Below are 172964 nucleotides of genomic sequence, written 5' to 3'. Positions count from 1 at the left end.
GACAACCGCCGAAAAGCCTTCTTGAACTTCCCCATACGACTCCCTCCGCCTTGTGGGAGCCGCTCTCAGAATCCATCCTGCAAAACAACGCAATAGAGGCCGCAAATCCATATGCGATTCCCCTGCCCGCAAGCGGGAGAGGGGGTGCAGCGTCGTCCTGGTTGGCTTCGTGACTCAATCTCTTCATATCCCTAGCCGGTGGCGCTGATCGGGGCCAGCGTGAGCGGGCGGGTGTCGTGGTGCTGCAGGCGGAAGAAGGAGGCGTAGCGGCCGCCGCGGCGGAGCAGTTCGTCATGGCGACCGCGCTCGACGATCTGGCCGCCCTCGACCACCAGGATCGCGTCCGCATGCATGATGGTGTGCAGCCGATGCGCGATCACGATCGTGGTGCGGTTCTGGCAGAGATGCTCGATCGCCTCCTGCACCTGCTTTTCGGATTCGGAATCGAGCGCGGCGGTCGCTTCATCAAGCAGGATGATCGGCGCGTTCTTGATCAGCGCACGCGCCACCGCGATGCGCTGGCGCTGCCCGCCGGACAACTGCGTGCCGAGTTCGCCGACCGGGGTGTCGTAGCCGAGCGGGAAGCTGGTGATGAAGTCGTGCGCACAGGCCGCCTTGGCCGCGTCCACGATCTCATCTTCGGTGGCGCCGGGCTTGCCGAAGGCGATGTTGTTGCGGATGGTGTCGCGGAACAGATAGACGTCCTGGCCGACATAGGCGGTCTGCTGGCGCAGCGAGCGCCGCGACACCGAAGAGATCGATTGGCCGTCGATCAGGATGTCGCCCTCACTCGCTTCATAGAAGCGAAGCAGCAGCGCCAGCACTGTGGACTTGCCGCCGCCGGAGGGGCCGACCAGCGCGGTGACCTTGCCGGGCTCGGCGACGAAGCTCATGTGGTTCAGCACCGGCGCGTCGGCGCGATAGGCAAAGCCGACATCGCGCAGCTCAATCCGCGCTTCGGTCAGCCTCAAGGCCGGCTTGTCGTCGTCGGAGCGTTCGCTCGCGGGGCCATCGACGACTTCGAGCAGCATCCGCGCGCCGACCAACTGGCTGTTGAGATCGATGTTGAGCCGCGACAGCCGTTTTGCCGGCTCGGTTGCCATCAGGAAGGCGGTCATGAAGGAGAAGAACGCGCCGGGGGTCGCGTTGAGCGCGACCACGCTGTAGCCGCCATAGAGCAGGCAGCCGGCCACTGCGAAGCCGCCGAGCATCTCCATCAGCGGGTTCGAGCGGTTGGCAACCCGCGCCATCTTGTTGGCGTTGCGCTCGACGGCCGTGATGTTCGCGTCGATGCGCTGCTTCATCGTCTCTTCCAGCGTGAACGCCTTCACGGTGCGGATGCCCTGCAGCGATTCCTGCATGGTCTCGAGGATGTCGGCGGTGCCGGTGAACTGGTTGTAGGCGAGGCCCTTGATGCGCTTCACCAGCTTGCGCAGGATCAGCATCGCCGGCGGCACCACCACGAGGCCAATGAACGACAGCACCGGATCCTGGAACACCATCACGCCGATCATGGCGATCAACGTCAACAGATCGCGCCCGATGGCGTTGATCAGCATGTTGAGGACGTCGGTGATGGATTTGGCGCCGGCAGTCAGCCGGGCCAGGAATTCCGACGAATGCCGTTCGGAGAAGAAGCCGATGCTTTCGCTCATCAGCTTGGCGAATAACTGACGCTGATTGTTGGCCAGGATGGCGTTGCTGATCTTCGCCAGGATCACGGAGTGGCCGTAGGTCGCCACGCCCTTGATGAACAACAGAATGACGGTCACGCCGGAGAGACGCGCGATGCCGGCAATGTCCCTGTCGATATAGGCCTGGTTGATCACCTGACCCAGGATATAGGCGGCGCCGGCGGTGGCGCCGGCCGATATTGCCATCAGGACGAACGCTTGCAGATAGCGCCGCCAATAGGTGAGCCCCTGCTCGGCGATCAGACGGCGAATCAGGATCGCCGCCCCATAGGGGTCGTCAGTTATCTTTCTTGGAGGCTCGGTCATCCGCGTTCCCTTGACGCCGCGTTGTTCGGAAGCGGGCGCGCGTCAGCGTCAGGCGAACGACTCCTTGCCTGCGAAACAGATGTTTTTCAAGCCATATTCAGGCCAAATAACGGCTTGATTTTCAGGCCGATTCCGCCTGCTGGAGCGGGCCGCCGCGCTCCAGGAACAGCTTTTGCTCCCAGGCCAGCGCATGCGCCGCGATGGTCTCGAGATCGTCGTATTTCGGCGTCCAGTCCAGGAGCGTGCGGATGCGGCTGGTGTCGGCGACCATGGTCATGATGTCGCCGGGACGGCGCGGCGCAACCGACACGGCGAAATTGCGCATGGAGACGCGGCGCACCGCCTCGATCGTCTCCAGCACCGAATAGCCGCGGCCATAGCCGCAATTCAGCGTGACCGAACCTCCGCCGGCACGCAAATAGGACAGCGCGGCGTGATGCGCCTCGACGAGATCGGTGACATGGATGAAGTCGCGGATGCAAGTACCGTCCGGCGTCGGATAGTCGCTGCCGAACACGTCGACCTTGGCGCGCTGGCCGGTGGCGGCCTCGACCGCGATCTTGAGCAGATGCGTCGCGCCGATGGTGGAAAGCCCGATGCGGCCCAGCGGGTCGGCGCCGGCGACGTTGAAATAGCGCAGCACGACGTAGCTCATGCCATAGGCGGTGGCCACATCATGCAGCATGATCTCCGTCATCAGCTTCGACATGCCGTAGGGCGACAGCGGCCGCGTCGGCGCGGTTTCCGGCACCGGCACCTCTTCGGGATTGCCGTAGACGGCAGCGGTGGACGAGAAGATGAAGCGCCTGACGCCCGACTTGACCGCGGCGTTCAACAGGCTCTGTGTGGTCATCGTGTTGTTGCGGTAGTAGCCGAGCGGATCGCGCATCGATTCCGGAACCACCACCGAGCCGGCGAAATGGATGATGCTCTCGACGCCGTGCTGGGCGATCACGCCCTCGACGAGATTTTCGTCGCCGGCATCGCCGATGAACAGCGGCACGCCTTCGGGCAACAGGGCGGAGAAGCCGGTCGAGAGGTTGTCGACCACCACGACGCTTTCGCCGGCATCGACCAGCGCGCGCACCATGTGACTTCCGATATAGCCGGCGCCGCCGGTGACGAGCACGGTCATGACTTCACCTCTCCCCGCTATTTTCCCGGGATGTTAGCGGGGGCGCGATGAAGAGGGGGTTTCGTGGCCTCAGAACTGGCCCCTATGCTTAATGTTGCGTATACGAACTCCTGCAAAGGGGGACTTACGTGCCGATCGAGAACAATCCGGCCGCTGAGCTGCAACTGATCGTGCCGAATCTGCACAGGCGCTATTCGGGCGTGACTGCGACCAACCGGATGGTGGCACCGAAGCTTGCGAAGATGTTCCGCGCCGCATGGCTCGGCTCGCATGCGCCCGAGGGCATCGCGCGCATGGGCTTCGCTGACCTTCTGAAATTATGGCGCCGTCCTGCGCCGCTGATCTGGCACGCGCGGCGCAATGACGAGATGATCGTGGGCGTGCTGCTGCGCGCGCTCGGCTGGCCGCTGAAACTCGTGTTCACGTCCGCCGCGCAACGCCACCACACCTGGCTGACTCGCTGGCTGATCCGGCAGATGGATGCGGTGATCGCGACGAGCGCGTTGTCTGCGTCCTTCCTCAAGCGCGAGGCGACGGTGGTGATGCATGGCGTCGACACCGAACGTTACGCGCCGCCAGCCGACCGCGCGGCGGCGTTCGCCGAAAGTGGCCTGCCCGGGCGCTACGCGATTGGCTGCTTTGGCCGCGTGCGCGCGCAGAAGGGCAGCGACGTCTTTGTCGAGGCGATGTGCCGGCTGTTGCCGCGCTATCCGGATTTTTCGGCGGTGCTGGTCGGCGCCGTGGTGCCGGAGCAGCAGGGGTTTGCGAACGGGCTGAAGCAGCGGATCGAGGCTGCGGGGTTGACGTCGCGGATCAGGATATCAGGTGAAGTCCCGATCGAGGAGGTCGAGCGCTGGTATCAGCGATTGACCATCTACGCTTTCACCTCGCGCAACGAGGGCTTTGGGTTGACGCTGATCGAAGCGATGTCATCAGGCGCGGCGCTGGTGGCGGCGCGCGCGGGCGCGGCCGAATTCGTAGTCGAGGATGGCATCACCGGCGTGCTGGTGCCGCCGGGTGATGTCGATGCGCTCTGCGCCGCGCTCGAGCCGTTGATGCACGATCCGGCGGCTGCGGCTGCGATGGGAGAGCGGGCGCGGGCCTGCGTGGTGGAAAAATTCAGTCTCGACGCCGAGGCGAACGGGATCGCGGCGGTCTATCGCGCGCTCGCCTGAGCCAGCACGCGCTCGGCGATATCGGCCACGTCAGAGGCCGGAATATCGCGCATGCAGCGGTGGTCGTTCATGGTGCAGACCGGGCGATGGCAAGGCTGACACGGCACGTGCGTCTTGGTCACCACGGTTGCGGCGAGGCCGTTGAGCGGCGCCCAGTGATAGGGGCTCGTAGGGCCGAAAATGCCCATGGTCGGGGTGCCGAGCGCGGCTGCGACATGCATCAGGCCGGAATCGTTCGAAATCGCGACGCTCGCCGCGGCCATCGCCAGGATACCGTTGCGCAAGTCCGTGCCGGTGAGGTCGCGGACACCGGCGCCGCCGGCGGCGACGATCTCCGCAGCCAGCGCCTTCTCGCCGGGGCCTCCGACCACCCAGACGTCAAAACCGCGCGCGGCCAGCAGCCGTGCAGCCTCGCCGTAATAAGTCCAGCGTTTGCCCGAGCCGACCGAGCCGGGCGCCAGCGCGATCGCGGGACCGCGGCTCAACCCGTTGGCTTGCCGCCAGCGCTCGGTTTCCTCGGCGGGAACCCGCAATTGCGGCACCGGCCATTCGGGCGGAAATTTCGCGCCCACGGGCAAAGCGAGCGCCGACATCTGGTCGACCATGCGATCCAGCTTCTTCTCGCCCCAGCGCATGTGGTTGATGAGGCCGAACCTCGCCTCGCCGCAAAAGCCCACCCGCTCCGGGATGCCGGCCAGCGTGGGCGCGATCGCCGATTTCCAGGTGCGGAGCATGACCAGGGCGGTGTGATAGCCGCGGGCGCGAAGTTCCCCTGCCAGGCCGAACTGTTTTGCCACCGCCAGGCGGCCGCGCGGCAAATCCCAGACCACCTTGCCGCGGACACCCGGCATGTAGTCGACCAGAGGCGCGCAGAGCGAGGTTGTGAGCATGTCGACCGGACGATTCGGCCAGCGCTGTTTCAGCACCCGCACGACGGTATGGCCGCGGACGAAATCGCCGATCCACATATAGGGGATGATCAGGATCGGGCGGGTATCGCCGGCGTCCTCGACCTCAATGCTTTCTATTGAATCAATATTCATATCTTCTGTGCGGGAACCCGGCGCTTTTGCGGCCCCGTCGGTAGCCGCTCTCCATCCGGAGGTAAAGTCAGCCGCATTTCATCCACCGCGCAAGTTGCCTGCGCCGCCGGACTGGGGCAAAGCTGGCGCCGCACAAATCAGGGCAGGGATCGGCATGTTGCTGGTGACCGGCGGGGCCGGTTTTATCGGGTCGAATGTCGTGGCCGCGTTGAATGACGCCGGCCGCACGGACGTCGTCGTGTGCGACGCGCTTGGCCATGACGGCAAGTGGCGCAATTTGGCAAAGCGCCAGCTTACCGATGTCGTGCCGCCATCGGAGCTTTCGGCGTGGCTGTTGGGCCGGCGGCTCGATGCGGTGATCCACCTCGGAGCGATCTCGGAGACGACGGCGACCGACGGCGATCTCGTGATCGAGACCAATTTCCGCCTGTCGCTGCGGCTGCTCGACTGGTGCACGGCGAATGCGACGCCGCTGATCTATGCGTCCTCGGCCGCGACCTATGGCGACGGTGAAGCGGGATTTCGCGACGAGCAGACGGTCGTGGCGCTGAAGAAACTGCGGCCGATGAATCTCTACGGCTGGAGCAAGCATCTGTTCGATCTCACTGTGGCCGAGCGCGCCGCGCGCGGCGAGAAATTGCCGCCGCAATGGGCGGGCCTGAAATTCTTTAACGTGTTCGGGCCGAACGAATACCACAAGGGCACCATGATGAGCGTGCTGGCGCGGCGCTTCGACGACATCAAGGCAGGCCGCACGGTGCAATTGTTCAAGTCGCATCGCGATGGCATCGCCGATGGCGACCAGCGGCGCGACTTCATCTATGTCGACGACACCGTGCGGGTGATGATGTGGCTGCTCGCCACGCCTTCGGTCAGCGGATTGTTCAATGTCGGAACCGGCACTGCGCGCAGTTTCCGCGACCTGATGCTGGCGGCTTATGCCGCGCTCGGGCTAAAGCCGAACATCGAGTATGTCGACATGCCCGAACAGATCAGGGGCAGCTATCAATATTTCACGCAAGCCGATGTCGATCGCTTGCAGCGTGCGGGCTATAACGGCGGTTTCACGCGGCTCGAGGACGCCGTCGATGCTTACGTGAACGGCTTCCTCGATCGTCCCGACCGCTACCGCTGACGGGCAAGGAAACAGATGCTCGATTTCGAAACCCTGTCGCAGGCGCTTTCCCGTCAGACCGTGCTCTGCATCGGTGACCTGATGCTGGACGAGTTCGTCTATGGCGAGGTATCGCGGATTTCGCCCGAGGCGCCGGCGCCGGTGATCGCGGTCCAGCGCAGCGAGACCAATGTCGGCGGCGCCGGCAATGTCGCGCGCAACATCGCGTCGCTCGGCGGCCGCTGCATTTTTGTCGGCCTCATCGGCGAGGATGAGACGGGCGCGAGACTGAAGACAGCACTGGCGGCCGAGAGCGGGATCGAAAGCCGGCTGGTGTGCGACAGCGCGCGCCCGACGACGCGGAAGGTGCGCTTCGTCTCCGAGCATTTTTCCACCCACATGCTGCGCGCCGACTGGGAGCAGGCGCAGCCGGCGACAGGCGAGATCGAGCAGCAACTGATCGATACGATCCTCCCCGAGCTCGCCCGTGCCGACATCGTGCTGCTGTCTGATTATGCCAAGGGCGTGCTGACCGCGCGGGTGATCCGCAACACCATCGATGCCGCGCGCAAGCTTGGCAAGCGCGTGATCGTCGATCCTAAGAGCCTCAATCTTGCGATCTATCGCGGCGCGACGCTGCTCACCCCCAACCGCAAGGAATTCGCTGAGGCGACGCGGAGCCGCGCCGATACGCCCGGTGCGATCGCCGAAGCGGCGGAGGACGCGATGCGGCTCGCCGATTGCGAGGCGATGCTGGTGACGCAGGGCGAGCGCGGCATGACTCTGGTGGTGCGTGACGGCGAAACCGTCCACGTGCCGGCGCTGCCGGTGAAGGTTCGCGACGTCTCCGGCGCCGGCGACACGGTTGCGGCTGCACTCGCGCTGTCGCTCGCCGCCAACGCCGATTGGGAGACCGCGTTGCGGGCGGCAAGTGCGGCGGCCGCGGTCGCCGTCGGCAAGACCGGAACCGCGACGGCCACGCCGGTCGAGCTCAGGCGCAAGATCCTGCCGCATGCCTCGCTTGCGGCGGAAGAGAAGATCGTCGCGGCCGGCGGCGATCTCGGCGCCCAGCTCAGCGAATGGCGCCGGCAGGGCCTGCGCGTCGGTTTCACCAACGGCTGTTTCGACATCCTGCATCCTGGCCACGTCAAGGTGTTGACGGCGGCGCGCGGCGCTTGCGATCGACTGATCGTCGGCCTCAACAGCGACGCCTCCGTCGGGCGGCTGAAAGGGCAGGGGCGCCCGGTGCAGGACGAGCGCGCACGTGCCGAAGTGCTGGCGGCGCTGGAGGCGGTCGATCTCGTCGCCATTTTCGAGGAAGACACGCCGATCAACCTGATCACGGCGATCAAGCCGAGCGTGCTGGTCAAGGGCGGCGACTATACCCGCGCGCAGGTGGTCGGCCATGAGGTCGTCGAAGCCAATGGCGGCGAGGTGCTGCTGGTCGACATCCTGCCCGGCTTCAGCACGACCTCGCTGGTCGCCCGTGCCCGCGGAGGCAAGGCGTGAGCACGGCGGCGGGCTTTTCTCCCGTAAGCGCGGCGCTGCCGGCCTGGCGCAACCCGGCCGCCTGGACCAAAGCGGCCGACATCGTCGCCGTGCTGCTCGCGCTGTCGCTGCCCTGGTCGACCTCGCTGGTCGGCATCTTCGGCGCAGTGTTCGTGGTCGTGGTCGCACCGACGCTGGATCTGAAGTCGTTCCTGCAATCGCTGAAGCAGCCGATCGTCGCGCTGCCGATCGCACTGTTCGTGCTCGCGGTGGTCGGCATGCTGTGGTCGGACGCGCCCTGGGGTGCGCGCACTTATGCGGTGAGCCCGACGGCCAAGCTCTTGGTGCTGCCGTTCCTGCTCTACCATTTCGAGCGCTCGTCCCGGGGCATGTGGGTGTTCACCGCGTTCCTGATCTCCTGCACGCTCCTGATGGTGATGTCCTGGCTGGTAGTCCTGCAGCCCAGCCTGTCGTTGAAACCGCCAATCGATGCCGAGCGCGGCATCTTCGTGAAGAACTATATCGACCAGAGCCAGGAGTTCACGCTCTGCGCGGTGGCGCTGGCCTATCCCATCGTCACCCTGCTGCGCGCGAAAAAATTCGCGCTGGCCAGCCTGCTGGTCGCGATTGCGTTGAGCTTTTTCGTCAACATGGCCTTTGTGATCGTCTCGCGGACGGCACTGGTGACGGTGCCCGTGATGTTTGCGGTGTTCGCGTTCCTGCATCTAAAATGGCGCAACATCCTGATGATAGTTGGAGCGGTGGCAGTATTGGCGGCGGTCGCCTGGCAGGCCTCGCCGCAACTGCGCGGGACAGCAGCGAGCTTCAGCAAGGACTATCGGGAATACAAGGAGCAGAACCGGGCGACCTCGATCGGGCTCCGGCTCGAATACTGGCGCAAATCGCTGGGCTTCATCGCCGATGCGCCTTTGATCGGCCATGGTACCGGCTCCACCCGCGGGCTGTTCGCGCAAGTCGCGACCGGGGGGACCGCCGAGGAGCTCAAGGCGACCAGCGATGTGGTTGGCAATCCGCACAACCAGACATTGAATGTTGCCGTGCAATGGGGCATTGTTGGCGTCGTCATTCTCTATGCCATCTGGTTTTGGCATCTCAGACTGTTTCGGGGCGAGGGGCTGGTCAACTGGATCGGGCTCCTGGTGGTCGTGCAGAATATCTTTACCTCATTGTTCAACTCGCACATCTTCGATTTCCACGAGGGTTGGATGTACGTGCTCGGCGTCGGCGTCGCCGGCGGTATGGTGCTGAAGGCGAAATCGGACGCCGCGGCCGTAAAACCGCCGAGCTCGGTCACGCCATGATCTCTGGCCTGCGCGCTGCATATGGGCTATCAGCAGCCCAGAACGCTGTTGCAAACCTGTTGGTCCTTGGCCCATCCGTCACATGACGCGCTTCTCTCAACTCACGGCACGCAACTTCCTGATCGTGATGCATGACGCGGTCGCGACCGCATTCGCGCTCCTGGCCGCATTCTATCTGCGCTTCGAGGGCGATCTGCTCACGGATCGCCTGCCGCTGTTGCTGCGCATCCTGCCCTGGTTCGTCGTCTTCAGCGTGATCATCTGCTACGTCTTCAATCTCACGACCTCGAAATGGCGTTTCATCTCGCTGCCGGACGCCCTCAACATCCTGCGGGCCTCGGCAGTCCTGACGCTGGCACTGGTCGTGCTCGACTACGTCTTCTTCTTCATCGCGCCGAGCTTCCACGGAACCGTGTTTTTCGGCCGCATCACCATCGTCCTCTATTTCTTCCTCCAGGTATTCTCGCTGGGCGCGCTCCGCTTCGGCTACCGCTATTTCCGCTACTCGCGCACGCGCCACCATGCCCGCACCGAGGATGCTGCGCCGACGCTTCTGGTCGGGCGTGCAGCGGATGCCGAGATCGTGCTGCGCGGGATCGAGAACGGCGCCATCAAGCGGATCTGGCCGGTCGGCGTACTGTCGCCGTCGAATTCCGATCTCGGCCAGCAGATCCGTAACATCCCGGTGCTTGGCAGCGTCGACGATGTCGAAACCGTGATCCGCGAGTTCCAAAGCCGCGAGAAGCCGATCAAGCGGCTGGTGATGACTTCGTCGGCGTTCGAGCCCGACGCGCATCCGGAATCGGTGCTGATGCGGGCAAAGCGGCTGGGCCTGATGGTCAGCCGCCTACCGTCGCTCGAGGGCGGCGATGCGCCGCGGCTGACCAATGTCGCGGTCGAAGACCTGCTGCTGCGTCCGACCGCGACGATCGACTATGCCCGCCTGGAGGGGCTGGTGAACGGCAAGAGCGTCATCGTCACCGGCGGCGGCGGTTCGATCGGCGCCGAAATCTGCGATCGCGTCGCGACGTTCGGTGCCGCCCGCCTGCTGGTGATCGAGCATTCGGAGCCGGCGCTCTATGCGGTCACCGAGGCGCTCGCGGCGCGCGGGGCCCAGGCGGCGGTGGAAGGCCGCATCGCCGACATTCGCGATCGCGAGCGCATCCTGCGGCTGATGCGTGAATTCAAGCCCGACATCGTGTTCCATGCCGCGGCGCTGAAACACGTGCCGATTCTCGAGCGCGACTGGAGCGAGGGCGTCAAGACCAACATCTTCGGATCGGTGAACGTTGCGGACGCCGCACGCGAAGCCGGCGCCAAGGCGATGGTGATGATCTCCACCGACAAGGCAATCGAGCCGGTCTCGATGCTGGGCCTGACCAAGCGCTTTGCCGAAATGTATTGCCAGGCGCTCGATCACGATCTTGCGGCGCAGTTCGGCGACAAGCCGCATATGCGCCTGATCTCGGTCCGGTTCGGCAATGTGCTGGCGTCGAACGGCTCGGTGGTGCCCAAATTCAAGGCGCAGATCGAGGCGGGTGGCCCGGTCACGGTCACGCATCCCGACATGGTGCGTTATTTCATGACCATCCGCGAAGCCTGCGATCTCGTGCTGACTGCGGCCACGCATGCGCTGACGCTGGCGCGACCCGACGTCTCGGTCTACGTTCTCGAAATGGGCCAGCCGGTCAAGATCGTCGAGCTGGCCGAGCGGATGATACGTCTGTCCGGCCTGCAGCCCGGCATCGACGTCGATATCGTCTTCAGCGGGATGCGGCCGGGGGAGAGGCTGAACGAGATCCTGTTCGCGAGTGAGGAGCCGACAGTCGAGATCGGGATTGCCGGAATCATGGCAGCCAGGCCGAACGAGCCGCCGATGGCGACCTTGCGCAAATGGCTGGCTGCGCTGGAAGAGGCGATCGCCAGAGACGATCGCACCACGATCCGCGGCGTGCTGAAGGATGCCGTGCCTGAATTCGGATCGAACGCCGCGTGATCCGCTCCTGATCCGCGAGACCACCGATGCAGAAGCCCGGAAAAGTCGTCGTCGTCAGTCAGCACTATCCGCCGGACCGGAGCACGACCGCCGCGATCATGGCTGCGATAGCGAACCGCCTTGCGAAGGAGGTGGACGTCCTGGTGCTGTCGGGATGGCCGGGCTCGGCGTCGAAATTGGCAGCCGATCGGCCGGTGGTCGAGGAGATCAAGAACTGGATGCCTGGCAAGGCCGCGCTCCTCAAGCGCGCCGCCGCCGAGCTGCTGTTCACCGCGCGTACCTTCTTCGCCGTTCTCAGGCGGCTTGAGCGCGGCGACGTCGCGCTGACGGTGACGGCTCCTTTTGTGCTGCCTTACGCCGTCGCCGCCGCGGCCAGATTGAAGCGCGCCCGGTCGATCCTGATCATGCACGATCTGTTTCCGGAGGTGCTCGTCCTGAGCGGCCTGTTGAAGCCGGGCTCGATCGTCACCAGAGCGATGCGGGCCATGAACGGGCTGATGTTCCGCGCGTTGACCACCGTCGTCATCATCGGCCGCGACAGTGAGAAATTGCTGCTCAGCTATCGCGGCATGACGCGGGACAAGATCGAATTCATTCCGAACTGGACCACCATCGACCCCGCGGTTCGTCCGGTTGCGGCCGACAATGCCTTCCGTCGCGGGCTTGGTGGCCGTTTTGTCGTCGGCCTTTCCGGTAATCTCGGCTTCACCCACGATCCTGTGATCGTGTTCGAGGCGGCGCGCCGGCTGAAGGATGATCCCGGCATTCATTTCCTGCTCTCGGGCTGGGGGCTGGGTTTCGACAAACTGCGATCGATGCAGTCCGAGGCGAAGCTCGCCAATATCACGCTGGTGGACCGCGTTGCGGATGAAGATCTGCAGGATTTCCTGTCGGCGGCGGACCTCTGGCTCATTCCTTATCGAAAGGACGTTGCCGGTGTCTCCGTGCCGAGCCGGTTCTACAATCTGCTTGCGGTGGGGCGGCCCGTCATCCTCATATCCGAGCCGGATGCCGAAGCCGCGCTGACGGTAACGGAGCACGATCTCGGGCGGGTTGTGACGCCGGGCATGCCGGCGCAACTGGCCGAGGCGATTCGTGCAGCATCGCGAACTCCCGATCCGACGCTGCCGGAGCGGGCCGTCGCGGTGGCGAGGAGCTATAGTCCCGAGCGTGCCTTGACAGGATACGCAGCCCTCATTCAGAGACTGATTGGATCGGAAGAGCGGTGTCGGGAGTTACGGTCGTGACTAAAGACCAGCCCGTGGTGTTGGTGACGGGAGCGAGCGGGTTCGTCGGCCGGCATATGTCGCCGGTGCTGGCGCGCAACGGTTGGGTGGTGCGACGTGCCGTCCGCAAGCCGACAGGCGGCGCCGACGAGGTGCCGATCGATTCGATCGGCCCCGTCACGGACTGGCGGGCCGCGCTCGAGGGCGTCGATGCGGTCGTGCATCTGGCGGCGCGCGTGCATCACAGGCGGGAGGAACACACCGTCGAGCTTTATCGCACCGTCAATCTTGAAGGCACGTTGCATCTGGCCCGTTGCGCGGCCGACGCCGGTGTCCGCCACTTCATCTTCGTCAGCACCGTGCTGGTGCACGGCCGAAGCACTGACGGCCGCGCGCCATTCAGCGAGAACGACGTCCTGACCCCGCGCGGCCTCTATGGAATGTCGAAAGCGGCGGCCGAAGCAGGATTGAGGCATTTGGCGCAGGGGAGCCAGATGAAGGTCACGATCATTCGGCCACCATTGATCTACGGGTTCGGCGCCAAAGGTAATCTCGCGTTGCTCGAAAAGGCGATCGGTCTCGGCGTCCCGCTCCCGTTTGCGAACGTGCGCAACCGTCGTGCGTTCGTCTCGGTGGAGAATCTGACATCATTCGTGCTGCATCGGCTTTCTCATCCGGACGGCCAGTTCAACATTTTCCTTGTCGCGGATGACGAGCAGGTGTCGACGCCCGAATTCATCGAGCTCCTCGCGGCCGCAGCAGGCAAACCGGCGCGCCTGTTTTCCATGCCGCGGCTAGTGTTGAGTTCGTTGTTCAGCATCACCGGCCGCAACGAGGCCAATGAGAGCCTGTTCGGCTCGCTCGAACTCGACCTGTCCAAGGTCGCGTCTACCGGCTGGCGGCCGCTCATCGGCCTCAACGAGGGCTTGAAGCGCGCCTTGCGGGGTTTCGACCACCTGATCGATTAACCGACCGTTGAGCACCTTCTCGCCCGGATGGCGATATTTCACGGGCCCGGAAAACGCTCACAGGCGCGTACGCAAGGCGCGCGCGCTCCTATAGCTCTTTGGCAACCGTTCGCTTGCTGCTGACGGACGAATATTGAACGGGCGGCGCTCCGCCTACCTCCATGATGTTCGCTGTTGGCCATCGCCCATGGGTTGCTCAAAAAAGGCCAGCCAGATCATCAAGAGTGGCCCGCTGCGCAACTACAGCCGTAACGTGATTCCCGTCAGTCGACATACGGCGGTAACTGACGTGACCGTACTGCTCTTCAGTCACCGAGGGTCAACAGCCGGCATCGCACGCAATCCGATCGGGGGTCGCGTAGGACGTCAGAACGATGTTCGATCGGATACAGGAGGATGGCCTTGCTGGATACGTCAGAGCCGCTGGAATCCGAACAAGGCAAATATCGTGCATTGCTTCTTGCCGCACTTGGCGGTGTTCTGGAGAATTACGACTTCATCGTCTTCGCCCTTTTCGCAAGGGTCCTGGGGCAGCTTTTCTTTCCGCCCGAGATGCCCGAATGGATAGCAGTCGCGCAGACCTTCGGCATTTTTGCCGCCGGCAATTTGGCACGTCCGCTCGGAGCGATCATTCTGGCACATTATGGCGACCTGCTCGGCAGGAAGCAGACCTTTGTTTTCAGCATATCGCTGATGGCCGTTGCCACCTTTGGAATTGCCTTTGCGCCGACTTACGCGAACATCGGCAGCGCGGCGCCGGTCGTGCTGTTGATGCTGAGGATATTGCAGGGCGCTGCATTGGGCGGCGAACTGCCGGGAGCCTGGACCTTCGTGGCCGAACAAGTGGCTGCGCCTCGCATCGGCTTCGCCTGCAGCATGTTGAGCAGTGCGCTTGCGATCGGCAATCTACTGGGAGCGTTGGCTGGCGTCATCGTGAACCGGCTGTACAAACCGGCAGAGGTCCTGGCCTTCGGCTGGCGACTTCCATTCGTGGCTGGCGGCATCATTGCGCTGCTGGCAGTCTATGTGCGTCGCTCGTTGACGGAAACTCCGATCTTTCGCGCCCTGCAAAACAAGGGTGAACTTGCCGCCGAACTGCCGTTGAAGATCGTGCTTCGAAGCTATGGTCGCGGCGTCCTTGCCTCCTCCGCGCTGGCTTCACTCATCGCAGTGACGATCGTCGTCATGTTTGTCATGGTGCCAACGCTGATCCAAACCAGCTACGGCATCGATGCCGATCGGGCGTACGAAGCCGTCAGCCTCGCGACCGCCTGCCTCGCAGTGAGCTGCATCTGCTGCGGCACGCTGGCCGACATGTTGGGCGCCAGCCTTTTTCTGGTCGTGTGCACACCCGTTTTGGCAGCCTCGGTCTATCTGTTCTTTGCGTTGCTGCCGGGACATCCCGAAAGGCTGTTCCCGCTCTATGCGCTGGCCGGCACGTCCGCCGGCGTTCTCGCAGGCATCCCGCCGATGCTCGTGGAAAGCTTCCCTCCCGCCGTGCGATATACCGGTGTCGCGCTCTCATACAATGTCCCCTATGCTGTATTCGGCGGAGTCACGCCGCCGCTCATTGCGTTGGCGCTCCGCGTCGATCCTTTGGCGCACGCGCATGCCGTCCTTCTTGCCTGCGCCGCCGCCTTCCTCATAGGTTCAGCGCGACTGGTCCGCGGCCAAAAACAAAAACCATCAGTGCAACTGGAAGCTTTGCCGCGATGAAAGCGACGGCAATCGGTAAGGAATCCGGATCTCCCGGCAACGAGCGGCTGCGGTTCTCCCATAGATTAACTTGCTGATTGGCGGCTATTGTCTTCGAAAGCCATCGCCTGCAACCTTGTGCGGTCGACCTTGCTCAGGGCGTTGCGTGGAAATGTTTCGAGTACCCTTAAGGCTTCCGGAACCTTGTAGGGCGCAAGCCGCGTCGCGACGTTTTGCAGGATCTCCGCAACGACGATTTCGCTCGTGCCGGCCACCAGTTTCACGAAGCCAAATATGCGCTGACCCAGCACCGTATCGGGCTTGCCGACTACAACCGCTGCTACGACCGCGGGATGACAGGCAATCAGGGCTTCCTCAATTTCGATCGGCGAAATGTTGGTTCCGCCGCGGATGATGATGTCCTTTTTTCGCGACACGAACCAAAGCTCATTGCCTTCGCCGCGCCGCATCAAGTCGCCACTGTGATACCAACCGTCCTTGAGGCTTTGCGCGGTTGCGATCGGATCGTCCCAATACCTCGTGAAGACGTTAGGACCGCGGATCAGGAGCTCACCAATCTCGCCGTGGAGGACATCCGCCCCATGATTGTCGACCAGCCGAATCTCCGCCCCCTCGACGATCCGGACAACGGGTCCTGATGCCAGTCCGAACGTGAAGGTTCCGACCGCTTCCGTCGCATTCCAAAGGTTGTAGAGAGGCGCTCCAAGAACCGATGCAGCCTTTTCCTGAATCTCGATTGGACAGGCGTCCGCACCAGTGGTGCAGAACCGCAGCGAAGACAGGTCTCGCGGCCTGGCGAGCTGGGCCTCGATCAGCGCCGCGTATTGGGCAGGAAAGCCGAGCAGACAGGTGCCGCGATAGCGTTCGACATTGTCGAGCACGACATCGGCATCAAAGCTCTCCAGCATGATGAAGGGGGTGCCGAGTCGGACAAGAGCCAGTGAGCGAAAGACGCCGCTGGCATGCGTCATGATCATCGACAATATGACGACATCCTCCGCCAGTAAGCTACCATGCTTGCAAACGAGATCCGTCGCTGCCGCCAGCGTGCCCGGCGTATGTGCGACGAATTTGGGATAGCCACTGGTGGTGCCGGATGTATTGATCAGTACAGCAGGCTCGTCGGAAGGGGGCTTCGGGAAATGCACATGCGCTGCCTGTTTCAGGTCATTCCATAGCCGCAGGCCGAGCGCATTGGCGTCTCCATCCACCAGAATACGGCTCGTCCGCGGAAGGATCGCATCGTCGATCGGGGCAACATTCTGATAGAGCGCGGCTTGACCGATATAGAGCGCAGGCTGCAATCGCTGCAGTAGCGGCGCGAGCTCGGCAAATTTGAAGGCGGTTCGTAGTGGCGCCGCAATCGCGCCCAGTCTGTAACACGCGTAGTAGCCGACCAGAATTTCGGGGCAATTCATCATGTGAAGCGCGACGCGGTCGCCTGGTTTGACGCCGTTCGCGGCGAGACCTTGTGCGACAGACTCGGCTTCGGCCTCCAGTCGGCTGTAGGTCCATACGTCTTCGTTAAAAACAAAGGCCGTGCTTTCGGGGCGCACACGCGCCTGATGCATCAACGCTTCTGTCGGCGTGAGCGACATGGAAACCGTCTACGAGATGAGTAGGCTGTATTTTATGCTGGCTGGACAGCGTTACTCCGTGATTTCACATTGAGAGAAATGGTTGCATCCGTAAGAAACGCGCTTGGCGACCTCGAAAGATCGTTGATTGACGCGTTTTCTTCACGTGAACCGGTGTCCGCTTCGATCGAAGACGCTCTATCGTCCCCGTCTGTGCGAAAATCTATAGAGCTGCCACGCCACCGCACTCGCGCCAACGAGCAGCAGAACGAGGCTCGCCGCGGCCGAATCCAATTGGATCGACAACATCGCGAGCAGCGCGAGCGCGACATTGAGCGCGAAGACTTCGCCGACGACGCGCGACACGGAAAATCCATTGTCCGTCGCGCGCTGGTAAAAGTGCGAGCGGTGAGCCGCCCAGAATGGCTCTCCGTTGATCAGCCGGCGCAGCAGCGTGATCGTGGCATCAGCCAGGTAATAGAGCGGCAGCAGCAACGCCGCGGCGACCTGCTGGTGATAGGCGAGCTGGAGCAGGCACCAGCCGAGCAGAAGCCCGATTGGCAGGCTGCCGACGTCGCCGAGGAAGATCTTTGCCACAGGGCGATTGAAGGGAGAGAAGCCGAGCAGCGCGCCGCAGAGCGCCGCCGCCACCAGCGCTGTCGAAGGCGGAACCTGCGCCCAAAAGCCAAGCAGTGCGACTGCCGCCGTGATCGGCACCGCTTCGGCCGCCGTCATCAGGTCGAGCCCGTCCATGAAGTTGACGAGGTTCACGAACCATAGCCCCGCGATCAGCAGCAAGCCGCGCTCGATCCAGAACGGGACGGTCGATACGATCCTAAGATCGGCGGGCGCGGCGAACACGACCACAGCCACCGCCAATCCCTGCAGCAACAGGCGCGGCAGCACGGGCACGGGCTTGATGTCATCGGCAAAGCCGACAGCGGCGATGAACAACGTCGCAGCGAAGACCGCAAGGGGGACTTGCAGCGTGCCGTTGCCGCTCAATGCGACGAGCGTGCCTGCCGCGACCAGCGTCGCCACGATCACGGCGATCCCCGCGCCCTGCGGCGTCGGGATTCGATGAGATGAGCGCGCATTCGGCTTGGCGAGCGCCACGCGCAACAGCATCGGCCGCAGCAGCCAAACGAGGAGCGCCGACAATAACGCAGCAAGCGCCGCGGCGACGACCGAAAGCGCGATATCAGCGTTGGTCATTCGATTGGCGAGAGCGATTGTGCGGGGACATCGATCGGCTTGTCCCCTTGTGCTTTCTTTTCCGCGCTAAGAATCCACACCAGTCCGCCAAATGCGCCGACGATGAAGGACACGGCGCCGAACAGCAACGAAACGTTGACGCCCTCGTTGGCCGCCAGCCCGGCGTAGCCGAAGGCGAGACCCATGCTCGCCTCGCGCACGCCCCAGCCGGCAATCGAAATCGGCAGCATGGTGATCAACATCACCGGCGGCACCAGTTGAAAGATCTGGCTGAACAGCAGCGGTGCGGAAATGGACTGCGCCACGCACCAGACGATAACGACGGCCAGGATGTGAACGAGCAGTGAGAGCACCGCGACCTTCGGCCCGCGATCCCAACTGAACAGCACCTTGTTTGCGATGACGGCGCAGGCGTGGATGTGGTGCGTTCCCCACCAGCGCTTCAGCCACGGCCAGTTCAATGCGCCGAGCAGGAGAAAGCCGCCGCCGGCCGCAAGCGCCGCGAAATCGATCAGGAGCAGCGCCGACCGTCCCTGCGGATCGTTGATCAACCGATAGCTCCACGGCAGGCTCGCAACGATGAGCATGGCCAGCGCGATCAGGCCGATGGCGCGGTCGACGAAGATCGAATAGGTCGCGGCGCGCCAGCCGGCGCCCGCGCGCGCGACCAGCCACAGCCGCACCGCATCGCCGCCGATCGACGATGGCAAGGTCTGATTGAAGAAGGTCCCGATGACGTTGAAGCGCATCGCCTGCCGGGTTTCGAGCGGCGCGCCGCATTCGGCGCTGATCTCGCGCCATCGCAATACGCCGAGGAAGATCTGCAGAAAGGTCACCGCGATCGCGAGAGCGATCCAGCCCAGGCTTTCGACGCGGATGCGCGCAGCGAGATCATACAGGTTGACCTTGCGGAGCGAGAGGTAAAGCAACGCAGCCGAGATCAATATCTTGATGGTCGAAAGCAGTATCCGGCGCATCTCGTCAGCGCTTGCCAGGTTCGAGAAAGATGTCAAAAACGGCGCAAATCGGCGCCGTGCGCCGAATTTGGTGGCCTTGGTATGGGTTTAGGACCGATCTTGCAATAGCCGTTCGATCGCTCTTGCGGCAGCCTCCAACCGGCGGCTAAAGAGGGCCTGAACGGGGACTGCCGGGTTGCCCGGATATTTGGCTTGCATGCTCATAAAGGTTTACGCTGCCCACAAAAACTCATCTGAAGGGACTAACCGGTGTGGTAGCGCTTGCGGGTGGAAAACCCGCCCGCCAAGGGCTGTCATCTACTGCTGGTCGCGTCCGTGACCCCGGGCATTTCGCCGATGTCGACAATGTGAAGGGGATAGGGACATCGGTTCCGGAGGAACGATGAGGACGTTAACTATTGTCGGGCAGCCCGATCATTACAGAATTCGAGGTTAGGATGGACCGAATTATTCCACTGATCATGTGCGGCGGGGCGGGCACGAGGCTGTGGCCGGCGTCGCGCGAGGTCCATCCGAAGCAGTTCCTGCCGTTGTTCGGGACCCGCTCGACCTTTCAGGAGACGCTGCTGAGGGTGTCGGATCCGGCGCTGTTCGAGCGGCCGATCGTGATCACCAACAACGCCTATCGTTTCATGGTGCTGGAGCAACTGGCCGGCATCGGGCGCGAGGCGGACGTGCTGCTGGAGCCGGCGCGGCGCGACTCGGGGCCGGCGATCGCGGCCGGCGCCGCCTTTGCACAAGCGCGCGACAGGGACGCGACCGTGCTGGCGCTCGCCGCCGATCACGTGGTCGGCGACACCGAGGCCTTCGTCGCCGCCTGTCGCGAGGGGCTGGCTGCCGCGAAAGCAGGCCGCATCGTCACCTTCGGCGTCAATCCCGAGCGCCCGGCCACCGAATACGGCTATATCAGCCCCGGCGATACCATTTCGGGACAGGTGCGCGCGGTCGCAAAATTCGTCGAGAAGCCCGACGCCGCAACCGCGGCCGACTACATCACGTCGGGCTATCTCTGGAACAGCGGCAACTTCATGTTCCGCGCCGCCGTGCTGCTTGATGAGTACCGCAATTTCGATACCGCGAGCGTGCAGGCGGTGACCGAGGCGGTGACGAAGACCGAACGCGATCTCGGCTTCGTCAAGCTCGATGCGGATGCGTTCGGAGCGGCGAAGGCGATCTCGATCGATTACGCGGTGATGGAGAAGACCGCGCACGCGGCGGTGGTGCCGGTGTCCTGCGGCTGGTCGGATGTCGGCTCCTGGCACGCGGTGTGGGAATTGTCTGATAAAGACGGGCAGGGCAATGCCGCGCGCGGTGCTGCGGTGTTCGAAGATTCGCGCAACTGCAACGTCGTGACCGACCGCGCGCTGGTCGCGCTCGAGGGCGTCGACGACCTCGTGGTGGTGGCGACACAGGACGCCATCCTGGTGTCGCGGCAGAAGGACGCCAACGGCTTGAAGCGCCTGGTGGCGAAACTGAAGACGGTGGCGCCCGAGGTCACCGAGAACCACATCAAGGTGCATCGGCCCTGGGGCTCGTACCAGTCGGTCGACAATGGCGAACGCCACCAGGTCAAGCGCATCATCGTCAAGCCGGGCGAGCGGCTGTCGCTGCAGAAGCACCATCACCGTTCCGAGCACTGGATCGTGGTCCGTGGTGCTGCGCGCGTCACCGTCAACGAAACGGTGAAGACCGTGCACGAGAACGAGTCGATCTACATCCCGATCGGCGCCGTGCACCGGCTGGAGAACCCCGGCAAGATCCTGCTGGAATTGATCGAGGTGCAGACCGGCAGCTATCTCGGCGAGGACGACATCATCCGCATCGAGGACGACTATCAGCGCACCTGATGATGCGCTGTGCATCGATTTTGTCCCCGATCGCCGGCGAGACGGTGTAATCTTTTGAATCAAAACGTGTCCGGATTTGCGCGTTGGCATTCGCCACATTTGTGACAGCATGCTATAGCGTGTGCGTGACGATGCTTCGGGGAAAGAAAGCACGTCAGGACAAGGGGATAGGGCTGCGGCCTGATTCGGTGGAATCAGGCTGGTCCGGGGAAGAACGCGCAACCGATGGGCGCCACCAAAAGTCTGTTGGGGTAACCACATGAGTTCCAAAGGGTCGGGGTTGGCCGCAGAAGCCGGGATCAGGCGTGCCTTGCGCGTCGGGGTTATCGGCGCGGGGGTGATGGGCAGCAACCATGCCCGCGTGCTGGCGGGATTGCCCGAGGTCACGCTGGTCGGGATCGTCGATCCTCTGGCTGAACATCGCGCGCGCGCCATTGCGCTGGTCGGGTGCCGGGCCTTTGCGACGCTCGATGAGTTGCTCGCCGAAGGCGTCGATGCCGTGACGATCGCGGCGCCGACCCATCTGCATCACGAGATCGCGCTCACCTGTATCGCGCAGAACGTCCATATCCTGGTCGAGAAGCCCGTCGCCTCCACGGTCGAGGAGGGCAACGACATCGTCAACACCGCGCGGCAGGCTGGCGTGACGCTGATGGTCGGACACGTCGAGCGCTTCAACCCGGCGGTGGTCGCGATCAAGCAGGCGATATCGGGCGAAGACATCCTCTCGATCGGCATTACCCGCGTCGGTCCGTTTCCGCCGCGCATGTCCAATGTCGGCGTCGTCATCGATCTGGCCGTGCACGACATCGATCTGATCCGCTGGTTCACCGAGTCTGAAATCGTCGACGTGCAGCCGCAGCTTTCGAGCGCCGTGGCCGAGCGTGAGGACATCGCGCTGTTGCAATTCCGTACCGCCTCGGGCGTGCTTGCGCATATCAACACCAACTGGCTGACGCCGTTCAAGGCGCGCAGCGTCACGGTCGCGACGCGCGGCAAATATGTGATGGGCGATCTCCTGACCCGTCAGGTCACGGAGTGTTTCGGCTTCAAGCCCGACGGCAGCTATTCGATGCGGCATTTGCCTGTCGGCCACGACGAACCGTTGCGCGCCGAATTGATTGCGTTCCTCGACGCGGTGAGGGGCGGGAAGGAGCCGGCGGTATCAGGCAACGAGGGCGTCGCGAGCCTCGAGATCGCGATCAAATGTCTGGAAACGCCGGCCACGCCCGCCGCGACCGTCGCCCGCAAGGCGCCGCGCCGCGTCGCCGGCTGATAGCTTCCCTCACGCCTCCCGCAAGGTCCCATGAACCAGCATCTGCGCCCAGAACCCATTCCCTTCATCGACCTTGCCGCGCAGCGCCGCCGGCTCGGCACCTCCGTCGATGAAGCGGTCTCCCGCGTGCTCTCCCATTGTCAGTTCATCAATGGGCCGGAAGTGTCGGCGCTGGAGGCGGAACTTGCAAAGTTCTCGGGCGCAAAACATGTGGTGGCCTGCGCCAGCGGCACCGACGCGCTTCTGATGGTGCTGATGGCCAAGAAGGTCGGCCCGGGCGATGCGGTGCTGTGCCCGTCCTTCACGTTCTGCGCGACCGGCGAATCGGTGGCGCTGACCGGCGCTACGCCGGTTTTTGTGGACGTCGACGAGACAACGTTCAACATGGATGCCGCCTCGCTGAAGCGCGGCATCGCGACCGCCAAGGCGCGCGGCCTCAAGCCAGTCGGCGTCATTCCAGTCGACCTGTTCGGGCAGAGCGCCGATCACGACGCGATCGCTGCGGTCGCCAAGGCCGAAGGTCTGTTCGTGCTCGATGACGCCGCGCAGGGCTTTGGCGCTACCTACAAGGGGCGGCGGATCGGCACTTTTGGCCTGGCGACGGCGACCAGCTTCTTCCCGGCAAAGCCGCTCGGTTGCTTCGGCGACGGCGGTGCGATCTTCACCGACGACGACGACGAGCTTGCACAGACGCTGCGCAGCATCCGCGTGCACGGCCAGGGCTCCGACAAGTACGACAACGTGCGCCTGGGCCTGACCGGGCGGCTCGACACCATGCAGGCGGCGGTACTGCTCGAGAAGCTCAAGATTTTCGAAGAAGAGATCGCGGCGCGCAATGAGGTCGCGGAGCGCTATGCGCGCGGGCTCGGTAACGTCGTGACCGTGCCGCGCCTTGCCGCCGGCTGCAGCTCGATCTGGGCGTGCTATACTATCCGCCTGCCCGAGGGCACCGACCGTGACGGCTTTGCCGCGGCGCTGAAGGCGCAGGGCGTTCCGACCGCGATCTACTATACGAAATCGATGCATCAGCAGACCGCCTACCGCGACTTCCCGGTGGCGGAGGGCGGCCTGCCGGTCAGCGAACGGCTTTCGAACGACGTCATCAGCCTGCCGATTCACGCCTATCTCGACGAGGCGACGCAGGGGCGAATCATCGAGGCTGTGCGCGGCGCGCTTTCGTCCTGATTTCGCCGTTTTGCGGCGCCGGTGCTTGGGCTAGAACCGGCGCATGCTTGGACGCATCTTCACGGTCGGCGGCTACACCCTGCTTTCGCGGCTGACGGGGCTCGCACGCGACATCATGCTCGCAGCGATCCTCGGCGCCGGACCCATTGCCGACGCCTTCCTGGTCGCCTGGCGCCTGCCGAACAATTTTCGTGCGATCTTCGCCGAGGGCGCGTTCAACACCGCGTTCGTCCCGGCTTACGCCCATGTCCACGGCAAGGGCGGCGATACGTCCGCGCGCCTGTTCGCCGACCGCATCTTTACGCTGCTGTTCTTGTCTCAGCTCATCCTGCTGGTGCTGGCCTGGGCCTTCATGCCGCAGGTATTGCGCGTCCTGGCGCCCGGCTTCACCGATGACGCCGAGCAGCGCCAGCTTGCGATCGAACTGACGCGGATCACCTTTCCGTATCTGCTGCTGATCACCATGGTGACGCTCTATGGCGGCATGCTCAACGTGATGCAGCGCTTTGCCAGCGCGGCCGGGGCATCGATCCTCCTCAATCTGTCGATGATGGCAACGCTGGCGCTGGCGGCCTTCTTCCCGAGTGCGGGGCATGCCGCGGCCTGGGGCGTGCTGATTTCCGGCTTCCTGCAATATTTCCTGCTCGCGGGCGATCTGGCGCGGCACGGCACGCTGCCGCGCTTTGCCATGCCGCGGCTCGACGAGGACGTCCGCGCCTTTTTCCGCGCGATCGGGCCGGCGACGCTGGGCTCGATGGGTACGCAGGTTGCCGTGTTCGCCGACACCATCATTGCGACCTTCCTCGCGGCCGGCGCGCTGTCGGCGCTCTATTACGCCGAGCGGCTCTACCAACTGCCGATCGGCGTGATCGGGATCGCGGTCGGCACGGTGCTGCTGCCGGAAATGTCGCGGCGGATCACCGCGCAGGATGTGGCGGGGGCAGCGGCTGCGCAGCGCCGCGCGTTTGATTTCACCCTGCTTGCGACTGTGCCCTTTGTCTCGGCCTTCCTCACCGTGCCCGACATCATCGTGCGCGCGGCGTTTGCGCGCGGCGCCTTTACCAAGGCCGACGCGGCGGCGGCTGCCGCGACGCTGGCGGCCTATTCGATCGGCCTGATCCCGTTCGTGATGATCCGCAGTGCGGTTGCGACATTCTATGCACGCAAGGATACGGCAACGCCTGTGAAGGCGTCGCTGACGGGGCTCGGGGCCAATCTGCTGCTGAAGATCGGCCTGATGGCCCCGCTCGCCCAGATCGGGCTTGCGCTCGCTACCGCCGTAGGCGCCTGGATCAACCTGCTCCTGGTGTTCGGCTTTGCGGTGCGCGCCGGCTATCTCGAGCTCGATCGCCTGATGATGCTGACCTTTGCGAAATTCGCCGTCTCCGGCCTCGTGCTTGCGGGGGCGCTTTGGTGGACCGAGCGATTCGCAGCCGTCTATTTCGCGCAGATGCACCTGCTGCGCGACGAAACCATCCTAGCGCTCCTGATTGCAGTCGGCGCCTTCGTCTATGGATTTTCCATCCTGGTGCTGTTCGGGCGCGGATGGCTCTTCGCCCTGCGGCGCGGATAGTTTTCAAGTCAAATCAGCTTTTTGTTGCGGTGCTTCCAAGCTCCGCAATTCGCGGTTTGCGCTTCTTTCCCAACCGCGCCAATATGGCGGGAAACACGCCAAGATGGCGTGGACAACAACAATTGGAGTGACGATGGCAGCCCCCATCAAATTCGGCGTCGGCCAGAGCGTACGCCGCAAGGAAGACGATGCCCTCATTCGCGGCAAGGGCCGCTACACCGACGACGTCGCGCCGCAGCCGGCGCTGCATTCGCTGGTGCTGCGCTCGCCGCATGCGCATGCGAAGTTCACCATCGACGTCACCAAGGCGCGCGGCCTGCCGGGCGTCAGCCTGATCCTGACTGCGGCCGAGGTCGCCGATCTCGGCGACCTGCCATGCCTGTTCAATCTGGAGACCGATCCGTTCACCGGTCCGCCCTATCCGATCCTGGCCAAGGACGAAGTCCGCCATGTCGGCGACGCCGTCGCCTTCGTCGTCGCCGAGACGATCGACCAGGCGCGTGATGCGATCGAGGCGATCGACGTGCAGTGGACGCCGCTGCCGGCCGTGATCGGCGTCGTCAATGCCGTGAAGCCGGGCGCGCCGCAGGTGTGGCCCGACAAGCCGGGCAACGTCCTGTTCGACGTCTCGATCGGCGACAAGAAGGCGACTGAAGAAGCTTTTGCGAAGGCGCATGCGGTCGCGGAAATCTCGATCGTCAACCCGCGCATCGTCACCAACTTCATGGAGACGCGTGCGGCGGTCGCCGAATATGACGCCAAGAAGGACCATCTGACGCTGACGATCGGCAGCCAGGGCAGCCATCGCCTCCGCGATATCCTCTGCCAGAACATCCTGAAGATCCCGGTCGAGAACATGCGGGTGATCTGTCCCGATGTCGGCGGCGGCTTCGGCACCAAGCTGTTTCCCTACCGCGAATATGCTCTGGTCGCGGTCGCTGCGCGGCAGTTGAAGAAGACGGTCAAATGGACGGCTGACCGTGCCGACCACTTCATGGGCGACTCGCAGGGGCGCGACAACGTCACGACCGCGAAGATGGCGCTCGCCGAGGACGGCAAGTTCCTGGGCATGGACGTCGATCTGATGGGCGACATGGGTGGCTATCTCTCGACCTTCGGTCCCTATATTCCGCATGGCGGCGCCGGCATGCTGCCGGGCCTCTACGACATCCAGGCCTTTCATTGCCGCGTCCGCACCGTGTTCACCAACACCGTGCCGGTCGATGCCTATCGCGGCGCCGGGCGGCCGGAAGCGGCTTACGTTGTCGAACGTCTGGTTGATGCCGCCGCGCGAAAACTCGACATGACGCCGGATGCGATCCGCCGCAAGAATTTCATCCCGCCGAAGGCGCTGCCCTACAAGACCGCGACCGGGAAGGTCTATGACTCCGGCGATTTCGCCGCGCATATGAAGCGCGCGATGGAGATCGCCGAGTGGAAAGAATTTCCCAAGCGCGCCAAGGCGGCGAAGAAGGATGGCCTGGTGCGCGGCATCGGGCTTGCAACCTATGTCGAGATCTGCGGCACCATGGGCGAGGAGACTGCGAATGTCGCGCTCGACCCCAATGGTGACGTCTCGATCCTGATCGGCACGCAATCGAGCGGGCAGGGCCACCAGACCGCCTATGCGCAGCTCGTGGCCGAACAGTTCGGCCTGCCGCCCGAGCGCGTCCACATCCTGCAGGGCGACACCGACAAGATCGCAACAGGTCTTGGCACCGGCGGCTCGGCATCGATCCCGTCGGGCGGCGTCAGCGTGCAGCGCGCCACCGCTGCGCTCGGCGACAGGCTGAAGGAGATCGCGGCGCAGGCGCTGGAAGCGAGCGCCGGCGACCTCGAGATATCGGACGGCGTGATCCGCATCGCCGGCACCGACCGTTCGATCAGCTTTGCCGATCTCGCCAAGCGCCCCGGTGTCGATCCGTCGAAGCTGAACGCCAGCGCGACTTTCGCCAGTGCCGACGGCACCTATCCGAACGGCACGCATCTCGCCGAAGTCGAGATCGATCCGGCGACCGGCATCATCAAGATCGTGAACTATGTCATTGTCGATGACTTCGGCGTGACACTGAACCCGCTGCTGCTCGCGGGCCAGGTTCACGGCGGCGCGATGCAGGGCATCGGGCAGGCGCTGATGGAGCAGGCGGTCTATAGCGCAACCGACGGCCAGCTCGTCACCGGCACCTTCATGGACTATGCGGTGCCGCGCGCCTCCGACGGTCCGTCCTTCGTGTTCGAGACCCACAACGTGCCCTGTGCGACCAATCCGCTTGGCGTCAAGGGCGCGGGCGAAGCAGGCGCGATCGGCTCATGTCCGGCGATCGTCAACGCGATCGTCGAGGGCCTGTGGCGCGAATACAAGATCGACCACATCGATATGCCCGCTACCCCCGAGCGGGTCTGGATCGCGATCCGCGAGGCGCAGCGACGCCATAATCTCTGATGACGACATCGTAGCGCGGGAATAAACGCCCGCGCACGGGTTCTAAAGCATGATCCGGAAAAGTGGGAAACCGGTTTTCCGAAAAGATCATGCTCAAAGGAGGCGCTGGATCATGATCCAGCGTGAGGCCGCGAGCGCAAAGCGCGCGCGGCGGCGTCCGGCAAGCTTCAGGAAAAGGAGAATTCGCCGATGAAGCGGATGGTTTTGGTGGCAGGTGGCGTGCTGCTCGGTGCAAGCGCTGTCATGGCTCAGCAGGAGATCGCCGTTCAGCAGGACAACCTGATGCGGGCGCAGGCGAAAAGCATGTACAATGTGATCGGGAAAATGGTGAAGGGCGATATCCCCTACGACCAGAAGGCGGTCGATACGGCGCTCGCCGATCTCGAAACGAACGTCGCCAAGATCGCGACCGTCTTTGCCACCAACCCCAAGGAAGACGTGAAGGACGCCCATTACACGTCGTCGCCCAAGATCTGGCAAAACAAGGCCGATTTCGATTCCAAGATCCCGCCGGTCACGAAGGCGATCGGTGACTTCAAGGGCAAGGTCAAGAATCTCGATCAGTTGAAGGTGGCCTACACCACGATCAACGATCGCTGCGGCGCGTGCCACGACACCTATCGCGTCAAATTGAAGTGATGCGGCGCTTGCGCTCTTCACCTCTCCCGCTTGCGGGAGAGGTCGGCGCGTAGCGCCGGGTGAGGGCTCTCTCCGCGCAAAGATAATCTCTGTTCTTTTCGCGCAGACACCCTCACCCCAGCGCTGCCGGAGCGAGCTTTGCTCGTCTCGCCCGCAAGCGGGAGAGGGGGCGCAGCTTCATCGTGGTCACCGCCGATCTACCTCGTTAGGTGCAAAACGAAAAAGGCGGATGCCGCAGCATCCGCCTTCAGGAATGGACGCTTGTGGCTCGCCTATTTCACGACCTGGCCGCGGATTTCGCCGCCTGGATTGGCCGCGGTGTGGACGTTCACGTAGTACTTACCGGCGAGGAAATCGGCGGCCTGCGCGTCCGTCAGCGTGGCGCTGCCTTCGGCGGGGCTCGAGGCGATATTCGGGATCGGGACCGCGACGCCGCCGTTCTTGCCGGCTTCGGCGGGACCATGGAAATGCGCTGCGGTAGCGGGACCGGTGAGGCCGGAATAGGTCACCTTCCAGCTCAGCTTCTTGGTCGCGGGATCGTAGTCGATATCGGCGGTGCCGGTTCCGGTGCTGCTGTTCGGCGGCACTTCCGATTTGCCGTCCAACGGCACCTTGTACTTGTCGGCGAGAGCAGGACCGGCAAACACGACGGCGGCTCCGAGCGCGAGCGTGGCAAGCATGGTCTTGTTCGGCATGGTTTTTCTCCCTGTTGGCGTCGGCCTGAGTGTCGACCTCAAAACAATGGCCTTTCTGCTTTATTCCCAAAATCGCCCGCGAGCGCGGAAAATTTCGAGCAAGCGCATGGCCGAGACTCTCGCCATATTAGCCGTTCGATCGACGAACTGGAGCATATTCGGTTCTGATTGAACCGAAGCGCCAGATTTTTGTTTTTGACGCGTTCACACGAACCGGTGCTCACGCTCGGATCAAGTCCAAGGGCATGCTTTGCTCGAAGACGTTCCAATGACAGGTCGGACCATGTTGCGACGAATATATCCCGCGGCCATCCTCGCCGGCATTGTCGCCGCCGGCGTCTACTGGTGGCTGACCATACCTGCGACGTTCGCGGCCAGCGTATTGCCGGCCTATGAGCCTGACATTGGCAATGGCTCGACCATCTTCAACGCGGGCGGATGTTCGTCCTGTCACGCCGTGCCCGACCAGCCCGATCGCACCCGGCTCGGCGGCGGGCTCGCGATTCCATCGCCATTCGGCACCTTCTATGCGCCGAACATCTCGCCCGATCCCAATGACGGGATCGGCCGATGGAGCGAGGCCGATTTCGTCACAGCGGTCATGAAGGGCACCTCGCCGGAGGGCGCCCATTTTTTCCCTGCCTTTCCCTACACGTCCTACCGGCATGCGAAGATCGAGGACGTCCGCGACCTCTTCGCGTTCATCAAGACGCTGCCGCCGGTCGCCGGCAAGGTGCGCGATCACGACGTGCCGTTCCCCTTCAACATCCGCCGCAACATCGGCGTGTGGAAATTCCTGTTCATGGATGACAAGCCCTTTACGCCGGATCCGGCGCGCTCCGCGCAATGGAATCGCGGGGCCTATCTCGTGAACAGTTTTGGCCATTGCGCGGAGTGCCACAGCCCGCGCAATTTCCTGGGCGGCATCATCAGCGCGCAGCGTCTTGCCGGCGGACCGAACCCGGAAGGTGAGGGTTGGGTGCCCAATATCACGCAAAAGAATCTGGCGGACTGGAGCGTGAAGGACTTCACCTATTTCCTGAAGACCGGTGAACTGCCGGACGGCGACAGCGCCAGCGGATTGATGGCGCGCGTGATCAAGAACACGTCGCAATTGTCCGATGAAGATCGTGCGGCCATGGCCGATTATCTTAAATCCCTGCCACCGGTCGAGGGCCCCACGCCGCCGAAGCGGACCGGGGGCAGGAGCTAGGGCGTTTACTCACAGGCGCTTGATCAAGTTTCCCGAAAACCGGACACATGACGGTTGGAGGATGATTTCCGTCTGCGACTCCTTCCAAATCTGCGCCGCGTGGCGCCCCGATAGAGCGTTTTCGAGCGAAGTGGATACCGGTTCGCGTGAAGAAAACGCGTGAAAACAAGAATCTAGAGCTTCGGTTCTGCCGGCGTCGTTCTCGGCCATGTGTTCCAGACTCGCGCGGAGCCGTCGGCCTTCACAGCTGCTCGCCGCCACACTCATAGCCCCAATTCAAGCGCGCGCGGTGGCTTCGTCCGAGCCTCCCACATCGAGAATGATCTTGCCTTTCGGCGGCACTCGTTGACCTTCCAACATCATGTGCGCGTCTCGCGCAGCGGCAAAAGGAAGAACTGCGCCGACGCGGGTTTTCAGGTCACCGCGATCGATGAGATCGGCAATCTCGCGAAGGCGCTCGGTGGTCACTTCCACCAGGAAGAAGGCTGCGGTGACCCCGTGGTGCTTTGCGCGGTCTTGATCGGGCTGGGACACAGCGGAGATCAGCTTGCCGCCCGGGCGAAGAACCTGAAAGGAACGTATTTGCGTTTCGCCTCCGACGAGATCCAGTACCGCGTCCGCATCCTTCACCTCTTCCTCGAAGCGTTGCGTGTGATAGTCCAATACTCTGTCGGCACCAAGGGACCGCACGTATTCGATGTCTTGGCTCCCCGCGGTGGCGATTGAACGCAGGCGAGCGCGACGAGCGAGCTGAACCGCGTAGGCTCCGACGTTTCCCGCAGCTCCGTGAATGACGACCGTCTGCCCGGCTTCGAGGCGAGCGTGGTCGAACAGAGCTTGCCACGCCGTGACCGCAACGACGGGAATGGAAGCCGCTTCGGCATAGCTCAGCGAGCCTGGTTTCTTCGCGAGCATCCCAGCAGAGGCCACGGCGTATTCTGCGTAAGCACCAAGGAACTGGCTGTTGGTCACTCCGAAAACCTGGTCCCCAACAGCGATCTCGGATACGCCCGATCCCACGGCCGCGACTGTTCCGGACAGATCAGAGCCGAGCGTAAGAGGAAGAGGCTGCGGCAACGCGCTCTTGCCGGCCCTGATCCAGCCGTCCCAGGGACCGACCCCTGCTGCGTGAACATCGACAAGGACCTCGCTCGTACCAGGAACTGGCCTCGGAACCCGATCCAAAATCATCACTTCCGGCGGTCCGAATTCGTGCACTCGCCATGCCAACATGGAGCAGCGCGCAGGACCTTGGGACGCATCGTCGACGGGGCTGCTTGCCATTCTGAACTCCCTGCTAAGACGTGAGTCGGCTTGAAGGCCGGGCGCCGGTCATGGACCCAAAGCCGGTCTCGCGCATCCGCTTCAACCGGTGTTACCAATCGAAGATGGGGGGCAGCCTGATCCAGAACAGTACCAAGATTGGCAACTCTCAATGTACCGTCGATAGTCGTTTAGGTCGCAGCGACGTTCATTTCGCAGTGCTAGCGTGCCAATTCCAACAGCCGGCGAAAATCCGCCGGCAGCCGCCGTTCATTGAGGTTGGTCACGCTGAGCAGCAATCCTTGCTGTCGGGGAGGCTGCATGTACCACGGCGACAGGGGAGCCGGGGCCAAGCCGAACTGTAGAGCGCGCAAAGCGATGTCCACGTCTGAAGCAAACTCGGGAAGCAAGAGAACCACTGCCAGACCGGCGGTTGCTTGTACCTTTATCGGGTCTGACGCCATCTCTCCCAGGCAACGAAGCAAAGTCTCCCGTTGGGCGGCGTAGAGCCGCTTCATGCGGCGCAGATGGCGAAGGTAGTGCCCTTCTCGCAGGAATTCCGCCACGGCGCGCTGCACGGCCGCAGCCGGCGCTGGTGCCAAGCAAGCAGCGAGCTCACCGAACGGACGACTCAGTTCCGGCGGCACGACCATGAACCCCAGGCGCAGCGCCGGGCTGATCGTTTTGCTGAAACTGCCGATGTGCAGCACCCGGCCTCCATGATCGAGCGATGCAAGAGCCGGGGCCGCCCGTCCTTTCAGCTGCAGTTCGCTGAGGTAATCGTCCTCGATGATCCAGGCGTCGTTCTGCCGAGCCCAGGCGAGCAGTGCAAGTCGCCGCGGCAGCGACATCGTCATCCCGAGCGGCGCCTGCTGGCCCGGTGTGACGACTGCCAGTGTCGCTCCACCGGCGGTTTGCACCCCGGCGGCAACATCCAGCCCTTCCGCATCGACCGGGACAGCCGTCACATGCATGCCAGCCAGGCCGAGCGCGGTGCGCGTGAGCGGAAAGCCTGGATCTTCGATCCAAGCTCCCATCCTTCCAAGCTGAAGCCCTCGGATAGCCAGACCGAGCGCGCCGGAGAATCCGCTCGTTATGAGCACCTGAGAGGGGCTGCACCGAATTCCGCGGGCCAGCCCTAAGTAAGCCGCAACTTCCTTTCGCAGCTCCGGATCGCCGCGCGGATCCGGATACGTCACCGGCGCAGCCGCGGCTAGCCGGATCTCACGCGTCAGGATGCGTGACCACAGCTTAAAAGGGAAGGCGTCCTGAGAGGGCACGCCCATCTGAAATGCCCGCGGCGCGCTTCCGAACTCATAAAAGAGGTCCGGTAGAGGCGGCGCTTCTGGCGACCACTCGGGCGTTGAGGATCGGGATGGCCGGTCGGCCACACGAGTTCCTGCCGGCCCGAGACCGATCGCGAATTGCTCCGTGATGAGACGTTCGTAGGCCACACGCACGGTGCCGCGGGAGACGCCGAGCTGAGCGGCCAGATCGCGCCAGGAAGGCAATCGCGCGCCCGACGCGAGCCGCCCGCTCTCGATGCTCTCTCGGATCGCGCAATAGATCTGGGCAGCCAGTGGGGTCCTTCTGGCACGATCTAGTTGGATGGGGAGGACAGCCATCGCGCGATGGTACAGTCAAAATTGGCAATCTTGGTACTGTTTTATGATCAGGTCCGGACCGATCTATTTCCTGCAACCAGCACCACAGACACGGAGACGGGAGTTCGATAATGGTCGATATTATTTCTGGCGTTAAGATCCCCGATAGCAAGATCGCACGCGAGGCCGCCGAACTCGTGCGGCAACATGAAACCGAGATGTTGTTCAACCACTCGGTTCGCGTATTTGTGTTCGGTGCGATGAAAGGAATTCGTCAGAATCTAAAATTCGATTCTGAACTGCTTTATGTCGCAGCGCTGTTTCACGATCTGGGTCTTATCCACCCTTACCATACCGATACGAAACGGTTTGAAGTCGACGGCGCCGATGCAGCCCGCGAATTCCTCAAGAGCCACGGCATCCCGGATCCGAAAGCGGATCTGGTGTGGGAAGCAATCGCTTTACATACCACGCCAGGCATTCCCCAATACATGCGGCCAGAAATAGCTCTCACCAACGCGGGTGTTCTAGTTGACGTCGTCGGCATTGGATATGACGACTATACGCGAGAGCAACGCGACCAGGTCATTGCCGCGTTTCCTCGTGGTGATTTCAAGAATGAGTTCATCCAGGTTCAGACGTGCTCGGCCTTGAAGAAGCCCCAGACCACGTTCGGCACAGTCAATGTCGATTATATCGAAGATCACGATCCCACATTTCGCAGACCAAACGCCTGCGTTCGGATACGCAATACTCCGTGGCTCAGCTGAACCGTCATGCCATGAATTCACCCGCCGTGATGCTTGCCACCTCTTAAAGTGTAATCGAGCCGCAAGAGCGAGTTGAGATGCCAAACTTTGCTGATTTCCCGATCACACGGCGCTGGCCTGCGAAATACCCGGATCGCTTGCAACTCTATTCACTGCCGACACCCAACGGCGTAAAGGTCTCGATCATGTTGGAGGAGATCGGGCTCCCCTACGAAGTTCATCTGGTCGACTTCAACAAGGGCGACCAGCACACGCCAGAATTTCTTTCATTGAACCCCAACGGCAAGATCCCGGCGATCCTCGACCCCGATGGCCCCGACGGAGAGCCGCTGCCCTTATTCGAATCCGGTGCCATCCTGCAATATCTCGCGGAGAAGACCGGCAAGCTTTTGCCGGCAGATGCGGCTCGCCGCTACACGACTATCCAGTGGGTGCATTTCCAGATGGGCGGGATCGGACCGATGTTTGGCCAGCTCGGCTTCTTCAACAAATTCGCAGGCCGTGAATACGAGGACAAGCGCCCACTTCAACGATACGTCAACGAGTCAAAACGCCTGCTCGGCGTATTGGAAACGCATCTCGCCGGACGACTATGGATCATGGACGATGAATATACCATCGCCGACATTTCCATGCTCGGCTGGGTGCGTAACCTGATCGGCTTCTATGAGGCGCGCGAACTCGTCGACTTCGACAGTCTTCAAGCGGTACCAGCCTGGCTCGATCGCGGCCTGGCGCGGCCCGCGGTGCAGCGTGGATTGACTATCCCGCACAGGCCATGAGAGACGGGAAGGTGCACTGATCGACCCTGCACCGCATCGCACGATGCTGCTGAGTCTCTCCCGTCTGTCGAAGTTCAGGGCTGCGAAATTGTCGCGCCAATGGCCAAGCTGCCCGGTCAGGAAATCCTGATCACCGAAGATCTCGCTTATCGACTTGCATAAGCCAACCGGGAGGTCAGCCGGCAGCTTGAATTGCTGGCAATGAGCCGGGAAGCGGATATCGTGCAGAGTTGCGGCAGCAGGTCAGTCCGCGAGCTTGAGCGACCGTTGAACAATCTGATCGACAGCGCGATCTGACCGGCTCAAGCACTACTGCAGTGCCGAGCTCGCTTCTACTCGGCCGCAACAGCTCGACGCGTTGGTAGATAATCATCGGATTGATCGCACTTGGCGCGATCTGAGTTGCTCATTCCTGCACGCAAGCTTTTGTGACCAGACGCATTGCGAGTGTAGCAATTCACGCCGGATCCGACATCGGGGCGTAACAGCAAACCTGCCAACATCTGGTTGCGTCACTCAGCTCGATCACTCTTGCCGGCTCGAGTGGCCTTCGTCTCAGGATATCCAGAGTAGGATCATATGAAAATCATCATCGCTACGACCCCCGCGCCCGGTCATGTCAATCCAATGCTTGGTATCGCGCGCATCCTGTTGGCTGACGGTCACGAGGTGGTCGCCTTCACAGGAAGCGCTTTCCGCGACCGCATCAACAGTATTGGTGCAGCATTTCGTCCTATTCCTGCCAGCGCAGATCAGGATGTGGTGGATCCTTTCGCGAAGTATCCCGAACTGAAAAGCCTGCCTCCGGGGTTGGAGTTGTTGCGCGTCACCAAGGAGCGCTTATTCGTTGACCACATGCTCGTGCAGCACGAGGGCTTGCAACGATTGTTGCGGGAAGTCCCGGCCGACATCGTGATGGGGGATGAGTACTTCTTGGGCCTGCTACCAATGCTGCTCGGCCCTCGCTCGAAGCGGCCTCCGATTGTCTGCTTTGGCACCACGATCCTCCATTGGCCTCGTACAGACGGGGCGCCAGAACTCCTCGGCTTGCCTCCGGCGGCAGCCCCGGCGCAGCGCGAGAAGTATGCAGCCATTGCCCAGGAACATGAGAGGGTCGTCAATCAACCGCTCGCGCATCGTTTGAACCAATGCCTGGAGGAAGTCGGCGTCAAGTCGCTGTCGAGGCCTCCTTTCGAGGCAATGGTGGAATTAGCAGATGCCTATCTGCAGCTGACGGTGCCGAGTTTTGAGTTTCCGCGTCCCGCCCCGGCTTCGGTGCAATTCGTGGGTACCCCGCCCATTATGCCCAAACAAGCGCCGCTGCCACCCTGGGCCGATGAGCTGGACGGCAGGCGCAAGGTGGTCCTCGTGACCCAAGGGACAGTGGCCAACCACGACTTCAACCGCTTGGTCACACCGACCCTGGTGGGATTGGCCGACGAGCGGGACCTGCTCGTGGTCGTCACCGCTGGCGGCCGCCCGGTCGACACGATCCCTGGCCCCATTCCGGCTAATGCGCGTTTGGCGAGCTATCTGCCGTTCGAGTGGATCCTGTCCAAAGCCGATGTATTTGTCACCAATGGAGGTTATGGCAGCGTCAACCAAGCCATGAGCTTTGGTGTTCCTCTGGTCTGCGCTGGACTCACCGAGGACAAGGCCGATGTGAATGCGCGGGTCGGCTGGTCCGGGGTCGGCATCAACCTTGAGACGAGCACGCCGGCGCCGCAGGTGCTGCGCGAGGCTGTGCGGGCCGTACTCGATACGGAGAGGTATCGCGCACGTGCTTCGCTCATGGCTAAGGAATTCCAGCGCATCGACACCCGTGGCGAGATTCTCCGCGCGATCAAGCGGGTGTCTCAGAACGGGGCTGATCGGCCGTCCCGCGCCGCTTTGCTGTCGGCGAAGTAGATCGACGATACCGACCTCAGCACAATCGTTTCACGACACCGATCGAAAGCAATGATTGGCTGGGTCGCAAGCTCGTTGCGGTCGCGCTCGGCGATCGCATCTTCCACGGCGAGGCCAGCAACGGCACCTGCAGCGGATGTCATGGGGCCGATGCGCGAGGGACGTCAGTCGGTCCGGACCTGACTTCCGGCAATTGGGTGTGGAGCGACGGCAGCCTTGCGGCGATCACCAAGACGGTTGTCGACGGCGTCCCGCACCCACGCAACTATACCGGCGTCATGCCGCCGAAAGGGAGGCGCCGAGCTGTCGGACGCCGACACTGCCGCAGTGGCCGCCTATGTCTGGGCAGTCGGCCACGTCAACTAGTCTAGGTGGTCCCGAACGCCTTGAAGGTGATGATGGTGTGGGTGTCCTGGATACCCGGGATGACCTGGACCTTTTCGTTGACGAAATGGCCGATGTCGGTGTCCTTGTCGACGTAGAACTTCACCAGGAGATCGTAATCGCCCGCGGTGGAGTAGATCTCGGAGGCGATCTCGGCCTCCGCCAGCGCATTGGCGACGGCATAGGACTGGCCGAGCTTGCACTTGATCTGGATGAAGAAGGGAACCATCGCTGTTATCTCCGGGGCAGGTAGCCGGCCCATAGAGCCAAATTCGCCGTGCAATGGCAAGCCAGCTTGCCGGCCTTGGTTCGCCGCGCTAGGAGGGACCATGGTATTATGCCTATCCCACTGCGCGGCAGCTTTCCGATGACGACGCCGATCGCACTCACCATTGCCGGTTCTGATTCCTCTGGCGGCGCCGGCATCCAGGCGGATTTGAAGACCTTTGCCGCGCTCGGTGTCTACGGCGCATCCGTCATCACCGCGCTCACCGCGCAGAATACGATGGGCGTGCGCGGCATCCATCAGGTGCCGGCCGGGTTCGTGACGGCGCAGATCGATGCGGTGTTCTCCGATCTTGCGGTCGGCGCGGTCAAGATCGGCATGGTGGCGGAGCTTTCGATCATCGATGCGATCGCGGCCGGGCTCGAGCGCTGGTCGCCGAAGCATGTCGTGTTCGATCCGGTGATGGTTGCAACCTCGGGCGATCGCCTGCTTGCCGCGGAGGCGGTCGATGCGCTGCGCACGAGATTGATCCCGCTTGCGTCGTTGATCACCCCGAACCTGCCGGAGGCCGCAGCACTGCTCGACGAACCGATGGCCTCGGATGAGGCCGCCATCGAGAGCCAGGGCAGGCGGCTGCTTGCCCTCGGCTGTCAGGCGGTCCTGATTAAGGGCGGGCACGGGCAGGGCAGCGAGAGCATCGACTATCTCGTCGATGTAGACAGCGCGATCGTGCTCGCGGCGCCGCGCATCAGCACCGCAAACACCCATGGCACCGGCTGCTCTTTGTCGTCTGCGATCGCAGCCGAGCTTGCCAAGGGCGAAGACGTGACGTCAGCCGTGCGCAATGCCAAGCGCTGGATCAGCGCCGCCATCGAAGCCGCCGACCGTTTCACCGTCGGCCACGGCCACGGGCCGGTGCATCATTTTCACAGATTTTATTAGACGACCGAGCTGCCTCAACCCTGTCCCGCATATCTACGGCCTCTGGTGTCGCCAGATTGTCGCATGGCGCTGTTATCCGCATTTCAAAGGGGCGCGTAGCTGATTCTGGTGGGACTGTTGGCTGCGACGAATCGTCATCGCCCTGTCACAGGGATTTGTTAGGTGCACAGGTATGGGAAGCGACTCTTTCAGTGAAGAGAGCCCCGAGCGGCGCTTTCGCACGTTGTTTATCTCCGATGTCCATCTCGGAGCCCGCGGGTCGCAAGCCGACCGATTGCTGGATTTCCTGCGCTCTCACGATGCCGACACGATCTACCTGGTTGGCGACATCGTTGACGGTTGGGCGCTGAAGTCGAGCTGGCACTGGCCCCAGACCCACAACGATTTCGTGCAGAAGATGCTGCGCAAGGCACGCAAGGGCGCCAAGGTCATCTATATCCCCGGCAATCACGACGAGTTCCTGCGCAAGTACTACGGCACGCATTTCGGCGGCATCGACGTGATGGAGAACACCATCCACACCGGCGTCGACGGCAAGCGCTACCTCGTGATCCACGGCGATATCTTCGACCTCGTGGTGCAGAATGCGCGCTGGCTCGCCCATCTCGGCGACAAGGCGTACGACTTCGCGATCCAGATGAATCGCTTCGTCAACTTCTTCCGCCGCATGTTCGGCGTGCCCTACTGGTCGCTGTCGCAATGGGCGAAGCTGAAGGTCAAGAAGGCAGTCAATTACATCGGCGCGTTCGAAACCACGCTTGCGAGCGAAGCACGTCGCCACGGCTGCGACGGCGTGATCTGCGGCCACATCCATTATGCAACGATCCGCGACGAGCACGGCATCCGCTACATGAATTGCGGCGACTGGGTCGAGAGCTGCACGGCGCTAGCCGAGCACGAGGATGGCCGCTTCGAGATCATCACCTGGACGGACCCGGTCCGGCGCATCGCCCCAGTGCCGCGGGTCACGGCGCGCGCTGCATGACAAAAATCCTGGTCGCGACCGACGCATGGCATCCCCAGGTCAACGGGGTGGTTCGGACGCTGACCATGATGGCCGAGGCGGCAAAGGGCCTCGGCGTTGAGATCGCATTTCTCACACCGCAATCGTTCCGCACCTTCGCGATGCCGAGCTATCGCGACCTCCGGCTGGCCTTGCCGCATCCGGCTGCGATTGCCGCGCTGATCGAGCAGGACAAGCCCGACAGCATCCACATCGCCACCGAAGGTCCGATCGGGCTGTTGGTGCGCCGCTACTGCCGCAAGCGCGGTCTGCCGTTCACCACGAGCTTTCACACCCGCTTTCCCGACTATGTCTCGGCGCGCTCGCCAATCCCGGAAAACTGGGTCTGGCGGCTGTTGCGCTGGTTCCATCGGCCGAGCCAGGCGGTGATGGCGGCAACTCCGGCGCTCGCCGCCGAACTGCGCTCGCGCGGCTTTCGCAACGTGGTGCTGTGGTCGCGCGGCGTCGATACCGCGCTGTTCCATCCGCGCCATGTCGACCTCTGTCTTCCGGCACCGGTTTTCCTGAGCGTCGGCCGGGTGGCGGTCGAGAAGAACCTGGAAGCCTTCCTCGATCTCGATCTGCCGGGCACCAAGGTCGTTGTCGGCGACGGGCCGGCGCGGCCGGCACTGGAGCGGAAATACCGCGACGCCGTGTTCCTGGGCGCACGGCACGGCGAGGAATTGGCGCGCATTTATGCCGCTGCCGATGTGTTCGTGTTTCCGAGCAGGACCGACACCTTCGGTTTGGTGCTGCTGGAGGCGCTTGCGAGCGGCCTGCCGGTCGCCGCTTTCCCGGTGGTCGGTCCGCGTGACGTGATCGGCACTGCGCCGGTCGGCGTGCTGAAAGAAGACCTCCGCGAGGCCTGTCTGGAGGCGCTCAGCATCCCCGCGCGAACCTGTGTCGACTTTGCTGCGCGCCACACCTGGCAAACCTCGGCGCGCGTTTTTATCGACCACGCCCTCAATTTCCGGCCGGTCGAGCCCGAGCCTGAGAACGAAGCGGCGGAATTCGTGGCTGAGGACCCGCATTTCGCAGCCTAGCCTGACCCGGTAGCCCGGGTGGAGCGCAGCGCAACCCGGGATTTCCGTATCTGTCTTGACCAGCGGTCCCGGGTTACGCGTTCCGCTCCACCCGGGCTACGGCCGGGGATCACACAGAAGCGTCTTGCCGGCTTGTCCGCGACCGCGTTACAAATCGGGGATGACCGAAATCATCGCAAATCAACCCATCGGCGCGGCTGATATCGAAGCCGCCGCAAAGGTGGTCGCGCCGTTCGCGGTGCGCACGCCGCTGCTGTCCTTTCCCGTCCTCAACGAGCGCGCCGGGACCACGGTGTTCCTAAAGCCGGAAATGCTGCAGCGGACAGGCTCGTTCAAGTTCCGCGGCGCCTTCAACAAACTGTCGTCGATCCCGCAGGCCCAGCGTGGTGGCGGGGTCGTCGCATTCTCCTCCGGTAACCACGCCCAAGGTGTGGCCGCAGCGGCGAAGATCCTCAGCATGCAGGCGACCATCGTGATGCCGGCGGACTCGCCCATCACCAAGCGCGAGCGCACCAAGTCCTATGGCGCCGAGGTCGTGCTCTATGACCGCGACCGTGAGGACCGCGAGGCGATCGCCAATGGCATCGCGGAGAAGCGCGGCGCGACGCTGGTGCGTCCCTATGACGATCCCTTCGTGATCGCAGGGCAGGGCACCGCGGGCCGCGAGATCGCCGAGGACATGGCCACGCTTGGGCTTACGCCTGACATCGTGGTGGCACCGGCGTCCGGCGGCGGGCTGATCGCGGGCGTCGCGACCGCCGTGAAGGCCAAATTCCCGCAAGCCCAGGTGATCGTCGCCGAACCGAAGGGCTATGACGACCACGCGCTGTCGCTGCAGGTAGGACATCGCGAGCCGCATCCAGCCGCCGCCCGCACCATCTGCGACGCGTTGATGGCGGCGATGCCGGGCGAGCTCACATTTGCGATCAACAGCAAGCTGTTGGCGCGCGGCGTGTCGGCTTCAGATGAGGAAGTCGCCGCTGCGGTTGCGTTCGCCTATCGCGAATTGAAGCTGGTGGTCGAGCCCGGCGGCGCCGTCGGCCTTGCCGCCTTGCTCGCCGGCCGCATCGACGCCAAGGACAAGAACGTCGTCATCGTTCTCTCCGGCGGCAATGTCGACGCCGACCTGTTCGCCAAGCTGGTGGCCTGAACAACGCCGAGATTCTGTAGCCCGGGTGAAGCCAACGGGTCGCGCGAAGGCGCGCCCGATGGCTCCGCCCGGGCTACGACGCAGAACATCGTTTTGGCGCCTGCGCAATCAGCGCATCAACGGCGTCCAAATCCCTGGCCCCGCCCCATCGATCGGCTGACTGCCCTTGCGGCGGATTGCAGCACCTGACAATCTTTGTTTGGCGCAAGGTCGGAGGAATCCAGGATGGGGGACGGCTCCGGGCAAAGGGTTGCAACCGTCGTCATCGCGGTAGTGCTCGTCGGCGCGGCCGCATCGCAGGCGAGGAGTGTGCTGGCGCCGCTCGCTGCGGCGCTGTTCATCATCGCGATCGTCTGGCCGGCGCAGAAGTGGCTGCAGTCATGGATGCCGAAGCTCGCAGCGCTCGCGATCACCATGCTGGTCACGGTGGCGATCTGCCTTGCCTTCGCTTCGCTGGCGGCGTGGGGCTTTGGCCGCGTCGGCCATTTCCTCGTCGCCGATGCTGGGCGGTATCAGACGTTCTATGAACGGGCCGTGATATGGCTCGATGGCCATGGCATCGAGGTTGCCAGCCTCTGGGCCGAGCACTTCAATGTCGGCTGGCTGCTGCGCGCCACGCAATACGTCACCGGCCGCCTCAACACCACGCTGAGCTTCTGGCTGATCGCGCTGGTCTATGTCGTGCTGGGGCTGCTCGAGGTCGAGGATGCCAGGCGAAGGATAGACAGATTGGAGAACGCCACGGCGGCGCGCGTGTTGCTCAATGGCAGCGCGGCGACCGCGGCCAAATTTCGGAAATATCTGCTGGTGCGCACGCAGATGAGCGCAGTCACCGGCCTTCTGGTCGGCCTTTTCGCCGGCGTTACCGGATTGCCATTCGCGTTCGAATGGGGCGTGATCGCCTTCGTGCTGAACTACATCCCGTTCATCGGGCCGTTCATCGCCACGCTGTTTCCGACGCTGCTTGCCATGACGCAATTCGAGAGCTGGCCGGCGGTGTTCGGTGTCTTTGCCTGCCTCAACATCATCCAGTTCGTGGTCGGCAGCTATGTCGAGCCACGCGTCGCCGGCAACACGCTATCGATATCGCCGTTCATCGTGCTGTTTGCGATCTTCTTGTGGACCTTCCTGTGGGGCCTGTTCGGCACCTTCATCGGTGTGCCAATCACGCTTGCGCTTCTCACCTTCTCTGCCGAGCACCCGTCGACGTGCTGGCTCGCCGATCTGCTCGGAGGACCGGCGGATGCGAAGCGGGCCTAGGCACCTACTTGCAGACCCGTCCAATGGGCAGCGAAGGCCCACATGTCGGCGTGCAGGGCGATGATCTTGTCCAGCGGCATGCCGGCACCGTGCCCGGCGCGGGTTTCGATGCGCACCAGATGCGGCCTCGGACCAAGGTCCGCCGCCTGCAACGCCGCGACATATTTGAAAGTGTGCGCGGGAACGACGCGGTCATCGGCGTCGGCGGTCGTGGCGAGGATCGCTGGATAGTCGGCGCCGGCCCTGATGGTGTGGTAGGGCGAGTAGGTCATGAGGTTGCGGAAGTGCCGCTCTTCGGCCGGGCTGCCATACTCGCCCATCCAAAATAGGCCGGCGGTGAACTTGTCGTAGCGCAGCATGTCCATCACGCCGACGCCCGGCAGCGCCACGTCGAAGAGGTCAGGTCGCTGGTTGGTCACCGCGCCGACCAACAGGCCGCCTCCCGACTCGCCCTGGATCGTCAGGCCGTCCGGCGCGGTGATGCCTTCGGCCTTCAGGAACTCGGCGGCGGCGATGAAGTCGTCGAACACGTTCTGCCTGTTTTCAAGTTGGCCCGCGCGGTGCCAGGCCCTGCCGTACTCACCGCCGCCGCGGATGTTGGCAACTGCCAGCACGCCGCCTTGTTCGACCCAGGCGAGTTGCAGGGAGTTATAGATCGGAACCTGGCTGATGCCGAACCCGCCATAGCCGTAGAGCAGGGTCGGCGCGGCCCCGGACACGTCCTTGCGACGGATCAGGAACAACGGCACCCATGTGCCGTCCTTGGAGCGACAGAAGCGCTGCTCCACCACGATCCTGCTCAGGTCGATCGCCACCTCGGGCTCGGCCCACGGCTCGATGGCGTTGGAGGTGACGTCGTAACGGTAGATGGTGGCGGGCACGTCATAGCTGGTGAAGACGAAGAACGCCTCGTCTTCGGCCGGATTGCCGGTCAAGCCGCCTGCCGTGCCGATGCTGGGCAGCGCCACCGCGCCATCGGGCGCGCCGTCCATGTCGAAGCGACGGATCTCGGTCTTGGCATCGACGAGGTAGCCGATCAGCAGCTTGCCGCCAAGCAGGGCGGCGTCGTTGAGCACCGCGCTGCCCTCGGCTTCGGGCACGATCTCGACCGGCTGCGGCTCGGGCGCGGCGAGGTCGAGCGACACCACGCGACGGCGCTCGGCGCCATCGGTGGTGATCAGGATCAACTTGGCGCCATCGTTGCCGAGAACCATCCACTCGGCGTCCATGCTTGGGACGATAGTGCGTGGCGTCCAGTCCGTAGCGCTCAGGTCGACGACGGTGAGGGCGCTCTCGTTCGACCCAGGGGTCGAGGAGATGTGGAGGTAGCGGCCATCCACGGCGCGATCGGCCACGTGCAGCAGTCCCGGGTGATCCGGGGTGCAGTAGATGAGACGGTCTTCGGCCTGCGGCGTGCCCAGTCTGTGGAAATAGACGGCGTGGTTGGCGACGCCAGCGCTCGCGGCCGTGCCGGCTTCAGGCTCAGGATAGCGCGAATAGAAGAAGCCGGAGCCATCGGGCACCCAGGCCAGCCGGGTGAACCGCGCCCATTCGACGGCGTCGTCCAACTGCTGGCCAGTATCGACGTTGAGCACTTTGATGGTGCGCCAGTCCGTGCCGCCGGTCCGCACGCCGAAGGCCAGGAAGCGGCCGTCATCGGACGGCGCCCATTCGGCCAGCGCATCGGCGTTGTCAGTCGACCAGGCATTGGGATCGATCAGCAGGCGGTCTTCGCCCGCCGCCCCGCCACCCACATAGAGCGAAGCCTGATTGGCAACGCCGTCATTGCGGGTGAAGAAATAGCGCTCGCCGCGCTTCAGCGGGACCGTGAAGCGCTCGTAGTCCAGCAATTCGGTCATCCGCTGCCTGAACACGTCGCGACCGGGCAGGGTGCTGAGATATTTTTGCGTCACCGCGTTTTGCGCTTCGATCCAGGCTGCGAGCTTTCGGTCACTGCGCGCATCGCCTTCCAGCCAGCGATAAGGATCAGCGATCTTCTCGCCGAAATGCTCCTCCACCAGATCGCCGCGTTCGGTCTCCGGATAAGCGATGTAGCGCATGGTCTCTCCAAAACGGATTGGGCTAGGGTGGGAATGGCCGGGGCCAGAGGGAGCCGTGGGGCACGAAACGTCGTCGGCCAGCCTTCGGTCATGAAGATTGCCGGTCGTCGACAGCGGACAAGTCGTCGCCGAAAGGTTTCGGCACGACAGGATCACAGAAGGGCAGGTTGCTGACCGCCCGGATGGCGCGCGACATCCGCGCAACCACTTCTGCGGTGGTGAAGGTCTGGCCGTAGCGCACCGCAGCCAGGCTGATCGTCTCATCGATCGTGCGTATCGCACACATCACGGCAGCGGCGCACAGGCGGACGTCGAAATCATTGCGCAAGCGATCCAGCCGATCCGCGATGACCGCCATCATCTGCTCTTCGCCATCGTGGTAGGACAGGAGCCAGGTTGAGCGAAGGTCAGGCTCATCGGGAAAGGCGGCGATTAGCCTGACGATCAGGATCCCGTCGGCGATCTCTTCTGCCGACTGCTTTTCCAGGTCGAAACACTCCGCGAGTTGCGCTTCAAGCGACACGTTGCGCGGCCAACGTTGTAGTTGCAGGGCGAAGCGGCTCCACGACTGGGCGAACAGCGGCTCCACGCAGCTCTCCTTGGTGCGGAAGTATCTCCACACCGTTCGCTTGGAGAGGCCGGAAGCCTCGGCGATATCGTCCCCGCTTGTGCCGCTGACCCCACGTTCCAGAAAAAGTCTGGCTGCCTGGCGCGAGACCGCCAGACGCGCATCGTCTTGCATCGAACCCACGGAGCCACCTCATGTCACTTAGTGACGTAAATGATGTCACTAAGTGACAGTAATGTAAAGCCCGAGCGCGACCAGCGTAGGGGTGCTGCTAGCTAGTTTCCCGCAATCTCCACCTTCTCCGGCTCGGCGAGGCAAAGCGTTCCATCGAGGCCGCTCATCAGGTGGTGGATGTAGAAATAGCTTGGCGCATCATTGGCAGCGTTCATCACCGGCGAGGGTGCGGAGATAATCTTCAATGCGCCGCATGCACCGATCCAGTCGATGTGGCGGTGACCGTGCATCACCACGACGCGGTCGGCAAAGGCTTGCAGTCTACGGACGAACCAGCTCCCATTGATTAATGCCGTTCCAATGCGCTCGGAGAACTTCGTCGTCGGCATGGGATATTCCGTGAGGTGATGGTGTAGCGCCACGATCCACCGTGCTTTCGGAAAATAGTTCATGGCGGCCTCCAGCCGCTGCACCTGTTCGAGCGAGACCAGCCCGAGCGCGTTGGTGAAGGAGAAGTGGGTTTCGGCATTGGAGTCGAGGATGGCTATTCCGAGGCCTTCCGGTTGGTCGGGCGGCAGGATCATCGGGAATTGGTCCTCGAATAGCCGGCGAAGCTCGGCGCCCCGACGCACGCCGCCGCGCTCGGCGAACGCAACAATCTCTTCGCGATGCGGCGTGAGGAGTTCGTCCAGCGTGGCCGCGACTTTGCCTGAGTTGTCGACGAGGCGCACCCGATTGCCCTGAATGGCCGATATCGCCGACAGGGTTCGCATTTGCCGCAGCCGCTTGCCGGGGCTGAACGGCAAGTCGAGCCGGGCCGGATTGGCGCGATCGACGATGTTCACGTCATGATTGCCCGGCAGCAGAAGCGTCCGCGCGGCAAGATCAGGGTGCTCTGACAATGCCTCAAAGAACTCGGCCCATTCGCTGGCGCGCCCCGCATCCGTCATATCGCCACTGATCAGCACGTGATCGAGCGGATCGGCGGCATGAATGGCGGCGAGACGAGCAAGCGCGGCGGCAAAGCGTTCATTGCCGCGCGGCCCGGCGCGCCCGCATTCGATGCGAAAGCCATATCGCTCGCCGACGACGTGGACATCGGACAGGTGCGCAACGCGCCAGATGCGCGCGGATCCAGGGATATCGAACGCGGCAAGATCGGCCGGCTGATCCATGCTGGCATCGGCAAAACCCCAGGCCAATGACGCCGCGGCGAGATAGCAGGACACGAGCACAACGGCGTTGGCCAGCGTCGTCACCACGAGATGATGACCTATGGCGAGATCGATCAGGCCGGCGGTCCATTGCGAGGTCGGCCAAACCAGGATTGCGATCAATGCCGCGCCTGCGCTGAGCAGGATGCCGGCACCGAGCGAACACGCGCGTCGCACTCGCATGCGCAAATTTGGAGTCAGGCTGTTTTGCCAGATCCGTTCCGTCAGGTGGCGCAGTGCCTCACGGCAGAACGCGTAGCTTGGCTGCACCGCGAGCGCGTTGAGCGACCAGAAACTGGTCTCGACGATCCGCAGCAGCGGCCGCCAGGCGAACCAGCCGAGCGCGACGATCGCGATCAGCATCAACGCCGCGCCGATTTCCGTCAGGACCAGGATTTTTTCCGACAAGATCGAAAGCCAGGCGGAGGCCAAGAGCGGCGCGAGGCCGAGCAGCACGGCCGGCAGCAGGAGCAACGCGGTCCACGCGAACAAGAGCTTCGGCAGGCTGATCTCGACAAGCAGGCTGCCGGCAATAGCAAGCAGCGAACGCTGACCGGGGCTGGCCGCATCGTCCTCGACGTCGCCGTCGCGCGGATCAAGCAGCACGAGGCGCTGAATGCTCGAACGTTCGTCCGCCGATGTCGACTGCCTCATGACATGAGTCCGTCGCTTGCACCTGTCGCCAGGATGGACTTCGCGGACGCTAGCAGCACGTGTCCGTGCTGTGTACTTTATCACAGCTCTTGTAACGAGACATCGGCCACTGCGCGAGTCTCCTCGCGGAGCGGCAAGCCTCGCGCTTACGAGAAGAACGCGATCTTCTCGGCCTGGCTCATGCGGCGGATCGGCGCGAGCGGATCGCTGGCGGTGGCGCTGGGCTTCTTGACGATGCCGTTGGCAATGATGGTGGAGCCGAGCGAGATTTCGACGGGAGGCTCGGGCGGCGAGACGAAGGTAGGCTGCGGCGGAAGCTCGAACTGCGGTTCCGGCAGCGCGACGGCAAGCTCAGGCGCCTGCGGCACGATTTCCGGCGCGGGCGGTGCTTCCAGTTCAACGGGTGGTTCTTCGGCGATCGTCGCCGTGGCGTCCTCAACGTCGAACGGGTCGGGTGCGCCCATCTCCATCGCGATCATGTCGAGCACGGCCTCGTCATGAGCGTCGGCCGCAGCTTCCTCGGTGGCGCGAGCAAGCTCGACCGCTTCAGCCTCCGCCAGCGCCGCTTCGGCGACAGCGAGCGCGGCTTCCGCGTCCGCAACGGTGATGGTCTCTTCCGCGGCTTCCGGCTCGGGAGGTGCGGCGACGGTCTCCACGGCGGCCGGCGCCTCCGGTGGAGCCTCGACTTCTGTCGTGTGCTCGACCTCCACCGTGTGAAGGGCGCGCGGCTCCGCGTGGCTCTCCGGTGCAGGTGCGGGTGACGGAGCCATCGGCGCTTCGGCGCTCGGCGCGGGCGTCTCATCGACCTCGGAGAACTGGGCAAGGCGCTGCACGATCGGCGCGAAGGCGGCATCCAGCGCGGCCTTCGCGTCGTCGGATGAAATCTGCGCGGCGCCGCTCTCGATCGCGACGACCTGGGAATCGATGAGGTCGCAGATGCGTCCGTCATTGCCGATCTCGCGCAGCCGCCACGCGATCTCGCGGATCACCCGCGCGCCCTTGCGCACCGGGGCAAGCTTCTGCTCCAGCGCCAGGCTGTCGAGTGCTTCGGCCGCAGATGCCTGCGCGGCCTCCACCGCGTCGCGGATCGCGGCGATGGCCTCGGCGACCGCCGGCCCCGGATCGGGTTCGACCGCCTGCTTCTGCGCGACAAGGCTTTCCTCGAGCCGGGCCACCGCATCCAGCACCAGGCGGGTATCGGCGTTGCGGTTGCGCTTGGCGTATTCGGAGAGGAACCAGCGGCCGCGCGAAGTCTCCATGAAGGCTTCGCTGATCGCGTGGTAATCGTCCTCGCCCGGCTGCACCGGGCGGGCTGTGATCGGCGAAAGGGCGAATGCTTCGTTGGCCATGCAAATCTCGTCGCGCAAATTGCGGCGCGCTGCGATAACGAACACCACGATATCAGGCGAATCGCAATTGGATTGATGGCTTCCGAATCACAAATTCCTGCAGCGCCGCAAGTGGATGCTAAGCGATTCGCGGCTCGCCTCGGAGCCTTTTACGGCACCATGTTCGGGATGCTCGGCACCTATCTGCCGTTCTTCCCGCTCTGGCTGAAGGCGGTGGGGATCGAGGCGTCCTGGATCGGCATCATCACGGCGGTGCCCGCGGTGACCCGTTTCACCGTGCTGCCGCTGATCACGTCCCTTGCCGAGCGGCGGCGGATGCTGCGCGGCGCCATCATGATCACGGCGGCCGCGACCGCGTTCGGATTTGCCCTCATCGGCACCCAGCGCCAGGCGCTGCCGGTATTCCTGGTCTTCGTCGTCACCTGCTGCCTGTGGACGCCGATTGGGCCGCTCACGGATGCCTATGCGCTCCGCGGCGTGACGCATTACAGACTGAACTATGGTCCGCTGCGGCTGTGGGGTTCGGCCGCCTTCGTGGTCGGCGCGCTCTTGTGCGGGCTGCTGGTCGATGAAGTCGCGGCGGAGCACCTGATCTGGATCATTGCTGCCGTAGCGGGGGTCAGTGCGCTCACCAGCCTGGGCCTGCGGCCGCTCGAGGTCACAAAGAGGGCCGAGACCGCACAGCGCGGCGGCGTCGCGCTGCTCCGCGATCGCGGCTTCCTCGCGATCATCGCGGCTTCTGCGCTGATCCAGGGCAGCCATGTCGCCTATTACATCTTTGCCTCCATCGTCTGGAAGCAGGCCGGCCTGGGCGGGCTCACCATCGCAGCGCTGTGGTCGCTCGGCGTGCTCGCGGAGATCGTGCTGTTTGCGGTATCGCCGCGCCTCACGCTGCCCCCGGCGATGCTGGTCGTGATCGGCGCACTGGCCGGGGTTGCGCGCTGGGTGATCACCGCGCAGGACCCGCCGCTTCCGGTCCTGGCCGTCGTGCAGCTCACGCATGGGCTGACCTTCGGCCTGACGCAGGTCGGCATCATGGGGCTTTTGGTGCATCAGGTGCCCGGACACATCATGGCGCGCGGGCAGGGCTATCTTGCCGCCTGCAGCGGCATCGTCTCGAGCAGCACCGCGATCCTGTGCGGCGTCGTCTATGCCCGCTACGGCCAGGGCGTCTATTACCTGATGGCCGCGATGGCGGCGTCAGGTGCGCTCGTGATGTGGCTGGGGCGCAACCGGATAGCGTTTTCAAGCGAAGTGGGTACCGGTTCGCGTTAAGAAAACGCGTCAAGAAGGGGACTCCATCATCCCCAGAGCGCGGCCTCCGGCGGATAGACGAGGCTGCCGTCGTAGCGCAGCCCGTGGTCGCGGTCGCGCGCGAGCAACAAGGGGCCGTCGAGATCGACGAAGCGCGCCTGCGGGGTGAGCAGCATCGCGGGCGCCATGGCAAGCGAGGTCGCGACCATGCAGCCGACCATGATGTCGAAGCCGAGCGCCTGGGCGGCATCCGCCATCGCCAACGCCTCGGTCAGGCCGCCGGTCTTGTCGAGCTTGATATTGACTGCGTCGTAGCGGTCGCGGAGCCCCTCCAGCGAGGCGCGCGCATGCACGCTTTCGTCGGCGCAGACGGCAAGCGGCCGCTTGATCTCAGCCAGCGCCGCATCGTTGCCGGCCGGCAGCGGCTGCTCCACCAGTGTGACGCCGGCATCCGCGCAGGCGGCGAGGTTGTCGGCGAGGTTGTCCGCCGTCCAGGCCTCATTGGCGTCGACGATCAGTTCCGCATTCGGCGCCGCTCTTCGTACCGCCTTGATGCGCTCTCCATCGCCGTCGCCGCCGAGCTTGATCTTGAGCAGCGGTCGGTGCGCCGCGCTGGCGGTCGCGTCCGCCATCGCCTCCGGCGTTCCCAGCGAGATCGTGTAGGCCGTGGTGCAGGGGACCGGCGTGCCGCGCCCGAGCAGGTTCCATGTCCGATTGCCGCTGCGCTTGGCCTCGAGGTCCCACAGGGCGCAATCCAGCGCGTTCCGGGCCGCGCCCGGCGGCATTTGCGCCTGCAGGGCCTTCCGGTCCATGCCGGCCGCAAGGGGCCCCTGCATCGCCTGGATCGCCGCAAGCGCCGCCTCCGGCGTCTCGCCATAGCGCGGGTAGGGCACGCATTCGCCGCGCCCGGTCAACCCGTCCAGGCTGACCTCGGCCACGACGGTAACGGCCTCGGTCTTGGCGCCCCGGCTGATGGTGAAGGCGCCCGCGATCGGCCAGCGTTCGACAAAGGCGGCAAGCTCTTGCGTTAGGCGCGCGGATCGGCTGGAAGTCATTTCAAAATCTCGCAATTTCTGAACCGTGCGCTTGCGGGGCGCTGCCAACTATGGCTGGCTAGCGCCAGATTCTACAAGGCAATGCGGCGTTCGAATTCCTATCTTTCGAACGAGACAACCAGCCTGGGGTGGGCATTTTGAACGGCGACCCGACACTGGAACGGATAACACAGGGCGGCGGCCTTGCCCTGTGCGCCGCGGGGCCGTGGACGGCCCGTTTTGCGCCCGTGCTGGAGCGGATGGTGGCCGACGCGGAAAAACTCCGCGGCACCCGTCCCGATATCTTCATCGACGTCTCCCAGGTCTCCAAGCTCGACACCTTCGGCGCCTGGTTGATCGAGCGGCTCAGGCGCAGCCTGAGCCACGGTGGCGGCGAGGCGACCATCGCCGGGCTCTCGGAAAACTATTCGAGCCTGGTCGACGAAGTCAGGCGGGTGAAGGAAACGCCGGAGGCCGAGACCGGCCCGGTCTCGATTATGGCCATGCTGGACCAGATCGGCCGGGTGGTGGTCGGCATCGGCGGCACGATCATCGGATTGATCGACATGCTCGGCGCCGTGCTCGTCGCGAGCGGGCATGTCTTGATCCGCCCGCGCTCGTTCCGTCTGACCTCGACCATCCACCATCTGGAGCAGGTGTGCTGGCGCGCGGTGCCGATCGTGGTGCTGATCACCTTCCTGATCGGCTGCATCATCGCGCAGCAAGGCATCTTTCATTTCCGCAGGTTCGGCGCCGACATCTTCGTGGTCGACATGCTCGGCGTGCTGGTGCTGCGCGAGATCGGCGTGTTGCTCGTTGCCATCATGGTCGCCGGACGCTCGGGCAGTGCCTACACCGCCGAGCTCGGCTCGATGAAGATGCGCGAGGAAATCGACGCGCTGCGTACCATGGGGTTCGATCCGATCGAGGTGCTGGTCCTGCCCCGCATGCTGGCGCTGGTGCTGGCGCTGCCGATCCTCGCCTTTCTCGGCGCGATGGCCGCGCTCTATGGCGGCGGCCTCGTCGCCTGGCTCTATGGCGGCGTCGATCCGGAAGCGTTCCTGCTGCGGCTGCGCGATGCCATCTCGATCAATCATTTCATCGTCGGCATGGTCAAGGCGCCGGTGATGGCGGCGGTGATCGGCATCGTCGCCTGTGTCGAGGGGCTGGCGGTGCAGGGCAGCGCGGAATCGCTCGGCCAGCACACGACGTCATCGGTGGTGAAGGGCATCTTCTTCGTCATCGTGATGGACGGCGTGTTCGCGATCTTCTTCGCGTCGATCGGGATGTGACCATGCTCGTACAGCCCATTTCCGACGCCATCATCCGCGTTCGCGACATCACGGTGCAGTTCGGCAGGACTCGCGTGCTCGACGGTCTCGATCTCGATGTGAAACGCGGCGAGATCCTGGGCTTTGTCGGGCCCTCCGGCGCCGGCAAGTCGGTGCTGACGCGCACGATCATCGGGCTGGTGCCGAAGGTGTCGGGACGCATCGAGGTGTTCGGCATCGACCTCGATGGCGCCAGCTCCAGCGAACGGCGCCGGGTCGAACGGCGCTGGGGCGTCCTGTTCCAGCAGGGCGCACTGTTCTCCTCGCTCACCGTGCGGCAGAACATCCAGTTTCCGGTGCGCGAATATCTGAGGGTCTCACAGCGGCTCTTGGACGAGATCATGGTGGCGAAGCTCGTGATGGTCGGGCTGAAGCCCGAGGTCGCCGACCGCTATCCTTCCGAGCTCTCCGGCGGCATGATCAAGCGCGTGGCGCTGGCGCGTGCGCTCGCGCTCGATCCGGAGCTCGTGTTCCTGGATGAGCCGACTTCGGGCCTGGACCCGATCGGCGCTGGCGAGTTCGACGAGCTGGTGCGCACCCTGCAGCGCACTTTGGGGCTGACCGTTTTCATGGTAACCCACGACCTCGACAGCCTATATACCGCGTGCGACCGCATCGCCGTTTTAGGGAACGGTAAGATCATTGCCGCAGGATCGATCGCTGACATGCAGGCCTCGCAGCATCCATGGCTGCGGCAATACTTCCATGGCAAACGCGCCCGCGCCGTCATCGGCTAGCGCGTGATCCCGACAGGTGGAAACCGGTTTTCGGACAAGATCATGCGCGAGAGAGAAGGATCAGTGACGGTTCCGCCGCGGCGGGCCCCGAGCTTGGACGAGTAGCTGGAGCAATCGATGGAAACCCGGGCGAACTATGTCCTGATCGGCGCCTTCACGCTGGCGGTGATTGCGGCTGCGTTCGGCTTCGTGCTCTGGTTCCAGAGCCTGCATACCACCAAGCAGCGCAGCCCTTTGCGGGTGATCTTCGAAGGTCCGGCCTCGGGTCTGCGGAACGGTGGTAATGTCAATTTTAATGGTATCAGGATAGGGGAAGTCATTTCGGTGAAGCTCGACAATCCGCGTCGCGTAGTTGCATTCGCGATGGTCGAGAACAACGCGCCGATCCGCAAGGACACCCTGGTCGGCCTCGAATTCCAGGGATTGACAGGCGTTGCCGCGATCTCGCTGAAGGGCGGCGAGGAGACGGCGCCTCCGGTGCCGCTCGACGAGGACGGTATCCCCGTGCTGACCGCCGATCCCAGGGCCCTGCAGGATGTCACCGAAGCGATCCGCGCGACGCTTCAGAACGTCAACCGCATCGTCGCGGACAATCAAGAATCGGTGAAGAACTCGCTGCGTAATCTCGAGACCTTCACCGCGGCGCTCGCGCGCAATTCCGAGAAGATCGACAATGTGATGCTGAGGGTCGACGGCGTGATGGGCAAGGCCGACAACCTCATGCTCGGCCTCAACAGCATCGCTGGCGGCGATCGCGGTGGCGAACTGGCCGCGATGGTGAAATCGATCCGCGAGCTCGCCGAAGATTTCGACAAGCGCTCGGGCGCACTGATGGCCGATGGCCGCAGGACGCTCGGCGATATCAGCCGCGCCGTGAACAACCTCGACCGCAACCCGACGCGCCTGTTGTTCGGCGCCAGCAGCAGTAGCAGTAGCAGCAACAGCAACGCATCTGAACCGCCGCCTCCGCCGAGGTCGGTAGGGCCGGTACGGAGGCGACAGTAGCGGGCGATTCGTTCCCTCTCCAGCGTCATCGTCCGCGAAGGCGGACGATCCGGTATGCGGCAGCGTCACGGCCTCATCTCAGGCCGTAGCGACTACTGGATGCCCCGCCTTCGCGGGGCATAACGGTGAGAGATTTGTTCTCCGCCGTCATTGCGAGCGAAGCGAAGCAATCCATTGGCACCGCATAACGGGTGAGAATGGATTGCTTCGTCGCTTTCGCTCCTCGCAATGACGAAAAGCAAAACGGAGGCCCTTCGGCCTCCATTTCTCTATTCGCTATTCGCCATTCGCTATTCGCGTCTCACCCCAGCCGCCCCGCCGCATGGGCGAGCAGCGTGTACACCAGCCCCGTCTCCGAGGTGAGGTGGTTGCGCAGCGACTGCGGGCCGCGGTCGTCGCGGGCGACTTCGTCGAGCAGCCGCTCGAACTCGGCGATGTAGCGGTCGACCGTCTGCTTGAAGCCGCGGTCGGAGCGGTACTTGCGGGCGACCTCGTCGAAAGCCTTCTGGCCGGCCGGCGTGTAGAGCCGCTTGCTGAACGCCTTGTTCTCGCCGCGCTGGTAGCGATCCCACATCTCAGCCGCAAGGTTGCGGTCCATCAGCCGGCCGATGTCGAGCGACAGCGATTCCAGCGGATTGGCGGCGGCAGCCTGCGGACGGGGACGCGGCGCTTCGCGGGGCGCGGGGGCAGGGGTATCGCTGCGGTTGAGCAGGTCCGACAGCCAGCCGTCCCGGCCGTTGTCCGGGGTCGCCGGGCTGACCGGCGGCGCTTCGGCGCGGCGCGAGGCCGGCGCCGGCACGCCGAGGTCCGGCGGCGGCAGGGTCGATGCGCTGCCATAGTCGCCGCGCATGCGGACATCGCTTGTGCGACCGCCGGCGGCAGCGACCACCACGGTCTCGTCCTGGCGCTGCACGCTGACCCGGCTATTGGTCGCGACGTCGAGCCCGCGGCCGTGCTGGGCCACGATGCGGTTGAGCTCGGCCAGCGCCTCGATCTGGTCGACGATCACCTTGCGCATCTGCGCGGTGTTCTCCGCGGCCTCCTGCGGCATCTCGAGCACGCCGCGGCGCAGCTCGTTGCGGGTGGCTTCGAGCTCGTTGTGCATCTCGGCCGCCATCTGCTTCATCGACTGCACCATCGCGGAGAACTTTTCCGTCGATTCCTTGAACATCGCATCCGTTTCCTGGGTGCTCTGCTGGTACAGGTCGTTCATGGCGTCGAGCGTCTGTTGCCGCTCGTTCTCGGCCGCGGCGCGCACGGCCTCGAACTGGCGGCTGATCGCCGCAGAGCCGGCGCCGGCGGTCTCCGCCACCACGCGGGCGATGTCGCGGGCGCGCTCCTCGGCCGCGGCGAGCGATTCATCGAGCAGGCCGGTGAAGCGCGACAGCCGCTGGTCGAGATCAGTGGTGCGCAGGTCGATAGTGGTGACCAGCGATTCCAGCGTCGCCTTGCGTTCGGCGATCGAGCCCGTGGTGTTGCGGTTGCTCTGCTCCACCAATGCGGCGGCTTCGACCAACGCGCGGCCGTGGGTGTCGAACTGGGTCGACAGCTCGCCGAGGTCCTCCAGCGCCTTCTGGGTCTTGCTGTTGAACACGGTGAGCTGGTCTTCCAGCGTCTGGGTCGCAATGCCGTTGCGCGAGGTGACGTCGTTCATCGCCGAGACGAAGTCGGCGACGCGGGTCACGAGCGCGCGCTCGAGCGAGTTGAGGTTGTCGTGGGCGCCGGTGAGCACCTCCTGCAAGAGGATGTTGCCCTCGCGCAGCCGCTCGAACAGCGCCACCGTATCCGTGCGCAGGATCTTGCTGGTCTCCTGCATCTCGGTGACGGCGGCAATCGAGACCTGGCGCGACTGGTCGATCGCCGCGCGCGAGGAGTGCTCGAGGTCCTTCAGCGACTTTGCCACCGCGCCAGTCGCAAGATCGCCGGCGGAGGTGATGTTGCGCGCGACTTCGGCGCCGTGGCTCGACATCGTCTGCGCGAAGGTGTGGCCGCGCATTTCGATCGACTTCAGCGCGTCCGCGGTGGCGCGGTCGATATCGGTGGCGAGCTGCGCGCTCTTGTTGGTGAGCGCTTCCACCAGCGTGCCGCGCCTGGTGTCGACCATCTGCGCCAGCCGCTCGGCCTGCTGCTGCACATAGGTGACGATCTCGTCGGTCTTGCCGGTCATGGTCGAGCCGAACTGGCTGGAGGCGGCGAGCACCGAACGCTCGATGTCGGCGGACGTCGTCTTGACCTTCGAGGAGACCTCGTTGGCGGCGGCGACCAGCGAACTGTGCGCGTTCTGCGCCGAGGTCTGAATCGTCGCGGTGGTGTTCGCCGTGACGGCAGCGAGCGAGCGCTCGATCTGGACCGAGATGGCCTGGATCTGACCAGCCGCGTCGGCCGAGGTCGACACGAACGAGGTCTGCGCCTCGCGTGCGCTGCTCAGGATGGCCGCGGCAGTGTCGGCGCCGACTGCGGTCAGCGTCCGTTCGATATCGATCGCCAGCGACTTGACGTGGTTGGCTGCCTCCGACGATCCGGTGACCAGCGTGGTCTGAACGTCGCGGGCAGCCGAAGTGATCGACTCCGCGGTGGCCGCGCCAGCCATCGACAGCGAGCGCTGCATGTCTGCGACCAGCGTCGTGACGCTGTTTGCAGCTTCGGTTGATGCGGCAACCAGCGTGTTCTGGGCCTCGCGTGCGCCTGAGGTGACTGACTCCGCGGTAGCAGCGCCGGCCATGGACAGCGAGCGCTGCACGTCAGCGACCAGCGCCTTGACAGTGTTCGCGGCTTCGGTTGACGCGGAAACCAGCGTGTTCTGCGCCTCGCGTGCGCCTGAGGTGATCGACTCCGCGGTCGCCGTGCCGGCCATGGATAGCGAGCGCTGCATGTCGGCAGTCAGCGTTGTGACCGCGTTTGCAGCGTCGGTTGAGGCCGCGACCAGCGAGCTCTGCACGTCGGCGGTTAGCGTTCGTACCAGGTTTGCCGCCTCGGTCGAGGCCGACGTGAGCCTGTTCTGCGCCTCGCGGGCGCTGCTCAGGACTGTCTCGGCCGTCGATGTGCCGGCGGCAGACAGCGAGCGCTCCACATCGACCGAGAGTGCCTTCACCTGGCTGGTGATGTCGGTCGAGGCTGTTGTCAGCGCGCTCTGGGCCTCGCGTGCGCTGGCAACGACTGCTTCCGCCGTCGAGCTACCCGCAAGCGTGAGCGAGCGTTCGACATCGCCCGCCAGCGACTTGATCTGGTTCGTGATGTCGGTCGATGCCGCGATCAGCGTGTTCTGTGCTTCGCGCGCACCGGCCGTGACGGCTTCGGCTGTGGCGGTGCCGGCGAGCGTCAGCGAGCGCTCGACGTCGACGGCCAGCAACTTGACCTGGCTTGCCGCGTCGGTGGAGGCGCTGACCAGCGCGGTCTGTGCCTCGCGTGCTCCCGACAGGATCGAGGCGGCGGTCGCGCTGCCGACGGTCTGCAGGGTGCGCTCGACATCGGTCGAGAGCGCCTTGACCTGGGAGGCGACCTCGCCGGTGGCTGCCATCAGCGAGGCCTGGGCATCGCGGGCGCTGGACAGGATCGAGCTTGCGGCACCGGAGCCGACCGCGGTCAGCGCAGCCTCCACTTCGCCGGCGGTGAGCTTGAGCTGGGCGCCGACGTCGGAGGAGACCGTCAGCAGCGACTGCTGCGCGGTGCGCGCGCCGGTCTGGATGGTCTCGCTGGTGTTGACCACCAAATTGGTGAGCGAGCGCTCGGCGTCCTCGACATGCGACTTGATGCCGGAGGAGAGCAGTTCAGCGCGCGCCATCAGCTCGTCGCTGGCCTGGCGTCCGCTGCTTTCGATGCGGCCCGCGACCGCCTCGACGCGCGAGCCCAGGAGGTCCTCGAACTGCGCCACGCGGGCGTCGATGTCGCCGGCGATGGCGCCAACGCGGGTCTCGATGCCCTGGTGGATTTCCAGGAACCGGGCCGAGATGGTGTCGGTCAGATGCGCGCTGCGGCCGTCCACGGTTTCGGTGACGCTGGCGATGCGGCGATCGAGCGCCTCGATCGCCTGCGCGGCGCCGTCGGTGAGCGAGGAGGTGAGCAGGCCGAGGCGGGAGTCGATCGACTGGATCGCCTGCGCCGCACCTTCGGTGAGCGAGGTCGAGAGCATGCCGAGCCGGCCATCGATCGTCTGCGTGACCGAGCTGGTGCGAGTGTCGAAAGTCTGTTCCAGCGACTTCAAGCGGCCCTCGATCGACTCGTCGAGCCATTTGAGGCGGCCTTCGAGCGAATTGTCGAGGAAGCCAAGCCGGGTCTCGAGCGAGGCGTTGAGCGTGCCGAGCCGGTTCTCCAGCGAGCTGTCGAGCGTGTTGACGCGGCCGCTCAGCGCGCTGTCGAACATGGCGAGCTTGCTGTCGAGCGACGAGTCGAGGCTGCTGACACGGTCGCCGAGCGTGGTCTCGAACTGCAGGAGGCGCTGGTCGAGGGTCGCCGTGATCTCGCCGCTGTTGGAGGTGAGGCGGGTGTCGAAATTGTCGACATAGGTTTTCAGGGTGTTGGCGATGTCCTCGGTGCGCTGGCCCATGCGCTCGACGATCTCGCCGCCGAACGTCTTCACGGTGCGGTCGAATTCCGCGATGTGGCGGGTGATCAGCGCGCCGAGCGTGCCGGAGTCGCGGGCGAACTTCTCCGCCAGTTCCGAGCCCTGGTTTTTCACCAGTTCGTCGAAGGCGCTCATCTGCAGCGCGAGCGAGTCGTGTGCGTTCTCGGTCTGGCTCACCACCCTGGCAACCAGCGAATTGACGGTGACGTCGAGCACTTCGCTCGCCTTGTCGCCGGAGCTGATGATGTGGCTGGCCAGCCGATTGCCGGCCTCGTCGATCTTGGTGACGAGGTCTCCACTGCGCAGCTCGAGCTCGAGCAGGAGCGAGTCGGAGGAATTCTTCAGGGAATCGTGCGCCAGTTCGGTGCGCTCGGAGATGCCCTCGACAACGCTCACGGCGCGCTGCTCAAATTCGCCGGTGATGCGGTCGATGCGCTCGTTCAGCATCTCATGGACGCGGTCGGCGAGGTCGACGAATTCGTCGTGGACGTGGCCGGTCTTGAAGTTGAGGCTGCTCGTCAGCCGCTCGGAGGCATCGAGCACCGCGCGCGTGGTCTCGGAGCTGGCTTCCTCGAGCCGGTCGAGCAGGTCGCCGCCGCGCTCGCCGAGCGCGAGGATCATGTTGTCGCCGGCGTGGCTCAACGCCTGGGTGATGTGCTGGCCGCGCTCTTCCAGAGCGCCGGTGATGCTCTTTGCGACTTCGTCGACGCGCGAGGCGATCGCATCCGAGATCAGCGCGATGTCGTGGCGCAGGTCGATCTGCACACCGGAAATGGCGCTGCGCACCTGCTCGGCCTGTCCGACCAGATTGTCGCGCTGGTGGGCGATGTCCTGCAACAGCGCGCGGATGCGCACCTCGTTGTCGGAATAGGCGCGCTCCAGCGCCGCGACCTCATTGGCGACCAGCGTCTCGAGCTCGCCGGCGCGCGCGATCGCGCGCTCGATGCCGTCACCCATCGCCGCGACCTCGCGGCGGATCGCCTGTCCGACCGTGACCATGGAATCGCTCGCCGCCCCTTCGGGCTCCGAGAAGCGGATCGCGACCTGCGCCATCGATTGCGCGATCATCCGCATCTCCTGCCCGCGCCAGGCAAGACTCGCGAGGAAGTAGAATAGCAGCACGGGCGCGAGGAACAGGCAGGCGAGGCCTGCCAGCACCAGGACGCCGCCGCTCTGGCCGATCGCGGCCTGCAGCGAGGACAGGAAGCTCACCGTGAGCAGGCCGCAGCCGACCAGCCAGACGCCGGTGAAGATCGACGCAAAGGTGTAGACGTTGCGGGCAGGGCTGCCCTTCTGCAGCGCCTGCAGGAGCTGTCCGATCGCCTCGCGATCGTCATTGGCGGCGCGCCGGGGGCCGCGTTGCTCCTCGATCGGCTCGAACACCGATCGCTCGTTGCCGGGACGTGTTTCGACTGGACGCGTCTCGAACGGGGTTTCGGGGAAGGGCGTGGTCGCAGCAGGGATCGCGGGCGGCGCGGCTTCGCCGCTACCGGTACTGATCACATCGCGGTTGGGCTCGGCACTGTTCTCACCGATGTTCAGAGCTTCCTGAATGGCAGACAGCGCGACTTCGGTGGGATCTTTCACCTTCTTGGGATTGTTCGCCATGTTAAGTCTGAGCCCTCTCAACTAATACGCGTCGGCGATCTTGCGAACATTGTCCCCCGCAAGCTCGAGCCGTCCCGTCCCCGTAAAGCGGTACGCAAGCACGCCCGTCGGCCGCTTGTCCGCTACATCCGGAAACATCCTATTGGTTGAGCGATGCGAATGAAATGGCCGCGATTAAGACATTCTTAATCATCGTTAACAGGTTTGTGCCATAAGGCCTTATGCTTCCACATAAATCCTGCGAGCTGACGCCCATTGAGGTCCTACTTTGTCTGAAAAAGGGCAAAGTTGAGGCAAATTTGGCCAACGATCCGTTAACTATTTCCGTGATTGGGTGACGCCCAAACGGCCCTACCGAAAAGGAGGTGGTGGCCGGTCCTTAGGATCAGGCCCATGCCGCGTCACCTCGAACGGACCCAATGGATAGCTTCGCCGCCGCTCTCCCCCGGTGACGGCCCGATCGATCTTGCACATCTTGCGCGCATGTCGCTTGGCGACGCCGCTCTCGAGCGCGAGGTGCTTTCCCTGTTCGTGGCGCAGTCGGCCAAGCTGATCGCAGCCCTGGCCACCCTTCCGCAGGATGCGCGCGAACTGGCGCACAAGCTGAAGGGATCGGCACGCGCGATCGGCGCTTTCGCCGTCGCGGATGCCGCCGCCGGGCTGGAACATGTCCTGACGAGTGGCGTCGAACCGGCGGAGCCGCTGGCGGTGCTCACTGACGCGGTCGCGCGGGCGCGGAACGCGATCGAGGCCATCCTCGGCGACCCTTCAAGCCCGAATTGACCGGCGACAAATTCGCGTCAAAAGGTTTTGCGTGAGGGCACCCGGCCGCTGGCGCTCCCGGGATCGACCCGTTATAGGGACTGCCGGGGACCTCATCCAGATCCGTATTCCGGTAGCACGAGCGATCATGGCCAAGATAACTTATGTCGACCATTCCGGGGAAAGACGCACCATCGAGGTGGAGAACGGCGCGACCGTGATGGAAGGCGCTATCCGCAACGGCGTTCCGGGCATCGAGGCGGAATGCGGCGGCGCCTGCGCTTGTGCGACCTGCCATGTCTATGTCGACGAAGCCTGGCGCGAGAAGGTCGGCGCGCCCACGCCGATGGAAGAGGACATGCTGGATTTCGGTTTCGACGTGCGGCCGAATTCGCGTCTGTCCTGCCAGATCAAGGTCACCGACGACCTCGACGGGCTCGTGGTGACGACGCCGGAACGGCAGGCTTGAAGCATGACCCTCATGGTGAGGAGCGCCGGAGGCGCCTCTCCCGGACGATGCTTCGCATCGCCTTGAGAACCATGAGGCCCCGCCGGTGGCCTCGTCCCTCGAGACGCGCTTCGCGCTCCTCGGGATGAGGAGATAAAGTGGCGTTCGCCTCGAGAGCGTACCCAGACTAGGCTAGATCAAGGCCGCGGCGGATCCAGGGCTTTAGGTTAGCCTTCACTTCATCCGTCAGCGGAACCGGCTTGCGCGTGGTTTCGTCGATCAGCACCGTCACCGCCTGCGCTGAGGCCACGCATCGACCCTGCGAAAACACCACCTGATCGAACGTCACCGAGGTTCGTCCGAACTTCACGACGCCGAGCCCGAGTTCGATCGTGCCGGGCCAATGCAGCTCAGCGCGGAAATGGGTGTCGAGGCGCACCATGATCCAGGCGAGCCCCTCCGGCACCAATCCCTTGCTGGGATCCTTCATCAGCGTGACGCGGCCGGTCTCGAAATAGCTCGCATAGACCGCATTGTTGACGTGCCCATTGGGATCGAGGTCGGCAAAGCGCACATTGTCTGACAGCCGATAGGGATAGTCTTCCAGGCGCGGCGTGGCGTCGGAACGGATCGGGGCATTCACTTGCACAATCTCCAGGTCGTTCGCCACGTTACAGCCTAGTTGTCGAGTTGCGGCAAGGGGTTGCCGCGGCGCTTGCCGCCCCTATTATGGCGTTCCCGATCAGGCCGTTCCCGATCAGGTCGTCTTGGCTCGGTCGGCAGCCTTCCCATTTCGTACTCAACTGACAAAGAAGCGGATATGAGCGAAGCGATCAAAACGGACGTGTTGATTATCGGCGCAGGTCCCTGCGGACTGTTTGCCGTGTTCGAACTGGGCCTCCTCGACATGAAGACCCATGTGGTCGACATCCTCGACAAGATCGGCGGCCAGTGCGCCGAGCTCTATCCGGAGAAGCCGATCTACGACATTCCCGGCATCCCGCTCGTCACCGGTCAGGGGCTGACGGAGTCGCTGTTAGAGCAGATCAAGCCGTTCCACCCGATCTTCCATCTGAACGAGATGGTTGAAACGATCGAGAAGGTCGGCGATCCCGCCTTCCGCGTGAAGACCGACGCGGGCAAGGTGTTCGAATGCAAGGTGGTGGTGATCGCCGCCGGCGGCGGATCGTTCCAGCCGAAGCGGCCGCCGGTGCCGGGCATCGAAGCCTATGAAGGCAGCTCGGTGTTCTACGCAGTGCGGAAAATGGAGCAGTTCCGCGACCGGAACATCCTGATTGTCGGTGGCGGCGATTCCGCGCTCGACTGGACCCTCAACCTGCACCCGATCGCCAAGCGCATCACGCTATTGCATCGACGCGACGAGTTCCGCGCTGCGCCCCACAGCGTCGAGCAGATGCGTGCGCTCGTTGCCGATGGCAAGATGGACCTGAAGCTCGGCCAGGTCACCGGCCTCGAAGGCGAGGCGGGCAGGCTTGCGGCGGCGACGGTGAAGGGCAACGACAACGCCATCATGAGGGTCGAGTGCGATACCATGCTGCCGTTCTTCGGGCTCACGATGAAGCTCGGTCCGGTCGCAAACTGGGGCGTGGCGCTGGAGAACAATCTGGTGCCTGTCGACACCGCCGCCTTCGAGACCAACGTATCAGGCATTTTCGCGATCGGGGATATCAACACCTATCCCGGCAAGCTGAAGCTGATCCTGTCCGGCTTCCACGAGGGCGCGCTGATGGCGCAGAAGGCGCACCGCTATGTCTATCCGGACAAGCGGCTCGTGTTCCAATACACGACGTCGTCGTCGAGCCTGCAGAAGAAACTCGGAGTCAATTGATTCCAATCAACATATGTTTGGTCGATTTCAGTCAAATATCGTCGGTCAGGCCGCGGAGCGGCCGCTGCGGCCATTTGCATCGTTCTGCACTGCCACTGGAACCTTCCGCGAAATGGCCGTAGTCTTCGCTCATTCGTTCGTTGAATTAGTCGGGTGACGACAATGCGAAATTGGCGATTTCGATTTCGGCTGCTAGTGCCTGTTATCATGGCGCTCCTGGCGGCCGCCCTGCCGGCGCAGGCGCAGCAACCGTCGGCGGCGGGCTTGTGGCAGAAGGTCGAGGACGGCAAGCCCGTGATCTGGGTGTTGTTCGTCGACCATAACGGCGTCTTCGAAGGCATCATGGCGAAGACGTTCCCGAAGCCCGGCGAGCCGGTCACCGAAGCCTGTACGAAATGCACCGACGACCGCAAGAACGCGCCATTGCTGGGCATTCCCTTCATCCGCAACATGAAGCGCAACGGATTGAAGTACGAGGAAGGCAACGTGCTCGATCCGCGCGACGGCAGTATCTACAAGGCCAAGATGAGCGTCAGTCCCGACGGCAAGGAATTGACGATGCGCGGCTACATCGGCATCTCGCTGTTCGGCAAGGACGAGACTTGGTACCGCCTGCCAGATACAGCGATCGCGCAACTCGATCCCGCCATCGTCGCCAAATATCTGCCGGCACAGGCGGCCGCGATGAAGCCTCCGGTGCCGGCCGCCACGAAGAAGAACGTCGGTCCAGCCGGCGCGCCTTCGCGCTAAAGCTTCGGTTCTGATTGAATTAGAGCCGACATTCCCAGCTCGCTCGAAAGCGCTTTAGCGGCTGCCGATCGGCTGCACCGGTTCGGAGATCACCTCGCCCACGCCGACGTCGAGTCGCAGCACTCCGGCCGCCGCGGGGAGGGCGGCGTCCGCCATCGCGGCGTGGCCTTCGGCGGTCGGATGCACGGCGCCGCCGTAGACGGCCGACAGCAGGCCCCAGGTCGCATCATGGATGTCCGAAGGCTGCATCGAGGATGGCAGCGCCTGCGGATAGGTCATCGCGGTGAAGTAGCTGTCATTGGCGTCGCGGATCCAGCGGGCGCGCGGCAGGTAGGCGCGATATTCCGAGGCGCTGCGGCCGCAGAGCATCGGCTGGCTGGCGGCGGTGACGATGTCAGGATTGAAGCTCTCGCCATTGGCCGCAAAGCATTGCCGGTCGAACTCCGGATCGGTGGCGCCGCGCGCGCAGAAGCCATGCATCGCGAACGCGTCCTGATGGGCGTCGACGAAGGTCATGCGGTCGGCACGCGGATTACGACAGAGGACGCCCGACTGGCACAGCGCCAGCGCCTTCAAGGCCGGAAGGAATTCGTCCTGCACATAGCCGACCACCGGACCAAGCCGCTGCGGCGCGGCATTGAAGGAGGGATGGATGTCGAAGCCGGCGCGGCCGCCGGGGCAGGGGACACCGCCCTCCGACAGCCCCGGATTGGCATAGGCCGTATAGATCACGCGCGAAAGATCGCCGCCGACGAGCGGCCTTAGCGCCTCGCGCAGCTTGGCAAAGGATTGCGGCAATGTGCGTCGCAGGGCATCGCGGGAATCGTCGACAGACGCCATGACGCCACCGCGCCGGAACAGCGCGCGCTCTGTCCCGGCATCGACGATCACATTGGCGACGAGGCCGGAGAAGTAGATATCGTTGGCACCGATCGAGAGCAGGAGCAGGTCGAGCTGTCGATCCGGCTGGCGGCGCTTGGCTGCCGCGAGCGCATCGCGCAATTCGGCGAGCTGGCCGTTGACGGTGCCCGAGCAGGTGTTGCCCGATTTGCTCGGCAGGCACTCGCGGGCCTGCTGTGAGCCGAACAGCCCGTCATTGATGGTTGCTCCCGTGCAGGCGAGCGGCAGGTAGGTCACGGCGATGTGCGGGTAGTTCACCGCGAGCGCGAGCGCGGTGCGGGTCTGGTAGCTGTAGAGCGAGCGGTGGCAGGCCGCGTTGAACCACAGCGCGCTGTGCTTCTGCCATACCGAGAGGAAGTCCGGTGCTTCGCAGGCGCGTCCGCCTTTGTAGCCGGCGCGGCTCGGCCGGTAATATTGCTCGCCCGCGGTGCCGAGATAGGAGCGGAAGCAGAAGCCTTCTTCCGCCAGCGCAATCGGACGGTCCGGATTGCCCTCGCCGGAGGCGATGCTGTCGCCGAGCCCTGCGATGAAGATATCGCGCACGGCGATCTCGGTGGAGACGCGCTGGGCCGGATCCGAACCCGCGGAGACGTCGACGGTCGCCATGGTCGTGCGGCCGTAGCGGACGCGCAGGTTCACCGGTTCGGCGCAGTCGAAGGCGGAGGTCTGCGGCCCGTCGCCGTCGTCGAACGACCAGGCGCAGGTGGCGCCGACCGGAATCGGCCCGACCAATCGCACCGTGATCGGGTGATCTGTTGGCGTCAGGTAGCTTTCCTTGACGTTGTCGCGGGTGCAGGGCTCGTTGACGCGGCCGGCGAGGTCGATGCAGAGCCGGTTGACGGTGTTGCGCGCCCAGCCGCGGCCGTCGCTCTGCAATTCCAGCGCCTGCTCGGCGGCGAGCACGCTGCGGCCGCCCCCGGCTTCGGTCTGCAGCAGGAAGTCGCGCTCCTCGCGGAACAGGCGAAAGCGGTTGCGGACTTCCCACGAGATCTGCAGCGGCTGTTGGGCCGCGGTCTGCGCTTCGGCCGATTGGCTCAGCAGCGCGACCGCCAGCAGCGCGGCGGAAACGATCGAACGGAACAGAATTTTGACCATGGCGCGTTTGACGGCATCGGTGGGGCAGAAATAAGAGAGCCGCGCCGAATTAGCCAGAAAGAATAACGCGCCGAGATCATGATCCGATTGGACGGAATCGGATTGTGATCTCATCTCTTTGCTTGAGCATGATCTCCGCGCAAACGCTTCGCGTTTGTCGCGAGGGAAAACCGGTTCCCACCTTTCCGGATCATGCTCCAGATAACGTCGCTGTTACCGTTTCAGGTGCTTGATCCGTGGCCGGCTCTCGACCGATTGCCGCACGGTAACCTCGGCGGTCTCCGCTCTGAAAGGCGGATCATTGAGCTTGCGCCGGCTGAGCCAAGGCTGCACCACGTTAAGCCACAGCTCGCGCACCCCCATGATCGAGATCGAGATGCCGAAGGGGATCAGGAAGTACAGGATGCGGAACACGACCAGCGTGGCCAGCAACTGCTCCTTGGAGAAGTCCGGCAGCGCCACCAGCATCGCGGCGTCGAACACGCCGATCGATCCCGGCGCGTGGCTCGCGAAGCCGAGCAGGGTGGCCAGGATGAACACCACGGCCAGCGAGACGAAATCGATATAGGGCTCGGTCGGCATCAACAGATACATCGCGAGCGCGCAGAAACCGAGGTCGACGACGCCGATCAGGATTTGCACCAGCGTCAGCTTCGCGGACGGTAATACCACCTTCCAGCCGTTCTGGCCGAGCTCGCGGCGGCCGGTGCCGGTCACGAGCCAGACCAGATAGGCGCCGATGCCGGCAAGGCAGCCCACTCCGATCAGCCGGTTCATGGCTTCCGGCAACAGGTCCATCGAGGACGCCGCTCCGGGGTGCCAGACCATGCCGATCCCGAGCACGAACAGATTGCCGAGCCAGAAGGTCAGGCCGGAGAGGAAGCAGATCTTGGCGACATCGATCGCGGTCAGGCCGTAGTCCGAATAGATGCGAAAGCGGATCGCGCCGCCGGTGAAGACGGTGGCGCCGATATTGTGACCAATAGTGTAGCTGGTGAAGCTGGACAGCGCCGCGATGCGGTAGGGGATGTGGGTCTTGCCAATGGTTCGCAGCGCGAAGAAGTCGTAAAAGGTTAACGTGCAGAAGGCACCGACCACGCACAGCGCGGCAAGCGCAATGCGGTGCGGGGCGATCTCGGTCAACGCCGTCAGGACCAGGGCGGTGTCGACGCCCTTCAACGTCCGGACCAGATGGGTCACCGCCAAGACGATGATGATGACGCTCGCGGCGATCCCCAGCCGTTTCCAGCCGATCTTTTCCTTGAAGCCACGCCCAAGCGCGGTCAGCAGCCGATGCATTCGTCCTCCCGGCGGAGCGGCATTCTAAAGAAGGCCCGTTACATGGTCACATGGGATAACGGGTGACGGTCAAACGCACCGTGCCCCAGCACCCATAAGGCAAAACGGTAGATTTGTGCAGCCCTTGACAAGCCACGCGTCCAGCTTCGTTCGTGATTTCTGTCATACGCAGTACATATGTCTGGGTATTGGAAAATGTGAGTCGCCGCCGGCGGTCCTGTCGGTTCAATTTCGTCGTAGCGTTCCGCTGTTCCGTCCCCGGTTCTTGCCGTTTCGCCGGAACGTCTGTCCATCCAGCCTGTTAGCGCAGGTATCAGCAACCAGAACATGGCGTTTTGCGGGGACGACAAGGTGGGCGGGCGCCATGTTCCCAGAACCAAGGGATACGCGCAATGGGACTCTTCAGTAAAGACATCAAGAGCATGAATGACTTGTTCGTGCACCAATTGCAGGACATCTATTACGCCGAGCAACAACTTGTGAAAGCGCTGCCGAAGATGGCCAAAAAGGCCTCCGATCCACAGCTCAAACAGGGATTTCTGACCCACCTGGATGAAACTAAAACGCATGTGCAGAGACTGGAGCAGGTATTCCAGATGCATGGCGCCCAAGTGAAGGCGGTCGATTGCCCGGCGATCGACGGCATCATCGAGGAAGCCGACGACGTGGCCGGCGAGGTGGATGACAAGAACGTGCTCGACGCCGCGCTGATCAACGCCGCACAGGCCGCCGAGCATTATGAGATCGCCCGCTACGGCAGTCTGATCGCCTGGGCACGGCAACTCGGCCGCAACGACTGCGCTTCCATCCTGCAGAAGACGCTGGATGAGGAAAAAACCACCGACAAGAAGCTGACCTCGATCGCCGAAGGCAAGGTCAATCTCAGGGCGGCGAGCTAGATCACGATCCGGCCACGTTTGACTGGGCTGCAGCTCATCAGAGTGTGATTTTCGGGCTAACGTCTGGCTCGCCAGGCGAAATCCGGTTTCGGATGGCCCGGATCATGCTCCAGGCATTTCGGACATTGAGGCAAAAAGCCGCGCCTGAATAATTCCGGTGCGGCTTTTTGTACCGGTCGCTGCCCTCCGCGATCATCCTTCGATCGGTACCGAAATGTATTCACGAAACGACGGGATATGTCTGGTGTTGGCTCTCCGTTGAGGTGATCCATGCAAGACCTGTCACTCAAGACCCGACAATATGCGGACGTGCCGTCCCGTCCGGCCGAAAAACCCGTGCCTTCGAAGCTCGCCGGCTCGTTGACGCTTGCCGCGATGAGCCTCGGCTACGGGGTGGTGCAGCTCGACGTCACCATCGTCAACACCGCGCTGCATGCGATCGGCGGTGCGCTTGGCGGTGGCGTGTCCGAGCTGCAATGGGTGGTGAGCGCCTACACCATCGCCTTTGCTGCCTTCATCCTGACCGCCGGTGCGCTCGGCGATCGCATCGGCGCCAAACGGGTCTTCATGACAGGCTTTGCGCTGTTCACCGCGGCGTCGCTTGCCTGTGCGCTGGCGCCGAACGCACCGGTGCTGATCGCGGCGCGTTGCATCCAAGGACTGGCGGCCGCGATCCTGGTGCCGAATTCGCTGGCGCTGCTCAACCATGCCTATCCGGATGAGAGGGCGCGCGGCCGCGCCGTCGCGATCTGGGCGGCCGGCGCCAGCGTGGCGCTGACGGCCGGGCCGTTCCTTGGCGGCGCCCTGATTGCGCTCATCGGCTGGCGCGCGATCTTCCTGGTCAACCTGCCGATCGGCCTTGCCGGCCTCTGGCTGACCTTCCGCTATGCCGATGAGACCACGCGCTCGCTTTCGCGCGAGATCGATTTGCCTGGTCAAATCGCGGCGATCACGGCGCTTGGCGCGCTCGCCGGCGCCCTCATCGAGGGCGGCGCCCGCGGCTGGCAAGATCCGTTCGTGCTCACAGGCTTTGCTGCGTCCGCGGTGCTGAGCGCGCTGTTCGTCTGGCGCGAAGCCCATGCGTCGCAACCGATGCTGCCGCTGTCGCTCTTCAGACAGCGAATGTTCGCGGCGACGTCGTTCGTCGGTCTTCTCGTCAACGTTGCCCTTTACGGGCTGATCTTCGTGCTGAGCCTGTATTTCCAGGAGATCAACGGCTTGTCGGCATTTCAGACCGGGCTGGCCTTCGTGCCGATGATGGGCGCGGTGCTGCCCGTCAATCTGATCGCGCCGCGCATCAGCGAGCGCATCGGCGCGCCCGCGACCATCGGCTGCGGTGCACTGCTGTCGGCAGCGGGATGTTTGGCCTTGCTCGGCTTGGGGCCTGACACTGCCTATTGGGCGATCTGTGCGCAATTGATCGCGATGAGCAGCGGACTTGGTCTTTTGGTCCCGCCGCTGACGTCGACGCTGCTCGGCAGCGTCGAGAAGTCGCGCTCGGGAATTGCAGCCGGCGTGCTCAATGCGACCCGGCAGACCGGCAGCGTGCTCGGCGTCGCGCTGTTCGGCTCGCTGGTCGGCCGGTCCGCAGCGTTCATCGCCGGCCTGCACACCTCGCTGCTGATCTCGGCTGGCCTGCTGCTTGCGGCCGCTGCCGCGATCATGCTCGGCGCCATGTGGCGGGACCGGGCGACGACGTGACCTGCATCATCACGCGCGCCCGTTGCGGATTGAGCCGATTTTTGTCGCCGGCTCAAAACTTCGTTCACCATCAGCGGAACGAGTTCCGCTGCGGTTACCCCAAATCCACCAACTGGAGGGCTGGTACGGCGGGATAGGGGAACTGCAATGTACCAAGTCCTGATTTGCCTGACGACGCAGCACGATTGGCGGTTCGTCATCCTTGCCCTGACGACCTGCTGGCTCGCCGGCGCGGTCGCGATCAGCCTGTTTCACAGGGCCCGAGCGTCGCAAGGGCTTCCGCGGGTGGTCTGGATCGGGCTGGATGCGGTGGCCGGCGGCTGCGGGATCTGGGCGACGCATTTCATTGCGATGCTGGCCTACCAGCCCGGCATGGGCGTCGGATACGACATTCCGCTCACCCTGCTGTCACTGGCCCTTGGAGTGTCGATCGCCACGGTGGGCTTGACGATTGCCCTGCTGAACAACCGCGTCTCGACGGCAGCGACTGGCGGCGCGATCGTTGGCCTTGGCATTGCCGCCCTGCACTACGTCGGCATGATGGCCGTCGCACTTCCGGCGCGCCTCGTATGGTCGCCTGGCATCGTGCTCGGTTCGGTACTGATCGGCAGCCTGTTCGCGGCGCTGGCGCTCGTGGGTGCAACGCGCAGCGATGATCGCAACCACGGCATCGGCGCGACCGCACTGCTGACGCTGGCCGTCGTCTCGCTCCACTTCACTGGAATGGGCGCAATGACCGTCATTCCCGATCCCAGCGTGGCCGTTGACCAGATGTCGATTTCGCCGGTCGCGCTTTCCTCCCTGACGGCGATCGTGACCTTCGCGTTTCTCGGGATCACGCTGGTGCGGCCATGCTCGACCGTCGTGCCAAGGGCGAAATGCGCCAGCAGAAGGTTCTGCTCGACACCGCGCTCGGCAACATGTCGCAGGGCTTGTGCATGTTCGATGCGGATGGCCGCATCCTCCTGGCCAACGACCGTTACGGCGCGATGATGGGCCGGTCCAGCATTCCGCTGCGGGGCCGCCTGCTGCGCGACGTCCTGCAGGACCAGAAGCTGAACGGCGAATGGGACGGCGATCCCGATCAGTTCGTCGCCGGTGTGATGGCGGAAGCCAGCGCCGGCCACACCGTGACCAAGGTGGTGACCAGGGGCGGCCGCTCGATCCGCGTTGTCGACCAGCCGATGAAAGGCGGCGGCTGGGTCGCGACTTTCGAGGACATCACCGAGTGGCAGCAGGCGCAGGAGCGGATTTCGCACATGGCGCGCCATGATGCGCTGACCAATCTGCCCAACCGGACGCTGTTCCGCGAACAGCTCGAAAAGGGATTGCGGCTCGCCCGGCGCAGCGACCAGCTCGCGGTGCTCTGCCTCGATCTCGATCATTTCAAGATCATCAACGATTCGCTCGGCCATCCCGTCGGAGACGCGCTGCTCAAGGCGGTCGCGCAGCGGCTCGGTGAATGCGTCACCGAGAACGATACCGTGGCCAGGCTCGGCGGCGACGAATTCGCGATCGTGCAGTTCTGCGGGGATTGCGACCCATCAGTGGTGGCCACGCTCGCGAGCCTCATCGTCGAGAAAATCGCGGCTCCTTACGACATCGGCGGCCATCAGCTCGTGATCGGCGTCAGCATCGGCATCTCGCTGGCGCCCGAGGACGGCAAGAATCCGGACGAATTGTTGAAGAAGGCCGATCTCGCGCTCTACCGTGCCAAAGCGGACGGCCGCGCCACCTATCGCTTCTTCGAGACCGGGATGGATGCACGCGCGCAAGCGCGGCGCATGCTCGAGCTCGACCTGCGCAAGGCGCTGCAGCGTGATGAATTCGAGGTTCACTATCAGCCGATCCGCGACGTCGCCCACGACCGGATCGTCGCCTGCGAGGCCTTGCTGCGCTGGAAACATTCGCTGCGCGGGGTGATCCCGCCGGGCAATTTCATCGGGCTTGCGGAAGAAACCGGACTGATCGTTCCGATCGGGGAATTCGTGCTGCGCCAGGCCTGCGCGGATGCGGCTGCCTGGCCGCAGGACGTCGCGGTCGCGGTCAATCTGTCGCCGATCCAGTTCAAGAACCCGAACCTGGTGTCATCTGTGAAGGCGGCGCTTGAGGACACCCGCCTTGCTGCGCATCGCCTCGAGCTCGAGATCACGGAGACGGTGCTGCTGCAGAACAGCGAGGCGACGCTTGCGGTGCTGCACGAACTGCGCGCGCTTGGCATCCGCATCTCGCTGGACGATTTCGGCACCGGCTATTCGTCGCTGAGCTATCTTCGCAGTTTCCCGTTTGACAAGATCAAGATCGATCGCTCGTTCGTCAGCGACCTCGCGACGCGGGAAGATTCTATGGCGATCGTCCGCGCCGTGACCGGGCTCGGCAAGAGTCTCGGCATCGTCACCACGGCGGAGGGTGTTGAGACCGATGCGCAGTTCGAACTGCTGCGTCGCGAGGGATGCACGCAGGCGCAGGGCTATCTGTTCAGCGCGCCGCGTCCCGTCGCCGAGGTGATGAAAATCCTGGCGGAAAGGTCGCCGCAGCGCCTGAGCGCTTAACTCCTGCGCAGCGCAAAATGCGCGCCGCAAAACGCCATCGCACCGCCGAGGCATAGCGCGGCGAGGCCGGCCTCCACGATCGAGATGGTCGAGATCGAACTCGGTGCCGACGCCACCTGGCCGGCGCCGGCGAGAATGAGGACGCCGACGGCGATCAGGAACTGCCGCATCCGCGGCGGGATCTCGCCGGCGACGGCGCTGTGCATCAGGTTTGCGGTGAAGTAGCCGCCACAGAACGCCACCGTCGCGATCAGCCACCAGGCGATCGCCGCGCCCGCCGGCATGGTCTCGTGCGTGTCGGAGCGCCACAGCCCGCCAAGATCAAGGCCGTAGCGCATGCCCAGCATGTGCACGGCGAGCGCCAGCAGCACGCCGGAAAGCATGGCGCCGCCGAGAATCAGGTGGCGTGGAAAAGAGGTCGTCTCGTCCATGGTCTGCTTGTAGGATGAAGCCGGCGCGCCGCGCAAGCGGCGCGGTCAGCCGATACTCCGGGTTGTGGAATTTGCCGAAATCATCAGCCAACAATAGCGCCGAACCAGGCGAGGACACGCCGACGCGCTATGCCTACAAGGCATCATTGATCGGATCGGCGCATCAATTCGAATTGACCGATGCCGGATTGTCGTGGCGCATCGCCGGCCGTTCCGGCGTCTGGCCTTATCGCGATATCTCGGCGGTCCGCCTCTCGTACCGTCCGGTGTCGATGCAGTCGCGCCGTTTCCGTGCCGATATTGCGAATGCCAATGGCGGACGTCTCGTCATCCTCTCGACCACCTGGCAGACCGCGACACTGATGGCGCCGCAGGACCACGGCTACCGTGCCTTCATCGAGGAATTGCACCGGCGGATGAAGGCGGCCGGCAGCAAGGCGGTGCTGACAGGCGGGCTCGGGCCTGTGACCTATGCGGCCGCGCTCGCGGTGTTGGCGGTGCTGGCGGTCGCGATGATCGGGCTATTGCTGCGCGCGCTGTTCACCGGCGAATTTATCGCCGTGCTGTTTCTGATCGGCTTCGCCGTCCTGTTCGCCTGGCAGATCGGCGGCTTCGTCGGCCGCAACCGGCCGCGCAGCTACAGCTTCGATCATCTGCCGGATAAATTGCTGCCGTAGCTCGCTTCACTCGGTCGCGTCAAAATCCTCTTCCTTCGCGATCAAGATGCCCGACAGCGCCCGGAGTCCGGTTTCGAGCTGCTCCAGCGTCGGCGCGCCCAGCGCCAGGCGGACCGCGTTGGGTGCATGTCCCGGGGCGACCGCGAAGGTCGTCGACGGCGTCAACGCGATGTCGCGACGGGCGGCTGCGGCTACGAAAGTCTGCGAGCGCCAATGCGGCGGCAATGTCAGCCAGAGATGATAGGCCTTGGTATTGGCCTGGACTTCGAAACCGGCGAGCAATTTTGCGGCCATCTGCTGGCGGCGCGCCGCGTCGATCCGCTTCAGCCGCGTGAGCTCCGACACGGTGCCGTCACCCATAAGCCGCTGCCCGGCAGCAAACGCATAGCCTGACGCCGTCCATCCGCCGGAGCGGACGGATGCCATGATGATCTCGCGCAGCCGTAGCGGAGACACGATGAAGCCGAGCGCAAGCCCGGGTGCGACTTTCTTCGAGAGGCTGTCGAGCACGATGCAGCGGTCGGGAGACAGCGCAGCGAGCGGCGGCTCATCGTCGAGAAATCCGTAGACCGTGTCCTCGATGATAGTGAGGTCGAGCTTCTCGACCACGCGCAGCAGATCGGTGCGCCGCGCGGCCGGCATCGTGATGCCCAGCGGGTTTTGAATGGTCGGCTGCAGATAGAGCGCCGAAAGATGCGCCTCGCGGTGCGCTTTCTGCACCGCATCGGGCCGCACGCCGTGCTCATCCATCGCAAGCGGCACCAGCGTCACGCCAAGCCGCGCCGCGATGCCCTTGATGAAGGGATAGGTCAGCGCCTCGACGCCGCAGCGCCCGCCCGGCGGCACCAGCGCGGCGAGCGCGGCCGCGATGCACTGCCTGCCGTTGGCGGTAAAGACGATCTGCTCGGCGCCGGGAGACCAGTTCTTGCGGGCAAGGAACGCCGCCGAGACCTGTCGCACGGCTTGCGTGCCCGTGCTGGTCGACGGCCGCAATGCGGCCTCGAGCGCCTCTGTCCGTTCCAGCCCTTGCAGGCTTTTCGCGATGATCGCCGCCTGTTGCGGCAGCAGCGGATAGTTGAATTCCATGTCGATGCGCGCGCCATGCGCCTCGGGCGACGGCGCGATGCTGCCTCGCGCGTCGCCGGAAATGAAGGTGCCGCGGCCGACTTCGCCGACGACGAGACCGCGCCGCAACAGCTCGGTGTAGACCCGGCTCGCGGTCGACACCGCGATCTTGCGCTCATAGGCGAAACTGCGTTGTGGCGGCAGGCGGTCGCCAGGTTTCAGCGCGCCGCCGGCGATCTCGGCGGCGATGGCGTCGGCAAGCCGCAAATATTCGAACTTCGACATTATTGCACCGAGGACAATGTTTCGCTTGAACCGAGATAATTACCGGATCATCTAGGGGGCATCAATCCTGCGATTGTACTGAGGATGCGCAAGCAATCCGAGGTCAATACGGCGCTGCGATAGCATTTGCGCCGACGGCATCGCTTTGCCGCGCGGGAGAAAGCCGGAGAGAAGACGATGTCGACGCTATCCTCAGCCGCAGGCCGGCCCGCGCAGCCGGGCGCTTCAGGCGGGCTGGTTCGCCGGATCGAAGCGGGCGCGCACGCGCTGCTCGCTTATCTGGAGCGCCGCGCCGCCATCAAAACACTTCGCGGACTGGATGACCGCGCGCTGCGCGACATCGGCATCTCACGCTGCCAGATCGAGGCCGCCGTTGGCGGCGCGCTCAATCCCGCGATGGGAAAGCTTGGATCGAAAGCATTTTAGTGCCGCACCACCAGCACCGAGCATTTTGCGTAGCGCACCACATGGCCGGCATTGGAGCCGAGAAAATAGGTGCGCATCGCTGGGCGGTGCGAGGTCATCACGATAAGGTCGGCGTGCATTGCCGCCGCTTCCTCGAGGATCTCGTGATAGATGCCGCCCTGTCGCACCACGCTGGAAATGCGCGATGGCTCGATGCCGCTTTCCCGGGCCACGATCGCCAGCGCTTCCTCGGAGGTCTGCCGCTGTTGGGTATCGAAATCGGCCGGCACATATTCGGCCAGCATCACCGGTGTCATCGGCAGCACGTTGAGCAGGCGTACCGTACCCCTCCAGTTTTCCGCGAGCGTTGCCGCTGTCGCGATCGCGGGCTTCGCCAGATCGGTGTCGGCCAAATCGATCGGCACCAGAATGGACTTGAACATCCACGCCTCCTGTCCGCTCAACATTGACACGGCAAGCGGCGATTCCCGCGCCTGCCTCTAGTCGTCCGAAGTCTGCTTCAATAGTTTCGGGCTGACAAACTGTACGAGCTTGCCGCGACGGAACGCCACGTCGGTCCAGTCGTGCGTCGGGAAGTCGAAGATCGCAAGACCGGAGGTTGGCAGGTTGTGATCGAGCGCTTTCTTCGCAGATGCGTCGCCGCTGCCGATGAGGGTGAGGGCAAGCTCATGCATGCCGGGATTGTGGCCGATCAGCATCAACCGCTTGGGGTCGCCGACCGAAGCCATCCGAATCGTGTGCAGCAGGTCGGTCGGATCGGCGCCGTAGAGTTCCGGTAGGAACTCGACGTCTGGCGGCGATACGAGCCCTTTCATCGCTTGCCAGACGACTTCCCAGGTCTGATGTGCCCGGACCGCGGGCGAGACCAGCACGCGGTCAGGAAAGGGCGGATGCCGGCCGATCCAGGCGCCGATCTCCGCGGCATCACGGTGGCCGCGCTCGTCGAGCCGCCGGTCGTGATCCTGGCCCGTGGGCGATTCGGTTTCGGTCTTGGCGTGACGCAACAGCATCAAACGGCGCATGGCGCAATCTCAATTCGGCGTGTTCTGGATTAATCTTACATGCTCATGCCCGCGACAAGGTGACAAGCCGTGTCGCGGTCCGTAAGAAAACGACATGAGCGAGACTTCCACAAGTGCGACCGACCATCGCGATGCTGCGATGCCGTTCCCCTCGCGCCTTTCGGTCGAGCTGGACGTCGATATCTGCGTGGTCGGGGCGGGGCTTGCCGGACTGACGGTGGCGCGGGAGGCGGCGCGGCTTGGCGCCAGTGTTGCGGTGCTCGAAGGCCGCCAGGTCGGCTGGAACGCCTCCGGTAACCAGCTCGGCACGGTGATGCCGGGATTCAATCTTCCGCTGTCCGAGCTGATCGAACGCGTCGGCCTGGAAGACGCCCGCGAACTCTGGGCGCTGTCGAAGTCCGGCGCCGATTACGTTCGCGCGACCGCGACCGAGGAACTGATCCCGGGCATCGCGTTCAGCGAGGGTGCGCTGCAGGTTTCCACCGTCGATGTCGGCGAGACCCTGATCAGCCGGCTGCAGACGCTGGCTGAGGATTTCGAGACCGAGGTCGAGGGCTGGCACGTCGACCGTGTGCGCAGCACCATCAGGACGAAGCGCTATTTCCATGGCATCTACTATCCCAAAGCGTTTCAGGTTGACGGCCGCAAATATGTGCATGGCTTGGCGGCGCTTGCGCAGCGGGCAGGGGCGCGCATTTTCGAGGACACGCCGGTGGTCAGCATCGACTTCTCCGGCATCCGCAAGCGCATCGTTACGCCTTCGGCGCGCTTGCGCGCGTCCCATATCGTGCTCGCCGGCAATGTTCATCTCGGCGCGCCGCTCCAGCGCCTGTCGGACACGCTGCTGCCTGTCTGGCGCTATGCGGCGGTGAGCGAGCCGCTTGGCGAGCGGCTCGCGGAGGCGCTCGCCTTTCACGGCTCGGTCGGCGACAGCGACGGCATCGATCATTTCCGAATCGTCGATGGCGACCGGCTGATGTGGGCGAGCCCGGAGACGACATGGAACGCGAAGCCGCAGCGTTTCGCGCCCGCCATCCAGCGCCGCATCGCGACCGTCTTTCCGCAACTCGGCAAGGTCGCAATCGACGATGTCTTTGGCGGCGCCGTTGGCGTGACGGTGCATGGCATGCCGCAGATCGGCGAGCTGCGCAAGGGCCTCTGGGTCGCAAGCGGCTTTGGCCGGCAGGGCATGAACACCTCGGCAATGGCCGGGCTGTTGATCGCACGCAGCATCCTGTGGGGCGACGAACGCTGGCGGCTGTTCTCGCCGTTCGAACTGGTCTGGGCGGGCGGGACGACCGGCCGCATCGCGGCGCATCTGATCAGCCTTTGGGGGCGGGGCGCCTCCGCCGCCGCCAACGCACTGGCGCGCTATCGGGAGGGCGTGCGCGCCAAGGAGCGCGTCCGCAACGCACGTCTCGCCGAGGCCAATCGCCAGTACGGCACCCTGCCGCGGCCGCCGCGCCGCCGCCCGGCGCCTGGTGGCCAGCGGACTGCGCACCCGCAACCGTCTGTGCCGCAGGAGCTGTATGGCTCAAGCTCGCAGAAAAGTGAGGAGATCAGGGACTGACCGGTGTAACGTCGCAATCGGGTGTGCCGTATCTGACAGCGAACAATCGTCATCCGCCTCCACGGAGACCATCATGATTGACCGCCGTTTCCTGCTTGCTTCCGTTGCCGGCCTGTTCAGCCTCGCCGCTTTCCGCTGGCTGCGTGGTTCGCCGGCGCAGGCCGCCGAGAAATTCGAGATCGAGAAGACCGACGCCGAGTGGCGCGCGCAGCTCACGCCGCAGCAATATGAGATCCTGCGCAAACAGGGCACGGAGCGGCCATGGTCCAGCCCGCTGTTGAAGGAGCACCGCAAGGGCATCTTCGCCTGCGCAGGCTGCGACCTGCCGCTATTCTCCTCCGACACCAAGTTCGAAAGCGGGACCGGCTGGCCGAGTTTCTATCGGCCGCTCGAAAACGCCGTCGGCACGACGGAAGATCGCACCTTCGGCATGGCGCGTACGGAGGTGCATTGCCGGCGCTGCGGCGGCCATCTCGGCCACGTCTTCGACGACGGTCCGAAGCCGACGGGTCTGCGCTACTGCATGGATGGCTTTGCGCTGGTCTTCCATCCGGCGACTGCTTCAGCGACCTGAATCTCGTCATCGCGCGCGATGCAATGAACACAAAAAAGGCCTCCCTTTCGGAGGCCTTTTTTTCTTGATCGTGTGATCGTCTCACGCCGACTTGCGCTCGTCCTCCTGCGCGGGGGCGTCGAGCTTCCTTGCGCTTTGCAGCAGGGCCTCTTCGTGTGCGATCAGCTTCTTCGACTCCTTCAGCGCGTGATAGAGGTCACCGTTGAGGATGTGGTTGTTGATGTTTTCGATGAATGGCCAGCCGCTTGGCATCGCCGTGATGATGTCGCGCACCAGGCTGAAATAGGTCGGATGGTGCGCCATCGGGTCGGGCGAGAGATACATGAGCTGCACCGCGAGATAGACCAGCTTGGCCGGCGTGTCGGCTGTCTCCGGCGTCAGAATGTCCTTCTCGCGCAGGATCGGAATCCTGTCGCCGTCAATCAGGAGGCGAGCCCGCTGATCGGTGTTGGTGACCACGCAGGAGCCGATGATGATCCGCTCGTTCGGCTTCAGCTCGACCTTCAATGCCATTCCCGTTCTCCTCTGCCGCCATTCCCGCGCGATGCGTCGTTGCGACGAAATCGAATCATGTCTGGCGCGCGTCCGCCGTTAAGACCGATGGCGGCCGATCGCGCCGCAATCCTTTCCGATCATGGTTAACAGTTGGTAAACGCCATTCCTGCTGTGTTCGCCCTTCGGTCCGAAGGCGCAGCAAATTCAGTAGTATTCCGGAGCAACTGTGCCGCCGCGTAGCATTTTCGCGCTGTTCGCTGGCCAGAAATCCGACCAGGAAGATTCATTTTTTCTTAGGAGGCTTGGTTCCAAGGTGAGCCGTCGTCCGATCAAAAAAGATTGGAAGCGACTTGTTCCTGTTTCACACCAGAAAGGTATGAAAATGTCCGGCATTGTTCTCTCGGCATCGGTACGCCAGAACCTCCTCTCGCTGCAGTCGACAGCCGATCTGCTCGCCACCACCCAGAGCCGTCTTTCCACCGGCAAGAAGGTTAACTCGGCCCTCGATAACCCCACCAACTTCTTCACCGCCGCCGCGCTCGACAATCGTGCCAGCGACATCAACAACCTGCTCGATGGCATCGGCAACGGCGTGCAGGTGCTGCAGGCGGCCAACACCGGCATCACCTCACTGCAGAAGCTGGTCGACGGCGCCAAGTCGGTCGCGACCCAGGCCCTGCAGTCGACCGTCGGCTATTCCGCCAAGTCGAGCGTGAGCGTCAAGATCAACGGCGCTACGGCCTCGAACCTGCTCGGCACCGGCGCGTCTATCGACGCGGCGTTCACCGGCACCAACCAGGTCAACAACCAGACGGTCACCTATACCGCTTCGACCGCCCACGGCACCGCGATCGGCGCGTCTCACCAGAACGCCTACACCAGCAACACCTCCACCGGCACGGTTGCGCTGCAGGACAACGCAGGACCGCCAGCGGTGGCAGTCAATAACCTCACCTCGCTCAACTCTGGCGGCGCTAACCACCTTGATTCCGCCGTTCTGGCCTCGCTCTCCGGCCAGACGCTGACCATCAACAACAACACCATCACCTTTAGCGCGACGGCGACGGCGACCACGACGACCGGCAACAACACCACGATCGGCCTCAACACCGGCACCACCTCGACGTTCGGTGACATCCTTACCGCGATCGGGACCGCGGCGGGCGCCGGCGTGACCGCCACCGTTGACGGGACTGGCCACATCCTGATTGCAACCGGCACGACGAACGATGTCACCATCACCGGTGGAGCTGCGGCGACCGCGCTCGGCATCTCCACCACCAACCGCGGCGGCGGCTCGATCGTTGCGGCAACGGCCACCGCAACGACGCTGATTGGCGTGCCGGCGACTCCGGGCTCCGACGCGTTGAGCTCTGCTCTCACCACGTCGGACTACCTGCAGATCAACGGCAAGACGATCCAGTTCCACGCCGGCACCGGCGTTACCGGTTCGATGGCGGCCAACAACTACTCGATCGGCCTCGCCGACGGGACGATCGGAAGCATCCTGAGTGCGATCAATCAGGCCGCGCCCGGCGTTACCGCCACGGTCGATGGCACTGGCCAGATCAATATCGATACCGGCACCACCAACGACCTCAGCCTGTCGGGCTCGCTTGCCGGTACGTTGAGCAAGCTTGGCCTGAGCGGTGTCACGAGCGTGACCCGCGCGCCCATTGCCACACCTGAGATCACCGGCGCTACTCTGCTTTCCGGTGCTTCGACTGCGACCAGCGATGCGTTGAAGTCGGCCTTCTCCGCGGGTGACACCATCACAGTCAACGGTAAGCTCCTGAGCTTCGTGACCACGGGTGCAGCCGACGATAACCACATCAACATCACCGACAACATCACCACCCTGTTGAGCAAGATCGATACGTTGTCAGGCAACACCGGCACCGGCTCCACGCCGTCGACCGTCACCGGCGGTCACATCGTGCTCCATACCGGCGCTAGCAGCGACCTGACGATCACGAGTTCGAACGCCGATGCGCTCGCAGCGCTCGGCCTCGGCACCGGCGTCAGCCAGGCCCGCGGCACCGGTCCGTCTCCGCTCAACGGCCAGACGCTGTCGATCGCCTCCACCGGCGGCGGCGTCGCAACCAGCATCACCTTCGGCGGTACCGGCCCGGGCCACGTCAACTCGCTGAACGACCTCAACGCGGCGCTGTCGTCGAACAATCTACAGGCCACACTGGCGCAGGACGGCACGCTGACGATCACCACCTCGAACGACGCAGCCTCCGCCACGATCGGCTTGATCAGCGGCACTGCGGCTCTTTCGGGCCAGTTGTTCTTCGGCAAGACCCCGAGCGATCCGGTGGTCGATCCGAACGCCAGCGCCGCTCGTGACGCGCTGGTCACCCAGTACAACAACATCCTGAACCAGATCACGACCACGGCGCAGGATGCTTCCTTCAACGGCGTCAACCTGCTCACCGGCGACACGTTGCGGCTGACTTTCAACGAAACCGGCAAGTCGACGCTGGGGATCTCCGGCGTCAACTTCAACTCCGCGGGCCTTGGCCTTGCGGCGCTGTCGGCCGGCGACTTCAAGGACAACGACTCCGTGCAGAAGGTGGTGAGCGGGCTCAACAACGCCAGCAGCACGCTGCGCGCCCAGGCGTCGGCCTTCGGTTCGAACCTGTCGATCGTGCAGATCCGCCAGGACTTCTCGAAGAACCTGATCAACGTGCTGCAGACCGGCTCCTCCAACCTGACGCTGGCCGACACCAACGAGGAAGCGGCCAACAGCCAGGCGCTGTCGACCCGCCAGTCGATCGCGGTGTCCGCGCTCGCGCTTGCCAACCAGAGCCAGCAGAGCGTGCTGCAGTTGCTCCGCTAAGCGCAGCTTCACCAGATCAAGAACGGCGCGAGACGGCGGAGGAAACTCCGCCGTCTTCGTTTTGGTTAAGGCGTGGCCTGGCGGCTTCCGCCGGAAAACGGACACATTTCGTAACCCTTGCTAACCATATTTAAAGGCACCGTCTGTATGAAAGTTGGGCACTTTTTGAGACCCCGCGGTCAAACCGCTCCCACCGAGGTTCGTGAATGTCAAACGCAGCTCAGGCCTACGCACGCACGTCAACTACGACGGCGTCCCCCCGTGAAATCGAAGCGCAGGCGCTGCTAAAGGCTGCACGACAGCTTCAGGAAGTTCAGACGAACTGGAATGGGCCCGACAAGGCGATGCAGAACGCGCTGCTGTTCAATCGCCGCCTGTGGTCGATCTTCATGAGCGCTGCGCAGGCCAATGACAATCCGCAGCCGCTCGAAGTGCGCCAGAACATCACCAATATCGGCGTATTCGTTATGAAGCAGACCGTCGAGATGCAGATCAATCCGGATCCGGCGAAGCTGAAGTCGCTGATCGACATCAACTGCAACCTCGCCGCCGGCCTCGCCGGCCGCGCCTAGGCAGAGTGGGGCGGCTGCAATGGCCGACATGATGGGCATCCTGGCGGCCAACTACAAGGCCGTCGGGCTGAACGTTCCCTCCAAGACGCCCTATGTAGCTGTTGATCCTCAGCTCTACGAGGGCAGTTGGACCGGCAAATACGCCAACAACAAGTCGTTCAAGATCCAAGTCTCGAACGTCACGGGCTTCCGCGCCAAGGTGCACTACGAGAGCGAGGGCACCAGCAAGTACCAGGATGTCCTGATTAAGGATCAGTCGTTCCGGATCGGCGATACCAAGTTTACGCTGACCGCGATCGGCACGGCGCTGATCAAGAATGTCGTCAACGATCCTGCGACCGGGGGAACGTATCTCGACCAGGCCTACGCGAAGCGCCAGGGCTAAAGCTTCGTTTCGAGAACCGAAGCTTTAGATCTTTTGTTTGACGCGTTTTCTTCACGCGAACCGGTATCCACTTCGCTCGAAAACGCTCTGAAGCGTCAGGCCCTGCGGTCGGTGGCGCCGAGACGCGTCGGCGCTTCCTTGGTCAGGTCGAGCGTGCGGAAATAGGCGCGGCGGCGCAGCACCGCCTCTTCGGGAAACTGCCTCACCACCTGGCTCGTGCGGTTGTCGACGACCTGAAAGACAACGGAAGCGGCGTCGCGATCGATAATGACTTGATTGGAAACGGACGCGTTGACGACGTTGGAATTGATGCTGGCGCGCGCGCCTGCATCCGTCGCGGTGACGCTCCGGCTCGGCGGCAATTCGGTTGGGACGGCATTCCGCGCCGCTTCGCTAACGGGAGCGGTGATCGGAGCCGCAACCGGTACCCCGACCGGCTTGATGCTGAAATCTGTACTCATCACGCCTCCTAGTGCCTGCGCACTAGCTAATGCTTCGAGTCAAATCCCAACCCTCCATAAACCGCAACTATAGGTCACACCTCTCAATAGGTTGTTAGGGAACGCGCTGAATGCCGCGCTTACATCAGCGTGACAATTTTAGCGAATTACAGCGACCGGCTGACCGCGAGCGGCGTCATGTGGCGCGGACCAGGCGCGGCGCGCCGGCCGGCGGCGGTGTAGGTATTCGGCACGTTGCGGCGCTGGATCTCGCTGTTAACGCCGCGCACGATACCCTCCGACACCGCATGGGCGGTGGCGAGAACAGTCAGATTCACCTGAAGCATCGCGCGGAAGGTATCGTGATGGCGGCGCAGCGTGTTCAAGAGATCGGGCGCCGCCTGTGCTAGCTGCTTCTGCGCAGCCTTCACGCTCTCGACCGCGACCATGTAGCGGCGCGACAATTCCGATTTCTGCGCTTCGAGTAGCATCGCCTCGCGTACCTTGCCGGCGCGTACCAGCTCCGTCTCGCGCTCGGTGATGCCGAGCAGCGCGCTCATCACATCCATCAGTTCTTCCGCGATCTTGCGGATTTCGGCAGGTGTCGACGCTGCAGACTTCGCGGCTTGCGCCGGCGCCGGCCGCGATTGAAGACGCTGGTTCATCTTGTCCTGATCTCCTTAAGCTTGGCTGGCGCCGCCTGCCTGCTGCAGGATCAGCGTGCGGAACACTTCGTTGGAAATGCCGACGCCGCCGGATTTCGCGAACGATTTCGAATATTCTTCCGTCAGCATCGAGCGCCACACGCCGGTGCCGGGCGTATCGCCAAACGGGCCTTCGCCCTTGATGCCGCTGGTCATCTGCGAAAACATCGAATTGAGAAACAGCGCCTCGAAATCCTGCGCCTTCGCGCGGGCCTTGGCCTGCATTTCCGGTGAGACCTTGGTCAGCGCTTCCGCGAGTTGTGAGTCGTTGCGGCCATTGCCGCGCGGCGCGCGGTAGGGATTGGTGAGGACGTCGGCAAATCCGCTCTGCATCACATCACCTCGATGTCGGCCTGGATCGCGCCGGCCGCCTTGATCGCCTGCAGGATGCTGATGAGATCGCGCGGGCCGATCCCGAGCCCGTTCAGTCCATCGACGAGTTGCTGCAGCGAGACGCCGTCTTTCACCACGGCGAATTTCTTGCCGTCTTCGGTAACCTGTACATTCGAGCGCGGCGTCACCACCGTGCGTCCCCGCGACAGCGGATTGGGCTGGCTCACTTGCGGGCTCTCGGAGATCGACACCGTGAGATTGCCTTGCGCGACCGCCACGGTGGCGACGCGAACGTCGCGGCCCATCACGATGATGCCGGAGCGCTCATCGATCACGATCTTCGCCGCAAGATCCGGATCGACCTGCAACTGCTCGATCTCGGTCAGGAAGGCGACGACGTTGCCCTTGAACTCTGCCGGGATGTTGAGCTGCACGGTTGAGGGATCGATCGGCTCGGCGGTCTTGACCCCGAGGAAATCATTCACCGCCGCCGCAATGCGCTTGGCGGTGGTGAAGTCGGCATTGCGCAGCGCGAGGCGGACATTGGGCAGGCGATTGAGCGTGAACTCGATCTCGCGCTCGATGATCGCGCCGTTGGCGATACGGCCGACGGTCGGGACGCCGCGCACGACCTTGGCGGCTTCGCCTTCGGCCTGGAAGCCGGAGATCGCGAGCGTGCCCTGCGCGACCGCATAGACATTGCCGTCGGCGCCGAGCAGGGGGGTGACGAGCAGGGTGCCGCCACGCAGGTCCTTGGCGTCGCCGAGCGCGGAGACCGTGACGTCCATCCGCGTGCCCTGCGTGCCGAAGGCCGGCAGATTGCCGGTGACCATTACGGCGGCGACGTTGCCGGTGCGGATGGTGGCGCCGCGGATGTTAACGCCCATCCGTTCCAGCATCGCCTGCAGCGATTGCTTGGTGAAGGGGATATTGTTGAGCGTATCGCCGGTGCCATTGAGGCCGACCACGAGGCCGTAGCCGATCAACTGGTTCTGCCGCACGCCTTCGATATTGGCGAGGTCCTTGATCCGCGACGTCGCGCCCGCGGGCAAAGCGGTCAGCGCGAGCGCGAGCCACGCGGCGCAGGCGGCTGCGAAATAGTGTGCCGAACGGATGCCGGGCATCCCTTTGCTCCCCTCGAGGTCTTCCATCGGACCGGCACGCCACTCCCATAGCGGCGATCCGCCCTTCACTATGCGAGGGCTGTGCCATGGCGGGGTGATGCATCAAATAACTGATATTTTTAGTGAAATTGCGTGATCGCCATTCGCGCTCCGTTTTCCGGCGGAGTCGAAACTGCCGGCCGGCGGCAGATTTTGCCGGGTCGTTTACGGTCCATTAACCATAAGGGGGCGAAAGTTCCGCCCAGCACGCCCGCGGGATCATCGACGATGCGCATCTCAGGACCGAACGGCACCACGCTTGGAACGCCCGCGAGCAGCACGCGGCGGAACAGTTCGAGCAGCTTCGCGCTGCCGGAACCCTCGACGGAGGCGGGCGAGGTCCGTTCCGGCGCCGCGCCGAAAGCCGCCGCGAATATCGATGCGCTGCTTGCGCTGCAGGGTGTCGAGGACCCCATGGAACGCCGCAAGCGCTCGGTCGCGCGGGGCCGCGGCGCGCTCGATGTGCTCGACGAGCTCAAGATCGGCCTTCTGGCCGGCAATCTGGAAGCGAGCACCGTGGCGCGGCTGCGCGATGCCGCCGCCAGCCTGAAATCCTCCTCCGGCCATCCCGGCCTCGATGCGGTCCTGTCCGAGATCGAGCTTCGCGTTGAAGTCGAGCTCGCCAAGGCCGGGCAGGCCTAAGGGCGGTTGCCTTGATAGCAATTCGTTCGGTCCGGTCAGCGCGGATTTAATTCGCCAGGCCGGGCAAAAAGGACTGATCCGGCCCCTTCATGCGCGGGGATGCTGGTGCCGGACGAGCGCACTGACTGGTCCCGCCGGAACGGGGCCAACTTGCCTGTGTAAGGGGGTGGAAATGGCCATTCGTAGCAGTTGCACCGATATTGTCTGTCACATGAGGTAGCTATATAAGGCGCCGCGCGGATGACCCATTTTCGTCCGCCTGACAGGGACATGGACTGCCTTTGGAAAAGCTGAAGAACTACCGGCCTTCTGAAAAAGAGCCTTTCATGAACGAGCGTCAGCGCGACTATTTCCGCGCCAAGCTGCTGGCCTGGAAGGATGAGATCCTCCGCGAATCGAAGCTCACGCTGCAGACCTTGCAGGAAGAGAACGTCAACCACCCCGACCTTGCCGACCGTGCTTCCTCCGAGACCGACCGTGCGATCGAGCTGCGCGCCCGCGACCGCCAGCGCAAGCTGATCTCCAAGATCGATGCCGCACTGCAGCGCATCGAGGACAACACCTACGGCTATTGCGAGGAGACCGGCGAGCCGATCTCCCTCAAGCGGCTCGAGGCTCGTCCGATCGCAACGCTCTCGGTCGAGGCCCAGGAACGTCACGAGAAGCGCGAAAAAGTCTATCGCGACGAATAGGGTTGGGCTCGCGGCGGTGCCATTGAAACCGCCATCCGGCGGAGGTAGTTTCGCGTCGCCATGATGACATCCATTCTCAATATCGCTTCGGTCTTCTTGCTGGGTCGCTGACTCCAGCCGCCGCTGCTTGCGGCATCCCATTGGACCGATTGAGCCGGACCGCCGCTGCATGGCGCAGCGCAACAATGTCTGGCGCCAGCTTGAGAGATCATCATCATGACCGACCACGAACGCGCGCGTTCGCTTAGCGACGCGGAAATTGCCCAATTCATCGAACACGGCTTCGTCAGGATCGACGACGCTTTTCCGCGCGAGCTTGCCGCGGAAGCGCGCGCCATCCTGTGGCGTGACTTGCCATGCAGCGAGCACGCGCCCGCAACATGGACGCGCCCGGTGGTGCGACTGGGCTTCTATGGCCAGCCACCGTTCCGGCAGGCGATCAACACGCCGGTCCTGCATAGGGCGATCGACCAGATCGTCGGGAGAGGCCGTTGGTGGCCGCGACAGGACATCGGCACCTTTCCAGTACGCTTTCCGCATCCGGACGATCCCGGCGACGCCGGATGGCACGTCGACCTCAGCTTTCCCGCCGAGGATTGCGATCCGAATGAGCGGCAGGATTTCTCGGCCTGGCGCGTCAATGTCACCTCGCGCGGGCGTGCATTGCTGATGCTGTTCCTGTTCTCCGATGTCGGCGAACAGGATGCGCCGACACGCATCAGGGTCGGCTCGCACCAGCCGATGGCTCGCTATCTCGCACCTGCGGGCGAGGCCGGCCGTGCGCGCATGGTGCTGGATGAGATGGGCGCCGACTGTCCGATTGCGCTCGCGACCGGCGCGGCAGGCACGGTCTATCTCTGCCATCCCTTCCTGGTTCACGCTGCCCAACGGCACCAGGGCAGGGCGCCGCGCTTCATGGCACAGCCCGCGCTGCCATTGAGGGAGCCCTATCGGCTCGCGCGTCCCGACGGCGCCTATTCGCCGGTCGAGATCGCGATCCGGCAGGCGCTGCGAATGCCGGGATAGCGTAAAGCTGCGAAGCGATATTCAGGCGAGTTCGGCGTCGAGTGTCGCTTCGCGCGCGGCTGCATGGCCGCGTGCGCCATAGGTCTTTGACCAAGTGAGCAATTCGCGGAATGCTGGCAAGAGTCCATAAGCGGCGTCGGTCAATTCGTATTCCACCCGCAGCGGCTTTTCGGCAAGCACGGTACGAAGAACCAGGCCGTCGCGTTCGAGCTCGCGCAGTTGCGCGGTCAGCATGTGCTGGGTGATGCCATCAAGCGAGCGGCGCAGGGCGCCGAAGCGGATTGCGCCGTTCATCAGTGCAAAAAGGATTTCCAGCTTCCATTTGCCGCCGAGTGCGTGAATGGCGTGCTTGAAATCGCCGAGCAGTGCCGGGTCGGGCGCGCAACCTGCGCATTCGGCGGAATCGCAAGGCGACGTGGTATTGTTTTCCATACCGGTCTCGAATTTCATCCTACTTGTCCCGCTGCAGATAGTGGCCCAGATGCGGATGTTGCAGGCCGGCGCAACGAATTTCCGCGCCGAGGCCGAGGATTCAGGAAAGGCTTTGTCGGATGAGCACCGTTTTGGTTAAGGGTGGATCGGGTTTCATCGGGGTTCACACCATCCTGCAGTTGCTGGTCGCGGGGCATCAGGTGCGCACCACGGTGCGCCAGCCGGGGCGCAGCAAGGATGTGCTGGCGATGCTGCACCAGGGCAATGCGCCATCGCCCGAGAGCGTATCGTTCTTCACTGCCGATCTCACGCAGGATGCCGGCTGGCGCGAGGCGGTGGCCGGCTGCGATTACGTGCTGCATGTCGCCTCTCCGCTCAGCAGCAGTGTGCCCAGGGACGAGAACGAGATGATCATTCCCGCACGCGATGGAACGCTGCGGGTGCTGCGCGCTGCGCGCGATGCCGGCGTCAAGCGTGTCGTGGTCACGTCCTCGATGGGGGCGATCGGCTACGGCCACCCGCCGCAGGCGCAGCCGTTCGACGAGACGAGCTGGACCAATCTCGATGGCGACGACGTGTTCGCCTATGTCAAATCGAAGACGCTGGCCGAGCGCGCGGCCTGGGATTTCATTGCGAAGGAGGGCGGCGGGCTGGAGCTGTCCGTCATCAATCCCGTCGCCGTGTTCGGTCCGGTCCTGGGACCGGATTTCTCCGGCTCGATCGACATCATCAAGATGCTGCTCAATGGCGCGATGCCGGCGGTGCCGCGAATCCATTTCGCCGTGGTCGACGTGCGCGACGTGGCGGAGCTGCATCTGCGCGCGATGACCTCGCCGGCGGCGCGCGGCGAACGCTTCATCGCGGTTGCCGGAGATCCGATGTCGATGCTCGACATCGCAAACCTCCTGCGGCGCGACCTCGGTTCCGCCGCCCGGCGGGTGCCGCGCTTCCAGGCGCCGGACTGGGTGGTGCGGTTGGCCGCGATGGGCGTTCCGGTGCTGCGCTATGCCGTGCCGATGCTCGGCAAGGTCCGCCGCTCCACCAGCGCGAAGGCCCGCGAAAAGCTCGATTGGACGCCCCGCCGCGATGACGAGACGATCCTTGCGACCGCCGAAAGCCTGATCAGGCTTGGCCTTGTCAAGGCGTGAGCGCGTATGTGACGCGCTTGTCAAGCGCGCGCCGTGGTGCTGAATTGCCATCTCGACAACGCAATCCGGGAGGTGGCCATGGACAGGACCGCAGCGGCCGCAAAGGCCATCGCCACCGCTCGCCGTAACCGCGCGCCGCTGGCGGCGCTGCCGGTGGATCTGGTACCGGCCGATGAGGAGGAGGGCTATCAAGTCCAGCGTGCGGTGCATGACCTGTTGCTGCCGAAGGTCGGCGCGCTCGTCGGCTACAAGATCGGCTGCACCAGTGCCGTGATGCAGGACTATCTCGGCATCGACCATCCTTGCGGCGGCGGCGTGTTCGAGAAGGGCGTGCATGAGAGCGGCGCCGAGCTCAAGATGGCCGACTATGTCCGCGTCGGCGTCGAATGCGAGATCGCGGTGAAGCTGGCGCGCGATCTGGCGCCGGGCGAGGCGCCGTTCACCGCCGAATGGGTGGCGGAGGCGGTCGCGGAGTATCGTCCCGCGATCGAGATCGTCGACGACCGTTATGCGAAATGGGAGGCGATGGGCGCGCCGACGCTGATCGCAGACGACTTCTTCGCCGCCGGTTGCGTGCTGGGCACAGCAGTGCCGCGCATCACCGCGCCCGATCTGCACGACGTCAAGGGCCGCGCCCTCATCAATGGCGAGGAGGTGGCGAGCGGCACCGGCGCCGACGTGCTCGGTCATCCCCATAACGCACTCGCCTGGCTTGCCAACCATCTCGCCGCCGAAGGCAAGGGCCTGCATGCGGGACAGGTGGTGCTGACGGGCAGCCTGGTGAGGACGATATGGCTCAATGCCGGCGACAGCGTCGTGATGGAGCTCGCCGGACTGGGCAAGGTGAAGGCCACGTTCGCGTGATGGGGTAGGGTGGGTTCGAGCGCGCTGCTCTCTCGCTGTCGTCGCCGCGAAAAGCGGGGACCCATAAGCACAGGGAGTTGTTGTGGCGCAAGCAAGCGGTTGCAGCGGAACACACGACAAAGTCCTGTGGTTATGGGTCCGGGGTTCCCGGCTACGCCAAAAGGCCTCGCCGCGGCGCGCAAGCCCGCGACGACGTGGGGAAAGGTCCGATTCAAATTTCAAATAGCGTGAGGATGTGAGTTCGCGTTCTCGCGGCATGGATTGCCCGAGCTTTGCGTTCGTCTCACCCTCCTCGATATCAGAGGGCGCAGGGAAAGCCGGGTGCCGGTTGCACCCATGGGTCCCGTGCAACAAAAAGCACGGGGGTAGGACCACAGGTTCAACCGAAGCATTCCGGCTTTCCCTGCGCAGTGGTTTACGACTTACTTCGTGCTCTTCCCGGTGACCGGGCTTTCTTGCCACCGTCGCCCGCATCTCTACGAACTTAGCGCCAGCGTCGGGGCGCCAGAACCACACGACTTCGCTGTCCGCTGATGTCACGCTCGTCTGTCGCAACACCCGCGTCCACCGCATCTCACCGCAACGTTCGTGACGATCGCGAGCCGCCCCTCATCTGGGTGAGACGCGCGGAGTTAAATCACTGATTTGCCCGACGGGTTAAGCGATTTATTTTTCGCTGACAGTCTGGACAGACTTTTGGCTGATTTGCCCGTCGGGTTGATTTGTCGCATCAAAACCAACCACATCGTCATTGCGAGCGCAGCAAAGCAATCTATAGCGCCGCAAGCGGAAGAATGGATTGCTTCGCTCTGCTCGCAATGACGGAGCCGTCATTCCGGGGCATCGCGAAGCGATGAGCCCGGAATCCATTTCGCCACTTGCGCAAGCGGTGAAATGGATTCCGGGCTCGCGCTACGCGCGCCCCGGAATGACAGCGGAAATAGCGGCGCTGCTACGCCGACACGTCGACGAGCTGACCCTTCTTGTCCGCGTTCTTATGAAACTGCTGCTCGATGAGATCCTTGATCTTCTGCTCGACGGCCTGGCGCTGTTGCGGCGTCATGCTTTTCAGGTCGTCCTCCGTCAGCCCCATGCTCTTCAGGATGTTCGCGCGCATCCGGTCGATCGGGTTCATGTGGGCGTATTTGAGGAACTCCTGCTCGATATCGTTGCCGAGGGAGGTTTCTCGCGCGGGTTGGGTGGAGGCTTGATCGTCGGCGCTTGAGACGTCCTTTGCGGCAGTGTTCTTCGTGTTCGCGGTCACAAAGCTATAGGAGGAGATCGTTGGCGATATCTGCACGTCGCACCTCATTGGTGACTGCAGAAGCGGCACGCAAAGCCTGTGCCATTATGTGCGCGAGCTATTTCAAGGGGATAGGCGCGATCGTCAGGACATTTCGGCGGCGGATGGGCAAGATCTGCCCGGCGAAGTTTTCCCGCTCTTGTGAATGAGCCACATTATTCGATGTCACCTCGGTGATAGTTGCAAGTCGCGGACTATCACGGTCAGGAAAGGCGGCGCGATCCATGATTGGCGCCGGCGCTGCGGCTCACCATCTCGACTGAGTGTGATTCCGCATCGTCCAGGAGACCAGAATGAGATACGCACTGATCGGCGCCGGCGTCATCGCGGCGGCTTTCGCAAGCCCGGCATCGGCACAGGCGGTGATCGAAGATCCCGGCTACTGCGCGCAGTTCTATCCCGATGCCAATTGCCAGAATATCGGGCCGGGCAATCCCTATACCGACGGCAACTGGCGCAACGATTGGCCGCCTGCGCGACACGCGTTCATTGAACGGCATGCGCGCCACCAGCGTCATCTCAGCCATCACGAGATGAATGGCAGGGCAGGCTAGAGCGCCAAGCGGTAGGTGGATTAACGTCCCGAGCTTCGCTTCAGCGCGCGACGGCGCAAGCGCAATCGTCGCGAGCAGGGCGGTGGATTACGCCTTACAGCTTCGTGCGTTGACGCCGCCGAGAGTGGGGTCGGCTAACCCACCCTACGAAACTATGCCGATCACCCAACCGCAAACGGCTTGGCGGGGCGGTGGCGGTCGGCTTGGCTTTGCGGCAGCCGTGTCACGCCGGCAGCGCGCTTGATGCCGCGCTCTGACGGCGGCTCCGGACGGGGAAACAGGTTGGCCTCGAAACGCACGCCCGGCGCTTGCTCCGCGGTGCCTGAGCACACCGCGGTCTGGCCCTTGAACACCCCGGTCAGCTTTGCCTCGACCTCGTCGACACCGAACACGGTGGTCGGGCCTTCGGCGTAGCGCTTGGTCGTCAGCGTTGCGGTGAACCGGTCTTCGTCGAGCTCGTAAGTGCCGCTATAGGTGAACATGCAGTCGCCGCCCGAGATCCTGCCATTTGCAAGATAGATGATCCCGGTGCCTTCGCCGTGCGGCGTCCGAAACCAAACGGCATATTCGCCATCCCTGATCATCGAACACACCCATAACGAGAAAATTTGCGTCGTGCACTACCTAGAGCGCGACGCCGCCAACTTCCAGCGAGTGAGGGCGCGAGGGTTAATGGGGCGTGAAAGGCCGCGCGTAAAATCGCCATCATGCCTGACCCGCACGTGTATCAGATCGCCAACCTGATCCTCATCGATGGACCGGCACGCCTCACGCTCTAAGCCTCGTTCTTGGGCGTATATTTGCCCATGACGCATTTGTAGCTCTTCAGCTTCCACTCGTGATACGGCCCCTTGGAGAGCCAGTCGGCGATGCCGATTTGCGCGTTCACACTGCAGGCTGTCATGGTGATGCCGGATTGCTCACTGTTGGTGACGACTTTTTCAAGACAAAGCGGGCCGTTGCAGAGAATAGCGACAAGCGTGACAAGCATTTTGACCTTCGGCTGATTGGGGAATACCCGGTTGGATTGGTTTATGCAGGCTTCGTGCCAGTGGTTGGACTTGCGTGATCACATCTCTTCGAAATGTGATCTGCACTCGCCTGCATCTGACCTGCTGTACGTAGTTTCCCGGGGTATGCTTCCGATGCAGAGGTGCCCGGCGTTCCGCTACTTGCAGGTGGGATTAGCCGCATCCGCGATCGAGAAAAACGTGATGCTGGTCGGGGCCAGCTCGGTACGCGATGTCGCGAGCGGCTCGCCTTCCAGCACAGGCAATTCATCATCCGCAGCGAGCTTCAATTCGCGGCCATTCAGGCGCATGCGCGTGCCAATGAGACTGGCTGCGGTCAGGGTGTAGCGTCGCGCCGTTCCGGAGAACTCGAGCGACCGCCGCGCCATCCGATCGGTGTTGATGGCAAGCAGCGCCACGCCGCCTGACTTGTCCCGCAAGCAATGCGCGTAGAGATATAGTCCCGGCACCGCCGCCGATCCGGCGTCGAGCACGACCGTGCCCATCAGTTTTCGCCAAAGCAGTGCCGCCCAATAGTTCGGGCGCGGCGTGAAATCCTTCTCTTCCAGCAGGCCGTAGTCGCTGGCTGCAAGCGTGTTGTGCATGAGGACTTGCACCTGCCGTTTGGCCATGCGCCCGAGCGTATCGAGATAACGGAAGCTATCGAGGAAAGTCGAGCTCCAGGGATTGCCGCCGCAGGCGGCATCCGCCGTTTCCGTGATCCACAGCGGCCGGCCGGGTGCGAACCGGTCGCGCAATTTTGCGTAGAAGGACGCTGCACGGTCGATGCCGGACAACCAGTCCTGCGACAACGCGTTGTTGTCGCGCGCCGCAGCCGACGGCACCGTCCTGCTGCAACGTGGCGAGAGCGCGCCGTAATAGTGGAACGAGATCGCGTCGAACACGGGGCCTGCGGCCGCCAACAGCTTCTCACTGCCGAGCGCATCGCCTGATCCGCCGGTGCTCACGGTATCAGGGCCAAGCAGGATCGTTTCCGATGATGCATGCTTGAGGAACGGCGCGAACACGGCGATGTCGCGGCCGAAGCTCGCGGCATCATAGCCGGAGGGCGCGCCGTCGCTGGCGGCGAGGTCAGGCTCGTTCATGAACTCGGCAGCGGCGATGTTGCCGCCGAGGGCCTGCGTCGCCGCGATCAGCTTCTCGGCCTGCGCCGGCGTCCAGATGCCGCTGGCATCGCGCGTGCCCAGGCCTGTCGCAAAGGAGGTGACGAGCCTAGCGTCCGCCGCGCGCGCGAAGTCGATGACACCGTTCCATTGACGGCGGGTCAGCACGCCGTTGAAGCCGGGAGGCGGGGACCGCGCGCTCTGGTCGGCGTCGTCGAAATAGGTGGTGTTGGCCCAGGTGCCGCTCACGCGCAGATAGGCCGGCCCCAGCGCCGCGGCGAGCTTGCGCAGCCGCGGATTGCCGAGATCGATCGGCTTGCGATAGGCGTACATTGCGGGATCCCTGCCGGAGGGGATGCCTTCCGCTTTTGAAGAAGGTTTGCGCCGATCGGCGTAAGGACGCCAGAAGTGCCCGCCGGTCACCTCGACCATCTCGACATTGTAGGATTGAAAGCGCTCGTCGACCGAGCCGATGCGCGCCATGGCCGCTGGCGCGAGCGCGATGCTCGGATCGGTCGCCGACGCAGGCGGGGCGCACAGGATGGCGAGCGCAAGACCGATCAACACGCGCATCGGGCAAGGCTGAACGCTCGTTCCGTTCGGCATCCTGCAATGCTACACGAAAGCGCTGAGCTAAGCTCGGTTTGCATCCGCAATGGACGCTCTACTCCCTCTCCCGCGTGCGGGAGAGGGCTGGGGGGAGGGTGTCTCCGCGATGGGACCATTCACGGCGAGAGAGTCCTCAGCCACCGTCAAAGAGCCGCGACCCCCGCCAGGGGAGCTAGCGAGGGCCGCGTTGGAACACCTCGTTGCGCCTAGGTTCGCAACAAAGTGTGGGAGCTGGTTTGAAGTAGGTCAGAACGGCAGCAGCACGTCCATCACCTGCTGTCCGTAGCGGGGCTGCTGGACGTCGGTGATCTGGCCGCGGCCGCCATAGGCGATGCGGGCCTGGGCGATCTTGCTTGAATCGATGGTGTTGTCGCTCTGGATATCCTCGGGCCGCACGACGCCCGCGACGATCAGTTCGCGGATCTCGAAATTGACGCGGATTTCCTGCTTGCCTTCGACCACGAGATTGCCGTTCGGCAGCACTTGCGTGACGACGGCCGCGACGTTGGTCTGCAACGCTTCCTGCCGGTTCACCGAACCCTTGCCGTCGCTGGAAGAGGTTGAGTCCGTGGTGAGGATCTTGCCCGGCAGGACCTTCAGCGGCTGCGTAACCGTTTGGGAGCCGAGGAAGTCGGTAATACCAGAATCTTCCTTGGCGGTACGGCTGCGCTGGGTCTCGTTGGCGATGTTGGCCCTGTCGGTGAAATTGACGGTGACCGTTAGCAGGTCGCCGACGCGTGCGGCGCGCTGGTCCTTGAAGAAGGCCCTCGAGCCGTTGCGCCACAGCGAGTTCGGGCTGTAGGAGGCCACTTCCGGTTTCGGCATCGGCATCTGCACCGGCTTGTAGCCCGGCTGCGTGGTCGGATTTTCGATCGCGGTCAGCTTCGGCTGTTCGCCGATCTGCGAGAGGCGGTCGATCGAGGAGCAGCCGCTGGCGAGGATGCCTAGCGTGAAGAGGGCGCCGGTGAGGACGAGGCGGTTGATACGGGGAGCGGACATCACGGTTACTCGGCTTTCGGGGCGACTGAACTGACGTTGGCGACGGCGACGGGGCTCGCCTGCTCGGCGGGCGCGAGCGAGGCGGTGGGTTCAAGGACAGTTGCGGCGCGCGGCGGGGTGATCGTGACCTGGCCGCGGCCGGTGACGGTGCCGGAGACGGTGCGCTTGGACTGCAGGTTCATCACGCTGACGACATCGCCCTCGGTGCCGCCGTCGAGCGCCTTGCCGCGGATCGTGAGGTAGAGCCCGGTCGCCTGATAGATCAGCGTCACGTTCTGGTCGCGGGTCACGAGATCGGGCTTGGCGAGATCGGCGGTCTTCAGCGCCTGTCCGGCGCGGAGCTGGCGACGGGCCTGCATGCCGACAGCATTGTCACGGAGCGCGAGGTCGTTGCCGACCTCGGCTTTCGGGCGGCGCTCGACCAGCACGTCCGAATGCTTCAACATTTCGCCGCGCTCGACAGCGCGTGCCAGCACGGCGGCTTCGACGGTTTCGATCGCGGTGCCGGTGAAGCGCAGCCTGGTCGGCGCGGCGCCGGTCTCGTTCGCGATCTCGAAGGTGATGTCGAAGCGGCTGTTGCGCGGATCGTAGCGGAGAGCGATCGGCTGCAGATTGCCGGAATTGGTGGCTTCCAGCCTGATGTCGCCGACGTCGCGGTCGAAGTTGATGGTGAGATTGGCGGCTTCGCCAAGGCCGTTGCGGCGCTCCAGCGTGCGGGCGACCGCTTGCTCGATCTCCTTCCGCTCGATCGCGCGCGCGGCGCGGGTCACCGAAATTTCCTTGAGGTCGCGGGTATCGACGCCGATCACCTGATGGGTGCGCAGCGTGGCGAGCACCTGCGCCACCGGCAGCGTGCCTGTGGTGCCGAGATCGGGCGCGCGATAGATCGGCGTCGTGCCGAAGCTGCCGGCGTTGTCGACGAGATCGCCGATGCGGACGATGTCGCTTGTGATGGTGACATTGGCGCGCAGCGTCGGCGGCGTGATGACGTCGTTGCGGCTCTGCGCGATCGCATTGGAGACCGACGCGGCAAGGAGCAGCGCGGCGAGGAGAAGCGGGCGGGCGAACATGGTCACTCTCCCCCTCAGCGGAACAGGTTGGAGGTGGATTGCAGCATCTGGTCGGCAGCGCTGATCACCTTGGCGTTCATCTCGTAGGCACGCTGGGCCGCGATCAGATCGGAGATTTCCGAGACCACCTCGACATTTGCCTGTTCGAGGTTCGACTGCTGCATGTCGCCGAACCCGTCGGTGTTGGCGATGCCGTCCTGCGGCGTGCCGGAAGCCGGCGTGTCGACGAACAGGTTGTCGCCGATCGGCTGCAGGCCGGCCTTGTTGATGAAGCGCGTCAGCCCGATCTGGCCGACCAAAGTCGGCGTGGTCGAGCCCGGCAGCATCACGGTGAGCTGGCCCTGCGCATTGATCGTGATCTGCGAGGAGTTCTGCGGGATGGTGATGGTCGGCTGCACCGGGTTGCCCTGCGCGTTAACAACGCGCCCCTGCTGGTCCATCATGAACGAGCCGTCTCGGGTGTAGGTGTAGGTGCCGTCGGGCATCTGGATCTTGAAGAAGCCTTCGCCGCGGATCGCGATGTCGAGATCGTTGCCGGTCGGCGAGAGCGTGCCCTGGCTCATCAGGCGCGGCGTGCCGACGGTCTTGACGCCGCCGCCGAGATCGATGCCGACCGGCAGGATGGTGCCCTGGTCGGAGGCTTGCGAGCCGACGCGGCGCACATGGTCGTAGATCAGGTCCTGGAACGCGGCGCGCTGCTTCTTGTAGCCGGTGGTGCGCAGGTTCGCGATGTTGTTGGAGATCACCTGAACGTTGAGTTCCTGTGCCGCCATGCCGGTCGCTGCGGTGTAGAGGGCTCTCATCGCTTAGTCTCCTTTACGCCGGAACGTCGGCGAGCTTGTCGATCGCCGATTTGTGCAGATCGCTCTGCTGCTGCAGCAGTGACGAGATCTGGGTGTAGGTCCGCGTGATCTCGATCATGCGGCTCATCTCGGTGACGGAATTGACGTTGGACTTCTCGACGAAGCCCTGGCGCAGCCGCGAGGTGGTATCCACCGCGGCCGGGTTGCCTTCGCCGGCGGAATAGAGGTTGTTGCCTTCCTTCACGAGCTGCTGCGGCTGGGCGAAATTGACCACGCGCAGCTTGCCGCGGATCGAGTCGATGCGGCCGGTGCCTTCGAGCACGGTGACATAGCCGTCGGCGGCGATGCTGATGTCCTTGTCGGTCTGCTGGAACACGATCGGGCCGGCATTGCCGAGCACGGGATAGCCGGACTGGGTGACGAGCTGGCCCTGGTTGTTGACGGTCAGATTGCCGTCGCGGGTGTAGCGCTCGCCTTGGGGCGTCTGCACCACGAGGAAGCCCGAGCCGTCGATCGCGACGTCCAGCGGGTTCTTGGTCTCCTGCGACGGTCCTTGCGAGAAGTCGTGGAAGGTGGCGCGGTCGTTGACAAAGGACACGCGGCGGTCGGAGGGAGCAAAATTGTCCTCATGCGCGCCGGACCTCAGGAATTCCTGGAACAGCGAGCGGTCGGCCTTGTAGCCGTTCGTCGTGATGTTCGCGATGTTGTTGGCGACGACATCCATCTGCCGCTCCAGCACAACCTGCCGCGATAGTCCGACCAGAAGCGTATTCTGCATCGGCGGTTCTCCCCTTCGTGGACGGTCCGCGAAAAAGAGGTTCTCCCAAACCTCAAGCCCTCGGACCTCGTGAACCTTTGGGCTCTCCCAAACCCGCCGGCTCGCATTGTCTTCAGCGAAAGCCGTGCCAAGTCGGAAAGTGATGATTTGTGAGGAGGTTAGGTGTTCAGCCCGGGGGCGGAGAGGGCGGCAGAAAGGTCTTGTTGACCATGTTTGCCCGGCAGTTTTTTCCTAGTTGCGGCGCAATCGAAAGAAACCATTAACCATTCTTACCCTAGCGTTGCACCGTACAGAGCGCGCGTGCGCTGGCGGCATTGGTATTGCGTCTTAAAGGGCTTGGCTGGGGCAAATCGCGTTCGTCTCCGATCTTTTAGCGGGCGGGCGATGGCGGACGAGGACAAGGCGGAGGGCGGCGCCGAGGGCGAGGCCGCAGCTTCGAAGAAGGGCAAGCTCAAGCTGATCATTGCCGCAGTCGGCTTCCTCGCCATCCTTGGCGGTGGCGCCGGCTGGTTCTTCTTCATGCGCGGCCACGGCGAGGAGGTGCATGCCGAAGCGCCGCCGCCGAAGCCGCCGGCCTTCGTCGAAGTGCCCGACATGCTCGTCAACCTCGTCGGCGCGCCCGGCGAGCGCATCCAGTATCTGAAGGTCAAGCTGGTGCTGGAGGTGAAGGAGGAGAAGCAGGTCGAGGCGATCAAGCCGTCGCTGCCGCGCGTCACCGACCTGTTCCAGACCTATTTGCGCGAACTGCGCGCCAGTGACCTCAACGGCTCGGCCGGCCTGTTCCGCCTCAAGGAAGAACTCACCAAGCGTGTCAACGCGGCGGTGTCGCCCAACCAGGTGAACGCGGTGCTGTTCAAGGAAGTCGTGGTTCAGTAGCGATGGCCGGCAACGACCAGATGGACCAGGATGCGATCGCCGCCCAGTGGGAGGCGTCGCTCGATTCCGAGGATCCCGCAGCCGCTGCGGAAGAGGCTGCGAAGAACGAACTGTCGGAGAGCATGTCGCTGCAATGGGCGGCCATGGTCGAGGACGGTAGCCGCGACTTCGGCACCAAGAACGGCGGCGAGCGGGTCCTCTCGCAGGAAGAGATCGACAATCTGCTCGGCTTCACCGTCGGCGACGTCAATCTCGACGACAATTCCGGTATCCGCGCCATCATCGATTCGGCGATGGTGTCGTATGAACGCCTGCCGATGCTGGAAATCGTGTTCGACCGCCTGGTGCGGTTGATGACGACATCCTTGCGCAATTTCACCTCCGACAACGTCGAAGTCTCGCTCGACCGCATCACCTCGGTGCGCTTCGGCGATTACATGAACTCGATTCCGCTGCCGGCGGTGCTCAGCGTGTTCAAGGCGGAGGAGTGGGAGAATTTCGGGCTCGCCACCGTCGATTCCAGCCTGATCTATTCGATGATCGACGTGCTTCTCGGCGGCCGACGGGGCCAGACCTCGCTGCGCATCGAGGGCCGGCCCTACACCACGATCGAGACCAACCTGGTGAAGCGGCTGATCGAGGTCGTGCTATCAGATGCCGAGCAGGCGTTCCGGCCGCTGTCGCCGGTGAAATTCACCATCGACCGCCTCGAGACCAATCCGCGCTTTGCCGCGATCAGCCGTCCCGCCAACGCCGCGATCCTGGTGCGGCTGCGCATCGACATGGAGGACCGCGGCGGCAATATCGAATTGCTGCTACCCTATGCGACCATCGAACCGATCCGCAACGTGCTGTTGCAGATGTTCATGGGCGAGAAGTTCGGCCGCGATCCGATCTGGGAAGGACATTTCGCGACTGAGGTGGCGCAGGCCGAGATCTCGGTCGAGGCCGTGCTCTATGAAGCCGACATTCCGCTCAAGCAGTTGATGAAGCTGAAGGTCGGCGACACGCTGCCGCTCGACATCCGCGCGGACTCGCTGGTGTCGGTGCGCTGCGGCCACGTCACCCTGACCGAGGGCCGAATGGGCCGCGTCGGCGACCGCGTCGCGATCCGCGTCAGCAAGAATTTGCGCAAGCCCAATACCACCTTTGCGATGTTCGAGAAGGCCGACGAGCAGACCAAGATGATGGAGGCATAGTTTGAATCATTCCCTCGGAATTGCGATTGAAAGCCTGGTCGCCGTGCTGTTGATGCTGACGATCGGCTACTGCATGCTGCTCAACAAGCGCCTGCAGCGGCTGAAGGCCGACGAGCACTCGCTGAAGGCCACCATCGCCGAACTGATCACGGCAACCGAGATCGCCGAGCGCGCGATCGGCGGGCTGAAGCACACCGTGCGCGACGTCAACGAGAATCTCGGCAGCCAGCTCACCGCGGCGACGCAGATGTCGGCACATCTGAAGGGCCAGCTCTCTGAGGCCGACGCTATGATCCGGCGGCTGTCGAGGATCGTGCAGGCGGGACGGCCGGTGACGGAGGCTGCGCCCGCCGCAGCCGCTGCACCCGCGCCGGCAGCGCCGAAGATGTCGCCGGCCAAGGCGGTGGCGGCGGCTGCTGAAGCCTTCACCGAACGCAGAAAGGCTGGCGGTCTGGCCGCATGAGCGCGTTTCGCGACATCCGCGTCATCCCGGTCGTGCTGGTCGCGATCTTCGGCCTCGTGGTGCTGAAGGTCGCGGGCCTCGTGCTCGATGGCGGCTACGTGTTCGACTACAATCCGCAGTCGACCAAGCCGTCATGGGCGCAGGAGATGCTGAATTTCCCGGGAGGAAAGAACAAGGGAGATCCGAACGACATCACCGGCTCCGTGCATGCTCCGGCGGAGAAAAAGAAGGAAGAGCCGCCCGCGGCGACCGATCCGCCGCCGCAGCCGGATGGCGTCGTGATCAATCCGAACCTGCCCCCGCAGATCTCGGCCTCCGAGCGCGCGATCCTGGAACGGCTGCAGGCGCGCCGGCAGGAACTCGATGCCCGCGCGCGCGAGATCGAGATCCGCGAAAGCCTGTTGAAGGCCGCCGAGAAGCGCATCGAGGCGAAGGTGGAGGAGGCCAGGGCGAGCGACGCCAGGACCAGTGCCAGCGCGGCGCAGAAGGCCGAAGCCGACGCCGCGCGCTTCAAGGGCATCGTCACGATGTATGAGGGCATGAAGCCGAAGGACGCCGCGAAGGTGTTCGACCGCCTGGAAATGGGCGTGCTCTACGAGATCGCGTCCCAGATCGCGCCGCGCAAGATGGCTGATATCCTCGGCCTGATGCAACCCGAAGCGGCCGAGCGGCTCACCGTCGAGCTCGCCCGCCGCGCCAGTCCCGACAAGCTGCAACCTGCCGCCGACCTGCCGAAGATCGAGGGCAAGATGCTCGCGCCGAAGCTGAATTGACGACTTCAGCGCATCGCTTGCAGCAGTACTATCAAGCAGCCGGTGCAGCCGGCGCAGGTGGAGTAGGAACAACCGCTTGCGCGCCGGCCAGCGCCGCCCGCAACGCGTCTTCCTTGGTGTGGTCAAGAGACGTCTTCAGCACGGTCCCGCCTTCGCCCTTGAGACCTTCAAGCACTTTGTCTCCGGTCACCCTGCGCGCCAGCACAAAAAGGGCTGCGGTTCCCGGTTGAATGGCGGCCGCTGTCTCCTTCATCCATTTGTCGTCGATGCCGACATCGGTCAGATAGCCGCCGAGCGTTCCGCCGGCGGCGCCAAGCGCCGCTCCTGCCAGCGGCATCAGGAAAATCAGGCCGATCAGGGTGCCCCAGAAAGCGCCGCCGACTGCGCCGGCCGCCGTGGTGTTGATGAGCTGGTTCAATTTCACCCGGCCTTCGGCATCCTTCACCGCAATCACGGCATCGCCGAGTTCGATCAGGTACTCCTTCTGCATGGCCAGCAATTTCTGACGAACTTCTTCCGCCTTCGCCTCGGTTGGGAATGCGATCACGACAAGATCACTCATTTGCAGTTCTCCTCTATGGCCGCCCGACTCTATTGCGTCTCCATGACCATCCGAATGCAAAGCAAATGGCACGCGAATGCGATTGATTTACATCAACCCCCGGCGAGGAGAGCGTAGCACGTTGTTCAATCTGTGGCTTTGCGGCCTTTGTCACAAATGAAGCGGGGAACCCGGCTACCGCCGACGGGCCCTGGCTGGCGGTTTCCCGCCTGCGCCCGCGAAATACGGATTGGCAAAACATTCGGCTGCGCGGCCTGACGCCGACGCCTTGCACTGAGTCATCGATGTATATCCGCAGCCGATGGCAGGGCCGTCAATGCTGAAGACCTGCATGCAGATCGGGTAACGCGGATCGTAGGTCTGCGCCTGGCCGGGCAAGGCCGCCAGGATTGCGACGCCCACCAGGATCGCCCGAGCTACGGGGCGCATCGGAATCTCCTTAAAGGCAAGTCACTTCCCGTTTTCTTTTTACTTCCTTCTACTTTGGACATTTTCTTTGTGTATTATAGTTGACAGTCACAGGGTGTGTATCTTAGTACACGCGATGCAGATCATCCAGACCGAAGCTTACTCGACGTGGTTCGCTAAGCTTGGCGACATTCAGGCCAAAGCCCGCATCGTTGCCCGCATCCGCCGCATGGAATTGGGCAACCTCGGCGATGCCAAATCGCTTGGCGACAGTGTGAGTGAAATGCGGATCGACCACGGCCCGGGATATCGGGTTTACTTCACGAAGCGCGGCAAGACCGTTGTGATCTTGCTCTGCGGTGGCGACAAGAAATCACAGAAGCGAGAGATCGAAACCGCGAAGCGAATGGCAAAGGAGGTCTGATATGGCCATCAAGACAACCCCCTTCAACATCCTTGATCACCTCAAGACTCCAGAGGAGCAAGTCGCTTACCTTGAAGCGGCCCTGGAGATCGATGATCCGTCATTCATCGCGGCAGCTATTGGCGACGTTGCCAAAGCCCGCGGTGTGAGCGAATTCTCTCGCGAGACTGGCCTAAGCCGAGAGGCGATCTACAAGGCGTTCAAAAAGGGAGGCAATCCAACCCTTGAAACGCTAGACAAAGCGCTGAAACCCCTTGGAATGCGACTGACACTTACTGCACGAAACGCAGCTTAACGACGCGCCGCGCTCCGCGGTTTACCGATCGCACTGATAGACGCGGCCAGCGGCGAACTGCGCGTCATCGATCTGGCGATGAGCATGCAGCCGTGCAAGCGGGTCGTTCCGAGCTGCCGAGCCTGACCCGATGGTTGCCCGGATGGGCAACCAGGTGGAGCCACTCAAGGCCGAGCTTGAGACGATGTGCATGTCCGCTTCCGAAGTTCAGCGGTGTAGGCGTCTCGGATGTCTTCAGGGAACGCATCGATGACCTTTGGGCGTACTCGCGCTGGTCCCGATAGCCATCAATGTCCCCGCCGGAGCACTGCTATATTTCCTCGATTTTCGGGGACCGTTCCCCGAAGTTTCCAAGTAGTCGTCGTTAACAACTCCTTAAGCGAGCCAATTCAAGATTCGGATGCGGGGTGGCGCATTGGTAGCTGCTTCGAGGCTTGAGGGCTGAAAGACGTAACTGGCATGGCGCGACGGGCTGCCGCTGGACTAAGGTCGCATGGCCGCGTTTTGCCGCGGACGGCGTATCTTTGCCTGGGCCGGCTGCTGCCGCTTGCCGTGCTCCTGATTTCCCTGACACTTGCCCCGGCCGCCCGCGCCGACGATCCGGTCAAGGGCGTGGCGACGTTCTCGGCGGCGAACGGTTTTGCGCGGCTGGTGTTCAAGCTCACCGAGGATGTCGAAACCGAGGTGTCGACGGCCGGCTCGATCGTCGTGATCCGCTTCAAGCGGCCGGTCGATATCCCCGTGGAGAGATTGGCCGATGCCGTGCCCGATTATGTCGGCATGGCGCGGCGCGATCCGGACGGAACGGCGATCCGCCTGTCGCTGTCGCGGCGGGTGACGATCAATACGATGACCGCGGCCGAGCGGATCTTCATCGACTTCCTGCCCGATGAGTGGGCCGGGCCGCCGCCGCCTTTGCCGACGGACGTGATCCGCGAACTGGCCGAGCGCGCCCGCGCGGCCGAGCGTGCGTTGCGCGCGCAGCGGGCGGCGGACGCAGCCAGGAAAAAGCCGCCGGTGCGCGTGCGCGCTTCGGTGCAGCCGACCTTCGTGCGCTTCGTGTTCGAAATTCCCGATGGCGTCAGCGCGTCCTCGGTGCTGAACGAGCAGAAGCTGACACTGTTGTTCAACAGCGTGCTCAGCTTCGACCTCGCGGATGCCAAGGTGGCGGCGCCGCCGAACGTCGCCTCGATCAACCAGCGCTCCGACACCGACACATCAGCTGTCGACATCAACCTGATCGGCGAAGTCGATGTGCGTTCCTTCCGCGAGGACAAAAACTACGTCGTCGACGTCGCCTTCCAGCAGCCGGAGAAGCCGGCAGCGGATGGGCACGCCGCCAACATTCCACCCGCGCCGGCAAAGCCGCTGGTCGCCGTGGCGGCCGGGCAGGGCAAGGCGATCAGGGAATCCACGCCGCTGCAGCAGCCGGCCCCGGTCGCCCTGGTGACATCTGAGACGTTCGCGGAGCAGGCCAAGATCGCCATCAAGCCCGAGCAGGGCGCAAATGCGCCGCAGGCGGAGCCCGCGGTGGCGGCCGAGAGCACGGCGCCTGCGGTCGCGAAGCCGCAGCCCCCCACCGCCGAACCGCCCGCGCCGGCGTCCGAGAAGGTCGCGCAGGAGGTGGCGCCGGCTCCGCCTCCACTGCAAGCGGCGCCTGCCGAGCCGCCGCAGCCTGCAGCAGCGTCCGCGAAGGAAGCTTCACCGCCATCTGCGAATGTCGCGCCGAAACAGGCCGCTGCAGCAACGCCACAGACTTCGTCCGCTGAGAAGTCTGTTGCGGTCGACGCGCAGCGCGACAGCGACGGCTTGCGCGTGACGTTCACCTTCCAGAAAGCGACGCCGTCGGCGTTGTTCCGCCGCGCCGATGCGGTGTGGCTGGTGTTCGATTCTTCAGAACCGATCGATGTCGCGCCGATCCGCGACAAGGCCGGCGCCATCATCTCCGACGTCAGCCGCTTGCCGCTGGACCAGGGGCAGGCGATCCGCTTCCGCCTCAACCGCCCGCAGATGCCTTCGCTCGAGGCCGACGAGCGTTCCTCCGGCACCGGCTGGACGGTGACCTTCGCCGACCGGGTGCAGAAGCCGCCGCAGCCCTTGATGGTGGTGCGCAACGTCAGCGATCCCGCACTCGCCAATGTCAGCGTGCCCTTGGCCAATCCCGGGCAATTGCATCGGCTGGTCGATCCCGATGCCGGCGACATGCTGTGGGTCGTGACCGCGCCGCCGCCGGCGCGCGGCTTCATCCGTCGGCAGGATTTCGTCGAGCTGTCGCTGCTTGAATCCGTGCACGGCCTCGTGGTGCATCCGAACTCCGACGACGTGAAGGCCGAACTCGGCGCCGACAAGGTGGTGCTGGGACGTCCTGGCGGGCTGACGCTGTCATCGGCCGACGTTGCCGCCGAACGCGCCACCGCCGCGGTCAAGCCGCTGTTCGATGCCGAGGAATGGAAGAACAACCAATCGGAGAACTTCATCAAGCGGCTCGATGGGCTGACCACGGCCAGCGCCGAGGCGACCACGTCGCCCGAGCAGCTCGCGCAGTCGCGGCTCAACCTTGCCAAGTTCTACGTCGCGCGCGCCATGTATGAGGAAGCCCACGGCGTCGCCAACCTGATGCTGTCGGAGAGCAAGCGCGGCGCCGAGGATCCGGCCGTGCTGATGATCCATGCCGCCAGCAGCATCATGATGGGCCGGCCCGAGCGCGCGCTCAAGGATCTCGCCAGTCCCTTGATCGGCAACGGCTATGATTCCCAATTGTGGAAGGGGCTCGCCCTTGCGCGCCAGGGCAAATGGGCGGATGCGCGGGAGAAATTCAAGAACGCGGAGTTCTCGGTCGCGACGCTGCCGCCCGATCTGCAGCGCGTCGTCATGCTGGAATCGATGAGGGCCGCGCTCGAGGTGAAGGATTTTGCCGGTGCCGCGCGCCGCCGCAGCGAGCTCGAGGTGATCGGCCTGCCGAAGGAATTGAAACCCGCCGCAGCGGTGCTGCGCGGCCGGCTCGCCGAAGCGCTCGGCTATGAGAAGGACGCGCTCGACGCCTACCGCTTCGCCGCGAACTCGCTCGACCGGCAGGCCGCGGCCGAAGGCAAATTGCTTGAGGTCGCACTGAAGCAGAAGCGGGGTGAGATCACGCAAGGAGAGATCCTGCGCGAGCTCGAACTGCTCGCCGTGATGTGGCGTGGCGACAGCATCGAGCTGCGCACGCTGCAGATCCTGGCGAAGATCTATTCCGACACCGGCCGCTATGCGGAGGCGTTCGCGGCCACCCGCGCCGCGACGAAACTGCAGCCGAACTCGCCGGAATCGCGGCAGGCACAGGATGCGGCGTCGGCGCTGTTCTCGCAGCTTTTCCTCGGGCCCGCCGGCGACAGCATCCCGCCGATCGATGCACTCACGATGTTCTATGAATACCGCGAGCTGACGCCGATCGGTCGCCGGGGGGATGAGATGATCCGCCGCCTGGCCGACCGTCTGGTCGGCGTCGACCTCTTGGATCAGGCCGCCGAACTGCTGCAGTACCAGGTCGACAAGCGGCTCGAGGGCGCGGCGCGCGCGCAGGTCGCCGCACGCCTTGCCATGGTCTATCTCACCAATCGCAAGCCGGAGCGCGCGATCGCGGCGCTGCGCCTGACCCGCATCTCGGATCTCTCGGGCGAATTGCGCCAGCAGCGACTGCTGCTCGAGGCGCGTGCGCAGAGCGACGTCGGCCGGCATGACCTCGCGCTCGACATCATCTCCAACATTCCCGGCCGCGAAGCGATCCGGCTGCGTTCCGACATCTTTTGGGCGCAGCGGCACTGGCGCGAGGCCTCCGAGCAGATCGAGCTCTATTACGGCGACCGCTGGCGCGACTTCACGCCGTTGAACGCGGCCGAGAAGGGCGACGTCATCCGTGCCGTGGTCGGCTATGCGCTCGCCGAGGACGCGATCGGGCTCGCCCGCTTCCGCGAGAAATATGCGCCGCTGATGTCGGGCGAGGCCGACCGGACGGCGTTCGACATTGCAGCCAGGCCGGCTGCCGCCAACAGCGCCGAATTCTCGGAGATCGCAAGGATGGCCGCCAGAGTCGATACGCTCGACGGCTTCATCCGCGACATGAAGCTCCGCTTCCCCGACGCCACCGCCCGCGCGCCGCTCTCCGATCCGATCGCGACCGGCGCTGTGCCGGGCACGAAAGCCGATCCCGAAGCGCTGCCTGCGATCGTCGGCACCAAGCGCGCCAGCGCTGCGAGGTAGCCCGTAGCCGGATGGAGCCAACGGGTCGCGCGAATGCGCGCCCGATGACAGGCTCCGCGCAATCCGGGATTGTCACCGTTTGCGAACCTGTTCCCGGATTACGCGGCGCTCCATCCAGGCTACAAACTCCGTCCGGGCTACGTGGAAGCCGCGACGATCGTCCTCTCGACAGCGTCGCGTTTAGGCGGCAATTTGCGGCGGCCACGCAAATCGCCGGAGGATGTCGTCACCATGAGCAAGCCGACCAAGACCGAAGCCGAACTCATCGAGATGGCAAGAGCCGAGCTGAAGGTCCATGCCGATTGCCCTGATGGCATCGTGATCTCCGTGATCCGTGACGGCGACAGTTGGGAATTTCGTGCGGCCGCCGACGCCGCGACGGTGGCTAAGCCGGGTTATCCCGAATGCGTGGCGATGCTGGTCCAGGTCGGCGATCACCTCAGCAAGCAATATGACTTCAAGAACTGACCGGCTGCGCTGTTATCCGTGACGAGCGCCGGCTCGCTACGGCGTGTACTCACAAACCCGCGCGCCGCATCGGAGTGCGTCTGGGATGCATTGTGTCCCTGATCGCGGCGCGATAGCAGACCTCCAAGGGTCCGAGATGGGGCAAGAGGCGACGCAACGCGTCCGGATCAGCTCCGATCGAGTGGCGGGTTGTGGGGCTTGGCTTCGTGCCACCACCAGTTACCCACGTAACGCAATTCCGGATTTCCGAAATCTTTCTGTAGGCGTCCTGCGCCATCATCGTCGCTGGTGGATGGTCACTTCTAACACGAAAGGAGCTTCCATGAAGATTCAAGTCCGCAGGCTCGCGATTGCAGTCGCAATTGCTGTCCCTCTCGCAGCGGCCGCCACGGCCAAATCGTCTGCTGCGCCGATCAATGGCATGTCGATCAAGGCGGCGGTACCAGCCGTGACGATGGACGTGCGCTATCTGGTGCGTCGGGATTATCCTTCGTATTGGGGCTATCCCACCTATAACTCGTACTGGGGCTATCCCACCTATAATTCGTATTGGGGCTATCCGACCTATAATTCATATTGGAGCTATCCGAGCTATTACTACTCCTATCCCGGCTACACTTACGGCTGGTGATGACGTCAAGCATTGGCAGCGTGCGGCTCCCTTCGAGCCGCCGCTCGCCAACATGTACTTAAGAGATTTTATCCTTCCTCGATCATGCGCATCTCGCTTGCTTCGCTTTGCTCGTGATGACGGGCCTGGCCGTTACGGCCCCTTGGCCCTCTGGTCGAATGCGCTCAGGACTGCGAGCGTCATCGCGGTGACGCCAGTCTGAATGGTAGGCTTCGGCACCGGCGCGAACAGCGGGGAATGGTTGCCGGGGAGCGGCGCGCCGCCATTGCGCGCGGCGGCGACGTGCCCGGGATCGTAGACGCCGATATTGAAGAACATCGAAGGCACGCCGGCATTGATGTACTCCGAAAAATCCTCGCTTGCGGTGACCGGCGGCGCGGTCATGAACTTGTCGCCGAAGGCCGCGTTCAGCACCTTCTCGGCGGTCGCGACAACAGCGGCATCGTTGACAACCGCCTTGGTACCCTCGGTGATCCCGATCTCCGGTGCAGGCGCGTTCGCCATGGCGGCGACCGCTTTGGCGGTACGTTCGATTCCATCATGCATCTTGGCGCGCACGTCCGGTTTGAAGGTTCTGATGGTGCCGAGCAGGACCGCCTCGTCGGGAATGATGTTGGCCGTGGTGCCGGCATGGAGCGAGCCGATGGAGACTACGCCGAACTCGGTCGGGTCCTTTTCACGGCTGATGACGCTCTGCACATCGACCACAAAACGCGACGCCATCATCACGGGATCGATGGTCGCCTGTGGCGCCGCGCCATGGCCGCCGCGGCCTTTGAATTTGATGTAGAGGCCGTCGGCATTGGAAGAGCGGACCCCGACGGTGTAGCTGACGTAGCCGTAGGGAAAGGCCCCGCTATGCAGGGCAAAGCCGGCATCGGGCTTGGGAAAGCGCGTGAACAGCCCATCGGCCAGCATGGCTCTGGCACCCGCAACCACTTCCTCGGCGGGCTGGGCGATGAACATCAGCGTGCCCTTCCACCGGTCCTTCAGCCCGACCAGCGCCTGCGCCGTTCCGATCCAGCTCGCCATGTGGATGTCGTGGCCGCAGCTATGGGCGACAAAGGTTTCGCGCTCCTGCCAGATGGTCTTGTCGCGGCTTGCGTAGGGCAGGCCGGTCTTCTCCTCCATCGGCAGCGCGTCAAGCTCGGTGCGCACCATGATGGTCGTGACCGTCGCCATTTTTGTAGAGCGCAACCAGCCCGGTCTTGCCGACCTTCTCTGTAACCTCGAAGCCGATCGCGCGCATCTCGGCGGCGAGTCTTGCGGCGGTCTTCTCCTCCTGGAAGGCGATCTCGGGATGGGCGTGGATGTCCTTGTAGAGCGCATCGAGTTTTGGATATTCGCTCTCGAAGGAGGTCTCGATCGATTGCTTCAGGCTTGCGACGTCGAGCTCCGCATGCGCCGGCAGCGCAACCATGCTGCCCAAGGCAAATGCGACGAGCAGAGGCTTTGCAAACCGCATGGTCAGACCTCCCTTGGCTTTTTTTCCTCAACCAGAATATCGCGGTGCGCATCCGCGTCAACGCGGTCTCGCCCGGCGTGATCAAGACGCCGATGCATGGACGCGAGACCTAAGATTTCCTCGCCAAGCTGCATCCGGTCGGGCGGATGGGCGAGAGCCGCGACATCGTCGATGCCATGCTCTATCTCGAAAGCGCGGGCTTCGTCACCGGCGAGATCCTGCATGTCGATCGCTGAAATCACCCGGATTCGTCATTGCGAGCCACCGGGTCGCGCGAACGCGCGCCCGATGACAGGCTCCGCGAAGCAATCCACGGTGCCGCTTGCGGAGGCGTGGATTGCTTCGTCGCTGTCGCTCCTCGCAATGACGGTCGACGCGCCGGTCAGCCATCGTCGCCGGCGATGGCTGGCATCAGAACTAACCATTTCCCTTTCCTACTGCAACGCGGCTTAACCGATATCGATGTCAAGCACCCACGCTCACCGTCATCCGCATTCAGCCGCGGCCAATCATCATCATGAAGGCGGGCCGGTCTGGCTGTCGGCTGCGGCGGGGCTTTGCGCCTCGCTGGTCGGTCTCGGGTTGGCGCGCTTCGCCTACACGCCGCTGATCCCGGCGCTGATCGCGGCAAAATGGTTCAGTCCGGCCGATGTCGTCTATCTCGGCGCTGCCAATCTTGCGGGCTATCTTGGCGGCGCGATTATCGCGCGCCAAGTCGGCGCTCGCATCGGGGCGGTGCGCTCGCTGCGCGCGATGATGGTGCTTGCATCGCTCTGCTGCTTTGCCTGCTCGGTGCCGATCTCGTTCGCCTGGTTCTTCGTGTGGCGCTTTCTTGCCGGTCTGTCCGGAGGCGTGATCATGGTGCTTGCGGCGTCGACGATCCTGCCGCATACGCCGCCGAACAAGAAGGGCGTGGTCGGTGGCGTGATCTTCGCCGGCGTGGGCGTCGGCGTTGCGGCGTCCGGCACGCTCGTGCCGCTGTTGCTGCGGCAAGGGCTGCAAGAGGCCTGGTATGGACTTGGGATATTGTCCGTGCTGCTGACCCTGGCGAGCTGGAAGGCCTGGCCGGCCGAGGACCGCGGCGCGAAAGCCGTAGCTCACCATCGCACAGCATCGCGGCCGCGATCACTGGCGATCCGCGCGCTGTATGCGGAGTATGGCCTCAACGCCCTGGCGCTGGTGCCGCACATGGTTTTCCTGGTCGACTTCGTGGCGCGCGGGCTGGGGCAGGGGATTCCGGCCGCTTCGCAATACTGGGTGCTCTACGGCATCGGCGCGATCGCCGGTCCGCTCGTGACCGGGCATCTTGCCGACCGTGCAGGCTTCGGCCCGGCGCTGCGCGTCGCCTTCCTGGTGCAGGCGGTTGCCATCGTGCTGCCGGCGGTCAGCGTGGCTCCGGCCGCGATGATCGTCTCGAGCGTGATCGCTGGCGCCTTCACCCCCGGCATCGTGCCGCTGACGCTCGGCCGCATCCATGAACTCGTTCCGCACAACAGCGCCGCGCAGGGCGCGGCCTGGGCGCAAGCAACCACGAGCTTTGCGCTGTTTCAGGCCGGCGGCGCCTATGGCCTGTCCTACTGCTTCGAGCAGACCGGCGGCAACTACGCGCTCCTGTTCATGATCGGCGCAGCCGCCATCACCACCGCTCTCGCCGTCGATCTCGTGGTCGGCCTATTGGGCGATCGCGCGCGCTCGTAGTTCGTCGCGCTATCCCCCGTAGCTCTGCACCAGGCTGCCGGCGACCAGCGACCAGCCGTCGACCAGCACGAAGAAGATCAGCTTGAACGGTAGGGACACCACGACCGGCGGCAGCATCATCATGCCCATCGACATCAGGACGGAGGCGACCACGAGGTCGATGATGAGGAAGGGCAGGAACAACAGGAAGCCGATCTCGAAGGCGCGCTTCAATTCGGAGATCATGAAGGCGGGGACGAGGATGCGCAGCGACATCTCTTCCGGGCTCGCGGGCGGCGGCTCGCCGGAGAGATCCATGAACAGCTTGAGGTCCTTCTCGCGCACATTCTTCTGCATGAAGCCGCGCAACGGGACGGAGGCGCGCTGCAGCGCGTCCTCGACGCCGATCTGGTTGGCGACCAGCGGGCGGATGCCGTCGTCATAGGATTTCTGCAGCACCGGGCCCATCACGAACGCGGTCAGGAACATCGCCAGCGCGATGATCACGGAGTTCGGCGGCGCGGTCGCGGTGCCGAGCGCGGTGCGGAGCAGCGACAGCACCACGACGATGCGCGTGAACGACGTCATCATGATCAGGATCGACGGCGCGATCGAGAGCACCGTGAGCAGCGCGATCAACTGGATCGCGCGCTCGGTGACGCCGCCATTGCCCTGGCCGAGATTGATGCTGATGTCCTGCGCAAGCGCAGGCGCCGCCAGCGAGCTGGCGGCGATCAGGACGGCGGTGAATAAAACTCTACGCGGAAACTTCGGCGGCCTCACGAAGGGTTCTTCGGGCGGCCGAGCAGGGAGGCCATCTCGTCTTCGAGATTCTCAAAGCCGCTCTTCTGCGGCGCAGGTGAGGGCGGAGGTTCGCTGCGTGCGGGGCGCGGCGCTGCTGCCGGCTCGGGCGCGACCGGCGGCGCGGCAGCTTCGCTCGGCGGACGGCGCAGCGCGGCCTCGAGCCGCTGCGCCATCTCGGCGAGATTGGCGTCGGCGCTGGATGTGTCCGGCGGCGGCGGAGGAGGAGATGGCGGAGGCGGCGGGGGTGGCGGTGCTGCGGCACGCTCGGGGGTGCGCAGCGGCGCGATCTTCGGCTCGGTCGTGCGGGGCGGGCGCGGGATCAGGGGCTCGGTTCGGGGCACGCGCGGCGGGATCGGCTCCGGCCGCGGTTCGGTGCGCTCGGGGCGGCTGCCGATCGGCTCCGGCGTGAAGCCGGCGAGCGGATCGCGTCGCTCTGTCAGCGGCGGGCCGGCCGGACGGCGGAGCTCTTCGGCAAAAGACGGACGCGCGGGCCGCGGCGGCGGCTCAGGCATCGTCGGCTCCGGCGTATCGAAGATCTCGGTGCGGGCGCTTTCGGTCTCGGCCCACGCGGCATCCGGGAGCGGCGCAACCCGCGGTGGCGGCTCGGCGCTGGCGATGACCGGACGCGGCGGCGCCTGGTCGCGGGCCGACGCGCGGACGATATTGGGTTCGACGACGATGTCGGTGGGGCCGCCGATCATCAGGAGATGCTCGACATTGTCGCGGCGGACCAGCACGAGGCGGCGCCGCCCATCGACCGCGGCCGCATCGATCACGGCTAGCCGCGGCATCCGCCCGCGGTTGGTGTTGGCTCCGAGGCGGTTACCGGCAAAGCGGCGGACCAGCCATGCGGCCAGACCGATCAGCGCCAATACGGCGATGAACGCAAAGAGGAACCACAGGATCTGCATATTACTGTCCCCGGCCATCTGGCCCTGCTTTCATGCTGGCGTCGACGGATGCGGGCTGAAGCGATCCGATCAGCGAATCACGCCCGAGATCAGCCTTATTTCTTAATTCCCCACGGCAGTCACGCCGCCCATGTTTACTAATAGACCAAGAATCGATTGTTCCAAAACGACTTCTAAGCCCACCTGCGCGCGCTGGTTAACGCAGCCATCGTGGCGAAAATGTGCACTTCCGGATGATTCGGAGACCTGCCAACGGCCTCCCGGAACAATTTAACCAGCCGTTAACCATACACCGGGCAAATTCTGCCTACCTCGGGGACGGCCCCAGAGGTTAACGGGGGCGCGGCGATGGCCATCAACGATCTACCGATCCTGTCGGCGCTGCGCACCAAGATGCAGTGGCATCAGGAGCGCCAGCGGGTGCTGGCCGAGAACGTCTCCAATTCGGATTCGCCGAACTTTCGGCCGCGCGACCTGGTCGAGCCGACCTTCGGCCGCAATGGCGCGCCGGTCAGCGGATCGATGGGCACGCTGCCGATGATGCGGACCGCCTCCGGCCATATCGCGGCCTCCGGCGCGCCGGAGAATTTCGACCATGACGGCGGCAAGAACGCCTTCATGACCAGGCCGGCCGGCAACGCCGTCAACCTGGAAGAGCAGATGCTGAAGGTCTCCGCCAACCAGATGGACTATGCGGCGGTGACCTCGCTCTACAGCCGCAGCCTCGGATTGATCAAAACCGCCATCGGCAGGCGCTGACAGGTTTTTAGGGAGAAGGGATCATGGCCGACGATGGAAGCGATTTCGCCCGCTCGATGACGATTGCCACCTCTGGCCTGCGCGCGCAGGCCGGACGGATGCGGGTGATCTCGGAAAATATCGCCAACGCCGATTCGACGGCGCAGACCGCGGGCGGCGATCCCTACCGCCGCAAGGTGCCGACCTTCTCCTCCGCACTCGACCGGACGCTGGATGCCAAAGTGGTGACGCTCGGCAGAGTGCGGCCCGACCAGTCGGCGTTCCGCGTCAAATACGAGCCGAGCAATCCGGCGGCGGATGCAACCGGCAACGTGAAATATCCCAACGTCAATCCGCTGGTCGAAATGACCGACATGCGCGACGCCCAGCGCTCCTATGAGGCGAACCTCAACATCATCAGCGCGACGCGGCGGATGATCCAGCGCACGCTCGATATCCTCAAGTCCTAAGAAACAGGAAGCGATCCAACATGGCCACACCGACAGTTGCCGCCAATGCCTATGCCAGCCTCGCCCGCATGATGGAGCGGGGCGGTGCCGAGAAGGGCGGCGAGACCGCAGGCCCCTCGTTCGGCGCGCTGGTGAAGGAAGCCATCGGCAGCGTCATGGATGCTGGCCGCAAGTCCGACGCCCAGACCGTGGCGATGACCTCGGGCCGGGCCAATGTGATGGACGTGGTGACCGCGGTCGCCGAGACCGACGTCGCGGTCTCAACCCTGGTGTCGGTGCGGGACCGGGTGATCCAGTCGTATGAAGACATCATGAAGATGCCGATCTGAGGCTTCCGTCATTGCGAGCGGAGCGAAGCAATCCATGGTGCCGCTTGCTGAGGCATGGATTGCTTCGTCGCTGACGCTCCTCGCAATGACGGCGGAGGGTTTGGCGGATTGAAAAAGGACGCTTGAAAATGACCGGTGCTGAAACCCTCGACGTGGCGCGCGATGCGATCTGGACCATCGTGGTGGTGTCGTCGCCCCTGATGATCGTCGGCCTCGTGGTCGGCGTGATCGTGTCGCTGTTCCAGGCGCTGACGCAGATCCAGGAACAGACGCTGATCTACGTGCCGAAGATCCTCGCGATCTTCGTGACAATGCTATTGGCGCTGCCGTTCATGGCTGATGCGATGCACGCCCACATGCTGCGGATATCGTCGCGAATCATCGGCGGTTGATGCACTGTGCGTAAATTATGCGCATCGACGTATCCCTGCTGCCGGCGCTGGCCGCGACCTTCGTGCTGGTGTTTGCCCGCATGGGGGCGATGGTGATGCTGCTGCCGGGATTCGGCGAGAGCAATATCCCGGCGCGAATCAAGCTCGGGATCGCGCTGCTCTTGACGCTGATCATCCTGCCGCTGCACCGCGCCGACTATCATGTCGACATCACGTCGGTGACGTCGCTGATGGTGTTGATGGTGCACGAGATCGTCATCGGCATCGTGCTTGGGGCGACCGCGCGCGTGACGTTGTCGGCGCTTGCAGTCGCGGGCTCGGTGATCGCCCAACAGCTCGGGCTCGGCTTCGTCACTGCGATCGATCCGACGCAGGGCCAGCAGGGCCAGCTCATCGGCAACTTCCTCACGATCCTCGGCATGACGCTGTTGTTTGCGACCGACACCCATCATCTGGTGCTCGCGGCGCTGAACGAGAGCTATAAGATCTTCTCCCCGGGCGCGACGATGCCGACCGGCGACGTCGCGGCGCTGGCGACGCGCGCCTTCGCGGAAGCCTTCAAGATCGGCCTGCAACTTTCGGCGCCGTTTCTCGTATTCGGTCTCGTCTTCAATATCGGGCTTGGCGTGCTGGCGCGGCTGATGCCGCAGATGCAGGTCTATTTCGTCGGCGTGCCGCTCTCGATCCTCGCCGGGTTCCTGATCCTCGCCGTGGTGATCGCGGCGATGATGGGGACCTATCTCGAATACTTCATCGGCGTCATGCACCAACTGACGCCGCTGAAATAGGGAGCCGCCATTAAGGAAGCGCGATGGCCGAGGATAGCGACGACAAAACAGAAGACCCTACGCAAAAACGTCTCGATGACGCACATGCGAAGGGCGATGTCGCCAAGAGCCAGGAGGTCAACACCTGGTTCGTGATCGCTGGCGGCACCTTGGTGCTGTCGACCTTCTCGACCTCGACGGCAGCAGGCATCCTGACGCCGCTGCGCAACCTGATCGCCAATTCCTGGATGATCAGGACCGACGGCCCGGGGCTGATGTCGCTGATGCAGACACTGGGCATTGCTGTCATCGCGGCGATCGGCGTGCCGCTGCTGATGCTGATGCTGGCGGCGATTGCCGGCAACATGATCCAGCACCGCCTGGTGTGGTCTACGGAGTCGCTGACGCCGAAATTCAGCAAGATCTCGCCCGGCGCCGGCTTCAAGCGCATTTTCGGCAAGCAGGCGGCGGCGAATTTCCTCAAGGGCATCTTCAAGGTCGTCGCGCTCGGCGCGGTCATGACGGCGGTGCTGTGGCCGGAGTGGCACCGGCTGGAATCGCTGCTTAGAATCGACGTCGCCTCGATCCTGCCCGCCACCACCAGCCTGACCTTGCACCTGCTGGGGGCCGTGGTGGCGATGCTCGCCGCGGTCGCGATCGCCGACTACTTCTTCCAGTACCGGCAATGGTACGAGCGGCAGAAGATGTCGGTGCAGGAGATGAAGGAGGAGTTCAAACAGTCGGAAGGCGATCCGCACATCAAGGGGCGCATCCGCCAGTTGCGGCAGCAGCGCATGAAGAAGCGGATGATGGCCGCGGTTCCCAAGGCGAGCGTGATCATCACCAACCCGACCCACTATTCGGTGGCGCTCGCCTACGACCGCGACATGCAGGCGCCGGTCTGCGTCGCCAAGGGCGTCGACAACATCGCCTTCAAGATCAGGGAGATCGCCAAGGATCACGACATCCCGATCGTCGAGAATGTGCCGCTGGCCCGCGCGCTCTATGCAACCGTCGATATCGACGAGGAAATTCCGGTCGAACACTATCACGCGGTTGCCGAAATCATCGGCTACGTCATGGGCCTGAAGCGTCGCGGGCTGTCGGGACAGCGAAGCTGACGCGGCATGGGACTCCGGGAATGGAACGAAAGCGGCCTGAGATGGGCTTAACCTGGGAAATCGCGGCCTGATGGACTTGCGCTCCAAGCTCCGATTGAGGCACTCAGGAGGACGGGCGAATCTGCGCGCCTTCACCGCCGACGGGCAGCTTCAGTCAATGACCGCCGAGACCGATCACAACCAGGCTGCCGAGCCGTTCGTGGCCCACGAACCGGCGCGGCGGAGCGGCAGCATTGTTCTGGTGCTGCTGGTGGCGGCCGGCCTCGTCGCGGTGGCGGTCGCGCTGATGACGATCGGCCGCGGCCAGGCACAGCCCTATATCCTTGGCGTGCTGGCGCTGCTCGCCATGGTCGGGCTGTTCAGCCTTTTCGCCTTTGCCGCCGGAATCGTCCGTTTCTCCGACCGTTCCACCGACGACCCCGTGATGGGCCGGATCGCCAACCACGCCTATGACGGGCTGGCGGTCACGGATTCGCACGGACAGGTGGTCTATTCCAACGCCGCCTATCTCGCGCTGACGGGGGCTTCGAGCCCGCAGGAGGTGCGGCCGGTCGAGCGCGTCTTCATCGGCAATCCGGATGTCTCCGAGGCCGTGTTCCGCCTGCTCAAGGCCGCGCGCGAAGGCAAGCGGCAGCAGGAGGAGGTCCGTATCGCCGGCCATGATGGCCTCCAGGGGCGGTGGCTCAGGATGCGGGTGCGCCCGCTCGGCCAGAGCAAGCGCGAACAGAAATATGCGGTGTGGTCGATCGCCGACATCACCCGCGACCGCGAGCGCCAGGAGGACGTGTTCAAGGAACTGCAACACGCGATCGAGTATCTCGATCACGCGCCTTGCGGCTTCTTCTCGGTCACGCCGTCCGGCGAGATCGCCTATGTCAACGCGACGCTCGCGAACTGGCTCGATTACGACCTCGCCGAGATCGGCTCGGGCGGCCTGAAGCTCACCGACATCGTGTCCGGCGACGGCGCGGCACTGCTGACCTCGATCGTGCCGGCGCCGGGTGAGGTGAAGACCGAAGTCTTCGACATCGATCTCAGGATGCGCAGCGGCAAGCCGATGCCGGTGCGGCTCTATCACAAGCTCGCCTTCGGCGCCGACGGCGCGCGCGGGGCCTCGCGCACGCTCGTCATCAGCCGCGCCCGCGACGAGCATCACGATCCCGAGCGCGCCGCCGAAGTGCGCTTCATGCGCTTCTTCGACCATACGCCGATGGCGATCGCGACTGTCGACCGCGGCGGCAATGTCGTGCGCGCCAATGCGCGCTATGCGAAGCTGGCGCAAGGCCTCAGTGCGGATGGCGCTGCCGCCAAGTCGATCTTCCGCGCGGTCAATCCGCGCGACCGCAGCCTGGTGATCGCGGCGATCAACCAGGCCGCCGAGGGCAGGGGCGACATCGCGCCGGTCGAGGTCATGCTCGACGGCGCCAAGGAACGCTGGGGCCACTTCTTCATCACTGCGGTGGAGGAGGACGAGCGCGATGCCGAGGCCGCGATCGTCTACATGCTCGAGACCACCGAGCGGCGTACGCTGGAAAACCAGATCAACCAGTCGCAGAAGATGGATATGGTCGGCCAATTGGCCGGCGGCATCGCGCACGATTTCAACAACGTGCTGTCAGCCATCATGATGGCGAACGATTTCCTGTTGAACGCACACAAGCCGACCGATCCGTCGTTCCAGGACATCATGCAGATCAAGCAGAACGCGACCCGCGCGGCGACGCTGGTGCGGCAACTGCTCGCCTTCTCGCGCCGCCAGACGCTGCGGCCGCAGGTGCTGGATCTCGGCGACGCACTATCCGACCTGACCATGCTGCTGCGCCGGCTGATCGGCGAGAAGGTGAAGCTCGACCTTGTGCACGGGCGCGACCTCTGGCCGGTGAAGGTCGACGTCTCCCAGTTCGAGCAGGTGGTCGTCAACCTCGCCGTCAACGCGCGCGATGCGATGCCTGATGGCGGCAAGCTGATCATCAAGACCCAGAACGTGGCGGCGGAGGAAGCGGGCCAGCTCGCCTACAAGGGCCTGCCGGCGGCGGACTATGTGCGGATCGACATCACCGATACCGGCACCGGCATTCCGCTTGAGATCATCGACAAGATCTTCGAGCCGTTCTTCTCGACCAAGGAGGTCGGCAAAGGCACGGGGCTCGGCCTGTCGACGGTCTACGGCATCGTCAAGCAGACCGGCGGCTTCGTATATGTCGATTCCACGCCTGGCGAGGGCACCACGTTCCGCATCTTCCTGCCGCGCCACCGGCCCGAGCAGGAGGTCGCGCCGGAGCCGCAGCCGACCAATGGCGCGGCCAAGGAAGCGGCAGCCGAGCCGCCGAAGCCCAAACCCGACCTGACCGGGCAGGGCACGATCCTCTTGGTCGAGGACGAGGATGGTCTGCGTTCACTGAACGCCCGCGGCTTGCGTTCGCGCGGCTACAGCGTGATCGAGGCGTCCAACGGCGTCGAGGCGATGGAAGCCTTCGACGAGCAGAATGGCGAGATCGACCTCGTCGTCTCCGACGTGGTGATGCCCGAGATGGATGGCCCGACGCTCTTGAAGGAGATGCGCAGTCGCAATCCGGATCTGAAGATCATCTTCGTCTCGGGCTATGCCGAGGACGCGTTCGAGAAGAGCCTGCCCGAGAACCAGCAGTTCGCCTTCCTGCCAAAGCCCTTCACGCTGACGCAGCTCGTCGCTGCCGTGAAGGAGACGATGACGCTGCAATAACGTCATCGCCAGGGGAGGCGACGAAGCAAGCTGCCCTCCGTGGTGGCAGTCTGCAGCGCCTCGCTCCGGTCCCAATGACAGGGTTAAGAAGCCGCTAAAACCCCTGAAAAGACGGGCTTTTGTCGCATCCCCGCGACTGAGGGCCGCAGTGGTTGTTCCCGTTTACGGCTTCCCTTTTGGGCGGCCGTGCCCATCTTAGTGTCACTTTCCCCATTTCGGGGATTCAAGGAAACACAGATGAATTTCACGCAACACACGCGCGGAATTGTTCGGGCTATCGCGGTCGCGATCGCGCTGGCGCTGCCCCTCACGGCTATCAGCATCTCGGCGGCCGACGCCCGCGCCGGCGGCGGCTTCGGCTCCGGTTCCCGCGGCTCGCGGAGCTTTTCCGCGCCGCCCAGCACCAACACGGCGCCCGGCGCGACGCAACCGTTCAACCGCACCTATAGCCAGCCTGGCACCGGCATGAACTCGCCGGCCGCGAATTCGGGCGGCCTGTTCAACCGGGGCGGCATGGGCCGCGGCCTGCTAGGCGGCCTCGCCGCGGGCTTCCTCGGCGCCGGCCTGTTCGGCCTCTTGTTCGGTGGTGGCCTACTCTCCGGCCTCGGCGGCCTGACGTCGATCCTCGGCCTGTTGCTGCAGATCGGCCTGATCGTGCTGGTGGTGCGGCTCGCGATGTCGTGGTGGCAGCGCCGCCAGACACCGGCCGCCGCCTATGCCGGCGGACCGACACCTGCACCCGGCGTGGGCCCGCAGCCGAATTATCGCTCGGGCATGGGTTTCGGCCTCGGCTCGGCCAACGCGCCTCTGGAAATCGCGCCGGCCGACTATGAGGCCTTCGAGCGCCTGCTCGGCGAGGTCCAGGCTGCATGGTCAAATGAGGATGTCGGCAAGCTGCACTCGCTCGCGACGCCCGAAATGGTCTCCTACTTCTCCAAGGACCTGGAGGAGAACAAGGCTCGCAACGTCGTCAACAAGGTGACGAATGTGAAACTGCTGCAGGGCGATCTTGCCGAAGCCTGGCGCGAGGGCGAGTCCGATTACGCCACCGTGGCGATGCGGTTCTCGCTGGTCGACCAGACGCTCGACCGCACCACCAGCCGGCCGGTCGCCGGCAGCGAGCAGCCGCAGGAAGTGACGGAGGTCTGGACTTTCGTGCGCCGGCGCGGCAGCGACTGGGAACTCTCGGCGATCCAGCAGGCGAACTGATCGTCCGCTAGATAACGTAACATCGAGGCGCTGCGGTTCATTCCGCAGCGCCTTTTGCTTTGCGCGATTCATTTTCGCGGTCGCAGCGTCGGAATAATCAATGCCGCTACGGGTTGATGTCGGAAGCCAAGAACAATCAGGAGGAGCAAATGAATATCCGTGCCATCATCGCGCCGACGTGTTTCGCACTTGCCGCTTTCGCGCTGCAACCGGCGCAGGCGCAGTCGGCCAATGCGAGCTTCTTCCTGACCAGCAACGGCATCGGCAATGGCGGTAATCTCGGTGGGCTTGCGGGCGCCGACAATCATTGCCAGACGCTGGCGCAGGCGGCGGGCTTCGGCGCGCCGAAAACCTGGCACGCCTATCTGTCGACACAGGCGGCCGACGGCCAGCCGGCCGTGAACGCGCGCGACCGCATCGGGAAAGGGCCGTGGCAGAATGTGAAGGGGGTGGTGGTCGCCAAGGATGTCGCCGACCTCCACAGCGCCGGCAACAATCTCACCAAGCAGACCGCGCTTTCCGAAAAAGGCGAGGTCATCAACGGCCGCGGCGACACGCCGAACCGTCACGACGTGCTGACCGGCTCGCAAGCGGACGGCACGGCGTTTGCCGCCGGCGAGGATCGCACCTGCAAGAACTGGACAAGCAGCACGCAGGGCACCGCCATCGTCGGCCATTCCGACCGCATCGGCCTGCGCGACGATGAGCCATCGAAGTCCTGGAACTCGTCGCATCCTTCGCGCGGCCCCGACGGTGGCTGCTCGCAGGCTGACCTGAAGAGCACCGGCGGCGACGGCTTGCTGTACTGCTTCGCCGTGAACTGAAGTCCATGCCGCCAATCCCGGCTGCCTGGAGCATGATCCGATTCCATCCAATCAGATCATGCGCCAACGCGTGATGTCTCTTGGCTGAATCAGTCTCGCCGCAAGTTCACCTCTCCCGTAGGGAGAGGTCGCGCCGAAGGCGCGGGTGAGCGGGTGCGGCCCCTCGATAGAGCAAATCCCCTCACCCGGCGTTACACGCCGACCTCTCCCTAGGGGAGAGGTGAAGGGACGCAGCGCCATCGCGGACACGATTCGACCTCATCGCACCATGCTCCAGCGAGCGCTCAGGCGGCCTTCTTGGTGGCTTTTTTCTTCGCGACTTTCTTCTTTGCTACCTTCTTGGGAGCTGTTTTCTTCTTCGCCACATAGGCTGCGACTTTCTTCGACGAATGGCCTACGGCAGCGACCGCGGCCTTCAACTTGGCCGGTGTGACTTTGAACTTCTTGGACCAGTAGCGCACTTCATAAGGCTCGCTAACCGCAATCCGCGCACGGTCCGCGGCGAGGTGCTTCTGCTCCTTGAAGTAGGCTTCCACCTTCTTGGCGGAATGTCCGACTTTCTTGACGGCGGATTTCAGCTCGGCCGGCGTGACCTTGAACTTTTTTGACCAGTAGGCGACCTCATAAGCTTCGTCCAACGCGATCCGCGCGCGATCACCAGCGCCGCGCTTCTTCTTGCTATCCGCCATCAATATTCTCCTGTCCGATCGGGAATCGGATGTTCCAAGATCGGAACAGGTTAACATCGTCGCGCGTTTGCAAACAATTGCGATCACGGGGCAGCAGAGCGCCGGCCACAGGAGTGTGGTGTTGTCATGAGCTTGTCACTGGGGAGGCATCGTCCATGCGCTATCAGCTCTACTACTGGCCCGACATCCAGGGCCGCGGCGAATATGTGCGACTCGCGCTGGAGGATGCGGGTGCTGATTATGACGATGTGGCGCGTGGCGCAGGCGGCACAAGCGCGATGATGGCGATGATGGAAGCGGGCAAGGGCACACCGCCCTTCGCGCCGCCGTTCCTCAAAGCCGGCAAGCTCGTGATCGGGCAGACTGCGAATATCCTGTTCTTTCTCGGCCCGCGCCATGGCCTGGCGCCGAAGGCCGAAGCGGCACGGCTTTGGGTGCATCAAATGCAGCTCACGATTGCCGATCTCGTGCTGGAAGTTCACGACACCCATCACCCGCTCGGGCCGAGCCTTTATTACGAGGACCAGAAGGCGCCGGCGAAGAAGCGCACCGCGGAATTCTGGAAGGAGCGGGTGCCGAAATATCTTGGCTACTTCGAAGATATCGTGGAGGCAAATGGCGGTGCTTACGTCAGCGGCCGCCGCCTGACCTATGTCGATCTGTCGCTGTTTCAGATCGTGGAGGGCCTCCGTTATGCCTTCCCGAAGCACATGCAGGCGTTCGAGGAGAACATTCCCCGCCTGGTCGAATTGCGCGATCGCGTCGCCGAGCGGCCGAACATCAAGACCTATCTGGCAAGCGAGCGGCGGATTCCGTTCAACGAGCAGGGCATCTTCCGCCGGTACAAGGAACTGGATCTTTGAAGCGTCGCTCTATCCACTCGTCATGGCCGGGCTTGACCCGGCCATGACGGTTTCGGTTGCCAAGAACGTGGATGCTCGGGACAAGCCCGGGCATGACGGTGCATGAAACGACATCAGCTGTTCTTGCCGTCGAACGGCGTCATCGTGAGCTTCGACAACTCGATGCCGTCGATGCAGCTCACGTTCAGCGCCACCACATCAGTGCCGTCGGGCTTCTTGCCGTAGGCAAACACCTCGGCGCCGCAGTCGATGCAGAATTGATGGCGGATGGCGTGCCGGTTGAAGAGATATTCCTTCAAGTTCTCCTCCCCGGCGCGGAGCTGAAAACTCCTCGGCGGCAGGAAGGCGAAATGCAGGCCCTTCTTGGTGCAGATCGAGCAGTTGCAATTGGTCACCATGGCAAGATCGGAGGTGCATTCGAAACGCACCTGTCCGCAATGGCACCCGCCGGTATAGGTTTTGCTGTCAGGCATCGTTCTTCCTCACCGCATCCCGGGGAAAGCATGATAACGCAACGGCTCGGTCCGGTCAGCAGGTCGCGGGCCGCGGCAGCGCTATTCGTCCTTGCCGCGGGTGATCGCGATCGATGCCTCGGTCTTGGTGCGCGTGCAGTCCATGTTGAGGCGGCGGAAGCGCATGCTGACCTTGTCGCCGCGCAACAGGCCCATGCGCTTCAGGCAGCGCGTGGCGCCGGTCGTGGTGTCGTCCTTCGGCACGGTGAAGATGATCGCCGCCGCCGAGCTGACCAGTTGATAGAATTCCGGCTTCGGCTTCCGGTCGCCCTTGGCATAGAGCTCGATGGAGTAGCTCCTGCCGCGGCAGCCGAGCGACAATTCCCTGGTCGCGGGATGGGTCAGATAGACGACGTTGGCGGCCCTGAAGTTGACCTTGAGGCCGTCGATCTGGCTGGCGAGCTGCTTGGCGATGTCATCGCATTGGTCGGCGTGTGCCGGCAATGCGGCGAGGGCGGAGAAAAGCCCCAGCACGGCGGCGAGCGCTGCGCCTCGAAGACGCAATACGAGTGTTCTGGTCACGGATGCCCCCCTGCCGGCATGGAAAACCACACGGGTTCAATGCAGGGTCGAGCGGGTTGCGTCAATATGCGGAGGCCAGCCCTGCGCGAAACCGCAGGTGCCCCGGATCGCTGGCTAGCGTTCCCACGCCTTTCCTTTACGGCAAAAATGCTTAGAACGGCTCTAGATGCCGGGCCGACGTTCCCGGCCCCAACCCGAGATCATGCCCATGAACGCTCCCACCGCTTTCCCCGACCAGTCCAAGCCTGTTCCGCCCTACAAGCACACGCCGTTGTTCCCGCTGGGGCAGGACACGACGCCGTACAAGAAGGTCACGGCGGAAGGCGTGCGGGTCGAGAAGGTGCTGGGACGAGACGTGCTGGTGGTGTCGCGCGAGGCGCTGCGGGCGCTATCGGAGGCCGCCTTCGGCGAGATCAACCATTACCTGCGGCCGGGGCACCTGAAGCAGCTTCGCAATATCCTCGACGACAAGGAAGCCAGCGACAACGACAAGTTCGTGGCGTTCGATTTCCTCAAGAACGCCAATATCGCCGCCGGCGGCGTGCTGCCGATGTGCCAGGACACCGGCACCGCGATCATCATGGGCAAGAAGGGTTGCAACGTCATCACCGAGGGCGATGACGAGGCGGCGCTGTCGGAAGGCGCGCGCGACGCTTACTTGCGACGCAATTTGCGCTATTCGCAGGTGGCGCCCCTGTCGATGTATGAGGAGAAGAACACCGCCAACAACATGCCGGCGCAGTGCGAAATCTACGCCGAGGGCGATGATGCCTACAAGTTCATGTTCATGGCCAAAGGCGGCGGCAGCGCCAACAAGAGCTTCCTGTTCCAGGCGACGCCGTCGGTGCTGACCAAGGATCGGCTGCTGGCATTCCTGAAGGAGAAGATCCTCACGCTCGGCACCGCGGCGTGCCCGCCTTATCACCTCGCGATCGTGATCGGCGGCACCTCGGCCGAACTTTGCATGAAGACGGTGAAGCTTGCTTCCGCCCGCTATCTCGACGCGCTGCCGACGCACGGCTCGCCCGACGGCAACGCCTTCCGCGATCTGGAGATGGAGCAGGAAATCCACAAGATGACGCAAAGCTTGGGCGTCGGCGCGCAGTTCGGCGGCAAGTATTTCTGCCACGACGTGCGCGTGATCCGGCTGCCGCGCCACGGCGCTTCATTGCCGATCGGGCTTGGCGTCTCCTGCTCGGCGGACCGCCAGGTGCTCGGCAAGATCACCAAGGACGGCGTCTATCTGGAGGAGCTCGAGCATAACCCCGCGCAGTATCTGCCGCAGGTCGAGCAGTCGCTTGGCGGCGACGTCGTCAAGATCGATCTCAATCAGCCGATGAAGGATATCCTGGCTACGCTCTCAAAGCATCCGATCAAGACGCGCGTATCGATGACCGGCACCATGATCGTCGCACGTGACTCCGCGCACGCCAAATTGCGCGAGCGGCTGGAGAAGGGCGAGCCGCTGCCGGATTACTTCAAGAACCATCCGGTCTATTACGCCGGTCCGGCCAAGACGCCTGATGGCTACGCGTCCGGCGCGTTCGGTCCGACCACGGCCGGGCGCATGGACTCCTTCGTCGACCAGTTCCAGGCCGCCGGCGGCTCGATGGTGATGGTGGCGAAAGGCAACCGCGCGCCGGCGGTGCGCGAAGCCTGCAAGAAGCACGGAGGCTTCTATCTCGGCTCGATCGGTGGCGCCGCGGCGAACCTCGCCGAGCACTGCATCAAGAAGGTCGAGGTGGTCGAATATCCCGAGCTCGGCATGGAAGCGATCTGGCGCATCGAGGTCGTGGATTTTCCAGCCTTCATCATCATCGATGACAAGGGCAACGACTTCTTCAAGGAGTTGAACTTGGGTTGAGGAGGCGTAGCCTCACGATGTGTCATGGCCGGGCTTGACCCGGCCATCCATCGTTCAAAGGAGATGGATACGCGGGTCAAGCCCGCGTATGACGACTGAGTTTGCAGCAAATGCCGCGCCAATAATGGCGCCGCTTTACGCCCTTGTCCCCGTGAACGGGAAGCTGCCCATCGGGCCGATGCCCATTTCGCCGGCGATGCTGTCGCCCGTCACCTTTCCGGTGAATTCGAGCGTGAGCGGCATCGGGTTGGTGATGGAAACCTTCCAGGCGACATCGTCGCCGTTGGCGGTGCCGTCGAAGATCTCGGCCGAGCTGCCTTCGGCGCCCTGCGTGCCCGTGAGCGTGCCGCCCGAGTTCTTCAGCGACAGGGTCGCCTGACGATCGCCCATCGGCGTGCTCATGGTGAGATTCCAGTTTCCGTCCACCGCCATGCCTGTCTCCCCGAGGTTCAATGGTGAAGCTTGGTCGGCGGGTATAGCCTATCTGCGCGCGCAAGCCCAACGCTGTATTTCCGCCCTGCGATGATTAAGCGCGGGCGGCGGCGCGCAAGCGGCTCGTCACAATGATGCGGAAGAGGACGTATTGGATCGCGAAGGCGGCGATCTTCAAGCCGGCGGCTACCACCGTCACATAGGTCGCCCACAGCTTGATGTCGCCGGTCGCGGCCACCGCGATGGTGCCGGCGCCGATCGCGAACATCAGTGCCGCCCAGGCATAGCTGGCGAGGGTGACATATTCCGGAATGGTCTGCACCACGATCGGCGGCATGTAGCGCAGCATCCAGCCGCGCTTGAGCATGATCGCGCCGATCGCGAAATGCGCAATCGCCGGCTTTGCCAGCACGAAGCGCGGATCGTGGGTGAGCAGGGTGGCGCTGCCGAGCACGATCACCAGCGCCAGGCTCGCCCAGGTCATGAAGCCGAGCGTCTCGCCCTTGATGCGGGAATGCACCACCTGCGCGACCGCGCCGGCAATCGCGATCCCCGTCGCGAGCAGAACGTTGTTGGTGGCGAAATAGACCGCCAGGAACACGATGGTCGAGAAGAAATCGGAGGCGAGCCTTGCGAAGACGTCCTTCATCGTGGTGTCCTTCCAGCGATCCTCAGTTCGCAGTGGGCAACGCATTGACCGGATGGGCACCGTATTTCGTCATCCGGTAATGCGGGTACCACTTGGTGAAGAAGACGGCACTGTTACGCGCGGCGAACGCAATCAGAAGCCCGCTCCACAGCGGCAGGCTCGGCATGTAGACGATGGCGATGTTGCCGACCATCATCAGCAGCGCCGCGATGGTCCAGGCCCAGGTGATGACGTAGTTGACGCGCAGGAAGCCGGGTTGCTGCACTGTGTTGGCGTCGACCACTTCGCGCGCATATTGCAACGTGAAGGGACGGCGGGCCAGGATCGAGCCGAGCGAAACCACGAAGATGCCAGTGTCGACGGCGAACCTCACCGACGCGGTGCCGAGGTGCTGATCGACGAAGGCGACATAGAGGCCGATTGCAGCGAAGGTGATCACCGAGCCGACGCCGAGGATCTTGATCGAGAGGCCGCGCATCACGTCGGATGCGATGACCGCGAGGCAAACCGCGGCGGCGGCAAACAGGCTGACCGTCGCCGACGTCATCAGCAGCAGGGCTGCGAACGCACCATAGGGGGCGAGGATGAGGAAAATCGTCATGGCCGCGCTCTGTGCTGATCTTGACAATGTAAAGATAAGCTAAAGGTATTGCGAGAAATCGTCAAGCAAAATCTTTACAGTGTCAAAATGAAGGCGTTGCTGGTAAATCGCAATGATTTCAGATCTTTATGAGGGTATCATTCCGGGACGCGCATAGCGCGAACCCGGAATCTCGAGCTCACGACCTCCAGATTCCGGGTTCATCGCGTTGCGACGCCCGGGCTGACGGGGAGCGGGCGTGGGGTCATCAATTGGCGCCGACCCAATTGCCGTGGAAGCCATCGGGTACGCGGTGGGCGAGATGGACCAGTGCGATCGGGCCGGCCTGGACGTCGCGCGCGTTGAACACGGCGAGGTCGCTGCGATTTTCCCGGGCGCGCCAGACCACCGCGAGCAGCCAGCCATCGCCTTCGGCGGCATCGCTGCCGCGCTCGACGGACACCGGCTCCGAGATGGTGTCGCCGACGGGCAGCAGATACTGGCCGACGCGCTTGCCCGTGCCATCGACATGCACGATGCCCGAGAGCGCGCCGAACATCGGCAGTGCAGGATTGGCGCAGGCGTACCAGCCATGGGCGAAGGCATAGCCCGCGCGGCGATCGTCGATGCGCGGGAATTCGCCGGTGAGGTCGTCGAGATAGGTTTGCGTGAAACGGTCGGTATTGCCGGCGAGATCGAAGGTCCAGCGGCAATAGCGCGCGCGGTTCTTCTTCGGGTCCGTCGGCGAGCCGTCCGGATGGTTGAACAGCGGCGCTTCCTCGAACTGCATGACGTCGGCGATGATGCGGCTGCCTTCCTCCCAGGCGTTCACGACGTGGAAGACGTAGCAGCTCTCGGCGCGGAACCAGGTGATGTCTTGCGCGGAGCCGTTGCGTTTCATCACACCGACATAGGCGCCCTTGTCCGGCTCCCACGCATACGGCGCTTGCCCGCGCATCGCGCGCTCCATGCTGCCGGTGATCGGGAGGATCGGAAACAGCAGATGGTTCTCGGTGACGATGAAGTCGTGCACCATGCTGGCATAGGGCGATTCAAAACGCTCGAAGCGCGTCACCACGCCGGACGAATTGACCGAGCCGAAGGAAAGAGCAGGGGTCAGGGGGCCAGCCGCGTTGTAGCCGAAGAACACGAGTTCGCCGGTCTTCGGGTCGATCTTGGGATGCGCGGTGAAGGGGCCCTGGATGGCGCCGTTATAATCGCAATAACCTGTTCGCTTCAGTGTGCCGGGCTCGATCTCGGTCGGCAGATGGCCTTCCTCGAGCGCGAGCAAGCGGCCGGCATGGAAGATGATGTTGGTGTTGGCGACGCCGCCGTCAGTGGTGGTCGCCGGCGGCGCATCCGGAAGCTTGCGGCCGAAGCCGCCGAACAATGCGCGGCCGGCGTCATGCTCGGCCTGCCATTTCGGCGTCCGCACCCAGCGATTGCGATAGCTGGCGCGGCCGTTCTCGAGGTGGAAGGCGTGCAGCATGCCGTCGCCGACGAACCAATGTGCGCCGGGGGACTCGAATTGCGGATTGGGCCCGTTCCGATAGAGCGTGCCGTTAAGCTCACGTGGCAGCTCGCCCGATATTTTCAGGAACGGCGCATCCGCTTCAAAAGGGATCGGCGCCAAATTGGCCCGCGGTGTCTCAGCGATCGCCTGATCAAGCATCGTCACTCCCTCCATTATTGATCTTTACGTTGTAAAGATATGGATACAAGCGGTGGTGCCCACCGTCAAGCAAAATCTTTACAGTGTCAAAATTGCCACCTATAAGGATTCGCATGACGAGATTGTCGAGAGAAAACAAGGCGAAGGCGTCACCGCCGAGAACGCGGAAGACGGCGAAACAAGCGGCCGCGAGGCCGGCGCGCCGGCCGCGCCGGTCGGGCGAGGCGCCCTATCATCATGGCGCGCTGCACGAGGCGCTGTTGACGGCGGCCGAGCGCGTGCTCGAGCGCGACGGGCTGGCGGGGCTGACGTTACGGGCGGTGGCGCGCGAGGCCGGCGTTTCGCACGCCGCGCCGACGCATCATTTCGGCGACCTGACCGGCCTGCTCAGCGAGCTCGCCGCTATCGGCTTCCGCCAGTTCAACGATGCGATGCGCACCGCCGTCGCAGGCGGCGCCACCATTGCGGAGAAGGGGCTGGCGCGCGCAAAGGCCTATATCGCCTATGCGCAGGCGCATCCGGGCATGTACGGCCTGATGTTCCGCACCGAGCGGCTCGACATGTCCAGACCCTCGCTGCACGAGGCCGCAAGCGCCGCCTTCGGCGGCCTTGCCGGTGCGGTTGGCGAAAGCCGGCACGAGCATATCGAGGAGCAGAAGCTGTCGCTCGACCAGGCTGCTGCGATCGTGCGTGCCTGGTCGCTGGTGCACGGCTTCACCACGCTGCTGCTTGACGGCCGCCTGTCCGACGTCCTGAAGCGGCTGCCCGAGGGCACATCGGCCGAGACACTGCTGGATGCGATGCTGCACAGTTCGGCCTTCCGTCCACCGGCCAACTAAAAATGGTTGAGATTGGTTGGTTTACCCACCGCGCGGCAGTCTTTTGGTGCCGTCGACGTGTAGCTGCTGTTGAATGTTTGGGCGTTTGAGAATGGTCAAGACTGCCGGCCAGCAGGATGGCGACTACGCATGCATTATGACAAGCTTCATCATGCGAGCCTTCATAGCGGAACCGCGATGAGATAGTGATCTCATCTCCTTGTTTGAGCGTGATCTTTTCGGAGAGCCGCTTCCCACTTGACCGGATCATGCTTTATTCAGACGCGTTCATTGTGGGCAAGCTTCAACGGCAAGCGCGAAACACCTGACAGCGGCGCTGAATTGTCCTAGAAGAGCGGCTCCGCACAGCCGTCGCTCGTGCGAAGCGTCCGTTCATTCAACATTACCATGCCCTCGATATCGCCCAATAAACCCTATCGCGTCGGCCGTTCCCGCACCGGACTCGGCCTTTTCGCCACCAAGCCGATCAAGAAGGGTAGCAGGATCATCCGCTATTTCGGGCCGCTCCTGGATTCCAAGAAGAAGGAAGAGGACGAGATCGAGAACAAATATCTGTTCGAGCTCACCAACCGGTGGACCATCGACGGCTCGATCCGCGAAAACGTCGCCCGCTATATCAATCATTCCTGCAAGCCGAATTCGGAATCCGACGTCAAGCCGCGCAAGCGCAAGATCTATATCCGCGCCATCAAGAACATCGAGCCCGGCGAGGAGATCAACTACGACTACGGCACCGATTATTTCAAAGCCTATCTGAAGCCGATCGGCTGCAAGTGCGATTCCTGCGAGAAGAAACGCAAGAAGAAGCGCGCCGAGGCGCGGGCGGAACGGCTCAGGCTGAAGGAGAAAGCCGAGCGCAAGGCGAAGCGGAAGGCCGAGAAGGTCGCCAAGGAAAAGGCCAAAGCTCAAGACAAAGCCAAAGAAAAGGCGAAAAAGAAGAACGGCAAGGCCAACGGTAAGTATCTGAACGGCTCGGGCCGCCCCAAGCCTGCCGGCAAGAAGGTAGTCGCCGGAAAGCGCAAGAGCTCAGCGACGGCGCTACACGCCTAGATTGGCTTGACCGCCTTTGGCCGCGCCGGATAGGCGCATTCGGCGAGCGTCGTTGCATCGAGCTCGCGCAAGAAGGCTTCGCGCGCCGCGGCCAGTCTTTCCTTCAGGCGGCAGCGCGGCGTCAGCACGCAGGCGCCGCCATCCTCACGAAAACATTCGACCAGCGCCTGGTCGTTCTCCAGCGCGCGCACGACCTCGCCGAGCGTGATCGCCTGCGGCGGCCGCGCCAGCGCAAAACCGCCGCCAACCCCGCGCTGGGTGGTGATGAAGCCGCTATCCGCAAGGTTCCGCACGATCTTGGCCAGGTGATTGCGCGAAATGCCGAATTCGGCCGCGATCTCCGTGGTCGCAAACGAGCGCGTCGGCTCGCCCGCAAGCCGCATCAGGGCGCGCAGGGCGAAATCGGTGAACAGAGTGAGGCGCATGGGAGCCCCGCAAAAATCCGGTTTTGCGAACCTGCCATACTATCCTAAATGGGTATTTAGAATACCTATTTGAGGAGAGCTGGCATGACAGGGGCAGAGCGGCGCGAGCAGATCACGGCCGACATCGCCGCCAAGACCGGCATCACCGAGGCCATGATCGAGCACCTCGTGCACGGCTTCTACGCCAAGGTCCGCGCCGATGCGGTGCTTGGGCCGGTGTTCGAAGCACGCATCCGGGATTGGGGGCCGCATCTGTCGCAAATGTGCGCGTTCTGGTCGTCGGTCGCGCTGATGACCGGCCGCTATCACGGCACGCCGATGGCAAAACACCTGCCGCTGCCGGTCGACGCCGGTCATTTCGACCGCTGGCTCGAATTGTTCGAACAGACCGCGCAGGAGCTTTGTCCGCCGGAGGCGGCCGCGCATTTCATCGAACGCGCGCAGCGGATCGCTGCCAGCCTCGAACTCGGCATCGCTGGCGCGCAGGGCGTGATGCTCGGCAAGGGCGAGCGGTTTCGGCGCGGCGAAGACGCTAGCGCCTGAGCTCTAACGCCAGAGAGAGCGGACGCTGTGAACGCTTAGGGCGGCCGTTCTTTTTGGAGCCGGTTGGTGAAAGCTTGCAGCCTGGTTGATGATTCAGCGAAATAACCGGCGGAGCTGACGCATGAGGCGCAATGGACAGAGCCGCTTCGCCGCCCTGGTCTCGGCGGCCTGCACCTGCGCGACGACGTAGACGCCCGTCGAGTAGACCAGCGGTTCCGGTAGCTGCAGCGAGCGCGCGATCAGCGATGTCGCCAGATTGAGCAGCCATGCAATGATGTCGGCGGCGGACGGGAAGGGGCTCGGGTCGGGTCTCATGGTCATCTCCTCGTGCCCTTCGAAGATGATCCGGTCCGCGCGCCTTTTCGATTACCTCGCACGTAGGAGCTTTCGATTACCTCGGACGTAATGGAATGGCCGAAGGCCGCGTGGTAGTTTTTCGTGCATGAACGCACATGCATCCACGGCGCGGGCCGAACCAACCAGGCCGATTCATGTCGGCGAGCACTTGCGCGAATGGCGGCAGCGCCGTCATCTCAGCCAGCTCGATCTCGCGATCGAGGCGGATATTTCGGCGCGCCATTTGAGCTTCGTGGAAACCGGCCGCGCCGCGCCGTCGCGCGAGATGGTGCTGAAGCTGGCCGAACGGCTGGAGGTGCCCTTGCGTGAACGCAACGTGCTCTTGGTCGCGGCCGGTTTCGCGCCTGCCTTCCCGCAGCGCTCGCTCGATGATCCCGCGCTGAAATCCGCGCGGCAGGCGATCGATCTGATGTTGAAGGCGCATGAGCCGAACCCCGCGCTGGCCTATGACCGCCACTGGAATCTGGTCACCGCCAACCGCATGGTGGCGCCGCTGCTCGAGGGCATTCCGCAGCGGCTGCTCGGCCAGCCCTTCAACATCCTCAGGCTTGCCTTTCATCCCGAGGGGCTCGCGGCGCGCACGGTCAATCTCGCCGAATGGACCGGGCACCTTTTGGAGCGGCTGCACCGGCAATGCGAGGCAACGGCCGATCCGGAATTGCTGAGGCTTTATCAGGACCTGAAGAGCTATCCGATCCCGGCACGCTCAGGGCCGCTGCCGCCGGACAATGTCGCGATCCCGCTCAAGCTGCGCCACGATGGCGGGGTGTTGAGCTTCTTCTCCACCACCATGGTATTCGGCACGCCGGTCGATATCACGCTGTCGGAACTGGCATTGGAAACCTTCTTTCCCGCCGACGACCTGACCGCCGAGCGCCTGAAGCAGATGGCTGACGCCATGAAATAGCGGGTTGTCGGGGTTCCCTTCGCGGCTTATCTCTGCGTCTTTCCAGCGGAGGAACGCCCGATGAGCACCCTGAAGCCGCTTCGCCTCGACATCGTTTCCGACGTCGTCTGCCCCTGGTGCTATATCGGCAAGCGGCGGATCGAGAATGCACTCAAGCTGGTGCCGGATGTGCCGGTTGAAGTGCGCTGGCGCCCGTTCTTCCTCAACGCCTGGGTGCCGCGCGAGGGCATCAGCCGCGACGAATATCTCACCGCGAAGTTCGGCTCGGTCGAGGCCTACAAGGGCATCGCCGGGCGCGTTGTCGCCGCCGCGGGCGAGGAGGGGCTGACCTATCACCCGGATCTCGTCAAGCGCCAGCCCAACACCATCGATTGCCATCGGCTGATCCATTGGGCGGAGGCCAAGGGCAAGGCCGCCGAGATGAAGCAGCGGCTGATGGAGCTTTACTTCCGCGACGGGGGCGACCTCACCGACATCGACGTGCTGGTGCAGGCAGCGGCGGATGTCGGGCTCAATGCCGACGACGTGCGCAGGCGCCTCGCAACCGACGAAGATGTCGCGCTGATCTCGTCGCAGGCACAGGAGGCGTCCGACAAGGGCATCTCCGGCGTGCCGACCTTCGTGTTCGCACAGAAATACGCGGTTTCCGGCGCGCAGCCGGCCGAGCAACTCGCCCGCGCCATCCGCCAGGTATCGGCCGAGATCAACGCCGAGGCGGCGGAGTAGCGCCCGTAGCCCGGGTGGAGCGTAGCGCAACCCGGGACACCTCCATCAGCGTCTTCGAGAGTCCCGGGTTACGCTGCGCTTCACCCGGGCTACGAACCAAAAAACATCAAAAGAAAATTGGGAGAACGTCATGCTCTATGAGCTCCGGACCTACACGGTGAAGCCCGGGACCCTCGGCGAGGTGGTGAAAGCAGCGAGCACCGTGTCGCGCGACATCCGCAAGGATGACTACGGCAAGCTCGAAGGCTATTGGACGACCGAGATCGGTCCACTCAATCAGGTCATGCACCTGTGGAGCTATAAGGATTTTGACGAGCGGAGCAGGCTGCGCGGCGAACTCGCCAAAAATCCGCGCTGGACCGGCGAGTATGTTCCGCTGATCCGCCCGCTGCTGCAGCGTCAGGATATCCGCCTGCTCAACGCGGTGAAGCCACCGGTTGCTCCGGCATCGACGGGCAACATCTATGAATTCCGCAACTATCGCGCCAGGCCGGGCGGCGCGATCAAACTATGGCTCGAAGCGCTCATGGAGGCGCTCCCGGCTCGCGAAAAATATTCCAAGATCGTCGGCCTCTGGCAGACCGAGGCAGGCCAGCCGAACGAAGTCTGCCACATCTGGGCTTATCCCAGCCTCAATGCGCGTGTTGAAGCCCGCGCGAACGCCTTGAAAGATCCGGCATGGCAGGAATTTCTCCGCAAAGGCGGCCCGCTGCTCGACGAGATGCACTCGACCATCATGCTGCCCGCGCCACACTCGCCGTTGCAATGAGTTACGGGACGAATGCCGTGACCCGCAGCCCGGGTGGAGCGCAGCGCAACCCGGGACGGCTGCTTCACGAGGGCGAGCGGCCCCGGGTTACGCTGCGCTTCACCCGGGCTACGATTGCTAATGGGACTTGCCGCGATTTCTGATGAACCGAACACCGCTACGTGCGGCTTCCTCCGCAAAACGGTGCACAGCCAGGGCGGTATGGATCATTGGCACGAGCGGATCGTGTCGCCGCAGCGGGATCAGGACGTCGCCGATGCCAAGGCGCCCGCGCCAGATCGGGTTGATCATGGGATGGTCGGGCGCCGCGGTTGAATCCGCCGAGCGGATCGCCGGATCGCCACAGAGATGGCGGGTGAGATCGAGCGTCAACTGCACGCCCGGCGAATATTTGGCAAAGCGCTCATCGACGCCGAGCTTGAAATAGAACGCGCGCTCCTGGTGCCGCAGCACGATCGCGGCTGCGACCGCGGTGTCGCCGGCGCGGAGCGTTACGATCTCGCATTGGCCGGTTTCGGCAAGCGCCACCGTGCCGCGGCGGATGAAGGTGGCGTCGCCATCGTGCTGGACGAGCGCGGTGCCGCGCTTGCCTTTCCAGCCGCTGGCTTCGAGGATGAGGAAGGTTTCGAGCGCGGCTGCAACGTCATCGGGCGAGCGCGCCACCTCGAAATGCACCGCGCCGTGTTCGTCGAGACGATGACGCAGCCGGCGCAGCTCCTTCAGCTTCTTGGTTCCGAGTGCTTCGAGCAACAGTTCGTCCGCATTGCGCGTCGCGTCGAGGTAGGCGCGAAGGCATGACTGCATCAGGCGCGGACGCATGCCGTTCAGCCGCAGCACTTCGGTGAAGGCCCGCATCGCTTTGCCGTCCAGCGACACGTCACGCAGGATCAGCGCATGCGCACCAGCCTTGCGCGCTTCCTGCATCAGCCGCTCGGCTGCTGCCTCAGCGACGTCGCCATCGAGCGGCGGCGTGCACAGCGTGCCATAGGGCTGTGCGCTCACCAGCGCGGGCAGGGGGATTTTATAAGCGCGCCACAGCGAGACGACCGGCAACAGCCCGATCATCCGCGCCGGTCCGTCATAGGCGAGCGGAGCATCGCTGAAGGCGCTGAGCGCGAGCGCGCCTGTGCGGCCGCGAGCGGAGGCGCTCACCGCCAAGACCCAACCCGGCAGGTAGTAGGCATTCGGCTCGGCCACGTGCTCGGCGAGCGCGCGCCATTGGCTCATGGGAATATCGGCAAGCGGCGCGAGCGCGGGACTGCCGCTCGCCGGCGCGTGCGCAGGCATGGCATCGTCGGTCGATGCGCGATCAATAACCGCTTTGTCGGCGATCTCGGCCACTTTCCCCGCTTCCCCGTGCGTGAGCGATGGAGGGACTGTCAACGTCGCCCCTCGTAATCGCGCTTACCGGAAAGCTAGCGGAAGAAATGCAAAATACGGTTGGTTCGGCGCTGCAATTTAAGCGGTACTGTTAACGGATCGTTCACCAAAAAGGGGCCGCCGAAATGCGTTCGGCGGCCCCTTTTGTCTTGTTCAGTGCTTACCAGCGATCGTCACCGACGCCGATACCCACGGTCCCGCCGGGCGTACGAATGCCGACCCCCGCGCGCGGGCCGCCATCGTAGTAATCGCGGTCGCGATATTCGCGGCGCTCGATGTAACGCTCGCGCGGCATGTAGTTGTAGGAATCGCGGACGATCACGCGCCTGCCGCCGCGGGTGCGATAGCAGTTCCCGTCATCGTCACATACCATGCGCACATGCTGCACGAGTTCAGGGTTGCTGTACTCCGTGGTGCTATAGATGTCGGTGGCCTTGGCAGCGCTGCCGACAGACAACGCGCCGACGCCGGCCAGCAAAGCGATTGCAAATGTCTTCATGGTTCCGCCTCCGCATAAGATACTGCCCTCTCGGCTGACAAAGCTGCGCGGAGGGTTTCGTTCCGAAGGAACTGGCTTGGCGCGATCGGTTCCGTTGCGCGCGCGCTTGTACCGAGGTGGAACAATTCAGTCGTCGGCGAACAGAGATCAGATCGGCTCGTAATTCTCCGTCGCGCAAGTATCGTCGCTGTCGATCCGGCGGCGGTCGGCGATGGCGCCTTCATTGATGAAGACGCGATAGGTCTGCGTGCCCAAGGGCTGGCCCATCACCGATGTCAGTTCAGCGCGCACGCAGGCGGTCCATCCCAGTCCGCGCAGGTCGTGCAGCGGCTGCGAGACACGAACATTGGCGGGACGCGACGTCGATACGAACACCGAGTCCAGTTTTTCGCTGACCAGCCGCTTGATATCGGGCGGCGCTTCAAGCGGCGGCGGCTCGGCCTCCCTGGCGCGCAAGAACGCCGGCATTGGCAGCGGCGAGCGGCTATCCACGAAGCCGCAACCGGCCAGCGTAGCCGCCAAACCTAACAGCAATGTAATGCGAGCGTTGTCCCACCCCATTCGAGGTACTTACCCTGCGCGAATAAACTTGGCTGCCCCCGAATGGCGCGCTATCGATCAACTATTGCTGAATTGGTCCGGGGCACGCCATGCTGCCGTTTTCCAGTATGAAGATACCGGGGCGGAGTGGCAGGGAGAGAGTAACAATGCGCAAGTTAACGGTCGCCGCGGCGGTATTGGCGCTGATGGCGATGCCAGCCCATGCCCAGATGGGCGGCAAGCGGCATCGCGGCGACGCGGCCGGAAGCAAGCAGGACAGCAAGCCGAAGGTCGACGAGAAGGCTTACAAGGCCGCGCTCGAACGCATCCCCGAGCCCAAGGAGAAATACGATCCCTGGGGCGTGGCGCGGCCGACGGAGCCTGCGAAGAAATCGAAGTGATCTGACGGCAATCCATCGTCGAATAATGCGACAATGTCGATGGGGGCGTGCGACACGTGAGCCGGCGCATGAACCTTGCCGTCAAACCTCACGACCAATCCGGCAAGCCATCGCATTGCCGGAGATCGTTCGATGTCGCGCCGCTCGCTCGCCAGACTGCTTGTTTCCGCTGCCGTGCTGCTCGGCGCCTGTCCCGCTTTGGCCGAGAACCGGCTAGCGCTGGTGATCGGACAATCCGCCTACAAATCAGTGCCGGTGCTGCCCAACCCGGCCAATGACGCCAAGGCGATGACGCAACTTCTCACCGATTCGGGCTTCCAGGTGCTATCGGCGTCCGACCTCTCGCAGAATGAATTGCGGGCCAAAGTCAGCGAATTCGCCGGCGACGTCGCGGCGAAGGGCGCCGACACGGTGGCGCTGGTGTTCTATGCCGGACACGGCCTGCAGGTCGATGGCGAGAATTTCCTCGTTCCGACCGACGTCGATCCGAAGCGCGAGGCCGACATTCCGATCCAGGCGGTGCGCCTCAATGATGTCCTGAACACGCTGAATTCGGTGCCGAGCAAGATGCGCATCCTTCTGCTCGATGCGTGCCGCAACAATCCATTCCCGCAGCTCAAGAGCGCCGGCCAGGGACTTGCGATTGTCGACGCCAAGACCGGCGCGCCCGGCACCTTCGTGTCGTTCTCGACCTCGCCTGGTGCGGAAGCCGAAGACGGCGACGGCAGCAACAGTCCCTACACGACGGCGCTGCTCGCGGCAGCGAAAGAGCCGGCGCCGATCGAGGAGACCCTCAAGCGCGTTCGTGTCGCGGTGAACAAGGCGACGGCTGGCCGGCAGACGCCGTGGGACAGTTCGTCGTTGACCGAAGATTTCCGCTTCGTAGCTGATGCCGCCGGCACCAACACTGCCGCGCCGAAACTCGCATCGGCCAAGCGCACGGTCGAGGAGTGGAAGCGCGATTTGCAGGGCAAGCCGGTCGACACGGCCAATGAGATCATCGTCGCCGACGGCACCGACGAGGCCTATGAAGCCTTTGCTGCGCTCTATGCCTCGACGCCGCGCGGGCTGCAGGCGCGTGATTGGCTCGATCGCCATCGCCGCATGGTGGCCTGGAACAAGGCCGTCCTGATCAACACCGCGGCCGGTTATCGCGCGTTCCTCGCGCAATATCCGGACAGCGATCTCACCGCGACCGCGCGCAAATTGGAGGAGCGGCAGCGCAACCGCCCGAACATGGCGCTGGCTCTCGCAGCGCCCGTCAGCGTGCCCGCGACCAACGCCGCGCTGACCTGTCCCTGCAACGCGCCGTCGCAACCGGCGCCGATCAAGAGGGTTGATACGCCGGCCAGGAAGCGCGCCGAGCCGGCGCCGCCCAAGCGCGCCAGCACGCCGCCGCGCCGCTTCGTCGAGGAGGAGGACGTCGTGGTCGTGCGCCGTCCGCCGCCGCGCGTCGTCTACGAACCCGCCGGACCGCCGGTCTCGATCGGAATCGGGATCGGCGTCGGCGGTGGCTATGGCCGGCCCGGCGGCTATGGTGGCTATGGCGGCCGCGGCGGCGATGGCTGGAGCGGTCGCAGGAGTGGATACTGACCAGGTAATGGCGTAAATCATCCGGGGAAGATGCAGCAGTCCATGACCGCATCTTCAGCGGGACGCCATGCGCCATCTCGTCCGCCTGCTTGCCGTGTTGTGTGTCGCGACGCCGGCCCTTGCATGGGAGCATTGGGGTGGCGATCGCGGCGGATCGCGCTTCTCGCCGCTCAAAGAGATCACGCCTGACAATGTCGCCAACCTGATCCGCGCCTGGGAATTCCGGACCGGCGATCTCGACCGCCGCGCGCCGGAGGTGATGCGGCGGACGAAATTCCAGGCGACGCCGCTGTTCGTCGAAGACAGCCTGGTGTTCTGCTCGCCGTTCAACGAGGTGATCGCGCTCGATCCCGGGACCGGCGCGCAGAAGTGGCGCTACGATCCCGGTATCAGCACCCGCCAGCGTCCCGCCAACCGCTATGTCTGCCGCGGCGTCGCCTATTGGGTCGACGACAATGCGCCTGCGGGGGCCGTTTGCCGATCGCGGATATTCATGGGCACCAACGATGCCCGTCTGATCGCACTCGATGCCAAGAGCGGGATTCGTTGCACCGGTTTCGGCAATGCCGGCGAGGTCAGGCTCGATATCGGCATGACGCTGGAATGGCCGGGCGAATTTCAGGTGACCTCGCCGCCGGTGGTTGGCCGCGGCGCGATCGTGGTCGGCTCTGCGATCGGCGACAACCGCCGCGTCGACGCACCGCGCGGCGTGGTGCGCGCCTTCGATGCGCGCAGCGGAGCACCGCGCTGGAATTTCGATCCGCTGCGGCATGACGGCATCGAGGCGGGCCACGCCAATGTTTGGGCGCCGATGTCGGTGGATGAAGCGCGCGGCCTGCTGTTCCTGCCGACGACATCGCCGAGCCCGGATTTCTGGGGCGGCAAGCGTTCGGGCAACAACGAGCATGCCAACTCGGTCGTCGCGCTGCGGATCGAGACGGGTGAACTGGTGTGGTCGTTCCAGACCGTGCATCACGATCTATGGGACTACGACCTGCCGGCGCAGCCGACGCTGGCGCGGATCGATGTCAGCGAAGCGATGCGCGATGTCGTGATCCAGCCGACCAAGCAGGGCTTCCTCTTCGTGCTCGACCGTAACAGCGGCAGGCCGGTGTGGCCGGTCGAGGAGCGCGCGGTGCCGCAAGGCGCGGCGGAGGGCGAGAGGCCTTCGCCGACGCAGCCATTCCCGACCCATGTGCCGACGCTGGTGCCACAGAAGATCTCGGTCGACGACGCGTTCGATCCGTTTCCGCTGCTCGGCCGCTCCACCTGCAAGGAGCAATTTGCAAGCGCGCGCAGCGAGGGCCTGTACACGCCGCCATCGACGCAAGGCACGCTGTTGTTTCCATTCACCGGCGGCGGCGTGAACTGGGGCGGCGTCGCGTTCGATCCGGTCCATCAGATCCTCTACGCCAATGTCAGCCGTGCCGTGCATCTGGTGAAGCTGATCCCGCGCGAGCAGGCGATTGGCTTCAATCCGCCGCCCGGCCATGATTTCGGCCGGCAGGAGGGCGCGCCTTTCGCGATGTCGCGCGCAGTGGTGATGTCGCCGCTCGGATTGCTGTGCAACAAGCCACCCTGGGGCGAGATGGTCGCGGTTGACCTCAGGGCCGGCAAGATTCTCTGGCGTTCGACGGTCGGCACGACGGAGGATCGCGCGCCGCTCGGCATTGCACGCCCCTGGGGCATGCCGCTGGTGAATGGCGTCGTGGTCACCGCGGGTGGGCTCGTCTTCACCGGCGCGATGGATGCTTATCTGCGCGCGTTCGATGCCAAAACCGGCCGGGAGTTGTGGCAGGGCCGGCTGCCGGTGCCAGGCGTTGCCAATCCCATGACCTATCTGTGGAGGGGCGAGCAATATGTCGTGATCAGCGCCGGCGGCCATTCGGAAGCGGGCACCACGATCGGCGACAGCGTAGTGGCTTTCCGTTTGCCGCGGCAGGGCGAAGCGCCATCGCTGTGGTCGCGCACGATCGACCGGCCGGGCGGACGCTTCCTTGGCGGTGCGATTTCGGCGGGGCTCGTTGTTGCGCTCATGGCGGCTGGGGCGTGGCGCTGGCGTCGCCGGAGCGATGCTCGCTAAGCAATGCTGTGCGGTCACAGCATTGCAAACGCGCTCGACACCATCGCCACCGGCTTGTTGTCGGTGGCGGAGAGCAGCGTGACGCGGCCGAAACTCATGGTGCGGCCGAGGCGGACGACGCGGGCGTCCGCCAGCACGTCGGCGGCACTGACCGCGCGCATGAAATGCGTGGTCTGGTCGACGGTGGTCATCGGCCGATAGCTGCGGTTGGCGGCGAGGTTGGCAATCACCATCGAGGTATCCGCGAACGCCATCAGTGCCTGGCCGCAGACGACGCCGCCGTTGCGGCACAGCCGCTCGGAGAACGGCATGCGCAAGAGCGCGCCAGGCTGCCAATCGGCGCCGGCCTCCTGCGGCGGCGCAGCATCAAAGCCCTCGATCGAGAGATTGAGATCGAGCACCCAGGGGGCGAAGACCTCGGCCAGCACCCGCCGCGCATCATCAATGCCGAATTCCGTGACCTCTTCCTGCTGCATGGGGTGCTCGTTCCTCTCCCTGGATGATGACGGTATTCTAGAGGGCATTTCGGGCAAGGGAACAGCAGGGCGGCCGGCTTGAAATTGCCAGACTTTTGGCGCCGGATCAGGCCCGAGGCCCTGCTTTGCGGTGCGGCTTGGGCGATGCTATACGCGAGGCCAATCCCCAGGGGAGTAGCAAGGGAGCATTTCATGAGAATTCTGAGCGCCATCGCTGTCGTGGCGATGCTGGCAACACCGGCCTATGCGCAAATATCGACCCCCCATATCAATCTGCTTTCCGACGGGCCGACGAAGACGCCGGACGAGATCGAGCAGGACCAGGTCAGGGACAAGGCCTACAGGGAATCGCTGAAGAAGATTCCGGATGCCAAGACCTCATCCGATCCGTGGGGTAATGTGCGGAGCGAGGCCCCCAAAGCCGCTACCCCGGCCAAGCCGAAGACCAAGACGGGCAGCGCGCAGCAGTAGCGCCGGCCCGCGCGGAGACTCGGATTCGGTCTCCGCTCGCCCTATATTTGACCTGTCGTCACCTGGTTTGGAATTGCGACATGGCCTTGCGTCCGCGTGATCTCGCGAGCCGAATGGCCGCCCGGCGAAAGCGGGGCGACGGCTTCCTGCGCGAGACCTTTACCCTGCCACGCGACGAGGCGCGGCTGAAGGCGCGCGACTTCCTCAACCGGTATCCCAAGGCCGCCTATATGAGCGCGGTGGAAAGCTGGCGCGAATTGCCCGGCGACCGGATCGAATTCACGATGCGGCGTCTCGCCAGCGCCGATTGACGAGCCAGACTCCCTGTTGATCTACTCCAGCGTTTTCGCGACCAGCCGGATCCGGAAGACCAGGCTCTTGGCCTCGTCCAGCAGTTCTATCTGCCACTCCGCATTTTCCTGAAGATGACGCGACACGCCGCCGATCATGTCGGCGCAGACACGCGTCATCTCCTTCCAAGCAGCGTCGCGATCAGCGAACTCGGCACCGTCGTTGCAGATGCCGGTGCCGTCGGCGGTTCGGATGCGAAAGAAATAGAGCGGCATGAGATGGCACCGGCGCATCAATGGCCGCCGACCGGCAACCCACTGGGAGTAAAAACTCAGTGGAGGTCCTGACGGGGGAAAGATCAATCCCGGTTGTTTACGGGAGTGCTGTCAGCGCAATGATGAGCCTGCGGCGCTGCTCGCTTCGCGGCTGGCTTTCTTCAGCTCGCGGTCGATGCGTAACTGAACCCGTCGGATCGCGAGCAACTGAAGCTTCGCCTCGGTCTTGCCGGTCTTGATTGTATCGCCGATCTGAAACTGCCACTTCCACACACCGGGGGTGGCCGGTGTGACGGTATATTCGACGCCTTTATGGATCATCTTTTAGGCTCCGCACACCCGGCGGTATTCCGGGCCGAACGAATGTTGCGCCACCTTGCAGTCTGCCGAAGGGCAGTTGCCGCAGCCTTGCGCGATCCGATCGCCAGTCCCGGTATTCCCAAACCTCAATCGCCGTCCCCGAGTTTAACGCAGGTTAACATCGATCGAATTCGACCGTTCCAGCGGCTGCATATTTTTCCCAGGGTTTGGCAGTTCCGCTTGGACACGCCGTTCCCGACGCGTTTGATCAAACTGCTTCAAGCGGTGCGTGACGGAACTATCTCGAAAACGTGACGGTCGCGGCGATCCGTCAGGTGTGGAGGGATACCGTCAAGCAGGCCCGTTCGAAAACTCGTGCGTTCTCGGGCAGATGCACCAAATCGCGAACATTTTGATGGAACTTTGTTCTTGTCCGGAGAACTACGGCGCCCGCGCGGGCTCGATCGGTACATGGACACCCGGTGCTCGCCCACATTGGGTTTCAGTCGCGGACGATCGCTGTCATCGGGGCGGAGCAATCGTAGCTGGGCGATGGGACTGCAGGTCTGCGCGGGCTGTCGCACCACTGCTTGCCGTCGGCGGCGATCGGATGCCGCGAGCAAGCCATTGCGCGCAAGCGTCGATCTGGAGCGCGTGTTCGAGGAACCTTCGCAAGGCACACGACGAGCTCTGCGCGAGCGCCTGATCGATCGCAGTCGAGTTCACGACTGCTAGTTCTTCCCAACCAACTCGACGGGATGGCGGCCTTATTGCTGCAACTGCCATTGCTCGGCGTAGACAGCCAGCCGCTCATATTCTTCGGCGATCTTAAGCAGCCTTTCGCGCGAGCTACGGTACGCAAACGACTCTGCTTTGGCACGGGTTTCCTCCGCTTGCTCTCGCCAGTAGCGCGGGTCTTGCAGCGTGTTCCTCATGGCATTTCCCGTTCTGATCTGTCTGAAAGACAATTCCGGAACGGAAGAGATGCTCCCTCGCAAGGAAGGAAACCCGGATGCCCGCTAACTTGCGTTAAGCTCGAAAGGAACTTCGTTCTCGGTCGGAGAACTACGGATTGTCGCCCTCTCTCGGAAACGGCTCAAAGCTTTGACGTCCCAGGAACGTGTCAGGCTTTGCACTTTGTTCGAGGAGTTCGAAGGACTGGGCGACGATCTCGCGCGACCGTGTAGCGATGATATCGTCCTGTATCCGGGACGGGCGGCAAATATGGGTGCGCCAGTCGATCATGTTCGGGCTCCCTCAGATTTATGCAGGCGGGAGCGCGATTGGTCTCTCAGCCACCGACGCCTACGGGGCGGATCCGCTGCCGATGATGGACGGGCAACTCGGACGGTGCAGGTTTGGTTCGAAGTGGCTGGGGGCAAAAAGAACATATTGCGAACATGGAACAAAGGTGGTACAGAATTTCCAACGCAATAAACCATCGATTTCTTAATCGCGCCCCGTTTGTCCCGCTAGCGAATCCCCGTCATAAGGAGCACATCCAATGTCCGCCACTACGCTGCGTATTGTCGAAGGATCCTCTATGGATAAATCCAAAGCTCTGTCTGCTGCGCTGTCCCAGATCGAGCGCCAGTTCGGCAAGGGCTCGGTGATGAAGCTCGGCAAGAGCGACCGCTCGATGGATATCGAGACGGTATCGTCGGGGTCGCTTGGGCTCGACATCGCGCTTGGCGTCGGCGGCTTGCCGAAGGGACGTATCGTCGAGATCTACGGGCCGGAGTCGTCGGGCAAGACCACGCTGGCGCTGCACACGGTGGCGGAAGCGCAGAAGAAGGGCGGCATCTGTGCCTTCATCGACGCCGAACACGCGCTCGACCCGGTCTATGCGCGTAAGCTCGGCGTCAATATCGACGAGCTTCTGATCTCGCAGCCGGATACCGGCGAGCAGGCGCTGGAGATTTGCGACACGCTGGTGCGTTCGGGCGCGGTCGATGTGCTGGTGGTCGATTCGGTGGCGGCGCTGGTGCCCAAGGCCGAGCTCGAAGGCGAGATGGGCGATGCGCTGCCCGGCCTGCAGGCGCGCCTGATGAGCCAGGCGCTGCGCAAGCTCACCGCCTCCATCAACAAGTCCAACACCATGGTGATCTTCATCAACCAGATCCGCATGAAGATCGGCGTGATGTACGGCTCGCCCGAGACGACCACCGGCGGCAATGCGCTGAAGTTCTACGCTTCCGTTCGCCTCGACATCCGCCGCATCGGCGCGATCAAGGAGCGCGACGAGGTGGTCGGCAACACCACGCGCGTGAAGGTGGTGAAGAACAAGCTGGCGCCGCCGTTCAAGCAGGTCGAGTTCGACATCATGTATGGCGAAGGCGTCTCCAAGATGGGCGAAATCCTCGACCTCGGCGTCAAGGCCGGCATCGTCGAGAAGTCCGGCGCCTGGTTCTCCTATGACAGCCAGCGGCTCGGTCAGGGCCGCGAGAACTCCAAGGCGTTCCTCCGCTCCAACCCCGATATCACCAGCAAGATCGAGCTTGCGATCCGGCAGAACTCCGGCCTGATCGCCGAGCAGATCCTCGCGGGCACCCCCGAGCGTGACGCCGACGGCGAGGAGCCGGCGGAAGAGTAAGTTTTTTCGAAATATCCGATTTCTTCGCGGGAAGCGGGCGCTGAGGACGTTGAGTTGCCGACGTCTTCGGCGCCCGTTTTGTTTTTTGCGCGATTGCCGAGGGGGCCATGAAGCGCCTGATCCTGACCAGTTCGTCCGGCTACGGCCTCATGCGCATGGACCTCGCTGAAGCTGTCATTCCTTTCACCACTCGTCTTGTATGGGGGCGCTTGCCGTCTCCCGACGATCTCGCCACCTATGTCGCCGCGCGTTCGGAGCAACACGGTCCGGGATCTCATTGGTCGGACTTCGTCGGCGAGTTTCGCAACGACAGCGAAGCTCGCAAGGACCTCGCCTTGGTCGACTTCTGCAAGCCATACAAGACTATCGAACTATGGTTTGATCCAGAGCCCGATGATCAGTTGAAGCTGATCTTGCTGCTTGATTTCTTTCGTTCCTACCCGGAAACAGCAGCCAAGTTGAAGTTGCGCATTGTCGACTTCGATCTGATCATGATGGACCACGAGGGGCCGGCCGCGCAGCACGTTCGCAAAGTCGATGTTACCGGGGCAATGCTTGAAACGGGAAGCATGAGCTGGCAGGCGTATAGGGCGCCGACGTCAGAACCTTGCTTTCACCTCCTGGGCAAGGATTTGAGTGCGCTGCCGATGCTCAGGCGAACTCTGATTGATCTGCTCGAAGAGCTTCCCTCGGCTTCCACCGGGCTGGGTGCTACGGAAATGCGGATGCTGGAGCTGATCTCAAGGGGCTATGCGAACATCAACCCGCTTTTCCACCTCAGGAAGCTTCGCCAAACGCGCGTCTTCAACGAGTGGGAGCGGGGTTACCTGCTTGACGGGCTTGGGCTCGGCCCGACCCCTGCGGTCGCGGGACTCGACGAAGAGCTGCGGACGATCAGACGGGATAACTTGCGGGACCGGCATACGGCGCTCCTGCGTAGCCGGCTGTCGCTCACTAAGTTTGGCAAGGCCGTCGTCGCCCACAAGGAAGATTTCAGCCGCCACAACCCGATCGACCGCTGGTGGGGCGGCACACATTTGACCAACGATAACCTCTGGCGCTGGAATCCGAGGCTCGTCGCGCCGTGACACGGCCGTAGGATGGGTAGAGCGCAGCGAAACCCATCATTGCCGCCAAGCGCACGGGCGCGATGGGTTTCGCTGCGCTCTACCCATCCTACAATTCTGCAATTTCGAGATTCCGGGGGCCCGCTTTTGCGCGCCCCGGAATGACGGGGTCACCTCATTCCGCAGCTTGCGCGTAATCGCTCACCGGCGGGCAGGAGCACACCAGGTTGCGGTCGCCGTAGACATTGTCGACGCGGCCAACCGGGCTCCAATATTTGTCTGATCGAGAGACGCCGTCGGGGAAGCAGCCCTCAGTGCGGCTATAGGCGCGATTCCATTCGTCGTCGGCGATATCGTGCACGGTGTGCGGCGCGTTCCGGAGCGGTGAGGCTTCGACCTTGAAGCGGCCGCTCTCGATCTCGGCGATCTCCTGGCGGATCGCGATCATGGCATCACAAAAACGATCGATCTCGGCCTTGGATTCCGATTCCGTCGGCTCGATCATCAGCGTGCCCGGCACCGGGAAGCTCATGGTCGGCGCGTGGAAGCCGTAATCGATCAGGCGTTTTGCAATGTCGTCGACGGTGACGCCCGCCGAGGTCTTCAGCGGCCGCGGATCGACGATGCATTCATGCGCGACGCGGCCCTTGGCGTTGCGGTACAGCACCGGGAAATGCGCCTGCAGGCGCGCGGCGATGTAGTTGGCATTGAGGATCGCGATCTCGGTGGCGCGCGTCAGGCCTTCGCCGCCCATCATCAGGATGTAGATGTAGGAGATGGTCAGGATCGACGCTGAGCCGAACGGCGCGGCCGACACCGGCCCGACCGGGTGCGGCGTGCCGCCGTCCGTTGCGGGATGGCGGGGCAGATAAGGGGCCAGATGCGCCCGCACGCCGATCGGGCCCATGCCGGGGCCGCCGCCGCCATGCGGGATGCAGAACGTCTTGTGCAGGTTGAGATGGCTGACGTCGGCACCGTAATCGCCGGGCCGCGACAGTCCGACCTGCGCGTTCAAATTGGCGCCGTCGAGATAGACCTGTCCGCCATGGGCATGCACGATATCGCAGATCTCGCTGATGTGCTCCTCGAACACGCCATGCGTCGACGGATAGGTGATCATCACAGCCGCAAGATTCGCCGAATGCTTCTCCGCCTTGGCGCGGAGATCGTTGACATCGACGTCGCCGCGCGCATCGCAGGCGACCACCACGACGTCCATGCCGGCCATCGCGGCGGATGCCGGATTGGTGCCGTGGGCGGAGGAGGGGATCAGGCAAATCTTACGATGCGCCTCGCCGCGCGCGGCATGATAGCCGCGGATCGCGAGCAGGCCGGCATATTCGCCTTGCGCCCCGGAATTCGGCTGCAGCGACACCGCGGCATAGCCGGTGATGTCGCACAGCCATTTTTCCAATCGCGTAAACAGCGCCTGATAGCCCTTGGCCTGATCTGCCGGCGCGAACGGATGCAGGCTGCCGAACGCCGGCCAGGTCAGCGGCACCATCTCCGTGGTCGCGTTCAGCTTCATCGTGCAGGAGCCGAGCGGGATCATCGCGCGATCGAGCGCGAGGTCGCGATCGCTCAGCTTGCGCATGTAGCGGAGCAGCTCGGTCTCGGAGCGATGCGCGTGGAACACGGGATGGGTCAGGAACGCGGTGGTGCGCTTCAATTCCGTCGGCAGCGCCTCGCGCGCGCCGGTCTCGATGTCGGCATAGGCGAGCGTCCCGCCGAATGCGCGCCACACCGCCTCGATGATTTCGGGCGTCGTGGTCTCGTCAACGGCGATGCCGAGCGTGCTGTCGCCGATCCGCAGATTGATCTTCTCCGTGCGCGCACGAGCGACGATCTCGCTCTGCTTCGCGCCGACCTCGACGGTCAGCGTGTCGAAGAACGCCTCGCGCGTCGGCGCAAAGCCGAGCTTGCGCAATCCCGCCGCCAGCACGGACGCGCGGCGATGCACATTGCGCGCGATATGAGTGAGGCCCTCGGGGCCGTGATAGACCGCGTACATCGAGGCGATCACGGCGAGGAGCACCTGTGCGGTGCAGATGTTGGAGGTCGCCTTCTCGCGGCGGATATGCTGCTCGCGGGTCTGCAGCGCCAGCCGGTAGGCAGGCATCCCGCGCGAATCCACTGACAGACCGACGATGCGGCCGGGCAGCGAGCGCTTCAACGCATCGCGCACCGCCATGTAGGCGGCATGCGGGCCGCCATAGCCCATCGGCACGCCGAAGCGCTGCGCCGAGCCGATCGCGATGTCGGCGCCGAGCTCGCCCGGCGACGCCAGCAGCGTCAGCGCCAAAAGATCGGCGGCGACGATCGCGAGCGCGCCCTTGGCACGCAGCGCTGCGATCACGGGCCGCAGGTCGCGCACCGCGCCTGATGTGCCCGGATACTGCAGGAGGGCGCCGAGCACGTCGGCCTTGTCGAGATCGGTGAGGGGATCGCCGACGATCAGGCTCCAGCCCAGCGGCTCGGCGCGGGTGCGCAGCACCGCGAGCGTCTGCGGATGGACTTCGTGGTCGACGAAGAATGCCTGCGCCTTCACCTGCGAGTGCCGTTCCGCGAGCGCCATCGCTTCGGCCGCAGCGGTTGCCTCGTCGAGCAGCGAGGCGTTGGCAACGTCGAGCCCGGTGAGGTCGCAGATCATGGTCTGGAAGTTGAACAGCGCTTCCAGCCGGCCCTGGCTGATCTCGGGCTGATAGGGCGTGTAGGCCGTGTACCAGGCCGGATTTTCCAGGATGTTGCGCTGGATCACCGCCGGCAGGATCGTGCCGGAATAGCCTTGGCCGATCAGCGAGGTGAACACCTGGTTCTGCGCGGCCAGCTCGGTCATGTGGGCCAGCGCCTCGGTCTCGCTCAGCGCGCGGCCGAGATCGAGCGGGGCCTTCTGCCGGATCGAGGAGGGCAGCGTCTCGCCCATCAGCGCGGCAAGGCTGGTGGCGCCGACGGTCTGCAGCATCGCGTCGACGTCGCGCGGCGAGGGGCCGATGTGGCGGCGCACGAAGGTGGCCGCGGCTTCACTGGTCGGTTTGAACGGCGCGTTCATGGCAACCTCTCAGGCGGTGTGGGCTTTGTAGGCGGCTTCGTCCATCAGGCCGCCGAGTTCGCCCTTGTCGGCGATCTTCAGCTTGAAGAACCAGGCCTTGCCTGCGGCATCCGAATTGACCAGCGCCGGCTCGGCGGCGAGCGCGTCATTGACCTCGAGCACTTCGCCCGAGATCGGCGCGTACACGTCGGAGGCCGCTTTCACGGATTCGACGACGGCGGCGGCTTCCGCCTTCTTTAGCGCGCGCCCGACCTTCGGCAGCTCGACGAACACGACGTCGCCGAGCTGTTGCTGCGCGTAATCGGTGATCCCGATCGTGGCGACATCGCCCTCGATGCTGAGCCATTCGTGGTCGGACGTGTAGAGCGTCGTCATGAAAAGTGTCCTCTAGCGTTTATAGGTGTTGGGAACGAAAGGCGTGGCGGCGACCGCAAGCGGCAGGCGCTGGCCGCGCACCTCCGCAAAAACATTGGTGCCGATGGCGGAGAGCGGGGTGGGCAGGTAGCCGATCGCGACCGGTGCATTGAGGCTGGGGCCAAAGCCGCCCGACGTCACCTTGCCGATCGCCTCGCCCGTATCAGCATCGGCAAACAGCGGCGCACCCTCGCGCACCGGCGCGCGTCCCTGCGCCTTCAAGCCGACGCGGCGCCGTGGGGCGCCGTGCTCGAACTGGTCGAGGATCTTGTCCGCGCCCGGAAAGCCGCCGGCGCGGGCGCCGCCCTTGCGGCGGCTCTTCTGGACCGACCATTCCAGCGCGGCTTCGACCGGCGTGGTCGTGGTGTCGATGTCGTGGCCGTAGAGGCAGAGCCCGGCCTCGAGCCGGAGGCTGTCGCGCGCGCCGAGCCCGATCGGCAACACATCCGGATTATCCAGGAGTTGGGTCACCAGCGCTTCGGCATGCTCCGCGGGAACGGAGATTTCAAACCCGTCCTCGCCGGTGTAACCGGAGCGGGAGACGAAGCAGTCGAACTCAGCGACGCGGCGCGGGCCGGCGTCCATGAACTTCATCGACGGCGCGTCTGCACAAATTTTCGCCAGCGCCGATTCGGCCCTGGGCCCCTGCAGCGCAATCAGCGCGCGGCCCGACAGCGAATCGATATCGCAGGCATCGGACAAATGTCGCCGGAGATGCGCCTCGTCCTCGGCCTTGCAGGCCGCATTCACCACCAGGAACAGGTGATCACCGAAATTCGCGACCATGAGGTCGTCGAGGATGCCGCCGTCGGCGTTGGTGAACTGGGCATAGCGCTGCCGTCCTGGCGCGACGCCGAGGATGTCCTGCGGCACCAGCCGCTCCAGCGCCAAAGCTGCGTCGGAAACCTTGCCGGATTTCGGCCGCAGCGCGAGCTGGCCCATATGGGAGACGTCGAACAGCCCGGCGGCGGCGCGCGTATGAAGGTGCTCCTTCAGCACCCCGGCGGGATACTGCACGGGCATCTCGTAGCCCGCGAACGGCACCATCTTGCCTCCGCGGGCGAGGTGCAGCGCATAAAGCGGAGTGCGTTTGAGGTCGGATTCGTCTCGCGCAAGCATTGTAGGGCCCTCGCGGTTCCCTGGGGACCATCCCCTGGAAACCCAAAAGCCCCATCTGTCGCTTTGCCTGAGAGTATTATCCCGTCGGCGGGCGCGCCCGGCTTGAAGCCTCACGCGCCTCTTTCCAGATGTCAGTGGTCACGCGGTCCTTTTGCCTGAGAGTTTCCGGGGCGGTTGCTCCTTCGGCGCCGGCTCAAGGCCGGTCTCTCCCGACGTGACTGATACTAGATAAGAGGGAAACACGACGCGGCCAAGGCTGTCAACGCGGCTGCGGCAACTATCAACGGCCGGTTTACGCGATCGCGGCAAGCCTATGATGTGCTTGCACAGTTTCTGGACACCGCCGTGCGCCTTGTCTAAAAGCGTTCGGCCGGAAGATTAACCCTTTTGTGGCGGATTCCGGGCCCCTTTTCCGGTTGGATGGCTATGAGCAGCGTCAACGATATCAGGTCGACCTTTCTGAATTTCTTCGCGAAGAACGGCCACGAGATCGTGCCGTCGTCGCCGCTGGTTCCGCGCAACGACCCGACGTTGATGTTCACCAATGCCGGCATGGTGCAGTTCAAGAACGTCTTCACCGGCGTCGAGAAGCGCCCCTATCAGCGCGCGACCACCTCGCAGAAATGCGTGCGCGCCGGGGGCAAGCACAATGACCTCGACAATGTCGGCTACACCGCGCGCCATCACACCTTCTTCGAGATGCTCGGCAACTTCTCCTTCGGCGATTACTTCAAGGATCGCGCGATCGAGCTGGCCTGGAACCTGGTCACCAAGGAATTCGGGCTCCCGAAGGACAAGCTGACGGCGACCGTCTATATCGACGATGACGAGGCCTTCAATCTCTGGAAGAAGATCGCCGGCCTGCCGGAATCGCGCATCATCCGCATCGCCGGCTCCGACAATTTCTGGCAGATGGGCGATACCGGCCCGTGCGGCCCGTGCTCGGAAATCTTCTACGACCATGGCGACAAGGTCTGGGGGGGCCCGCCCGGCTCGGCGGAGCAGGACGGCGACCGCTTCATCGAGATCTGGAATCTCGTGTTCATGCAGTTCGAGCAGCTCGAGGGCGGCGTGCGCAATCCGCTGCCGAAGCCCTCGATCGACACCGGCGCGGGGCTGGAGCGCGTCGCCGCCGTGCTGCAGGGCGTCCACGACAATTATGACATCGACCTGTTCGTCTCGCTGATCCGCGCCATCGCCGATCTCACTGGCGCCGATCCCAAAGGCGAGCAGAAGGCCTCGCTGCGCGTGATCGCCGATCACCTGCGCGCGTCCTCGTTCCTGATCTCCGACGGCGTGCTGCCCTCCAACGAAGGCCGCGGTTACGTGCTGCGCCGCATCATGCGCCGCGCGATGCGCCATGCGCAGCTCCTCGGCGCGCGCGAGCCGTTGATGCATCGCCTCGTCTGGGCGCTGGTCCGCGAGATGGGCCAGGCGTATCCGGAACTGGTGCGCGCTGAGAAACTGATTGAAGAGACACTGCGGCTGGAAGAGACCCGCTTCCGCAAGACCTTGGAGCGCGGTCTTGCCATTCTCGATGAGAAGAGCGCCGGCCTGAAAAAGGGCGACATGTTCGATGGCGACACTGCGTTCACGCTCTACGACACCTATGGTTTCCCGCTCGACCTGACCCAGGACGCACTGAAGTCGCGCGGCATCAGCGTCGATCAGGCCTCCTTCACCGACGCGATGGAGCGCCAGCGCGAGAAGGCGCGTGCGGCCTGGGCCGGAAGCGGCGAGGCTGCGACCGAGAGCATCTGGTTCCCGCTGCGCGAGAAGCTCGGCGCGACCGAATTCTTGGGCTACGAGACCGAGCGTGCCGAGGGCGTGGTCGCGGCACTGGTGCAGGACGGCGCCGAGGTCGACGGCCTGAAGGCCGGCGAGAGCGGCGCGGTGGTCCTGAATCAGACGCCGTTCTATGCGGAGTCCGGCGGCCAGGTCGGCGACACCGGCGTGCTCACCGGCGAGGGCGTCACCTTCCGCGTCACCGACACCCAGAAGAAGGCCGGCGATCTCTTCGTCCACATCGGCCAGGTGGAGCAGGGCACGCTGAAGGCCGGCACCGCGGTGCAACTCGACGTCGATCACGGCAGGCGTTCGGCGATCCGGCGCAACCACTCCGCGACGCACCTCTTGCATGAGGCGTTGCGGCAGGTGCTCGGCGACCACATCGCCCAGCGCGGTTCGCTGGTGGCGCCGGACCGGCTGCGCTTCGACTTCGTGCACCCGAAGCCGATCACGGCGGAGGAACTCGCCCGGGTCGAGGACATCGCCAATGACGTGGTGCTCGAGAACGACGAGGTCACCACCCGCGTCATGGCGGTCGATGACGCCCGCGAAGCCGGCGCCCGCGCTCTGTTCGGCGAGAAGTATGGCGACGAGGTCCGCGTGGTCTCGATGGGCAAGGGCCCGCGCGAGCAGGGCCAGAACGCGTTTGGCTGGTCGGTGGAATTGTGCGGCGGCACCCATGTGCGGCGCACCGGCGACATCGGCCTGATCTCGGTGACCAGCGAGAGCGCGGTCGCCTCTGGCGTCCGCCGCATCGAGGCGCTGACGGGTAGCTACGCCCGCAAGCATGCCAACGACACCATCGCGCTGGCGAAGACCGCGGCGCAGGAGCTGCGCACTTCGGTCGAGGACGTGCCGGCGCGCATCGCCTCATTGATGGAAGAGCGCAAGAAGCTCGAGCGCGACCTGTCGGATGCGCGCAAGAAGCTGGCGATGGGCGGCGGCGCCGCCTCGAACGGCGGGGACGCCGGCGTGCGCGAGGTTGGCAACGTCAAGCTGCTGGCGCGCGCGGTCGAGGGCGTCGAGACCAAGGACCTCAAGAGCCTGGTCGACGACGGCAAGAAGCAGATCGGCTCCGGCGTGGTCGCGATTGTCGGCGTCACCGAGGACGGCAAGGCCGGCATCGTGGTCGGCGTCACCGCCGATCTCACCTCGCGTTTCAACGCGGTCGATCTGGTGCGCAAGGGATCGGAGGCGCTCGGCGGCAAGGGCGGCGGCGGCCGGCCCGACATGGCGCAGGCCGGAGGACCTGACGGTGGGAAGGCCAATGCGGCGCTATCCGCGATCGAGCAAGCTTTGGCCGGCGTGTAAAGCATGATCCGGAAAAGTGGACCCGGTTTTCCGAAGAGATCATGCTCAAGCAAAGAGATGAGATCGTGATGCGATTCCGTCTAATCGCATCACGATCTCATTGACCATGCCGGGCAAGCGCGAGAGCGGTGCCCCTGAGTTGCGGGACCGGCTCTACGAGCTGCTCGAACACGATCATCTGCCTTATACGCCCGGCGCGCGCCTGGTCCGGCTGCTGGTCCTGATCATCGCCATCGATGTGCTGGCGGCGATCCTGGCGTCGGTGCCGGAGTTCGACGCCTCGTTCGGGACGCTGTTCACGACCATCGAGGTCGCCGCGGTCATCGTGTTCGCGCTGGAATATGCGGTGCGGATCTGGAGCGTGGCCGGTCACTCCCTGCACGCGACGACGGCCGTGCGGGCGCGGATCGAATATGTGTTCTCGAGCTTCGGCATCATCGACCTCATCGCGTTCGTGCCGTCGGCGATCGCGCTGATGCTGGGCGACAAGACCGCGGTGGTGATGTTCGGCATGCTGCCGTTCTTGAAGCTGGTGCGCTATTCGCCGGCGATGCGCTCGCTGCTGGCGGCGCTGCACGCCGAGCGGCGCACGCTGGTCGGCTGCCTCGTGATCCTCGCAGGCGCAGTGCTGCTGTTCGCTTCGCTGCTCTACGCCATCGAGCACAAGGTCCAGCCGGACAAGTTCGGCACCATCCCGCAGGCGATGTGGTGGGCGATGGTGACGCTCGGCACCGTCGGCTATGGCGACGTGATCCCGGTGACGCCGCTCGGCAAGATCGTCACGACGTTCGCGATCGTGTTCGGATTTGCCATGATCGCGCTCCCGGTCGCGATCATCTCGACCGCCTTCGCCGACGAGGTGCGCCGGCGCGATTTCGTCGTCACCTGGGGCATGCTGGCGCGGGTGCCGCTGTTCTCCCATCTCGGCGCCGCCGAGATCGCGGATATCATGCGCCTGTTGCGCGCCCAGACCATCGAACAGCGCGAAGTGCTGGTCCGCCGCGGCGACGTCGCGTCCTCGATGTATTTCATCACCGCAGGCGAGGTGGAGATCGAATTGCCGAGCCAGCGGGTCAGGCTGTCCGACGGCACCTTCTTCGGCGAGATCGCGTTGCTCAAGCGCACCAGCCGCTCCGGCACCGTGACAGCGACACGCAAGACGAGGCTGCTGGCGCTCGACGCGCAGGATTTCCACGCTTTGATCGAACGCCTGCCGGCGCTGGCCGCGCATGTGAAGGAAACGGCAGAGGCGCGGATCGCCGACACCGGGGAAGTCAGCAAGGGCGATATCGCCGCGGCCGAGATCGCACAGGCGGAGCCGGCTGGGAGCAGCAGCGGAAACGACGATCAGGCTGTGCATTCAAAAGATCATGCCCGCTGAATCCTGAAGAGCGGCGCAAGAGCAGACAAGCCAATATCGACGCAGGAGGCAACCTCGTCAGAGCGGCAGCTTCTTGGCGCAAAGCAGACGTCTGGTCGGATCCTCGCGCCTCGGAAGCGCCAATAAGGGAACGGCTGCGGCTATCAGAACACGTCGATCGGCTGCTCCGCCAGTGCGTTCGTTACGAAGAGGTTCGACCAATGGCGGAGGCTGCAATTCATTTGGCGTCTACGGCCACAGCGCAGCCCATCCCAAGCATCTAGGGTCAGTTTCGTGAGGTAACCGGAGGTCAGGTCACACCATCGCCTGAGCATGGTGTCGAACAGGTTGCCTACGCGCCCCTAACAAATCAAGGACTCTCAGAATGAACACACCTCGACTTTCACGGCGCGCAGCGCTTGTGCTCGCGCTCGCCACCTCGGCCCTGTTCCTTGCGCCTGTGGCGAGTGCCGAGCCGCTGCCGGCCGACGCGATCGTCGGAGTTTGGGAGGCGGATAACGGCACGGTCAAGCTCGACATGTACAAGGCCGGATCGGAAATCCAGGCGCGCATGCTGTACGGGAACGAGATCGTCGAGGCCGACAACGTTACCTTCAAGAAGGACGCCAACAACCCTGACCCCGCGCTGCATTCGCGCTCGCTTAAAAATGTCGTCGTCGTGACGGGTCTCCGCTGGGCCGACGGCGAGTGGAGCGGCGGTTCGATCTACGATGCCTCCTCCGGACGCACCTACAACTGCAAGGCGGCGCTCACGGACGGCAAGATGCACCTAAGGGGGTTTCTGGGCATTTCGGCCATGGGACAGACCAGGGTCTTCCATCGCGTTCGCGGATGACGCGTTCGACGCAACAAGCCAGAAACCGGTGTTCGGGGCCGCACGGCGGCTCCAGCATCCGAGACCGTTAGAGGCGTCGCGCCGTGTTCTGGAGCTCGGCCTGGTTGGGATTGTCATCCAGTGCCTCGGAGAAAAATTCCTGCCGCCGTTAACTCTCTGTTTGGCTTCGCTGGCGTCGGTTGGCGCAATGTGCAAGTCTTTTGGCGGACTTCGTCAGTGTCGCGGCGCCTGGACGCCATAGGGTTAGCCAAACACTGAGAGGTTGAGATGACTGATAGACGCAAGAAGACAGCATTTGTGACCGGGGCGTCCTCGGGCATGGGCAAGGAAATCGCCAAACGCCTGATCAAGGACGGCTTTCAGGTGTACGTCGCCGCGCGCCACATCGACAAGATGGATGACCTGGTCGAGCTCGGAGCCAGGGCGTTGCGCATGGACATCTCAAAGGAGGTCGAGATCAAGGCGGCGGTCGATACCATTCTCAGCGAGGTGAACGGTGTCGATGTGCTCGTCAACAACGCCGGCTTCGGCCTGTACGGTCCCGTCGAGGACGTCAGCATCGAGGAGGCACGCTACCAGTTCGAGGTCAATCTGTTCGGTGCAGCCCGACTGACGCAGCTTCTGCTGCCGAAGATGAGGGAGAAGCGCGCCGGCACCATCATCCATCACCTCGATGGGCGGCAAGATCTATACTCTGTTGGGCGCCTGGTATCACGCCACCAAGCATGCGCTCGAAGGCTGGTCGGATTGCCTCCGGCTCGAGCTCGCCGCCTTCGGCATCAAGGTCGTGGTGGTCGAGCCCGGCCTGATCGAGACGGGGTTCGGCGACGTGGTCGCCAATGGGCTGCTCAAGCGGTCGGGTGCAGGTCCCTACGCCAAGCTGACCCAGGCGGTCGCGAAGTCGACCCGCGATGCGTACGGCCAGGGCCGCGGCACCGATCCGAGCGTGATCGCCAATGTCGTGTCCAAGGCCGTAAGGGAGAGTAAGCCGCGCACGCGCTACGTTGCCGGCAAATACGCCCAGCCGATGATCAAGATCCGCGAATGGTTCGGCGACCGCATGTTCGATCGCGTGATCATGAGCCAGATGCGCTAGGACCAGCCATGAGTGGAGCGGCCGCAGACAGATGCAAGGTGCCACAGGCCTTCTGGCAGACGGTCGAGCGCATCGGCGTGCCGCCGCCCGCGCTGCTGCGGCAGGCGCGCCTGCCGGCGACCTTGCACCTGAACGAGCAGGGGCACGTCACCACGGATCAGTTCTTTGCTCTCTGGAAGGCCCTCGAGGAGCTGAAGCCGGAGCCCGGGCTCGGAATCGAGCTGGTGCAGCGGACCGACACGGCGGTGCATCCCCCCTCGAGCCTCGTCGCATTCTACGCGAAGGATTACCGCGACGGGCTGCTTCGCATCGCGCGTTTCAAGCGGCTCTGCTCGCCGGAGCAATTGAGTGTCGCGCAAAGCAAGGACGAATGCGCCGTCACGGTCGAATGGCCTCACGCGAGTGAGCCGGAGCCCGCGATTTCGACGGACGTGACCTTCGCGTCCTTGGTTGAGCTCGGGCGTCGTGGCACTGGACAGCACTTGACGCCGAAACGCGTCGAGCTCGTCCGCCCTCGTCCGAAGGGTGACGTCTACCAGAAATATTTCGAATGCCCCATCCGCTTCGGCGCGGCGCGCAACGCGCTCATCCTGAAACCGACCGATCTCGATCGTCCGTTTCCCGGATACAATCAGGCGCTGCTCGAGATGCTCACGCCGGCCCTGGCCTCCGCACTCGGAGAGCTGCAGGCGCGCAGCTCCATCAAGGAGCAGGTCAAGGTCGTGCTCAAGCGCAGCCTTGCGAGCGGACGGCCGGAGCTGTCCGACGTTGCGCGTGATCTAGGCCTGAGCGAGCGCACCCTTCAGCGCCGCATCACCGAAGAGGGCACAAGCTTCCGCGATCTTCTGGTCGAAGCGCGCCAAGAGCTCGGGCGGCAGCTTCTGTCCGATCCGTCGGCCGAAATTGACGAAGTCGCGTGCCTCCTGGGCTATCAGGATGCGAGTTCATTCTATCGAGCCTTCCGATATTGGGAAGGCGTGACGCCAAGCCGCTGGCGGGAGCTGCACGGCAACAAACTTCACTAGCCAACGGAATCCGGATGAACATTGAGGCGGCCGCTGCATGCAGCTCCTCGATTTCGGCCTGGCCCACTTCTTTGGCGGTTGCTGCAAGTCCATTGGCGTGGTTCGCCACTGCCGGTTGGCTGCTCCAGCGATACGAAGAACCCGACAGCATTTGCTGAAAGTCAACTCACCAAGGAAGATCGCATGTCAGACAAAGTCTGGTTCATCACCGGCGCATCCCGCGGCTTCGGCCGCATCTGGGCCGAGGCCGCCCTCAAGCGTGGCGACAAGGTCGCGGCCACCGCCCGGGTCTTGGCGGACGTGGCCGATCTTGCGGAACGCTATGGCGACGCCGTGCTGCCGTTAGCGTTGGACGTGACCGACGCCGTGGCAGTCCAGAACGTCGTTACCAGGGCCTTCGCGCATTTCGGGCGGCTCGATGTCGTCCTTAACAACGCGGGCTATGCGCTCGTCGGGGCGATCGAAGAGGCGCTCGAGGCCGATGTGCGCGCCGAGTTCGACACGAATGTCTTCGGCACTCTTCGCGTCATCCAGGCCGCGCTTCCTCTGCTGCGGCGACAGGGCAGCGGCCATATCATCGGCGTGTCGAGCGTCGCCGGCATCGTCGCCGGGCCCATCACTGGGTTCTACAACGCCTCGAAATTCGCGCTCGAAGCCATTCATGAAAGCCTCGCGCAGGAGGTCAAGGGCTTCGGGCTGAAGGTCACGATGCTCGAGCCGGGCGCGTACGCGACGGGATTTGCCAGCATGTCCTCGCTGAAGATCACGCCCGTCATCGCGGCCTACGGCAATACCCGAGCCGAGGTGTTTGCGGCGGGTGCCAAGCTCGGATTCGGCGATCCGCAAGCAACGGCGGATGCGATCCTGAAGATCGTGGACGCGGAGGACCCGCCGTTGCGGTTCTTCGTCGGCACGGAAGGTCTGCCGCGCGCCCGTGCCGCCTACGCCGACCGCCTCGCCACCTGGGAAGCGTGGGAAGCTCTTTCCAACGCCGCCCAAGGCGAGGCAAGGCAGCGCAACATCGCATCGTAGCGCCGAGGAGCCGGCCTCGGCGCTCCGGCCTCGGGCTCGGCTGGAGGTCGACCGCTGCCGTCCAGAAAATCCGGAAACTCGTGCCGAACAATTTTACTCACAACCAGAGAGGAGCGTCTCCTTGGGTTCCGCTGCCGTTTTGGACTTCTTTGAGTTCATCCGCGCCTTCGTTGCAAATCCGAGGCAAGTCTCTGCGATCGCCCCGTCGGGCCAGACGCTGGCTCGTCTGATGACGCAGGAGATCGTTCCCGGCGCCGGGCCAGTCATCGAGCTGGGACCAGGGACGGGCACCTTCACCAATGCGCTGATCCGGCGCGGCGTTCCGGAACGCGACTTGTTGCTGGTCGAATACGGCTCGGACTTCGTCCGTTTGCTGCAAGAGCGCTTCCCGAGGGCGCGGGTGCTGTGGATGGATGCGCGTCAGCTTTCGCAATACGAGCCCTTCATGGCCCCCGCCGCCGCGGTGGTCAGCGGACTTCCGCTCCTGTCGATGTCGCCGCGCAAGGTGATCGCAATTCTCAGCGGCGCCTTCCGCCACATGCGCGATGACGGCACCTTCTATCAGTTCACGTATGGGCCGCGCTGTCCGGTGCCACGGCCAATTCTAGATCGTCTTGGGCTGAAGGCCAGCCTCGTCGCGAGGACGGCTTTGAATATTCCCCCGGCCTCCGTCTACCGCATCCGGCGGCGCCCGCACAGGCGCGTCGAGGGAACACAGCTACCTTACAACGGCGACGATCCGGGCAAGCGCGGAAGTCTATAATCGAGCGGGGCCCAGGAGGCCCTAGCCAGACGCGCCTCAGCCGCCCCGCTGGACCAATTCAACGGTGATGCCCTCAGGACCCTCGAAGAGCCGCAGCTTTCGGCTGATATAGTCCATCTCGTCGCTCAGCACGGTTACGCCGTGGGCCAGGAGGTGCGCGGTGGCCGCCTCAATGTCGTCGACGCGGAATGCGAGGTGATTGAAGCCCCGTTGTCGCAGACTCGTCGGGTGCGCACCCGGATCGGTCCCTGGTGTCGGGTCGAACTCAAGCAGCTGGATCTCGAAAGGAGGATCCGCTCCTTCGAGCGCGAGGGTGATGTGCTGCGCTTTCATGCCCGGCATGCCCATGTACCGGGCGGGAAGGCCACCGCCGATCGTCGCGACGTGATCCTTTGTGAAGCCAAGCAGCGCGAAGAACGCGATCGCCGAGCCGGCGTCCGCCACTGCGATCGTAACATGATCTGGATTGAGTATCATCTCACCACTCCCTATCATCAACGCCGCACACTCGGCAGCGCCTGCTTACCTCGGCCGGGCGGAGCTGTGCGCAACTGGCCGTTCGGCTCTTGCAAGGCTACCAGCTCGCTCCGTCGCACGGTAGGCGGGCTGGCCCGCGGCGAAGTCTGCTTCGGGCCAGACTCGGAAGTTCCCGATTTTTGCGACGCTATTGCCCTCCACTTGCGAAAGTCGCACAGGAACCGGCGTTACCTCTCTTCAGCTTAAGGGACAGATACAACGGCAAAACCAACTAGAGAGCGGGCAATTGCCGAAACCAACGCCCGAGGTAAAATCGATCGATGCACCGAGACCGCTACTAATCTTACTCAAAGGGTTGCTATCCGACTTTAATTGTCAGTATCCGGGATACCCGACGAATACCGACAGCCTTGCGCGGAGGATGATCCGATGGGGTCCAACAGTGCAGCTTCGATACTAGACCGCATTCTTGATACGGCGGCGGACAATCTCAGGATCGCAAAGATTCTGGTTCAGATGGGTCTCGATCCGAACAACATCACCTACGACGCACTATTCAACCGGCTGCTGGAAATCGTGCTCGCCAACATCACGCTCGCCAACATGTTCGCTCTCGTTGGCGCCATCTTTCTTGCCGCTACCTTGCTGATGCAGACGATAGTGCCGCTGCGCGTCGCAAACATGGTCGGCTGCATGTTCTTCGTTGCCTATGGCGCGCTCTCGGGAAATGTCGGGGCTTTCATCCTCTATCTGCTCTTGCTGCCGATCAATGCAATCCGCCTCCGTCAAATGCTCAATCTCATCAAAAGGGCACGTATCGCGACGGAGGGCGATACCTCATTGGAATGGCTCAAACCGTTCATGACTGAACGCAGATATCGCCGGGGAGACATATTGTTCAAGAAGGATGATGCAGCTTCCGAAATGTTCCTGACGGTCACAGGAACGTTTTTGGTCAGGGAAATCGGCGTCGAGCTTCCGCCGGGACGTCTCATGGGCGAACTCGGTTTCCTTACGCCCAATCAGCGGAGAACCGCGACCGTCGAATGCATCGAAGACGGGCAAGTGATGACTATTACTTATGAAAAGCTGCTCGAGATTTATTTTCAGAATCCACAATTCAGCTATTACTCTCTTGTGCTGACCAGCCAGCGCTTGCTCGAGAACATATCGCGGCTGGAAGGAATTATCGCACAAGAAAAGACCGCGCGGCAGATTTTAGCCACGGATGACATAGCTTAACCCTTGGCTCTTGATGTCCCGCACTTTTGGTAACAGGACATCCCGACGCAGCGCAGGTCTCGCGATGCAACGACGTCCGGTTTGGGGCCACAACCGGACTCATGCAGCGCAACAAACGACACATTACTCGATGATCTCGTCGCTGCCGATCGGTCAAAAGCGGCACTTTCGGATCGAGTTTCCATTTCCGTTTTTACCTCCGAAATCCGACATACAGGGTATTCGGCTGAGCCTTCGAAACCGGCTCCCTGCTTTCACTACGGCCTGCTTCGCTTTGCGCACAACGACGATTTCGATGCTTGGCCGCGACACGACGACCCGACGGGCAAATCAGTCCAAAGTCTGTCCAGCCCTCGCGGAAAAAACATTCCGCTTTCGCCGTCGGGCAAATCAGTGATTTAACTCCGCGCGTCTCACGGCGGATGAGGGGCGGCTCGCGATCGTCACGAACGTTGCGGTGGGATGCGGTGGACGCGGGTGTTGCGACAGACGAGCGTGGCATCAGCGGACGGCGAAGTCGTGTGGTTCTGGCGCCCCGACGCTGGCGCTAAGTTTTTCGCGCGAACAAGTTCGCGCTTGAGATGACGGTGGCAAGAAAGCCCGGTCACCGGGAAGAGCACGAAGTAAGCCGTAACACCATCGCGCAGGGAAAGCCGGAATGCTTCGGTTGAACCTGTGGTCCTACCCCCGTGCTTTTTGTTGCACGGGACCCACGGGTGCAACCAGCACCCGGCTTTCCCTGCGCCCTCTGATATCGAGGAGGGTGGAAAGTAGTCGCAAAGCTCGGACGCAAAGTGCCGCGAGAATGCGAACTTATATCCTCTCCTCACACTCCACCGTCATGCCCGCCACCGGGTCTCGCCTTCGGCGAGCCCGATGACAGGCTCCGGCGGGCATCCAGTATCCGGGAGCCTCTCGGCTCAAGCACGACTGCCCCTGGAATACTGGATCGTCCGGTCAAGCCGGACGATGACAGCGGAGAGCTGTTTGACATTTGAATCAGAACTCGCGGCAACGCCGTAGGGTGGGCAAAGCGACTTGTCCGCCGTAGCTTAACGAGCGAAGGCGGAAGCGTGCCCGCCATCGCGAGCACGGCGCCAGATGGTGGGCACGGCGCAAGTGCGCCTTTGCCCACCCTACAGCTCTGCAACCGCTTGCTCGCGCCACAACGGCTGCCTGCGCTTTCGCGGGGACGACAGCGGATGCCGACAGCGTGGCAGAAAAATCACAACCGGCCAGCGAGTTGCGCGCGGTCCATTGGCACGTATTGCCTGCCGACCGTCTTGGATTCACTCTTGGCGCACGCACCTGCATGAGTCACGGGAAGGAGCCCGGGAATGAAAAGGGCGCGGAATCTGGTTCTCGGAACGGTGGCTGGCCTGATGGCCGCCGGCGGCGCCCAGGCGGCCGATCTGCCGGTCAAGGCGAAGGCTGTCGAATATGTGAAGGCCTGCTCGCTGTACGGCGCGGGCTTCTTCTTCATTCCGGGCACCGACACCTGCATCAAGCTCGGCGGCTATGTGCGTGCCGACGTCACCTTCAACGGCGGCGCCGCCCACGGCCAGCCGGCGTGGAATGGCGATGCCGGGCAGCGGAACCGTTATTTCGATTATTTCGTCGACCGCTCGCGCATGGTGCTGACGGTCGATACCCGCACCGCTACCGAATATGGCGTGGTCCGCACCTTCGCTTCGAGCAAATTCCAGTTCACCACGCTGGGGGGCAGCACCTTCAACCCGAACTCGATCAACGGCTCGCTTCCTGTCGCGAACTCGAACCTGCTCGACACCCCCGGCGGCGGCTATGTCGCCATCTATGATCTCTTCGTCCAGTTCGCGGGATTCACCTTCGGCAAGTCAGCGTCCGCCTACGCGTCGCCCTGGCAGGGCACTCCGGGCAACAACTCGTCGTTCCTGCTGGGTGGCCAAAGCGGTGACAATAGCGGTGCCAACAACATCCAGTACACCGCGGACTTCGGCAACGGCGTGACCGGCAGCATCGGACTTGACGATCCTACGGTGTGGGACCGCACCGCCGTCTACAATCTGTCGCTGGCGCTGAATGCCACGTTGAACACCGGCAACGCCTATGCCGGCGTTCATGCCCCCGAGGTCGTCGGCAATATCCGCGTCGATCAGGCCTGGGGCCTGTTCCAGATTTCCGCAGCGGCGCATGAGGTGAACGCCTCCTACAACGTCCTCAACACCGCTGGCGCGCCGGCCGGCGCAGTCGGCTTGCCGGGCGCGGCGCCGACTGCGTTGTCGGAGATCAGCGGTCACCCCGACACCAGATGGGGTGGCGCGGTGATGGCCGCCCTGCAAATCAAGAACCTGCCGACCGGCACTGCCGATGACATCAAGCTCGATGCGAGCTACGCCAAGGGAGCCACGAAATACATCATCGGAACGGATTCGACCTCGCCGAGCTTTGCGATGTTCGGCGGCTCCAGCAATCCGGCGGCCTATCAGAGCATCGGCTTCGGCGCCACCACCGATGCGGTTTACCTGCCGGTCGCAGCCGGCGGCGACGGCTCGCTGCATCTGACCGAGGCCTTTGGCGTCCGCGGCGCATTCAATCACAACTGGGATCCGTACTGGTCGACGAGCCTCTATGGCAGCTATTCGGTGGTCCGCTACGACGGCACGGCCAAGGCATTCATCTGCGCCAACTACACCACGCCGGCCAAGGCGGTGAGCGCCGACTATGTCTGCAATCCCGACTTCAACGTCTCGCAACTCGGCACGGTGACCCGCTGGACACCCGTCAAGAACCTGACCTTCTCGGCGGAAGTGCAGTGGTTTCACCTCGACCAGAAATTCCAAGGCTCTGCGGTCCTCGGGGCGGCAGCTCCGAAGCCTGCGACGCGCTACGAGTTCAAGGACCAGGATGCAGTCCATCTGGAGCTTCGCGTTCAGCGAAACTTCTGAGGGGCATTTTTCAAACAATGTTCGTAAGGCGCAAATCAGCGGCGCTATGCAGAATCGGCAAAACCACCAAGTATTTTCAGCCCGGAAATTGTGGCATGGAAGGCACAGTCTCTCGCTAAGGATGCACAGGTTGCGAAAGCATCGATCACACGTAGACGCGCTGTGGTAGCATTTTTTCGTTTCCGGTCCCTCGCATGCCGGATCGTTCTTCGGCGGTGACGGAGGAGCGGTGGAATAAAAGGGGGATTGGCGGATGAAGGGCGGGAAATCGATATCGACGGCCGGTTTTGTCTGCCGGTTGAGTGCGGCAATTGCGACCTTGCTTGTGCTTCCCTATGATGTGGCGCGGGCCGATGAAGGCGGCATCAGCTTTTGGATACCCGGCTTCTTCGGTAGCCTCGCGGCTACCCCCCAACAGCCGGGTTGGTCGATAACTTCGATTTACTATCGCACCTCGGTTTCCGCCGGCGGTGACGTGGCGCGGGCACGGGAGATCACGATCGGTGGCATTCCCGCAAATCTGACGGCCACCGTGAACGCAAGGGTCAATGCAACCGCCAATCTGGGCTTGGTGGCCCCTACCTACACTTTTGAGACACCCGTGCTGGGCGCGCAGGCCTCTGCCGTCCTGTTAACAGCTTACGGCAACAACTCGACATCACTTGCGGGACAACTCACGGGAACACTGACGACGCCGGGCGGCGCGTTCCCGTTCTCGCGGTTCGACAGCATCGATAGCTCGCTAACCGCATTTGGCGATCTGATCCCGTTCTTCCAGTTGAAGTGGAATTCCGGCGTTCACAACTACATGACCTACATCACCGGGGACATTCCGGTCGGGGCCTACGAGTCATCCCGCCTTGCAAATCTGGGGCTCGGGCACTGGGCGATCGACGCCGGCGGCGGCTACACCTATTTCGACCCGAAGACTGGGCACGAAGCTTCGGCGGTGCTTGGATTCACCTACAACTTCATCAACCCTGCGACTCAATATCAGAGTGGCGTCGACATGCACCTCGACTGGGGCGTATCGCAATTCCTGACCAAGCAGTGGCAGGTCGGCCTCGTGGGTTACGTCTACCAGCAGCTCGGCTGTGACAGCGGCTCCGGCAATCGTGTCGGCTGCTTCCAGTCGCGGGTGGGCGGCGCCGGACCGCAGCTCGGCTATATCTTTCCGGTCGGCGACATGCAGGGCTATCTCAACCTGAAGGCCTACGGCGAATTCGCCAATGAAAATCGGCCAGCGGGCTGGAACATCTGGCTGACGTTCAATCTGTCGCCTGCGGCGCCAACGCCGCCTGCCCCCACAAGGCCGAGGATAACGAAATAGAAGCGCTGGTGCCAACCCATGACTCGTGCAAGCGCCGCGCAATTGGGGCTTGGACGTTCCGAATCTGCATAGTCAACACTGCGAACCTAACATTAGTTTTGCAGGGTTCGTGTAGTCAAAGCGGCCAACTACGCAATCAAGAGGCGGAGCATTCCTTTTTGGTGCAGCCTCGCAACAACCAAGTGAACGTTGCAGACACATCGTTCACGAGGTGGAAGAAAACTGCGCAAGCGTCTGCTGGCACCCATGAGCATGTCTGACCCAGAGTTAGATTCGATCATGATGCGTCGCTGCATCGCTCTCGCCCAATCCGCGGGTCAAAGCGGGGAATACCCGTTTGCGGCCGTCATCGCTCGGCGAGGCCAGTTCATTTGCGAATCCCTCAACATGGTCAAGGTCGAACAGGACGTTACGCGACACGCCGAAATGGTTGCAATTGCCTTGGCCCAGAAGACGCTCCGTGCGACCAGCCTCGATGATTGCACGCTCTATTCAACCGTTGAGCCTTGTGCGATGTGTTCTTATGCGATCCGCGAAACCAGGATAGGGCGAGTGGTATTCAGCTTGCGGTCACCGCTCATGGGCGGACACTCGCGATGGCAAGTTCTGACCGACAGCAATTTGTCCGCGACATTGCCGGAAGTGTTCGCCCCGCCACCCATCGTCCTGTCCGGATACTTGCAAGATGACGTTCAGATGGTGTTTCAAAAGCGAAATCCGCTGAGCTGGCGATTTATCAAAGCGCGAAAGATCTTCGTGGCGAGTTCGGATGCTGAAGACGTCGGCATTTTGCGCACCAAATCGCGGTTTGGCCGTTGGACCGGCGTCGGAAACTTGGTCAGGGCTATGGTTTTGGATCGCCTTTGGCGAAGCTAGAGCATGATGCGGAAAAGTGTGAAGCGGATTTCCCTCGCGACAAACGCGAAGCGTTTGCGCGGAGATCGTGCTCAAACAAAGAGCTAAAGCGGGATGACGATTCGAAGAAAAGTCATCCCGCTTTAGGGATCGACGTTTCCTCGCTGCCGCGATACACAGCCTAGTTCGGCGCCTTTTTCTTTCTGCTCGCGCCCCTCAAAGCAGTGGTCGAGGTCGTGATCGATCCATTGCTCATCTGCAGACAGGTCAAGAGATCGACATAGCTGGGGTCGCCGGCGGCCGTCGCCTCTCCCTCACACTGGACTCTGATGGTCGGGGAATACGAAAGCCAAATCGTGTCCAATTGCTGACGCGCTGAGTTCTCATCGCTCATACACTTATCGAAGGTTTGAGGTAAGGCTAAACCCATCGCCTTATCCGCTTCCACCGACCCTCTGCAGGTAGCTTCGACATTGAGTTTTGGGATGGTCTCGGAAACGGGCGTCACCAATTGAGTAGCCGCCATTACGGCCATGATTGCTGGGTGCATGGGATGTCCTTTCCTCCTTACAAGAGCATTCAGATCGTACTGTGCATCCTCCGTGAAAAGTCGGGAGGCGCAGGTTCAGCAAGTTTACGTCATACGCTGGTCGCGGGGCGGCTGGGCGTCAGAATGCCGGCGACCTCCAACAGCGTCGGCATTATCAGAGTGCGGGCAGGCGACTATGCGAATTCGGCAGTCGAGCGATCGTCCAGGCTGGACCGCCGACCCGCTGCGCCAACTGATTGTCTTAAGAGCCCCGGTTGACCGCGCAACGAGCCGACGTCGCGATCTTCAGCCATGGGCCCAGCAGGCGACATTCGCGAAATGGCGAAATGAAAGAGGCTGCCGACTGACGCGGCCTTACCGAAGGCCAATCCGCAGCACAGCCAATTCCGCGATCTCGCGCGGCTCGCTAATGCCTGTCGCGCGGACGTCGATAACCTTGCGAGCGACCATATCGCAAAACGGGTCGTTACGATCAACCACGCCCAGCAAGTTGAGAGCGTGGTTGAAGGCCTTGTTCAAAAGCTCGATTTCTTCCGGCGCGCACTTATTTTTCAACAGCCGATTGATTGGCATTGTCCCGCCCCACAGCCGACGCAAACAAAACCACACCCCTTCTTATAGCACTGGATTTTGGCTGACGGCCGGAGAAACGCGGAAGGAGCGCTGACACTTCACGAAGATGTGCTGCGTTCCGTCACTTGGATCGACGTCAAAATAAGGATGGCTCGCCAAGCGACCGCCAGGCGCCCCTCATATGCTGGGGCGATATTCTTGTTGTGGCGTTCGCGATAGCAAATTCACATTCCCAAGCGCATACTCGGGGCATGGCGACAATTGTTCAATGCAATTGCGGCGCCGAGTACAGACGCACCGAAGAGAAGTTCTTGATGCCGCATACGGGTGACGCGATCTGCGCGGTCTGCGGAGCCGCGCTGGAATCGTGGTCGGAATGCACCCACGTTCCCATATATGAACTTATTGAGCGTCCAGACAGAAAGCCGGAATCCCCAGCTTGACAGACGAAATCCCCTCTCGTGTCCGCTCCTGGTCCAAGAAGATACATGGCTACAGCACTGAGGTGCGCGCTATGCCCGAGACGTTAACGAGGTTCGTTTCAGCTCAGATGACAGCTCCGGCCAGCAAGAAAGCACCGCCGAGCGCGACCAGCGCAAGTCCAGGCCAATTGGCTTTGATTTCGAAGCCGCTACCCGGTCTTTCTGGTTCCAGTGTGTCACGCCCGGAGCGAAGCAGCCTTCCGCCGCTTAATCGACCTCGCCAGATTGGCTGAAAGACCATCTGGAGCACGCCGCCGAAAACAAACAGCACACCAAGCCATATGAGGGTCATGCTAGTCTCCTGCACCAGTGAACGCCGAGAGGTCGCTCCGCCGAGAACCGTCGCCCGTTCGTGTTGGTTGGTGCCCTGGAAGCCGAGGCCGCGCGCCGCACATTGGTTGCGGATCATGCTCTCCGAAGTTCAGGCTATGCCAATACTAACGCATCCTGCTTAGTCTTCGTCTGGCTCGCGCACGACCGGCGATTCGTCGGTTCCGTTCTCTTCGTCATCCTGGTCGTCGTCCGCGTCCTCTTCGTCGTCATCAGGATCTCGGGGCGGCATCGTGTTGCCTATGATCGCGGAGGCACACCAGTCGATCCTGGTCGGAACTAGCTCACGGATTTGTGGGATCATGTTGTTGCTCCTCGGATGTAACCCTGAGGCATTTTACCTCTTTCTCGGAGTTGGGTCAGGCGCGGGTCGCGTAGCGGCAGCTCTTGGCGCAAAGCGGACCCACGAGTCTGAGAAGGGCCAACAGGTAACATTCGAAATGAAGGAGGCCGCCTACTGAGGCGGCCTTATTACTTCGGCGGCTGCAGTCCGGACGACATTACCCAATCAATCATGTGAGAAGCTGTTTCGGCTTGCCGAGCTTTGCGAACAAGTCGCTGTCTCTTGTAGCCGGGCGGGATGCCCTGGGCCTGCCTCGCCAGACGCTGTGCCTGGTCCGCGAGCATTTCTTCCAAAGTGGTGTTCCTGAAGCGACGACGCTTGATCATGCGCTCCTCCATATTGTGCAGGCGGGAGCGCAATCGGTCTCTCAGCCACCGGGCGCCTACGGAGCCTCCGTGTTTTTGCCGGTGATGCCAATATAACGGGCTGTCGTAGCGAAGGTTGCTAATCTCCTTCAAACCCCATTGGGTCATTTGCGGCGATTGGTTGCGTCTGGCCACGTCCGACCCACCCTTTGCAGCCGACGCTGGGTCGAGTGTTGCGTTGGTCGGATAGGAGCAAATAGGCGACGTAGGGCTCGCTCCAAGCTCGGCCCGCTTTGCATCTGAAAGCGGACGTTGGCGGGTCCAAGCGGCTGAACCTTTGAAACCGGCATCCTGTTTTCGCTACGGCCTGCTTCGCTTCGAGCGCCACGACGATGTGGCCGCTTTGGGCGCGACAAATCAACCCGACGGGCAAATCACCGAAAGTCTGTCCATCCCTCGCACGAAAAATAATCCGCTTTCGCCGTCGGGCAAATCAGTGATTTAACTCCGCGAGTCTCACGCGAATGAGGGGCGGGTCGCGATCGTCACGAACGTTGCGGTGAGATGCGGTGGACGCGGCTGTTGCGAGCGACGAACGCAACATCAGCGGACGGCGAAGTCGTGTGGTCCTGGCGCCCCGACGCTGGCGCTAAGCTTCTTGTGAAGTGACGGTGGCAAAAGAGCCCGGTCACCGGGGAGAGCACGAAGTAAGCCGTAAACCATCGCGCAGGGAAAGCCGGAATGCTTCGGTTGAACCTGTGGTCCTACCCCCGTGCTTTTTGTTGCACGGGACCCATGGGTGCAACCGGCACCCGGCTTTCCCTGCGCCCTCTGATCTCGAGGAGGGTGAAACGAACGCAAAGCTTGGGCACTTCGTGCCGCGAGAACGCGAACTCACATCCGCTGTTTGACTCAGACGTAGGATGGGTAGAGCGAAATGAAATCCATCATTGGTGTGCCGCTTGCTCCATCGCGATGGGTTTTGCTTCGCTCTACCCATCCTACGGGCCCGCTGTTTGAAATTTGAATCAGGCCTGCGCCGACGTTGTAGGGTGGCAAAGCCACTTGTCCGCAGTAGCTCAACGAGCGAAGGCGGAAGCGTGCCCATCACGAGCAGTGCGCCAGCTCTTTGAGCACTTCAAAGTCTCGCCGTGCCGGGATCGAGGCCGAGGCGGATGCGGCCGGAGACGACGTAATTGTTCGGGCTCATCGCCACATGCTGGCTTGCGGCCTGGATGTCGCGGAGCGCCCGCTCCAGCGGGCAGGATTCGAAGATCGAGATCGCGCCTGCGTCCGCCGCGAGCAGATGGACGATGCGCGATGCGCTCTCCGCCGCATTCGTGCATGCCGTGCGATAAGCGGCGCGTGCGCTCGTCGATGGTTCGCCACGCTCGGCGTCCGCCATGAGGTCCGTGATCGCGTCAGTAAGGAAGGCCCGCGCCGACCTGTACAGCGTTTCGGCTCGCCCGACGCTGGCCTGCACCGTTTCACGGTCGCGAAGCACGGCGGAGCTGCCGCTGCGGGATCTGGTTTCGGCGAGGGTGACGAAGGTCTCGATGGCGCCACGGGCGATCCCGAGCGGGACGGCCGCGATCGTCCAGGGAAACAGGGTTGCGGGCGGCAGGCGGAACATGAGGCCGGGCTGTGATGGGCTTGGCTCCAGAAAGCTGTGCGTGTGCGCGGCAGGCACGAACACATCCCCCGCCTGGAAGTGACAGCTTCCGGTGCCGCGCAGACCCGATACCTGCCAGGTGTCCTCAAGTTCGACGGCCTCGCGATCCATGTAGCAACACAAGAGCCGGCTTTCGCCATTCGTCTTGTCAGCGGCAAGACCCATGAACAGCGTCGCTCCGTGGGCGCCGCTGCCGAAGGGCCAGCGCCCGGAGACGCGGTAGCCGCCATCTGACGGCAGCGCTTCGCCGATGGCGCCGGTCGCGCTCGCGATGAAGGCGCCAGGATTGGAAAACCAGCGGCGCGCGGTCGGCTCGGGGACGTAGCCGCCGATCCGGCTCATGCCTGCGCCATTGCCGACGATCCAGCCGAGCGAGCCATCCAGCGTCGCGACTTGCTCGACCACTGCCATGAATTCGAGTGGCGACAATTCCGGCCCGCCCAATGCCTTGGGAAGCCACAGCCGGAACAGCCCGGCGGAAGCGAGTGCCGCGTACATCGGCGGAGGGAGCCGGCGGTCGCGGTCGCACTGCTCGCGCAGCTCGGCGGCAAGCGGAGCGAGCCCAGCGATAGCCTTTAGATAGGGCGCGACGACAGGAGAATGATCGATCCGCATGTTTGGGTCCGATGCTGCTGAACCGGCGGCCATAATGCTCTCACGGCACTTTAGTCGCGGCAAAATCGAATATCTCAGTCGCTGGATGAATTGGATTCATCTAGACTGCGGGCATGAGAAAGCTTCCGCCGCTGGGATCCCTTCGCGCCTTCGAGGCCGCCGCCAGACGCCTGAGCTTCAGGGACGCGGCGGCCGAGCTCGGCGTCACGCCGACCGCCATCAGCCATCAGATCAGGATTCTCGAGGAGATCTGCGGACGGCCGCTGTTTCGCCGGCGCCCGCGACCGCTGGCGCTGACGGATGCGGGCGAGC

164 protein-coding genes, 2 pseudogenes and 1 riboswitch (1 of these 167 only partly in view) are annotated in these 172964 nt (G+C 63.7%); of the genes and pseudogenes, 96 read left to right on the top strand and 70 right to left on the bottom strand.

The features are described from left to right. Positions 1–191: 191 nt before the first annotated feature. On the bottom strand, positions 192–2000 hold the full coding sequence (locus ACZIRK_RS16305; protein WP_463327733.1) for an ABC transporter ATP-binding protein: 1809 nt from the start codon (positions 1998–2000) through the stop codon (positions 192–194). Between the two features lie 121 nt (positions 2001–2121). Continuing rightward, the gene (gene galE, locus ACZIRK_RS16300) at positions 2122–3135 is read right to left on the bottom strand and encodes a UDP-glucose 4-epimerase GalE (protein WP_463327732.1); all 1014 of its coding nucleotides are present in this window, start codon (positions 3133–3135) and stop codon (positions 2122–2124) included. 128 nt (positions 3136–3263) lie between these two features. Here galE and ACZIRK_RS16295 point away from each other — a divergent pair, with 128 nt between their 5' ends. Continuing rightward, positions 3264–4310 (top strand): glycosyltransferase family 4 protein, encoded by a 1047-nt coding sequence (locus tag ACZIRK_RS16295; RefSeq protein ID WP_463327731.1) that lies wholly within the window; start codon positions 3264–3266, stop codon positions 4308–4310. Here ACZIRK_RS16295 and waaF read toward each other — a convergent pair. Further along, positions 4292–5353, bottom strand: a complete 1062-nt coding sequence (gene waaF / locus ACZIRK_RS16290) for a lipopolysaccharide heptosyltransferase II (protein ID WP_463327730.1) — start codon at positions 5351–5353, stop codon at positions 4292–4294. The two genes, ACZIRK_RS16295 and waaF, sit on opposite strands and share 19 nt — an antisense overlap. Positions 5354–5507: 154 nt before the next feature. Between waaF and rfaD the strand changes: the two genes are divergently transcribed. The 7 genes from rfaD (at position 5508) to ACZIRK_RS16255 (ending at position 15183) form a co-directional block, all read left to right on the top strand. Next, positions 5508–6488 carry an ADP-glyceromanno-heptose 6-epimerase gene (gene rfaD / locus ACZIRK_RS16285; RefSeq protein ID WP_463327729.1) on the top strand — a complete coding sequence of 327 codons (981 nt, stop codon included), beginning with the start codon at positions 5508–5510 and terminating at the stop codon, positions 6486–6488. 15 nt (positions 6489–6503) lie between these two features. Continuing rightward, entirely contained in the window at positions 6504–7976 is a 1473-nt protein-coding gene (gene rfaE1, locus ACZIRK_RS16280; protein ID WP_463327728.1) for a D-glycero-beta-D-manno-heptose-7-phosphate kinase, read from the top strand. After that, the gene (locus tag ACZIRK_RS16275; RefSeq protein ID WP_463327727.1) at positions 7973–9277 is read left to right on the top strand and encodes an O-antigen ligase family protein; all 1305 of its coding nucleotides are present in this window, start codon (positions 7973–7975) and stop codon (positions 9275–9277) included. Before rfaE1 ends, ACZIRK_RS16275 begins: the two co-directional genes overlap by 4 nt. Positions 9278–9359: 82 nt before the next feature. Further along, positions 9360–11273, top strand: coding sequence for a polysaccharide biosynthesis protein (locus ACZIRK_RS16270; protein WP_463327726.1), 1914 nt, complete (start codon positions 9360–9362; stop codon positions 11271–11273). Between the two features lie 26 nt (positions 11274–11299). After that, entirely contained in the window at positions 11300–12520 is a 1221-nt protein-coding gene (locus ACZIRK_RS16265; protein WP_463327725.1) for a glycosyltransferase family 4 protein, read from the top strand. Continuing rightward, positions 12517–13467: an NAD-dependent epimerase/dehydratase family protein gene (locus ACZIRK_RS16260; RefSeq protein ID WP_463327724.1), complete on the top strand. Its 951-nt coding sequence runs from the start codon at positions 12517–12519 to the stop codon at positions 13465–13467. Before ACZIRK_RS16265 ends, ACZIRK_RS16260 begins: the two co-directional genes overlap by 4 nt. A 396-nt stretch (positions 13468–13863) precedes the next feature. Beyond that, positions 13864–15183, top strand: coding sequence for an MFS transporter (locus ACZIRK_RS16255; RefSeq protein ID WP_463327723.1), 1320 nt, complete (start codon positions 13864–13866; stop codon positions 15181–15183). A 65-nt stretch (positions 15184–15248) separates the two neighbouring features. On the opposite strand, the gene ACZIRK_RS16250 is transcribed toward ACZIRK_RS16255, so the two are convergent. The 3 genes from ACZIRK_RS16250 to ACZIRK_RS16240 all read right to left on the bottom strand — a co-directional run bounded on the left by ACZIRK_RS16250 (position 15249) and on the right by ACZIRK_RS16240 (position 18952). Then, positions 15249–16781 (bottom strand): class I adenylate-forming enzyme family protein, encoded by a 1533-nt coding sequence (locus tag ACZIRK_RS16250; RefSeq protein WP_463327722.1) that lies wholly within the window; start codon positions 16779–16781, stop codon positions 15249–15251. A 177-nt stretch (positions 16782–16958) separates the two neighbouring features. Then, on the bottom strand, positions 16959–17975 hold the full coding sequence (locus ACZIRK_RS16245; RefSeq protein WP_463327721.1) for an MraY family glycosyltransferase: 1017 nt from the start codon (positions 17973–17975) through the stop codon (positions 16959–16961). After that, a complete protein-coding gene (locus ACZIRK_RS16240) occupies positions 17972–18952 on the bottom strand; it encodes a lysylphosphatidylglycerol synthase transmembrane domain-containing protein (protein ID WP_463327720.1) in 981 nt (326 codons plus the stop codon). The genes ACZIRK_RS16245 and ACZIRK_RS16240 overlap by 4 nt, the downstream gene beginning before the upstream one ends. Before the next feature lie 437 nt (positions 18953–19389). Here ACZIRK_RS16240 and ACZIRK_RS16235 point away from each other — a divergent pair, with 437 nt between their 5' ends. From ACZIRK_RS16235 to ACZIRK_RS16210, 6 genes are all read left to right on the top strand, one after another. Next, on the top strand, positions 19390–20799 hold the full coding sequence (locus tag ACZIRK_RS16235; protein ID WP_463327719.1) for a mannose-1-phosphate guanylyltransferase/mannose-6-phosphate isomerase: 1410 nt from the start codon (positions 19390–19392) through the stop codon (positions 20797–20799). A 259-nt stretch (positions 20800–21058) separates the two neighbouring features. Next, positions 21059–22075, top strand: a complete 1017-nt coding sequence (locus ACZIRK_RS16230; protein WP_456643405.1) for a Gfo/Idh/MocA family oxidoreductase — start codon at positions 21059–21061, stop codon at positions 22073–22075. Positions 22076–22105: 30 nt separating this feature from the next. Further along, a complete protein-coding gene (locus ACZIRK_RS16225; RefSeq protein ID WP_463327718.1) occupies positions 22106–23260 on the top strand; it encodes a DegT/DnrJ/EryC1/StrS family aminotransferase in 1155 nt (384 codons plus the stop codon). 43 nt (positions 23261–23303) lie between these two features. Beyond that, positions 23304–24833, top strand: coding sequence for a murein biosynthesis integral membrane protein MurJ (murJ, locus tag ACZIRK_RS16220; protein ID WP_463327717.1), 1530 nt, complete (start codon positions 23304–23306; stop codon positions 24831–24833). 133 nt (positions 24834–24966) lie between these two features. Continuing rightward, positions 24967–27276 carry a xanthine dehydrogenase family protein molybdopterin-binding subunit gene (locus tag ACZIRK_RS16215; RefSeq protein WP_130229689.1) on the top strand — a complete coding sequence of 770 codons (2310 nt, stop codon included), beginning with the start codon at positions 24967–24969 and terminating at the stop codon, positions 27274–27276. A gap of 189 nt (positions 27277–27465) precedes the next feature. After that, entirely contained in the window at positions 27466–27915 is a 450-nt protein-coding gene (locus tag ACZIRK_RS16210) for a c-type cytochrome (RefSeq protein ID WP_028163618.1), read from the top strand. Positions 27916–28187: 272 nt separating this feature from the next. Here ACZIRK_RS16210 and ACZIRK_RS16205 read toward each other — a convergent pair whose 3' ends face one another. Further along, positions 28188–28610: a CHRD domain-containing protein gene (locus tag ACZIRK_RS16205; protein ID WP_028163616.1), complete on the bottom strand. Its 423-nt coding sequence runs from the start codon at positions 28608–28610 to the stop codon at positions 28188–28190. A 283-nt stretch (positions 28611–28893) separates the two neighbouring features. Between ACZIRK_RS16205 and ACZIRK_RS16200 the strand changes: the two genes are divergently transcribed. Continuing rightward, positions 28894–29823, top strand: a complete 930-nt coding sequence (locus ACZIRK_RS16200; RefSeq protein ID WP_130229694.1) for a c-type cytochrome — start codon at positions 28894–28896, stop codon at positions 29821–29823. Positions 29824–30099: 276 nt separating this feature from the next. Here the strand turns inward: ACZIRK_RS16200 and ACZIRK_RS16195 are convergent, their stop codons facing one another. Together ACZIRK_RS16195 and pdxR are read right to left on the bottom strand one after the other, a co-directional pair. After that, a complete protein-coding gene (locus ACZIRK_RS16195) occupies positions 30100–31056 on the bottom strand; it encodes an NADP-dependent oxidoreductase (RefSeq protein WP_463327739.1) in 957 nt (318 codons plus the stop codon). A 251-nt stretch (positions 31057–31307) separates the two neighbouring features. Then, on the bottom strand, positions 31308–32711 hold the full coding sequence (gene pdxR, locus ACZIRK_RS16190; RefSeq protein ID WP_463327716.1) for a MocR-like pyridoxine biosynthesis transcription factor PdxR: 1404 nt from the start codon (positions 32709–32711) through the stop codon (positions 31308–31310). A gap of 110 nt (positions 32712–32821) precedes the next feature. On the opposite strand from pdxR, the gene ACZIRK_RS16185 reads away from it, so the two are divergent. The 3 genes from ACZIRK_RS16185 (at position 32822) to ACZIRK_RS16175 (ending at position 36150) form a co-directional block, all read left to right on the top strand. Next, positions 32822–33460 carry an HD domain-containing protein gene (locus tag ACZIRK_RS16185; protein WP_130229686.1) on the top strand — a complete coding sequence of 213 codons (639 nt, stop codon included), beginning with the start codon at positions 32822–32824 and terminating at the stop codon, positions 33458–33460. 77 nt (positions 33461–33537) lie between these two features. Further along, on the top strand, positions 33538–34242 hold the full coding sequence (locus ACZIRK_RS16180; RefSeq protein WP_463327715.1) for a glutathione S-transferase family protein: 705 nt from the start codon (positions 33538–33540) through the stop codon (positions 34240–34242). Between the two features lie 579 nt (positions 34243–34821). After that, entirely contained in the window at positions 34822–36150 is a 1329-nt protein-coding gene (locus tag ACZIRK_RS16175) for a glycosyltransferase (RefSeq protein WP_463327714.1), read from the top strand. Positions 36151–36517: 367 nt separating this feature from the next. On the opposite strand, the gene ACZIRK_RS16170 is transcribed toward ACZIRK_RS16175, so the two are convergent. Continuing rightward, a complete protein-coding gene (locus ACZIRK_RS16170) occupies positions 36518–36763 on the bottom strand; it encodes an Lrp/AsnC ligand binding domain-containing protein (protein ID WP_027579940.1) in 246 nt (81 codons plus the stop codon). A gap of 138 nt (positions 36764–36901) precedes the next feature. Between ACZIRK_RS16170 and thiD the strand changes: the two genes are divergently transcribed. The 5 genes from thiD to ACZIRK_RS16145 all read left to right on the top strand — a co-directional run bounded on the left by thiD (position 36902) and on the right by ACZIRK_RS16145 (position 42158). Further along, positions 36902–37702 (top strand): bifunctional hydroxymethylpyrimidine kinase/phosphomethylpyrimidine kinase, encoded by an 801-nt coding sequence (thiD, locus tag ACZIRK_RS16165; protein ID WP_463327738.1) that lies wholly within the window; start codon positions 36902–36904, stop codon positions 37700–37702. 172 nt (positions 37703–37874) lie between these two features. Beyond that, positions 37875–38687 (top strand): UDP-2,3-diacylglucosamine diphosphatase, encoded by an 813-nt coding sequence (locus ACZIRK_RS16160; protein ID WP_028163613.1) that lies wholly within the window; start codon positions 37875–37877, stop codon positions 38685–38687. Then, on the top strand, positions 38684–39748 hold the full coding sequence (locus tag ACZIRK_RS16155; protein WP_463327713.1) for a glycosyltransferase family 4 protein: 1065 nt from the start codon (positions 38684–38686) through the stop codon (positions 39746–39748). Before ACZIRK_RS16160 ends, ACZIRK_RS16155 begins: the two co-directional genes overlap by 4 nt. Positions 39749–39908: 160 nt before the next feature. Further along, complete coding sequence (locus ACZIRK_RS16150; RefSeq protein WP_463327712.1) at positions 39909–40898, top strand: threonine/serine dehydratase; 990 nt, start codon at positions 39909–39911, stop codon at positions 40896–40898. 225 nt (positions 40899–41123) lie between these two features. Then, complete coding sequence (locus ACZIRK_RS16145; RefSeq protein ID WP_130227057.1) at positions 41124–42158, top strand: AI-2E family transporter; 1035 nt, start codon at positions 41124–41126, stop codon at positions 42156–42158. On the opposite strand, the gene ACZIRK_RS16140 is transcribed toward ACZIRK_RS16145, so the two are convergent. The 4 genes from ACZIRK_RS16140 to ACZIRK_RS16125 all read right to left on the bottom strand — a co-directional run bounded on the left by ACZIRK_RS16140 (position 42155) and on the right by ACZIRK_RS16125 (position 48177). After that, complete coding sequence (locus ACZIRK_RS16140) at positions 42155–44218, bottom strand: prolyl oligopeptidase family serine peptidase (protein ID WP_463327711.1); 2064 nt, start codon at positions 44216–44218, stop codon at positions 42155–42157. The genes ACZIRK_RS16145 and ACZIRK_RS16140 overlap by 4 nt on opposite strands. An 88-nt stretch (positions 44219–44306) precedes the next feature. After that, the gene (locus tag ACZIRK_RS16135) at positions 44307–44960 is read right to left on the bottom strand and encodes a TetR/AcrR family transcriptional regulator (RefSeq protein ID WP_463327710.1); all 654 of its coding nucleotides are present in this window, start codon (positions 44958–44960) and stop codon (positions 44307–44309) included. A gap of 101 nt (positions 44961–45061) precedes the next feature. Next, positions 45062–46828, bottom strand: coding sequence for a metallophosphoesterase family protein (locus tag ACZIRK_RS16130; protein ID WP_463327709.1), 1767 nt, complete (start codon positions 46826–46828; stop codon positions 45062–45064). A 146-nt stretch (positions 46829–46974) separates the two neighbouring features. Then, positions 46975–48177, bottom strand: coding sequence for a hypothetical protein (locus ACZIRK_RS16125; protein WP_463327708.1), 1203 nt, complete (start codon positions 48175–48177; stop codon positions 46975–46977). Positions 48178–48252: 75 nt separating this feature from the next. On the opposite strand from ACZIRK_RS16125, the gene ACZIRK_RS16120 reads away from it, so the two are divergent. Continuing rightward, a complete protein-coding gene (locus ACZIRK_RS16120; protein WP_463327707.1) occupies positions 48253–49452 on the top strand; it encodes an MFS transporter in 1200 nt (399 codons plus the stop codon). Between the two features lie 26 nt (positions 49453–49478). Here the strand turns inward: ACZIRK_RS16120 and dgcA are convergent, their stop codons facing one another. Next, positions 49479–50486, bottom strand: a complete 1008-nt coding sequence (gene dgcA / locus ACZIRK_RS16115; RefSeq protein WP_463327706.1) for an N-acetyl-D-Glu racemase DgcA — start codon at positions 50484–50486, stop codon at positions 49479–49481. 137 nt (positions 50487–50623) lie between these two features. On the opposite strand from dgcA, the gene ACZIRK_RS16110 reads away from it, so the two are divergent. The 3 genes from ACZIRK_RS16110 (at position 50624) to ACZIRK_RS16100 (ending at position 53538) form a co-directional block, all read left to right on the top strand. Further along, positions 50624–51757, top strand: a complete 1134-nt coding sequence (locus ACZIRK_RS16110; RefSeq protein WP_463327705.1) for an ABC transporter permease — start codon at positions 50624–50626, stop codon at positions 51755–51757. 2 nt (positions 51758–51759) lie between these two features. Further along, complete coding sequence (locus ACZIRK_RS16105) at positions 51760–52533, top strand: ABC transporter ATP-binding protein (RefSeq protein WP_456643387.1); 774 nt, start codon at positions 51760–51762, stop codon at positions 52531–52533. Between the two features lie 117 nt (positions 52534–52650). Next, positions 52651–53538 (top strand): MlaD family protein, encoded by an 888-nt coding sequence (locus ACZIRK_RS16100; protein ID WP_130227049.1) that lies wholly within the window; start codon positions 52651–52653, stop codon positions 53536–53538. A 301-nt stretch (positions 53539–53839) separates the two neighbouring features. Here ACZIRK_RS16100 and ACZIRK_RS16095 read toward each other — a convergent pair whose 3' ends face one another. Beyond that, entirely contained in the window at positions 53840–59707 is a 5868-nt protein-coding gene (locus tag ACZIRK_RS16095) for an apolipoprotein A-IV repeat region-like domain-containing protein (RefSeq protein ID WP_463327704.1), read from the bottom strand. 393 nt (positions 59708–60100) lie between these two features. On the opposite strand from ACZIRK_RS16095, the gene ACZIRK_RS16090 reads away from it, so the two are divergent. Together ACZIRK_RS16090 and ACZIRK_RS16085 are read left to right on the top strand one after the other, a co-directional pair. Then, positions 60101–60490, top strand: a complete 390-nt coding sequence (locus tag ACZIRK_RS16090; protein WP_463327703.1) for an Hpt domain-containing protein — start codon at positions 60101–60103, stop codon at positions 60488–60490. A 127-nt stretch (positions 60491–60617) separates the two neighbouring features. Next, positions 60618–60938, top strand: a complete 321-nt coding sequence (locus ACZIRK_RS16085; RefSeq protein WP_028163599.1) for a 2Fe-2S iron-sulfur cluster-binding protein — start codon at positions 60618–60620, stop codon at positions 60936–60938. Positions 60939–61104: 166 nt separating this feature from the next. On the opposite strand, the gene ACZIRK_RS16080 is transcribed toward ACZIRK_RS16085, so the two are convergent. After that, positions 61105–61560 (bottom strand): acyl-CoA thioesterase, encoded by a 456-nt coding sequence (locus ACZIRK_RS16080; protein WP_463327702.1) that lies wholly within the window; start codon positions 61558–61560, stop codon positions 61105–61107. A gap of 177 nt (positions 61561–61737) precedes the next feature. On the opposite strand from ACZIRK_RS16080, the gene ACZIRK_RS16075 reads away from it, so the two are divergent. Both ACZIRK_RS16075 and ACZIRK_RS16070 read left to right on the top strand, forming a co-directional pair. Then, a complete protein-coding gene (locus ACZIRK_RS16075; protein WP_463327701.1) occupies positions 61738–62766 on the top strand; it encodes an NAD(P)/FAD-dependent oxidoreductase in 1029 nt (342 codons plus the stop codon). 162 nt (positions 62767–62928) lie between these two features. Next, on the top strand, positions 62929–63516 hold the full coding sequence (locus ACZIRK_RS16070; protein WP_463327700.1) for a DUF2147 domain-containing protein: 588 nt from the start codon (positions 62929–62931) through the stop codon (positions 63514–63516). 54 nt (positions 63517–63570) lie between these two features. On the opposite strand, the gene ACZIRK_RS16065 is transcribed toward ACZIRK_RS16070, so the two are convergent. Then, the gene (locus tag ACZIRK_RS16065; protein WP_463327737.1) at positions 63571–65511 is read right to left on the bottom strand and encodes an SGNH/GDSL hydrolase family protein; all 1941 of its coding nucleotides are present in this window, start codon (positions 65509–65511) and stop codon (positions 63571–63573) included. Between the two features lie 213 nt (positions 65512–65724). Further along, the gene (locus ACZIRK_RS16060; RefSeq protein WP_130227044.1) at positions 65725–66810 is read right to left on the bottom strand and encodes a lysylphosphatidylglycerol synthase transmembrane domain-containing protein; all 1086 of its coding nucleotides are present in this window, start codon (positions 66808–66810) and stop codon (positions 65725–65727) included. Positions 66811–67202: 392 nt separating this feature from the next. On the opposite strand from ACZIRK_RS16060, the gene ACZIRK_RS16055 reads away from it, so the two are divergent. The 4 genes from ACZIRK_RS16055 to ACZIRK_RS16040 all read left to right on the top strand — a co-directional run bounded on the left by ACZIRK_RS16055 (position 67203) and on the right by ACZIRK_RS16040 (position 71962). Continuing rightward, positions 67203–67709 carry a YciE/YciF ferroxidase family protein gene (locus ACZIRK_RS16055; protein ID WP_028163593.1) on the top strand — a complete coding sequence of 169 codons (507 nt, stop codon included), beginning with the start codon at positions 67203–67205 and terminating at the stop codon, positions 67707–67709. A 270-nt stretch (positions 67710–67979) separates the two neighbouring features. Then, positions 67980–69410, top strand: a complete 1431-nt coding sequence (locus ACZIRK_RS16050) for an MFS transporter (protein ID WP_463327699.1) — start codon at positions 67980–67982, stop codon at positions 69408–69410. 147 nt (positions 69411–69557) lie between these two features. Beyond that, positions 69558–70403 carry an MHYT domain-containing protein gene (locus ACZIRK_RS16045; RefSeq protein ID WP_463327698.1) on the top strand — a complete coding sequence of 282 codons (846 nt, stop codon included), beginning with the start codon at positions 69558–69560 and terminating at the stop codon, positions 70401–70403. Continuing rightward, a complete protein-coding gene (locus ACZIRK_RS16040; protein ID WP_463327736.1) occupies positions 70289–71962 on the top strand; it encodes a putative bifunctional diguanylate cyclase/phosphodiesterase in 1674 nt (557 codons plus the stop codon). The genes ACZIRK_RS16045 and ACZIRK_RS16040 overlap by 115 nt, the downstream gene beginning before the upstream one ends. On the opposite strand, the gene ACZIRK_RS16035 is transcribed toward ACZIRK_RS16040, so the two are convergent. Next, positions 71959–72393, bottom strand: coding sequence for a hypothetical protein (locus ACZIRK_RS16035; protein WP_028163590.1), 435 nt, complete (start codon positions 72391–72393; stop codon positions 71959–71961). The genes ACZIRK_RS16040 and ACZIRK_RS16035 overlap by 4 nt on opposite strands. A gap of 71 nt (positions 72394–72464) precedes the next feature. Here ACZIRK_RS16035 and ACZIRK_RS16030 point away from each other — a divergent pair, with 71 nt between their 5' ends. Beyond that, positions 72465–73070 (top strand): hypothetical protein, encoded by a 606-nt coding sequence (locus tag ACZIRK_RS16030; RefSeq protein WP_463327697.1) that lies wholly within the window; start codon positions 72465–72467, stop codon positions 73068–73070. Positions 73071–73076: 6 nt separating this feature from the next. Here ACZIRK_RS16030 and ACZIRK_RS16025 read toward each other — a convergent pair whose 3' ends face one another. Then, positions 73077–74420: an aminotransferase-like domain-containing protein gene (locus ACZIRK_RS16025; RefSeq protein ID WP_463327696.1), complete on the bottom strand. Its 1344-nt coding sequence runs from the start codon at positions 74418–74420 to the stop codon at positions 73077–73079. A gap of 177 nt (positions 74421–74597) precedes the next feature. Here ACZIRK_RS16025 and ACZIRK_RS16020 point away from each other — a divergent pair, with 177 nt between their 5' ends. Beyond that, entirely contained in the window at positions 74598–74846 is a 249-nt protein-coding gene (locus tag ACZIRK_RS16020) for a DUF1127 domain-containing protein (protein WP_130227039.1), read from the top strand. On the opposite strand, the gene ACZIRK_RS16015 is transcribed toward ACZIRK_RS16020, so the two are convergent. Together ACZIRK_RS16015 and ACZIRK_RS16010 are read right to left on the bottom strand one after the other, a co-directional pair. Further along, complete coding sequence (locus ACZIRK_RS16015; RefSeq protein ID WP_028163586.1) at positions 74843–75268, bottom strand: universal stress protein; 426 nt, start codon at positions 75266–75268, stop codon at positions 74843–74845. The two genes, ACZIRK_RS16020 and ACZIRK_RS16015, sit on opposite strands and share 4 nt — an antisense overlap. A 57-nt stretch (positions 75269–75325) precedes the next feature. Further along, entirely contained in the window at positions 75326–75868 is a 543-nt protein-coding gene (locus ACZIRK_RS16010; RefSeq protein ID WP_463327695.1) for a SixA phosphatase family protein, read from the bottom strand. A 94-nt stretch (positions 75869–75962) separates the two neighbouring features. Between ACZIRK_RS16010 and ACZIRK_RS16005 the strand changes: the two genes are divergently transcribed. Together ACZIRK_RS16005 and msrB are read left to right on the top strand one after the other, a co-directional pair. Beyond that, the gene (locus tag ACZIRK_RS16005) at positions 75963–77438 is read left to right on the top strand and encodes an NAD(P)/FAD-dependent oxidoreductase (protein WP_463327694.1); all 1476 of its coding nucleotides are present in this window, start codon (positions 75963–75965) and stop codon (positions 77436–77438) included. Between the two features lie 73 nt (positions 77439–77511). Further along, a complete protein-coding gene (gene msrB, locus ACZIRK_RS16000; RefSeq protein ID WP_456643376.1) occupies positions 77512–78012 on the top strand; it encodes a peptide-methionine (R)-S-oxide reductase MsrB in 501 nt (166 codons plus the stop codon). Between the two features lie 81 nt (positions 78013–78093). Here the strand turns inward: msrB and flbT are convergent, their stop codons facing one another. Continuing rightward, positions 78094–78525 (bottom strand): flagellar biosynthesis repressor FlbT, encoded by a 432-nt coding sequence (flbT, locus tag ACZIRK_RS15995; protein ID WP_456643375.1) that lies wholly within the window; start codon positions 78523–78525, stop codon positions 78094–78096. A gap of 364 nt (positions 78526–78889) precedes the next feature. On the opposite strand from flbT, the gene ACZIRK_RS15990 reads away from it, so the two are divergent. The 3 genes from ACZIRK_RS15990 (at position 78890) to ACZIRK_RS15980 (ending at position 82309) form a co-directional block, all read left to right on the top strand. Next, positions 78890–81352 (top strand): flagellin N-terminal helical domain-containing protein, encoded by a 2463-nt coding sequence (locus ACZIRK_RS15990; protein ID WP_463327693.1) that lies wholly within the window; start codon positions 78890–78892, stop codon positions 81350–81352. 206 nt (positions 81353–81558) lie between these two features. Beyond that, positions 81559–81924: a flagellar biosynthesis regulator FlaF gene (gene flaF, locus ACZIRK_RS15985; protein ID WP_028163580.1), complete on the top strand. Its 366-nt coding sequence runs from the start codon at positions 81559–81561 to the stop codon at positions 81922–81924. A gap of 19 nt (positions 81925–81943) precedes the next feature. Then, positions 81944–82309, top strand: a complete 366-nt coding sequence (locus ACZIRK_RS15980; protein WP_028163579.1) for a hypothetical protein — start codon at positions 81944–81946, stop codon at positions 82307–82309. A gap of 95 nt (positions 82310–82404) precedes the next feature. Here ACZIRK_RS15980 and ACZIRK_RS15975 read toward each other — a convergent pair whose 3' ends face one another. The 4 genes from ACZIRK_RS15975 to ACZIRK_RS15960 all read right to left on the bottom strand — a co-directional run bounded on the left by ACZIRK_RS15975 (position 82405) and on the right by ACZIRK_RS15960 (position 84910). Beyond that, the gene (locus ACZIRK_RS15975; protein WP_028163578.1) at positions 82405–82770 is read right to left on the bottom strand and encodes a flagellar protein FlaG; all 366 of its coding nucleotides are present in this window, start codon (positions 82768–82770) and stop codon (positions 82405–82407) included. A gap of 146 nt (positions 82771–82916) precedes the next feature. After that, a complete protein-coding gene (locus ACZIRK_RS15970; protein WP_130230090.1) occupies positions 82917–83414 on the bottom strand; it encodes a hypothetical protein in 498 nt (165 codons plus the stop codon). A 15-nt stretch (positions 83415–83429) separates the two neighbouring features. Beyond that, positions 83430–83786 carry a flagellar assembly peptidoglycan hydrolase FlgJ gene (gene flgJ / locus ACZIRK_RS15965; RefSeq protein WP_463327692.1) on the bottom strand — a complete coding sequence of 119 codons (357 nt, stop codon included), beginning with the start codon at positions 83784–83786 and terminating at the stop codon, positions 83430–83432. Continuing rightward, entirely contained in the window at positions 83786–84910 is a 1125-nt protein-coding gene (locus tag ACZIRK_RS15960; RefSeq protein WP_028163575.1) for a flagellar basal body P-ring protein FlgI, read from the bottom strand. Before ACZIRK_RS15960 ends, flgJ begins: the two co-directional genes overlap by 1 nt. 267 nt (positions 84911–85177) lie before the next feature. On the opposite strand from ACZIRK_RS15960, the gene ACZIRK_RS15955 reads away from it, so the two are divergent. The 3 genes from ACZIRK_RS15955 (at position 85178) to ACZIRK_RS15945 (ending at position 87309) form a co-directional block, all read left to right on the top strand. Then, positions 85178–85591, top strand: a complete 414-nt coding sequence (locus tag ACZIRK_RS15955; protein ID WP_463327691.1) for a flagellar assembly protein FliX — start codon at positions 85178–85180, stop codon at positions 85589–85591. Positions 85592–85917: 326 nt separating this feature from the next. Then, a complete protein-coding gene (gene dksA / locus ACZIRK_RS15950) occupies positions 85918–86283 on the top strand; it encodes an RNA polymerase-binding protein DksA (RefSeq protein ID WP_196237262.1) in 366 nt (121 codons plus the stop codon). 216 nt (positions 86284–86499) lie between these two features. Beyond that, complete coding sequence (locus ACZIRK_RS15945) at positions 86500–87309, top strand: phytanoyl-CoA dioxygenase family protein (RefSeq protein WP_463327690.1); 810 nt, start codon at positions 86500–86502, stop codon at positions 87307–87309. A 21-nt stretch (positions 87310–87330) separates the two neighbouring features. On the opposite strand, the gene ACZIRK_RS15940 is transcribed toward ACZIRK_RS15945, so the two are convergent. Further along, positions 87331–87759, bottom strand: coding sequence for a winged helix-turn-helix transcriptional regulator (locus tag ACZIRK_RS15940; protein ID WP_463327689.1), 429 nt, complete (start codon positions 87757–87759; stop codon positions 87331–87333). 101 nt (positions 87760–87860) lie between these two features. On the opposite strand from ACZIRK_RS15940, the gene ACZIRK_RS15935 reads away from it, so the two are divergent. Further along, positions 87861–88889 (top strand): SDR family oxidoreductase, encoded by a 1029-nt coding sequence (locus ACZIRK_RS15935; protein ID WP_463327688.1) that lies wholly within the window; start codon positions 87861–87863, stop codon positions 88887–88889. Positions 88890–88967: 78 nt separating this feature from the next. Further along, positions 88968–89753 carry a 2-keto-4-pentenoate hydratase gene (locus tag ACZIRK_RS15930; protein ID WP_028163570.1) on the top strand — a complete coding sequence of 262 codons (786 nt, stop codon included), beginning with the start codon at positions 88968–88970 and terminating at the stop codon, positions 89751–89753. 952 nt (positions 89754–90705) lie between these two features. Here the strand turns inward: ACZIRK_RS15930 and ACZIRK_RS15925 are convergent. Further along, the gene (locus tag ACZIRK_RS15925; protein WP_463327687.1) at positions 90706–91053 is read right to left on the bottom strand and encodes a hypothetical protein; all 348 of its coding nucleotides are present in this window, start codon (positions 91051–91053) and stop codon (positions 90706–90708) included. 296 nt (positions 91054–91349) lie between these two features. On the opposite strand from ACZIRK_RS15925, the gene ACZIRK_RS15920 reads away from it, so the two are divergent. After that, on the top strand, positions 91350–91610 hold the full coding sequence (locus ACZIRK_RS15920; RefSeq protein WP_463327686.1) for a hypothetical protein: 261 nt from the start codon (positions 91350–91352) through the stop codon (positions 91608–91610). Between the two features lie 161 nt (positions 91611–91771). Here the strand turns inward: ACZIRK_RS15920 and ACZIRK_RS15915 are convergent, their stop codons facing one another. The 7 genes from ACZIRK_RS15915 to flgF form a co-directional block, all read right to left on the bottom strand. Beyond that, positions 91772–92194, bottom strand: a complete 423-nt coding sequence (locus ACZIRK_RS15915) for a hypothetical protein (RefSeq protein ID WP_028163568.1) — start codon at positions 92192–92194, stop codon at positions 91772–91774. 191 nt (positions 92195–92385) lie between these two features. Further along, on the bottom strand, positions 92386–92601 hold the full coding sequence (locus ACZIRK_RS15910; protein WP_130229069.1) for a hypothetical protein: 216 nt from the start codon (positions 92599–92601) through the stop codon (positions 92386–92388). A gap of 177 nt (positions 92602–92778) precedes the next feature. Next, the gene (locus tag ACZIRK_RS15905) at positions 92779–94350 is read right to left on the bottom strand and encodes a glycosyl hydrolase family 79 N-terminal domain-containing protein (RefSeq protein WP_463327685.1); all 1572 of its coding nucleotides are present in this window, start codon (positions 94348–94350) and stop codon (positions 92779–92781) included. A 249-nt stretch (positions 94351–94599) separates the two neighbouring features. Next, positions 94600–95352 (bottom strand): flagellar basal body L-ring protein FlgH, encoded by a 753-nt coding sequence (gene flgH / locus ACZIRK_RS15900; RefSeq protein ID WP_028163565.1) that lies wholly within the window; start codon positions 95350–95352, stop codon positions 94600–94602. 5 nt (positions 95353–95357) lie between these two features. After that, a complete protein-coding gene (gene flgA / locus ACZIRK_RS15895; RefSeq protein ID WP_463327684.1) occupies positions 95358–96422 on the bottom strand; it encodes a flagellar basal body P-ring formation chaperone FlgA in 1065 nt (354 codons plus the stop codon). Positions 96423–96436: 14 nt separating this feature from the next. Beyond that, on the bottom strand, positions 96437–97225 hold the full coding sequence (gene flgG / locus ACZIRK_RS15890) for a flagellar basal-body rod protein FlgG (RefSeq protein WP_028163563.1): 789 nt from the start codon (positions 97223–97225) through the stop codon (positions 96437–96439). 13 nt (positions 97226–97238) lie between these two features. Continuing rightward, positions 97239–98003, bottom strand: a complete 765-nt coding sequence (gene flgF / locus ACZIRK_RS15885; protein WP_028163562.1) for a flagellar basal-body rod protein FlgF — start codon at positions 98001–98003, stop codon at positions 97239–97241. 384 nt (positions 98004–98387) lie between these two features. Here flgF and fliL point away from each other — a divergent pair, with 384 nt between their 5' ends. Genes fliL through ACZIRK_RS15865 form a run of 4 tightly spaced genes read left to right on the top strand, consistent with a single transcriptional unit; the run spans position 98388 to position 101314 of the window. Then, the gene (fliL, locus tag ACZIRK_RS15880) at positions 98388–98879 is read left to right on the top strand and encodes a flagellar basal body-associated protein FliL (protein WP_028163561.1); all 492 of its coding nucleotides are present in this window, start codon (positions 98388–98390) and stop codon (positions 98877–98879) included. Between the two features lie 2 nt (positions 98880–98881). Continuing rightward, the gene (fliM, locus tag ACZIRK_RS15875) at positions 98882–100078 is read left to right on the top strand and encodes a flagellar motor switch protein FliM (RefSeq protein WP_028163560.1); all 1197 of its coding nucleotides are present in this window, start codon (positions 98882–98884) and stop codon (positions 100076–100078) included. Position 100079: 1 nt separating this feature from the next. Beyond that, positions 100080–100541 (top strand): DUF6468 domain-containing protein, encoded by a 462-nt coding sequence (locus ACZIRK_RS15870; protein ID WP_028163559.1) that lies wholly within the window; start codon positions 100080–100082, stop codon positions 100539–100541. Then, positions 100538–101314 (top strand): MotE family protein, encoded by a 777-nt coding sequence (locus ACZIRK_RS15865; RefSeq protein WP_463327683.1) that lies wholly within the window; start codon positions 100538–100540, stop codon positions 101312–101314. The genes ACZIRK_RS15870 and ACZIRK_RS15865 overlap by 4 nt, the downstream gene beginning before the upstream one ends. A 31-nt stretch (positions 101315–101345) precedes the next feature. Here the strand turns inward: ACZIRK_RS15865 and ACZIRK_RS15860 are convergent, their stop codons facing one another. Both ACZIRK_RS15860 and ACZIRK_RS15855 read right to left on the bottom strand, forming a co-directional pair. Continuing rightward, positions 101346–101876: a DUF1269 domain-containing protein gene (locus ACZIRK_RS15860; protein WP_463327682.1), complete on the bottom strand. Its 531-nt coding sequence runs from the start codon at positions 101874–101876 to the stop codon at positions 101346–101348. A 174-nt stretch (positions 101877–102050) separates the two neighbouring features. Beyond that, on the bottom strand, positions 102051–102305 hold the full coding sequence (locus tag ACZIRK_RS15855) for a DUF3551 domain-containing protein (protein WP_463327681.1): 255 nt from the start codon (positions 102303–102305) through the stop codon (positions 102051–102053). 115 nt (positions 102306–102420) lie between these two features. On the opposite strand from ACZIRK_RS15855, the gene ACZIRK_RS15850 reads away from it, so the two are divergent. The 5 genes from ACZIRK_RS15850 (at position 102421) to ACZIRK_RS15830 (ending at position 108341) form a co-directional block, all read left to right on the top strand. Beyond that, positions 102421–102708: a type II toxin-antitoxin system RelE/ParE family toxin gene (locus ACZIRK_RS15850; protein ID WP_463327680.1), complete on the top strand. Its 288-nt coding sequence runs from the start codon at positions 102421–102423 to the stop codon at positions 102706–102708. 1 nt (position 102709) lies between these two features. Continuing rightward, positions 102710–103003: an addiction module antidote protein gene (locus ACZIRK_RS15845; protein ID WP_028163554.1), complete on the top strand. Its 294-nt coding sequence runs from the start codon at positions 102710–102712 to the stop codon at positions 103001–103003. 459 nt (positions 103004–103462) lie between these two features. Beyond that, on the top strand, positions 103463–107242 hold the full coding sequence (locus ACZIRK_RS15840; RefSeq protein ID WP_463327679.1) for a tetratricopeptide repeat protein: 3780 nt from the start codon (positions 103463–103465) through the stop codon (positions 107240–107242). 231 nt (positions 107243–107473) lie between these two features. After that, complete coding sequence (locus ACZIRK_RS15835) at positions 107474–107710, top strand: hypothetical protein (protein ID WP_028163552.1); 237 nt, start codon at positions 107474–107476, stop codon at positions 107708–107710. Positions 107711–108032: 322 nt separating this feature from the next. Beyond that, on the top strand, positions 108033–108341 hold the full coding sequence (locus ACZIRK_RS15830) for a hypothetical protein (protein WP_130229062.1): 309 nt from the start codon (positions 108033–108035) through the stop codon (positions 108339–108341). A 132-nt stretch (positions 108342–108473) separates the two neighbouring features. Here ACZIRK_RS15830 and ACZIRK_RS15825 read toward each other — a convergent pair whose 3' ends face one another. Continuing rightward, the gene (locus tag ACZIRK_RS15825) at positions 108474–109523 is read right to left on the bottom strand and encodes an amidohydrolase (protein WP_463327678.1); all 1050 of its coding nucleotides are present in this window, start codon (positions 109521–109523) and stop codon (positions 108474–108476) included. Then, on the bottom strand, positions 109483–109806 hold the full coding sequence (locus ACZIRK_RS15820) for a hypothetical protein (RefSeq protein ID WP_463327677.1): 324 nt from the start codon (positions 109804–109806) through the stop codon (positions 109483–109485). The genes ACZIRK_RS15825 and ACZIRK_RS15820 overlap by 41 nt, the downstream gene beginning before the upstream one ends. A 50-nt stretch (positions 109807–109856) precedes the next feature. Here ACZIRK_RS15820 and ACZIRK_RS15815 point away from each other — a divergent pair. The 3 genes and pseudogenes from ACZIRK_RS15815 to ACZIRK_RS15805 all read left to right on the top strand — a co-directional run. Beyond that, positions 109857–110042, top strand: a pseudogene (locus tag ACZIRK_RS15815) (SDR family oxidoreductase); the annotation flags it as partial. Beyond that, the gene (locus ACZIRK_RS15810) at positions 110029–110259 is read left to right on the top strand and encodes a hypothetical protein (protein WP_463327676.1); all 231 of its coding nucleotides are present in this window, start codon (positions 110029–110031) and stop codon (positions 110257–110259) included. The pseudogene ACZIRK_RS15815 and the gene ACZIRK_RS15810, both read left to right, overlap by 14 nt. 9 nt (positions 110260–110268) lie before the next feature. Next, positions 110269–111504 carry a YbfB/YjiJ family MFS transporter gene (locus tag ACZIRK_RS15805; protein WP_463327675.1) on the top strand — a complete coding sequence of 412 codons (1236 nt, stop codon included), beginning with the start codon at positions 110269–110271 and terminating at the stop codon, positions 111502–111504. Positions 111505–111513: 9 nt separating this feature from the next. Here the strand turns inward: ACZIRK_RS15805 and fliP are convergent, their stop codons facing one another. Continuing rightward, a complete protein-coding gene (fliP, locus tag ACZIRK_RS15800; protein WP_028163550.1) occupies positions 111514–112266 on the bottom strand; it encodes a flagellar type III secretion system pore protein FliP in 753 nt (250 codons plus the stop codon). Further along, positions 112263–113216, bottom strand: coding sequence for a flagellar biosynthetic protein FliO (locus tag ACZIRK_RS15795; RefSeq protein ID WP_463327674.1), 954 nt, complete (start codon positions 113214–113216; stop codon positions 112263–112265). The genes fliP and ACZIRK_RS15795 overlap by 4 nt, the downstream gene beginning before the upstream one ends. 330 nt (positions 113217–113546) lie before the next feature. Here ACZIRK_RS15795 and flgB point away from each other — a divergent pair, with 330 nt between their 5' ends. From flgB to ACZIRK_RS15750, 9 genes are all read left to right on the top strand, one after another. After that, entirely contained in the window at positions 113547–113957 is a 411-nt protein-coding gene (flgB, locus tag ACZIRK_RS15790) for a flagellar basal body rod protein FlgB (protein WP_463327673.1), read from the top strand. A 23-nt stretch (positions 113958–113980) separates the two neighbouring features. After that, positions 113981–114406 (top strand): flagellar basal body rod protein FlgC, encoded by a 426-nt coding sequence (gene flgC / locus ACZIRK_RS15785; RefSeq protein WP_028163547.1) that lies wholly within the window; start codon positions 113981–113983, stop codon positions 114404–114406. Positions 114407–114426: 20 nt separating this feature from the next. Then, a complete protein-coding gene (gene fliE, locus ACZIRK_RS15780; RefSeq protein ID WP_028163546.1) occupies positions 114427–114735 on the top strand; it encodes a flagellar hook-basal body complex protein FliE in 309 nt (102 codons plus the stop codon). A 128-nt stretch (positions 114736–114863) separates the two neighbouring features. Next, the gene (fliQ, locus tag ACZIRK_RS15775) at positions 114864–115127 is read left to right on the top strand and encodes a flagellar biosynthesis protein FliQ (protein WP_028163545.1); all 264 of its coding nucleotides are present in this window, start codon (positions 114864–114866) and stop codon (positions 115125–115127) included. A gap of 17 nt (positions 115128–115144) precedes the next feature. Continuing rightward, a complete protein-coding gene (gene fliR / locus ACZIRK_RS15770; protein ID WP_028163544.1) occupies positions 115145–115915 on the top strand; it encodes a flagellar biosynthetic protein FliR in 771 nt (256 codons plus the stop codon). A gap of 23 nt (positions 115916–115938) precedes the next feature. Beyond that, complete coding sequence (flhB, locus tag ACZIRK_RS15765) at positions 115939–117015, top strand: flagellar biosynthesis protein FlhB (RefSeq protein ID WP_130231211.1); 1077 nt, start codon at positions 115939–115941, stop codon at positions 117013–117015. 157 nt (positions 117016–117172) lie between these two features. Then, positions 117173–119737 (top strand): cell cycle histidine kinase CckA, encoded by a 2565-nt coding sequence (gene cckA, locus ACZIRK_RS15760; RefSeq protein ID WP_463327672.1) that lies wholly within the window; start codon positions 117173–117175, stop codon positions 119735–119737. 237 nt (positions 119738–119974) lie between these two features. Beyond that, entirely contained in the window at positions 119975–120946 is a 972-nt protein-coding gene (locus tag ACZIRK_RS15755) for a Tim44 domain-containing protein (protein WP_028163541.1), read from the top strand. Positions 120947–121095: 149 nt separating this feature from the next. Then, positions 121096–121770, top strand: a complete 675-nt coding sequence (locus ACZIRK_RS15750; protein WP_463327671.1) for a lectin — start codon at positions 121096–121098, stop codon at positions 121768–121770. A gap of 284 nt (positions 121771–122054) precedes the next feature. Here ACZIRK_RS15750 and ACZIRK_RS15745 read toward each other — a convergent pair whose 3' ends face one another. Continuing rightward, positions 122055–122459 carry a DUF3606 domain-containing protein gene (locus ACZIRK_RS15745; RefSeq protein ID WP_463327670.1) on the bottom strand — a complete coding sequence of 135 codons (405 nt, stop codon included), beginning with the start codon at positions 122457–122459 and terminating at the stop codon, positions 122055–122057. 155 nt (positions 122460–122614) lie between these two features. Between ACZIRK_RS15745 and ACZIRK_RS15740 the strand changes: the two genes are divergently transcribed. Then, positions 122615–123322 carry a glutathione S-transferase gene (locus tag ACZIRK_RS15740; protein ID WP_463327669.1) on the top strand — a complete coding sequence of 236 codons (708 nt, stop codon included), beginning with the start codon at positions 122615–122617 and terminating at the stop codon, positions 123320–123322. 113 nt (positions 123323–123435) lie between these two features. Here the strand turns inward: ACZIRK_RS15740 and ACZIRK_RS15735 are convergent, their stop codons facing one another. Both ACZIRK_RS15735 and ACZIRK_RS15730 read right to left on the bottom strand, forming a co-directional pair. Next, positions 123436–123795, bottom strand: a complete 360-nt coding sequence (locus ACZIRK_RS15735; protein WP_463327668.1) for a GFA family protein — start codon at positions 123793–123795, stop codon at positions 123436–123438. A gap of 81 nt (positions 123796–123876) precedes the next feature. Then, positions 123877–124356, bottom strand: a complete 480-nt coding sequence (locus ACZIRK_RS15730) for a hypothetical protein (protein ID WP_463327667.1) — start codon at positions 124354–124356, stop codon at positions 123877–123879. Positions 124357–124564: 208 nt separating this feature from the next. Between ACZIRK_RS15730 and ACZIRK_RS15725 the strand changes: the two genes are divergently transcribed. Beyond that, positions 124565–126220: a fumarate hydratase gene (locus ACZIRK_RS15725; protein ID WP_463327666.1), complete on the top strand. Its 1656-nt coding sequence runs from the start codon at positions 124565–124567 to the stop codon at positions 126218–126220. A gap of 135 nt (positions 126221–126355) precedes the next feature. Here ACZIRK_RS15725 and ACZIRK_RS15720 read toward each other — a convergent pair whose 3' ends face one another. From ACZIRK_RS15720 to ACZIRK_RS15705, 4 genes are all read right to left on the bottom strand, one after another. Continuing rightward, positions 126356–126652: a hypothetical protein gene (locus ACZIRK_RS15720; protein ID WP_028163534.1), complete on the bottom strand. Its 297-nt coding sequence runs from the start codon at positions 126650–126652 to the stop codon at positions 126356–126358. 94 nt (positions 126653–126746) lie between these two features. Continuing rightward, the gene (locus ACZIRK_RS15715; protein ID WP_463327665.1) at positions 126747–127301 is read right to left on the bottom strand and encodes an inner membrane-spanning protein YciB; all 555 of its coding nucleotides are present in this window, start codon (positions 127299–127301) and stop codon (positions 126747–126749) included. A gap of 22 nt (positions 127302–127323) precedes the next feature. Next, entirely contained in the window at positions 127324–127902 is a 579-nt protein-coding gene (locus ACZIRK_RS15710) for a hypothetical protein (protein WP_463327664.1), read from the bottom strand. A gap of 247 nt (positions 127903–128149) precedes the next feature. Beyond that, a complete protein-coding gene (locus ACZIRK_RS15705; protein ID WP_463327663.1) occupies positions 128150–129553 on the bottom strand; it encodes a carotenoid oxygenase family protein in 1404 nt (467 codons plus the stop codon). A 113-nt stretch (positions 129554–129666) separates the two neighbouring features. Between ACZIRK_RS15705 and ACZIRK_RS15700 the strand changes: the two genes are divergently transcribed. Both ACZIRK_RS15700 and ACZIRK_RS15695 read left to right on the top strand, forming a co-directional pair. Beyond that, on the top strand, positions 129667–130392 hold the full coding sequence (locus tag ACZIRK_RS15700; protein WP_463327662.1) for a TetR/AcrR family transcriptional regulator: 726 nt from the start codon (positions 129667–129669) through the stop codon (positions 130390–130392). A gap of 387 nt (positions 130393–130779) precedes the next feature. Further along, positions 130780–131442 (top strand): SET domain-containing protein, encoded by a 663-nt coding sequence (locus ACZIRK_RS15695; protein ID WP_028163528.1) that lies wholly within the window; start codon positions 130780–130782, stop codon positions 131440–131442. On the opposite strand, the gene ACZIRK_RS15690 is transcribed toward ACZIRK_RS15695, so the two are convergent. Then, positions 131439–131867 carry an RrF2 family transcriptional regulator gene (locus tag ACZIRK_RS15690; RefSeq protein WP_463327661.1) on the bottom strand — a complete coding sequence of 143 codons (429 nt, stop codon included), beginning with the start codon at positions 131865–131867 and terminating at the stop codon, positions 131439–131441. The genes ACZIRK_RS15695 and ACZIRK_RS15690 overlap by 4 nt on opposite strands. An 84-nt stretch (positions 131868–131951) precedes the next feature. On the opposite strand from ACZIRK_RS15690, the gene ACZIRK_RS15685 reads away from it, so the two are divergent. Beyond that, complete coding sequence (locus tag ACZIRK_RS15685) at positions 131952–132410, top strand: group III truncated hemoglobin (protein ID WP_463327660.1); 459 nt, start codon at positions 131952–131954, stop codon at positions 132408–132410. 93 nt (positions 132411–132503) lie between these two features. Here the strand turns inward: ACZIRK_RS15685 and ACZIRK_RS15680 are convergent, their stop codons facing one another. Beyond that, positions 132504–132725: a hypothetical protein gene (locus ACZIRK_RS15680; RefSeq protein WP_409334853.1), complete on the bottom strand. Its 222-nt coding sequence runs from the start codon at positions 132723–132725 to the stop codon at positions 132504–132506. Positions 132726–132852: 127 nt separating this feature from the next. Here ACZIRK_RS15680 and ACZIRK_RS15675 point away from each other — a divergent pair, with 127 nt between their 5' ends. The 3 genes from ACZIRK_RS15675 to ACZIRK_RS15665 all read left to right on the top strand — a co-directional run bounded on the left by ACZIRK_RS15675 (position 132853) and on the right by ACZIRK_RS15665 (position 135169). Beyond that, positions 132853–133674, top strand: a complete 822-nt coding sequence (locus ACZIRK_RS15675) for a helix-turn-helix domain-containing protein (protein ID WP_463327659.1) — start codon at positions 132853–132855, stop codon at positions 133672–133674. 60 nt (positions 133675–133734) lie between these two features. Further along, positions 133735–134400 carry a DsbA family oxidoreductase gene (locus tag ACZIRK_RS15670; protein ID WP_463327658.1) on the top strand — a complete coding sequence of 222 codons (666 nt, stop codon included), beginning with the start codon at positions 133735–133737 and terminating at the stop codon, positions 134398–134400. Between the two features lie 130 nt (positions 134401–134530). Next, positions 134531–135169: an NIPSNAP family protein gene (locus ACZIRK_RS15665; protein WP_463327657.1), complete on the top strand. Its 639-nt coding sequence runs from the start codon at positions 134531–134533 to the stop codon at positions 135167–135169. 117 nt (positions 135170–135286) lie between these two features. Here ACZIRK_RS15665 and ACZIRK_RS15660 read toward each other — a convergent pair whose 3' ends face one another. From ACZIRK_RS15660 to ACZIRK_RS15650, 3 genes are all read right to left on the bottom strand, one after another. Further along, a complete protein-coding gene (locus tag ACZIRK_RS15660; protein ID WP_463327656.1) occupies positions 135287–136510 on the bottom strand; it encodes a GNAT family N-acetyltransferase in 1224 nt (407 codons plus the stop codon). Between the two features lie 199 nt (positions 136511–136709). Continuing rightward, a complete protein-coding gene (locus ACZIRK_RS15655) occupies positions 136710–137048 on the bottom strand; it encodes a hypothetical protein (RefSeq protein ID WP_028163520.1) in 339 nt (112 codons plus the stop codon). A 147-nt stretch (positions 137049–137195) separates the two neighbouring features. Further along, the gene (locus ACZIRK_RS15650) at positions 137196–137540 is read right to left on the bottom strand and encodes a hypothetical protein (RefSeq protein WP_456646080.1); all 345 of its coding nucleotides are present in this window, start codon (positions 137538–137540) and stop codon (positions 137196–137198) included. Positions 137541–137755: 215 nt separating this feature from the next. Between ACZIRK_RS15650 and ACZIRK_RS15645 the strand changes: the two genes are divergently transcribed. The 3 genes from ACZIRK_RS15645 (at position 137756) to ACZIRK_RS15635 (ending at position 141665) form a co-directional block, all read left to right on the top strand. Further along, entirely contained in the window at positions 137756–137989 is a 234-nt protein-coding gene (locus tag ACZIRK_RS15645) for a hypothetical protein (protein ID WP_130228473.1), read from the top strand. A gap of 132 nt (positions 137990–138121) precedes the next feature. Next, positions 138122–139582 (top strand): caspase family protein, encoded by a 1461-nt coding sequence (locus ACZIRK_RS15640; RefSeq protein WP_463327655.1) that lies wholly within the window; start codon positions 138122–138124, stop codon positions 139580–139582. A gap of 67 nt (positions 139583–139649) precedes the next feature. Next, complete coding sequence (locus ACZIRK_RS15635; protein WP_463327654.1) at positions 139650–141665, top strand: pyrroloquinoline quinone-dependent dehydrogenase; 2016 nt, start codon at positions 139650–139652, stop codon at positions 141663–141665. Positions 141666–141679: 14 nt separating this feature from the next. Here the strand turns inward: ACZIRK_RS15635 and ACZIRK_RS15630 are convergent, their stop codons facing one another. After that, a complete protein-coding gene (locus tag ACZIRK_RS15630; RefSeq protein ID WP_028163515.1) occupies positions 141680–142141 on the bottom strand; it encodes a PaaI family thioesterase in 462 nt (153 codons plus the stop codon). Positions 142142–142333: 192 nt separating this feature from the next. On the opposite strand from ACZIRK_RS15630, the gene ACZIRK_RS15625 reads away from it, so the two are divergent. Together ACZIRK_RS15625 and ACZIRK_RS15620 are read left to right on the top strand one after the other, a co-directional pair. Next, positions 142334–142612 (top strand): hypothetical protein, encoded by a 279-nt coding sequence (locus tag ACZIRK_RS15625; protein ID WP_463327653.1) that lies wholly within the window; start codon positions 142334–142336, stop codon positions 142610–142612. Between the two features lie 80 nt (positions 142613–142692). Next, entirely contained in the window at positions 142693–142923 is a 231-nt protein-coding gene (locus ACZIRK_RS15620) for a hypothetical protein (protein ID WP_028163513.1), read from the top strand. Positions 142924–142944: 21 nt separating this feature from the next. Here the strand turns inward: ACZIRK_RS15620 and ACZIRK_RS15615 are convergent, their stop codons facing one another. From ACZIRK_RS15615 to ACZIRK_RS15600, 4 genes are all read right to left on the bottom strand, one after another. Further along, positions 142945–143178, bottom strand: a complete 234-nt coding sequence (locus ACZIRK_RS15615; RefSeq protein WP_130228477.1) for a DUF6894 family protein — start codon at positions 143176–143178, stop codon at positions 142945–142947. Between the two features lie 111 nt (positions 143179–143289). Then, a complete protein-coding gene (locus ACZIRK_RS15610; RefSeq protein WP_130228478.1) occupies positions 143290–143499 on the bottom strand; it encodes a hypothetical protein in 210 nt (69 codons plus the stop codon). 746 nt (positions 143500–144245) lie between these two features. After that, the gene (locus ACZIRK_RS15605; RefSeq protein WP_463327652.1) at positions 144246–144413 is read right to left on the bottom strand and encodes a hypothetical protein; all 168 of its coding nucleotides are present in this window, start codon (positions 144411–144413) and stop codon (positions 144246–144248) included. Between the two features lie 130 nt (positions 144414–144543). Continuing rightward, a complete protein-coding gene (locus ACZIRK_RS15600) occupies positions 144544–144723 on the bottom strand; it encodes a hypothetical protein (RefSeq protein ID WP_463327651.1) in 180 nt (59 codons plus the stop codon). A 259-nt stretch (positions 144724–144982) separates the two neighbouring features. On the opposite strand from ACZIRK_RS15600, the gene recA reads away from it, so the two are divergent. After that, positions 144983–146071, top strand: a complete 1089-nt coding sequence (recA, locus tag ACZIRK_RS15595; protein ID WP_130228480.1) for a recombinase RecA — start codon at positions 144983–144985, stop codon at positions 146069–146071. 107 nt (positions 146072–146178) lie between these two features. Next, on the top strand, positions 146179–147159 hold the full coding sequence (locus ACZIRK_RS15590; RefSeq protein ID WP_130228481.1) for a hypothetical protein: 981 nt from the start codon (positions 146179–146181) through the stop codon (positions 147157–147159). 154 nt (positions 147160–147313) lie between these two features. Here ACZIRK_RS15590 and gcvP read toward each other — a convergent pair whose 3' ends face one another. From gcvP to gcvT, 3 genes are read right to left on the bottom strand one after another with little or no spacing between them, the layout of a single operon-like run. Then, positions 147314–150187: an aminomethyl-transferring glycine dehydrogenase gene (gene gcvP / locus ACZIRK_RS15585; RefSeq protein ID WP_463327650.1), complete on the bottom strand. Its 2874-nt coding sequence runs from the start codon at positions 150185–150187 to the stop codon at positions 147314–147316. Positions 150188–150196: 9 nt separating this feature from the next. Next, positions 150197–150562, bottom strand: a complete 366-nt coding sequence (gene gcvH / locus ACZIRK_RS15580; RefSeq protein ID WP_028163506.1) for a glycine cleavage system protein GcvH — start codon at positions 150560–150562, stop codon at positions 150197–150199. A gap of 12 nt (positions 150563–150574) precedes the next feature. Then, on the bottom strand, positions 150575–151720 hold the full coding sequence (gene gcvT / locus ACZIRK_RS15575; protein ID WP_463327649.1) for a glycine cleavage system aminomethyltransferase GcvT: 1146 nt from the start codon (positions 151718–151720) through the stop codon (positions 150575–150577). 133 nt (positions 151721–151853) lie between these two features. Next, positions 151854–151943: riboswitch (glycine riboswitch) on the bottom strand. A 203-nt stretch (positions 151944–152146) separates the two neighbouring features. On the opposite strand from gcvT, the gene alaS reads away from it, so the two are divergent. From alaS to ACZIRK_RS15540, 7 genes and pseudogenes are all read left to right on the top strand, one after another. Beyond that, positions 152147–154819, top strand: coding sequence for an alanine--tRNA ligase (gene alaS / locus ACZIRK_RS15570; protein WP_463327648.1), 2673 nt, complete (start codon positions 152147–152149; stop codon positions 154817–154819). Between the two features lie 106 nt (positions 154820–154925). Then, positions 154926–156200 carry a cyclic nucleotide-gated ion channel gene (locus tag ACZIRK_RS15565; protein WP_463327647.1) on the top strand — a complete coding sequence of 425 codons (1275 nt, stop codon included), beginning with the start codon at positions 154926–154928 and terminating at the stop codon, positions 156198–156200. A gap of 364 nt (positions 156201–156564) precedes the next feature. Further along, positions 156565–157035, top strand: a complete 471-nt coding sequence (locus ACZIRK_RS15560; protein ID WP_463327646.1) for a DUF2147 domain-containing protein — start codon at positions 156565–156567, stop codon at positions 157033–157035. 267 nt (positions 157036–157302) lie between these two features. Next, positions 157303–158131: pseudogene (locus ACZIRK_RS15555) on the top strand (oxidoreductase). An 8-nt stretch (positions 158132–158139) separates the two neighbouring features. Then, complete coding sequence (locus ACZIRK_RS15550; RefSeq protein ID WP_463327645.1) at positions 158140–159156, top strand: AraC family transcriptional regulator; 1017 nt, start codon at positions 158140–158142, stop codon at positions 159154–159156. Positions 159157–159339: 183 nt separating this feature from the next. Next, entirely contained in the window at positions 159340–160188 is an 849-nt protein-coding gene (locus ACZIRK_RS15545) for an SDR family NAD(P)-dependent oxidoreductase (protein ID WP_463327735.1), read from the top strand. Positions 160189–160309: 121 nt separating this feature from the next. Then, on the top strand, positions 160310–160951 hold the full coding sequence (locus ACZIRK_RS15540) for a class I SAM-dependent methyltransferase (RefSeq protein ID WP_474418112.1): 642 nt from the start codon (positions 160310–160312) through the stop codon (positions 160949–160951). A gap of 36 nt (positions 160952–160987) precedes the next feature. On the opposite strand, the gene ACZIRK_RS15535 is transcribed toward ACZIRK_RS15540, so the two are convergent. Continuing rightward, positions 160988–161428, bottom strand: a complete 441-nt coding sequence (locus ACZIRK_RS15535) for a VOC family protein (RefSeq protein ID WP_463327643.1) — start codon at positions 161426–161428, stop codon at positions 160988–160990. 429 nt (positions 161429–161857) lie between these two features. Between ACZIRK_RS15535 and ACZIRK_RS15530 the strand changes: the two genes are divergently transcribed. The 4 genes from ACZIRK_RS15530 to ACZIRK_RS15515 all read left to right on the top strand — a co-directional run bounded on the left by ACZIRK_RS15530 (position 161858) and on the right by ACZIRK_RS15515 (position 167803). Next, the gene (locus ACZIRK_RS15530; protein WP_463327642.1) at positions 161858–162670 is read left to right on the top strand and encodes a Crp/Fnr family transcriptional regulator; all 813 of its coding nucleotides are present in this window, start codon (positions 161858–161860) and stop codon (positions 162668–162670) included. Positions 162671–164007: 1337 nt separating this feature from the next. Next, entirely contained in the window at positions 164008–165597 is a 1590-nt protein-coding gene (locus ACZIRK_RS15525) for a porin (protein ID WP_463327641.1), read from the top strand. A gap of 253 nt (positions 165598–165850) precedes the next feature. Beyond that, positions 165851–166927 carry a SphA family protein gene (locus ACZIRK_RS15520; protein ID WP_130231093.1) on the top strand — a complete coding sequence of 359 codons (1077 nt, stop codon included), beginning with the start codon at positions 165851–165853 and terminating at the stop codon, positions 166925–166927. Positions 166928–167173: 246 nt separating this feature from the next. Beyond that, positions 167174–167803: a nucleoside deaminase gene (locus tag ACZIRK_RS15515; RefSeq protein WP_130231095.1), complete on the top strand. Its 630-nt coding sequence runs from the start codon at positions 167174–167176 to the stop codon at positions 167801–167803. Between the two features lie 160 nt (positions 167804–167963). On the opposite strand, the gene ACZIRK_RS15510 is transcribed toward ACZIRK_RS15515, so the two are convergent. The 6 genes from ACZIRK_RS15510 to ACZIRK_RS15485 all read right to left on the bottom strand — a co-directional run bounded on the left by ACZIRK_RS15510 (position 167964) and on the right by ACZIRK_RS15485 (position 172652). Further along, entirely contained in the window at positions 167964–168332 is a 369-nt protein-coding gene (locus tag ACZIRK_RS15510) for a hypothetical protein (protein WP_463327640.1), read from the bottom strand. A gap of 354 nt (positions 168333–168686) precedes the next feature. After that, positions 168687–168905: a hypothetical protein gene (locus tag ACZIRK_RS15505; protein WP_130231097.1), complete on the bottom strand. Its 219-nt coding sequence runs from the start codon at positions 168903–168905 to the stop codon at positions 168687–168689. Between the two features lie 546 nt (positions 168906–169451). After that, entirely contained in the window at positions 169452–169679 is a 228-nt protein-coding gene (locus ACZIRK_RS15500) for a hypothetical protein (RefSeq protein WP_028166356.1), read from the bottom strand. Positions 169680–169838: 159 nt separating this feature from the next. Beyond that, entirely contained in the window at positions 169839–170021 is a 183-nt protein-coding gene (locus tag ACZIRK_RS15495) for a hypothetical protein (protein WP_130231099.1), read from the bottom strand. 167 nt (positions 170022–170188) lie between these two features. Continuing rightward, entirely contained in the window at positions 170189–170386 is a 198-nt protein-coding gene (locus ACZIRK_RS15490) for a hypothetical protein (protein ID WP_456647066.1), read from the bottom strand. A 1117-nt stretch (positions 170387–171503) separates the two neighbouring features. After that, on the bottom strand, positions 171504–172652 hold the full coding sequence (locus ACZIRK_RS15485) for an acyl-CoA dehydrogenase family protein (RefSeq protein ID WP_463327639.1): 1149 nt from the start codon (positions 172650–172652) through the stop codon (positions 171504–171506). Positions 172653–172765: 113 nt separating this feature from the next. On the opposite strand from ACZIRK_RS15485, the gene ACZIRK_RS15480 reads away from it, so the two are divergent. Next, positions 172766–172964, top strand: partial view of a LysR substrate-binding domain-containing protein gene (locus ACZIRK_RS15480; protein ID WP_463327638.1) — the 5' end (the start) only. Its footprint extends 710 nt past the window's final position; the window shows 199 of its 909 coding nt (coding positions 1–199); its start codon is at positions 172766–172768; the stop codon falls past the right edge of the window.

The organism is Bradyrhizobium sp. Leo114, from assembly GCF_055229415.2.
The sequence above is the reverse complement of the archived record's forward strand: the minus strand, read 5'-3'. Positions and strand labels throughout refer to the sequence as shown.

What these genes read in the sequence shown, in the direction of transcription:
- ACZIRK_RS16305 (WP_463327733.1), bottom strand. Translation starts at nt 2,000, where the DNA reads ATGACCGAGCCTCCAAGAAAGATAACTGACGACCCCTATGGGGCGGCG.
- galE (WP_463327732.1), bottom strand. Translation starts at nt 3,135, where the DNA reads ATGACCGTGCTCGTCACCGGCGGCGCCGGCTATATCGGAAGTCACATG.
- waaF (WP_463327730.1), bottom strand. Translation starts at nt 5,353, where the DNA reads ATGAATATTGATTCAATAGAAAGCATTGAGGTCGAGGACGCCGGCGAT.
- rfaD (WP_463327729.1), top strand. Translation starts at nt 5,508, where the DNA reads ATGTTGCTGGTGACCGGCGGGGCCGGTTTTATCGGGTCGAATGTCGTG.
- rfaE1 (WP_463327728.1), top strand. Translation starts at nt 6,504, where the DNA reads ATGCTCGATTTCGAAACCCTGTCGCAGGCGCTTTCCCGTCAGACCGTG.
- ACZIRK_RS16270 (WP_463327726.1), top strand. Translation starts at nt 9,360, where the DNA reads ATGACGCGCTTCTCTCAACTCACGGCACGCAACTTCCTGATCGTGATG.
- ACZIRK_RS16265 (WP_463327725.1), top strand. Translation starts at nt 11,300, where the DNA reads ATGCAGAAGCCCGGAAAAGTCGTCGTCGTCAGTCAGCACTATCCGCCG.
- ACZIRK_RS16255 (WP_463327723.1), top strand. Translation starts at nt 13,864, where the DNA reads ATGGCCTTGCTGGATACGTCAGAGCCGCTGGAATCCGAACAAGGCAAA.
- ACZIRK_RS16250 (WP_463327722.1), bottom strand. Translation starts at nt 16,781, where the DNA reads ATGTCGCTCACGCCGACAGAAGCGTTGATGCATCAGGCGCGTGTGCGC.
- ACZIRK_RS16245 (WP_463327721.1), bottom strand. Translation starts at nt 17,975, where the DNA reads ATGACCAACGCTGATATCGCGCTTTCGGTCGTCGCCGCGGCGCTTGCT.
- ACZIRK_RS16240 (WP_463327720.1), bottom strand. Translation starts at nt 18,952, where the DNA reads ATGCGCCGGATACTGCTTTCGACCATCAAGATATTGATCTCGGCTGCG.
- ACZIRK_RS16235 (WP_463327719.1), top strand. Translation starts at nt 19,390, where the DNA reads ATGGACCGAATTATTCCACTGATCATGTGCGGCGGGGCGGGCACGAGG.
- ACZIRK_RS16230 (WP_456643405.1), top strand. Translation starts at nt 21,059, where the DNA reads ATGAGTTCCAAAGGGTCGGGGTTGGCCGCAGAAGCCGGGATCAGGCGT.
- ACZIRK_RS16225 (WP_463327718.1), top strand. Translation starts at nt 22,106, where the DNA reads ATGAACCAGCATCTGCGCCCAGAACCCATTCCCTTCATCGACCTTGCC.
- murJ (WP_463327717.1), top strand. Translation starts at nt 23,304, where the DNA reads ATGCTTGGACGCATCTTCACGGTCGGCGGCTACACCCTGCTTTCGCGG.
- ACZIRK_RS16215 (WP_130229689.1), top strand. Translation starts at nt 24,967, where the DNA reads ATGGCAGCCCCCATCAAATTCGGCGTCGGCCAGAGCGTACGCCGCAAG.
- ACZIRK_RS16210 (WP_028163618.1), top strand. Translation starts at nt 27,466, where the DNA reads ATGAAGCGGATGGTTTTGGTGGCAGGTGGCGTGCTGCTCGGTGCAAGC.
- ACZIRK_RS16205 (WP_028163616.1), bottom strand. Translation starts at nt 28,610, where the DNA reads ATGCCGAACAAGACCATGCTTGCCACGCTCGCGCTCGGAGCCGCCGTC.
- ACZIRK_RS16200 (WP_130229694.1), top strand. Translation starts at nt 28,894, where the DNA reads ATGTTGCGACGAATATATCCCGCGGCCATCCTCGCCGGCATTGTCGCC.
- ACZIRK_RS16195 (WP_463327739.1), bottom strand. Translation starts at nt 31,056, where the DNA reads ATGTTGGCATGGCGAGTGCACGAATTCGGACCGCCGGAAGTGATGATT.
- pdxR (WP_463327716.1), bottom strand. Translation starts at nt 32,711, where the DNA reads ATGGCTGTCCTCCCCATCCAACTAGATCGTGCCAGAAGGACCCCACTG.
- ACZIRK_RS16185 (WP_130229686.1), top strand. Translation starts at nt 32,822, where the DNA reads ATGGTCGATATTATTTCTGGCGTTAAGATCCCCGATAGCAAGATCGCA.
- ACZIRK_RS16180 (WP_463327715.1), top strand. Translation starts at nt 33,538, where the DNA reads ATGCCAAACTTTGCTGATTTCCCGATCACACGGCGCTGGCCTGCGAAA.
- ACZIRK_RS16175 (WP_463327714.1), top strand. Translation starts at nt 34,822, where the DNA reads ATGAAAATCATCATCGCTACGACCCCCGCGCCCGGTCATGTCAATCCA.
- ACZIRK_RS16170 (WP_027579940.1), bottom strand. Translation starts at nt 36,763, where the DNA reads ATGGTTCCCTTCTTCATCCAGATCAAGTGCAAGCTCGGCCAGTCCTAT.
- thiD (WP_463327738.1), top strand. Translation starts at nt 36,902, where the DNA reads ATGACGACGCCGATCGCACTCACCATTGCCGGTTCTGATTCCTCTGGC.
- ACZIRK_RS16160 (WP_028163613.1), top strand. Translation starts at nt 37,875, where the DNA reads ATGGGAAGCGACTCTTTCAGTGAAGAGAGCCCCGAGCGGCGCTTTCGC.
- ACZIRK_RS16155 (WP_463327713.1), top strand. Translation starts at nt 38,684, where the DNA reads ATGACAAAAATCCTGGTCGCGACCGACGCATGGCATCCCCAGGTCAAC.
- ACZIRK_RS16150 (WP_463327712.1), top strand. Translation starts at nt 39,909, where the DNA reads ATGACCGAAATCATCGCAAATCAACCCATCGGCGCGGCTGATATCGAA.
- ACZIRK_RS16145 (WP_130227057.1), top strand. Translation starts at nt 41,124, where the DNA reads ATGGGGGACGGCTCCGGGCAAAGGGTTGCAACCGTCGTCATCGCGGTA.
- ACZIRK_RS16140 (WP_463327711.1), bottom strand. Translation starts at nt 44,218, where the DNA reads ATGCGCTACATCGCTTATCCGGAGACCGAACGCGGCGATCTGGTGGAG.
- ACZIRK_RS16135 (WP_463327710.1), bottom strand. Translation starts at nt 44,960, where the DNA reads ATGCAAGACGATGCGCGTCTGGCGGTCTCGCGCCAGGCAGCCAGACTT.
- ACZIRK_RS16130 (WP_463327709.1), bottom strand. Translation starts at nt 46,828, where the DNA reads ATGAGGCAGTCGACATCGGCGGACGAACGTTCGAGCATTCAGCGCCTC.
- ACZIRK_RS16125 (WP_463327708.1), bottom strand. Translation starts at nt 48,177, where the DNA reads ATGGCCAACGAAGCATTCGCCCTTTCGCCGATCACAGCCCGCCCGGTG.
- ACZIRK_RS16120 (WP_463327707.1), top strand. Translation starts at nt 48,253, where the DNA reads ATGGCTTCCGAATCACAAATTCCTGCAGCGCCGCAAGTGGATGCTAAG.
- dgcA (WP_463327706.1), bottom strand. Translation starts at nt 50,486, where the DNA reads ATGACTTCCAGCCGATCCGCGCGCCTAACGCAAGAGCTTGCCGCCTTT.
- ACZIRK_RS16105 (WP_456643387.1), top strand. Translation starts at nt 51,760, where the DNA reads ATGCTCGTACAGCCCATTTCCGACGCCATCATCCGCGTTCGCGACATC.
- ACZIRK_RS16100 (WP_130227049.1), top strand. Translation starts at nt 52,651, where the DNA reads ATGGAAACCCGGGCGAACTATGTCCTGATCGGCGCCTTCACGCTGGCG.
- ACZIRK_RS16095 (WP_463327704.1), bottom strand. Translation starts at nt 59,707, where the DNA reads ATGGCGAACAATCCCAAGAAGGTGAAAGATCCCACCGAAGTCGCGCTG.
- ACZIRK_RS16090 (WP_463327703.1), top strand. Translation starts at nt 60,101, where the DNA reads ATGCCGCGTCACCTCGAACGGACCCAATGGATAGCTTCGCCGCCGCTC.
- ACZIRK_RS16085 (WP_028163599.1), top strand. Translation starts at nt 60,618, where the DNA reads ATGGCCAAGATAACTTATGTCGACCATTCCGGGGAAAGACGCACCATC.
- ACZIRK_RS16075 (WP_463327701.1), top strand. Translation starts at nt 61,738, where the DNA reads ATGAGCGAAGCGATCAAAACGGACGTGTTGATTATCGGCGCAGGTCCC.
- ACZIRK_RS16070 (WP_463327700.1), top strand. Translation starts at nt 62,929, where the DNA reads ATGCGAAATTGGCGATTTCGATTTCGGCTGCTAGTGCCTGTTATCATG.
- ACZIRK_RS16065 (WP_463327737.1), bottom strand. Translation starts at nt 65,511, where the DNA reads ATGGTCAAAATTCTGTTCCGTTCGATCGTTTCCGCCGCGCTGCTGGCG.
- ACZIRK_RS16060 (WP_130227044.1), bottom strand. Translation starts at nt 66,810, where the DNA reads ATGCATCGGCTGCTGACCGCGCTTGGGCGTGGCTTCAAGGAAAAGATC.
- ACZIRK_RS16055 (WP_028163593.1), top strand. Translation starts at nt 67,203, where the DNA reads ATGGGACTCTTCAGTAAAGACATCAAGAGCATGAATGACTTGTTCGTG.
- ACZIRK_RS16050 (WP_463327699.1), top strand. Translation starts at nt 67,980, where the DNA reads ATGCAAGACCTGTCACTCAAGACCCGACAATATGCGGACGTGCCGTCC.
- ACZIRK_RS16045 (WP_463327698.1), top strand. Translation starts at nt 69,558, where the DNA reads ATGTACCAAGTCCTGATTTGCCTGACGACGCAGCACGATTGGCGGTTC.
- ACZIRK_RS16040 (WP_463327736.1), top strand. Translation starts at nt 70,289, where the DNA reads ATGCGCCAGCAGAAGGTTCTGCTCGACACCGCGCTCGGCAACATGTCG.
- ACZIRK_RS16035 (WP_028163590.1), bottom strand. Translation starts at nt 72,393, where the DNA reads ATGGACGAGACGACCTCTTTTCCACGCCACCTGATTCTCGGCGGCGCC.
- ACZIRK_RS16025 (WP_463327696.1), bottom strand. Translation starts at nt 74,420, where the DNA reads ATGTCGAAGTTCGAATATTTGCGGCTTGCCGACGCCATCGCCGCCGAG.
- ACZIRK_RS16020 (WP_130227039.1), top strand. Translation starts at nt 74,598, where the DNA reads ATGTCGACGCTATCCTCAGCCGCAGGCCGGCCCGCGCAGCCGGGCGCT.
- ACZIRK_RS16015 (WP_028163586.1), bottom strand. Translation starts at nt 75,268, where the DNA reads ATGTTCAAGTCCATTCTGGTGCCGATCGATTTGGCCGACACCGATCTG.
- ACZIRK_RS16010 (WP_463327695.1), bottom strand. Translation starts at nt 75,868, where the DNA reads ATGCGCCGTTTGATGCTGTTGCGTCACGCCAAGACCGAAACCGAATCG.
- ACZIRK_RS16005 (WP_463327694.1), top strand. Translation starts at nt 75,963, where the DNA reads ATGAGCGAGACTTCCACAAGTGCGACCGACCATCGCGATGCTGCGATG.
- msrB (WP_456643376.1), top strand. Translation starts at nt 77,512, where the DNA reads ATGATTGACCGCCGTTTCCTGCTTGCTTCCGTTGCCGGCCTGTTCAGC.
- flbT (WP_456643375.1), bottom strand. Translation starts at nt 78,525, where the DNA reads ATGGCATTGAAGGTCGAGCTGAAGCCGAACGAGCGGATCATCATCGGC.
- ACZIRK_RS15990 (WP_463327693.1), top strand. Translation starts at nt 78,890, where the DNA reads ATGTCCGGCATTGTTCTCTCGGCATCGGTACGCCAGAACCTCCTCTCG.
- flaF (WP_028163580.1), top strand. Translation starts at nt 81,559, where the DNA reads ATGTCAAACGCAGCTCAGGCCTACGCACGCACGTCAACTACGACGGCG.
- ACZIRK_RS15980 (WP_028163579.1), top strand. Translation starts at nt 81,944, where the DNA reads ATGGCCGACATGATGGGCATCCTGGCGGCCAACTACAAGGCCGTCGGG.
- ACZIRK_RS15975 (WP_028163578.1), bottom strand. Translation starts at nt 82,770, where the DNA reads ATGAGTACAGATTTCAGCATCAAGCCGGTCGGGGTACCGGTTGCGGCT.
- ACZIRK_RS15970 (WP_130230090.1), bottom strand. Translation starts at nt 83,414, where the DNA reads ATGAACCAGCGTCTTCAATCGCGGCCGGCGCCGGCGCAAGCCGCGAAG.
- flgJ (WP_463327692.1), bottom strand. Translation starts at nt 83,786, where the DNA reads ATGCAGAGCGGATTTGCCGACGTCCTCACCAATCCCTACCGCGCGCCG.
- ACZIRK_RS15960 (WP_028163575.1), bottom strand. Translation starts at nt 84,910, where the DNA reads ATGCCCGGCATCCGTTCGGCACACTATTTCGCAGCCGCCTGCGCCGCG.
- ACZIRK_RS15955 (WP_463327691.1), top strand. Translation starts at nt 85,178, where the DNA reads ATGCGCATCTCAGGACCGAACGGCACCACGCTTGGAACGCCCGCGAGC.
- dksA (WP_196237262.1), top strand. Translation starts at nt 85,918, where the DNA reads ATGAACGAGCGTCAGCGCGACTATTTCCGCGCCAAGCTGCTGGCCTGG.
- ACZIRK_RS15945 (WP_463327690.1), top strand. Translation starts at nt 86,500, where the DNA reads ATGACCGACCACGAACGCGCGCGTTCGCTTAGCGACGCGGAAATTGCC.
- ACZIRK_RS15940 (WP_463327689.1), bottom strand. Translation starts at nt 87,759, where the DNA reads ATGAAATTCGAGACCGGTATGGAAAACAATACCACGTCGCCTTGCGAT.
- ACZIRK_RS15935 (WP_463327688.1), top strand. Translation starts at nt 87,861, where the DNA reads ATGAGCACCGTTTTGGTTAAGGGTGGATCGGGTTTCATCGGGGTTCAC.
- ACZIRK_RS15930 (WP_028163570.1), top strand. Translation starts at nt 88,968, where the DNA reads ATGGACAGGACCGCAGCGGCCGCAAAGGCCATCGCCACCGCTCGCCGT.
- ACZIRK_RS15920 (WP_463327686.1), top strand. Translation starts at nt 91,350, where the DNA reads ATGAGATACGCACTGATCGGCGCCGGCGTCATCGCGGCGGCTTTCGCA.
- ACZIRK_RS15915 (WP_028163568.1), bottom strand. Translation starts at nt 92,194, where the DNA reads ATGATCAGGGATGGCGAATATGCCGTTTGGTTTCGGACGCCGCACGGC.
- ACZIRK_RS15910 (WP_130229069.1), bottom strand. Translation starts at nt 92,601, where the DNA reads ATGCTTGTCACGCTTGTCGCTATTCTCTGCAACGGCCCGCTTTGTCTT.
- ACZIRK_RS15905 (WP_463327685.1), bottom strand. Translation starts at nt 94,350, where the DNA reads ATGCCGAACGGAACGAGCGTTCAGCCTTGCCCGATGCGCGTGTTGATC.
- flgH (WP_028163565.1), bottom strand. Translation starts at nt 95,352, where the DNA reads ATGTCCGCTCCCCGTATCAACCGCCTCGTCCTCACCGGCGCCCTCTTC.
- flgA (WP_463327684.1), bottom strand. Translation starts at nt 96,422, where the DNA reads ATGTTCGCCCGCCCGCTTCTCCTCGCCGCGCTGCTCCTTGCCGCGTCG.
- flgG (WP_028163563.1), bottom strand. Translation starts at nt 97,225, where the DNA reads ATGAGAGCCCTCTACACCGCAGCGACCGGCATGGCGGCACAGGAACTC.
- flgF (WP_028163562.1), bottom strand. Translation starts at nt 98,003, where the DNA reads ATGCAGAATACGCTTCTGGTCGGACTATCGCGGCAGGTTGTGCTGGAG.
- fliL (WP_028163561.1), top strand. Translation starts at nt 98,388, where the DNA reads ATGGCGGACGAGGACAAGGCGGAGGGCGGCGCCGAGGGCGAGGCCGCA.
- fliM (WP_028163560.1), top strand. Translation starts at nt 98,882, where the DNA reads ATGGCCGGCAACGACCAGATGGACCAGGATGCGATCGCCGCCCAGTGG.
- ACZIRK_RS15865 (WP_463327683.1), top strand. Translation starts at nt 100,538, where the DNA reads ATGAGCGCGTTTCGCGACATCCGCGTCATCCCGGTCGTGCTGGTCGCG.
- ACZIRK_RS15860 (WP_463327682.1), bottom strand. Translation starts at nt 101,876, where the DNA reads ATGAGTGATCTTGTCGTGATCGCATTCCCAACCGAGGCGAAGGCGGAA.
- ACZIRK_RS15855 (WP_463327681.1), bottom strand. Translation starts at nt 102,305, where the DNA reads ATGCGCCCCGTAGCTCGGGCGATCCTGGTGGGCGTCGCAATCCTGGCG.
- ACZIRK_RS15850 (WP_463327680.1), top strand. Translation starts at nt 102,421, where the DNA reads ATGCAGATCATCCAGACCGAAGCTTACTCGACGTGGTTCGCTAAGCTT.
- ACZIRK_RS15845 (WP_028163554.1), top strand. Translation starts at nt 102,710, where the DNA reads ATGGCCATCAAGACAACCCCCTTCAACATCCTTGATCACCTCAAGACT.
- ACZIRK_RS15840 (WP_463327679.1), top strand. Translation starts at nt 103,463, where the DNA reads ATGGCGCGACGGGCTGCCGCTGGACTAAGGTCGCATGGCCGCGTTTTG.
- ACZIRK_RS15835 (WP_028163552.1), top strand. Translation starts at nt 107,474, where the DNA reads ATGAGCAAGCCGACCAAGACCGAAGCCGAACTCATCGAGATGGCAAGA.
- ACZIRK_RS15830 (WP_130229062.1), top strand. Translation starts at nt 108,033, where the DNA reads ATGAAGATTCAAGTCCGCAGGCTCGCGATTGCAGTCGCAATTGCTGTC.
- ACZIRK_RS15825 (WP_463327678.1), bottom strand. Translation starts at nt 109,523, where the DNA reads ATGGCGACGGTCACGACCATCATGGTGCGCACCGAGCTTGACGCGCTG.
- ACZIRK_RS15820 (WP_463327677.1), bottom strand. Translation starts at nt 109,806, where the DNA reads ATGCGGTTTGCAAAGCCTCTGCTCGTCGCATTTGCCTTGGGCAGCATG.
- ACZIRK_RS15810 (WP_463327676.1), top strand. Translation starts at nt 110,029, where the DNA reads ATGTCGATCGCTGAAATCACCCGGATTCGTCATTGCGAGCCACCGGGT.
- ACZIRK_RS15805 (WP_463327675.1), top strand. Translation starts at nt 110,269, where the DNA reads ATGTCAAGCACCCACGCTCACCGTCATCCGCATTCAGCCGCGGCCAAT.
- ACZIRK_RS15795 (WP_463327674.1), bottom strand. Translation starts at nt 113,216, where the DNA reads ATGGCCGGGGACAGTAATATGCAGATCCTGTGGTTCCTCTTTGCGTTC.
- flgB (WP_463327673.1), top strand. Translation starts at nt 113,547, where the DNA reads ATGGCCATCAACGATCTACCGATCCTGTCGGCGCTGCGCACCAAGATG.
- flgC (WP_028163547.1), top strand. Translation starts at nt 113,981, where the DNA reads ATGGCCGACGATGGAAGCGATTTCGCCCGCTCGATGACGATTGCCACC.
- fliE (WP_028163546.1), top strand. Translation starts at nt 114,427, where the DNA reads ATGGCCACACCGACAGTTGCCGCCAATGCCTATGCCAGCCTCGCCCGC.
- fliQ (WP_028163545.1), top strand. Translation starts at nt 114,864, where the DNA reads ATGACCGGTGCTGAAACCCTCGACGTGGCGCGCGATGCGATCTGGACC.
- fliR (WP_028163544.1), top strand. Translation starts at nt 115,145, where the DNA reads ATGCGCATCGACGTATCCCTGCTGCCGGCGCTGGCCGCGACCTTCGTG.
- flhB (WP_130231211.1), top strand. Translation starts at nt 115,939, where the DNA reads ATGGCCGAGGATAGCGACGACAAAACAGAAGACCCTACGCAAAAACGT.
- cckA (WP_463327672.1), top strand. Translation starts at nt 117,173, where the DNA reads ATGACCGCCGAGACCGATCACAACCAGGCTGCCGAGCCGTTCGTGGCC.
- ACZIRK_RS15755 (WP_028163541.1), top strand. Translation starts at nt 119,975, where the DNA reads ATGAATTTCACGCAACACACGCGCGGAATTGTTCGGGCTATCGCGGTC.
- ACZIRK_RS15750 (WP_463327671.1), top strand. Translation starts at nt 121,096, where the DNA reads ATGAATATCCGTGCCATCATCGCGCCGACGTGTTTCGCACTTGCCGCT.
- ACZIRK_RS15745 (WP_463327670.1), bottom strand. Translation starts at nt 122,459, where the DNA reads ATGGCGGATAGCAAGAAGAAGCGCGGCGCTGGTGATCGCGCGCGGATC.
- ACZIRK_RS15740 (WP_463327669.1), top strand. Translation starts at nt 122,615, where the DNA reads ATGCGCTATCAGCTCTACTACTGGCCCGACATCCAGGGCCGCGGCGAA.
- ACZIRK_RS15735 (WP_463327668.1), bottom strand. Translation starts at nt 123,795, where the DNA reads ATGCCTGACAGCAAAACCTATACCGGCGGGTGCCATTGCGGACAGGTG.
- ACZIRK_RS15725 (WP_463327666.1), top strand. Translation starts at nt 124,565, where the DNA reads ATGAACGCTCCCACCGCTTTCCCCGACCAGTCCAAGCCTGTTCCGCCC.
- ACZIRK_RS15720 (WP_028163534.1), bottom strand. Translation starts at nt 126,652, where the DNA reads ATGGCGGTGGACGGAAACTGGAATCTCACCATGAGCACGCCGATGGGC.
- ACZIRK_RS15715 (WP_463327665.1), bottom strand. Translation starts at nt 127,301, where the DNA reads ATGAAGGACGTCTTCGCAAGGCTCGCCTCCGATTTCTTCTCGACCATC.
- ACZIRK_RS15710 (WP_463327664.1), bottom strand. Translation starts at nt 127,902, where the DNA reads ATGACGATTTTCCTCATCCTCGCCCCCTATGGTGCGTTCGCAGCCCTG.
- ACZIRK_RS15705 (WP_463327663.1), bottom strand. Translation starts at nt 129,553, where the DNA reads ATGCTTGATCAGGCGATCGCTGAGACACCGCGGGCCAATTTGGCGCCG.
- ACZIRK_RS15700 (WP_463327662.1), top strand. Translation starts at nt 129,667, where the DNA reads ATGACGAGATTGTCGAGAGAAAACAAGGCGAAGGCGTCACCGCCGAGA.
- ACZIRK_RS15695 (WP_028163528.1), top strand. Translation starts at nt 130,780, where the DNA reads ATGCCCTCGATATCGCCCAATAAACCCTATCGCGTCGGCCGTTCCCGC.
- ACZIRK_RS15690 (WP_463327661.1), bottom strand. Translation starts at nt 131,867, where the DNA reads ATGCGCCTCACTCTGTTCACCGATTTCGCCCTGCGCGCCCTGATGCGG.
- ACZIRK_RS15685 (WP_463327660.1), top strand. Translation starts at nt 131,952, where the DNA reads ATGACAGGGGCAGAGCGGCGCGAGCAGATCACGGCCGACATCGCCGCC.
- ACZIRK_RS15680 (WP_409334853.1), bottom strand. Translation starts at nt 132,725, where the DNA reads ATGAGACCCGACCCGAGCCCCTTCCCGTCCGCCGCCGACATCATTGCA.
- ACZIRK_RS15675 (WP_463327659.1), top strand. Translation starts at nt 132,853, where the DNA reads ATGAACGCACATGCATCCACGGCGCGGGCCGAACCAACCAGGCCGATT.
- ACZIRK_RS15670 (WP_463327658.1), top strand. Translation starts at nt 133,735, where the DNA reads ATGAGCACCCTGAAGCCGCTTCGCCTCGACATCGTTTCCGACGTCGTC.
- ACZIRK_RS15665 (WP_463327657.1), top strand. Translation starts at nt 134,531, where the DNA reads ATGCTCTATGAGCTCCGGACCTACACGGTGAAGCCCGGGACCCTCGGC.
- ACZIRK_RS15655 (WP_028163520.1), bottom strand. Translation starts at nt 137,048, where the DNA reads ATGAAGACATTTGCAATCGCTTTGCTGGCCGGCGTCGGCGCGTTGTCT.
- ACZIRK_RS15645 (WP_130228473.1), top strand. Translation starts at nt 137,756, where the DNA reads ATGCGCAAGTTAACGGTCGCCGCGGCGGTATTGGCGCTGATGGCGATG.
- ACZIRK_RS15640 (WP_463327655.1), top strand. Translation starts at nt 138,122, where the DNA reads ATGTCGCGCCGCTCGCTCGCCAGACTGCTTGTTTCCGCTGCCGTGCTG.
- ACZIRK_RS15635 (WP_463327654.1), top strand. Translation starts at nt 139,650, where the DNA reads ATGCGCCATCTCGTCCGCCTGCTTGCCGTGTTGTGTGTCGCGACGCCG.
- ACZIRK_RS15630 (WP_028163515.1), bottom strand. Translation starts at nt 142,141, where the DNA reads ATGCAGCAGGAAGAGGTCACGGAATTCGGCATTGATGATGCGCGGCGG.
- ACZIRK_RS15625 (WP_463327653.1), top strand. Translation starts at nt 142,334, where the DNA reads ATGAGAATTCTGAGCGCCATCGCTGTCGTGGCGATGCTGGCAACACCG.
- ACZIRK_RS15620 (WP_028163513.1), top strand. Translation starts at nt 142,693, where the DNA reads ATGGCCTTGCGTCCGCGTGATCTCGCGAGCCGAATGGCCGCCCGGCGA.
- ACZIRK_RS15615 (WP_130228477.1), bottom strand. Translation starts at nt 143,178, where the DNA reads ATGCCGCTCTATTTCTTTCGCATCCGAACCGCCGACGGCACCGGCATC.
- ACZIRK_RS15610 (WP_130228478.1), bottom strand. Translation starts at nt 143,499, where the DNA reads ATGATCCATAAAGGCGTCGAATATACCGTCACACCGGCCACCCCCGGT.
- ACZIRK_RS15605 (WP_463327652.1), bottom strand. Translation starts at nt 144,413, where the DNA reads ATGAGGAACACGCTGCAAGACCCGCGCTACTGGCGAGAGCAAGCGGAG.
- ACZIRK_RS15600 (WP_463327651.1), bottom strand. Translation starts at nt 144,723, where the DNA reads ATGATCGACTGGCGCACCCATATTTGCCGCCCGTCCCGGATACAGGAC.
- recA (WP_130228480.1), top strand. Translation starts at nt 144,983, where the DNA reads ATGTCCGCCACTACGCTGCGTATTGTCGAAGGATCCTCTATGGATAAA.
- ACZIRK_RS15590 (WP_130228481.1), top strand. Translation starts at nt 146,179, where the DNA reads ATGAAGCGCCTGATCCTGACCAGTTCGTCCGGCTACGGCCTCATGCGC.
- gcvP (WP_463327650.1), bottom strand. Translation starts at nt 150,187, where the DNA reads ATGAACGCGCCGTTCAAACCGACCAGTGAAGCCGCGGCCACCTTCGTG.
- gcvH (WP_028163506.1), bottom strand. Translation starts at nt 150,562, where the DNA reads ATGACGACGCTCTACACGTCCGACCACGAATGGCTCAGCATCGAGGGC.
- gcvT (WP_463327649.1), bottom strand. Translation starts at nt 151,720, where the DNA reads ATGCTTGCGCGAGACGAATCCGACCTCAAACGCACTCCGCTTTATGCG.
- alaS (WP_463327648.1), top strand. Translation starts at nt 152,147, where the DNA reads ATGAGCAGCGTCAACGATATCAGGTCGACCTTTCTGAATTTCTTCGCG.
- ACZIRK_RS15565 (WP_463327647.1), top strand. Translation starts at nt 154,926, where the DNA reads ATGCCGGGCAAGCGCGAGAGCGGTGCCCCTGAGTTGCGGGACCGGCTC.
- ACZIRK_RS15560 (WP_463327646.1), top strand. Translation starts at nt 156,565, where the DNA reads ATGAACACACCTCGACTTTCACGGCGCGCAGCGCTTGTGCTCGCGCTC.
- ACZIRK_RS15550 (WP_463327645.1), top strand. Translation starts at nt 158,140, where the DNA reads ATGAGTGGAGCGGCCGCAGACAGATGCAAGGTGCCACAGGCCTTCTGG.
- ACZIRK_RS15545 (WP_463327735.1), top strand. Translation starts at nt 159,340, where the DNA reads ATGTCAGACAAAGTCTGGTTCATCACCGGCGCATCCCGCGGCTTCGGC.
- ACZIRK_RS15535 (WP_463327643.1), bottom strand. Translation starts at nt 161,428, where the DNA reads ATGATACTCAATCCAGATCATGTTACGATCGCAGTGGCGGACGCCGGC.
- ACZIRK_RS15530 (WP_463327642.1), top strand. Translation starts at nt 161,858, where the DNA reads ATGGGGTCCAACAGTGCAGCTTCGATACTAGACCGCATTCTTGATACG.
- ACZIRK_RS15525 (WP_463327641.1), top strand. Translation starts at nt 164,008, where the DNA reads ATGAAAAGGGCGCGGAATCTGGTTCTCGGAACGGTGGCTGGCCTGATG.
- ACZIRK_RS15520 (WP_130231093.1), top strand. Translation starts at nt 165,851, where the DNA reads ATGAAGGGCGGGAAATCGATATCGACGGCCGGTTTTGTCTGCCGGTTG.
- ACZIRK_RS15515 (WP_130231095.1), top strand. Translation starts at nt 167,174, where the DNA reads ATGAGCATGTCTGACCCAGAGTTAGATTCGATCATGATGCGTCGCTGC.
- ACZIRK_RS15510 (WP_463327640.1), bottom strand. Translation starts at nt 168,332, where the DNA reads ATGCACCCAGCAATCATGGCCGTAATGGCGGCTACTCAATTGGTGACG.
- ACZIRK_RS15505 (WP_130231097.1), bottom strand. Translation starts at nt 168,905, where the DNA reads ATGCCAATCAATCGGCTGTTGAAAAATAAGTGCGCGCCGGAAGAAATC.
- ACZIRK_RS15500 (WP_028166356.1), bottom strand. Translation starts at nt 169,679, where the DNA reads ATGACCCTCATATGGCTTGGTGTGCTGTTTGTTTTCGGCGGCGTGCTC.
- ACZIRK_RS15495 (WP_130231099.1), bottom strand. Translation starts at nt 170,021, where the DNA reads ATGATCCCACAAATCCGTGAGCTAGTTCCGACCAGGATCGACTGGTGT.
- ACZIRK_RS15490 (WP_456647066.1), bottom strand. Translation starts at nt 170,386, where the DNA reads ATGATCAAGCGTCGTCGCTTCAGGAACACCACTTTGGAAGAAATGCTC.
- ACZIRK_RS15485 (WP_463327639.1), bottom strand. Translation starts at nt 172,652, where the DNA reads ATGCGGATCGATCATTCTCCTGTCGTCGCGCCCTATCTAAAGGCTATC.